189 protein-coding genes, 3 tRNA genes, 1 other RNA gene, 4 pseudogenes and 1 other annotated feature (2 of these 198 cut by a window edge) are annotated in these 230,686 nt (G+C 55.4%); of the genes and pseudogenes, 99 read left to right on the forward strand and 98 right to left on the reverse strand.

The window, feature by feature from the left end; all coding sequences use genetic code 11:
* Positions 1 to 35 carry the end of a flavocytochrome c gene (locus tag EBC_RS10485; protein WP_013201762.1) on the forward strand. Its footprint begins 2,743 nt before the window's first position, so the window shows 35 of its 2,778 coding nt (coding positions 2,744-2,778); its start codon lies off the left edge, out of view; its stop codon occupies positions 33 to 35.
* Positions 36 to 142: 107 nt separating this feature from the next.
* On the opposite strand, the gene EBC_RS10490 is transcribed toward EBC_RS10485, so the two are convergent.
* From EBC_RS10490 to EBC_RS10520, 7 genes are all read right to left on the reverse strand, one after another.
* A complete protein-coding gene (locus tag EBC_RS10490; protein ID WP_041691972.1) occupies positions 143 to 1,216 on the reverse strand; it encodes a porin in 1,074 nt (357 codons plus the stop codon).
* A 90-nt stretch (positions 1,217 to 1,306) separates the two neighbouring features.
* Positions 1,307 to 1,963 (reverse strand): flavin reductase family protein, encoded by a 657-nt coding sequence (locus EBC_RS10495; protein ID WP_013201764.1) that lies wholly within the window; start codon positions 1,961 to 1,963, stop codon positions 1,307 to 1,309.
* A 1-nt stretch (position 1,964) separates the two neighbouring features.
* Positions 1,965 to 3,389 carry a M24 family metallopeptidase gene (locus EBC_RS10500; RefSeq protein WP_013201765.1) on the reverse strand — a complete coding sequence of 475 codons (1,425 nt, stop codon included), beginning with the start codon at positions 3,387 to 3,389 and terminating at the stop codon, positions 1,965 to 1,967.
* 24 nt (positions 3,390 to 3,413) lie between these two features.
* Positions 3,414 to 4,238, reverse strand: coding sequence for an ABC transporter permease (locus EBC_RS10505; RefSeq protein WP_013201766.1), 825 nt, complete (start codon positions 4,236 to 4,238; stop codon positions 3,414 to 3,416).
* Entirely contained in the window at positions 4,231 to 5,058 is an 828-nt protein-coding gene (locus tag EBC_RS10510; protein WP_013201767.1) for an ABC transporter permease, read from the reverse strand. Before EBC_RS10510 ends, EBC_RS10505 begins: the two co-directional genes overlap by 8 nt.
* Positions 5,059 to 5,067: 9 nt before the next feature.
* The gene (locus tag EBC_RS10515) at positions 5,068 to 6,117 is read right to left on the reverse strand and encodes an ABC transporter substrate-binding protein (protein WP_013201768.1); all 1,050 of its coding nucleotides are present in this window, start codon (positions 6,115 to 6,117) and stop codon (positions 5,068 to 5,070) included.
* 17 nt (positions 6,118 to 6,134) lie between these two features.
* Positions 6,135 to 7,247 (reverse strand): ABC transporter ATP-binding protein, encoded by a 1,113-nt coding sequence (locus EBC_RS10520; protein ID WP_013201769.1) that lies wholly within the window; start codon positions 7,245 to 7,247, stop codon positions 6,135 to 6,137.
* Positions 7,248 to 7,767: 520 nt separating this feature from the next.
* Between EBC_RS10520 and EBC_RS10525 the strand changes: the two genes are divergently transcribed.
* Both EBC_RS10525 and EBC_RS10530 read left to right on the forward strand, forming a co-directional pair.
* The gene (locus EBC_RS10525; protein WP_013201770.1) at positions 7,768 to 8,871 is read left to right on the forward strand and encodes a sugar phosphate isomerase/epimerase family protein; all 1,104 of its coding nucleotides are present in this window, start codon (positions 7,768 to 7,770) and stop codon (positions 8,869 to 8,871) included.
* Positions 8,872 to 8,969: 98 nt separating this feature from the next.
* Positions 8,970 to 9,707 carry a GntR family transcriptional regulator gene (locus EBC_RS10530; RefSeq protein ID WP_013201771.1) on the forward strand — a complete coding sequence of 246 codons (738 nt, stop codon included), beginning with the start codon at positions 8,970 to 8,972 and terminating at the stop codon, positions 9,705 to 9,707.
* Between the two features lie 61 nt (positions 9,708 to 9,768).
* Here the strand turns inward: EBC_RS10530 and EBC_RS10535 are convergent, their stop codons facing one another.
* The 7 genes from EBC_RS10535 to EBC_RS10565 all read right to left on the reverse strand — a co-directional run bounded on the left by EBC_RS10535 (position 9,769) and on the right by EBC_RS10565 (position 17,991).
* Positions 9,769 to 10,257: a GNAT family N-acetyltransferase gene (locus EBC_RS10535; RefSeq protein ID WP_013201772.1), complete on the reverse strand. Its 489-nt coding sequence runs from the start codon at positions 10,255 to 10,257 to the stop codon at positions 9,769 to 9,771.
* Between the two features lie 29 nt (positions 10,258 to 10,286).
* Positions 10,287 to 11,219 carry a DMT family transporter gene (locus tag EBC_RS10540; protein ID WP_013201773.1) on the reverse strand — a complete coding sequence of 311 codons (933 nt, stop codon included), beginning with the start codon at positions 11,217 to 11,219 and terminating at the stop codon, positions 10,287 to 10,289.
* A complete protein-coding gene (locus EBC_RS10545; protein ID WP_013201774.1) occupies positions 11,219 to 11,806 on the reverse strand; it encodes a TetR/AcrR family transcriptional regulator in 588 nt (195 codons plus the stop codon). The genes EBC_RS10540 and EBC_RS10545 overlap by 1 nt, the downstream gene beginning before the upstream one ends.
* A 51-nt stretch (positions 11,807 to 11,857) precedes the next feature.
* Positions 11,858 to 14,896: an efflux RND transporter permease subunit gene (locus EBC_RS10550; RefSeq protein ID WP_013201775.1), complete on the reverse strand. Its 3,039-nt coding sequence runs from the start codon at positions 14,894 to 14,896 to the stop codon at positions 11,858 to 11,860.
* Positions 14,893 to 16,023 (reverse strand): efflux RND transporter periplasmic adaptor subunit, encoded by a 1,131-nt coding sequence (locus tag EBC_RS10555; protein WP_013201776.1) that lies wholly within the window; start codon positions 16,021 to 16,023, stop codon positions 14,893 to 14,895. Before EBC_RS10555 ends, EBC_RS10550 begins: the two co-directional genes overlap by 4 nt.
* Positions 16,024 to 16,114: 91 nt before the next feature.
* The gene (locus EBC_RS10560) at positions 16,115 to 17,302 is read right to left on the reverse strand and encodes a sensor histidine kinase (protein WP_013201777.1); all 1,188 of its coding nucleotides are present in this window, start codon (positions 17,300 to 17,302) and stop codon (positions 16,115 to 16,117) included.
* Entirely contained in the window at positions 17,299 to 17,991 is a 693-nt protein-coding gene (locus EBC_RS10565; RefSeq protein WP_013201778.1) for a response regulator, read from the reverse strand. The genes EBC_RS10560 and EBC_RS10565 overlap by 4 nt, the downstream gene beginning before the upstream one ends.
* Positions 17,992 to 18,315: 324 nt before the next feature.
* Between EBC_RS10565 and EBC_RS10570 the strand changes: the two genes are divergently transcribed.
* Together EBC_RS10570 and EBC_RS10575 are read left to right on the forward strand one after the other, a co-directional pair.
* Positions 18,316 to 19,104, forward strand: coding sequence for a MipA/OmpV family protein (locus EBC_RS10570; RefSeq protein WP_013201779.1), 789 nt, complete (start codon positions 18,316 to 18,318; stop codon positions 19,102 to 19,104).
* Between the two features lie 372 nt (positions 19,105 to 19,476).
* Positions 19,477 to 20,442 (forward strand): FAD:protein FMN transferase, encoded by a 966-nt coding sequence (locus EBC_RS10575; protein ID WP_013201780.1) that lies wholly within the window; start codon positions 19,477 to 19,479, stop codon positions 20,440 to 20,442.
* A gap of 2 nt (positions 20,443 to 20,444) precedes the next feature.
* On the opposite strand, the gene dcuR is transcribed toward EBC_RS10575, so the two are convergent.
* A complete protein-coding gene (dcuR, locus tag EBC_RS10580) occupies positions 20,445 to 21,164 on the reverse strand; it encodes a two-component system response regulator DcuR (RefSeq protein WP_013201781.1) in 720 nt (239 codons plus the stop codon).
* Positions 21,158 to 22,798, reverse strand: a complete 1,641-nt coding sequence (locus EBC_RS10585; RefSeq protein WP_013201782.1) for a sensor histidine kinase — start codon at positions 22,796 to 22,798, stop codon at positions 21,158 to 21,160. Before EBC_RS10585 ends, dcuR begins: the two co-directional genes overlap by 7 nt.
* 94 nt (positions 22,799 to 22,892) lie before the next feature.
* Between EBC_RS10585 and EBC_RS10590 the strand changes: the two genes are divergently transcribed.
* The gene (locus EBC_RS10590) at positions 22,893 to 23,666 is read left to right on the forward strand and encodes a YdcF family protein (protein ID WP_013201783.1); all 774 of its coding nucleotides are present in this window, start codon (positions 22,893 to 22,895) and stop codon (positions 23,664 to 23,666) included.
* A gap of 65 nt (positions 23,667 to 23,731) precedes the next feature.
* Here the strand turns inward: EBC_RS10590 and EBC_RS10595 are convergent, their stop codons facing one another.
* The gene (locus EBC_RS10595) at positions 23,732 to 24,046 is read right to left on the reverse strand and encodes an ArsR/SmtB family transcription factor (protein WP_013201784.1); all 315 of its coding nucleotides are present in this window, start codon (positions 24,044 to 24,046) and stop codon (positions 23,732 to 23,734) included.
* Between the two features lie 16 nt (positions 24,047 to 24,062).
* Complete coding sequence (locus EBC_RS10600; protein WP_013201785.1) at positions 24,063 to 25,187, reverse strand: alkene reductase; 1,125 nt, start codon at positions 25,185 to 25,187, stop codon at positions 24,063 to 24,065.
* A gap of 220 nt (positions 25,188 to 25,407) precedes the next feature.
* Between EBC_RS10600 and EBC_RS10605 the strand changes: the two genes are divergently transcribed.
* Both EBC_RS10605 and EBC_RS10610 read left to right on the forward strand, forming a co-directional pair.
* Positions 25,408 to 26,301 carry a substrate-binding domain-containing protein gene (locus tag EBC_RS10605; RefSeq protein ID WP_013201786.1) on the forward strand — a complete coding sequence of 298 codons (894 nt, stop codon included), beginning with the start codon at positions 25,408 to 25,410 and terminating at the stop codon, positions 26,299 to 26,301.
* 135 nt (positions 26,302 to 26,436) lie between these two features.
* Positions 26,437 to 27,981, forward strand: coding sequence for a methyl-accepting chemotaxis protein (locus EBC_RS10610; RefSeq protein WP_013201787.1), 1,545 nt, complete (start codon positions 26,437 to 26,439; stop codon positions 27,979 to 27,981).
* Positions 27,982 to 28,696: 715 nt separating this feature from the next.
* Here EBC_RS10610 and EBC_RS10615 read toward each other — a convergent pair.
* Positions 28,697 to 29,329 (reverse strand): alanyl-tRNA editing protein, encoded by a 633-nt coding sequence (locus EBC_RS10615; protein WP_013201788.1) that lies wholly within the window; start codon positions 29,327 to 29,329, stop codon positions 28,697 to 28,699.
* A 307-nt stretch (positions 29,330 to 29,636) separates the two neighbouring features.
* Between EBC_RS10615 and EBC_RS10620 the strand changes: the two genes are divergently transcribed.
* From EBC_RS10620 to EBC_RS10640, 5 genes are read left to right on the forward strand one after another with little or no spacing between them, the layout of a single operon-like run.
* Complete coding sequence (locus EBC_RS10620; RefSeq protein WP_013201789.1) at positions 29,637 to 31,268, forward strand: ABC transporter substrate-binding protein; 1,632 nt, start codon at positions 29,637 to 29,639, stop codon at positions 31,266 to 31,268.
* A complete protein-coding gene (locus EBC_RS10625; RefSeq protein WP_013201790.1) occupies positions 31,265 to 32,278 on the forward strand; it encodes an ABC transporter permease in 1,014 nt (337 codons plus the stop codon). Before EBC_RS10620 ends, EBC_RS10625 begins: the two co-directional genes overlap by 4 nt.
* Positions 32,278 to 33,159, forward strand: coding sequence for an ABC transporter permease (locus EBC_RS10630; protein WP_013201791.1), 882 nt, complete (start codon positions 32,278 to 32,280; stop codon positions 33,157 to 33,159). Before EBC_RS10625 ends, EBC_RS10630 begins: the two co-directional genes overlap by 1 nt.
* On the forward strand, positions 33,159 to 34,838 hold the full coding sequence (locus EBC_RS10635; protein WP_013201792.1) for a dipeptide ABC transporter ATP-binding protein: 1,680 nt from the start codon (positions 33,159 to 33,161) through the stop codon (positions 34,836 to 34,838). The genes EBC_RS10630 and EBC_RS10635 overlap by 1 nt, the downstream gene beginning before the upstream one ends.
* 13 nt (positions 34,839 to 34,851) lie before the next feature.
* A complete protein-coding gene (locus EBC_RS10640) occupies positions 34,852 to 36,231 on the forward strand; it encodes an NtaA/DmoA family FMN-dependent monooxygenase (RefSeq protein WP_013201793.1) in 1,380 nt (459 codons plus the stop codon).
* Between the two features lie 49 nt (positions 36,232 to 36,280).
* Here EBC_RS10640 and EBC_RS10645 read toward each other — a convergent pair whose 3' ends face one another.
* A complete protein-coding gene (locus EBC_RS10645; RefSeq protein ID WP_013201794.1) occupies positions 36,281 to 37,504 on the reverse strand; it encodes an acyl-CoA dehydrogenase family protein in 1,224 nt (407 codons plus the stop codon).
* 503 nt (positions 37,505 to 38,007) lie between these two features.
* Here EBC_RS10645 and EBC_RS10650 point away from each other — a divergent pair.
* Together EBC_RS10650 and aqpZ are read left to right on the forward strand one after the other, a co-directional pair.
* On the forward strand, positions 38,008 to 39,924 hold the full coding sequence (locus EBC_RS10650) for an Ig-like domain-containing protein (RefSeq protein WP_013201795.1): 1,917 nt from the start codon (positions 38,008 to 38,010) through the stop codon (positions 39,922 to 39,924).
* A gap of 529 nt (positions 39,925 to 40,453) precedes the next feature.
* Positions 40,454 to 41,149: an aquaporin Z gene (gene aqpZ, locus EBC_RS10655; protein WP_013201796.1), complete on the forward strand. Its 696-nt coding sequence runs from the start codon at positions 40,454 to 40,456 to the stop codon at positions 41,147 to 41,149.
* Between the two features lie 143 nt (positions 41,150 to 41,292).
* Here aqpZ and EBC_RS10660 read toward each other — a convergent pair whose 3' ends face one another.
* Both EBC_RS10660 and EBC_RS10665 read right to left on the reverse strand, forming a co-directional pair.
* A complete protein-coding gene (locus EBC_RS10660) occupies positions 41,293 to 41,775 on the reverse strand; it encodes a hypothetical protein (RefSeq protein ID WP_013201797.1) in 483 nt (160 codons plus the stop codon).
* Positions 41,772 to 42,623, reverse strand: a complete 852-nt coding sequence (locus EBC_RS10665) for a winged helix-turn-helix domain-containing protein (protein ID WP_013201798.1) — start codon at positions 42,621 to 42,623, stop codon at positions 41,772 to 41,774. Before EBC_RS10665 ends, EBC_RS10660 begins: the two co-directional genes overlap by 4 nt.
* A gap of 305 nt (positions 42,624 to 42,928) precedes the next feature.
* Here EBC_RS10665 and EBC_RS10670 point away from each other — a divergent pair, with 305 nt between their 5' ends.
* The 8 genes from EBC_RS10670 (at position 42,929) to EBC_RS10710 (ending at position 47,557) form a co-directional block, all read left to right on the forward strand.
* The gene (locus tag EBC_RS10670; protein WP_134823950.1) at positions 42,929 to 43,147 is read left to right on the forward strand and encodes a TraR/DksA C4-type zinc finger protein; all 219 of its coding nucleotides are present in this window, start codon (positions 42,929 to 42,931) and stop codon (positions 43,145 to 43,147) included.
* A gap of 1,004 nt (positions 43,148 to 44,151) precedes the next feature.
* Positions 44,152 to 44,484, forward strand: a complete 333-nt coding sequence (locus EBC_RS26120) for a hypothetical protein (protein WP_231853688.1) — start codon at positions 44,152 to 44,154, stop codon at positions 44,482 to 44,484.
* A 3-nt stretch (positions 44,485 to 44,487) separates the two neighbouring features.
* Positions 44,488 to 44,841, forward strand: coding sequence for a multidrug/spermidine efflux SMR transporter subunit MdtJ (mdtJ, locus tag EBC_RS10685; protein ID WP_013201800.1), 354 nt, complete (start codon positions 44,488 to 44,490; stop codon positions 44,839 to 44,841).
* Positions 44,828 to 45,157 carry a multidrug/spermidine efflux SMR transporter subunit MdtI gene (gene mdtI, locus EBC_RS10690; protein WP_013201801.1) on the forward strand — a complete coding sequence of 110 codons (330 nt, stop codon included), beginning with the start codon at positions 44,828 to 44,830 and terminating at the stop codon, positions 45,155 to 45,157. The genes mdtJ and mdtI overlap by 14 nt, the downstream gene beginning before the upstream one ends.
* A 37-nt stretch (positions 45,158 to 45,194) precedes the next feature.
* Positions 45,195 to 45,764 carry a helix-turn-helix transcriptional regulator gene (locus tag EBC_RS10695; RefSeq protein WP_013201802.1) on the forward strand — a complete coding sequence of 190 codons (570 nt, stop codon included), beginning with the start codon at positions 45,195 to 45,197 and terminating at the stop codon, positions 45,762 to 45,764.
* 13 nt (positions 45,765 to 45,777) lie between these two features.
* Positions 45,778 to 46,110, forward strand: coding sequence for an SMR family transporter (locus EBC_RS10700; RefSeq protein WP_065762072.1), 333 nt, complete (start codon positions 45,778 to 45,780; stop codon positions 46,108 to 46,110).
* A gap of 180 nt (positions 46,111 to 46,290) precedes the next feature.
* Complete coding sequence (locus EBC_RS10705) at positions 46,291 to 47,064, forward strand: winged helix-turn-helix domain-containing protein (RefSeq protein WP_013201804.1); 774 nt, start codon at positions 46,291 to 46,293, stop codon at positions 47,062 to 47,064.
* Positions 47,054 to 47,557 (forward strand): FidL-like protein, encoded by a 504-nt coding sequence (locus EBC_RS10710; protein ID WP_041691976.1) that lies wholly within the window; start codon positions 47,054 to 47,056, stop codon positions 47,555 to 47,557. Before EBC_RS10705 ends, EBC_RS10710 begins: the two co-directional genes overlap by 11 nt.
* Before the next feature lie 130 nt (positions 47,558 to 47,687).
* Here EBC_RS10710 and EBC_RS26320 read toward each other — a convergent pair whose 3' ends face one another.
* Positions 47,688 to 47,840, reverse strand: coding sequence for a putative hemolysin (locus EBC_RS26320; protein WP_407919946.1), 153 nt, complete (start codon positions 47,838 to 47,840; stop codon positions 47,688 to 47,690).
* Between the two features lie 404 nt (positions 47,841 to 48,244).
* Between EBC_RS26320 and EBC_RS10715 the strand changes: the two genes are divergently transcribed.
* The 5 genes from EBC_RS10715 to EBC_RS10735 all read left to right on the forward strand — a co-directional run bounded on the left by EBC_RS10715 (position 48,245) and on the right by EBC_RS10735 (position 54,214).
* Positions 48,245 to 48,439 (forward strand): hypothetical protein, encoded by a 195-nt coding sequence (locus EBC_RS10715; RefSeq protein ID WP_157868012.1) that lies wholly within the window; start codon positions 48,245 to 48,247, stop codon positions 48,437 to 48,439.
* A gap of 68 nt (positions 48,440 to 48,507) precedes the next feature.
* Positions 48,508 to 49,740: an HlyD family secretion protein gene (locus tag EBC_RS10720; protein WP_013201808.1), complete on the forward strand. Its 1,233-nt coding sequence runs from the start codon at positions 48,508 to 48,510 to the stop codon at positions 49,738 to 49,740.
* Complete coding sequence (locus tag EBC_RS10725) at positions 49,727 to 51,829, forward strand: peptidase domain-containing ABC transporter (RefSeq protein WP_041691978.1); 2,103 nt, start codon at positions 49,727 to 49,729, stop codon at positions 51,827 to 51,829. Before EBC_RS10720 ends, EBC_RS10725 begins: the two co-directional genes overlap by 14 nt.
* Entirely contained in the window at positions 51,826 to 52,827 is a 1,002-nt protein-coding gene (locus EBC_RS10730; RefSeq protein WP_041691979.1) for a lysophospholipid acyltransferase family protein, read from the forward strand. The genes EBC_RS10725 and EBC_RS10730 overlap by 4 nt, the downstream gene beginning before the upstream one ends.
* 172 nt (positions 52,828 to 52,999) lie before the next feature.
* Positions 53,000 to 54,214, forward strand: a complete 1,215-nt coding sequence (locus EBC_RS10735) for a TolC family protein (RefSeq protein ID WP_162096474.1) — start codon at positions 53,000 to 53,002, stop codon at positions 54,212 to 54,214.
* A 135-nt stretch (positions 54,215 to 54,349) separates the two neighbouring features.
* Here the strand turns inward: EBC_RS10735 and EBC_RS10740 are convergent, their stop codons facing one another.
* Positions 54,350 to 55,483 (reverse strand): glutathione-independent formaldehyde dehydrogenase, encoded by a 1,134-nt coding sequence (locus EBC_RS10740; RefSeq protein ID WP_013201812.1) that lies wholly within the window; start codon positions 55,481 to 55,483, stop codon positions 54,350 to 54,352.
* A gap of 111 nt (positions 55,484 to 55,594) precedes the next feature.
* On the opposite strand from EBC_RS10740, the pseudogene EBC_RS25090 reads away from it, so the two are divergent.
* Positions 55,595 to 55,714, forward strand: a pseudogene (locus EBC_RS25090) (helix-turn-helix domain-containing protein); the annotation flags it as partial.
* A gap of 21 nt (positions 55,715 to 55,735) precedes the next feature.
* Here EBC_RS25090 and EBC_RS26125 read toward each other — a convergent pair.
* The 13 genes and pseudogenes from EBC_RS26125 to ychF all read right to left on the reverse strand — a co-directional run bounded on the left by EBC_RS26125 (position 55,736) and on the right by ychF (position 75,871).
* On the reverse strand, positions 55,736 to 56,179 hold the full coding sequence (locus EBC_RS26125; RefSeq protein WP_041691981.1) for a hypothetical protein: 444 nt from the start codon (positions 56,177 to 56,179) through the stop codon (positions 55,736 to 55,738).
* Positions 56,180 to 56,517: 338 nt separating this feature from the next.
* Positions 56,518 to 56,877, reverse strand: coding sequence for a hypothetical protein (locus tag EBC_RS10750; RefSeq protein ID WP_013201813.1), 360 nt, complete (start codon positions 56,875 to 56,877; stop codon positions 56,518 to 56,520).
* Positions 56,874 to 57,647: a hypothetical protein gene (locus tag EBC_RS26135; protein WP_013201814.1), complete on the reverse strand. Its 774-nt coding sequence runs from the start codon at positions 57,645 to 57,647 to the stop codon at positions 56,874 to 56,876. The genes EBC_RS10750 and EBC_RS26135 overlap by 4 nt, the downstream gene beginning before the upstream one ends.
* A gap of 25 nt (positions 57,648 to 57,672) precedes the next feature.
* Positions 57,673 to 57,936 (reverse strand): hypothetical protein, encoded by a 264-nt coding sequence (locus EBC_RS25745; protein WP_071822111.1) that lies wholly within the window; start codon positions 57,934 to 57,936, stop codon positions 57,673 to 57,675.
* Positions 57,933 to 58,529, reverse strand: a complete 597-nt coding sequence (locus EBC_RS10760; protein WP_013201815.1) for a hypothetical protein — start codon at positions 58,527 to 58,529, stop codon at positions 57,933 to 57,935. Before EBC_RS10760 ends, EBC_RS25745 begins: the two co-directional genes overlap by 4 nt.
* 79 nt (positions 58,530 to 58,608) lie before the next feature.
* Positions 58,609 to 58,860 (reverse strand): hypothetical protein, encoded by a 252-nt coding sequence (locus EBC_RS10765; RefSeq protein WP_041691982.1) that lies wholly within the window; start codon positions 58,858 to 58,860, stop codon positions 58,609 to 58,611.
* On the reverse strand, positions 58,857 to 60,059 hold the full coding sequence (locus EBC_RS26240) for a VENN motif pre-toxin domain-containing protein (RefSeq protein ID WP_013201817.1): 1,203 nt from the start codon (positions 60,057 to 60,059) through the stop codon (positions 58,857 to 58,859). The genes EBC_RS10765 and EBC_RS26240 overlap by 4 nt, the downstream gene beginning before the upstream one ends.
* A gap of 206 nt (positions 60,060 to 60,265) precedes the next feature.
* The gene (locus EBC_RS10775; RefSeq protein ID WP_041691983.1) at positions 60,266 to 60,526 is read right to left on the reverse strand and encodes a hypothetical protein; all 261 of its coding nucleotides are present in this window, start codon (positions 60,524 to 60,526) and stop codon (positions 60,266 to 60,268) included.
* Positions 60,523 to 62,727, reverse strand: a pseudogene (locus EBC_RS10780) (hemagglutinin repeat-containing protein); the annotation flags it as partial. The pseudogene EBC_RS10780 and the gene EBC_RS10775, both read right to left, overlap by 4 nt.
* Before the next feature lie 340 nt (positions 62,728 to 63,067).
* Positions 63,068 to 72,043 (reverse strand): hemagglutinin repeat-containing protein, encoded by an 8,976-nt coding sequence (locus EBC_RS10790; protein WP_013201819.1) that lies wholly within the window; start codon positions 72,041 to 72,043, stop codon positions 63,068 to 63,070.
* A 9-nt stretch (positions 72,044 to 72,052) separates the two neighbouring features.
* Positions 72,053 to 72,508, reverse strand: a complete 456-nt coding sequence (locus EBC_RS10795; RefSeq protein ID WP_081461033.1) for a toxin-activating lysine-acyltransferase — start codon at positions 72,506 to 72,508, stop codon at positions 72,053 to 72,055.
* A 73-nt stretch (positions 72,509 to 72,581) separates the two neighbouring features.
* Positions 72,582 to 74,267: a ShlB/FhaC/HecB family hemolysin secretion/activation protein gene (locus EBC_RS10800; protein ID WP_013201821.1), complete on the reverse strand. Its 1,686-nt coding sequence runs from the start codon at positions 74,265 to 74,267 to the stop codon at positions 72,582 to 72,584.
* A 512-nt stretch (positions 74,268 to 74,779) separates the two neighbouring features.
* A complete protein-coding gene (ychF, locus tag EBC_RS10805; RefSeq protein WP_013201822.1) occupies positions 74,780 to 75,871 on the reverse strand; it encodes a redox-regulated ATPase YchF in 1,092 nt (363 codons plus the stop codon).
* A 353-nt stretch (positions 75,872 to 76,224) separates the two neighbouring features.
* Here ychF and EBC_RS10810 point away from each other — a divergent pair, with 353 nt between their 5' ends.
* From EBC_RS10810 to EBC_RS10825, 4 genes are all read left to right on the forward strand, one after another.
* On the forward strand, positions 76,225 to 77,706 hold the full coding sequence (locus EBC_RS10810; RefSeq protein WP_013201823.1) for a SulP family inorganic anion transporter: 1,482 nt from the start codon (positions 76,225 to 76,227) through the stop codon (positions 77,704 to 77,706).
* A gap of 249 nt (positions 77,707 to 77,955) precedes the next feature.
* Positions 77,956 to 79,164 carry a tetratricopeptide repeat protein gene (locus EBC_RS10815; protein WP_013201824.1) on the forward strand — a complete coding sequence of 403 codons (1,209 nt, stop codon included), beginning with the start codon at positions 77,956 to 77,958 and terminating at the stop codon, positions 79,162 to 79,164.
* Positions 79,165 to 79,504: 340 nt separating this feature from the next.
* The gene (locus tag EBC_RS10820) at positions 79,505 to 80,122 is read left to right on the forward strand and encodes a response regulator transcription factor (RefSeq protein WP_013201825.1); all 618 of its coding nucleotides are present in this window, start codon (positions 79,505 to 79,507) and stop codon (positions 80,120 to 80,122) included.
* Positions 80,123 to 80,126: 4 nt separating this feature from the next.
* Positions 80,127 to 83,732 carry a transporter substrate-binding domain-containing protein gene (locus tag EBC_RS10825; protein ID WP_231853689.1) on the forward strand — a complete coding sequence of 1,202 codons (3,606 nt, stop codon included), beginning with the start codon at positions 80,127 to 80,129 and terminating at the stop codon, positions 83,730 to 83,732.
* A 13-nt stretch (positions 83,733 to 83,745) separates the two neighbouring features.
* On the opposite strand, the gene EBC_RS10830 is transcribed toward EBC_RS10825, so the two are convergent.
* The 4 genes from EBC_RS10830 to EBC_RS10845 all read right to left on the reverse strand — a co-directional run bounded on the left by EBC_RS10830 (position 83,746) and on the right by EBC_RS10845 (position 92,159).
* Entirely contained in the window at positions 83,746 to 84,363 is a 618-nt protein-coding gene (locus tag EBC_RS10830; RefSeq protein ID WP_013201827.1) for a response regulator transcription factor, read from the reverse strand.
* 83 nt (positions 84,364 to 84,446) lie between these two features.
* Positions 84,447 to 87,353, reverse strand: a complete 2,907-nt coding sequence (locus tag EBC_RS10835; protein ID WP_013201828.1) for a response regulator — start codon at positions 87,351 to 87,353, stop codon at positions 84,447 to 84,449.
* Positions 87,354 to 87,404: 51 nt separating this feature from the next.
* Entirely contained in the window at positions 87,405 to 88,379 is a 975-nt protein-coding gene (locus EBC_RS10840) for a hypothetical protein (protein WP_013201829.1), read from the reverse strand.
* A gap of 189 nt (positions 88,380 to 88,568) precedes the next feature.
* The gene (locus EBC_RS10845) at positions 88,569 to 92,159 is read right to left on the reverse strand and encodes an Ig-like domain-containing protein (protein ID WP_013201830.1); all 3,591 of its coding nucleotides are present in this window, start codon (positions 92,157 to 92,159) and stop codon (positions 88,569 to 88,571) included.
* A gap of 369 nt (positions 92,160 to 92,528) precedes the next feature.
* Here EBC_RS10845 and EBC_RS10850 point away from each other — a divergent pair, with 369 nt between their 5' ends.
* The 7 genes from EBC_RS10850 (at position 92,529) to EBC_RS10880 (ending at position 112,132) form a co-directional block, all read left to right on the forward strand.
* Entirely contained in the window at positions 92,529 to 103,940 is an 11,412-nt protein-coding gene (locus tag EBC_RS10850) for an Ig-like domain-containing protein (RefSeq protein ID WP_013201831.1), read from the forward strand.
* A gap of 58 nt (positions 103,941 to 103,998) precedes the next feature.
* A complete protein-coding gene (locus EBC_RS10855; protein WP_013201832.1) occupies positions 103,999 to 104,883 on the forward strand; it encodes an OmpA family protein in 885 nt (294 codons plus the stop codon).
* 523 nt (positions 104,884 to 105,406) lie between these two features.
* Positions 105,407 to 106,189, forward strand: coding sequence for a hypothetical protein (locus EBC_RS24685; RefSeq protein WP_157868013.1), 783 nt, complete (start codon positions 105,407 to 105,409; stop codon positions 106,187 to 106,189).
* A 110-nt stretch (positions 106,190 to 106,299) separates the two neighbouring features.
* Complete coding sequence (locus EBC_RS10865) at positions 106,300 to 108,591, forward strand: type I secretion system permease/ATPase (protein ID WP_013201834.1); 2,292 nt, start codon at positions 106,300 to 106,302, stop codon at positions 108,589 to 108,591.
* Positions 108,591 to 109,826 carry an HlyD family type I secretion periplasmic adaptor subunit gene (locus EBC_RS10870; RefSeq protein WP_013201835.1) on the forward strand — a complete coding sequence of 412 codons (1,236 nt, stop codon included), beginning with the start codon at positions 108,591 to 108,593 and terminating at the stop codon, positions 109,824 to 109,826. Before EBC_RS10865 ends, EBC_RS10870 begins: the two co-directional genes overlap by 1 nt.
* Before the next feature lie 15 nt (positions 109,827 to 109,841).
* Positions 109,842 to 111,371 carry a TolC family protein gene (locus EBC_RS10875; protein ID WP_013201836.1) on the forward strand — a complete coding sequence of 510 codons (1,530 nt, stop codon included), beginning with the start codon at positions 109,842 to 109,844 and terminating at the stop codon, positions 111,369 to 111,371.
* 56 nt (positions 111,372 to 111,427) lie between these two features.
* Entirely contained in the window at positions 111,428 to 112,132 is a 705-nt protein-coding gene (locus tag EBC_RS10880) for a response regulator transcription factor (RefSeq protein ID WP_041692274.1), read from the forward strand.
* Positions 112,133 to 112,135: 3 nt separating this feature from the next.
* Here EBC_RS10880 and EBC_RS10885 read toward each other — a convergent pair whose 3' ends face one another.
* From EBC_RS10885 to EBC_RS10905, 5 genes are all read right to left on the reverse strand, one after another.
* Positions 112,136 to 113,644: a tetratricopeptide repeat protein gene (locus tag EBC_RS10885; protein WP_013201838.1), complete on the reverse strand. Its 1,509-nt coding sequence runs from the start codon at positions 113,642 to 113,644 to the stop codon at positions 112,136 to 112,138.
* Positions 113,645 to 113,803: 159 nt separating this feature from the next.
* Positions 113,804 to 114,808 (reverse strand): fimbrial protein, encoded by a 1,005-nt coding sequence (locus tag EBC_RS24690; RefSeq protein WP_013201839.1) that lies wholly within the window; start codon positions 114,806 to 114,808, stop codon positions 113,804 to 113,806.
* Between the two features lie 13 nt (positions 114,809 to 114,821).
* Positions 114,822 to 117,356 (reverse strand): fimbria/pilus outer membrane usher protein, encoded by a 2,535-nt coding sequence (locus tag EBC_RS10895; RefSeq protein WP_013201840.1) that lies wholly within the window; start codon positions 117,354 to 117,356, stop codon positions 114,822 to 114,824.
* 103 nt (positions 117,357 to 117,459) lie between these two features.
* Positions 117,460 to 118,140 carry a fimbrial biogenesis chaperone gene (locus EBC_RS10900; protein ID WP_013201841.1) on the reverse strand — a complete coding sequence of 227 codons (681 nt, stop codon included), beginning with the start codon at positions 118,138 to 118,140 and terminating at the stop codon, positions 117,460 to 117,462.
* Between the two features lie 132 nt (positions 118,141 to 118,272).
* On the reverse strand, positions 118,273 to 118,803 hold the full coding sequence (locus EBC_RS10905; RefSeq protein WP_231853690.1) for a fimbrial protein: 531 nt from the start codon (positions 118,801 to 118,803) through the stop codon (positions 118,273 to 118,275).
* 385 nt (positions 118,804 to 119,188) lie between these two features.
* Here EBC_RS10905 and EBC_RS10910 point away from each other — a divergent pair, with 385 nt between their 5' ends.
* Positions 119,189 to 119,842 (forward strand): EAL domain-containing protein, encoded by a 654-nt coding sequence (locus EBC_RS10910; protein WP_013201843.1) that lies wholly within the window; start codon positions 119,189 to 119,191, stop codon positions 119,840 to 119,842.
* A 273-nt stretch (positions 119,843 to 120,115) separates the two neighbouring features.
* Here the strand turns inward: EBC_RS10910 and pth are convergent, their stop codons facing one another.
* Positions 120,116 to 120,703, reverse strand: a complete 588-nt coding sequence (pth, locus tag EBC_RS10915) for an aminoacyl-tRNA hydrolase (RefSeq protein ID WP_013201844.1) — start codon at positions 120,701 to 120,703, stop codon at positions 120,116 to 120,118.
* A 275-nt stretch (positions 120,704 to 120,978) separates the two neighbouring features.
* Between pth and ychH the strand changes: the two genes are divergently transcribed.
* Positions 120,979 to 121,260 (forward strand): stress-induced protein YchH, encoded by a 282-nt coding sequence (ychH, locus tag EBC_RS10920; RefSeq protein WP_041691986.1) that lies wholly within the window; start codon positions 120,979 to 120,981, stop codon positions 121,258 to 121,260.
* Between the two features lie 40 nt (positions 121,261 to 121,300).
* Here the strand turns inward: ychH and EBC_RS10925 are convergent, their stop codons facing one another.
* The 4 genes from EBC_RS10925 to lolB form a co-directional block, all read right to left on the reverse strand.
* A complete protein-coding gene (locus EBC_RS10925; RefSeq protein WP_013201846.1) occupies positions 121,301 to 122,470 on the reverse strand; it encodes a GGDEF domain-containing protein in 1,170 nt (389 codons plus the stop codon).
* Between the two features lie 270 nt (positions 122,471 to 122,740).
* A complete protein-coding gene (gene prs / locus EBC_RS10930) occupies positions 122,741 to 123,688 on the reverse strand; it encodes a ribose-phosphate diphosphokinase (protein ID WP_013201847.1) in 948 nt (315 codons plus the stop codon).
* A gap of 134 nt (positions 123,689 to 123,822) precedes the next feature.
* On the reverse strand, positions 123,823 to 124,719 hold the full coding sequence (gene ispE / locus EBC_RS10935) for a 4-(cytidine 5'-diphospho)-2-C-methyl-D-erythritol kinase (RefSeq protein ID WP_013201848.1): 897 nt from the start codon (positions 124,717 to 124,719) through the stop codon (positions 123,823 to 123,825).
* On the reverse strand, positions 124,716 to 125,339 hold the full coding sequence (gene lolB, locus EBC_RS10940) for a lipoprotein insertase outer membrane protein LolB (protein ID WP_013201849.1): 624 nt from the start codon (positions 125,337 to 125,339) through the stop codon (positions 124,716 to 124,718). Before lolB ends, ispE begins: the two co-directional genes overlap by 4 nt.
* A gap of 227 nt (positions 125,340 to 125,566) precedes the next feature.
* Here lolB and hemA point away from each other — a divergent pair, with 227 nt between their 5' ends.
* From hemA to EBC_RS10970, 6 genes are all read left to right on the forward strand, one after another.
* Positions 125,567 to 126,823, forward strand: a complete 1,257-nt coding sequence (gene hemA, locus EBC_RS10945) for a glutamyl-tRNA reductase (RefSeq protein WP_013201850.1) — start codon at positions 125,567 to 125,569, stop codon at positions 126,821 to 126,823.
* Between the two features lie 39 nt (positions 126,824 to 126,862).
* The gene (prfA, locus tag EBC_RS10950; protein WP_013201851.1) at positions 126,863 to 127,945 is read left to right on the forward strand and encodes a peptide chain release factor 1; all 1,083 of its coding nucleotides are present in this window, start codon (positions 126,863 to 126,865) and stop codon (positions 127,943 to 127,945) included.
* Entirely contained in the window at positions 127,945 to 128,775 is an 831-nt protein-coding gene (gene prmC, locus EBC_RS10955; RefSeq protein WP_013201852.1) for a peptide chain release factor N(5)-glutamine methyltransferase, read from the forward strand. The genes prfA and prmC overlap by 1 nt, the downstream gene beginning before the upstream one ends.
* A 96-nt stretch (positions 128,776 to 128,871) precedes the next feature.
* Positions 128,872 to 129,681, forward strand: coding sequence for an invasion regulator SirB1 (gene sirB1 / locus EBC_RS10960; protein WP_013201853.1), 810 nt, complete (start codon positions 128,872 to 128,874; stop codon positions 129,679 to 129,681).
* A gap of 19 nt (positions 129,682 to 129,700) precedes the next feature.
* Positions 129,701 to 130,555 (forward strand): 3-deoxy-8-phosphooctulonate synthase, encoded by an 855-nt coding sequence (gene kdsA / locus EBC_RS10965; protein ID WP_013201854.1) that lies wholly within the window; start codon positions 129,701 to 129,703, stop codon positions 130,553 to 130,555.
* 37 nt (positions 130,556 to 130,592) lie between these two features.
* Positions 130,593 to 131,003 (forward strand): META domain-containing protein, encoded by a 411-nt coding sequence (locus tag EBC_RS10970; protein WP_013201855.1) that lies wholly within the window; start codon positions 130,593 to 130,595, stop codon positions 131,001 to 131,003.
* Positions 131,004 to 131,079: 76 nt separating this feature from the next.
* Here EBC_RS10970 and chaA read toward each other — a convergent pair whose 3' ends face one another.
* Both chaA and EBC_RS25750 read right to left on the reverse strand, forming a co-directional pair.
* Entirely contained in the window at positions 131,080 to 132,171 is a 1,092-nt protein-coding gene (gene chaA, locus EBC_RS10975; RefSeq protein WP_013201856.1) for a sodium-potassium/proton antiporter ChaA, read from the reverse strand.
* Between the two features lie 240 nt (positions 132,172 to 132,411).
* On the reverse strand, positions 132,412 to 132,660 hold the full coding sequence (locus EBC_RS25750; RefSeq protein ID WP_157868015.1) for a hypothetical protein: 249 nt from the start codon (positions 132,658 to 132,660) through the stop codon (positions 132,412 to 132,414).
* Positions 132,661 to 132,787: 127 nt separating this feature from the next.
* On the opposite strand from EBC_RS25750, the gene EBC_RS10980 reads away from it, so the two are divergent.
* The gene (locus EBC_RS10980) at positions 132,788 to 133,465 is read left to right on the forward strand and encodes a gamma-glutamylcyclotransferase (protein WP_013201857.1); all 678 of its coding nucleotides are present in this window, start codon (positions 132,788 to 132,790) and stop codon (positions 133,463 to 133,465) included.
* 10 nt (positions 133,466 to 133,475) lie between these two features.
* On the opposite strand, the gene EBC_RS10985 is transcribed toward EBC_RS10980, so the two are convergent.
* From EBC_RS10985 to EBC_RS11030, 9 genes are all read right to left on the reverse strand, one after another.
* Complete coding sequence (locus tag EBC_RS10985) at positions 133,476 to 134,921, reverse strand: serine/threonine protein kinase (RefSeq protein ID WP_013201858.1); 1,446 nt, start codon at positions 134,919 to 134,921, stop codon at positions 133,476 to 133,478.
* Positions 134,922 to 134,936: 15 nt separating this feature from the next.
* The gene (locus tag EBC_RS10990; protein ID WP_013201859.1) at positions 134,937 to 135,887 is read right to left on the reverse strand and encodes a hypothetical protein; all 951 of its coding nucleotides are present in this window, start codon (positions 135,885 to 135,887) and stop codon (positions 134,937 to 134,939) included.
* 14 nt (positions 135,888 to 135,901) lie between these two features.
* Positions 135,902 to 136,678: a PP2C family protein-serine/threonine phosphatase gene (locus tag EBC_RS10995; protein WP_013201860.1), complete on the reverse strand. Its 777-nt coding sequence runs from the start codon at positions 136,676 to 136,678 to the stop codon at positions 135,902 to 135,904.
* Positions 136,675 to 137,841: a type VI secretion system-associated FHA domain protein TagH gene (gene tagH / locus EBC_RS11000; RefSeq protein ID WP_013201861.1), complete on the reverse strand. Its 1,167-nt coding sequence runs from the start codon at positions 137,839 to 137,841 to the stop codon at positions 136,675 to 136,677. Before tagH ends, EBC_RS10995 begins: the two co-directional genes overlap by 4 nt.
* Positions 137,842 to 137,879: 38 nt before the next feature.
* A complete protein-coding gene (gene tagF / locus EBC_RS11005) occupies positions 137,880 to 138,578 on the reverse strand; it encodes a type VI secretion system-associated protein TagF (protein WP_013201862.1) in 699 nt (232 codons plus the stop codon).
* 14 nt (positions 138,579 to 138,592) lie between these two features.
* Complete coding sequence (gene tssM, locus EBC_RS11010) at positions 138,593 to 140,716, reverse strand: type VI secretion system membrane subunit TssM (protein ID WP_013201863.1); 2,124 nt, start codon at positions 140,714 to 140,716, stop codon at positions 138,593 to 138,595.
* The gene (gene icmH, locus EBC_RS11015; RefSeq protein WP_013201864.1) at positions 140,716 to 141,942 is read right to left on the reverse strand and encodes a type IVB secretion system protein IcmH/DotU; all 1,227 of its coding nucleotides are present in this window, start codon (positions 141,940 to 141,942) and stop codon (positions 140,716 to 140,718) included. The genes tssM and icmH overlap by 1 nt, the downstream gene beginning before the upstream one ends.
* Positions 141,943 to 142,041: 99 nt before the next feature.
* Positions 142,042 to 142,554: an SH3 domain-containing protein gene (locus tag EBC_RS11020; protein ID WP_013201865.1), complete on the reverse strand. Its 513-nt coding sequence runs from the start codon at positions 142,552 to 142,554 to the stop codon at positions 142,042 to 142,044.
* A 763-nt stretch (positions 142,555 to 143,317) separates the two neighbouring features.
* A complete protein-coding gene (locus EBC_RS11030) occupies positions 143,318 to 144,112 on the reverse strand; it encodes a DeoR/GlpR family DNA-binding transcription regulator (protein WP_041691989.1) in 795 nt (264 codons plus the stop codon).
* Between the two features lie 373 nt (positions 144,113 to 144,485).
* Here EBC_RS11030 and EBC_RS11035 point away from each other — a divergent pair, with 373 nt between their 5' ends.
* The 9 genes from EBC_RS11035 to EBC_RS11075 all read left to right on the forward strand — a co-directional run bounded on the left by EBC_RS11035 (position 144,486) and on the right by EBC_RS11075 (position 153,671).
* Complete coding sequence (locus tag EBC_RS11035; RefSeq protein ID WP_041692280.1) at positions 144,486 to 145,292, forward strand: transketolase; 807 nt, start codon at positions 144,486 to 144,488, stop codon at positions 145,290 to 145,292.
* Positions 145,292 to 146,209: a transketolase family protein gene (locus EBC_RS11040; RefSeq protein ID WP_013201868.1), complete on the forward strand. Its 918-nt coding sequence runs from the start codon at positions 145,292 to 145,294 to the stop codon at positions 146,207 to 146,209. Before EBC_RS11035 ends, EBC_RS11040 begins: the two co-directional genes overlap by 1 nt.
* A 10-nt stretch (positions 146,210 to 146,219) precedes the next feature.
* Positions 146,220 to 147,017 carry a GolD/DthD family dehydrogenase gene (locus EBC_RS11045; protein WP_013201869.1) on the forward strand — a complete coding sequence of 266 codons (798 nt, stop codon included), beginning with the start codon at positions 146,220 to 146,222 and terminating at the stop codon, positions 147,015 to 147,017.
* Positions 147,018 to 147,095: 78 nt separating this feature from the next.
* Positions 147,096 to 148,031, forward strand: coding sequence for a D-ribose ABC transporter substrate-binding protein (locus EBC_RS11050; protein WP_041691990.1), 936 nt, complete (start codon positions 147,096 to 147,098; stop codon positions 148,029 to 148,031).
* 55 nt (positions 148,032 to 148,086) lie between these two features.
* Entirely contained in the window at positions 148,087 to 148,704 is a 618-nt protein-coding gene (locus EBC_RS11055; RefSeq protein ID WP_013201871.1) for a DUF2291 family protein, read from the forward strand.
* Between the two features lie 3 nt (positions 148,705 to 148,707).
* Complete coding sequence (locus EBC_RS11060) at positions 148,708 to 150,258, forward strand: sugar ABC transporter ATP-binding protein (RefSeq protein ID WP_013201872.1); 1,551 nt, start codon at positions 148,708 to 148,710, stop codon at positions 150,256 to 150,258.
* A 30-nt stretch (positions 150,259 to 150,288) separates the two neighbouring features.
* Entirely contained in the window at positions 150,289 to 151,356 is a 1,068-nt protein-coding gene (locus EBC_RS11065; protein ID WP_013201873.1) for an ABC transporter permease, read from the forward strand.
* Positions 151,349 to 152,884: an FGGY family carbohydrate kinase gene (locus tag EBC_RS11070; RefSeq protein WP_013201874.1), complete on the forward strand. Its 1,536-nt coding sequence runs from the start codon at positions 151,349 to 151,351 to the stop codon at positions 152,882 to 152,884. The genes EBC_RS11065 and EBC_RS11070 overlap by 8 nt, the downstream gene beginning before the upstream one ends.
* Complete coding sequence (locus tag EBC_RS11075) at positions 152,874 to 153,671, forward strand: glucose 1-dehydrogenase (RefSeq protein WP_013201875.1); 798 nt, start codon at positions 152,874 to 152,876, stop codon at positions 153,669 to 153,671. The genes EBC_RS11070 and EBC_RS11075 overlap by 11 nt, the downstream gene beginning before the upstream one ends.
* Positions 153,672 to 153,680: 9 nt before the next feature.
* Here the strand turns inward: EBC_RS11075 and EBC_RS11080 are convergent, their stop codons facing one another.
* Complete coding sequence (locus tag EBC_RS11080; RefSeq protein WP_013201876.1) at positions 153,681 to 154,229, reverse strand: YbhB/YbcL family Raf kinase inhibitor-like protein; 549 nt, start codon at positions 154,227 to 154,229, stop codon at positions 153,681 to 153,683.
* 212 nt (positions 154,230 to 154,441) lie between these two features.
* On the opposite strand from EBC_RS11080, the gene EBC_RS11085 reads away from it, so the two are divergent.
* On the forward strand, positions 154,442 to 155,872 hold the full coding sequence (locus EBC_RS11085) for a YchO/YchP family invasin (RefSeq protein ID WP_013201877.1): 1,431 nt from the start codon (positions 154,442 to 154,444) through the stop codon (positions 155,870 to 155,872).
* A 70-nt stretch (positions 155,873 to 155,942) separates the two neighbouring features.
* Here the strand turns inward: EBC_RS11085 and EBC_RS11090 are convergent, their stop codons facing one another.
* Positions 155,943 to 157,010 (reverse strand): porin, encoded by a 1,068-nt coding sequence (locus tag EBC_RS11090; protein ID WP_041691991.1) that lies wholly within the window; start codon positions 157,008 to 157,010, stop codon positions 155,943 to 155,945.
* Positions 157,011 to 157,677: 667 nt separating this feature from the next.
* On the opposite strand from EBC_RS11090, the gene EBC_RS11095 reads away from it, so the two are divergent.
* Positions 157,678 to 158,583, forward strand: coding sequence for a bestrophin family protein (locus EBC_RS11095; RefSeq protein WP_013201879.1), 906 nt, complete (start codon positions 157,678 to 157,680; stop codon positions 158,581 to 158,583).
* 100 nt (positions 158,584 to 158,683) lie between these two features.
* Here the strand turns inward: EBC_RS11095 and EBC_RS11100 are convergent, their stop codons facing one another.
* Positions 158,684 to 159,751 carry a porin OmpC gene (locus EBC_RS11100; protein WP_013201880.1) on the reverse strand — a complete coding sequence of 356 codons (1,068 nt, stop codon included), beginning with the start codon at positions 159,749 to 159,751 and terminating at the stop codon, positions 158,684 to 158,686.
* 1,051 nt (positions 159,752 to 160,802) lie between these two features.
* Between EBC_RS11100 and EBC_RS11105 the strand changes: the two genes are divergently transcribed.
* The 6 genes from EBC_RS11105 to spy all read left to right on the forward strand — a co-directional run bounded on the left by EBC_RS11105 (position 160,803) and on the right by spy (position 167,739).
* On the forward strand, positions 160,803 to 162,023 hold the full coding sequence (locus tag EBC_RS11105; protein ID WP_013201881.1) for an aspartate aminotransferase family protein: 1,221 nt from the start codon (positions 160,803 to 160,805) through the stop codon (positions 162,021 to 162,023).
* Entirely contained in the window at positions 162,020 to 163,051 is a 1,032-nt protein-coding gene (gene astA / locus EBC_RS11110; RefSeq protein ID WP_013201882.1) for an arginine N-succinyltransferase, read from the forward strand. The genes EBC_RS11105 and astA overlap by 4 nt, the downstream gene beginning before the upstream one ends.
* A complete protein-coding gene (gene astD, locus EBC_RS11115) occupies positions 163,048 to 164,517 on the forward strand; it encodes a succinylglutamate-semialdehyde dehydrogenase (RefSeq protein WP_013201883.1) in 1,470 nt (489 codons plus the stop codon). Before astA ends, astD begins: the two co-directional genes overlap by 4 nt.
* Positions 164,514 to 165,842, forward strand: coding sequence for an N-succinylarginine dihydrolase (gene astB, locus EBC_RS11120; protein WP_013201884.1), 1,329 nt, complete (start codon positions 164,514 to 164,516; stop codon positions 165,840 to 165,842). Before astD ends, astB begins: the two co-directional genes overlap by 4 nt.
* 85 nt (positions 165,843 to 165,927) lie before the next feature.
* Positions 165,928 to 166,929 carry a succinylglutamate desuccinylase gene (astE, locus tag EBC_RS11125; RefSeq protein WP_013201885.1) on the forward strand — a complete coding sequence of 334 codons (1,002 nt, stop codon included), beginning with the start codon at positions 165,928 to 165,930 and terminating at the stop codon, positions 166,927 to 166,929.
* Positions 166,930 to 167,244: 315 nt separating this feature from the next.
* Entirely contained in the window at positions 167,245 to 167,739 is a 495-nt protein-coding gene (spy, locus tag EBC_RS11130; protein ID WP_013201886.1) for an ATP-independent periplasmic protein-refolding chaperone Spy, read from the forward strand.
* Between the two features lie 91 nt (positions 167,740 to 167,830).
* On the opposite strand, the gene cho is transcribed toward spy, so the two are convergent.
* The 5 genes from cho to EBC_RS11155 form a co-directional block, all read right to left on the reverse strand.
* Positions 167,831 to 168,694 carry an excinuclease Cho gene (gene cho, locus EBC_RS11135; protein ID WP_013201887.1) on the reverse strand — a complete coding sequence of 288 codons (864 nt, stop codon included), beginning with the start codon at positions 168,692 to 168,694 and terminating at the stop codon, positions 167,831 to 167,833.
* Positions 168,695 to 168,759: 65 nt separating this feature from the next.
* Complete coding sequence (gene yddG, locus EBC_RS11140; protein WP_013201888.1) at positions 168,760 to 169,644, reverse strand: aromatic amino acid DMT transporter YddG; 885 nt, start codon at positions 169,642 to 169,644, stop codon at positions 168,760 to 168,762.
* 58 nt (positions 169,645 to 169,702) lie between these two features.
* Positions 169,703 to 170,530: an ammonia-dependent NAD(+) synthetase gene (gene nadE, locus EBC_RS11145; protein WP_013201889.1), complete on the reverse strand. Its 828-nt coding sequence runs from the start codon at positions 170,528 to 170,530 to the stop codon at positions 169,703 to 169,705.
* A 121-nt stretch (positions 170,531 to 170,651) separates the two neighbouring features.
* Positions 170,652 to 171,845 carry a multidrug effflux MFS transporter gene (locus tag EBC_RS11150; protein WP_013201890.1) on the reverse strand — a complete coding sequence of 398 codons (1,194 nt, stop codon included), beginning with the start codon at positions 171,843 to 171,845 and terminating at the stop codon, positions 170,652 to 170,654.
* A complete protein-coding gene (locus tag EBC_RS11155; RefSeq protein WP_041691992.1) occupies positions 171,842 to 172,426 on the reverse strand; it encodes a TetR/AcrR family transcriptional regulator in 585 nt (194 codons plus the stop codon). The genes EBC_RS11150 and EBC_RS11155 overlap by 4 nt, the downstream gene beginning before the upstream one ends.
* A gap of 210 nt (positions 172,427 to 172,636) precedes the next feature.
* Here EBC_RS11155 and osmE point away from each other — a divergent pair, with 210 nt between their 5' ends.
* Positions 172,637 to 172,972, forward strand: a complete 336-nt coding sequence (gene osmE / locus EBC_RS11160; RefSeq protein WP_013201892.1) for an osmotically-inducible lipoprotein OsmE — start codon at positions 172,637 to 172,639, stop codon at positions 172,970 to 172,972.
* Positions 172,973 to 173,027: 55 nt separating this feature from the next.
* On the opposite strand, the gene EBC_RS11165 is transcribed toward osmE, so the two are convergent.
* From EBC_RS11165 to hxpB, 5 genes are all read right to left on the reverse strand, one after another.
* The gene (locus EBC_RS11165) at positions 173,028 to 173,429 is read right to left on the reverse strand and encodes a DUF6515 family protein (protein WP_013201893.1); all 402 of its coding nucleotides are present in this window, start codon (positions 173,427 to 173,429) and stop codon (positions 173,028 to 173,030) included.
* Positions 173,430 to 173,615: 186 nt separating this feature from the next.
* Positions 173,616 to 175,880 carry a catalase HPII gene (gene katE, locus EBC_RS11170; RefSeq protein ID WP_013201894.1) on the reverse strand — a complete coding sequence of 755 codons (2,265 nt, stop codon included), beginning with the start codon at positions 175,878 to 175,880 and terminating at the stop codon, positions 173,616 to 173,618.
* A gap of 160 nt (positions 175,881 to 176,040) precedes the next feature.
* Positions 176,041 to 177,438, reverse strand: coding sequence for an L-cystine transporter (locus tag EBC_RS11175; RefSeq protein WP_013201895.1), 1,398 nt, complete (start codon positions 177,436 to 177,438; stop codon positions 176,041 to 176,043).
* A 164-nt stretch (positions 177,439 to 177,602) separates the two neighbouring features.
* Entirely contained in the window at positions 177,603 to 178,193 is a 591-nt protein-coding gene (locus tag EBC_RS11180; RefSeq protein WP_013201896.1) for a metal-dependent hydrolase, read from the reverse strand.
* Positions 178,194 to 178,387: 194 nt separating this feature from the next.
* Positions 178,388 to 179,059, reverse strand: a complete 672-nt coding sequence (hxpB, locus tag EBC_RS11185; protein ID WP_013201897.1) for a hexitol phosphatase HxpB — start codon at positions 179,057 to 179,059, stop codon at positions 178,388 to 178,390.
* 170 nt (positions 179,060 to 179,229) lie between these two features.
* On the opposite strand from hxpB, the gene EBC_RS11190 reads away from it, so the two are divergent.
* On the forward strand, positions 179,230 to 179,769 hold the full coding sequence (locus EBC_RS11190; RefSeq protein WP_013201898.1) for a YniB family protein: 540 nt from the start codon (positions 179,230 to 179,232) through the stop codon (positions 179,767 to 179,769).
* A 21-nt stretch (positions 179,770 to 179,790) separates the two neighbouring features.
* Here the strand turns inward: EBC_RS11190 and EBC_RS11195 are convergent, their stop codons facing one another.
* Together EBC_RS11195 and ghoS are read right to left on the reverse strand one after the other, a co-directional pair.
* Entirely contained in the window at positions 179,791 to 180,684 is an 894-nt protein-coding gene (locus tag EBC_RS11195; RefSeq protein ID WP_013201899.1) for a fructosamine kinase family protein, read from the reverse strand.
* A 107-nt stretch (positions 180,685 to 180,791) separates the two neighbouring features.
* A complete protein-coding gene (ghoS, locus tag EBC_RS11200) occupies positions 180,792 to 181,085 on the reverse strand; it encodes a type V toxin-antitoxin system endoribonuclease antitoxin GhoS (RefSeq protein ID WP_013201900.1) in 294 nt (97 codons plus the stop codon).
* Between the two features lie 147 nt (positions 181,086 to 181,232).
* Here ghoS and EBC_RS11205 point away from each other — a divergent pair, with 147 nt between their 5' ends.
* From EBC_RS11205 to EBC_RS11275, 16 genes and pseudogenes are all read left to right on the forward strand, one after another.
* On the forward strand, positions 181,233 to 182,366 hold the full coding sequence (locus EBC_RS11205; protein ID WP_041692284.1) for an ABC transporter substrate-binding protein: 1,134 nt from the start codon (positions 181,233 to 181,235) through the stop codon (positions 182,364 to 182,366).
* 376 nt (positions 182,367 to 182,742) lie between these two features.
* On the forward strand, positions 182,743 to 183,498 hold the full coding sequence (locus tag EBC_RS11210) for a DUF481 domain-containing protein (protein ID WP_013201902.1): 756 nt from the start codon (positions 182,743 to 182,745) through the stop codon (positions 183,496 to 183,498).
* Between the two features lie 330 nt (positions 183,499 to 183,828).
* A complete protein-coding gene (thrS, locus tag EBC_RS11215; protein ID WP_013201903.1) occupies positions 183,829 to 185,757 on the forward strand; it encodes a threonine--tRNA ligase in 1,929 nt (642 codons plus the stop codon).
* Positions 185,758 to 185,760: 3 nt separating this feature from the next.
* Complete coding sequence (gene infC, locus EBC_RS11220) at positions 185,761 to 186,312, forward strand: translation initiation factor IF-3 (protein WP_071822113.1); 552 nt, start codon at positions 185,761 to 185,763, stop codon at positions 186,310 to 186,312.
* A 91-nt stretch (positions 186,313 to 186,403) separates the two neighbouring features.
* Positions 186,404 to 186,601 (forward strand): 50S ribosomal protein L35, encoded by a 198-nt coding sequence (rpmI, locus tag EBC_RS11225; protein WP_004157374.1) that lies wholly within the window; start codon positions 186,404 to 186,406, stop codon positions 186,599 to 186,601.
* 40 nt (positions 186,602 to 186,641) lie between these two features.
* Positions 186,642 to 186,998: a 50S ribosomal protein L20 gene (rplT, locus tag EBC_RS11230; protein ID WP_013201905.1), complete on the forward strand. Its 357-nt coding sequence runs from the start codon at positions 186,642 to 186,644 to the stop codon at positions 186,996 to 186,998.
* An 82-nt stretch (positions 186,999 to 187,080) separates the two neighbouring features.
* Positions 187,081 to 187,204, forward strand: a sequence feature (Phe leader region).
* Positions 187,086 to 187,130 (forward strand): pheST operon leader peptide PheM, encoded by a 45-nt coding sequence (gene pheM, locus EBC_RS26020; protein ID WP_001386830.1) that lies wholly within the window; start codon positions 187,086 to 187,088, stop codon positions 187,128 to 187,130. (Overlaps the previous feature by 45 nt.)
* An 80-nt stretch (positions 187,205 to 187,284) precedes the next feature.
* Positions 187,285 to 188,269: pseudogene (pheS, locus tag EBC_RS11235) on the forward strand (phenylalanine--tRNA ligase subunit alpha).
* A gap of 15 nt (positions 188,270 to 188,284) precedes the next feature.
* Entirely contained in the window at positions 188,285 to 190,672 is a 2,388-nt protein-coding gene (pheT, locus tag EBC_RS11240) for a phenylalanine--tRNA ligase subunit beta (protein ID WP_013201908.1), read from the forward strand.
* A 4-nt stretch (positions 190,673 to 190,676) separates the two neighbouring features.
* The gene (gene ihfA / locus EBC_RS11245) at positions 190,677 to 190,976 is read left to right on the forward strand and encodes an integration host factor subunit alpha (protein ID WP_004157378.1); all 300 of its coding nucleotides are present in this window, start codon (positions 190,677 to 190,679) and stop codon (positions 190,974 to 190,976) included.
* A 53-nt stretch (positions 190,977 to 191,029) separates the two neighbouring features.
* Positions 191,030 to 192,013, forward strand: a complete 984-nt coding sequence (btuC, locus tag EBC_RS11250) for a vitamin B12 ABC transporter permease BtuC (protein WP_013201909.1) — start codon at positions 191,030 to 191,032, stop codon at positions 192,011 to 192,013.
* A gap of 40 nt (positions 192,014 to 192,053) precedes the next feature.
* On the forward strand, positions 192,054 to 192,599 hold the full coding sequence (locus EBC_RS11255; RefSeq protein WP_013201910.1) for a glutathione peroxidase: 546 nt from the start codon (positions 192,054 to 192,056) through the stop codon (positions 192,597 to 192,599).
* Positions 192,600 to 193,331, forward strand: coding sequence for a vitamin B12 ABC transporter ATP-binding protein BtuD (gene btuD / locus EBC_RS11260; RefSeq protein ID WP_013201911.1), 732 nt, complete (start codon positions 192,600 to 192,602; stop codon positions 193,329 to 193,331).
* A 72-nt stretch (positions 193,332 to 193,403) separates the two neighbouring features.
* Positions 193,404 to 193,862, forward strand: coding sequence for an NlpC/P60 family protein (locus EBC_RS11265; protein ID WP_013201912.1), 459 nt, complete (start codon positions 193,404 to 193,406; stop codon positions 193,860 to 193,862).
* Positions 193,863 to 194,246: 384 nt separating this feature from the next.
* Positions 194,247 to 194,987 carry an EAL domain-containing protein gene (locus EBC_RS11270; RefSeq protein ID WP_013201913.1) on the forward strand — a complete coding sequence of 247 codons (741 nt, stop codon included), beginning with the start codon at positions 194,247 to 194,249 and terminating at the stop codon, positions 194,985 to 194,987.
* A gap of 107 nt (positions 194,988 to 195,094) precedes the next feature.
* Positions 195,095 to 196,534, forward strand: a complete 1,440-nt coding sequence (locus tag EBC_RS11275; RefSeq protein WP_013201914.1) for a protein adenylyltransferase SelO — start codon at positions 195,095 to 195,097, stop codon at positions 196,532 to 196,534.
* Positions 196,535 to 196,657: 123 nt separating this feature from the next.
* On the opposite strand, the gene EBC_RS11280 is transcribed toward EBC_RS11275, so the two are convergent.
* A complete protein-coding gene (locus tag EBC_RS11280; protein ID WP_013201915.1) occupies positions 196,658 to 197,704 on the reverse strand; it encodes a 3-deoxy-7-phosphoheptulonate synthase in 1,047 nt (348 codons plus the stop codon).
* A 131-nt stretch (positions 197,705 to 197,835) separates the two neighbouring features.
* Complete coding sequence (gene ppsR, locus EBC_RS11285; RefSeq protein ID WP_013201916.1) at positions 197,836 to 198,669, reverse strand: posphoenolpyruvate synthetase regulatory kinase/phosphorylase PpsR; 834 nt, start codon at positions 198,667 to 198,669, stop codon at positions 197,836 to 197,838.
* Positions 198,670 to 199,141: 472 nt separating this feature from the next.
* Here ppsR and ppsA point away from each other — a divergent pair, with 472 nt between their 5' ends.
* On the forward strand, positions 199,142 to 201,523 hold the full coding sequence (gene ppsA, locus EBC_RS11290; protein ID WP_013201917.1) for a phosphoenolpyruvate synthase: 2,382 nt from the start codon (positions 199,142 to 199,144) through the stop codon (positions 201,521 to 201,523).
* A 59-nt stretch (positions 201,524 to 201,582) separates the two neighbouring features.
* Here the strand turns inward: ppsA and rprA are convergent.
* Positions 201,583 to 201,692, reverse strand: an RNA gene (gene rprA / locus EBC_RS24805) — antisense sRNA RprA.
* Between the two features lie 257 nt (positions 201,693 to 201,949).
* Positions 201,950 to 203,071, reverse strand: coding sequence for an AI-2E family transporter YdiK (gene ydiK, locus EBC_RS11295; RefSeq protein ID WP_041692286.1), 1,122 nt, complete (start codon positions 203,069 to 203,071; stop codon positions 201,950 to 201,952).
* Between the two features lie 223 nt (positions 203,072 to 203,294).
* Between ydiK and ydiJ the strand changes: the two genes are divergently transcribed.
* On the forward strand, positions 203,295 to 206,351 hold the full coding sequence (ydiJ, locus tag EBC_RS11300; protein WP_013201919.1) for a D-2-hydroxyglutarate dehydrogenase YdiJ: 3,057 nt from the start codon (positions 203,295 to 203,297) through the stop codon (positions 206,349 to 206,351).
* Positions 206,348 to 206,779 carry a hotdog fold thioesterase gene (locus tag EBC_RS11305; protein ID WP_013201920.1) on the forward strand — a complete coding sequence of 144 codons (432 nt, stop codon included), beginning with the start codon at positions 206,348 to 206,350 and terminating at the stop codon, positions 206,777 to 206,779. The genes ydiJ and EBC_RS11305 overlap by 4 nt, the downstream gene beginning before the upstream one ends.
* 36 nt (positions 206,780 to 206,815) lie before the next feature.
* Here EBC_RS11305 and EBC_RS11310 read toward each other — a convergent pair whose 3' ends face one another.
* The gene (locus EBC_RS11310; protein ID WP_013201921.1) at positions 206,816 to 207,220 is read right to left on the reverse strand and encodes a hypothetical protein; all 405 of its coding nucleotides are present in this window, start codon (positions 207,218 to 207,220) and stop codon (positions 206,816 to 206,818) included.
* A gap of 390 nt (positions 207,221 to 207,610) precedes the next feature.
* Between EBC_RS11310 and sufA the strand changes: the two genes are divergently transcribed.
* From sufA to EBC_RS11345, 7 genes are all read left to right on the forward strand, one after another.
* The gene (gene sufA, locus EBC_RS11315) at positions 207,611 to 207,985 is read left to right on the forward strand and encodes a Fe-S cluster assembly scaffold SufA (RefSeq protein WP_013201922.1); all 375 of its coding nucleotides are present in this window, start codon (positions 207,611 to 207,613) and stop codon (positions 207,983 to 207,985) included.
* Positions 207,986 to 207,990: 5 nt separating this feature from the next.
* Entirely contained in the window at positions 207,991 to 209,484 is a 1,494-nt protein-coding gene (gene sufB / locus EBC_RS11320; RefSeq protein ID WP_013201923.1) for a Fe-S cluster assembly protein SufB, read from the forward strand.
* 57 nt (positions 209,485 to 209,541) lie between these two features.
* The gene (gene sufC / locus EBC_RS11325; RefSeq protein ID WP_013201924.1) at positions 209,542 to 210,288 is read left to right on the forward strand and encodes a Fe-S cluster assembly ATPase SufC; all 747 of its coding nucleotides are present in this window, start codon (positions 209,542 to 209,544) and stop codon (positions 210,286 to 210,288) included.
* Complete coding sequence (gene sufD, locus EBC_RS11330; RefSeq protein ID WP_041691994.1) at positions 210,263 to 211,543, forward strand: Fe-S cluster assembly protein SufD; 1,281 nt, start codon at positions 210,263 to 210,265, stop codon at positions 211,541 to 211,543. Before sufC ends, sufD begins: the two co-directional genes overlap by 26 nt.
* A complete protein-coding gene (gene sufS, locus EBC_RS11335) occupies positions 211,540 to 212,760 on the forward strand; it encodes a cysteine desulfurase SufS (RefSeq protein ID WP_013201926.1) in 1,221 nt (406 codons plus the stop codon). The genes sufD and sufS overlap by 4 nt, the downstream gene beginning before the upstream one ends.
* A 26-nt stretch (positions 212,761 to 212,786) precedes the next feature.
* Positions 212,787 to 213,209: a cysteine desulfuration protein SufE gene (gene sufE, locus EBC_RS11340; RefSeq protein ID WP_013201927.1), complete on the forward strand. Its 423-nt coding sequence runs from the start codon at positions 212,787 to 212,789 to the stop codon at positions 213,207 to 213,209.
* A 71-nt stretch (positions 213,210 to 213,280) separates the two neighbouring features.
* Positions 213,281 to 214,315 carry a L,D-transpeptidase family protein gene (locus tag EBC_RS11345; protein ID WP_013201928.1) on the forward strand — a complete coding sequence of 345 codons (1,035 nt, stop codon included), beginning with the start codon at positions 213,281 to 213,283 and terminating at the stop codon, positions 214,313 to 214,315.
* A gap of 135 nt (positions 214,316 to 214,450) precedes the next feature.
* On the opposite strand, the gene EBC_RS11350 is transcribed toward EBC_RS11345, so the two are convergent.
* The 6 genes from EBC_RS11350 to EBC_RS11375 form a co-directional block, all read right to left on the reverse strand.
* Positions 214,451 to 214,687 carry a major outer membrane lipoprotein gene (locus tag EBC_RS11350; protein ID WP_013201929.1) on the reverse strand — a complete coding sequence of 79 codons (237 nt, stop codon included), beginning with the start codon at positions 214,685 to 214,687 and terminating at the stop codon, positions 214,451 to 214,453.
* Between the two features lie 304 nt (positions 214,688 to 214,991).
* Positions 214,992 to 216,404 (reverse strand): pyruvate kinase PykF, encoded by a 1,413-nt coding sequence (gene pykF, locus EBC_RS11355; RefSeq protein ID WP_013201930.1) that lies wholly within the window; start codon positions 216,402 to 216,404, stop codon positions 214,992 to 214,994.
* 380 nt (positions 216,405 to 216,784) lie between these two features.
* A tRNA-Val gene (locus EBC_RS11360) sits at positions 216,785 to 216,861 on the reverse strand.
* Positions 216,862 to 216,869: 8 nt separating this feature from the next.
* Positions 216,870 to 216,946 (reverse strand) — tRNA-Val (locus tag EBC_RS11365).
* 4 nt (positions 216,947 to 216,950) lie between these two features.
* Positions 216,951 to 217,027: transfer RNA gene (locus EBC_RS11370), tRNA-Val, on the reverse strand.
* Between the two features lie 150 nt (positions 217,028 to 217,177).
* The gene (locus EBC_RS11375; RefSeq protein WP_013201931.1) at positions 217,178 to 218,551 is read right to left on the reverse strand and encodes an MATE family efflux transporter; all 1,374 of its coding nucleotides are present in this window, start codon (positions 218,549 to 218,551) and stop codon (positions 217,178 to 217,180) included.
* A 230-nt stretch (positions 218,552 to 218,781) separates the two neighbouring features.
* On the opposite strand from EBC_RS11375, the gene EBC_RS11380 reads away from it, so the two are divergent.
* Positions 218,782 to 219,432, forward strand: coding sequence for a riboflavin synthase (locus EBC_RS11380; protein WP_013201932.1), 651 nt, complete (start codon positions 218,782 to 218,784; stop codon positions 219,430 to 219,432).
* A 57-nt stretch (positions 219,433 to 219,489) separates the two neighbouring features.
* On the opposite strand, the gene cfa is transcribed toward EBC_RS11380, so the two are convergent.
* Both cfa and punC read right to left on the reverse strand, forming a co-directional pair.
* Positions 219,490 to 220,638 carry a cyclopropane fatty acyl phospholipid synthase gene (cfa, locus tag EBC_RS11385; RefSeq protein ID WP_013201933.1) on the reverse strand — a complete coding sequence of 383 codons (1,149 nt, stop codon included), beginning with the start codon at positions 220,636 to 220,638 and terminating at the stop codon, positions 219,490 to 219,492.
* Positions 220,639 to 220,939: 301 nt separating this feature from the next.
* A complete protein-coding gene (punC, locus tag EBC_RS11390; RefSeq protein ID WP_013201934.1) occupies positions 220,940 to 222,130 on the reverse strand; it encodes a purine nucleoside transporter PunC in 1,191 nt (396 codons plus the stop codon).
* A gap of 113 nt (positions 222,131 to 222,243) precedes the next feature.
* Between punC and punR the strand changes: the two genes are divergently transcribed.
* Positions 222,244 to 223,155 carry a DNA-binding transcriptional activator PunR gene (punR, locus tag EBC_RS11395; protein ID WP_013201935.1) on the forward strand — a complete coding sequence of 304 codons (912 nt, stop codon included), beginning with the start codon at positions 222,244 to 222,246 and terminating at the stop codon, positions 223,153 to 223,155.
* 48 nt (positions 223,156 to 223,203) lie between these two features.
* On the opposite strand, the gene purR is transcribed toward punR, so the two are convergent.
* Positions 223,204 to 224,229: an HTH-type transcriptional repressor PurR gene (purR, locus tag EBC_RS11400; RefSeq protein WP_013201936.1), complete on the reverse strand. Its 1,026-nt coding sequence runs from the start codon at positions 224,227 to 224,229 to the stop codon at positions 223,204 to 223,206.
* Positions 224,230 to 224,513: 284 nt separating this feature from the next.
* On the opposite strand from purR, the gene cydH reads away from it, so the two are divergent.
* Positions 224,514 to 224,603 (forward strand): cytochrome bd-I oxidase subunit CydH, encoded by a 90-nt coding sequence (gene cydH, locus EBC_RS25760; protein WP_041691995.1) that lies wholly within the window; start codon positions 224,514 to 224,516, stop codon positions 224,601 to 224,603.
* Between the two features lie 43 nt (positions 224,604 to 224,646).
* Here the strand turns inward: cydH and EBC_RS11410 are convergent, their stop codons facing one another.
* Positions 224,647 to 225,486: a C40 family peptidase gene (locus EBC_RS11410; RefSeq protein WP_013201937.1), complete on the reverse strand. Its 840-nt coding sequence runs from the start codon at positions 225,484 to 225,486 to the stop codon at positions 224,647 to 224,649.
* A gap of 372 nt (positions 225,487 to 225,858) precedes the next feature.
* On the opposite strand from EBC_RS11410, the gene EBC_RS11415 reads away from it, so the two are divergent.
* Positions 225,859 to 226,197 (forward strand): Grx4 family monothiol glutaredoxin, encoded by a 339-nt coding sequence (locus EBC_RS11415; RefSeq protein WP_013201938.1) that lies wholly within the window; start codon positions 225,859 to 225,861, stop codon positions 226,195 to 226,197.
* A gap of 53 nt (positions 226,198 to 226,250) precedes the next feature.
* On the opposite strand, the gene EBC_RS11420 is transcribed toward EBC_RS11415, so the two are convergent.
* From EBC_RS11420 to EBC_RS11440, 5 genes are all read right to left on the reverse strand, one after another.
* Positions 226,251 to 227,096: an NAD(P)-dependent oxidoreductase gene (locus EBC_RS11420; RefSeq protein WP_013201939.1), complete on the reverse strand. Its 846-nt coding sequence runs from the start codon at positions 227,094 to 227,096 to the stop codon at positions 226,251 to 226,253.
* A 48-nt stretch (positions 227,097 to 227,144) separates the two neighbouring features.
* Entirely contained in the window at positions 227,145 to 227,792 is a 648-nt protein-coding gene (gene rnt / locus EBC_RS11425; protein WP_013201940.1) for a ribonuclease T, read from the reverse strand.
* A gap of 105 nt (positions 227,793 to 227,897) precedes the next feature.
* Positions 227,898 to 228,305: a lactoylglutathione lyase gene (gene gloA / locus EBC_RS11430; protein WP_013201941.1), complete on the reverse strand. Its 408-nt coding sequence runs from the start codon at positions 228,303 to 228,305 to the stop codon at positions 227,898 to 227,900.
* Positions 228,306 to 228,476: 171 nt separating this feature from the next.
* On the reverse strand, positions 228,477 to 229,580 hold the full coding sequence (gene nemA / locus EBC_RS11435) for an alkene reductase (protein WP_013201942.1): 1,104 nt from the start codon (positions 229,578 to 229,580) through the stop codon (positions 228,477 to 228,479).
* Positions 229,581 to 229,623: 43 nt separating this feature from the next.
* Positions 229,624 to 230,217, reverse strand: a complete 594-nt coding sequence (locus EBC_RS11440; protein ID WP_013201943.1) for a TetR/AcrR family transcriptional regulator — start codon at positions 230,215 to 230,217, stop codon at positions 229,624 to 229,626.
* A gap of 175 nt (positions 230,218 to 230,392) precedes the next feature.
* On the opposite strand from EBC_RS11440, the gene EBC_RS11445 reads away from it, so the two are divergent.
* The gene (locus EBC_RS11445) at positions 230,393 to 230,632 is read left to right on the forward strand and encodes a DUF1289 domain-containing protein (protein ID WP_041691996.1); all 240 of its coding nucleotides are present in this window, start codon (positions 230,393 to 230,395) and stop codon (positions 230,630 to 230,632) included.
* Between the two features lie 24 nt (positions 230,633 to 230,656).
* Here EBC_RS11445 and EBC_RS11450 read toward each other — a convergent pair.
* Positions 230,657 to 230,686, reverse strand: a pseudogene (locus EBC_RS11450) (FUSC family protein) (it continues 1,988 nt past the right edge of the window).

A 230,686-nucleotide genomic window follows, 5' to 3' on the forward strand; every position in this document is an offset into this window, starting at 1 on the left:
CCGGTAAAAACGCGGCGGCGCTGGCACGACGCTAAAGCAACAATGGGGTCACGCTCTCCGGCCATTTCCAGGCACGGGACGTGACCCCCTCTTATTGCGTGAATACGCTTATCAGAACGATGAATTAAACCCTTTCCGCAGCTTAGAATTGATACGCAATCCCCAGTGCCATCACATCATCCGTGGCTAACCCCAGCGGATTGTCATTTTTCAGCAGGTTTATTTTATATTCTGCAAACACCACCATATTCTTATTGAAGTAATAATACGCGCCCGGTGCGATATAGTTAATAATATCCGTGTCACCAATCCCCTCAATATCTTCAGCCCGGGAGAATATCCAGGCCAGAGACGGGCGGAAACCATTGGTGAACTGATATTGTGCCACCGCCTCAATATTTTGCGCTTTATTGGCAAACCCGCCGCTAATCGGCGTGGCGTTCAGCGTTTCATCATAGTCAGCGGCAAGATAGATACTGTTGGCGTCGTATTTTACCCCGGCTGCCCAGTGCTGTGCTTTCTCGCCGTTACCACGACTCATGCTGTTCTGTTCCTCGGTGCGATCGAGGCTGGCGAAGGATCCCACCAGGCTGACGCCCGAGCCAAAATCATAGGTGGCCGACAGTGCAAAGCCGTCGCCGTTAGACCGGGTGATAGCATCACTGTCGCCGGCGCGTTCGTTTTTGCCCTGATACTGCGCGGCAACGTTAAGCCCACTGAGCAGGCCGAAGAAGCCGTTGTTACGCCAGGTGAGTAATCCGGCGGAACGTCCCACCAAAAAGACGTCGTTATAGTCGGAGTCGCTGCCGAAATACGGCAGCATATCCGTATAGCTCATCACGTCATACACCAGGCCAAAGTTGCGGCCATAGTCAATGGAGCCCCACTGGCCATACTTTAATCCGGCGTAGCCCAGGCGGGTGGCGTTGCCGTTTTGCGCATCGCTGCCTTCGGAATTATGCAGGCTGTACTGATATGACCAGGTACCATAGCCGGTGAGCTGGCTGGATATTTGCGTTTCGCCGTAAAACCCACCCTGCAGATTTGATGAAGCGTCGCCATCGTTATTCGCATCGTTGGAAATAACGTGCGAGGTTTTAATACGTCCGGTCAAATCAAGTCTGTTTCCGTCTTTATTATAGATCTCAGCTCCGTGTGCCGGGCACAGGAAAGCCAACAGTGGCATGGCTGCCATTGCAAGAGAACGCTTCATCATTTTATAAACCCTGTTTAATGTTGTTTTTATTTCCCCCCTTAAGGGGGGTATTTACTGATAATAGAATCCCTGTCTGTGATTACGCTGAACTTATTTAGTGAGCTGGCGTTCCTCCCATTGTTCTTTGGTTAATGTTTTTACGTCAAACTGATCGCGTGTGCGGCAGTAGGTATTACCACCCATGCGACCCACGGCATCCATCAGCTGCTGATCGATATGCATATTCTCAGGATTGACCGCATCGCTGCGGATATACACGCCAACCACTTCGCCTAAAATGATCTCGCGCGCCGCGCCAACCTGCAGCGTGGTATGGCGGCGGCACTCCAGCGCGGCCGGTGCGGACAGAATGCGCGGGCTGCGCACCATTTTTCCGGGCGTGGTGTCCAGCCCGGCGGTCTCCAGCTCATCCACTTCAGGGCCGAACTTAATGGCGCAGATCTCCATCTGACTGACCAGCGCATCGTCAACGATATGCACGGTGAATTCGCCGGTTTCACGAATGTTGCGCGCGGTGTCCTTGAAGCGCATATCGTCATAGTTCTCGACGCCAATCGCCACAATCGCCGGATCGTGGGTCAGCACGTTGAAAAAGCTGAATGGACCGGCGTTTGGCACGCCATCCTTGCTGAGCGTGGTGACCAGCGCGATCGGGCGCGGGATCACGGTGCCAATCAAGATCTTGTAGCGTTCGCGCTCGGTTAAGTCGGCGAAATCAAAAAAGGTGTGCGGGACGGCGGGATTCATTTCAGGCTCCAGAGCGAATGCGGTGAGTTTCTAACGGCGTATGGCGGCTGAGGTTCTCAAAGCCGTCACGGGTCACGACGTAGCAGTCGCCAATGTTGCAGCCGGCAGAGAGCGGTTCCAGCCACTGGGTGTGCAGCACAAACACCATGCCTTCTTCCAGCCGGTCGTAGTTGTGCGATGAAATATTGAAGCTGTTCTGACCGCCGGCCATGCCGACCGAATGGCCGAGATTGGGGTTATGCGGACCGTGCGTGGCCGGATAGACATGCATCAGCTTGCGGCCCTGAGCTTCCCAGTCGATATCCTTGACGTACTGCTGCGGGATCAGTCGTGCGCCGCCATCCGGCATCGGCGACCAGTTGTACGGCATGGTGCGCGCTTCCGGCGAGGCGAGCAGGCCCTGTTCGATCATCGACTCAAAGGCGGCGTTATTGATATCGCGCATCAGCGCACCGGGCTTGATCAGCCGCTCTGCGCGCTTTACGCCGTCGGTGCAGGCTGCCAGCACTTTTTCCTGACGCTCGGTGATCTCGCCCACCGCGATCATCCGCGCGGTTTGCGCGGTGTAGCCGCGCCAGGTGACGTTGGAGATATACAAATTGATCAAATCCCCCGGACGCACCACGTGACCGTACGGCTTGCCGCAGTGGGTGCCGAATTCATTGATGCCAATCTGATAGCCGTCGCCGGTCTCGCCGCCAAAGGCCATCTGCGCGGCGGTGAAGGCGGCGAAGATTTCGTGGTCGGTCACGCCGGGCCTGGCGACATGGTAGGCCGCCTGGGTACCGATACTGATCAGCTGCGCCGCGGCGCGGAACATCTCGATTTCACGCGGTGAACGCACCTTCTGCAGGCGGTCGAGGATCGGGTTGTCGGCAACAAATTTAGCCCCCGGCAGCATCGATTCCAGTCCGGCCCAGAAGGTCAGGGCGGTGCGATCGCCGAGGAGGCCGATCTGCGCTTTCTTCAGGCCCAGACCGGTCAGGATCTCGGCACATTTCTCCGCGGTTTTCACCACCGAATCACCCGGACGATCCGAATATTCGCGGCCAATCGGCCCAATTTGCCAGATATCGTTGACCAGCAAAGGCTCACCCGCAGGCGGGAGCAGCACCGACTGAGTAAAGAATGACAGCAGCGTCAGCGGCTTGTCCGCATCGGTGGGGATAATTAATACCCCTTCACGCATCCAGTCACACAGGTAGCGCAAATAGTGGTTAGAGGCATGGAACCAGCCGACGCTGCCAGCATGCACCACCAGCGCATCGTGTCCGGCTTCCACCGCGGCACGGCGAACGCGGCGTAAACGTTCCTCAAACTCGTCCAGCGGCAGCGGCAATGGCGCTGAGAATTCAAAATCAGGCTGAAAATCAGCCAGCAGCGCGCCAATACGATAGCCGGCGGCCGGGTTGCCTTGCGTGGTCATAATCATTCCTTTTTGTTCAGTAAATTAAGGGTTCTGCGGGCGCGGGGCCAGCACGCGGCGGGCCACCAGCAGGCCCAGCAGCGTAATGGCGATCAGGATCCCGGAGATGGCGGCAACGCGCACATCCAGCGACTCTTCAATCAGCGCAAACATACGCAGCGGCAGAACCGTGGTACTGGCATCGGCCAGGAACAGCGTGACGGTGACGTTATCCAGCGACTGGATAAACACCAGAAACGCGCCGGCGAGGATGCCCGGCATCAGCAGCGGCAGGATCACCCGCCGTAAGGTCATAAACCAGCTGGCGCCCATGGTGGTGGAGGCTTCGGCCAGCGACGGATTCAGCCCCTGCGCCACCACCGACGCGGCGCGGTACATCAACGGACCAAACACCACCACGTGTCCCAGCACCGTCAGCCACAGCGACGGCGCGAAGCCGAAGAAGTTAGCGACAATCAGCGCCGCCAGGCCGTACACCAGGCTTGGCAACACCAGCGGCGCCAGCAGCAGCGGCTCAATGGCATTGACGCTTTTACGCTTCATCCGCGTCATGCCGATGGTGGCGGGCACCGCAAACAGCAGCGATCCCAGCACCGCCCATCCGGCAATTTTCAGCGAGTTCCAGGCGGCGATATGCTCAGTCCCGGAGCGCACCGGGTCCAGCAGCGCTTCATACCAGCGCAGGGAGAAGCCTTCCGGCGGGTACTTCAGCGTCTGCCCGGCGGTAAACGACATCATGATGGCGATGACGATCGGCGCGACCAGGTAGACCAGGCACAGGGTGCCGAAGCCATAGACGAACAGCGTGTAAAGCCAGCCAGGGATGGGATTTTCTCGGTGATCAGACATGGCCGCTCAGCCTCCTGTGACGTGAAATCATGGTCAGTGCGACCAGCAGACAGCCGGTCGACACCAGCAGTACCACCGCGATAGCGGACGCCAGTGGCCAGTCAAACAGCGTGCCCACTTCGCGATAAATCAGCTGTGGCACATAGACATTACGCGCGCCGCCGATCACGGACTGGGTGACAAATGAGCTGCTGGTGCTGGCAAACACCAGGATCCAGCCGGCCAGCAGCCCCGGCAGCATCAGCGGCAGCAGCACGGTAAACAGAATGCGCCAGGGTCCGGCGCCCGACACCTGTCCGGCCTCGGTCAGTGAGTAAGGGGTACGGGTCAGAATGGCAATCAGCGGCAGAATAATCAGCGGCAGATCGATCTGGCACATTGCCATCACCAGCCCGGTTTCGGTAAACATCAGGCTGGTGGGCATGCCGGTGATGCCCAGCGCCATCAGCGCGTCGCTGATCGGCCCCTGGCGACCGAGAATAACAATCCACGCAAAGGTTCTGACCACGTTGCTGGTGAGCATCGGGACAAGCGTCAGGAAAATGACCATCTGCCGCACGGTTCTCCCGCTGTGCCAGTACAGCAGCGCAATGGGAATGCCCAGCAGGGTGGTGCCGATCACCGTTTCAATCCCCAGTCGCGCCGTGTTGACAAGCACGTGGAAGTTGAATGCGTCACCAAAAAAGCGGAAATAGTGATCCAGCGTGATGCCACTCTTGGAGAAAAAACTAAACCCGACTAAAACAGCGAGCGGCGTTGCGAAGAACGCCACGGAAAGCAGTAGCATGGGCAGGACATACGGAAAGCCGCTCTGTTTCATAACCTCACCTTATCCCGCTACGAGGGTGTCGAACTCGCGGATCCACGCATCGCGATTCTGATTAATTGCCGCCCAGTCCGGGTAGACCAGCTTCGGCAGCTCGGCGCGGGTGACGTAGGCCGAAATGGAGGGCGTCAGCTCAACCTCTTTGTTGGTTGGGAACATTTCCGCCGGCGGCATCTTGAACTGATCCTGTGCGGCTTTTGAAATGGCGGCATCCATATAGGCATACACGGCGTCGGCATTTTTAGTGCCTTTGGTCATATGGATATTGACCGGTGCCGCCGGTGAGCCGGTGACGGGGTGGACAAATTCGGCCTTCATACCCAGGCTTTTCAGGCGGGCAACGTTGCTGGTGCTGCACATAAACACCGCGATTTCCTGCTGCTGGAACAGGGTCATCTGATGGTTGGTGCTGTCGACAATGCTGGCAAACTGCTCAGGATGTTCCTTAAACAGCTTGAACACCGCCGCCATATCATTCGGGCCGGTGCCGTAAATTTTGGCAATTTCGGTGTAGGCCATGACCGCCGTGTTAGAGGCGAAACCGGTCCAGGAGACCAGCCCCTTATATTTTGGATTAGTAAACAGGTCGGCATAACCGGCCGGACGCGGAACCATCTCCGGGTTATAGGCGATACCGTTCACTTCCACGGTGACGGTTGGGCCATATTCGCCCTGGAAACTTTTGTCCAACAGGTTCCAGTTCTTCAGCCGTGACGGGTCTATCTTCTGGATCGAATCGTTTTTAACCGCAATATCCATCTGGCCTGGCGACATCAGCAGCGCGTCATACGGTGGATTGCCGGGGCTGGCCATCACTTTTGCCAGCTGATCCTGCGCCATCGCCGGGGCAATGGTCAGGCCAAAACCCGATTTGCTCATGATCGGGGTCAGCACGTTGCGATAGGCATCTTCCCAGTTGCCGGGAAAGGTGGCGGCAACCGCAGTCTGCTGGCCCGCAGCCAACGCCCGAAATGACAGCGGCAGCAGGGAAGTGGCCGCTGCGCCCGCGATAAGCTGACCGAACCGACGACGACTGATTTCAAAGTCTTTCATGTTGTTCACTCCTGGTGTTAACTAACGGGTTGCGGTTCAGCCGGGAAGGCGTGACAGCGAGTGGTATCGATTTCAGCAAACAGCTGAGAACCGGGAAGCGGTATAGCCGTACCGGGGCCACGCACCTGCGAGGCACGCAAACCGGTACCGCAGCCCAGCGACAGGTCGTGAACCAGCACCGGACCCAATGGCACCGACACGGTCAAGGTCACCGGATGGCGGTTGTCGCCGGGGTGTTCGGTCAGTTGCACCTCTTCAGGACGGAAGGTAATCACCACCCTGGAACCGAGGGTAAAATTGAGTCGGCGCGGCAGACGCAGAAATTTGTTATCCGCCAGGCCAATCACCGTGCTGTCACCTTCAAAACGCAGCACTTCGCCCGGCAGCTGGTTGGTCTGGCCGATAAAGGTATTCACAAACAGCGATTTCGGGCGATCGTAAACCGCCATCGGCGTATCAATCTGTTCAACGTTGCCCTTATTCATCAGCACCAGACGGTTCGCCAGGCTTTGCGCTTCCTCCTGATCGTGGGTCACGATCAGCGTGGTGATGCCCAGGCTCTTTTGCAGATGCAGCAGCTCAACCTGAAGATCGAAGCGCAGCGCGCGGTCAAGCGCACCGAAAGGCTCGTCCAGCAGCAACAGGGATGGACGGCCGGCAATGGCACGGGCAACCGCAACGCGCTGCTGCTGGCCACCCGACAGTTCACGCGGCAGGCGGTTGGCGTACTCACCGAGCCGCACCAGCTCCAGCATCTCCGTCACGCGCGCCTTGCGTTCAGCGCGGGGCACCTGTTGGCACGCCAGCGGATAGGCAATGTTCTCGGCCACCGTCAGATGCGGGAACAGCGCATAGTTCTGGAAAACCATGCCAATGCCGCGCGCCCTGGCCGACACGGCCGCGAGGTTCTGATTTCCCAGCTCAATCTTTCCGGCTTTGGGCTGAATCAGTCCGGCAATGGCGCGCAACACGGTGGATTTCCCGCAGCCGCTCGGGCCGAGTAACGCCACGATTTCGCCGGGTTCAATGGTGAAGGCAATGTCGCTGATCGCATTATTGCCGCCGTAGCTATGGGTAAGACCCTGAACGCTGAGCCGCTTGCGTTCTGATGTTTTAGGCATAGTTGACATAGTGCTTCCCTGGTGCTGAGACGCTAAATAAAGAACCGAGATGACAGGAAAATTGCAAGCGACATGCCAACCACGCGGTACGCGGCGGAATAAATCCTAATCTTATGATTTAAATGATTATTATTTTCGAAATTACGTTCGTAAATATATGCGAAACTATGTAATACGAAATATTCTACAGTTTTTGACAATGAAAGGTCACTTTTTTGGTGCAGAAGTTTCATCAAAATGGTGCAGATTCACCCAGGAAACGGCACTAAGGCAGAGGCAAAGTTGAGGGTAAGCAGGGGGATTCAGGGCGCGTATCGGCCATCAAGCCTTGTGCAGCAAGGAGTGACGGCGCATGGCCAGTCGAGATCGGTTTGTTTGGTGATTAATTTTTATTTTTGTATAATGTAGATTCGAAACTTTATTATTAAATATTTTCTAATGTTAATCAGTGAGTTACTCCCGTTGCGTTTATGCCTGGCATACCGCTTGCACAGCAAATCAGACAGTCCCCAATAAAGGAATTCCCCTGATGAGATTAGGCATTGATGGTTTAAAGCTACCGGAAGTTAAAAAACGCGGCCCGCTGGCGAGTCTCGACCACGTTGTCGAGCTGGGCCTGGACGGCGTTTTCTTCAGCACCCTGCTGGATATGAGTCCCACGCTGGATGCCGGCGAGCTGCGGGCGATCCGCGACAAGGCCGACAGCCTCGGCCTGTATCTCGAAAGTGGCCTCGGCAAAATCAATCCTTATTGCAGCGCCGAGTCCCCGGAGCTGCGCGATATCGGTAACGGTGACATCATCGCTGGCCTAACCCGGATGATTGAGGCCGGTGCGGCCATTGGCTGCCAAGAGCTGTGGGTGTCGCCGGGCAACTTCAAACCGGCTTACCCTGGCCGACTGGCGGTCGATCGTTTTCGCACCGACGTAAGCTGGGACGATCAGCTGCTGGCGATGGAAAAGGTGCTGCGCAAGCTGGCGCCGGCGGCTCGCGCCAACGGCGTGCATATGAATATCGAAACCCATGACGAGATCACCTCGTTTGAGATCCTGCGCTTAATTGAGGCGGTGGGTGAGGATTGCGTCGGCGTGGTGCTGGATACCGCCAACATGCTGCAGCGTGCGGAACATCCGGTCTGGGCCGCGCGCCGACTGGCGCCGTGGGTAAGACAGACGCATATTAAAGATGCCTATATTGGCCGGGCACCCGGCGGCCTGGACTTCCAGCCGCGTCCGTGCGGTACCGGCATCGTCGACTTTTCCGCCATTCTGGCGCTGCTGGCGCAGGCTAACCCGCAGGTTAACCTGTCGCTGGAAATTGCGCAGTCATCGGATGATAAGCCGCGCAAGGCCAATCCGCGCCAGTGCATCCAGATTAACGATCCGCTGTGGCGCGCCGGCCATCCTGATTTAACGCCGGAAGAGCTGGACGCCTATATGGCGATGCTGGACGCTTACGAGCTGCGCGTGCAGGCCGGCGAAGTGGCCGACTGGGAAGGCTATGAGTCGGCCAACTACGGTTATCCCACCTATCAGCATCAGCCTTACGGTTACCGCCAGGCCGTCAGCGCGATCCGCAGCTCTGCCGACCATATCCGGTCTCTCTGTGCGGAACAGGGCATCATCTTAAATTGAGACGTTGCGCAGGGATTGTATTACGGAGATAGTAGGCGGCGGTGGGTCTGAAGACCAAATGCGGTGGGTGTGCTCATCGCAAGATTAGGGAGAAAAGCATGAAAACTACGCGCAGCCGGGGGGCAGCGGCAACCGGAAAAGAGGCCGCGACGGGCGACGTGACTGATGATGTGTCCGAGCGCATTCGCATTACGCTGGCCAGCGCCATCGGCGAGGGCGCGCTGAAACCGGGCAGCAAGATCCTGGAAGAAGCGATTGCCGAGCATTTCGGCGTCAGCCGCACCGTGGTGCGCGGCGCGCTGGGTGTTCTGGAAAGCGATCACCTGCTGGAAAGAAAGCGCAATCGCGGGACCTTTGTTGCCGAGCCTGGGATCCAGGAAGCGCAAAGCCTGTTTGAAGCGCGCCGCAAGCTGGAAGGCATTTTACTGGAGCTGGTGACGCAGCGGGCTACCAGGGACCAGCTGGACTATCTGGAAAAGCTCACCGATGAGGAAGAGCATATCCATCAACATGGCGATGAAAAATCCAAAACCGTGCTGTCCGGGAAATTCCATCTGGTACTGGCGGAAATGGCCGGCAATTCGGTGTTAACCGAAATGCTGTCTAAAATCGTGGCGCGGCTGTCGCTGGTGATGGCGCTGTATGAAGAGAAGCACACCGACGACTGCGGTGCCGATCATCACCGGATGATTGTCAAAGCGCTGAAAGCGAAAGATCTGGCCAAGGCTCAGCAGCTGATGGACCATCATCTTGCCGATATTGAAGGCCGGGTCCACCTGACCGAAGGGCAGGGCGATCGGCACTCCTTTATCTCGGTGCTGGAGAATTTCTCCTGAGCGAAATTAAGCCTGCCAACCTCGTTGGCAGGTATCCCACTCATCAATAAATTTATGCCGTTCACAGGTGCAGGGCATAAAACCGCGTATCGACCGCCATTAAAGGGAATGTTGAGGGCAAATCATGCTGGCTGACCAGGCTGAAACCGTGCTTTTCATAAAAGGCATGCGCCGCCAGAAACCTGTCGGTGGTACCGAGATAAATCGTTTTGATCCCGCGCTGTTTAGCGGTTTCAATCAGCAGCGCCAGCATCTGGCGGGCAATCCCCAGTTCACGTCCTCGCCAGGCGGCGGCCACGAACATCTTGCGTAAGGCCGCCATATTGTTACCGATGTCTTTCAGACCAATGGTGCCAATCACCGCGTCCGCCATCCGTGCTACCCAGAAGTCACCGCTGCCACACTGGTAAAATGACGGGATTTGCATCAAATCGGGTTGATCCTCAGCCGAGATGTCGATGCCGAACTCCTCACGTTGGATATGCAAAATCATTGGGATTAACCCGCGCTCATCACCCGGCGCATAGCGCGCAATACGCAATTGTTCCATTCAGATACCCTTAGCCGTTGGTTATCGCCTCAGACCCTTTCCGATCGGCGTCTGCCCGCAGGGAAGCGTAGCATGCTTAACGGCAGGGTGATCACCGCCAGGCTGGCAACGATCAGCGCCACGCCAGCCCAACCATAGGTCGGCAGCCTTTCCCCGACCAGCACCACCGCCAGCAGCGCGGCAACCACCGGTTCCAGCAGGGTGATGGTAGTGGCCATGCTGGCAGGAATGCGCGCCAGCCCGTAGCCATAACAGACGTAGCCAATAAACATCGGCACCAGCGCCATATATATCCCAACCGCAGCATTATTCCAGGCGGCCAGCAGCGGCGCGCCGGTCAGCAGCAATACCGGCATCAGCAGCAGCCCCCCGGCACCAAATGTGGCACCCATCGCCGCGCGGGGCAGCACGCCGCACTGCATTAACCGCCGCGCTGACCACGAATACAGGGCATAGGTAAAGCCGGCCAGCAGTCCCAGGGCGATGCCCGCCATGGCGTAGCCGTTGCCGGCACCGTGCCCGCCGCTTTCCGCCATGCACAGCAAGGCCATGCCGGCCACGCCAACCAAGGCGCCGATCGCCCACTGTTTTGTCAGGCGCAGTCCGTCAAGACGGGTTTCAATCAGCGCGGAGAGCAGGGGCGCAGAGCCGATGGAGATCACCGTGCCGACCGTCACCCCGGCATAGCGCATTGAGGTATAGAAGGCGAGGGGATAGACCGCGACCGCGAGGGCACCGGTCAACAGAAAAGGCCAGTGTCGGGCAATCAGGCGGCGCTGACGAATAATCGTGGTCGCGGCAATCAGCGCCTGCAACAGTCCGCCAATCCCCATTGCCACCGCGCCCACCGCCAGCGGGCTCAGTCCGGGCGCATAGGTGGCGGCGGTGCCGGTGGTGCCCCACAGGATCGCCGCAATCAGCACGCCCGCCGTGCCGCCCAGTCGTTGTCCGGATGACAGCATTAACAGGCCTCCATCATTTTGCCCGCCATGGCGGCGGCCTGGGTAACACAGTCGCTGCGGCCTTCCAGCCCGGCGCGTGAGATGCTGCCTTCCAGCAGAAAGGCAAAATGTCGGGCCATTTCACCGGCAGCACCGGCGTCTCCGGCGAGTAAATCGCTCAGATGCGCGGTCAGAATGGCCTCGACCTCTTCCTTGTGTTCACGCACCGCCTGACGTCCCGGCGATCCGGCCGGCAGCTCGGCCGCCGCGTTCAGCAGCCCGCAGCCGCGAAAGCCATTTTCATAGGCAAATTCGGCGTGATCCTCATAGGCAGCAAACACCGCCAGCACCCGATCGCGCGGGGTGATGGCGCTGGCCACCCGGTTTTTGTACAGCGAAAGCCACTCGTCATGACGCACCCGGAGGTAGGTGGCCACCAGCTCATCTTTAGAGGCGAAGTTGTTGTACAGGCTTTTTTTGGCCACCCCAGCCCGCTTGATGATGGCATCAATGCCGGTGCCGTTGACGCCATGGTTATAAAACAGGACGCGTGCCGCGTTGAGCAGCTTTTCATAGGCGGATTCAGAACCCACAGGCAGGCCAGCCATAAGTCACCTCGTGAATAAAAGTAGGTAGACCAGTCTACCTACTCTGCGCGGTTAATCAACCTCAGTCTGCATCACCAGGCTCATCGAAGCCGGCAGCACGGTCAGCGTCACCACCGTCGCCACTAACAGTCCGCCGGTGATTGCCCAGGCCATCGGACCCCAAAAAACCTGATGGGAGATCGGGATCATCCCGAGGATCGCCGCGCAGGCGGTGAGCATAATCGGACGTGAACGGTTCAGCGCCGCCGCAATGATCGCGGCATCATGCGCCATGCCGGCGCGGGTATTGTTATCCACCTCGCTGATCAGGATCACCGCATTGCGGATGATCATCCCGGTCAGCGCGATCACCCCCAGCAGGGCGACAAACCCCATCGGCGTGCCCGACGGCAGCATCGCCATCACGATGCCAATCAGGCCAAAGGGTGCCATCAGCAGCGCCAGGAAAAGCCGTGAAAAGCGCTGCAGCTGCACCATCAGCAGCACCAGCATGATGCCCAGCGTCACCGGCAGCACGGCAAAGATCGAGCCGTTGCCTTTGTTTGATTCGGCCACCGTGCCCAGCTCTTCGATGCTATAGCCCGAGGGCAACGAGGTGCGGAATCGGTCAATGGCCGGTGCGAGGCTGTCCGACAGGGCTTCAGCCCGGACGCCGGGTGCCACATCGGTCTGCACGGTAATAAACGGCAGCCGCTGGTGTCGCCAGATAACCGGATCGTCAACCAGCCATTGTGGCGTTGCCACCTGGGCCAGCGGGATCTTCTCTCCCCGACTGTTGGTAAACAGCATCCCGGAAAGCGCCGCCAGGTCCTGCCGATCGCTGTCGCTGCCGCGGAGCACCACGCCAAGCTGACGGTTACCCTCACGCAAGGTGGTGACCTGCTTACCTGACCAGTAAGTGTTCAGCCCGTCGGCGAGACTTTCCGAAGACAGGCCCGCCGCCCGCGCCGCAGTCTGGTTAACCAGCAGGTTGGTGACCCGCTCGGGCTCACCTGAGGTCAGATTCACATCGCGGGTCAGGGCATTTTTGCCGACCACTTCCGCCAGCTGACGGGCAAAGATGCCTACGGTGTCGTTATCCGGTCCCGTCACCCGGTATTTAACCGGCCAGCCCACCGGCGGCCCCAGCTCCAGCGGCGACACGCGGGTGGTGATATCGCTGAAGTGCTGACTCAGCATCGCCTGTAGCTGGCTGCGCAGGCGATCGCGGGCGGCGAGGTCTTTCGCCACCACCACCAGCTGCGCGGTATTTTCATTGTCGTTAAGTACGTCCATCGGCAGATAGAAGCGGATCGCGCCGCCGCCGATATAGCTGCTGAAACGATCGACGTTATCATTGCCCTTCAGCCGGGCTTCCAGATCGCGGGTTCTGCGGGCGGTCTCCGCCTGAGAGGCATTGGCGGGCAGGTTCAGGCTGACCAGCAGCTCGGGACGATCGGAGGCCGGGAAGAATTCGCCCTGCATAAAGGTGGTTCCCCACGCCGACAGGGCCAGCAGGCACAGCGCGATGCCAATGGTCAGCAGGCGGTGGCGCAACACGCGCTGGAGAATTTCGCGATACCAGCCGATGAGTTTGCCTTCTTTTCTGACGTGCCCGTGCAGGGATTCGGCCAACATCCAGCTGCCGATCAGGGGCGAAAACAGTATCGCCACGCCCCAGGAGCACAGCAGCGAAATCAGCACCACCGCGAACAGGGAATAACAGTATTCCCCGGCGGCAGAGGCGGCAAAACCGACCGGGATAAAGCCGCTGATCATCACCAGCGTGCCGGTCAGCATCGGAAACGCCGTGGTTTCAAACGCCACCGTCGCCGCCCGCCAGCGGCTGTCGCCCGCTTCCAGACGGGTGACCATGGTTTCCACGGCGATCATCGCGTCATCGACCATCAGGCCGAGGGCAACGATCAGCGCACCCAGTGAAATGCGCTGCAGCCCGATCCCCGCCAGCTGCATACCGATAAAGGTCAGGGCCAGCACCAGCGGGATGGCGGCCGCCACCACCAGGCCGGCCCGCATTCCCAACGAGAGAAAAGACACCGCCAGCACAATGGCGATCGCTTCCAGCAGCACCCGGACAAAGCTGCCAATTGCCTGAACCACCACCTGGCTTTGATCGGCAACCCGCACCACCTCAATGCCGTGCGGCAGCTGCTGCTGGATCGCCGCCATCCGCTGATTCAGCGCCTTGCCGAATGCCGGCATATTGCCGCCAGCGGCCATGGAAATGGCCAGCCCTATCGCCGGCTCACCGTTTACGCGAAATGCCGGCGCAGGCGGGTCAGCGATATCACGGGTGACGCTGGCAATATCCGCCAGCGGGATATAGCGACCGGCGATATTCAAGGTCACCTGGCGCAGACTCTGTTCTGAGGTAAAAGCTCCGCTGACCCTCAGCGCGATATTTTCACTGGGCGTCCTTAAGGTGCCCGCTGAAACCACGGCATTCTGCTGTTTCAGCGCGTCCGCCACCCGATCGGCAGTGATCCCCATTCCCGCCAGCTTATGCAACGAGAAGGCCACGGTGATCTGTTGTTCCTGAACGCCGATCAGCCGGATTTTGCCCACGTCCGTCAGGCTGGCCAGGCTGCGGCGAACCGTTTCAACCCGGTCGCGCAACTCCTGCGGGCTAAACCCCTCGGCGGTAAAGCCGTAAATAGTGCCCCAGGTGTCATCGAACTCATCGTTGACCGCCGGGGTACTGACGCCATCAGGCAGGGAAGGCGTCAGGTCCTGCACCTTCTTTCTGACCTGATACCAGATATCCGCCACCGCATTGGGCGGCGTGTCATCGCGCAGGTTGACGAACAGGGTGGTTTGACCGGCGCGCGTTTCGCTTTCGACATAGTCCAGATGCGGGATCTCCTGCAGCGTTTGTTCCAGCGGATCGGTCACCAGATTGACCATGTCCGTGACCGTCGCCCCAGGCCACTGCGCACCGATCACCGCCGTTTTGATGGTGAAAGCAGGATCTTCGTTTCTCGGCAGCTGCTCAAAGCTCATAATGCCCGCAGCCATGATTAACAGCATAAAAAACACCATCAGCTGCTGGTGGCTCAGCGCCCAGCGTGAAAGATTGAATTTGGTATTCATGGATTCGGCTCCCCAGCACTGACTTTCTCGCCATCGCGCAGATGACTGACGCCGGCGGTCACTACCGCCTCACCGGGTGCGATGCCGGATTTCACCCATACCGCGTCCACGGTGAAGCGGTCGACCACCACCGGACGCAGGTGCACGGTCTGGGTGTGGCGATCGACCACAAATAGCGCGGCGGCGTGTTGAGAACGGGTCAGCGCCGGGGCCGGAAGGCGGATGGCAGACTGTCCCGGCAGGGTTATCTGGCCGAGTACGCTGGCTCCCAACGCTATCGCGTCCGGCGGATTGTTCAGGGTGACGCGGATGCGCCAGGTGCGGGTTTGCGCATCGGCCTGCGGGCTGACGTCACGCAGCGATCCGCTGACCTGAACCGCCGGATTGGCAAGCAGGGTGATCAGCAACGGTGTGCTGGCGTTTGCGCTGAACAGGTGAGGGTCGGCGACATCAAAGACGGCATCGCGGCTGCCTGAGGTGGCGAGCGTCACCACGGTCTGGCCTTCGCTGACCACCTGTCCGGCAGAGGCGCTGACGCCGGTGATAATGCCGTCTTCCGGCGCGTTCAGCGTGGTCCAGGACAGGGTTTCTCTGGCATTGCTGAGGGCTGCCTGACTGCTTTTCAGTCGGGCGGCGGCGGACTGCCAGTCTGATTTCGCGGTATCCAGCTGGACGCGGGCAATCGCGCCCTGCGGCATCAGCAGCGTCATTCGCTTCAGGCTGAGGGCGGCCAGATGTTCGGCAGCTGCGGCACTTTCAACGTCTGCCTGGGCGCTGAGCAGCTGATTATGGCTGCTCTCACTTTCGATGGTCGCCAGCGACTGTCCGGCGTGCACCCGGTCGCCAACGTCAACCGCTCTGGCGGTGATCCTGCCATCAAGGCGAAAGCCCAGCGTGATTTGATCGTGGGCACGTATTTCGCCGGTCTGGCTCAGTGACACACCCGACTCGGGAGCGGGGGCCAGGATGAAGCGAACGGGGCGCGGAGGCGCGACCGGCAGCGGGGATTTTTCGCCGCAGCCGCTCAGTGAACAGGTCACCGGCAGGATAACCAGCAGGGTATTTTTTAGGCTCACGGCCAGGGCATGCAGTGTTTGTCTGACGAAAGGGATAATCAACGTGGTCATGGTTATCGTCCTGAAACTGAATCGCGTCAGTTTCAGGACCACCTGTCCAGAATCGCCGTATGTTTTATCAAGATGGGGTCAATTTCTGACTTTATTGCGCATTTTTATCCCGGTCGGTGGGAAGCATAACCGTTATCAGCAGGCCGCCGTCGTCCGGCAGCGTTGCAACCACATCGCCACCGTGCGCCAGACAGATGGCGCGGGCAATCGACAGACCCAGCCCGCTGCCGCCCGAATGCCGCGCCCGTGAGGAATCGGCCCGGGTGAAGCGGTCGAACAGCGAAGGCAGAAAGTCTTCCGCCACACCCGGCCCACGATCTTTAAAGCAGATCGATTGCCGGTCGCCTTGGCTTTCCAGCCACACGCTGAGGCGTCGGCCCTCGGCTGCATAGCGTAGGGCATTCTCCATCACGATAGTGAACACCTGCGCCAGACGGAAGGCGTCTCCGGTGATCATGCGGGGGGCCTGTTCTCTGATGACGATCGCCATGCCCAGCGCTTCCGCCTGCGGCGTCAGCCAGTTCGCCCGCTCGTGCAGCAGCTCGGTGATATCCAGGCTCTCATGATGCAACACCAGCTGCCCGGCATCCGCCAGTGAGAGCAGGTGCAGCTCATCGGTTAAGCGGCTGAGATGCTGTAACTGCTTCATCACCATCTGCAATTGCTCAGGCTCCGGCTGGAAAACCCCATCCAGCATGCCCTGCATCCGGCCAATGGCGGCGGTTAATGGCGAGCGCAGTTCATGGGCCATCGCCACGTGCGACGCCTGCAGCTCACGATCGTACCTCTCCAGCTGCGCGGTCATGGCGTTAAAGTCGGCGGTAAACCGCACCAGCTCGGTCGGGGCATTTTTTATCTGTGCCGCGCGGGTGGAAAATTCGCCGCGTGCCACCGCGCCGGCGGCCAGCACCAGGCTGCCAAACTGTGCAGATAACGGCCGGGCGATACGCAAACCGACCAGGGTGATCACCGGGATCATGATGACGATCATCACCCCCAGCGCAATCCAGTCAGGCGAAGCGATAGAGGGCACCGAATACTGCAGCCCCCAGCGATCGTCCATAATCTGATGGAAGCGGGCAGGATTGAGGGTCGGGTTGTGGAGGAGGATCTGAAATTCCTGCTTCAGTGCCGGTGACATCCGCTGCATGATCCACATATTTTCCAGCGCAAACCGCAGCCACATTAACGCCGCGATAATGACGATGGTGCCAATCGCCAGCGCCAGGATGCGCATACAGATCCAGCGCCATAAAAACTGATGGGAAATTTTACTCATGGCTGTCTGAACCGGTAGCCGACGCTACGCACATTGATCAACACCTCGCTGATGCCCGCCAGCTCCAGTTTTTTGCGCAGATTATAAACGTGGGTATCAACCACCCGTTCCAGCGCTTCGCTGTCCGGCAGGCATTTCTCCAGCAGTTGCAGGCGTGAAAAAGCACGGGTAGGGGATTGCATTAAGGTGGTGAGCAGACAGAATTCGGTTGGCGTCAGGTCCAGCAAGGCGCGGCCCGCTTCGCTGCCCACCGTGGCGGTCATCGATTCGCTGTCGACTTCCAGCCCGTTCCAGCGCAGCCGCTCATCCGCCAGCGCCGCCGGGACGCCGCGCCGCAGCACGGCGTGGACGCGGGCGACCACTTCTCCGGGATTGTAGGGCTTGACCACGTAGTCATCGGCGCCGTAACGCAGCGCGCCAATCTTGTCATGCGCTTCGCCCATCGCGGTGACCATAATCACCGGCACGTGGCTTTTTCGCCGCAGCGCAGCCAGCACCTCGGTGCCATTCAGGCCGGGCAACATCACGTCCAGCAGGATCAGATTCGGTTTCCACTGGGCGACAACATCGAGCGCGCGCAGCCCATCGCCGACAATGGCGACCTCAAAATGGTCCCTTTTCAGATAGGCCTCCAGCACGCTGGCGGCATCCGCATCATCTTCAACGATCAGAATTCTTTTTGACTGCATCGCTGCACCTTGACTCTTTCTTGATAATCATCTGCCAATATAATATTGGCGTATTTATAATTTACTTATCAACACGTCACGCATTAAATAAAATGTAATGGTCATTTAATTTGTATTAAGCGGCTGCTGGTAAAACTATTTCCTGAAATTAAAAGCAGAGTACAACAAAACAATCGCCATCAATAGCACTATTTTTCTGTGAAATAAGTCGGTCTTGACACGTTCTTAATAAATAACCGACCGTCTGTTGATAACGTGCGCTCATCATCCGCTCATTCCAGGGACCCTGAGTCAGGGTAAGAAAATCCGACATGAGTGATTGTGATGAAGCCGATAAATAGACTGTGGCCTTTAGCCTCCCTGCTGTTAATTGCCCAGAGCGTGTCAGTGCGAGCCGTTCAGGCTGCACCGGCCGATCCCAGCCTGATGGTGGGCATCGGCGCGGTGAATACGCCGCGTTACAGCGGTTCCGACCAGCGTCAGTGGCAGATTGTCCCGCTGGTGCAGGCGCGCGACGGCGCGTTTTTCTTCGATTCGCAAAAAGGTCTGGGCTACGACCTGCAGGCGGATAATGGCCTCTATCTGGAACACACGCTGGGCTACAACCTTGGGCGGTCAGACGACAACAATCTCTGGCGGGATGGCTCTGATAAGCTGAAGGGCATGGGCAATATCAGCGCGGTGGCCAATACGGCGATCGCCGTTGGCTGGCAGGCCACGCCGTGGTTTTCCGTTGAAGGTAAGGCCACCTTACCGCTGACGGATTCGCAGGGCGTGCAGTATCAGGGCTCCGTCACGCTGCTGCCCTGGCAGACCAGCACCGACACGGTGGCGTTACAGACGGCGGCGCTGTTTGGCGATGCCCGCTACAACAATACCTTTTATGGCGTCAACCCACAGCAGAGCGAGCGCAGCGGCTATGCAACTTATTACACCGGCGGTGGCTTCTACGGCATGCAGTCGAGCCTGACCTGGAATCATCAGTACAGCGCGCAGTGGGGCAGCATGCTGATCGGTAATTATACCTGGCTGGGTGATAAGGCGGATGACAGCCCGATTGTGTATCGCCGGAATGAATTTACCGCCATCGCCGCCATTACTTACAGCTTCTGATTTACCTTAAGTCCGGTTTATTAGGTTATTAAAATTTACGCGTGGTGCAATATATGACAAAACGCTCAGCGGAGTATCTGGAACCTTACCGGTCGCGGAATCATTCCACAGAATTGCGGTCGACTGAAAAAGAATCAGGCGAAGGGGAAGTACTGTGCATAATACTTGCCGGCTATCTGCTGAGTTATTTTATTCTTTACTTACTGCTGGCGTGAAGGCGTAGCGGTGAATAAGCAGATGTTAACCCTGATAAAACAATCTTAAGCCTCACCGGCTATCGATCGCCCAGCGATGCGGATGGCAAAAACCAGCAGAAAATGATGCGCCGTGGCACAATGTCAGCCCTATCTGGGCAGAAAGCAGGAGCGCAGCATGTCATCTGACACCCACGTCTATTCCTACTCCGCAGTGCTGATGGGGTCGCCGATCCTTCTCAAACTGTTTGATCATAATGAAGCGCTGGCCGGCGCGGTGTTCAGAGTGATTAAGCAGCAGGAGATTTTGCTGACGGTCAACCGGCCGCAGTCGGAAGTGATGTCGGTCAACCATGCCGCCGGCGTCGAACCGGTGGTGGTCAGCCAGCCGGTGTTTGACCTGATCGCCCGCGCCAGAGCGGTCAGCGTATTACCGGAAAGCCTGTTTAACGTCACCATCGGCCCGCTGGTTAAACGCTGGAAGATCGGTTTTCACGGCGACAGCGTGCCGCCGGCGGAAGAACTTCAGGCGCTGCTGCCGCTGACCAATCCGCAGCAGGTGATCCTCGACCCAGCGGCCCGTTCGGTGTTTCTACCACAGCGCGGGATGGAGATCGATTTGGGGGCCATCGCCAAAGGCTATATTGCCGATCGGGTACGGGATTTTTTACGTCAGCAGGGCGTTGAACATGCGCTGATCAATCTGGGTGGCAACGTGCAGACGCTGGGCGGAACGCCGGATAGCGAGGCGCCGGGCTGGGGCATCGGCCTGAAGAAGCCGTTTGGAGCGCCGGAAGAACTGATTGGGGTGATCACCGTCAGCGGCAAATCGGTGGTGACCTCCGGCGTATACGAGCGATATTTCGAGCTGGCCGGCAAGCGCTACCATCACATTTTGGACCCGGCCAGCGGCTATCCGCTGGATAACGAATTACTGAGCGTGACGGTGATCTCTGAGGACTCCATCGACGGGGATATTTACACCACCTTGCTGTACGGAATGGGCGTTAAAAAAGGCCTCGACTATCTGGCAAACACACCCGAAATCGAAGCCGTTTTTGTGACCCGCGACCGCCAGGTGATCTGCTCTTCCCAGCGGCAGTTTAGCTTCACGCTGCTGGACGCGGATTTTCACGCCGTTTAAGGCTACTGGCAAAACTGTTTTAACAGCTCGCGATGTTCCGCCTGCAAGCGGTAGCGATAAACCGGCCGGCCGGTTAAACCATAATGCAGGTTGGTGGAGAGGATTTTACGCTGCGCCAGCCAGATCAGGTATTTGCGGCACGACACGCGGGAAATGGCCACGGCGGCGGCCAGATCGTCGGTTGAAAACTCGCTGTCGTGATGGCTGTCAATCCACAGGCACAGCGTGCGCAGCGTTTGCGGCGTTAAGCCTTTTGGCAGACGGTGCGCTTCGGTGACGTCCGGCGGATTGCCGTGCAGCAGGGCATCGACATCGGTCTGCTGATACCACGGATGCTGGTCCTTAAGCGATTTCTTATGCTGCCAGCCGGTCAGCGCCTCTTCAAAGCGGGAGAACTGGAACGGCTTGATCAGATAATCCACCACGCCGTAATGCAGCGATTGCTGAATGGTCTGAGCATCGGCGGCGGAAGAGATGACGATGACATCGATATTGCGCCTGGCCGCGCGCAGTTCAGGCAGTAAATCCAGCCCGTTTTCCTGTTGCATGTAGATATCCAGCAGGATCAAATCCACCGACAGTTCGCTGTGCAGCACCATTTCTCTGGCCTGTTTCAGCGTTGACGCCACGCCGCAGCAGGCAAATCCCGGGATCTGGCCAATGTAGCAGCGGTTCAGCTCTGCCACCATCGCATCATCATCGACGACTAACACATTTAGCATGCGGATCGGTTTCCTCCATCCCACGGCAGTTGTACTAAGAATTGGGTATAAACCCCAGGGTCGGACTCTACAATAATTTCGCCGCCAAGGCTCTGGATTTGCTGCTTGCAGAGGAATAAACCTACGCCGCGTTGCTCACCCTTCGACGAAAAGCCGTGCTCAAAGATCGCATCAAGCTGATCTGCCGGGATGCCGGGGCCGTCATCGCTGACTTCACAGCTCAGCCAGCCGTTCTGATAGTGTAGCAGCACGCTGACTTCGCCATCAGGCTGCTGCGCCAGCGCATCGAAGGCGTTCTCAATCAGATTGCCCAGCACGGTGACCAGCACCGAGGTTTGCTGTTCGTTGCCGCTGTCGGGCAGGAAGCTGTCCTCGCTGAGGATCAGCTGGTGGCCGCTGTCTGCCGCGCGGTTTAATTTACTCAGCAGCACGCCGGCAATCACCGGCGACTGGATTTTTTTCACCAGCGAGCCAATTTCGGTCTGGTAGTTATTGGCGGTTTTCAGAATGTAATCTTCCAGCTGCGCATAGCTTTTCATATGCAATAAGCCGAGGATCACATGCAGCTTGTTCATAAACTCGTGGGAGTGCTGACGCAGCGCGTCCACATAGTTAACCATGCCGCTCAGGCGTTGGGTCAGCTGGGTCACTTCGGTTTTATCGCGGAAAGAGCAGATCGCGCCAATCATCACGCCGCCTTTCAGCACCGGCATGGTGTTGCACAGCAAAACCCGACCGCGGAACAGGATATCTTCATCCCGCTGCGGTTTTCCGCTGCGCAGCACTTCGCGCAGGTTGATAATCAGCGCGCCGGTGGCCTGAATACTCTGAATGATTTCGCTTTCCAGCGCCTGCGGCATGCCGGTCTCGCGGAACAGCTTGCGCGCGGCATGGTTAATCAACGTCACCTGGGCGTTGATATCCACGGCGATCACCCCTTCTTTGATGGCATACAGCATGGCCTGACGCTGTTCAAATAGCTCAGAGACTTCGTACGGTTCCAGGCCGAACAGGATCCGTCGGGAGGCTTTCACCAACAGCCAGGTGCCGATAGCACCCACCAGGATGCCGAACAGCGCGGTCCACAGAATGTTCCAACGGCTCTGGTTAATCTGATCCGCCACTTCACTTAGCGAGATGCCAATCACCACCACGCCAATCTGCTTGTGTTCAGCATCAAACACCGGAGTAAACACCCGCAGTGCCTGCACTAACTGCCCGCGGTTGATCGAAACATTCTCTTTGCCCAGCAACGCGGGCTGCAAATCGTCGCCAATAAAATGGTGATTGATAGCGTCTTTGTTGGGATGCGAATAGCGAATGCCGGCCATATTGGTGACCACCACAAACAGCAGGTCATTGCTCTGCAACACGGCGGTAGCGATCGGCTGAATCACGTTGCTGTCCGGCGGTAACAGCAGCCCGCGATGAATATCCGGCGAATCCGCCAGCGTCCGCGCCACCGCCAACGCTTTATCCTCGACGCCTTTGTTAGTGACCTGGCTTATCTGCAGGAAATAGAAAAAGTGGACGGCCAGTAAGACGGCGACAATCACCGCGCTGACCATCAGGCTGACGGAGGTACTGAGCTTCATCGGGCGTTTAAGCCCCGGAAGGGTTGGCTGGCGTTTCATGGCATGATTTCCGAATTTTCCTGCGGAGGCTTTCCATTAAGGTAAATTTATCTGACTCTGCCTGACCTGTAATGCTTTTAATAAGGAGTTTTTAATGCAACTCAGCGTTTCTGACGTCGATGATTTCAATCTGTTGTCCCACTGGCTGGCGGAAAACGATCTGGCGGAACGGGAGATCGACGACGTTCAACTTATTATCCTCGCAGGTAATGCCATCCTACCGGAAATCGAAGGGGCGATGGCGTTGTGCCGTCAGCGCGGCATTCCTCTTTTGCTCAGCGGCGGCGAGGGACACTCCACCGAGCTGCTGCGCGCGGCGTTGGCCGCAGACGGGCGTTATCAGCAATTCGCTACGCTGCCCGGCGGGGAGGGCGATCTGCTGCAAGCGATGGCAATACAGGCTTTTGGTTTACCGCCAGAACAGGTGCTGAATGAAAACCGTTCGAGAAACTGTGGTGAAAACGCGCTGTTCAGCCTCAATTTTCTGCAAAAGGCCGGGAAGGTTCCGGCAAAGTATCTGCTGGTGCAGGATCCGCTGATGCAGCGACGCACCAAAGCCACCTATTTACATCAGTGGCACCAGCAGGGCGTGCAGGCTGAATGCCTGAGCTGGCCGGTATTTACCCCCGTGCTGACGAGGGTGGATGCGCAACTCACCATTACCGGCGCGCCGGGATCAGGCGGGATCTGGTCACTGGAGCGCTATCTGTCGATGATTCTGGGGGAAATGGTCCGCCTGAAGGATGATGTCCACGGTTATGGCCCGAACGGTAAAGGATTTATTGGCGCGGTTGAGATGCCGGGCGCAGTGGAAAGCGCCTGGCGTCGCCTGAGTGAGAATCCACGGCTGGCTGAATTAAGCCGATGATTACGCGCTAATTCGCCGTCAGTAGGTTGAGCGATCGGGATGAACCGCAGGGTGATGCGACGGCGTTATAAATCCTGCAGAAAGCCGACCAGGCTTTCGCGCACGTCATTAATACGCGTTTCATTGCGGCGATAATAGGTCCACTTTCCAACCTTACTGGCTTCCAGCAGTCCGGCTTCAAACAAGACTTTCAGGCACAGCGAGGTGGCCGGCTGGGATAAGCCGGCCTTGTCCTGTATAAGGCTGGCACACACCCCGTACAGGTCATAGTCATAGAGCTGGCTATAGCCTGCAAAGGCCTGTTGCGGGTTCTTCAGCCACTGCAACACCGCCAACCGGGTCGGGTTGGACAGTAATTTCATGGCGCTTTCAGGGGACATGCAGCCTCACAAACAATCAGGAGCGGTAAACCGGGTAGTCAGTATACCCTTTAGCGCCGCCACCATACAGCGAGGACGCATCCACCGGGTTTAACGCAACATCCGACGCAAAGCGGGCCGGTAAGTCCGGGTTGGCAATAAAGGTTCTGCCGAATCCAAACAGATCGCCCCAGCCATTTTGCAGAATGCTTTCGGCTTTCTCGCGGGTATAGCGGCCGGAATACATGATCGGCCAGTGGAAGGTTTCCCGCAGCGCCGTGCGGAAGCTGACTGGCAGATCCGGGCTGTTATCCCAGTCGGCTTCGGCAATCGACAAATAGCCAATGTTCAGTTCATTCAACATGCCGGCCGCCGCGATATAGGTCGCGTGCGGATCGCTTTCAACCAGGCCTAAATAGACGCGCTCTTCGTCGGTGCTGGTAAACAACGGCGCAAAACGCACGCCGACTTTTTGGCTGCCAAACACCTCGCTGACCGCTTCGACAATCTCTTTCAGGAAGCGCAGTCGGTTCTCCAGCGAACCGCCGTACTCATCACAGCGGAAATTGGTGTGTTCAGAGATAAATTGATTGATCAGATAGCCATTGGCAGAGTGCAGCTCCACGCCATCAAATCCGGCGGCCTGTGCATTGACTGCCGCCTGACGATACAGCCCAACAATCTCTTTCACTTCGTCGGTGCTGAGTTCGCGGGGATTGCTTGGCGACGTCAACATGCCTTCGCCCGGCCCGGTTTCGATAAACACGCGAACGCCGGTGGCGGTGACGGCAGAAGGTGCCACCGGCGGCTGTTCGCCGGGCTGAAGCGCAGTATGCGAGACGCGGCCCACGTGCCACAGCTGGCAGAAGATCGTGCCGCCTTGCTGGTGTACGGCTTCGGTGACCTTTTTCCATCCGGCGATCTGCGGTTCACTGTGGATCCCCGGCGTCCAGGCATAGCCCTGGCCACGCGGCTCAATCTGCGTCCCTTCGGTGATCATAAAGCCGGCGGTGGCGCGCTGACGGTAGTATTCCACCATCATCTCGCCGGGAATGTTGCCAGGCTGTTCGCTGCGGCAGCGTGTTAACGGCGGCAAGGCAATACGGTTACGCAGGGTGAAGCCGCCAAGCTGAAGCGGGGAAAAAAGGGTAGGACGATTCATAAAGCTTCCGGTTTTTTGAAAAGAATTTGCCGGGCCATTATATTTATAAATTTAAATATGTAAATGCATTTTATCAGACGATCTGTGTTGCAGATGTCGCTTCGCGACGGTGACAGATCCCGGACTTTGCGTCATGCTGATGACAGATCGCACCATCTTAACAGCGCGAATGCCTGTTCATTCTCTCAACCGAATCAGCCTGATAAGCGGGAAAATACTCATGACGGATAAGCCCCAGCAGCAGCAAAAAAGCGGCCAGCGCGCCGGCGTTATTGGCGTGGTCATCGAGGGATTCAACAATCCCTGGACCCTGAAAATGCTGGACGAAGTCACCCGGCAGCTCGATCTGCGCGGGTATCTGCCGCTGTTGCTCAACGCCCGTTCTGCGGACCGCACGCCATCTCTGATGCAAAAAGCCGCAGGCCTCGAACCCGTCGGACTGGTATTCCTCACTGCCGACGGCACTGCGCAGTCGGTGGCGGGCGATCTTCTTCCCGGCGTTCCCGTCGTCCAGCTTGGCGGCGCGAGCGAGGGTGAGGACACGGTGGTTGCGGCCGGGGGGTATGAGGCGGGCGTTGAGAGCGGAAAATTGCTGCTGTCGCAAGGCTATCAGCGTTTCGGCTTTATGCAGGGCAAAGACCGCGCTTCAACGCCTTTGCGACAGATGGCCGGTTTTGTCGACAGCCTGACGGCGGCGGATAAACGGCTGGACAGGGTGCTGATTGCCGGCAACAACGACCGCGAACTGGCATGGCAGGCAATGACCGCCTACCTGAAACAGACCCGGGCGTCAGAACGCATTAATGCGCTGTTATGTGAAAACGATCTGCTGGCGTTCGGCGCGATTCAGGCAATCCGGGATTTTGGTCAGGGCGTGCACATCGGCGTGGTGGGCTTCAATGACAGTGATGATGCCGGTTCATCCACCTGGCACCTGACCAGTTGGGCACCACGCAGCGATCTGCTGGTGACCGAGGCGCTAAACCGACTGCTGGACAAGCGGGCCGATCTCAGCGGCCAGTGGCAGCAGGGCCAGCTGCAGGTCAGGCATTCGCATTTAGGCAAAGAAGTGCTCGGTGACATCCCGAAATGTGGTTGCGCCAGCCGACATTAATCCTGGCGTAGCCGACACCGATTTTAACATTCGCTGCAAAATCGCCTTTTCAAAGCAGATCCTGGGGGCAGGGGCTAAATTTTTCGAAATTTATGCCGTTAACAGTTAAAGACCTCCCCTTATCTGGATAACGCTATGTCGGTTAAAAAATCCTCGCTGTTGATTATGTTGTTCTTATTTATCATCTTTATTAGCAGTATGTTCGCCAGCATCTGGTTGCTGACCCGCAGCAACCAGTCGCTTGATGCGGTCAATAAAGAGATCCGCGTTGTGCTGTCGATCATCGACCCGATTAACCACAGCCGCACCTTACGTTTGCGACTGATGGAATATATGAAGGCCAGTGAGGGGAGCGATGGGCTGTCTAAGCCGTCGCTGGAAGGCGTGAAGACGGTGATCGGCAAGGCCGATGCCGCATTCCAGGCGTATAAAGATGCGCCGCGCTTAGCCGGTGAAGACGCGGCAGCAAAAGCCTATGAGCAGGCCTATCTGACCTACCGTCAGCAGGGCATTCAGCCGATGATCGACGCGGCGGAAGCCAACGATCAGGCGCGCTTTAAGGATCAGCTGGCGACGGTGATCCGTCTCGACCGACAGTATGAAATCGTCCTCGATCAGGTGCTTGCCGAGCACGAGGCCTATGCCAAAAAGCTCAACAGCGATGCGCAGAGCCACTTCAGCCTGGGGATGAGCGTGATTATCTTCTTTGGCGTACTGTTTCTGCTGGTGATCACTGCCGTGCTGTTCTTTATCAAACGCTATGTGCTGAATCCGCTGGACAGCGCGAAAGCTTATTGCAGCAAAATCGCCGAAGGGATCCTCGACCAGCCGGTGCCGGTCACCGTCGGTTCTAAGAGCGAAATCCAGGATTTGATGGCCACCATGGAGCAGATGCGCCAGTCGCTGACCGACATTATTGGTCAGGTTCGCAACTCGACGCTGACCGTGTCGCACGCCTCGAAAGAGATTGCTGCCGGCAACATCGATCTGGCGTCGCGCACCGAGCAGCAGGCCGCCGCCCTGACCGAAACCGCAGCCAGCATGGAAGAGTTAGGCGCGACGGTGAAACAGAACACCGAAAACGTCTTCGAAGCCAGCCGCCTGACCGGCGAAGCGGTGAAAAATGCCAAAACCGGCGAAAAGGTCTCCCAGCAGGTGATCGTCACCATGGGACTGATTAACAGCAGTTCGAAGAAAATCGAAGATATTACCGGCGTTATTAACAGCATTGCTTTCCAGACCAATATCCTGGCGCTGAATGCGGCGGTAGAAGCGGCGCGTGCCGGTGAACAGGGCCGTGGGTTTGCGGTGGTGGCAGCGGAAGTGCGTAATCTTGCCCAGCGCAGTGCGGTGGCGGCCAAAGAGATCGAAAGTCTGATTGCCGAATCCGTTATCAACATTCGCGCCGGATCGGATCAGGTTGGCCGGACCGGCGAGGCGATCGGGGCGATAATTGCCTCAGTCAGTCAGGTGGATGTGCTGATGGATCATATTTCGACCGCTTCTGATGAGCAGAGTCGTGGCATCAGCCAGATTGAGCAGGCGGTGACCGAGATGGACAGCGTGACCCAGCAAAACGCCTCGCTGGTGCAGGAATCTGCAGCGGCGGCGGCTTCTCTGGAAGAGCAGGTGCATTACCTGACGCACTCCGTCTCCACCTTCCGCTTGTCTGACGCATAACAGCCAAAATGCCGTCCTGTTCAGTTGAGCAGGGCGGATAATTACCGGTAAGGTTTGGAACGTTTTTCGACAACCGCAGAAATGTAAAAGCCCCGACTTTTCAGGTCAGGGCTTTTAACGTACTGCATACTCGTAATTTAGCATTAATTTACTTACATCGATTTACTGCTGATTGTACAACGTTAAATGTACAAGTCCACACAGATAATATTAGGCACTGTGTTAATAAATGACCTCCTATTATTACCGCTTAAACACAGCCCACTCTACGAGCGGGCGGAACACGTACATCTCCCCATCGCGATATATACTCTTGATGCATGGCCTGACTATCGTCGGAAAATCGTTATATATGATAACGATACGTCGACTCTGAGTACTGTTGAAACATGGCCTGACATCATCGCGTTTTCATTCCCATCCTGCGATCGGTACAGATTTTGTTTCGAGGCCCTAACGCGTCGGGTGGATAACTTCCCCACCGTCAATGCCCATACAACAATATTTCGTGACCTTCATCGCAGATTACTTACTTAACACTGTAAAGCGTTAACTTATTAACGACTGGAGGGTTTTTCCTGCCGTTGGTTAATAAACTACTCCAATAAGATCACGAGTCAATACTGTTTTTAATGCCATGTTAATATGGTCAGTAGTTTCCGAAAAATGCGCTTTTTTAAGCGTTTTACACAGGGCTTCAGCGATGAAGTAACACCTACTCGCCAACCTCATATTTCACCGTCATCACGCCTTTCTTTTCGCTGATTTTCACAATGCGCACCAAACCCACCTCAGCCGTGCTGACCACGTGGGTGCCGCCACAGGCATACGCCGGTAAGTCTCCCCAGGTCACCTCACGACGGCCGTCGACAATAGTCAGCTGGCGCGGCAGATCGCGCGCGACGATCTCAGCGACATCTGCCGCAATCTGCTCTGCCGTCACCGGCGTTTTCTGCTCAGTGGGCTCAAATACCACCCGCGCTTCGCCAGGGCGGTGATTGCCCTTGCTGCCGTGCCAGCCGAATCTCTCCCCGGCCACGGCGATAAAGTGTCCCGCAGAGTGATAATGGCTATGCAACCGCCGCAGCGTTTCATCCACCTTGATGTGAACCGGGCCGGGTGCGACCGGCCCATCGGTGTAATGGGCGATCTCGCCGTCTTCCTGTGCGGCATGGAGCATGTCCGCCGTATCAAGGGTTCCCCGATCGGAAGGCTGCCCGCCGCCTTGCGGATGAAAAAGGGTGGCGGCGAGGATGACACGAAAACGGCCATCGTCCTGCGGTGTACAGCTGATGACCGTCGTTTCCATCTCCAGCGCATCGTTATCAAAATAGCTACGTTCAGTCATGTTCTTTCCTTTAGACGCTGTTCTCTGTGCATTAAGACAGGTCAACCATTTACCTTTTATTATCAATACTGTCAACAAGCCGACCTGTATTGACCGTCACGCAGCGTTATTTGTTCAGTAACAAAAAGGGTGACACGGGTGTGTCATATTTAACTATCTACTGCCGTTATTGATATTTTCCCTCGCGGCTTTGTGTGCTCTATTCGTCTTATAAACAGAATGCGATCTTCATTTAAATAACGTTCAGGCCGCAGCAATAATTGCGGTCCAGCGAATATTCGGCATTATCAGGGGAAAGAATGACGCGATGAGCAGTTTACGCATAAATAAAACCTTATTACCGCTGGCAGCAGCGGCGATACTGCTGCTGGTGGGGCAGCCTGTCGCCCTGGCGGATCCAGCGCCGGCGCGGGTGGCAGGGCATAATCAGGACGGCGGCACGCTGGTTTACCTGCACGAGCAGGAGCCGCCGTGCCTGTGGGGTGGATGGGTGCAGCAGGCCTATCTGTCGCGGCAGGTATTCGATTATCTGGTCAGTTTTGATCACGGTAAAATACGTCCCTGGCTGGCAACCGACTGGACGGAATCAGCGGATCGCAAAACCATTACCTTTCATTTACGCAAAGACGTTAAATTTACCGATGGCGATAAATTTAATGCCGCTGCGGTGGTCGCTAATTATTCCGCGTGGACTAAAGGTATTGGCTGGCACGGTTTTACCTATATGACCGGGTTAACTAAAGTCGATGATTATACCGTTGAGTTACATTTATCTGAGCCCAATCCAGAAATTTATAACGTGCTGGCGAATGGGCATTATGGTTTCCAGTCACCGGATTCCATTGCGCATAACAGCAGTGAGCAAAAATGCCTGAAACCGGTCGGGACAGGCCCATGGAAAGTGGAAAAATGGGTCAGAGGCGAAGGCATCAGCTTTGTCCGCAACGATGATTATCACTGGGCACCGCCAAACGCCCGGCACAATGGCCCGGCCTATATAAAGCATCTGGAATGGAAATTTGTGCCGGATGCCACCACCCGCTGGGGTGCGCTGGTCAGCGGCGGCGCAGACGTGATTTACCAGCCACCTTCCGCGCAGTGGCACGCGCTGCAACGGGACTATCAAACCCTGTCATACGTGGCCACCGGCCGGCCACAGGCCTTTTCATTCAACGTTCAGCGCGGCCCCTTTACCGATCGGCGGGTACGTCAGGCCTTTGCCTATGCGCTGGATCGCCAGCAGATTGTCAAAACGGTGTTTAAGGGGGCGGTGCCGTATGAAGGCAACGGATCCCTGAGTAAAAGCACGCCGCTGTATCTTAACGTCGACAATCGTTATTCGCTCAATGTTGCCAAAGCCAATGCGCTGCTGGATCAGGCTGGCTGGACCGGACGCGATGCCGAAGGCTATCGGGTGAAGGACGGCGAGTCGCTGGTTGCCAGGCTGCCCTTTATTCAGGCGATTATCGATCAGGAAGGCGCGCTGATGCTGCAGGCGGTGCAGGATCAGGTTAAGCAGGTCGGTATCAAACTGGTGCTGATCCCGCTGACGCAAACCGAAGGCTTTGCCGGCGCGAAGTCGCGACCGGCGGATAAGGAGATCAGCTTTGGTTACTGGGTCTGGCCGTCTCCGAACATTCTCGACATCGTCTATAACGCGACGCTTGCCGGCGCGTTCAACGGTAATAACACCAGTTTCTTCAATAACCCGCAGGTTGAGTCACAGATCCTCGACGCACAACGCGAACCCGATCCTGCCCTTCGTCGCCAGAAATTCGATGTGTTGCAAAAGTGGTTTGACGATCAGGCGATTGCCATCGGGGGATACAACTTCACTTACAACGTCGCAATAGCCAATAACGTCCGGGGCATCTGGCAGGACAGCGGCAATGGCTTACTGAATTCCAACGACGCCTACTTCGTGCAGGAGAAGCCATGACCGATCTTATTTCATCGGGGAATCAACCGACCGCCAGCCAGGGATCGGGCGACACTTCGGTTAAACACCGCAGCCTGTGGCGCCGCATTTTGGTGAGGATGGGCTCGGCACTGTTTGTGCTGTGGGGCACGATCACCGTGACCTTTGTCGTGCTATCGATTCTGCCCGGCGACCGCGCCACGATTTTGCTCAACATCACCTCAGGGCAGGTGATTGAACGCACCCCGGCGGAGCTTGCGCCGATCAACGCGCTGTATGGATTCGATAAACCAATTACCGAACAGTACCTGAGCTACTTCTGGCGTCTGGTGCACGGCGATTTTGGCTTTTCGTTCGAGCTACAGCGCCCGGTGGTGCATGTGATTGCCGAACAGCTGATTCCTACCTTTACTCTGGCGATTGCGGCACTGCTGCTGGCGTGGGTGATTGCCATTCCCTGGACGCTGCTGACGGCGGGGCGCAGCGCCAGGCTGGGGGCATTGGGTTCGGCGGTGGAGACGATAATGGCCGGGCTGCCGCAGTACTGGATTGGCATCCTGCTGCTGATTGTATTTGCCATCGATCTGCGCTGGTTCCCGGTGGTGGGAGGCGACAGTCTGTACGGCACCTTACTGCCGGCGATTACCCTCGCCATCCCGCTGGCCGGATTTCTTGGCCACGCCCTGCGGGGAGAGTTTGAGCGCAACATGCAGGAGCCCTTTGTGCTGTCTGCGCGTGCGCGCGGCATGAGTCTGCGCAGGGTCAAACTGCATCACGTCCTGCGCCATGCGCTGATCCCGGCGATTACCCTCAGCGGTTGGGCGATCGGCAATTTACTCTCCGGCGCGGTGCTGGTGGAGGCGGTGTTTGCCCGTCCCGGCCTCGGCAACGTGCTGGTCAATGCGGTCAGCAATAAGGATTTCGCGCTGGTATCGGGGATCGTCATCCTGATCAGCTTTCTCTATATCGTTATTAATCTGGCGGTCGACCTGATCTATTTGATCGTCGATCCGCGACTGCGAGGCCACTGATGACCAGCCATATTTCCGATTTTTCAGACGCGAAGGCCGGGCACGTCCCGCGTCAGCGTTTGCGGCGCGCCCTGACGGTGATACCGCTTTCCACCGCAGTGTCGCTGATGGTTGCGCTGTTCTTTATCGCCGCCGCCTTATCGCCGTCACTGCTCGCGACCCATGACCCGTTCAGCACCGATTTGCTTAATGCGCTGCAAGCCCCGTCCTTCGCCCACTGGCTGGGCACCGATGATATTGGCCGCGATCTCTACAGCCGCATCATCTGGGGCACGCGCCAGTCGCTGGCGATCGGGCTGGGAGCGATGGCCATTGCGTTGGTGGGCGCGATCGTCCTCGGGTTCAGCGCCGCGCTGGCACCGCGCTGGATTGCCGGGCCGGTTAACCGCCTGCTGGAAATTCTGCTGGCGTTTCCCACGCTGTTACTGGCGTTGCTGTTTGTGGCGCTGCTGGGTCCTTCCGCCAGCAGCCTGCTGATTTCGGTAGGGATTGGTACCGCGCCGGGCTATGCACGGCTGGTGCGTGCCCAGGCACTAAAGGTGCGGCAGTCCGGTTACGTCGAGGCCGCGCGGGCGTTGGGGCATCCCTGGCACCGGCTGTTTTTACAGCATATCGCGCCAAATGCCTTTCGCCCGCTGGTGTCGCTGGTGGCGCTGGGCATCGGTCAGTCGGTGGTTTGGGCATCCGGGTTATCTTTCCTTGGGCTGGGTGTGGTACCGCCGTCGCCAGAGTGGGGCGCGTTACTGGAAGCCGGAAAAATCAACGTCACCGTGGCCTGGTGGCTGGAAGTACTGCCGGGGATCGCCATCGTACTGGTGGCGCTCTCCTTCACCCAGATTGGTCGTTACCTGCAACAGCGGGCAGAAGGAGAATCGCGCTGATGAGCAAGCAAAACGAAAGTCAGGCCATCCCGCGCGGCGTCACCGACACCATCATTGATGTCCGGGGACTCAACGTCTGGACGGCGGGCGAAGGCAGCCCGCGCCGGCACATTGTGAAGGATGTCAGTTTCGCCCTGCAACGGGGCCAGTGCGTGGCGCTGGTCGGCGAGTCCGGATCGGGCAAGAGCGTCACCGCGCGATCGCTGGTGGGGCTGGCCGGGGAACAGCTGCAGGTGCAGGCCGGGACCCTCACGCTTGATGGCGAGACGCTGCTCGATCGCAGTGACGGTTGGTGGCAGCAGGTGCGCGGGGTCAGGGTGGGATTCATCCTGCAGGACGCGCTGGTGTCACTGGATCCGCTGCGGCCGGTAGGCAAAGAGATTGCCGAAGCGCTTTCGTTACACGGTTGGGGAAACCGGACGACCCGCCCGCAAAAGGTCGAGGCGCTGCTCGAAGAGGTTGGCGTGCCTGAACCGGCCTTCCGCGCCAGCCAGCGGCCGGACGAACTTTCTGGCGGCCTGCGTCAACGCGCGCTGATCGCCTCGGCGATTGCGTTGCATCCCGACGTGCTGATTGCTGATGAGCCGACCACCGCGCTGGACGTCACGGTGCAGGCGCAGGTGCTGGAGGTGCTGAGGCAGATGCTGGATCGCGGCACCAGCATTATTCTGATCAGCCATGACCTGGCGGTGGTGGCGAAAATTGCCGACCACATTCTGGTGATGCAGGGCGGCACGCTGGTGGAATCGGGCACGGTCGAACAGGTCCTGCAACGCCCGCAGCATGCCTATACCCAGGGCCTGATCAACGCCATACCCAGCGAACACACCAAAGGGCAGCGGCTGTCTGCGGGCGACAGGGTGGTCGCGGTCGCGCAACCGGCAACGGCGGCGAATGCGTCGGCAGAATGGCTGCTTGAAGCGCGGAATATCGTCAAAGGCTTTAAGGGACACCGCGTGGTGTCGGACGTCTCCTTTACCCTCGGGCGCGGCGAAACGCTCGGCATTGTGGGGGAATCCGGCTCGGGCAAAACCACCCTGTCGCGGATTGCGCTGGCGTTAGTGCAGCCGGACAGCGGTGAGATCCTGTTTCGCGGCCAGCCCTGGAGCCATGCTTCAGCGCGGGAACAGCGGGCAATTCGCCGCCATATTTCGGTGGTCTATCAGGATCCGCTTTCCTCTTTTGATCCGCGCTGGCGGGTGTCACAGATTCTGCTCGATGCCATTGCCCTCGGGCCGGCGATCCCCGGACAGACCGCGACGCAACGGGCGTTAAGCCTGCTGGCGTCGGTGGGGCTGGGGCCAGAACATATGGCGCAAAAGCCGGCTCGGTTATCGGGTGGCCAGCGCCAGCGCGTGGCCATTGCACGGGCCATTGCCACCCAACCGCAGGTGATTGTGCTCGACGAAGCGGTGTCGGCGCTGGATGTGACCATTCAGGCGCAGATCCTCGATTTGCTGAGCGATTTACAGCAGCAGCTGGGCGTGAGCTACCTGTTTATCTCCCACGATCTCGGGGTGATCCACCATATGAGCGACCGGGTGCTGGTAATGCAAAACGGCGTCGCGGTGGAACAGGGCACCGCCAGCGAGATCTTCTATCGTCCGCGCCATCCTTATACGCAAAAGTTACTCGCCTCGTTGCCACGGCTGCAGGCGGCGGAATTCGCCCACCACTAAAACGGGAGCCATAATGTCACGCGAACTGATTTATAACGGTTTTTTGCATCTGACGCCGAACCACCACAGCCATGGTTACTGGCGCACCACCGAAGGCCAGGTCCAGTACGGCTATAACCAGCTGGATGAATACGTCAAAACGGTGAAAACGCTGGAAAAAGGGCGCTTTGATACGCTGTTTATCGCCGATGTGGTGGGGGTGTATGATGCCGACTTTGGCGACGGTAAAACCACCATCCGGGCAGGCACGCAGTTTCCCGAGCCGGACCCGATCACCATTGTGTCTGCGCTGGGGCTGGTGACCGAGCATCTGGGGATTGTGGTCACCAGCAACGTGATTCAGGCCCATCCGTTTTCATTTGCCCGCCAGATCTCCTCGCTGGATGAATTCACCCGCGGGCGTATCGGCTGGAATATCGTCACCTCCTATTTATCGAACGGGTTCCGCAACTACGGCTTCAATGACATCGTGCCGCACGATGAACGCTATGAATGGGCGCAGGAATATCTCGATGTCGCCTATAAGCTGTGGGAACTCTCCTGGGAGAATGGCGCGGTACTGCACGATCCGGCCACCAACCGCTTCTTCGATCCGGATAAAATCCACAAGATTAACCACGTCGGCAAACGCTATCGCGTCGAGGGGCCGCACATTGTCGAGCCTTCGCCACAGCGTAGCCCGGTGTTCTTCCAGGCCGGTAACTCTGAAGCGGGCAGGCGGTTTGCAGCGCGCAATGCCGAGGTGACGTTCCTGCCGTCACAAACCCCGGAGACCGCGCGCAAAGATATCGCTATTCTGAATCGCGAGCTGATTAACTATGGCCGCCAGGCGGAAGATTTGAAAAAGCTGGTGTCGCTGTCAACGGTGATCGGCTCGACCGAGGAAGAGGCCAAACGCAAGCAGCAGCATCTGTTCGATAATATTGATATCAATGCCCTGCAGGGCTTTTACAGCGGCGGTTCGGGGATCGATTTATCCAGTATCGATCCCGATACGCCGCTGACCGAGCTCAGCCGTCAGGAGCAGTTCAGCCAGCATATGCGATCCAAATTCCGCATTGCGGTCGATGCGGATTACGGTCAGGGCCGCGTGCTCACCTGGCGCGAATACCTGCTGCAACATGCGTTACTGCCAGGACGTTTTGCCGGCACGCCGGAACAAATCGCCGATAAGGTGCAGCAGTATGCGGACGCGGGTGTCGACGGCTTTAACGTGGTGCCGGTCACCACGCTGGGCTGGTGGGATGAATGGGTTGAGCATGTGGTGCCGGTGCTACAAAAGCGCGGACTGGCGCGCAAAGAATACCGGCCTGGCACCCTGCGCGAGAAACTCTTTGGTAAAGAGAGCCAGCTACCGGCGACGCATCCACAGAGAAAGCTGACGCTGGATTAACAGAACCGGCTGCGGAGTGCTAAGCGTCGCAGCCGATTATTGAACGCGTTTAAGAGGCGACACCAATACGCCATTGCGGCGGCGGCAAGGTGCCGTTCACCGCAAAATCGCCGACGATACGGTCTTTATAGATGCGGGGATTGTGGGAGGAGAGGGTGCGCGCATTGCGCCAGAACCGATCTAACGACAGCGGATTCAGGGTGGCGGATGCGCCTAACGCATCGAATAAAATGGTGGCGGCATTCAGCAGCAGATCGGTCACCACATTCAGCGATTGTGACACCTCGATCTCAGCGATGGCGTTGGCCTGCACTTCCGCCGGTTCATCGCCGGCATAGCGACTGTCGTAGGCCCGCTGCAGCGCCTCGGCCGTTTTCAGCACAATCGCGCCGCTGGTATAGGCCGCACCGCGCAGTTTGCCGACCACCGCCAGGATCTGCGGATCCTGCGCGGCCCGGGCGGCGTTGCCATTGCTGTAGGTGCGTTTGCGGGTGGCCACGTTTTCAGCCACTTCCCGGCTGAGCTGGCGGCCAAGGCCCGCAAGAGTCGCGAGGTGAACCAGCTGATAAAATGCCGGGGAGTATTTGAATTTATCCTCGTCGTAGATATCGCTTTCATCCACCACCACGTTATTAAACACCGACGTGCCGCTGGCGGTGAGCCGTTGACCAAACCCATTCCAGTCATCAACCACCGTCACACCGGGTGCCGAGCGTGAAACGGTGATCGCCAGCGTTTTCCCCGTCTCATCACTGATGCCGACGTCAATCCAGTCAGAATAGAGCGAGCCGGTGGTGTAGAACTTTTTGCCATCTATGCGCCACTGATTGCCAATCTGTTCAAGCCGCGTCGAAAACGCCGACTGCTGCACGTCACCGGCTTCGCTCCAGGCCGGGCCGACGATATCACCGCGGCCCAGTCGCGGTAACCAGGTTTCGCGTCGTCGGGGGTTATCACTGTTCAGCACATTTTCGACAAACCCCAAATGACCGCGTATCGACTGGACCAGATTTGAATCAGCTTCGCCGAGCTCAATTAACAAATTAAACAGCTCAGGTAAGGAAATACCGCTGCCGCCATATTCTTGCGGTACGCGCAATGCTGTGAAACCACTCTCTTTTAACCACTGAATCTGTTCGAAAGGTAATTCACGGTTTATTTCCCGTTCAATCGCGCCGTCGCGAATTCTGGTAAAGAGTGGCCTGAAACGTTCCGCCAGTTGCTCATAATCAGGCGTTGGGCCTGCCCCCCAGGCTGCATCAATTTGCGACATGCTGATCCCTTATCGTTAATTCGCGCTAAACGGTTTTAGCAAACGCCATACCATTGATTAATCTACTGATATTAAATGTGAAAGTGATTTGGCTGGCGAGTCGGTGACGGTTGAAATTAGGCAACCGTTACCGCGCTGTCGGTATTCAAACTGTAAAGGGGTTGGTGAAGAATAAACAGGTAGAAATAATCATAAGCTAAATCAATACGCAGATTAGTATTCAGAATTTGGCCACTATCTATAAATCAAATGAAGGATTAGGGTGAGGGCAGCTTAAACGGTGACCCACCGCGAAGGGCACAAGATTAAAAAAATCATTTGCTGTTTATTCCTCTTTTCAAAATGAAAAGGGGATTTGCTATTGCAAAATTGTTACCCGTTAAGGTAACCCGTTCCTGCCAGAGGAAACGGGCCGTCTCGTATGGCTCGCACAAACCATCCGCCATCCCGCACCTTCAGGTGTCGCGATGGCTTGCGCGCCAAAATTCTGAACGAGGTGACCTATGTCCCAACGCGTTGACTACCGTGCTCTGCGTCTGGAGTCTGTTTTCCAGAATGCGGTCAGCAACTATGCTGCCGCCGAAACCACGGAACCTGCATCATCCAGCCGCCTGGCGGTACCCACCCTCACGCCGGAAATGGCCAGCAGCCTGAGTGCGCCCGGCATCAATACCCTGGCGGTCAGCACGGTGGATACCGATGCGCCTGCACCGTTGCGCCCTTATGAACCGGTCGCCAGCGATGGCGTGATTGCCGCCTGGGAAGCCAGCCACCGTATTCATCTGCGTGGCCGGGCAGAAGGCGAGGCCGGTTCGACCGTCACCCTGAGCTTTAACGATCAAAGCTGGACCAGTACCGTCAACAAGTGGGGTTACTGGAACGCCTCGATGCCGCCAGAGGTGCTGAAAGGCTTGTCCGACGGCAATTACAGCCTGAAGCTGACCATCACCGATAAAGCCGGCAACCACACCGATACCAACGTGGATTTTGGCCTGTATGTTGATAAGACCATCAAGCCGACCCTGACGGTGGACGCCATCAGCGGCGATAACGCCATCAACGTCGCCGAAAGCATTTATGGCGTGGACATCAGCGGCACCTCAACGCATATGGCCAACCACAACAAAGTTACCCTGACGCTGGGCGCCGCGACCGTCACCGCTTTAGTCAATGCTGACGGCAGCTGGACCGGCCACTTTACCACCGAGCAATTGCTGGCAATGCAGGATGGCCTGCACAGTCTGACCCTGACCGCGGTTGATGCGAATGGCAAAACCAGCACCGTCAGCCACGATCTGACGTTAATCACCCATATGACCAGCGTGCCAGAAATCCACTTCGACAAGGTCACGGATGACAATGTGATCAACCTGGCGGAGAGCCAACACGATCTGCTGTTGAGCGGCTCACTGTCTGCCGTGGCGTTGGGTCAGTCGCTGATCCTGAAAGGTAGCGATGGTCACGAGCATGCCGCAACCATTGATGCTCAGGGACACTGGCAGGTGCTGATCGCCGCGGCCGACGTGGCCGGATTTATTAAAAATGGTGAGATCCACGCCTGGTATCATGACGGGGCCAATAACTATACCGATATGGCGCAAGAGCTGAATGTGGTCACCCAGCTGACGCCGGTTTATTACGAGATGGATATCGGCGGTGACATGATCCTGAACTATCAGGAAGCACAGCAGGATTTGAGTTTCTATATTGAAGGCGTGACCTCGCTGGACATCAACGGCAAAACCTACCAGCCGGACAGTGGCGGAATGATCACCTTACCGAGCGCCGATCTGCTGGCGCTGGCGGAAGGGCCGGTGACCGCCAGTGCCCATCGCTCGGATCAATATGGCAACAGCGACACGCAAACCCTGAGCGACTTTTTTGACGTCGCGACCCACAATTTACCGACGCTGACGCTGGATACCGCGTTTGCGGATCACGTTATCGGTGCGGATGATGTCAATACCTGGCATCTGTTGCAGGGCAGTTCAACCCATCTTGATGCGGGCAGTACGGTGACCTTAACCCTTGGCGATCAAAGCTACAGCGCGGCGGTTAAAGCCGATGGCAAATGGGCGCTGACCATTCTTGCCGGACAGCTGGCGCCGCTGGATGACGGGGACTATGTCATTAAGGTGACGGCACATGACAGCGCCGGCAACCAGGCCTCGGCCAGCGAAAATGTCACCGTAGCGTCCCACGAAACCGCGCTGAATATGGATCATTTACTGGCGTTTTACGCGCCGACGGTTGCTCAGGATGATGGGGCAACGGTGAGTTCATCGCCCGTGACGGCCAGCGTGGCCACGGACACCACGGCCAGTTCCGCCAGCCATATCCCGGCCGAAAGTACGCTGGTTAACGACTCACCTTATACGCTGGCTGACCACTTATTACAGCACCCGGCAGTGATGGTGTAATTAGCGCGCGGCAGTGACCCTCACCGGTTTCGCTATTAGCGGAGGAGGGCACGACTGAGACCTATTGTCGTAAGCGGCAGCAGGGCGAATATTCCAACGCCTGCTGCCGGGGTTATTGTCTGGTGAAGAGTCAATTCATCAGGCAATATCCATCCTCGCCTGAAAATACATCTCATAAAACTCTCATGTTTCACTTCAGAACGTTATAAACGCTGTTCATCTTTGCGGGTGAGGCATTTTTGTGTGTAAAATAAATCGAATTATATCATGTGATTAGCGGTGTAACTGCTTTGTAATGCGTCAGGCTGACTGGCTTCCTATTTCCTGCCGGCCAAATGATAACTTTATGAGTTGAACAGAATAACTCAGCCCGTAAACTGCCCCTAAGAAAAGTGACGTTAATTTATTCAAACCATTCGGATGATTTTATTCTCACTATGACGTCTCATTCCCTTCATTAATTCCCGATGTGCAAAGATCCTCAAATGTCTTTGCGCATTACACTCCACTTAACGTTTCAGGTGACGGTATGTTTAAGAAATTATCCGCAGAGTTTATCGGTACATTTGTATTGGTGTTTGGCGGTTGTGGTAGCGCCATTTTTGCCGCCGGTTTTCCGGGATTAGGCATCGGCTTTGCCGGTGTGGCGCTGGCGTTTGGCCTGACGGTATTGGTGATGGCCTTTGCGGTCGGCCCTGTTTCTGGCGGGCACTTTAACCCGGCGGTGACGCTGGGCCTGTTCGCCGGTGGCCGTGTCGCCGCCCGCGACGTGGTGCCGTATATCCTTGCGCAGGTTCTGGGTGGGATCGCTGGCGCCGCCGTGTTGTATGTGATTGCCAGTGGCCATGCCGGTTTTGATGCCACCGCCAGCGGTTTTGCGTCTAACGGTTACGGCGAGCATTCACCGGGTGGTTACAGCCTGATGGCGGCGATGGTGTGTGAAGGCGTGCTGACCGCAATCTTCCTGATTGTGATCCACGGTGCAACTGACAAGCGTGCGCCGGCCGGATTCGCGCCGATTGCCATCGGTCTGTCGCTGACGCTGATACACTTAATCAGCATTCCGGTCACCAACACCTCGGTCAACCCGGCGCGCAGTACCGCAGTGGCGATATTCCAGGGCACCTGGGCAATGGACCAGCTGTGGATGTTCTGGTTAATGCCAATTATCGGCGGTGTTATCGGTGGTCTGGTTTACCGTTTTTTTCTGGCATCGAAAGACTGAATATTCAGCCTGATTAATAAAACTGCTGTAGGGAATGCCCGCCAATCGCGTTAACCGATCGGCGGGCATTTTTTTGTTGGTGTTCATGGAGCCGGATGTGATGGCGAGGGGGCCAAAACAAAGAGTGGCCGGGCGGGCAAAAGTTAGTATTCCGAACAAATCATATAAGGCGTCGGGGTGGTGGTGAAAATCCACACGCCCGGCCGGATCTGCTTTATTCTGACGTGATGCGTCCCGACATTCCTGCTGAAGTAAAAGTCAGAGAGGAATTTTCGCAGCACCTGCTGATCGCCGTCATTCACTTCCATTACGCCGTTGGGTTTTTCCGTAAAGGTAAACTCGCCATCCTGTTGCGTGTAAAGAAACTCCTTTTTCAGATCGATGTCAGATTTTTTGACCCCATCCTTAAAGTAAGTCCCGTTCATGGTGATATAGCCATCGCCATGGTTCAGGTTGTAGTTAATCGACAGGCTGAGCATTTCATCGCCTGAATGGGTATTGAAATTAGCGGTGCAGAAGAAGACATCGTTTGCACGGACCTGCTCTTTACCCAGCGAATAACCGGCAAAGCCAAACAGCAGGATCACCACCGACATCAGGACGGTGCGTAGGTTAATTTTCTTCATTGTTGTTGACCGTTTTCGCTATAGAAGTCGGAGGTGCAGAGCGGAGTTTTATCGCTGCCTGACGCGGTAAGTTCTTTTGAACAACGTAATATCGACACCTCTTCAGACGGTGGGTAATTAGTGATGTACCACCATTTCTGCGTTCCGCATTCGACATTCTTATCGGCAATGAATTTGGTGAAGAATGCGTCGTCTCTTGACGAGTAATTCCTGAACACCTGGCAGTCTTTAACGTTGCCCAACGGTGAAAAGTCCGGCGCAATATAGGCAGGGATAGTATCGTTGCCCAGATAACGCGTCGCAGCCGTGGTAATCAAAAACGCCATACAACAGGCGATGCCGAAGTAGACATAATGACGCTTGCGATTCTTCTTAACGGCAGCCGGTGCGGAAGGTATTGCGCTGCCGGGGGGTAAAGACGTGATTTCCCCGGCAGAATGAAGGACCGGGGCAGGCATCGCCATGTTCACCTCATCAGCCGGGCTGATGCTCTCTTCATTCTCATAAACAAACTCCACCGGGAAACCGGCCGGTATCATAAAGCCCCGCTTGGGCACCGTTCTTATCATCTCACTGGAAACACCCATCGATTCCAGCGCCTTACGCAGTATCGACATGTTCTGGTAAACCGTATTCGGTGAAACCATCATTCCCCTTGCCTCCCAGGCAAAGGAAAGCAGATCGCTATGAGAAACAATCTCGCCTTTATGCTGCAGCAAACTTAACAGGCACAGGCTGGCAGGGATGGCTAAAGCAACCTGATTCTCACTGTCTCCGGCCTTATAAAGAGAGTGCGTGATCGGGGCATACACCACGTTACCCTCAAGCTGAATGGTTTTAATGCCCATAGTGTCTCGACCCAACCCGGTTGAAATTTCAGTAAAAAATCAAAGTATCACAGAATTATAAGCGCCACTAATGATGCCGGTTCACTTTTTTATCAGGCTTTTCTCATGTATCTGAAGCGGCTGAGATATCAATGGGTAAATTGCATCAGAACGGATAAGACCGCAGGGCAAAACCCTCAAACCGACTTCAAAATTTAAAAACATCAAAGGCTTCAAAGACTTCATAACAGCATGAGTTGATGCAGGTGCCTGGGCTACCTGATAATAATTATTACGTTCAGGACATGACTAACAAGGGGGCTCCTGTGGCCGACTTAGCTGATGAGGCTGAAAAATGCATTACGCTGGCGCAGCGTAACGAAATTATCTCAATCCGGATAATGCTGACACAAACAGGTCAGGAAAGTTGTCAGGATTGCGGAGAGACTATTTCAGATGAACGGCGTCGAATTATCCCCAGCGCAGTGACCTGCTATACCTGCCAGGATATTCGCGAATTACGAGAGAAAACCCTCTTTAAATGAATTGGCTAACGCTGACGCCAACTTATTAACGGTTTCATCTACCGACCCTGTCATCAGGCGCTGGGGGATCGCAACACCTTTCACCATGGTATTGAGTAATTTCAGCATGAATAAGACAACCGCACTGCTTTTTGTAGGGGTGATGATCATTAGCTATTTCATTGCCAATTGCCCAAATCCGCTGGGTGAACCCGCAGACGATGGCTACGCCCAAAAGGCCTTCTCCGACGCCCCACCTGAGATACTCACCCTTAGTGGAGATTGAGGGAGAAATAGTGGGCTTTTTTCCGGCTGCGGGGAACAGTGGATTTTTCACCCTAACTCCTTCTCTAAACGTTTAATCGCTTTTAACGGTCGCTTTTATTCTCAGACTCTTCGAATTTGGGGGGCTGCCTTTTTTGTATTGCGAATAAAGCCTTTTTATCGCCTCAATATCCCCTCTTTTGAAACGCCAATCTCATTTACCGGTATGAAGATATAATTTATTTCTCATAGGCAGAATATTAATCTATAGAAGCAATAATTTTCGATATATATGGCCTGTCTAGGATTTTTCCATGAGAATGGACCCCATCGACGAAACCTCTGGCTAAGCGGGTTTCAAAGAATTCCGACAAACAAACCGTAAAATTTCGCATAGAAGCCTTTAGCGGAAATTACACGGCGAATAACAACTCCAAAATTTCTGAATGGGGAGGCGGAGACCAGGCGTTTTCATTATTCCCTAAGGTTGGGTGCACTAACCAAAGTGCTGGCTGGATAGTGGGGTCTACGCAAGTCGCATGGCTGTGGCGCGTACCAGAAGGGAATCAAGGTTGCTATGGTATCAGCTCGGTCGACCGGCCTGTGAGAGATGGGTTGTTACGCGGATTACACCTCAATTGACGGGTAAGAGCAGTTTCAATCTTTCAAGTTCAGGCAATTTCACCGTCTATCTGACCTGTGAGTATGAAAGCGGAACAGGGTGTGCCATAAGCAGCGACAAAACGGGGGAGCTGGTTCACGTGAAAACCTTCTTAACGTTGCCCGTCAATATTACAGACGTTCAATCAGGCACTACGGTGGTTCGCCAGGAACTGTATACCGGATTTGATACCAGCAAAAATATTTTTCACACCGATACGTTTGCCAGAGGAGTCAAAGGAAGCATTGATTTCAATGTAGACAAACGGGACGTGGGCAACATGCTAAAAAACGCGCCTGATACCTATCGCGGTAGCGGGACGGTGATATTTAACCCGAAACTTATTGATAGTTCAATAGCATTCTGCCTGTCAAACGCCAGCGTAATTCAAAATCAACTCAATTATCAGGAGGGAGTTTACGTCCCAATATAAAATATGATTATTTATTGGATTTATCTAGGTCTTGCAATCGCAACAGAGGTTATTGGCACGCTATCGATGAAGTGGTCAAGCGTCAATGATAACAACATTGGTTTTATTTTTATGTTAGTGATGATTGCCACATCCTACGTGTTGTTATCCTTTTCCGTAAAGAAGGTCGCCCTCGGGGTTGCCTATGCGCTATGGGAAGGGATCAGCATTGTGATTATTACGGCATTGAGCGTGCGATTATTTGATGAATCACTGACCTTAATGAAAGTCGCCGGTCTGACCCTGTTGATTATCGGCATTGCGTTGATTAAATCAGGAACCAAGCTTAAAAAAGGAGTGAGTGATGCAACAATTTGAATGGATCCATGCGGGCTGGTTAATTGTTGCCGTGTTGCTTGAAGTTGTCGCTAACATTTGGCTGAAATATTCGGATGGTTTCAGAAATAGAAAATATGGCCTTTTGTCACTTGCCGCGGTGCTATGCGCATTTGCTTCACTTGCGCAAGCGGTGAAAGGGATTGAGCTTTCCGTAGCTTATGCGGTGTGGGGAGGATTTGGCATCATCGCAACCATTATCGCCGGTGGTGTATTATTTAATCAGCGGTTAAATCGAAAGGGCTGGACTGGCGTGCTGTTTATCCTCTCCGGCATGGTGCTGATCAAACTTTCGTGAGAAAAAAGGATTTTTTAGACCGACAGGACATGGAAATATGCTATATAAAATCATGATTATAGACAGCAATGAGTATTTTAAGGCTGGACTGAAAGCGATTATCAGAAATTACTTTCTAAAGACACGCCATGATGTGATGTTTATCAAAATGGAAAATGCGCATCCTCTTGCAGATATTATATTTTGGGCGCCTAATATTTCGTGGGATGAAATACCCATCGATCTGGCCTACGACAAGAGAATAATATTGATTGGCAATAAACAAAAACATGGGTATTTCCGGGCGAAAGTCTATCGGGATGCACCTTGTTCCGTATTGCACGATATTCTTTTCAATATTATCCGGATGCGCATCTGTTCGCTTCATCGAGAATTTGTTTCTGACAAGCTTTCAATACAGCAGAATCTGGTGCTATATTATTTTTCATTAGGCGAGAAACCGTTAGATATCGCGAACTATATGAATATAAGTGAAAAAACCGTTAGTCAGCATAAGCGCAAGGCGATGACGGTATTGAAATTGTGCAATAATACCGATCTGAACCAGTGGCTACTGGCAAGGTTAGCATATTGTAACGAGCACCACATCGATTTCAGTAATTATTAAAGGACAGGTTATGATTAAAACGTATATGTTTTTGGGTATTGCAATCATTGCTGAAGTCATTGCGACCAGCAGCTTAAAAAGCTCGGAAAGTTTTACCCGCTTATGGCCAACCGTGCTTTGCGTGCTGGGCTATACGGTGGCCTTTTTCTTTTTATCATTGACATTGAAGGCCTTGCCCACCGGCATTGCTTATGCCATTTGGTCAGGGGTTGGCATCGTATTGATATCGGTCACCAGCTATCTCTTGTATGGCCAGAAACTGGACCCCGCCGGGATCGCGGGATTGACTCTCATTATTGCTGGGGTTTTAGTGGTGAATCTTTTTTCAAAATCAATCACGCATTAAAGAAGGAAAGCCGCAAAGTAAAAGAGGAAGCTTTTCATTTTTTTACTTAACCCAGGCTGGCAGCGGAGGAATATGAAACTGTGCTGAGTGCTTACCTAACTACCGGAATTAACTGTACTTGTTTATTGTTGTCAACTACACTTACCTGACATTTTTAATTATTTCCTTAATGGTCTAAAAATGCAATACACCATCAATAATACAATAAAGTATAATACGTATGAAGGTTCGTTAACATTAGTGTCGACCAATGACACGTTAACCTTGCCTTTGCCTGCCCGAAGATTAATTGAATTGATTTTAGAATCTGAAGGGGAAATATTAACCCGCGACTTTTTGTTCGTCGAAGTATGGGATAAATATGGCCTGAGAAGTTCCAACAGCAACCTGAATCAGTATATGAGTATCCTCAGGAGGAGCCTGGTGAGGTTGGGGTGTGATAACTTTATTGTCACGCTACCGACGGTGGGCATCAGACTGAGTGAAAATGTGCTCATTACGAAAGAAGACGTGCCAGGGATTCCGCACATTATCAACTCAGAGGATGTCAGTGAACTGGGAAAGTCGTTTTCCTTTTCAAGAAAAAAGATTCTGTCTGTGCTGTTATTGATGCTGGTCATCATCAGCGGCGGTTTAATTTACAAATACCTGTATACGGATAGTTTAGATCCTACCGCTCAGGTTGTGAAGATGGAAGGTGGATGTGAACTTACTATGCTTAAAACCTTTAATGACAGTGAAGTTGCCAATGTGAAGAAGCAAGTGGGAATAATCATGAAGAAAAATCAACTGAGCTGTCAGACCGGTAAACGCGTCTATTTCGACAATTATGCCTCTTCATCCTTACAAACTTACGGGCGCACAATGCTGTCGTACTGCAGTATTGGTAATAATGGTTATAACATATCTTGTGAAAATGTTTATTATCTGGACTGGAGTGGTGATGAAAAGTAAAAGAACGGTCCTTTTTATTACTGTGAGTCTTGTAGTGATTGTTGCCGTGGCGTTGACCGCTTTTATCGGGCATTGGGTCGTCTGGCGGGAGAGAATCGTTCCCTTTAAATGCACGTTCTTCACCCATTATGATTTTGGAAAAAATCAAAGTGACCTGACGTTTTCCGTCACCCAGGATATGCGGTTTTATTCGAAAGAATCCGGCTATGTGATTTTTAATGGCAAAGTTACCATCAACGGTGAAACCAAAAAGTTGAACCGGAGCCTGTTGCTGTCGGACGGCGTATTTTTACAAGGAAAAACCATCAGCTATCATATCAAAGACATGAAAAAATCAATACTGGATGATACCCCCGATAACGTGTTTAAAATGTTGTTAGGCGAGTACACCTTTAATCCTGAGACTTTCCAGATTGACATTTTCCCTCTGGATAAAAAAAGTTACATTGTTGGTGGTCCTTATTCGTTTACCAGTTCCTGTATCCGCTATTAATCATTTAAGCAGGCGTTTGTTGTCCCTACAGTTTGTCTGTCGCGTTACAAATGAAGTTATGCCTATCTATTCTCAGAACGGGTCATCATCTGGCGACGATGACCGACCCGTTTAAACAGAGTTTTTGAAATCAGTTCTGTTTATGCTCCCTTCTGTATAAATCCCATTCATCGATATGTTCACCGTCCGCTAACGTACAATACCCTTTTTTTCCTGCGTCAGACTCGCTGGTACTTAACTTACCACTGACGTGGAGACAATAGACTGCAGCCGGATTCGCCATATTCAGCGAGGGAGAAGGTTTACCTTCCTCAGTGGTGCAGGCAGCGAGGGTCACACACCCTAACAATATAACAATAGGCTTCACTGTTTTTCCTTTAAGTAAACTAAAATATGTCAATATTTTAGCATGTCGACAAAGATTATCCACTTTGGTTTTTTTGAAGGTGTTGTGATATTTTTAAAATTTTTTCATAAAACTGTTAAATTCATAGATTTTAAATATCAATATCATTCCGATGGTAGAATAAAAATCTAATTAAGGGTTTTTTTCCCATAAATATTGTTGCCGCCAGATTAACAAGGCAGCATGACGTTGTGATATATATTGCCGAGGCTGCAATGAGTATAGCTGCGATTTTATATAACACCTGGTTTCTACTTTAACTTTATTTATGGAGAAATATGATGCTGAACAAAACAGCAATGAGTGCTGAACACTGTAAGGAAGTGCGCGGTGGTTGGGGGAGTGGATGGGGCGGCGGCGCTATTGGTGGGATCGGTGGCGCCGGTATTGGCGCAATTATGGGTATTCCGGGAGCTGCTGTAGGCGCACTGGTTGGCAGTGCTGCTGGTGTAGCGATTGAGAAAAGTGCTTCTTAATCTCGCCTGATATTTTATTCGTCATCAATAAGAGGTGGGGTAAACCCCACCTCTGATATTAAGCTATTATGTCAAATCAATTTAATCAGTGTTTTACGCGTGCTCCTATCAGTCTTAATTTTTTTTGCGGTGTCATTGCGCTTATGACAGCTATTTTTATGTTGTTATTGCTGAATGGCCGTTATGGTAAACAAGAAGATGTTAAGGGTTTGATCCGCAGCGAGTCATTTTACCGGCTAACGGCAGAAAAACCCGGAAATGTTTCTGCGATCTACGTTAATGAAGGCGACAGCGTTAATCCGGGAGATGCCATTTTTAGCGTGGCTTTACTGTGGCAAAATACCAAAGACCATAATGGTGTTGGTAATATGGCCGAGGAGACAACCAAGCGGTTGAATGAGACGTTAGTGGAATTCGAGACTGAACGAGAAAATCAGTCAGAAAATGATGACCAACTCCTCATTCAAAAAGAACGTTATTTTAACGAGTTGACACAATCCATCTCCATCGCCGAAAACGCAATCAAAAACTATCACGATAAAAAACGTCTTTATGCCACTCAGTTACGCGATTTAACGCGATTATACAAAGACAACGCTATTACTAAGACGGAAGTGGAAAACACCAGGCAGCTGATCATTGAAAATGAGCTGGGTGTGAAAAAAAGTGAGGTTGAAAAGTCTGGACTGTTGCAAACTAAAATAGAAAAAGAAATTCATTACGCCAGGCTTGAGCAAGAGTCCTTACAACGTAAAAATGACATCAGCCGTAAAATAAGGGAAATCGGTAGCGAGTTAAATAATATCCGCATGCGACAGGAATATATTGTCACTTCACCCATAAAAGGGATTGTCCATGACATGGGGATATTGAAAGGGGACTTCATTGATGGACGCGCCCTGACGCCATCAGTGATCCTGAAAGAAAACAGCGCTGCAGAACCTGTTGTAGTCCTGCAACTGAGCAGTAAACAAATCGGCCTGATAAGCCCTGGCGAGAAGGTCTTCGTACGTGTTGATACTTTCCCCTATGAAAGCTATGGCGTTTTGGCCGCAAAGGTCATCAATATTTCTACCACACCGACCCGGGTCAGTGTGGATGATAAAGAATCCTGGTTCCGGGTGAAGCTGAATATTCTGGCTAATGACAAACATAATAAAATCCCGATGGAATTTCTCGCGGACGGCATGACCGTCAGTGCCTCATTACGTCAGCCAAAGCAAACGTTAATTGAGTGGTTATTCCTTCCTGTGAAACAAGCCCTCAAACGTAATCCGGATTATATCCATGCTGAAAAATAATGTACGAGATGTCCTACAGGATGAGTGCGCAGAATGCGGTCTGGCCTGTGTCAGTTATATCAGCGCAATGTTTAATAAGACGCTGCAGTTGCAGACCCTCCGTAACCAGTATGAGGTCACTCTTGAGGGGCTTTCATTTTTTCATCTGATAAAGATTTTTTCCGACCATCAGATGATTGCCACCGGCGTTCAGGTCGCCGCAGACAGCCTGCGTGAGCTGCAAACGCCGGCAATTTTACTGTGGGATAACTGCCATTTTGTGGTGCTTAAAAAAACCAGCAAAACAAAAATCGAAGTCATGGATCCTGCCATCGGCAGCCGTTCCTTCACCTGGCGGGAAGTAGAGAAGTTTTACTCAGGCGTTGCGCTTGAAGTCATACCCGATAACAGCTTCGTGGCCGATACGAAAGGGCAGCGCAGGGAAAATTCCGCAGACAATGGCCATTTTTTCAGCGCCAGTGCTTTCAGAAAAGGACTTAAGAGTTGGAAAAGCTATCTGATCCCGCTGGCGGTGCTGGCGGTGATCATTCAGCTGACCCATATTGCCATTCCTAAGTTTATTTCTTTAGTCTTCGATGAAGTCTTGTCAAAAAACGACGATGATTTACTGTTTCTGTTGCTGTACATCTTCGGTTTTGTCTATCTGCTGCAGGCGATTGCAAGCTATCTGAAAATCGCCCAAGCCCAGCGATTAAGAAGGATGTTAAGCCTGAATGAAGGGCACCGGATAGTCAGCGATCTTCTCAACATGGAGTTGAAGTATTTCGGTAAACGAATGGCATCGGATATTTTACGTAAAATTAAATCCGTTGATGTTTTCCACATTATCTATACCAATGGTTGGATAGATATTTTCATACAGTCATTTTTTGCCGGTTTATTTGTGGTGCTGCTGTTTTTCATCAACACCCATCTGGCCATGCTCACCCTTGCGGTGACCTCCATAATGATCCTCGTTAGAGTGTTAATGCTGCCAGAAATGCTCTCCCGCCAATATGCTTCTCTCGATGCCGAAGTCCGCAGAGATAATGTATTGCTGGAGTCGGTAGATAATATCGATGTGATTAAGATCAATCACAATGAACATCACAGGATCCTGGCATGGTCCGAGCATCATTCAGAGCTGGAATACAATCGCTCCGCAATTGAAAGAACGCAGTCGCTGATTGAATTAATGGTGACGACCCTTTCGCATGTTCAGACCTTACTGATTATCGGCCTGGGATCGTTAAGCGTACTGCAGGGTGAGACAACGGCGGGGCAGTTACTGACTTTTATCTTCTATAAAAATTGTCTGGTTAATAATATTCAGTCAATTGTCGAAAGTCATGTCAATATCCGGGTGTGTTCCGTTGAGGTTAAACGCTTACAGGAAATACTACCGTCTGATAAAACGGCTGCGATATCGTTCAAGTCTTCGGTCAAAGAGATAACTGAACCGGTGCGAAAAGTGAGTTTCCGTGATATCAGCTTTGCCTACAGTAATCTTGACGATAATTTCATAAAAAACGTCAATTTTGATATTCACGAAGGTGAGAAACTCGTCATCACCGGGCCCTCGGGCTGCGGTAAAACCACCTTAATGAATATGTTATCGGGCCTGCTCAAACCTACGGCAGGTGAGATTCTGATTAATGATATTTCACTGGCCAGGTTTGGACTTAATCCCTTCCAGCAACAGATCTCATTGGTGAGTCCTAATGGGAAGTTAATCAAAGGTAACGTGATGGATAATATTATTTTTGAATCCGATCGCTATGATATAACGTTACTGGAGAACTGCATCGAACAGGCAGATTTTGCCGAGGTTATCAGAAGTTTGAAATCCGGTTTGAATACCTCGCTCGGCGCTAACGGTACCAGGCTCTCATCCGGCCAACAGCAACGACTAATGATTGCCCGAGCCTTGTACCGAAAGCCGCAGCTCTTGCTGCTGGATGAACCCACTTCACATCTTGATGATGAATCGCGTCACAAAATCATTGCGCTTATTCGCCGCCTGCCCGTCGCCTGCGTGGTTGTCAGTCATGATGCTGCCTTAATAGACAGTATTGAACAGCGGGTGGTTCTGCGGGGAGAGGCCAGATGATATCGGGCATCAATGCGAGGCCAGGCCTGCTGCACAGGCGTGTTTTGCTGGCAATGGTTGCCAGGGCAATGGCGGTGGTAGCTACATGGCGATCCTTATCCACCGCATTGTTATTGATAAACATGGTTTCTGTTTTATTCAGAAGGACGCTTTCTGAATACTATTCAGTCAAGACGGCCATGCAGTTATCTGCAAAGGTTACCGGTAGGCAAGAGCCATGGTCTGGAAGGCAGCTTATTTTAACCAAGCTAATTTCCCGTTACCTCTCACTGTTCATGTTTTCACATGACTGGAAAACGGTTTCGGCTTTGCTGGAGAAGGTTTGTCATCTGTCCGATCCGAATCTGACACAGGCGAAATTGTTGCTCTGTACGCATACCGGAGATTACTGGCTGACAATATTAACTCTGGCCAGACAATACCAGGGCATGGATTACGATTTTCTGGTGCCGATATTTGAAGAGATTACCGAAGAAAATGCGCGAAACTATAACCTGATCGCCATACCCGGCGTACGCGTATCCTTTATCAATATCAACGCGCCAGGCGCGTTGATTAAGATCGCGCGTTATTTGCGGGAGCCGAATAAGGTGGTGGCTGTTTTCTATGATCTGCCCTGTTATGTGGCCGGGAATTTAACCGGAGCGGTCGAGCCGGTGACGTTTTTTAATAAAAAAGGCCATATGACCACGGGGATTATAAAACTCGCCATAAAACGAGCGGTGTGTATGAAACTTGTCTCTAACCGCTATAACGAGGCTTCCCGAAAATTCACGGTGACAACCGCAGCGGTTATCGGTAGGCAACAGCATGAAATAAACCATGAAATGGTCGGTTTTCTTGAACGCTATGTCAGGGAAACCCCATGGCAATGGCATTTCATTTCAACCCTAGACACCTATTACCATTTTCCACTGATCGCCCTTCACAGGAAAAACGAAAAAGAGATGCGCCATTTTACTGTGTTAAACAACAAATACCGTCGCAGCTATGACTAAATTATTCTCATTCAGGACCCTGTTTATCACCACGACATTAAGCCTGAGCGGGTGTTCTTTGGCGCCTGAATATCAGCGTCCTGACAGCGTGGCCGATCCCGTGGTTGAGCTGAAAGCCGCGCAGAGCAGCGGCCGTTACCGCTTTCAGGATCTCTACCGGGACGATCCGGCCTTGCTGGCCATTTTGGAAAATGCGCTCATCAATAACTTTGATCTTCAGCTGGCCATGGCTCGCGTTGAAAGCACCCGGGCGCAAAAGTTGAGTTCGCTGTTTGACCTGATTCCCAGCCTGAATTACACCGCGAGTAAAACAATCTCGATGAATTCGGTCAGTTCGCCGCTCACCAATCAGACGCTTAAACAGAGATCTGAACAATATCAGGGGCGAATGGGCGTTGACTCCTGGGAGGTCGATCTGTGGGGCAAAAAGCGCAATAAGATCGCCTCAATGAATAGCAGTGAAGAAAGTCATCGTAGCCTGGTCGCCAATGTGCAGCTGACGTTGATGTCTGATTTAGCCACAGCCTGGTATGAAGCGCATTCAATGATTCAGGTATGGCATATCTTGCAGATTAAAAAGATCGAGATGCAGCGTATTGAAGAAAAGCTGATGCGCATTAATCAGCAGGGCAGGTTAAAGCCAATTGTTTTAACCAAGTTTCAGCGGGGTAAAGGCACTGACGAAAGCACCACGCATAATCTTGAAGTGGAGATTCTGGCGAGAATACATCAGCTGGAATATTTATCCGGCACGGTTTCACCGGCACTGAACGCGGAGAACTGGCAAACGATTGTGAGTTACAATGACGCGCCTCAACTAATGCAGGCGATCCGCTCCGACATTATCCTCAACCGACCTGACGTCATCGCTGCCGAATGGCAAATTAAGGCGGCCAACGGCAATATTGGCTCCGCTCGTGCTGCATTTCTACCCGGCGTCAGTCTTTTCGCTAATGCGTGGCGTACCTCCAGTTCGCTGGACGGAATAGTGGACAGCTATCGTGATAACTGGACGCTGACACCCTCGGTGATGATACCGGTGTTCGACCTGCCCAAACATTATGCCAGCCTTAAATATGCTGAAACCCAACAAAAGATGGCGATCATCGATTACCGCAACACCATTGCTCAGGCATTGAAGGAGATTAAAGATGCCACCGATGCCTTACGCCTGTCGCAGGGGAATCTCGCCGTAGTGCGTGAAGAGCTGAAGGCTCAGTCCGTTAACTTCGACAACAATAAACGCCGATATGAAGCAGGGTATCAGGATTTATATACGCATTATGAAGCGTTGGATATTTTCTCTAATGTGCAAATCGAGCTTGAAAGCAAAAGACAGCTGGTCATCCTTAACAGCGTTGCCCTGCTTAAGTCTCTGGGAGGCTGAAGCCCAAAGCAGCATTTTCACCTGCAACATTTTGCGTTTTTTTTGCGCCATGTTCACCCTTGCGCAGGCAACAGAGTCATCAAAGCCGAATGCAGCCTAGCCCGGCAGGTGATTTCCCCTGCCGGGCAACGGGGCTTAAGGCTTAAGAATAACCTTGGTCCATCCTTCATCCCGGTCGTCGAAGTGCTTATAACCGTCAGCCGCTTCATCAAGCGAAAGGCGATGTGAAATGATCTCGCCCGGTTTGGCTTTTCCATGATGGATCAGGCGCGCCAGCTGACGGTTATAGGCTTTGACGTTCGCCTGGCCCGTACGGATTGCCTGTCCTTTGAACCAGAAACTGCCGAAATCAAAGGGCATTTTACCCTGTTTGGCCAGCTCGGATTCCGCCCCCGGATCCTGAGGAATAAACACGCCGACCACGCCGATCCCCCCGGTGGCTTTCGTCGAGGCAACCAGACTGTTCATGGTAGCCGAATTGTCTTCGTGGCCATGTTTATCACAGCACTGATAGCCGACACATTCACAGCCACAATCGGTACCGCGCCCATCGGTCAGGTCGAGAATTTTTTGCACGGCCTCATCGCCCGTCGCATTGATTCCCGTGGCGCCCAATTTTTCTGCCAGCGCCAGCCGGTCTTTATGTGTATCCACCACAAATACCTGGGACGCGCCTTTGATGATCGCCGAATGCGCCGCCATCAATCCGACCGGTCCCGCGCCATAAATGGCCACGCTTTCGCCGGGCTTCACGCCGGCAAGCTCGGTTGCGTGCCAGCCGGTGGGGAAGATGTCTGAGAGCATCACATAGTCATCTTCTTTTTCTGCCGCGTCTGGCGGTAGCACCAGGCAGTTAAAATCGGCAAAAGGCACCCGCAGCAACTCGGCCTGACCGCCTTCCCACGGGCCCATTTCGGCAAAACCATAGGCTGCACCCGCCGTGCCGGGGTTGGTGGTGAGGCAAAAGCCGGTCAGGCCTTTTTCACAGTTTTCGCAAAAACCGCAGCCGACGTTAAACGGCAGGCACACATAGTCGCCCACCTTGATACGCTCAACGCCTGAGCCAATTTCGACCACCTCTCCGAGGTTTTCATGACCCAGAATGCGCCCCTGTTCAAAGCTGGTTCGCCCTTCATACATATGCAGGTCTGAACCGCAAATATTGGTGGTGGTGATGCGAACGAGGACATCCGTGGGACGAACAATTTTTGCGTCCGGGACATCTTTCACCTGGACATCATAAGGACCGTTATAAATGACTGCTTTCATCATCCTCTCCTGTTTGCGTCCGGCATTGACTGCAACCCGACAGATTTGGATATCAGACAAGTTTAGCGTAGTGACAGGATCGCAACGGGAGGGAGGTGGATCGGGATGTTTCTTGATCGGTTGAGGGCGCTGTCTCAGTGCCAGCCGGAAGAGCAGGGGACGGTGATTAAGCTGATTGATGCGGCGATTGTGAAGCACCGGCTGGAGACGGCCGTAAGGTCGGTTGATTAGCAGAGGATCACAACGTGATTTTTAGCGCGGGACTGCGGTGTCACTAGCACCTGAACCCCGCTGACCACAAGCAACTACCGAGGAGTTGATCATCCGGCTGGCTGAGGGGTGATCGACGGATAAAAAGATCCCGGCTTGGTGAGAGGGCAGATACAGATGCCTGGCCGATTTTTTCATGATCATATGATCGGCCATCGCGCGCGACGCCCGTAGAGCTGCAACACCCGGCCACGGCTCTGTGGATCGTAACTCTCTTACCAGCCGACCACCGGCACCACAAGAAAGCGCGCGCGCCGCCAGCCACCCCTGCGCGCCTTCGTTATCTGGTAAATTACGGTGATAGAAGTCGGTGACCTGGTGTAGCAGGGCCTGGCCGTCTTCGTCCAGATCGGTGAGGATCTGACGGGCCACAGTGGCGAAGAAGCGGGGCGCACATAGGTAGTACCGTTCAGTTGCCGCAGCCACAGGATCCCTTGTAGGAAACTCAGCCGTTCGGTATGCCGCAGCCAGTCCAGCACCGAACCGCCCGCATCGCAGCCGAAGCAGTGGTACAGGTTTTTATCCGCGCTGATGACGCGTAGGAACCACAGCCGGAACTGCCCGCAGAGCCGGAGGTGGTGAACACGCTGAAGTGGGCCTGTAAGAAGCTCTCTGACCGTAAGCAGCGTGAGATAGCTGCGTTTATCGAACTGGTTGCCACCCCGCAGAAGCGGCCACGTAAGATCCTGCGGCGAAGCCGAAGAAGGGGAGTGCTGACTGACCGCTGAAGTAAAAATCCCGGCGCAAGGGCCGGGATTTATGCTTTATCGCTTAGGATAATTGTAGTGTTCAGGAACCTGATAATTTTCAGGTATATCAGGCCATACTGATTTTTTTAATAAAGTATCAGTATCATCTTTAATATCCTCAAAAAAACCAGATAAACGTAATGAATAAACTCTTATATAGACCAGTGCAGCCTGAACGGCAAGTTCATCACCAGCAGATTTTGCATTTTTTAATAGCGCCGCCGAATCATTAAGCTTATGTAAATACTGATAAAAAATATCATCAACATCTGATTTCTCATCTATGAGTAATTCATCTTCGACCTCAGAAGACAAACTCGCCATCATCTGTACATAACTATCTTTAATATCGTTGAAAAAAGTAGCCTTTTTCATTTTGGTAAAGTTCTCCCTTCTGCAGCGGCTTTTTTAGCTTTATCAATATTAATACTACCATCCAGATTCAGCACTTGAACAAACTTGTTTCTTTTATCAAAGACCTCAAGATGATTTTTATGCTCACCATCCAGATAAAACTGGTCTCCCTTACGAATATTTTCACTAACATCTGATGAAGCTTTATAAACTGTTTGGCCTTGATATATTTTACTGGTTTTCTGTGAGTTGCCTTTAGCTGCCTCACCAAAGCCAGACTGTTTAAAAAATTCCCCCATATTTCCCACAGCGCCTTTATTAGGTTCATAAGGCTGTTTATTCGCCTTACCAACCACTCCGAGTGCCGCCAGCGCCTTACCACCAACGGCCGCACCCAGCCCTATCGCTTCTACTGCTTCCTTACCGTTCAGCGCGACCTTTACATAGTCCGGCATCGCCTGGTAAATCGCTCTAGCGCTGTCTTCGTTTTCTGCCAGCACAAAGCGATCAAGCTGTGCCAGGTCGTCATTGCTCAGGTCTGAGAACAGAGGCAGACGTTTCAGGCTGTTGGCAATATCAGAACCCGCAGCGGCCTCTGATAATGCGCCATTGGCACAGAATGGATTACCGGAGCAGTTTTCAGCTACCGCCTCTTCGCGGTTTTTCTTGCTGACCTCTGCGTATTTTTCGTATATATCCTGCTTGTCAGCACCGGTTTTATCCGCTTCCTCAAGCTCTTTGTGTAGATTAAACACATCTTTGGAGCTTAAGAAGTTATTCTCAACCATCATCCCGGCTTGCGCCGGGGTTAGATCTTTAAGGATCTGAAGGAGGGGAGTGGTCTTTATTTGCTTTCATTTTAGCGAGTACCCACGAACCTATACCCAGAGGTAGACCTCCTGCGACACTGATTTTAATAGCATATGTAACATCAGCAATACTAAAATCCACCTGACCAAATTGGTAATAAGCAACGATACCAACACATAATCGTATAAGTAATACCGTCAAAAATAATGATGTCATAGTGCCAGCTGTAAGAACGAATAATAGATAAATGCTAATGGTTGTAGATTTCATTTCTTACTCCCATTTTTATCTAATTTATCTTGGAGTGTGCTACCGGTGACTTCAGAACTGATTGCACCAAAGCCTGTGCAGATAATTTCAGCAACAGATCCTGAGACAATCGGCTGTACTTTATCAACAATGACTTTACCCGTTCCCGCACCTACCGCCGTACCAAAACTGGCACCAACCACAGATGGAGGCACATCATTCCCCTGCAACTTAGCCCTCACATAGGCTCCGCCAATACTTGCTGCTTCAGTAAACCAGAACCCTTTACCCTGGGTTAGTCCGCTGATACCTGTAGCGATAAGTGCATCCGTGGCACTGAAAGGGCCACCACTATTCAATTGATTAAAAATATTTACCAAACCACCAATTGCGCTAGCAGCAATAACACTTCTCGCTGTTGCTGTAGCGGGCAGAAGAACGGGTGCCACAACTGTGGTCATGCCTGCCCCCCACGCCGTTAATAAGCCGGTTGCCGCATTCTGTCCGGCAGGTAATTCACCCTTTACCAGCTTGTCAGAAGCATACTTAATTTTCTCTGATGTTGCCGGATTTAGCACTTTGCCAGTTTCATCAGTGAAATTAGTATTATTCACCAGCGATCCTAAGGCTGAAAATTATTCTGGAAGCCGGTGCTGAAGCCTTCCAGAACACTCAGCCAGTTATTCTCAACAACTATTTATCTTTCTTATAGTACTGATAATAAATCCACCAACAACCTATCGCCCCAATTACTCCTCCACCGATACTTCCTTTAAAAATCTTCACATAATCGATAGAAGATAAATCCAAAGGTAGCCCATGAGAAAAAAAGAAAAACAGCCTTATTAAAATCTGAATAGTTATCGCTGAAATAAATACCCCTCCAGGCAGAGATATCATTAAATAAATAAAAATAAAAAACCATTTTAAGGACGAAACTTTCATTTCTTACCCTCCATTTCTTTCCCTGTCTGATCATTACCATATTCTGTTGTTACAGAACCGGCAATGTTCCCTGCAACACCAGGTAACGAGTTTATCGGTAAAGGTTTAGATATCCCAATTCCAACATCAGTCCAAATCCAGTCTTTCCATGGCTTCATTGGATTTAAAACCTTATCAAGTGGCAACTCAACCAGTTTACCGACACCGTAGCCAAGACCTGAAACTGCTCCACTAATAGCTCCACCTTTAAGTGGATCATCTCCTTTCAGATAACTGGATGTGGCTCCGCTGGTCGCATTTACGCCCATTGTGCCCCAGAGCCCGGTTCCGGCCGTAAATGCCCCTGTCCAGTAACCCAGAATCACATCATTTGGATTCACTTCACCATTTACCAGTAAACCCACTCCTGCGTTCGCTCCAGCACCAATCAGGCTGGTCGTTGCTGCGGCTCCCGGCAACAATGGCCAGGCGATAACGCTGCCCACCGCTGCCATCGCTGTTTCACAGGATATCGGTGTCCCGCCGCTACAGGCCTCTTTAATGGCCGCCTGGGTTCCCGATTCATAATTCGCGGTGGTTCCGGGTTTCTGCTTATTTGCCGCTGCCAGAATACTTCCTAACGCATTATTCTCCACCGTCGTCTTGCCCGACTGGGCCGCAGATACAGCATCCGCACTGCTGTCTCCGATCAACCCGCCTGAAAGGCCTGCGGCCAGCGTAGCCAGCGCGCTTACCTTCTGCCTTTCCGATTCCGTCAGCTCGCTGGCCGGCTTGCCATAATAGGCCTGCGAGATCATCCCCGTAGCTTCTCCGATCGCTGCACCTGCCGCTCCCACTGCTGCATTCTCGCCCTTTGCCAGCGCCAGCGCCGCATTGATTGCCGCGTGCGCCATTAGGTTAGCAGCCTGATTGTCTTCTCCAACTGTGTTTTTAACCACAGTTGCCAGATAAGGCGCTGAAGCCCCGGCCAGTGCTTTAGTTATGTCTCCGCCCGCCAGCCCCTTTACCGCCGCTGTTGCCGCCTGGATAGCCTGCTGAGCTTTACCGCCGGTGCCGAACCCGCTTTCGGTAAACGCCTTTTTATAGAAGTTCTGGTACGCCTGGCCGCTGATATCGTCTGCCGTTGGCTCTTTGCCCGGATTGGCTTTGCGCCAGTCTGACTCTGCCGTGTTCAGCTGCTCCGGCGAGACGTCCTTCATCTTGTCTTTCGCTGCTTTTGTGGCTTCAATCTGCCCCTGCGTCCTGGCAATATCACCTACCTGATTGCCAATCTGGCCAATCAGCTGCGCCTCTTTAAGCCGGTTCTGCTCTTTCTCTTTATCAAATATCGGATTGCCAATTTTACCTATCAGCTGAGGACTGATTGACGGGTAAGCTAACCCCGGTCTGTGCCGGGATTGGCTCTTTATTGCTTTGAGGATGGCTCTTCTTTTTGTTTCATCCTGGATAAAATCCAGATACCTACTCCAGTGGGGATTCCCACCAAGATACCTCTTTTAATTGAAAAAAGAACATCCTCATGCCAGCCAAAAATGAAATTTCCATTTTTAAAATAAACCAAAATTGCAGCACATAAGCAGCCTGACAAAAAAGCAAGAATCATGGTAACGATAAAAATTATTATTAAAATAAAAAGGGATTTTAAGCCGTAAGTATTAGTTGTCATTTATTGTTTCCCGCATTCTTTAGCTTATCTTCAACTTTACTTCCCGTAGCTTCGCTAATTACAGAACCGCCAATAGTTCCAGCAATACCAGCTGTTTTATCTGAGACAATTGGGAAATATTTATTACCAACTTCTACAGCTTTACCTCCACCAGCACCAATTACAGTACCAATAACTGCACCAGCAACAACCGGAAGTGTATCTTTCCCCTGCAATTTAGCGCCAGCATAAGCCCCGGTGATACTGGCCGCTTCAGTAAACCAGAATCCTTTACCCTGCGTTAATGCACTGACACCAGTAGCAATAAGTGCATCCGTTGCGCTGAAAGGGTCGCCACTGTTCAACTGGTTAAACACGTTTGCTGAACCGCCTATTGCTCCCGCAGCAATGACACTTCCCGCCGTTGCGGTAGCTGGTAGCAGAACAGGAGCCACAACGGTTGTCATCCCCGCGCCCCAGGCAGTTAACAGTCCGGTGGCCGGATTCTGGTTTGCTGGTAAATCACCTTTGGCGTTCTTACTCAGCGCCGCATCGATTTCTTCCGTTGTTGCGCCAGCCTCGATCATTGAGGATCCCAGCGATGCCGCTGCTTGACCGTAGCTGCCCAGTCCGCCAAGATTGTTTTTATTGGACGAGTTCTTCCCGGCTTGCGCTCCGGCCACCGCATCTGCCGTGCTGTCACCGACAATCCCGCCTGCCAGGCCCGCCGCCAGCGTGGCCAGTGCGCTGATGTTTTGCTTCTGGTCCTCGCTTAACTGTTCACGCGGTACACCCGGATACAGCTGCTGCGCGATAAACTCACCGGTGGTTGCCCCTGCGGCTCCGGCCAGTGCGCTGTTGCCGTTTATCTGCGCCACCACCGCACCCAGTACCGCATGAGCCATCAGATTGGCTTGTGTGTTCACCACATCCTTACCGTCAGGGCCTTTTGTGGTGGTCAGGTTATGAATTTGCTCAGCGAGGTAAGGCGCCGCCGCGCCGCTGACGGCCTGAGCGATATTCCCGCCCGCCAGGCCCTGTATCGCAGCGGTGGCCGCCTGGATACCCTGCTGGATGGCGCTGCCTGTTCCCCATTGCTGTTGGGCCGTTTTATAGCCGGAGGTTTCCGTCAGGGCTTTATTCCAGGCTGCACGTTCTTCCTTCGTGGCATTCTCACCCGGTTCTTTAACGCCTTTCGCAGCCAGCTCTGCCTTACCGGCTTTTGTGGCTTCTATCTGCCCCTGCGTCCTGGCAATATCACCTACCTGATTGCCAATCTGGCCAATCAGCTGCGCTTCCTTCAGCCGGTTCTGCTCTTTCTCTTTATCGAAGATTTGTCCCAGGCCCGGATTGGCGTTCTCCACGTCGCGGCTCAAGGCGGCCACGTCCTGTTTCTGCGCGTGCTGGTCGCGAATCACAATCGTGCCATCCGATACCGCTGCTTTGGTGGTGCTGTCCGCGCTGCCCGAACCGTTAACCCCGGTCAGCAGGCCGTTGGCCATGTTCCCGGCAAACTGGTTGCCGATGCTGCCGCCGGTGCTGATGCCCACGCTCTGGTGCTGAACCTTATATTCAGCCTCGTTTTTTATGTCGCTCCAGCCCAGCGTGCCGGTATCCAGCCTGTTTTTATCCGCATCCGCCGTCGAACCAATAACCGCACCGTTCAGCTGCGTATGTTCACCCACCGTGATATCGAAGCCGCCTTTACCCGCCAGCAATCCGGTCTGCTCCTGCACCGACTGATAGTCGCTGTGCATCTTATCCTTGCTCATGTTGATGCTGGCCGAGCCGGACATCGAGCCAAAGTTAAAGCTGGCACCCGCGCTGGTATTTTTCTGCTGCGCGTCGTAGGTCGCGCTGTCCTGTTCACTGGTCAGCGTCAGGTTGCGACCGACATCCGCTTTAATGGATTCGCCGCTGACCTGCGCGCCGGTGAGGGTGGTATCGCGTCCGCTGACCAGCGTCACGCGATTACCGGCCGTAACCTGCGTTTCATTGTGGACAAGGCTGTCGCTGTTCTCATGCCCGCTGCCTTTGTTGATGCTCGCAGAGACGTTGATGCCCCAGCCGCCAGAACCCGCACCGATGCCCACGCCCACCGAGCCGCCGCTGGACGAGTTGGTGCCGCGTGAGCGTTCGGTGTCCTGGCTGGAGGTCAGGTTGATGTCGCGGCTGGCGTTCAGCAGCACGTCATTGCCCGCCCAACGCGAGCTGTTGGCGATGATGGAAGTGACGGCAAAGCCGAAGAAGCGCAGCGCTGGCTGACGCCAGACGACAGATAAACAAATCCCAGCCGCTGAGGGCTGGGAACTTATCTTTTATTCAGGTGAAGCATTCCGCTGTTTTCTTCCCTTAAACCAGATTTTTACCCAGATCCCGACACCCAGAATAAGTCCGCCGACATATCCAGACTTAAAAAAAGATAAAAAAACATCACTCCAACTGAATGGAAAAAAACCTTTTTCAAAATAGGTAATAGAGGATCCAAGTAGCACTGATATAATATCGAAAAATAAAAATAGCATCAGACACATGAATATTAATTTGATTAATAAGAAAAAGTTACTTTTTATTGTCATTTTTTTCCTTCCCATCCAAATTATCTTTTACAAAGTTTCCTGTTTTTTCACTGAGATAGCTACCACCAATCGCACCTGTTAAATCAGAAACAGTTTCTTCCGCAACTTTTGAAGTGACACCTTTTATGATAGTGCCGCCTATACCTCCAGCGATAGTACCCGCTCCGGCACCTGCCATAGAGTTAGTCGGATCTTCCCCTTTAATCCCACTGCCTATAGCTGCACCGCCCATATTGATCCCAGCTGATACACCTATACCTTTTCCTGTTGTCGCGGCGGCTGTTACTCCTGCCATAATCATATCCACATAACTGAATGAGTCATTACCGCTAAGCTGAACCCCGGCATTCACACCTGTTCCTACCACCGCATTCAGCGCCATTCCTTCCCTGATGGTATTACCCAACACGCTGCTTCCAAATATCAGGGCAGAGTCACCAATACTGGCGTTCGATTTATGGTAGCCCCAGGTATTCATTATCGACTGAGCTTTGCTCATCGCTTCAGAGTCTGGATTCCGTTTTATATAATTCTGGTCCGATAGCAGGCCTTTTACCAGCTCCTGTGACACCGCCGTGCCATATGCCTGTTCCATTTCTGAGGCATATACCCGCAGATAACCGGCCAGCTCAGCCCGCTCTGTGCTGTTCATTTGTGCAGGGTCTTTAGTGAATTTGGAGACCAGCGCATCACTGCGTTTATCGGCATTTTCCAGCTGGATCAGTTCATTAGCGGCGGCTAAAGACCTGTCGCCCTGTTTGATTTTCTCCACAACTTTCTCTAGTTTTTCGGAAGAGGTTGCACCAAGTAGATTATTGGCCACGGTGGTCTGTCCGGCCTGTGCTGCAACAACAACATCTGCCGTGCCGTTGCCGGCTAACCCCCCGGCCAGACCTGCCGCCAGGGTGGCCAGTGCGCTCACCGTCTGCTTCTCGCTCTCACTCAGTTCGCTGACCGGTTTCCCGTAGGCGTTCAGGGCAATCATTCCGGCCATTTCTGCCGTGGCCGCACCCGCTGCACCGACCAGGGGGTTGTTACCCTGCGCCGCTGCCAGAGCTGCATTGACCGCCGCATGGGCCAGCACCTTACCGCTGTCATCCAGTCCGCTGCTGCCGATAACCCCGGCGATATACGGCGCGGAACCGCCCGCAATAGCCTTCGCAAGGTCTCCGCCCGCCAGCCCCTGTACCGCCGCTGTTGCCGCCTGGATAGCCTGCTGAACTTTACCGCCGGTGCCGAACCCGCTTTCGCTAAACGCCTTATTATAGAAGTTCTGATACGCCTGGCCGCTGATGTCGTCCGCCGTTGGCGTTTTGCCTGGATTAGCTTTGCTCCAGTCCTCCTTCGCCGCCTGAAGCTGTTCCGGCGTCACATCCTTCATTTTATCAGTCGCCGCTTTTGTGGCTTCAATCTGTCCCTGCGTGCGGGCAATATCACCCACCTGATTGCCAATCTGGCCAATCAGCTGCGCTTCCTTCAGACGGTTCTGCTCTTTCTCTTTATCGAAGATTTGTCCCAGGCCCGGATTGGCGTTCTCCACGTCGCGGCTCAGGTCGGCCACGTCCTGTTTCTGCGCGTGCTGGTCGCGAATAACAATCGTGCCATCCGATACCGCTGCTTTGGTGGTGCTGTCCGCGCTGCCCGAGTTGTTAATCCCGATCAGCAGGCCGTTGGCCATGTTCCCGGCAAACTGGTTGCCGATGCTGCCGCCGGTGCTGATGCCCACGCTCTGGTGCTGAACCTTATATTCAGCCTCGTTTTTTATGTCGCTCCAGCCCAGCGTGCCGGTATCCAGCCTGTTAAGGGATGCATCCGCCGTCGAACCAATAACCGCGCCGTTCAGCTGCGTATGTTCACCCACCGTGATATCGAAGCCGCCTTTGCCCGCCAGCAGCCCGGTCTGCTCCTGCACCGACTGATAGTCGCTGTTCATCTTATCCTTGCTCATGTTGATGCTGGCCGAGCCGGTCATCGAGCCAAAGTTAAAGCTGGCACCCGCGCTGGTATTTTTCTGCTGTGCGTCGTAGGTCGCGCTGTCCTGTTCACTGGTCAGCGTCAGGTTGCGACCGACATCCGCTTTAATGGATTCGCCGCTCACCTGTGCGCCGGTGAGGGTGGTATCGCGTCCGCTGACCAGCGTCACGCGATTACCGGCCGTAACCTGCGTTTCATTGTGGACAAGGCTGTCGCTGTTCTCGTGCCCGCTGCCTTTGTTGATGCTCGCAGAGACGTTGATGCCCCAGCCGCCAGAACCCGCACCGATGCCCACGCCCACCGAGCCGCCGCTGGACGAGTTGGTGCCGCGTGAGCGTTCAGTGTCCTGGCTGGAGGTCAGGTTGATGTCGCGGCTGGCGTTCAGCAGCACGTCATTGCCCGCTTGCAGCTGGCTGCCCTGCACGTTGATGTCGCCACTGCTGGCGATGACGTTAAGGTTATTACCGGCGGTGAGGGTGCTGCCCTGATGCGTTTTCTGCGTCAGGTTAGTTTCAGACTTCGACTGCTGGCTGCCGTAGGAAAGGCTGATGCCAATGGCGTTGTCCTGACTTGCAGCGCCTGGCTGCGTTGCCTGCGCGGCCTGTACCCCAAACAATGCTGCCTGCACGCCTTTCAGCGCCTGCAGCCGTCCGCTGCTTTCCTCACGCGAATCTCTTGCGGTGGTGACCGCGGTATTCAGCGCGCTGCCCGCCACGCCTGAGAGTGCCAGCGTCAGACCACTCTGTTTGGTTTCATAGGTATCGCGCTGGCTCAGCCCCTGTTCGGCGGCGCTGACCGTGACATTTTTTCCGGTAAGCGTCAGATCTTTACCGGCGACGGCATCAGAGCCGTGAACCAGCAGATCGTTGCCCGCCTGCATTGTCAGGTTGCGCTGCACGCTGCCCACGGTACTGCCACGCACGCTGTTGGTGTGCGTTGTAGTGGTGGATTTTTGCGAGCTGCTGCCGTAACTCACACCAATGCCGCCGGTGCCGGACAGGCCCGATTTGGTCTCCTGAATCATGCGCGATTCGTCGCGCTGTTCAGCGGCGGTGGTCACGGTCAGATTATTGCCCGCCGCCAGCCGCACATCCTGCGTGCCCACCACGTCGCTGCCTTTCACCAGCAGGTCGTGACCGGCCAGCATCTGTACGCTATCGCCAGACAGCGAGCTGCCGACCGCCGTGCGCGCATCGATGGTGGTGTGCGTCTCGCGGGTAGTTTTGGAGGCGATGCCGCTGGTGCCGCTGGCTTTGGTGTGCTCATCCATCTGCGTGCGGGATTCACCGCTGACGATGCTCAGATCGTTACCTGCGCTTAATGCCAGCTTACCGCCGGCATTGATGCTGGTCGCCGTGGCCAGCAGATTATTGCCTGCGGCCAGATCCACGTTGCCTTTACCGACAATTTCCGTGCCCAGCTGCGTGGATGACGACTGATGGAGCCAGTTGTCGCTGTCAAAATTGAGATTGTCGCGGCTGCCGGTGGTGACGGCGTTCAGGTTCAGATCGCGTCCGGCGATAATCGCCGTATTGCCATTCTCGCTGCTGTTCACCACCTGCGCGGCAGTCAGATTGATGTCGCGTCCGGCCTGCAATGCCAGCGTGCCGTCGCCTTGGTCCACGTAAATACCGGCGATACGATCGAGGCTGGTGCGGGCAAAGTTACCGTCGGCGCTTTCAGCGGTGCGTGTGCCCGTGACGACGTTTATATCACGCCCGGCCAACGCTGCCAGTGCAGAGCTGCCTTTCAGTACGCCGCCGAAATTATTGATATCAGTACGTGCCTGCAGAGCGGTGCTGTCGCCCTGAATCAGCCCGCCAAGGTTATTAATATTTTCGGCCACCACCTGCGTATTGGCGCGCGCATTGATGCGACCGCTATTGTTCAGATCGTCGCTCAGGTTCAGGCTGACGTTTTTCCCGGCCAGCAGCGCGCCGCTGCCGTCTAGGTCGCCCGACTGCACTTTGGCAAACAACTGCGGCACCAGTACCTTTTGCTGGCTGCCGTCGGGCAGGGTGACGCTCTGCGTCACCAGCCACACCATGTCGCCGGTGATCAGGCTCATCTGCTCAGCCGTTAACGCCATGCCCGGCACCAGATTCAGCTGTTTACCGTAGGCGATGCCCGCATCCATCAGCGCTTTGTACTGCGTCTGATCGCTGTCATAACCGTCCAGATAGCGCTGACCGGTCAATGAAATCACCTGCTGGCGGATAAGATTCTGCTCGTAATACGCATCGCCCAGCCGCTTGTGCACGTTGTCAGGATTGGTGACGAACGCCTGCAACATGTAATCCGAGCCGAGCCATTTTTGCGCATTGGTAAAACGGGGATCGGTTTCGACCAGGTAATCACTGCCAGCCGGATGGGTTTTATACAGGCTGTTATCCGGCAGGCGGGTGTTAGGACCTTGAGTGCGGATCACGCTGCCCGCCGCATCGCCTTTCGCGGCGGTATTCACCGGCACTTCAAAGGTTTTACCCGGCGGCAGCAATATCGCGTTGCCGGGATTAAATGCCGCGCCTGCGCTGAGGTCGCCCAGCGAAATATCACCCACGCTACCGCCCGTCCGGTTGTCAATCACCAGACCGCTGCCGCTAATTTGTTGATGCTCCTCTAAGGTGCTGGGTTTTAAGGTAATGCTCTGGATAACGGTGGGCGGGATGTAATCCGCCGTGCTCTTGCCCTGACTGTCGCCGCCTTTATTATGGATGCGCCAGTAATGGAACGCCTTGCCAACGTCACTGATGTGCCGCTCACCGGCCACCTCCACGTTGTCGAGCGTGGCCGCGTTAATCACCAGATTATTACCGGCGATGATCTGGCTCTTGTCGTTCAGTACGTTGCCCGCGTTAATCGTCAGATTTCCGCCCGCAATGATGCGCGCCGGATCGCTGGTTTTGATGCGCGTTTCTTCAACGGTGCGTTCATATTCGTAACGATACCAGTTGTCGTTTTTGTCATTTTGTCGCCCCGGATAATCGGGCGTGAGCACAAAATCGACCTCATCATGCGCGAAACTGACCTCATCGCGACCATAGCGATTGGCATTGCCCGAGACCTGATACTCCTCAATATCTTCACGCGACACTTCGACGATCTCGGTTTCAAAATTGTCGTTAATGTTGTTCAGGCTGCCGACGTTAAGCAGCATGTCGCCCGCAGATTCGAGGGTTGCGCTGTGGTTGTTAACGGTTCCGGCCTGTCCGGTAGCGTGGCCATTGGCATCAATCGCGGCACCCACGCTCATCACGCCTTCGCTGTAAATCAGCGCGTGATCGCGATTGTTCAGCGTGCCGACGCCAAGATCTAAACGCTGACGGGCCGCGATGGTTGCTGCAGTACCATTCTCAGCGAGATTATTGAGCGTGCCTGCCTGGATGCTGAGAAAATCGCCATAGATGCGTCCGGTGCCGATATTACTGACGGTTCGGCCGTTCAGCCGCGTGGAATAACCATCAATCAGGCCGTAGTTGGTCAGGGTGTTGCTGACATCAAGAAGTGTGCTGTCGCCGCTGAGTTCAGCATCCTGCAGGTTAGTCAGATTGATGGCGGTGACGTGCAGCGTTTCACCGGCCTGAATCAGCTTTTCATTGCGGATATCACCGTGACTTGTGAACGTCAGATTGCCGTTGGCCTGCACATTACCCTGATTGGTGAAGCTGTTCACCAGCGTCACCGCCATATTACCCGCGGCCTGCAATGCGCCGCGCAGGTTGGTCAGCGTGCTGGCAACCAGAGTAAAATCGCCTTTGCTGGCGAGCATGCCGTCGGTGTTATCGAGTGCGGCGGTGTTCAACGCCAGATTGCTGCCGGAAATCACCTGGCCTTCATGGTTATTGACTTCGCCACTGCGCAGCGTGAAATCGTCCTGGGCGCTAATCAGACCGCTGGCGTTGTTGAAACGACTGCCTTGCGTATTCCAGTCAAGAATCCCGCCAGCCTGAACGGTGCCATGCTGATTATTCACTGACTGAGTTTGTGCGGTGATGCCGCCGAGCCCGGTGATTTGCCCGAACGGGTTCAGCACCTGCCCGGACGCAAGGCTGATGGCACCGGAGGCCAGTAGCGCGCCGTGCTGATTATCCAGCTCGCCGGTCGCCAGATGCATATTGCCCTGGCTGATTATCCCGCCGGTTGCGCCGCTATTGGTGTTGCTCAGCCGCTGGCCGTGCGTGTCGATACGCAGCGCAGCGCCGCTCTGCATCCGACCGCCGTTGTCGTTTTGCAGTTGTTGCGTGCTGAGCGATAAATCGCCGATCGCGCCGATTTGTCCCAGACGGTTATCGAGATTCGCAGTGGCAAGCGTTGCCGTGCCGCTGCTCATTACCAGCCCGTTGCTGTTCAGCAGCTCGCCGCTCTGCAGCGCCAGCGACTGACCGGCCACCAGATTGCCCTGCTGATTATCAATGCCAGCCGCCGTAATGCTGAGCGCGTTCTGCGCTGCCAGCAGGCCGTGATGGTTAGTGATATCGCCGTTAAACAGGCTTAAATCCTGGGCATTGATCACGCCGTTGCGGTTATCCAGCAGGCCGGAACGAAGCGTCAGTGAACCCAGCGCGATGATGCCGCCGTCAGTGCCGCTGTCGCGGTTAATGAAGGCATCGCCCTGGGTATCAATGCGCGCATCGCCAAGGCTTTGCAGCAGTCCGGTGGTGTTATCAAATGTACCGCTGGTGATGCTGAGCTGTTCAGCGGCGGCAATCGTGCCACGCTGATTGTGCACCGCGCCGCTGCCGAGCTGCAACGTAGTGGTGGTGGCGGTAAGCAGGCCGTCACTGTTGTTCAGACCGTTGCTGGTGACTGAGAGTGTCTGACCGGCATTAATTTTTCCGCTGCTGTTATTCAGCACCTGGCTGGCCAGTTGCGTGTTGCCCGCCACGGCGCTGATGGCTCCCGCTGTGTTATCAAGCGTTCCGGCGTTGACGGTCAGGTTCTGACTGGCCGCCAGCGTGCCGTTGTGGTTATCCAGTTTTTGTGCAATGCGGGTATTCAGCGAACCGGTACCGGCGGCAATAACCTGGCCGTTATGATTGTTCAATGAACCCGCGTTCAGGTTCACATCACCGTTACCGGCGAGTTTGCCGTCGCTGTTGTCCAGCGCCGACGTCACGTTGATATTCATTGCGCCATTGCCGCTCTGCACCATCTCACCCTGACGGTGCGAAAGGGTGCTGGCATCTATACGGATTTGCGCAGCGGCGGTGGTTGCGCCGTCAAAATTGAGCGCATCACCACGCAGCGCTAATCCACCGTTGCTGATCAGGCTGCCCTGACTGCCGTTCAGCGTGGAGGCCTGGATGTTCAGTTGTCCATCACCGGCGTGCTGAATTTTGCCGAATCCGTTATCCAGCACGTCGGTGTTCAGCGTCATGTTGTAGCCGTTGCTGGCAAGGGTGCCGCTATGGTTGTCGATGCCTGCGGCGTGCGACAGCAGCAGGTCGGCGTCACCCAGTTGGCTAATAATTCCCTGGCGATTGGATAGCGCGGGAGCAGTGAGGTTAAGCCTGTCCGCCTGAATTTTGCCGCCGTCATTATTAATGCGCGTATTGCTGCTGGCGCGAAGGTTGTTTTTTGCTTCAAGCGTGGCGCTGCGCGTGGTGACATCGCCGCGACTGGCATTCAGGTTGATATCGCTGGCATAGGTCTGGCTGCCGCTGAGATCGACCGCGCTGCCTTGAGCGCTGAGATTACCCGCCGCGAGGTTACGCCCATTGCTGGTGAGCTGCCCGCGCGTGGTCAGACTCAAATCGCCTTGTGTACCGAGTGCGCCGTCGGCCTTCATCCCTGCGGCCAGCACGCCGCTGCTGGCATTAATGAGTGAACCGGCCTGAATGCGGTTATTGCCTGCGGACGCCAGTACGCCCTGATTACTGACCTCGGAAACGGCCTGAATCTGGCTGTCACGCTGCGCGTAAACCGTGCCGCTGTTGCGAATATCGGCGTTACTGGTCAGCGCAATATCCTGTGCGCCGTTAATGCTGCCGCTGTTTTCAATGCGACCGTCGCTGCTGAGGGTAAAGTTGCCCGCCGTGGCGCCCAGCGAACCGGCGTTGCGCACGCCAACACCCTGTTCAGTGCCAATCAGACGGATTTTACTGGCGTACATGCCGCCCAGCGCCGCCACGTCCAGCGCTATCCGCGGGCGACTTGACGCAGCGGTCTGGCCAGCCGTCAGCATTTCATGCGCCGCATCGACCTGATTGAGACCGGTCGTTACCTTTAGATCGTTGGCCCAGACGCCCGCGTTCACCTTCACGGTGCGGGCAATGATGTCGGTGTAATCCTGGCCGCGTGAATCCAGACCTTTGCCGTTAATGGCGACTTCGCCGCCGCTGACCTGATAGCCGGTCAGGTTGCCGTTGCTCAGCTGCGTCTGGCCGGTGGTCAAGGTGGCGCGGTTGGCGTTGATAAAGCCGCAGCCATCGCAGGTGATACCGGACGGGTTGGCAATCACCACCTGCGCTTTTCTGCCGGCGACTTCCACGTAGCCGTTGAGCTGGCTGGGGTTGCGTGAATTCACCTCGTTGAGGATCACGCTGGCTTCACCGCGCGCCAGCCACGGGTTACCGGTGACCATGCCGCCAAGCTGGGTAGGGGTGTTGCCGTGAGAGTTGTTGAGGATGACACCTTTCTGATCGACATCGAACTGGCTGTAGTTATTGCGTGATACGCCGCCCGCGCCTGGCGTCTGGATGTTGACCTGCGGCGTGCCGTTGGCCGTAGCGATAACGGTGGGTTGCTGGTTACCCGGAGCCTGGCCGTTGGCCACGATCTGCGCCTGAGCGGGCAGCACGGTGACGCAGCCCAGAGCGCTCAGCAGGGCGAAGCGCATCGCGGAGAGCGTACAAGTCTGGCTGGCTTTCTGTTGTATCCGACGCGCGCGCGCCTGTTTGCCTTGCCCGCTGCGGGCGATATCGGCCACAACCATCAGCATGCCGCGCGCTTTGTTGAAAATGATGCGATAGAGAAGTTTGTTCATCTGATGTCCTTATCCGATTTCTGGAAGCGCCACGCTGAGTGGATTTGCCTGCTGCCATTGCCTGGCGGCGGCATGTTTAATGCTCTTTCCATGAAAAAAACGCACCCGCCGACCGCGTTGCTCGCCCTGATGATCTAATGCCCGGCAGCACTGCTCTGGCAGAATCACCTCGCGGGTGAGCTTCTGCAGCGCGCGCACCTCACCAAATGGGGCAATGAAATCGGTGATCCACAGGCGATTGCCGCTGGTCCAGTCTTGTTCTTTCATCATCACTGAAGCGTTCGTGAGATAGCGCCGTTCAGCGTCTTCATCCATCCGCGCCCAGCCGAGGAAGAACACCGGTTTACCGTTTTTCACCGCGATGGCGTACTGCTGCTGTTTAATCAGTGGTAGCAGCAACGTTGGCAGGGTATGGAGCGGCGCATCGCGATGGCGTTCTGAGTGCATCCACAGCCAGACCGCCATGCCCAGCACTTCGGCTCGCGGGTGTCATCAGGCGTGACCCACGGCGCAATCAACCTGTAGCCATTGATTTCCATCAGTAACTCCAGTTGAGGTTGAAGCCCAGCGTCAGGCCGCTGGTTTGATAGCCTGCGGGTTTAGAGAGTGGAATTCCGGCAAACAGGTCATAGCTGGTGCGCAGCGCGTAGCCGCGCAGTCCTACCGCGCCACCGGCCAGATGCTTGCCGATCAGATAATCCTGCCCGCTGTTACGTCCGCTGACTTCGCCATAATCCAGCGCCAGATAGAGTTCCTGCGACGGCAGCGGTGTGGCCCAGCCAATGTCGTTACGGAGATACCAGCCTTCATCGGCGTTCAGCGTGCGCTGGCCGTCAAAACCGCGCACCGACCAGCGGTTGCCAATGGCAAACTGGTCCTGCGGCGTCAGCGGCGTGTTGCTCATCTGGCGCAGATACTGGGTGTTAAAACTGAAGCGCTGGTTGAGGAGTGAGAACGGCACGGCCAGCTGCGCATTCAGCTGGACAATTTTCGACAGGGCGGTGGCTTCCCCCCAATACTCTTCCGGCGCGGGCTGTGCGCCAAACCAGCGGGTGCCGCGCTGATAGCTGACGCCCGCATCCAGCGTCGCGCTACCGAGATAGTGGCGATGTTGCAGACCGAGTTTCCACGCCGAGGTCTGGCGGCGTTGCACTTCAATCTCGGTGTCGTTGATGAAGTTGCGGGTCTCTCGCGTGAGGACGTCGTAGCTTAGCGTCGTTTTCTGGCTGCCGTTGCGGTGCAACACGCGGCTGATATTGGCGTTCAGACTTTTACTCTTGCCGCTGTATTGATAGTCGGTGAACGCCCCGGCCACCGTCTGGTTGTAGCGGTAATCACTGGTGGTGATGCCCGCCAGCCAGTAGCCAAACGGCACCGAATAGCTGCCAGTGAAGTTCTTCGTGCCTTTATCATTGCCGAACTGCAAATCATGGCTCGCCGAAACGTAGAGCATATCGCTCAGCGAAAGGGGGTTATCGACATACAGCGTGAGTCCGCCCTGGTAACGCCCGGTAGACGTCGATCCGGAATCATCGAGCGATGCGCCCAGCCGCCACATTTTGCTCTGGTTCCACTGCACGGTCATCACGCTTTCGCCAGGCGCACTGCCGGGGATCAGCGCCATATCGGCCTGAACGGTAGGCAGGCGTTGCAGGTTTTCCAGTCCCTGCTCGGTATCACGCAGGTCGTAGAGTTGGCCTTCACGCGAGGGCAGTGCGGTGGCTAGCGTGACATAGCGATCGCTGGGATCGGTGCGTGTAATGTGGCTGATTTTTCCGGCCAGCAGCTGGAGCGTCAGCGTGCCACGCGACAAATCCTGCGGCGTTGCCAGCACGCGGCTGGTGACGTAACCGCTGTCGATCATGCGATTCTGCAGTACGCTCATCAGCAGGTTAATCCCCTTTACGCCCAGACAATGCCCCTGGCCCTGATTGGCCAGACGTTGCAATGGAAGCCAGCCCGGAAAGTCATTCAGGCCGTTCAGCGTGATCTGCTGAATCTCAAAACAGGGATTTTCTTGCGGGAAGCTGACGCGCGATGAACTGCTTGCGGGCGCAGGCAGACGGATGTCAGGCGTCGGCGGCTGAAGCTGGGCTTCAATCGCTTTCTGGCGCTGTTGTTGAATAATGTCCTGTTCGCCAGCGGTTGCTATCTGCGGGAATAGGGTGCCGATTGCCAGCGCAAATACGCCAGCGGCAAGCGGTATGCCTGCTTTCTCTTCCATGAGTGTGTTCCGTAATTATGGTCGTTCCTGACTAATGTTTATACTTTACCTGTATATTTTGTGATTTCAATATTCACTGTGAAATTTTTATATATTTAAAATATAAGAAATTTCCTACAAGATTCTGAGGTTTTTTCTTAAGGAATTAGATCAATCAGAATAGAAATAATATGAATTGGGAATTGTTTGTTACTGATGTGTGACTTTATCTACACCTGATTTCTGTTTCATAGCCTGTACACCATGAGGGGCTCTCAATATAAATAGCGGAGGTAATAAGGCCTGCCCTTTAATAATTAATTCAGCTTGGAATTAATAAGATCTGCTTTTGTTCCTGAGCTGCCACAGTCCAATGAAGTGAGAAGTACTCACTTGCATACTCAATGTTGACTACGCTTCTGCGAAACCATTTCAGACTCTATGAAATGAAAAATCCACGCAATTGCGTGGATTTTATAATTTTTGCGATTCTTATGAGATTCAATCAAATCTCATGAGACCACAATAACGATTTAGACGTTGAACAGGAAGTTCATCACGTCGCCATCTTTAACGATGTACTCTTTACCTTCTGAGCGCATCTTGCCGGCTTCTTTCGCGCCTTGCTCACCCTTGCAGGCGATAAAGTCATCGAAGGCGATAGTCTGGGCGCGGATAAAGCCTTTCTCGAAGTCGGTGTGGATCTTACCGGCGGCCTGTGGTGCGGTGGCACCGACCGGGATGGTCCAGGCACGCACTTCCTTCACGCCCGCGGTGAAGTAGGTCTGCAGGTTCAGCAGCGAGTAACCGGCGCGGATCACGCGGTTCAGACCTGGCTCTTCAATACCCAGCTCGGCCATAAACTCTTCGCGATCGGCATCTTCCAGCTCGGCAATATCAGACTCAACGGCGGCACACACGGGCACCACCACGGAACCTTCTGCTTCGGCAATCGCACGCACGATGTCGAGGTACGGGTTATTTTCAAAACCGTCTTCGTTCACGTTGGCGATATACATGGTTGGCTTCAGGGTCAGGAAGCTCAGGTAGCGGATGGCGGCTTTATCTTCGTCGCTCAGATCCAGCGCGCGCAGCATGCCGGCTTTTTCCAGATGCGGCAGACATTTTTCCAGTGCGGCCTGTTCAGCTTTGGCGTCTTTATCGCCGCCCTTGGCTTTCTTCTGCACGCGCTGCAGAGCACGTTCGCAGGTATCAAGGTCGGAAAGCGCCAGCTCGGTATTGATGGTTTCAATATCGTCAGCCGGATCCACTTTGTTGTTCACGTGGATAATGTTGTCGTTTTCAAAGCAGCGCACCACGTGGCCGATCGCTTCGGTTTCGCGGATGTTGGTCAGGAACTGGTTACCCAGGCCTTCGCCTTTCGACGCGCCTTTTACCAGGCCAGCGATATCCACGAATTCCATGGTGGTTGGCAGGATGCGCTGTGGCTTAACGATGGCCGCCAGCTGATCCAGACGGGAGTCAGGCATTGGCACCACGCCGGTATTCGGCTCAATGGTACAGAACGGGAAGTTAGCTGCTTCGATGCCCGCTTTGGTTAACGCATTGAACAGGGTGGATTTCCCGACGTTTGGCAGGCCCACAATACCGCATTTGAATCCCATGTTTGAATCACCTTAATTGCTTGATAACCAATGAGCCAGACAACTCACCGGTGTTATTAGTTGGTTACTGCTAAAAGTTAGCGCGCATTATACACGGAATTATGCGGCAAATGACGTTGATTTATGTCCAGCGGTTCAGGTTTAGGGTTGAGATCTGCCTCACAATTCCCGATACTGACCTAACTTTACAGCTGACGGAGAACGCCGCAGATGCATCGCTTGCTGCTTACGCCACCTTAAGACTTCCCTTGCCAGCAACGCCTGTTGCGCCACTCGTCTTTCTGACGAGCCTCTTTGCGCCCGTTGTTCCGCGGTGCAGGATTTCACCTGAATAATGATAACTGGAAATTTTAATGTTTAATCTGAGCAAGCTCAGGGCGAGTGACGTCAAAAACGACGTGCTGGCCGGTGCCGTGGTGTCTGTTGCGCTGATCCCGGAAGCGACGGCATTTTCTCTGCTGGCCGGGCTGTCGCCGACCATCGGTCTGCATACCGCCTTCATTCTCGGGCTGGTCACCGCCTTCTTCGGCGGCAAGCCGGGGATGATCTCCGGCGCGGCCGGGTCGATCATCGTGGTGCTGATCAGCCTGATTACCCAACACGGCTACGAGTACGTGCTGCTGGCGACTATTCTGGCCGGGCTGATCCAGCTGGCGATTGGCGTGCTGCGACTCGGTAAGTTTATCCGTCTGGTGCCGCAACCGGCGATATATGGCTTCGTTAACGGCCTGGCGATTGTGATTATGCTGGCCCAGTTCCCAATGATTAAAGGGCAGGGGCCGGTGATGTATGCGCTGGTGGCGCTGGCGATGCTGATCGTCTGGCTGTTCCCAAAACTGACCAAAGCCATTCCCGGTTCGCTGGCGGCGCTGATTGCCATCAGTGCGATTGCCATTGGTTTTGGCCTGGATACCAAGCGCGTTGGCGACCTGGCGAATATCTCCGGATCACTGCCATCCTTCCATCTGCCGACCGCGCCATTAACCTGGGACACCCTGAAGATCGTGCTGCCGTATGCGGTGGTGATTGCGCTGGTGGGGCTGATTGAGTCGCTGCTGACGCTGGCGGTGCTGGATGAGATGGGCAGTAAAAAGGGCGCGGGCAACCAGGAGTGCGTGGCGCAGGGCATCGGCAACACCATCTGCGGCTTTTTCGGCAGCTTCGCGGGCTGTGCGATGATCGGTCAGTCAATTATCAACTTCACCTCCGGCGGGCGCGGACGCATCTCCAACCTGGTCGGTGCGGTCCTGCTGATCCTGTTTGTTATTAGCCTGTCCGACTATATCGCGCTGCTGCCAGTGGCGGCACTGGCCGGAATTATGTTCGTGGTGTGTATTAACACCTTCGAATGGAGTTCCATCAAGCGGCTGAAGCGCATGCCAAAAGCCGATGCGGTGATCATGATCGCGGTAACGCTGGTGACCATTTTCACCGACCTGGCAATGGCGGTGATCTGCGGGGTGATTATCTCGGCGCTGGTCTTCGCCTGGCAGCATGCGCGCATCACCATTATCGCGCAGTCGGAAAAAGAGGGTGAGAAAACCTACCGTCTGGAAGGGCCGCTGTTCTTTGGCTCCACCGCCAGTTTCCAGGAATTGTTTAATCCGCAACAGGATGCCGACAGTGTGGTGATCGATTTCGCCCGCACCCGGGTGATGGACTCCAGCGGGGTGGAAGCGATCGACAAGCTGACTGCTCGCTATCTTGAGGCCGGCAAGAGCCTGCGTCTGCGCCACCTGAGCGAAGATTGCATCAGCCTGTTGCGCCAGGCCGGGCCATTCTGCAGCCATGAACTGGACGATCCGGATTATAAAGTCGCCAGTAATGATGCCTGAGTTATAAAGGGATTGCCGGGCCACCGGCAATCTTAAAGATTCCAATACGGTCAAAAAAATCCTGACCATCAGGAAAGGTGCGTTAATGCAGCGGCAATTATCGTAAACCCAGGATATTCCAAGACCTGTCTTGTAAAGGAATAAGCAGGTGGCGTTTAAACTATCGGAAATTTCTGGCCTTTATGAGAATAATGTATGCCGCCGCGACTCCCACCCTCAGGGCGCAAGCCTGCCACGCCTTCTGCTGCTATGGTGCAAAAGTGCCAGCTGCTGGCGGCCAATTTTCGTCAGGCGATGGCCGGTCAGGATTATCCGCTGGCCCGTCAGTGCTGCGAGAAAGTGCTGATGATGATGCCGGGCAATATGACGGTGCTCAGCGACCTTGCCCTGACGCTGATGCGCGAAGGGAACTACCGCAAAGCCTATAAAACCTATCAGCGAATTGAAGCCTCTCCGCAGCGTGCGCAGGCATCTGAAACCTGGCTTGATGGCCTGGCAGAAGTGTGCGGCTGGCTGGGTAAAAAAGAGGAGTTGCAGCACTATGGCCATCGATCGCTGCAGGCCGCCGACGAGACGTTTCGTCACGGTCAGCGCTGGCCGCTGCAGCCGGTCAAACCGTTTAACCCACAGGCCCGCGAGAAGAATATTATCGCCTTCAGCCTGTATGGTGCCCAGCCGCGCTATTGCGAAACGCTGGTAAAGAACATCGCGGCAGCGGCCGACCTCTATCCGCACTGGACCTGCCGTGTGTATCTGGACGACAGCGTGCCTGAGCATGTCTGGCAGCGTCTGCGTGACGCCGGTGCTCAGCTGCGCGACATGTCCGGCGATAAGGATATCTTCCCGACGCTGTGGCGCTTTCTGGTAATGGATGACCCGGACGTGGAGCGGTATATCGTGCGCGATGCCGACTCACTGGTCTCCGAACGCGAAGCGGCAGCGGTCGAGGCGTGGCTGGCGTCGCCTTACCATTTCCACCATATGCGCGACTATTTCACCCATACCGAACTGCTGCTGGCCGGGATGTGGGGCGGCGTCAGCGGCGTGTTCCCGCCCGTTGAGCCGCTGATCCATCAGTTTATGGCGAGCTATCAGGGCACCGAGCGTTTTACCGATCAACAGTTCCTCAAAGCGGTGCTGTGGCCGACGGCGCGGGAAAGCATCCTTAACCACGACGATCTGTTTGGCTTCCACCACGCGCAGCCGTGGCCGGCGCATGCGCCGATCCGTTGGAATACCGATGCGTTTCACGTGGGCAGTAATGCGGGCTATTCGCGGGCGGGTGGGGCAAGCACGCTGGCGGATGGGGCGCAGCAAACGGTGGTCCTGATTGTCGGGGCCGGGCGCTATGAATATCAGGCGACGGTGAATCAAGGTGAGTGGTCAATCGCCTTGCCGTTTTTTCTGGTGCAGGATTACCAACAGGGCAGGCTGCGTATTGAAACCCTGAGCCGTTAAGTGAGGCTGAAGAGTAACGTTCACAGGTTTATTCTTTCATTGCGACACTGAATATCAGCCCAGTTCGCTGACTTAATACAAATTATCAGGTCAAATTCAGTGCCAGTGTTTATCGTAATAATGTATTTGCAATAGCTGTCTCACAACGAACAACTTAATTTTCGGCGAAAATTTATTAAAAACCCCCTAATATTTAAGGTTTTTATTAATGTCAGAAAGTTTTTCCCTGCCGTTAACATAAGTAATATCCTACAGTTAAATCTGTATTAAACAGCTATGGTAGCGACCCTCTTCACCCCCCCTTTAGGGTGATTTCGGCAATCCAGGAAATTAAACGCACATGAAGAAAGTGATCATTGTTGACGATCATCCCGTTATCCGCTTTGCGGTAAAAATGCTGCTGGAAAAAAGTGGACTGGAAGTCGTCGCCGAAACGGATAATGGCGTCGATGCGCTGACCAAAGCCCGGGAGCTGGAACCCGATCTGGTGTTACTGGATATTGGGCTGCCGAAAATTGATGGTTTCCAGGTCATAGAGCGCCTGCGGGCGCTGGATATGCCGTTGAAAATCCTCGTGCTTACCTCGCAGGCGAGCGCGCATTTTGCCCTGCGCTGCCAGCAGACCGGTGCCGATGGCTTTGTCACCAAAACCGACGATCTGAGCGAGCTGGTTGACGCCATTAAGCTGGTGATGCGCGGCATCAGCTATTTCCCGCAGTACAACCGTTTTATCGCCCCCACCACGCAGTCCGAGCAGCTGGAACAGCTGTCCGATCGCGAGCTGAGCGTGCTGATGATGCTGGCGAAGGGGATGGGCAATAAGCAGATTGCCGATCAGCTGGTGCTGAGCGAAAAAACCATCAGCACCTATAAACACCGTTTAAAGATCAAGCTCAATGCCGCTACGCTGATTGAGCTGATCGATTTTGCCCGCAACAATAATCTGATTAATGACTAACGCTATGGCGCGCTTGTTGAAAGGGTGGGTGATGGCACTCACCCTGTTGTTGCTGATCCCCGCCCATGCTGCTGAATACCATTTACTGATGCGCGCCTTTACGCCGTCATTACAGCGGCTGGACGTCACGCCGGAACAGCGCGCCTACCTGCAGCAAAAGAAACAGCTGGTGGTCGGCATCCTTAATGAGGATGCGCCACCCTTTGGTATGATCAACAATCGCCACGAGTTTGAAGGGCTGAGCGCAGATTATATCGGGCGCATTGGCTGGCAGCTTAATCTGCCGGTGGTTATTCGATCCTATCCGACCATTACCGCGCAGTGGCAGGCGCTGGCGCAGGGTGAAATTGACCTGATCCCGTCGGTTCCTCAGTTCAGGAAAGACAGTGATTTTCAACTCTCCCGACCTTACGCCAGTGAAAAGCCGGTGCTGGGGGTCAATACCGATGATAAGCAGCCTTTGCCGGAAGACCTCAACGAGATCACCGTGGCGATGGCGAAAGATTACCTGCCGCTGGCGATGGTGAAGGATGCCTATCCCGCCGCGCATTTTCGCCTGTATGACAATTATCAGGATGCCCTCAGTGCGGTGGCCTTTGGCCAGGCGCAGGCCTATCTGGGCAACAGCTACTCCCTGAGCCGCAACTTCCTCAATAACGTCAAGCTTGAGCGCTTCAGCAATCTGCCGGAACGCGATGTCGGCTTCGCCTTCAGCCTGAATAACCCGATGCTGATTACCCTGGCGAACCGGGCGATTGCCGCCCTGCCGCAGGAGGATGTTGAGCAGCTGCATCGCCTGTGGCAACCGGATCTGATCGGCATTACCCAGACCGCTGCGCCGCTGGTTTTTAGTGAAGAAGAAAAGCACTGGATGAAAAGTCATCCGGTGGTGAACGTTCTGCTGTACAGCGAGGACAATGCCGCGCCGATCTCCTTTGTCGACAGCAGCGGGGCGCTGCATGGCATGGTCGGCGATCTGTTCTCGGCGATTGCGCTGAAAACCGGGCTGGATTTCCATTTCGAGACGGTCGACAGCACGCGTGAGCTGGTGGAAGGGGTGATGAGCGCGAAGGCCGATATGCTGGCCTCGCTGACGCCAAGCGAGAAGCGCAACCAGCAGCTGTTGTTTACCCGCCCCTATATGCGCAGTGCGTTTGCGCTGGCGGTGCGTAAAAAAGATAACAGCATCCATTCTTTGCCCGATCTGCGCGGCAAGCGTCTGGCGCTGGTCAGGGATACCGGCATTGAAGGGATGGTGCGTTCGCGCTATCCCGAAATTCAACTGGTGATGGTCGAGAACGAGGCGCAGCTGTTATCCAGCGTCGCCAACGGCAAGGCGGATGCCTCGGCCAGTATCCTGATGATGGCCGATTACCATATCAAAACGCAGTATGCCAACCGGTTAAAAATCGTCGCCACGGTGGGGGACAATCCCGCGTGGATCTCGTTTGGCGTGGGCCGTACCGATCCCCAACTGCGTTCTCTGCTGGATAAAGTGTTGCTGAGCATACCGCCGTCCGAAATGGAGAGCCTGGCCAACCGCTGGCGGCCAAGTGATTTTGTGGTAGTGGATAACTTCTGGTCGCGCTATCGCGAAGTGCTGATTGCCAGCGGCATCTTTACCCTGCTGATCATTGCGCTGATCACCGGCTGGGCGCTCTATCTGCGTCAGCAAATTAAGCGCAAGGCCGAACTGCGCCGCCAGCTCAACAACCAGCTCTCCCAACTGCGTGAAGTGGTTAACAGCATGCCGTTCCCGGTCTCGCTGCGTGATAACAGCGCGCGTTTAATCTACTGCAACCAGCGCTATCTGGAAGAGACCGGCATCGATTATGACGCCTCGCTCGGCACCACCATGGAGCAGTCACCGGGTTTACGCACGCCGGAACAGGCCAGCTTCTATCACCAGCAGATGCTGGAGGTGATCGCAACCGACCGGTCGATTGTTGAGGATCGCCGCTACGACCTGTATGACAATCCGGACTCTTCGATTGGCCTGACGGTCTATCAGTGGATCCAGCCGTGGCACGACAGCGACGGCAAGGTGATGGGGGTGATTGGCGGCTGGATGGACATTACCGAGCGTGAAGCGCTGTTTGCGGAACTGCGTGATGCCAAAGAGCGTGCCGAAGATTCGAACCGCGCCAAATCGGTGTTCCTCTCCACCATGAGCCATGAGATCCGCACGCCGATGAATGCGATTATCGGCATGCTGGATATGGCGCTGAAGAAAGGGCGTCAAAAGGAGATCGATTTACAGGCGCTGGAAGTGGCCTATGAGTCGGCGGACAGTCTGGTCGGACTGATTGGCGATATCCTCGATATCAGCCGCATTGAAGGTGGCCATCTGGAATTCAACCCGGAGACGGTTAACCTCGGCAAACTGATCGACAATATGCTGAAGGTTTATCAGGGGCTGGCGATCGACAAAAATATCACCCTGAGCAAGCATTATCCCGACGAGCCGATTGTCGATGTGCTGGCCGACCCGCTGCGTATCAAGCAGGTGTTGGCCAATCTGTTAAGCAACGCGATTAAATTTACCGACCAGGGCGGCGTGACCCTGACGCTGTCGCAGACGCGCGTGCCGGGCAGCAGCAGCGTGCAGTACTGCATTGAGGTGCAGGACAGCGGCATTGGCATCGCCGCCGCCAGCCAGGCGGCACTGTTCCAGCCCTTCAGTCAGGCGGAAAACCGCCGCGCCGGCACCGGACTGGGGCTGTATATCAGCCGCACCATCTGTGAAAACATGCAGGGGTCGCTGACGCTGAGCAGCGAGAAGGGCGTTGGGACGCGGGTACGCGCCATGCTGGCCTTGCAGCAGGTGGTGCAGGAACAGCAGACGCCACAAGCGGAAGACGGCCCTGAAGATGGGCTGCCAACGCTGAATGTGCTGGTGGTGGACGATAATGCCGCCAACCGCATCCTGCTGGCGAAACAGCTGGCGTGGCTTGGGCAGCATGCCCATCTGGCCAGCGACGGCTACGAGGCGCTCAAGCTGTGGCAAAACAATCACTTCGACGTGATCATCACCGACTGCAATATGCCCGGCATCAATGGCTACCAGCTCACGCAGATCATCCGCGAGTCAGAAGAGGAGCAGCAGCGGGAACCCGGCTGGATTATCGGCTTTACCGCCAATGCCATGCAGGAGATTACCGAACGCTGCCTGGAAGCCGGCATGAACAGCTGTCTGTTTAAACCCTGCTCGATCAACAGCCTTTCTGCGGCGCTGAGCAGCATCAGCATCAGCGTCAGTCCGCCCGCACCAGACAGCCAGGAAATGCGTAACGATGAGGTCGACCGTCAGATAGAAGCCACCATGCGTTCGCTGATGATTACCACCCTGCGCGAGGATCTCAATCGTCTGGCAACGCTGAAGGTTGCCGAACATCCTGTGGAGGTGGCCGATCTGGCCCACCGCATTGCAGGCAGCGTCAGGATTGCCGGCCGCAACGATCTGGCGGAGGCCTGTATCCGGTTGGAATTAAATTGTCGTGAGCAGGATGAAAAGGCAGACGTACTGACCGAACAGTGCAGTACGTTGATCGCCGTGCTGACCCGCTATCTGACGCAGCTTGAGGCTGGGTCAGCGCTTAATGGCAGATAGTCGGGAAGGGGGCTCAGAAGCCGTTACGGCGGGCGAAGTCGATCACATCACGCACTTTCTGGGTCTGTAATTTATTCATAATGCTGCGCTTGTAAGTGCTGATGGTTTTACTGCTTAACAGCAGCTCGCCGGCGATAATTTTATTCGATTTCCCGGCACCCAGTTCGCGCAGTATTTGCAGCTCGCGATTGGTAAAAGAGAGCATCAGCTGAAAATCCCGGTCTTTATTAATCACTCTTTGCTGCATCGCATGGGTAAAGACATGCCTGCCGCTGGCTAATCTGTCCAGCATATAATCCAGCATCTCCAGATCGTCCGTTTTACTCAGATAACCCTGTATCTCCAGCCGGTGACCGCGAATTAAATGATACACGCTGTCGGATCCTGCCAGCACAAAGATTCTGATTTTCTTATTAAGGCGTTTTAAACGACACAGTTTTTCAAAATACTCTTCAGGTAAATGCAGTGGGTCAAGAATAACAATGCCGGGATGTCCCGTTTCGACCTGATAAATAAATTCACTGGCGTCTGAGGTACTGCACGTTACTGCGTAATCCCTGTGCGCCATCAAATGCTTTAATCCCTCCAAAATAATCGGATGATTATCATAGATGACAACGTTGGTGGACATGTTATTCCTTTAAATTAAGTCAGAGGCGAAGAAAGAATGATCCCATAATCCGCTTGAGCAGAATCCAGGCCGGGTCTCTTTCATCACGCGGGAAGACAATGTTTTGCTTCGGTATAGTGCGCAATCAGATGCTGTAACGCATTCGACGAAAGGGGTTTGGTCAGGCACTGATTCATGCCGGCGTTAAGACAATCCTGGGTGACCTCGGCACCACTCATGGCCGTCAGACCCAGAATCGGCAGCGGCGACGCTCCACGCTGCTGTTCCAGCGCACGGATGCGGCGGGTCATCTCAAAACCGTCCATTTCTGGCATGGTGCAGTCGGTGATAATCAGGGCAAAGTCTGCCTTGTTTTGCCAGCAGTACAGCCCCTCCAGCCCATGTGCGGCGGTGGTCACCTGATGTCCCATCGCCTTGAGCTGCTGGCGCAGGATCTGCAGCGCCGGCGGGTAGTCATCCACCACCAGAATATTCAGCCCGGCCATCGGCGGGACCTCCTCATCCTGTGGCGGCGCCGGCCGGACCAGCAGGTGCAGGCTGACGGTGGTGCCGCTGTCGGCTTCGCTTTCAATAATCAGCTCGCCGCCGGCCTGTTCCAGCATGGTCTGACAGGCCAGCAGGCTTAAGCCGGTGCCCTGCAGGCTGAGAACGCCTTCGTTATTGCCTGCGTCAATCAGCGGGTCAAAATTATCCGGCAGCCCGTCTCCCTCGTCACACACCTCAATCACCAGCGGCAGGTTACCGCTGGCATCCTTATCGCCCTGATAAAGGGCGACTTCAATCTCTCCCTGTGCGGTGTGGCGCACCGCGTTGCGCAGCAGGCTGGAGAGCACGCGGATAATCAGCAGCGAATCCGTTTCGCAATGCGCTTCTTTCAGGTCGTTCACCACCGAGATGCGCAGCGATTTTTCTTCCGCCTGCTGGCGGTACAGGGCCACGGTGCTGTGCACCAGCGACGGCAGATTCACCATGCGCGCTATACCCGGAGTGTCCTGGGTTTCCGCCTGGAAAATATCGAACACATCGCCGGTCAGCGACATCAGCTCGCAGGCGGATTCATAGGCGGTTTGCAGATTACTGTTGTGCATGCCGCTGAGGGTTTGCTGACGCAGTTCCAGCTCCAGTAGGCCAATTACTGCATTGATCGGCGTGCGCACTTCGTGGCTCATGCTTTTCATAAAGGCATTGTGCGCCTGCAGCATGCGCTGATTTTCATCCCGCGCCTGCTGCAGCTGTTCAATCAGCATCTGGTTGCGGCGCAGATGGGCCAGCATATTGCGCAACGCCTGCCGCAGGCGGCCAATCCATAACCCGCTCAGCACCAGCACCAGCAGCAGGCCGATAAGCGGAAGCGCCACCGACCAGAACGGGGTCGACCAGAAATGCTGCTCTTCGATGGGGGTGGGCAGGGTACGCCAGCTATAGGCCAGCTTAAGCAGGGTTTCCGGCGAGGTGGCGCGCAGCGCTTTGTTGATAATGCTAATGGCGCAAGGATTATCCCCGCGCGCGGCAAAGCCGACGTTTAGCGGCCTGGCGGGCAGCGCCAGCGCCTGGTAAAGCTGATGCTCATCGTTGTGCTTGAGGTAATACTGCGCGCTGAACTGCGAGGAGATTGCGGCATGCACCTCGCCCACTTCCAGCAGCTTTACCGCCATATCCGAGGTGTCGGTCTGCACCAGTTGCAGGGTAGGGAACCAGGTTTCCAGCCAGGGGATCAGCGGGTTGTGACGCTCAATCGCGATTTTCTCACCATTCAGATCGTGCAGCGAGACCGGACGCGGGCTGGCACGGTTCATCAACAGCACCGCCGGGCTGATCAGCCAGGGCGCGCTGGAGGTTAGGGTGGACTGCGCCGATTCACTCTCCCCCGGCACGGTCAGCTCGCTGGCAACCAGTGCGTTGGGATAGCGCACCAGCAGCTCGGCCATCTGCCGATCGCTGTCGGCGATCTGCCAGGAGAAAGTCAGGCCATAGCGCTGGCTAATCCATTTGAGGACGTCGACGGCGAGGCCGGCAGGCTGGCCTTTCGCATCGACAAACGTCAGCGGGCTGCGGCGGCTGTCCAGCAGCACGGTGAAGGGATCGTGGCGTTTTAGCCAGCGACTCTCGAGAGTGTTGAGGTGTAGCTCGGTACGATCGATCACGTGATCGTTACCCAGCCCCCAGTTATGTGCAATGCGCAGGCGGCTGACCAGCGGCAGGTTTTGCAGCACCGCATCGATGGCCCGCAATAAATGCGGCGATTCAGTGCTGACGCCAAAACTGAGGTTCAGGTCACCCTGCGTGGGATGCGGATGCAGCCAGATATGCTCAACCTGGCGGTCGCGCGTTAAATAGTGGGCGGTGGCGCGATTCATCCAGCGGGCTTCCTCGTTGCCCAGCGCCACGGCGTTTACCGCATGGTAATAATCCTGATGTCCGCCCTCGCCAGTCTCCAGCGGGTTACGTCCGCTCAGCCGTGCCGAGTCGTCCAGCAGGTCGCGCAGCAGCGTGTCCGGCGCGTCGACGGCGTTCTGTTGGTCGGAATTGGGTTGCTGACGGCTGACCAGCACCGGGCGGTCCAGCAGCCAGGGCAGGGAGGCGCGCACCGGCTGATTCGCCGACATGCCCCGATTCCAGATCGCCAGCAGGGTGATTTCGCCGCGGCTTAACGCCGCCAGCGCGCTTTTGCTGTCCTGATAATGCACCAGCGTGAAATGAACGTTGAGTGACGACTCCAGCAGTGACAGATAATCGGCATCGATGCCTGCCAGCTGGCCGCGCTCGATCCCGACGCTGACCGGTGGCTGTGAAATGCCCCACACGCCGACGCGGATTTCCGCATGGGTTTGCAGCCAGGCGCGAACGTCCGGGGTGAAGTTAACCACCGGCGGCATGACCTCAACGCGGGGCGTCAGGGTCAGCGAGGCAGGGCTTGCCTGGGCGAATGGCTGCCCATACCCCAGCGTTATCACGCACAGCAAAAAACTCAGCAGGAATCGATTCATCATTATCAGCAGGTTATCGGGTTATCACCCGGCACCGTTGGCACCGGGAGGCATTCAGAACAGGTGATGGAGGTCAGTCTGTTCGAGTTCGACGGGCGTATATTCCGGCATCACCTGCATTACGCCTTCATCCATGGTCGGTTGATGGGTATTCCAGCTGCCCGGTGCTTCACCGCCCAGCAGATCGGTCAGCTCCAGCGCTTTTGGGCTGTCATTACTGAGGCTGGCGTCGTGACTGAACAGCAGCTCTTCGGCCGGAATAAGCAGTTCGCTGGCGGTCGGTGCCGATGCCGCAGAAAGCATGCCTGGCCCTGGTGCGGATGCTGCCGCTGCTGCTGGCGCTGCTGCCGGCGCGTCAGCCACCACCGGCTGGCCTGCCAGCGGCAGACTGTCGGCGGCAATCAGCGCAGACAGATGCGAATCATGCTGCGAGATGCCCTGATAGATTTCCGGGCTGCTGCTGGCATGGGCCGCTTCGGCATGGGCCTGAATGCTGTCAATCTGGTGCGCCTGTACCGCCGCGTGGGCGTCAGGATGCGCGACATGGGCTGGCGTGCTGGCCACGTCGGCGTGGGTCGCGGGCGCAGTATGGGCCGCGGCCTTCTGATGGGCGTTATGCTCCTGCTCAGTAACCAGCGGGGTGCTATTTGCGCCTTTGGCATTCGCTGCGTTGTTTTGCGTCACGGCGCTCAGCTGCGCCAGGTTTTGCTGATGCTCCGGCATTTCCTGGTGCATTTCTTCCTCGTGAACGTCAGTCGGGGAGACCGTCTGTGGGCGGTCCGCGATCGCCGGCTCTGACGGCAGTAAGGGATGTTCGTTGACCAAAAACACCAGCTCGTGGCTGACGTCGGTGCCGGTGACAATCGGGCGTGCAGGCGCCAGGCTGTTGGCGGCACGGGCGTGACGGTTTTGATCATCCTCGCCGACATCGTCCCAGTCACCATAGGCGCTGAGGTCGGTGGCGGAGGTCAATAACGTGGCCTCCGTCTGTGGTGGGGATGAATGGGTGGAGTCATAAATCTGCTGCATCAGAGGCTGTCCTGTATAGAAAAGCAAGAAAATGGAACGAGCTAAGAAATTTCTTTGATTGTGCCTGAGTTAAAAAAGCGAAAGTCCAGGCCGGGTCTTGGTTTGTGCTGGCTGGCCACAATTGGCAGGCAAAAAAAAAGCCCGCCAGGCGGCGGGCAAAGGGCCATCCATGGCCCATACACAAAGGGATTATTGTACGTGGGTCTGGATGCCCTGCTGGATCAGCACTTCAACATCATGATCCACATTCTGGTAAACGTTAAAGGTGGTGCCATCATGGCTGACCTGACCCTGCGCGTTCCACTGCTCCGGCGACTTGTCACCGTTGACGGATTCCAGGTTCACGGTATCGCCCGCATCGCCCTTGATCATCAACTGCTTGTTACCGTCCTGCTGGAACAGATCGTCGCTACCCAGCGCCAGTACGTCGTTGATGTTGACGTTCAGTACGTTGTTGCCGTGACCTTCCAGCGACAGGCTGTGGATCTCTTCGCCCTGATGCTGCTGCGCCACGTTCGACAGGTCGATGACTGCACCGGTGTCGATCATTTTCAGCTCGTTACCGCTCAGCTGGAAATGATTTGCGCCGTCGTCGTGCTGCACGGTGGTCGCCGATGCGCCTTCCGTCTGCGCGGTCGTGGGTTGCGCATCGTGCTGCGCAGTGGCGTTGCTGTCATCGTGATGCGTGCTCAGGCTGCTGATGCTGTCATCTTGCTGCACGCTGGTGTCATCATGGCTTTCCACACCGAAGCTGCTGACAGACACTGCACCGGTCGGCGCCGAATCGCGGATGGTGAAGTTATCCAGCGTGATCCAGTTGCCCGGAGCAAGTTCGGTATTGTCGGTATACATCGCAAGGCGCACCACGCCAGATGTTGTTGCCGTCCACGTATAACTATTTGTACCGGCGTATACCTGGCCGGGAGCACCCAATGATGCGCCATTAATGCTCACACCCACTGACATATATTCCCTGGTGGTACCCGATGTCGCCCAGGTGACGCCGGCATAGGACAGGTTATAGGTATGTCCTGCCTGCACGGTAAATTCACGGTAAAGGATCTCCCCGGTAGCCATGGCTCCACTCGGTCTCACAGTGATACTGCTACCGTTGAAACTGGTATCTGCAGCATGGGCCGCTGAAACTGTCCAGCCCTGTCCGGTGGTATCGTTAAAATCGTTAACGGTGGAGGCCACTTTAAAACCAAGATTAGCGGTGTGCGCACTGGTATTACCTAATGCATCCTGCGCGGTAGCGTTGTAGTTATAGGTACCGTCAGCCAATTTTCCGGTCGGTTTCCAGCTCCAGTTACCGCTTGCGTTCGCCTTCTGGCTACCCAGCAGGGTAGTGCCGTCATAAATAAACACCACGGCATTGGCTTCGGTAACGCCGCTCAGCGTCGGATTGTTATCATCCAGATGCAGCGTGGTGGTTGGCGCCGTGGTATCCAGCGCAACCGGGATCGGCGCAGAATGGGCGCTCTCGTTGCCAGCCAGATCCGTTGCGGTCGCCGTGATCGGGTGTGTGCTGTCACCGCTAATGACACCCGGTACGGTCCAGTTCCCGCTGGCGTCAACCACCGCCGAGCCAATCACGGTGTCGCCGTCATACAGCTTCACCACATCCTTCGGTGTGCCACCGCTGCCTGACATATCCAGGTGGCCATTGTTGGTGGTGCCACCGGCAGTCAGATCCAGACCGTTGCCGTCCGCAAGGGTAGGGGCAGGAGCCGCCGGCGCGACGGTGTCCAGATCAACGTTAATCGGTGCAGATTTAGCGCTTTCATTGCCCGCCGGGTCAGTAATGGTGGCGCTGATTGGGTGTGTGGTATCGCCGGTAATGCCGCCAGGCACGGTCCAGTTGCCGCTGTCATCAACCACCGCCGAACCGATCAGCTTGTCGCCGTCATACAGTTTCACCACGTCACCCGGGGTTGCGTCCTTACCGGACATGTCCAGACTGCCGTTATTGGTCAGGCCGCCTGCCGTCAGATCCAGTCCATTACCATCGGCCAGCGTTGGCGTTGGAACAGCCGGCGGGGTGGTATCCAGGTCAACCTTGATTGGCGAGGATTTAGCACTTTCGTTGCCCGCCGGGTCGGTGGCCGTCGCGCTCAGGTCGTGTGGGCCGTCGCCAGAGATTGCACCCGGTACGGTCCAGTTGCCGCTGTCGTCTACGATTGCAGAGCCGATCAGGGTGTCACCGTCATACAGTTTCACCACGTCGCCAGGATTTGCGCCGCTGCCGGACATGTCCATATCGCCGTTGTTGGTCAGGCCGCCAGCCGTCAGATCCAGGCCGTTACCGTCTTCCAGTGTCGGGGTTGGTGCGTCAGGTGCAGTGGTATCCAGGTCAACGGCAATCGGTGCAGATCTTGCGCTCTCATTGCCCGCCGGATCGGTGATGCTGGCGCTCAGGTCATGTTTGCCATCGCCGCTAATCGCACCTGGAATCGTCCAGTTGCCGCTGTCATCAACCACGGCAGAACCGATCAGCTTATCGCCGTCGTACAGTTTAACCACGTCGCCTGGGGTCGCGCCGTTGCCGGACATATCCATATCACCGTTATTGGTCAGACCGCCGTGGGTCAGATCCAGGCCGTTGCCATCAGCCAGCGTCGGCGTTGGGGCATCTGGTGCGGTGGTATCCAGGTCAACCGGGATCGCCGGGGAGCGTGGGCTTTCGTTGCCCGCCGGATCGGTAATCCCGATGGTCAGGTCATGCTCGCCGTCGCCGACGATGGTGCCTGGAACGGTCCAGTTACCGTCAGCATCAACCACGGTTGAGCCAATCAGCTTGTCGCCGTCGTACATTTTGACCACGTCACCTGGGGTCGCGTCTTTGCCGGACATTTCAACGTCACCGTTGTTGGTCAAGCCGCCGTGGATCAGGTCCTGGTCTTTACCGTCGGTGACGCTGATGATGTCGGCAGCAGCAGGGGGGGTCAGGTCAACATCGAAGCTGACGGGGGCAGACTGTGGGCTCTCAACGCCGGCAGAGTTGGTCTCGCTGAAGCTGATATCGTGCGCACCTTCCGGCAGTGGGGTGGTCGGCTGGAATGCCCAGCTGCCGTCGGTCGCCACCACGGTGCTGCCAATCAGGGTACCGTTGTCATAGACGTTGATGATGCTGTTGGGCGTACCCTTGCCATCAAATACCGGACGGGAATCATCGGTCACGCCGTGCTGGGTAATTTTACCCTGCACGCTGCCGACGTTATCCGTCGCTGACGTCACGCCAGGGACTTTAGGGTCTGCAACGTGATGGTCATGACCGCCACGGTTGTGCGCGGCAACGGCGATGCCGGTCAGCGCGGCCAGTGCAGCCAGTGCGCCAAGGGCGATCATGCCGTTGCTCAGGCCGCCTGCCGCCGCCAGACCTTCCAGACCTGCGGTGCTGTCGCTGCCGAGGATCAGGGTTGATGCGCCGCTGTCGTCCAGCAGCAGGAAGGCGTCACGATCCGAACCATCCTGATTGACGTAGGTGTGATAGGTGCCGTCAGCGGCCATGCCGGACAGTTCGCCCTGATGATCGTAGAAACCGTCAATGATGATTTCCGGGGTATCGTCGCCGTCCTGGGTGAAGACCTGCAGGTCTTTGCCAACGCGCTTAACCACGATGTGATCCGGTGCGGTATGATTTTCACCACTGGACAGCAGGTATTTACCGCCGTCGATGGCTTTGACATGGACCGGTTGGCCTTTCGCTGCCTGTGGCAGAGAAGCCGTTTTAACAACAGTTTTGCCGTCAACAACCAGCAGGTTCAGTGGTGTAGTCATGATGCATTTTTCCTGGAGATAGAGATAAATGGGTTGAATTAAGAGGGGTCTCCCTCAGAAGTTTCCTGATAATGCGGCAAATCGTTTAAAGAAGAACCAGGCCGCGTCTTGGATGAGTTCGGTTTATTCTTGCCTGAGGCTCAGACATCTCCTGATATATTTTTCCGCACTGACAATTTTAATAATTAACAAGTGCTCTTCACCCTGACGATATATTCAACCCCTATTTGTTAACCAAGACCCTGGCTGTATTTCCCTTTCCGCCGGTCGGGTAAAAAGGCGTTAACTGGTCATAGATCGTTACGTTGTGTCCAGCGTCTTTCTCATCATCAGGTGAGAAATAGGGATAAATAATACGGAAAGGTTCTTATGAGTCTTGAAAACACCAATATTGCGGTGGTAAGTAAAAATACCATTGTCAAAGCTGAAGTATTGCGCGCCGCGAAAACAGGCAGTGCGGTAAAAATAAAAGCCGTCGAAGGCGCTAAATATATCCTTGCTGAAGGTGAGAACGGCGTCGCGCCAGAAAATATCACCGTGCAGCGCGTGGGCAAAGATCTGCACGTGATGCTGGAAGGGACTGACGCAAACTCACCTCAGTTGGTTATTGAAGACTATTTCGACAAACCGGGCGAGCTGGTCGGTAAAGGTGAAGACGGCCAGTGGCATCAGTTTATTTCCACCGACGGCGACAGCCAGCACGATGCGGCTTTGCTGGTCGACGGCGAAAGTTCCCCGCTGGCGCTGGGTGCCAACACCGTTTCCGGCCTTGACGGTCTGGTGGTGGCGGAGGGCGCGATTGCCCCGGCGCTGCTGGCGCTGGGCGCGCTGGCAGCTCTTGCTGCGGCATTTGGCCTCGGCTATTTAATTGCCCATCACAACAACGATCATAATGGCACCAGCGATACGGGTGCAGGTGGCCCGATTGACGACAGCGGCGTCGTGATGCCGACCGTCAGTACGATTACCGACAATACCGGCCTGGTGACAGGCCCGCTGACCAACGGTCAGAGCACAGACGAAACCCTGCCGGTATTTACCGGTACCGGTACGCCGGGCAACACCATTGAACTGCGTGATAACGGCGTGGTGATTGGTAGCGGCGTGGTTGGGCCGGATGGTAACTGGTCCGTACAGCCAGAGGCGCCGCTGGCCGAAGGTCCGCACGAGTTCGATTTGGTGGCAAAAGATGCGGCAGGCAACGAAAGCCAGCCAACAACCCCGGTCACCATTATTGTCGATCTCTCCCCGCCAGAACCGGCGACCGAGCTGCTGCTGAACGATAACGTCGGCACGGAAACCGGTGCGATCACCGCCAACAGCATCACCGATGACACCACGCCAACCTACAGCGGTAAGGCTGAACCCGGCACGCTGGTGTTTATCACCGATAACGGCCAGACCATCGGCAGCGCGCCGGTGGATGCGGCGGGGAACTGGAGCTTTACCCCACGCGAACCGATGAGCGCGGGCGAACACAGCTTCTCCACCATTGTGCAGGACGCAGCGGGCAACCAGAGTCAGCCAACGCCGCCGTTAACCTTTGTTATCGATCCGAACGGCCTGAGCGCCACCATCGATTATGTGATTGATGACACCAACGCCACGCCAGAGAACCTGACCAGCGGCAGCCTGACTAAAGATAATACGCCGACCCTGTTCGGCCACGGCACCGTGCGTTCTGTGGTGTATATCTATGAAGAAGGAAATACCACGCCAATTGGTAGCGCCCGCGTGCTGGGTAACGGCACCTGGACCTTCCCGACCGGCGTCTTGCCAGATGGTCCGCATACCTTTATCGCGATCCCGCGCGATGCCAGCGGTACGCCAGGCAATCAGAGCGCCGAGTTTGACCTGAATATCGATACCACGGCACCGACCCGTCCGGGCCTGAACAATGACGGTATTGAAAGCGTCTGGGATGACGTCGGCCTGATCCAGGGCCCGATCGCTAACGGCGGTTCTACCGATGACACCACGCCAACGCTGAAGGGCAGCCATCTGACGCCGGGCGATACCGTCTATGTCTATGATGGTGCCAACCTGATTGGTACCGAAATCGTCAATGAAAACGGCGGCTGGTCACATACGCCATCGCCGGCACTGAACCCTGGCGATCATAACTTCTCTATTGTGGTCGGCGACCCGGCAGGCAACCTGTCTGAGCACTCAGACCCGTGGCTGGTGCATATCGATACCACGCCGCCATCGGTGCCGGTGATTACCGAAGTGATTGACGATGTTGGCGCCGCCACCGGCGCCATCACCCCGGGCGGCACCACCGACGATGCATGGCCAACCGTGCACGGTACCGCCGATGCCAATACCCTGGTGATGATTTACGATCGCCTGAATAACGGTTCACGCGTATTGTTAGGCAGCACCACGGCCGATGCCCTGGGTAACTGGGAATTCACCCCGGAAATGCAACTGAGCAACGGCCATCACAGCCTGTCTGTGGTTGGGCTGGATGACGTGCGCAACACCAGCGTAGAATCGCCACTGTTTGATTTCGATCTGGTGACCGGCGGTATTCCTTCTGCCCCAGCCATCACCAGCGCGTTTGATGATATTGGTGCGGTGACCGGTACGCTGCAAAGCGGCGATTCCACCGACGATACTCTGCCAACCCTGAACGGTACGGCGCCCGCTAACAGCCTGGTGACCTTGTTCGTTGATCAAAAAGCGGTTGCTTCCTTTACCGCAGGCGCTGATGGTCACTGGAGCTGGACGCTAGGCACCGCGCTGTCTAAAGGCCCGCATAACTTTACCGCCACGGCGACCGATGCCAACGGTAAAGTGAGCCAGCCAACGGCTGAGTTCGCGCTGAACATTGACACCACTGCGCCAGAGGCGGCTGATAATCTGCACCTGTCTGACAATATTGGCCCGGTACAGGGTGAGATTGTCGACGGCAGCACCACCGATGACAGCACGCCAACCTTCAGCGGCAGCGCTGAACCTGGCGCGACGGTGATCATCCGTGATAACGGCAAGGTCATTGGTTCAGAAACCGTGCAGCCAGACGGCAGCTGGTCATTTACCCCGAAAGATCCGCTGGCCGATGGCCACCACGAATTCTCTACCATCGTGCAGGATCCGGTCGGTAATCAGAGCGGCGAAAGCGCACCGATTGGTTTCGATGTTGATACCAGCAATGTGTTTATCTCCATCGACTACGCGATTGATGATGCCGGTTCCATTACGCAGAATCTGAGCAGCGGCGATGCGACCGACGATGCCACGCCAACGCTGGTCGGTAAAGCGAAGGCGAATGCCATCGTGACGGTTTACGACGGCACCACGCTGCTGGGCAGCGCGCAGGCCAATGCCGAAGGTAAATGGAGCTTCCCAAGCCCAACGCTGACGGAAGGTCTGCACCACATCACCGCCACCGCGACGGATGCCATGGGCACCTCAGCGACCTCTTCTCAGTTTGACCTGAATATCGATTTGACCGCGCCCGAAGTGGGCAGCGGTATTGGCGATATCTGGGATAACGTCGGTCCGGTACAGGGTCTGGTACCGTCCAACGGTGCCACCGATGACACCACGCCAACCCTGCGCGGCAGCGGTCAGGAGCCGGGTGACACCATCACCGTGCGCGATGGCGGCGACGTGCTGGGCACCACCGTGGTGAAGGACGATGGTACCTGGGACTTTACGCCGGAATCCCCTCTGGCGGATGGCACCCATGATTTCACCATTATCGTCACCGATCCGGTCGGCAATGTTTCTGCACCTTCCGATCCGTACATTATTGATATTGATACCGATGTGCCGGTTAAGCCGGTTATCGTCACGGTTATTGATGACCAGGGGTCGTTAACCGGTCCGATCGCCGCAGGCGGCATCACCGACGACTCACGCCCAACCATTACCGGTACGGCGTCGGCCGGCACCGTGGTCAGCGTGTATGACAATAATCAGCTGATTGGCACCGTCACCGCAGGTACCGACGGTAGCTGGTCACTGACGCCAGAATTCCCACTGCCTTACGGCCCGCACGAACTGCATGCGGTCGCAAGCGATGCCGTGGGCAACGTCAGCCTGCCTTCCGATCCGTTCGACTTCGACCTGATCACCGGCGGAATCCCATCCGCGCCATCCATCATCGGTGCAGTGGATGATGTCGGTAGCGTTACCGGCATGCTGAGCAGCAACGGCGTCACCGACGATGTGCGCCCTGAGCTGGTGGGTAACGCCCCGGCAAACAGCCAGGTGACGATCACCGTCGATGGTGAAGTGAAAGGTGTGGTCACCGCCGATGCCCAGGGCCAGTGGCACTGGACGCCAGACGCCGATCTGAGCGAAGGCCCACATAAATTCTCCGTGGTAGCCACTGACGCAGCGGGTAACGTCAGCGCGCCGTCGGGTGACTTCAACCTGGAGATCGACCTGACCGCACCGGATGCAGCCCAGGCCGAACTGACCGACGACGTCGGCGCAGTGACCGGGGTGATTGCCGATGGCAGCATCACCGATGACAGCACGCCAACCTTTACCGGCACCGCAGAACCGGGCAGCACGGTGATTATTCGCGACGGCGACCAGGTGATTGGCAGCGAAAAAGCCGATGCGAATGGCGACTGGTCGTTTACGCCGAAGGACCCACTGGCAGAGGGCCCGCATGAATTCAGCACCGTGGTGCAGGATCCAGCCGGTAACCTCAGCGCCCCAAGCGACCCGATTCACTTTGTGGTGGATACGTCTGCCGTGGTGGTCAGCATTGACTACGCCGTGGATGATGCGGGCAGCGTGACCGGCAACCTGGCAACCGGTGCCGTTACCGATGACACCACGCCAACCCTGTTCGGTAAGGCCACGCCGAATGGGCTGGTGATGATTTCTGACAACGGTGTAGTGATTGGCTCTGCGACAGCTGACGCCTTCGGTGACTGGCATTACCTGCCCGACCCGGTGCTGGCTGAAGGCCCGCACAGCTTCTCGGCTTCCGTGACCAACGGCGCAGGCAACACCGCGACCACCGCACCGTTTAAGCTCGATGTTGACCTGACTGCGCCGGTGATCCCGGGCAACGACGGCATTGGCGACGTGCGCGATGACGTGGGCAGCATCACCGGCAGCGTGCCGGATGGCGGCGTCACCGACGACAGCACCCCGACCCTGGTGGGTAGCGGCCTGCAACCGGGTGATACTGTCACTATTCGTGATGGTGGCCAGCCAATTGGTACGGCCATCGTGGGCGAAGACGGCTCGTGGCACCACACCCCGAACCCACCGCTGGATGAAGGCACGCACGATTTCGACATTATCGTTACCGACCCGGCAGGCAACGAGTCAGCACCGTCTGACCCGTGGACCATCATTGTTGATGTGACTCCACCTGCCGTACCTGTGATTAGCACCATCATTGACGATCAGGGCGACCTGACCGGTGACGTGGCGCGCGGCGGTGTCACCGATGACACCCAGCCGGAAATTCACGGTACGGCGGATGCCAACACCCTGGTCAATGTCTACGACAACGGCGTGCTGATTGGCAGCGCCCAGGCGGACGCCAACGGCGACTGGTTAATGACGCCATTGGTGCCGCTGACCGGTACTGACCACGCGCTGACCGCCAAAGCGGTTGATGCCGCAGGTAACATCAGCCAGCCTTCCGACAAGTATGACTTCTCGCTGGCTGAAGGTGGGGACGTTATTGCCCAACCTCCGGTTATTACCGGCGGATTCGATGACGTGGCACCACAGACCGGCGACCTGACAAGCGGCGACGCCACCAATGACCAGCGTCCGACCCTGAAAGGCACCGGCCATCCGGGTGACGTGATTGAACTGTTTGACGGCACCACCTCGCTGGGCACCACCCAGGTGCAGGAGGACGGCAGCTGGAGCATGGATCCAAATCAGGATCTGAGCGAAGGCCCACACAGCCTGACCGCAGTGGCCACCAATGCCGTGGGCAACCACAGTGCCCCAAGCAACGGTTTCGATCTGGATATCGACCTGACGGCACCGGCACAACCGGCTATCAGCACCCTCATTGACGATCAGGGCGACCTGGTGGGCGATGTGGCGCGCGGCGGTTTGACCGATGATACCCAGCCGGAAATTCACGGTACGGCGGATGCCAACACCCTGGTTAACGTCTACGACAACGGCGTGCTGATCGGTAGCGCACGGGCCGATGTGAATGGCGACTGGTCAATGACGCCACAGCAGCCGCTTACCGGGCCTGACCATGCGCTGACGGCGGAAGCGGTCGATGCGGCAGGTAACGTCAGCTCGCCTTCGGACGAGTATGACTTCTCGCTGGCGGAAGGCGGTGATGTGATTGCGCAACCTCCGGCGATCACCGGCGGCTTTGACGACGTCGAACCAAAAACTGGCGATCTGGCCAGCGGCGACGCCACCAATGACCAGCGTCCGACGCTGAAAGGGACCGGCCACGCGGGTGACGTGATTGAACTGTTCGACGGCACAACATCACTGGGCACCACCCAGGTTCAGCCGGACGGAACCTGGAGCATGGATCCAAACCAGGATCTGAGCGAAGGTCCGCACAGCCTGACGGCCGTGGCGACGAACGCAGCGGGTAACCACAGTGCGCCAAGCAACGGTTTCGATTTGAACGTTGACCTGACCGCGCCGGTGATCCCGGGCAATGACGGCATTGGCGACGTGCGCGATGACGTCGGCAGCATCACCGGCAGCGTGCCGGACGGCGGCGTGACGGACGATGATAAACCGACGTTGATTGGTAGCGGCCTGGAGCCGGGCGATACCGTTACCGTGCGCGACGGCGGTCTGCCAATTGGTACCGCGATTGTTGGCGATGACGGTTCCTGGACCTTCACGCCTGAAGATCCCCTGGATGAGGGTACGCACGACTTCGACATCGTGGTTACCGATCCGGCGGGCAATGAGTCGACGCCATCCGATCCGTGGACCGTGGAAATCGATCTGACCCCGCCGGGCCAGCCGACCATCACCACCATCGTTGACGATCAGGGCGACCTGACCGGTGACGTGGCGCGCGGCGGCATCACCGATGACACCCAGCCGGAAATTCACGGTACGGCGGATGCCAACACCCTGGTCAATGTCTACGATAACGACGTGCTGATTGGTAGCGCGCAGGCAGACGCCAACGGTGACTGGTCGATGACGCCACAGGCGCCGCTGAGCGGGGCTGACCATGTACTGACTGCCAAAGCGGTGGATAAAGCCGGTAACGTCAGCATTCCGTCTGATGACTACAACTTTAACCTGATTGACGGCGGCGCAGCGCAGGCCCCAATCATCACCGGCGGCTTCGATGATGTTGCACCGAAAACCGGCGATCTGGTCAGCGGCGATGATACTAACGATCAGCGTCCGCTGTTGAAAGGAACCGGTCATGCGGGCGATGTAGTCGAACTGTTCGAAGGCAGCGAATCGCTGGGCACCACCGTTGTGGCCGATGACGGCAGCTGGAGCATGGAGCCAAACCGCGATCTGACCGAGGGTTCACACAGTCTGACGGCGGTAGCGACTAACGCAGCGGGCAACCACAGTGGCCCGAGCAACGCGTTTGACCTGAATGTTGATCTGACTGCACCAACCATTCCGGGCAACCAGGGTATCGGCGACGTCATTGACAACGAAGGCATTATCACCGGCAGCATACCGAACGGCGGCAGCACCGATGACACCACGCCAACGCTGGTCGGCTCTGGTCTGCAGCCTGGCGATACGGTCACCGTGCGCGACGGCGGTGAACCGATTGGTACAGCCATTGTTAAAGAGGACGGTTCCTGGAGCCTGATTCCGGACCCGGCGCTGGATGAAGGTACCCATGACTTCACCATCGTGGTGACCGACCCGGCGGGTAATACTTCCGAACCTTCCGATCCGTGGATTGTGGAAGTGGATCTGACCGCACCGCTTCAGCCAGCCATCACCGCAGTGATTGACGATCAGGGCGACCTGACCGGTGATATTGCCCGTGGCGGCATCACCGACGACAATCTGCCGGAAATTCACGGTACCGCCGAGGCGAATACTCTGATCAATGTCTACGACAACGGCGTACTGATCGGCAGCGCGCAGGTCGGTTCTGACGGCAGCTGGCGCCTGATCCCGGATGTAGCCCTGAGCGGTCCTGACCATCTGTTGACGGCGAAAGCAGTTGATGCAGCAGGTAACGTCAGCGTCCCTTCCGACGAATTTGGCTTCAGCCTGATTGACGGCGGCGCAGCGCAGACGCCGGTGATTACCGCTGGCTTTGACGATACCGAACCAAAAACCGGTGACCTGGCAAGCGGCGACGCGACTAACGACCAGCGTCCAACGTTGCGGGGTACCGGCCATGCGGGTGACACCATTGAACTGTTTGATGGCACCACTTCCGTGGGAACCACCCAGGTCCAGGACGACGGCACATGGAGCATGGATCCGAACGTCGATCTGAGCGAGGGCGCACACCGCCTGACGGCCGTGGCGACCAATGCAGCCGGTAATCACAGTGATGCCAGCAACGCATTCGATCTCGACGTTGACCTGACGGCACCGACCCATCCGGGCGCAGACGATGACGGTATCCGTACCATCATTGACGACGTCGGTCCTAAAGTGGGTGACGTGGCCGATGGCGGCGTGACTGACGATCAGCGGCCAACGCTGCTGGGGGATTTCCAGGACGAAGGCAGCACCATTTACGTCTACGACAACGGTAGCCTGCTGGGAACCGCCATCGTTGGAATGAACGGCGACTGGTCCTATACGCCGAATGTTGACCTGGCGGAAGGTCCGCACACCTTCACCATTAAAGTGGAAGACCGTGCGGGCTGGATGTCGGATATGTCAGATCCGTATGCCATCACCATCGATATTACGCCGCCGGAAAAACCGACCATCACCGAGGTGATTGACGATCAGGGCGCCCATACCGGTGCGCTGAATCCTGGCGAAATTACCGATGATGCGCAGCCGCAGATCAACGGTACGGCGGAAGCGAACAGCAAAGTATTCATCTACGATGGCGCCACGCTGATTGGTTCTGCACAGGTTGATGCCACGGGTCACTGGACGCACACGCCATTCCCACCGCTGCAGGCAGGCGCACACAACATCAGCGTGGTGGCGCAGGATGCCGCCGGACTGGTCAGCGTGCCGTCAGATCCGTTTGACTTCAGCGTACTGACCGGCGGTGTGCCAAGTGCGGTAGCCATTACGACCGTCTGGGACGATGCCGGCACCACTACCGGTAACGTGCAGAGCAACGGCTTTACCGATGACACCACACCAACCGTTAAAGGGACCGCGCCAGCCAATACGCTGGTTACCGTGACCTTCAGTGGACCGGGTGGCGCCACGGTGGTTGCCTCAGCAACGTCCGATGCATCAGGTAGCTGGAGCGTAACGCCACCAGCATTAGGCCAGGGCCGCTACAGCATCATCGCCGAAGCGCTGGACCCGGCACTGAACCCGATTCAGTCCGGTGCGTGGATCGTGAATATCGATACCACTGCACCACTGGCACCGGTGATTACCGCGGTGACAGATGATGTGACCGGGGGGATTGTCGGCAATCTGCCAAACGGCAGCGTCACCAATGACAACCGCCCAACCCTGAGTGGCACGGCAGAAGCGGGCAGCGTAGTGCGCATTTATGACGGCGCCACCCTGGTGGGCAGCATCACCGCCACCGGCGGCAACTGGAGCGTGACGACCTCGGTGCTGGGATCCGGTCCGCACAGCCTGACGGCCACGGCAACCGATGCAGCGGGCAACATCTCGCCTGCAACGGCGGCACGGACCTTCACGGTCGATACCACGCCACCGGTTGTTACCGTCACTGCGGTTAACGATGACGTCAGCGGCGGAATTGTTGGCAACTTGCCAAACGGCAGCGTGACTAACGATTCTAAACCGACGCTCAGCGGAACGGCAGAAGTGGGTAGCGTGGTGCGCATCTATGACGGTGCAACCCTGCTGGGCAGCTTCACCACCACGGCAGCCACCTGGACCTATGAAACCCCGGTTCTGGCCACCGGACCGCACAGCCTGACGGCGACGGCGACCGATCCAGCAGGTAACGTGTCGGCGGCAACGGCGGCGCGCACCCTCACGGTAGATACCACCGCACCGAACGTGCCGGTGATCGGCGCGGTAACCGATGATGTGGCGGGCGGTATTGTGGGCAACGTGCCAAACGGCAGCGTGACCAACGACAACCGTCCAACCCTGAGCGGGACCGCAGAAGCGGGCAGCGTGGTGCGCATCTATGACGGCGCAACCCTGCTGGGCAGCATCACCGCCACCGGCGGCAACTGGAGCTACCTGACGCCTGTACTGGCAACCGGGCCGCACAGCCTGACCGCCACGGCCACCGATGCGGCGGGTAACGTCTCTGCGGCCACCGCCGCACGGACCCTTACCGTGGACACCACGGCGCCGAATGCGCCGGTGGTGGATACCATCATTGACAATGTTGGCCCGGCAACGGGTGATATTGCCAACGGGGCGACCACCGATGACAACACGCCGACGCTGAACGGTCATACCGAAGCCAATGCGCTGGTGAAAATCACGCTGGACGGTACGGTTTACTCCACCACGGCTAACGCCAGCGGCGTGTGGACCTTCGCATCGCCAACCCTGGCGCTGGGGCCACATACCTACAGCATCACGGCGACCGATGCGGCGGGCAACACCAGTCTGGCCACCACGCGTTCGCTGAACGTGGTCAGCCCAATCCCGGACGGCGCGAAAGGCACGGAGAACTTCGAGTACGCCACCGCGCAGCAGACGCCGATCGTCTCCGGAGCCAAACTGGCTTCCGGTCTGACCATCAGCTGTAGCTGGTCGGGTTACGCCATCATGACGGTGGTCGGCCAGGGGCATCACGCGGCGATTTACGCCAGTGCCACCCATGCCACCCGCCTGACCTGGGGTAATGGCGTACACACCACCGACGTGCACTTCGACCTGGTGGCACCAACGGCAGCGGCGGCGATGCAGCCGACGGTGATCAAGGTGTACAGCTCGACGGGTGCGCTGTTGACAACGCAGACCGTCAGCTCGGCCAGCCGCTTCAACTATGAAGCACCGGCCGGCCAGTCGATTGGGGCGGTAGACCTGTATGTTGCCGGTTCCACCGATGCGGCACCTGCGCAGGTTGGCTTCGACAACGTCTCCTGGGGCGAGAAAGCATCCGGGGTGATCACCACCGCCAGCGTTATGGGCGATGAGGTCAGCGATCAACTATTGGGCGTGGATTCTGTCGACAATGCGCACGATCAGCAGGTCGCGCAGCATGGCGATGAAACCGCGCAGCCACAGCACGACGGTTCAGCCGCTAGCGGCAACGCGCAATCTGCTCAGCCTGTCAGCAATGTTGCGCCGGCGGTGGTTGAGCAGCCGCAGGCACCGGTACAGGAGGCGCAGCATGCAGGCGTTACCCTGACGCTGGATCATGCGGAACAGCCGATTGACTTCAGCGCCGTGGTGGCAGCAGGGGAAACGGTCAGCAAGGTCAATATGACCAATGCGCAGTCCGATACCCTGAACATCACGCTGGAAGATGTGATGACCCATGGAGAAGCCAATGCTTTCATCGCCGATGGCGCGAAGCAGATGCTGATTCAGGGTGAAAAAGGCGACGTAGTGAACCTGTCGGATCTGTTGCCGAAAGGGGCAGATACCAGCGACTGGAGCAAGGCGAACAGCCCTGTCAGCGTCGATGGCGTTCAGTACGAGGTTTATCAGCACGGCAGCAATGATGCCGAACTGCTGGTGCAGATGGGCGTTCAGACCAACCTGAACACCCATTAATCCTGAGCCATTCACCCCTTAAATCCGGGTGCCCTGCGGGGCACCCATGGAGGAATACATGAATCCTTTTAAAATATCACTGCTGGCAGTGGTCATCGCTGGTGCCGGATTACTCTCGGGCGTGGCTGTTTCTGCTCCGGCCGGGACGTTTTATGGTCAGGCCTACCAGCCGGGTATGGGCGTCGGAAAACAGCAGGCGCAGATTATCTATTTTCGCGCCGCTGACGTGGCGGGTGAATCTGCCGCGCACGTCTATGTTGATGGCGAGTTCCAGAACGCGCTGCTGACAAACAGCTTCACCCGCTTCTGCGTCTCGCCGGGTGAGCACAGGCTGGGGGCGTATCAGAACGATGCACCAAACTATAAGGGCAAAACACTCGCGCCGAAAATGGCCCTGAGCGGTGGCAAAACCTACTTTATGCAAGTGGGGAGTGCCGCCGATGGTCGTCCGGTTGAAGTGAGTGAAGCGCAGGCCGAGAGCGTGCTGAAAGGCCTGCATCAGCAGGTGCACGTGCTGTCGCGCGCTTCAGCGGTGCAGAGCTGCCAGCTGCAGCCGGAGTACAAAGAGTACGTGCTGTCTGGTGACGTACTGTTCAAATTCGGCAAGTCGATGCGCCATGATATGACCCCGCAGGGTCGTCAGGCGGTGGGCAAACTGATTGGCCAGCTGCACGAAGATCACGTCAACCTCGACAGTATTGAGGTGATTGGTCATACCGACCCGATTGGCAAGGAGAGCAGCAACTATGCCTTAGGCGCCCGCCGCGCCAGCACGGTGCGCGAGATGCTGATCGACGGCGGTCTGCCGGCGGCCAATATTCAGGCGACCAGCGCCGGAAGTTCGCAACCGCTGGTGGCAAGCTGCAGCGGATCGCGCCAGGCGCAGGCGGCCTGTTACGCGCCCGATCGTCGGGTGGTGGTGCGGGTGAAAACGCAGCACTAAGGGGGTGAGCGTTTTTCTAACAAGTTGTTAATAATCAGGAGGCTATGGCCTCCTTTTTTTATGGTTTTTCTTTGTGGTTATAAGACCTGGCTTGTGTTGTCCCCGCCGGCATTTGGGGTAATTTACCGCCCTGAGTGGCGTCACCTACGCGCTGTATCAGCACGATCGCTATGAAGCGGAGTTCCTGATCCAGATGGGCATGGTGGCGCACCTGAGTTGATTAACCCGCTGTTTTATCAGTTAAAAAATCAATCTCATCATAAATAGCATGCCGTGCTGCGGGTGGTGTAAGGCTATTCCTACGCGCCATTAAGTAAAGCACGATTCAGAAAAGTCCCGATATTCCTTATCCTCGCCTCACTTCTTAGGGGGATGCGTCAGTCAGGGCAGTTAACCGACGCCGCTTCCCGCCAATGAACGCTCAATCCGACGTCTCAACACACTTTCGCTGAGGTATTGCATGTTGTTAAACAGGCTTCTGGCTGGAACGGCGCTGATATCCGCCATCATAATGTCTCCGGTGATGGCGACCCCGTCTGATAAGACCGCGCTGTTCGGCGAGTCTTATGAGAAGGCGATCCCGGTGGTGGCAGGCGTCAGCCAGGTGGTGTATTACCGCGCGGACAACACTCAGCCCGCGCCTGGCGGTGCCAACATCTATCTGGACGGTCACTATCACACCAGCCTGATGCCTGGCGGCTTTACCTCGTTTTGCGTCCGTCCGGGCCAGCATACCCTCGGTGGCTATGTGCAGGACTCACCACAATATGCCGGCAAAAACGGCGAGCGTTTCACGGCAGCGCTGAAGGGCGGGCATACCTATTTCCTGCGCATCGACGAGCAGCAAAAGCGCAGCGATCCGCCGGTCGCCGTTACCGCAGATGAGGCCGGGCGCGAAGCCACGACGCTGCGCCGCCAGGCCCACGTTCTGCCGCGCACGGCTGGGGTGGTGGTGCCCTGTGTCTATGACCGTCATCAGGTCCAGCCGGTTTCCCATTACCTGTTTAAGAGCAGCGATCTGTTCGCAGACGACCAGCTCGCCCCGCACATCAGCGAGCAGGGGCGTGATGCCCTCAACAACTTTGTTGTCAGCCTGCACGTGCAGTACCTGCAACCTCAAAATGTCACGATCCGCATCTGGCGGCCGGCCGGCGATGACATCGTCCAGTCCGGGGAGCGTGCAGCGGCAATCCGCCGTGAGCTGATGATGTCAGCGATCCCGAAGGATGTGATTGCTATCGATATGGCCCAGTGCAGCGACGCCTGCACGCCGGGCGAACAGGATATCGACATCCTGCTGAATTAACCGCCCGTCAGGGTTTCAAGGTGCCGGGCGCTGCCTGGTGAACATCCACTGGTGAAACGGTTTGCCGTTTCTGCCCCGGCCCCGTGCGGCCTGAAAAAAATGAGATGCAGATGAACGCGAATAACACTCAACCTCTGCCCGAAGATGAACTGCAACAGCTAGCCCAGGTGCATACCCGCATCGACGATACCCTGCTGCAAAGCGTGGCCTGGGTATGTGAGCACTACGGCATGGGCCGCAGCCAGCAGTCGCTGGTGGCCGGGCTGCCAAAAGAAGCCTTACTTTCTCCTTCGCTGGCGCTGACCGCCTTTGAGAATGCTGGTTTTACCAGCGGCCTGGTCGAACGTCACCTGTGGGAGTTGCCATTACAGGTCACCCCGATCGTGCTGGTGCGTAAAGGCTCCGGCGGCTGCGTGCTGCTGGATCGTGAGCGCCGTAAAAACGCCGAAGACAAGATGACCTGGTTCTACCAGATCATCCTGCCGGAAGTGAGCAACGAGCCGGTGGAAATCGAACACGCCGAAGTGGAAGAGTGGTACAGCGGCTACGCCATTATGAGCAAGCCAAAGGCCAAAATTGACCGCCGCGTGGTGGAAGGCCTGCCGGAGAACCAGAAGCACTGGCTGTTCAGCACCCTCTGGCGCTATCGCCGTTACTACCGCAGCGGCGCGCTGGCCTCGGTGCTGATTAACGTGCTGGCGCTGGCCAGTATCTTCTTCACCATGAACGTTTACGACCGCGTTATTCCGAACCAGGCGTTTACCACCCTGTGGTCGCTGGCGATTGGTGTGACCGTGGCGATGCTGTTCGAAGCGGTCACCCGCTATGTGCGTGCGCATTTACTCGATACCGCCGGCAAAAAAGCCGACCTGATTGTCGGCAGCCTGTTATTCCGCCAGGCGCTGTCGGTGCGCATGGAGCACAAGCCGCAGTCCTCCGGCACCTTTGCCAACCAGCTGCGTGAGTTTGAGTCGGTGCGTGAGTTCGTCTCCTCCGCCACGCTGGCGGCGCTGGCCGACCTGCCGTTTATCCTGCTGTTTATGGGGGTGATCTTCACCATCGGCGGTCCGCTGGGCTGGGTACCGATGCTGATGCTGCCGCTGATCCTGATTGTCTGCGTGATTATCCAGTGGCCGCTGGCAAAAATCATGAAGGCCAACCTGCAGGAAGCCTCGCTGAAGCAGGGCGTATTGATTGAGTCGATTGAAGGAATGGAAACGCTGAAAGCAGTCAACGGCCAGGCCTATATGCAGCGCCGCTGGCAGAACTTCAGTGCCCTGCAGGCCGGCAGCGCCTCGAAATCGAAGCGTTTCTCAACGCTGGCAACCGGCGTGGTGACTTTCCTGCAGCAGTTCCAGACGGTCATGCTGATTGTGATTGGCGTCTACCTGATTGATGCCGGAACCCTGACCATGGGTGCGCTGATCGGTACCGTGATGCTGGCCGGTCGTGCCACCGCGCCACTGGGGCAGGTGATTGGTCTGGCGACCCGTTATCAGCAGGCGAAAGCCGCGCTGGGCTCGCTGAACAAACTGATGTCGATGCCGGTTGACCGTGATGAAGAGCAGGAATACGTCACCGACCCGGACCTCAGCGGCGGCATCACCCTGAAGGGCGTGCAGTTCAGCTACCCGGCACCGCCAATGCGCCCGAACCCGAAAGTGCTGCACAGCATCAGCCTGGACATTAAAGCCGGTGAGCGCGTGGCGATCCTCGGCGCGATTGGCAGCGGCAAATCGACCCTGCTGCGGATTATGGCCCGTCTGTATATGCCGACCGAAGGGCAGATGTTTGCCGCCGGTCTGGACGTGAATCAGATTGACCCGGCCGACTGGCGTCACACCGTGGGCTTCGTCAGCCAGGATGCGCGTCTGTTCTACGGCTCGCTGCGTGAAAACGTGATGCTTGGCGTACCGGATGCCTCCTCCAATGAATTTATGCGCGTGCTGAAGCTGACCGGGCTTGATCAGATTGCCGCCCGCCATCCGCAGGGTATCCACCTGCCGGTGGGTGAGCACGGCGGTAACCTGTCCGGCGGCCAGCGTCAGCTGGTGGCACTGGCGAGGACCTTACTGACACGTCCGCAAATGCTGCTGCTGGATGAACCGACCAGCGCGATGGATGCGCAGACCGAACAGCAGTTCCTGCGTCATCTGCATGCGGCCACTACCGGACAGACCCTGATTGTGGTTACCCACCGTCCGTCGCTGCTGAGCCTGGTGGATCGCATCATCGTGATCGATAACGGCAAAGTAGCAATGGACGGCCCGAAAGAGAGCGTGCTGGCACGACTGCGCGGCGAACAGCCCGCCACCCCGGCCACCACAGCTAACGTGAATACTGCAGCACCGGCGGCAAACAGCCCTGTTCCGGCTCCGTCTGCAACAGAGGAGAGCGCCTGATGGCCAAGTTATCCCTGCGTCGTAAACAGACGCTGAACGCCGGTGATGCGGCCTTTATGAACGACATTCAGTCCTCGCTGCTGAGCCAGAAAACTCCCGGCTCGCACCTGGTGCTGGTGATCTTTATCGCCGTCATCGTTGGCTTTATCAGCTGGGCGCATTTCGCCCGTGTGGAAGAGATCACCAAAGGCGAAGCAAAAATCGTCTCCCGTAGCCATGAGCAGGTGATTCAAAGCCTGGAAGGCGGCATCCTGGCCACCATGGATGTGCACGAAGGGCAGGAAGTGAAACGTGGCGAAGTGCTGCTGAAAATTGACCCGACCCGGGCGCAGGCCAGCTATCGCGAAACGCTGAACAAGGTGCTGGGCCTGAAGGGCACCATCGCCCGTCTGCGTGCCGAGGCCTATGGCCAGCCGCTGGTGTTTGACGAGCAGGTGCAGAAAGATCCGGCGGTGATTGAGCAGGAAACCAAAGCCTATAACGCCCGTAAGGCCGCGCTTCATGACGCCATCAGCGCCCTGCAGCGCAGCTTTGACCTGTCGATGCGTGAAATCAAGATGTCCCAGCCGCTGGCGGATCGTGGCCTGCTGTCTGAAGTGGAAATGCTGCGTATGCAGCGCCAGGCCAATGACCTGCAGTCGCAGATTGTTGAGCGCCGTAACCGCTATCAGGCCGAGGCCAATGCCGACCTGAACAAGCTGGAGCTGGAGCTTTCACAGACCAGCGAAAACCTGATTGGCCGTGCCGACGTGATGGAACGTACCACCATCAATGCACCGGTGAACGGCACGGTGAAGAATATTCGCGTCAACACCATTGGCGGCGTGATTCAGCCGGGTGAACACATTATGGAAATCGTGCCGTCGGAAGACCAGCTGTTGGTTGAAGCGAAGATCCGTCCGTCGGACGTGGCCTTCCTGCACCCTGGCTTACCGGCGACCATCAAAATCACCGCCTATGACTACGCCATTTACGGCGGTCTTAAAGGCAAGGTGGAGCTGATCAGCCCGGACACCATTAAGGACGATGCGAAAACCGCCGCCGGTCGCCCGGACGACACCTACTACCGGGTGATGGTACTGACCGACAGCAGCACGCTGAACGTCGGCAATAAACAGCTGCCGATCATCCCTGGCATGGTAGCCAGCGTGGAGATCCGCACCGGTGAAAAAACCATCCTCGAATACTTGCTGAAGCCGGTGTTTAAAGCACGCGAAGCCTTCCGCGAAAGATAATTACGGACCCGACAAATGAAAACTTTATTAACCTCGCCACGTCACCTCGTGGTGCTGGTAGCGGCCGCCCTGTATATGCTGAATACCCACTCAGCCCACGCCGCTCAGAACGATAAACTGCTGTTTACGCCGGCGGCACAAAGCGCACCTAAGCCGCTGTTTGGTGGCAATAGCGCCAGCAAAGCGACGCCGGTTCAGCCAGTGACCACTGCCGACAGTGAGCCCTTTTTTAAAGCGCATGAATCTGCCGAGCCGACCAATATTAACCTGACGCCGGCACCTAAAATGGCGGTGGAGAAAGCACCAGCCAGCGTGGTGCGTGCCAGCCCTGGCGAGCGTGAACTGCGTGAAATCTTCTACCATGCGGTCGCCGTCGCCGTTCAGCGCAGCCCGCAGCTGCGGAGCGCTGAGTTTGCTACTGAAGCCGCACGTGAAGATGTGAAATCAGCGAAAGGCGCGCGCTATCCGCAGGTGGATCTGAATACCGATTCACGCCGCTGGCAGTTTGGCAAAGGCAACCGCAACGGCAGCACTACGCCGGCGATTGGCGTGAACGTGGCCACCACGATTTATGATTTCGGCCAGACGTCACACACCATCGACAGCAAGCAGCACTCGGTCACTGCAGCGGATTTCCAGCTCGATGCACAGCGCGAAGACCTGTCCTGGCAGGTGAGCAGCGGGCTGGTGGAACTGGCCAAGCAGCGTCTGATCATCAAGATGAGCGAGCAGTACGTGACGCGCATGAATGAGCTGGTCACCATGCTGAGCGGCATTGTCGGTCAGGATCCGGGCCGCCGCAGCGAACTGACTCAGGCCACCGGCCGCCTGTTACAGGCGCAGTCCGCGCTGGATAACGCCGTGGCAAAAGCGCGTGACTCGGAGATTGTGCTGTATCGCCTGCTGGGCGAAACCCAGGTGGCGCTGCCGGATAATACGGCATGGAACCTGAAGCCTGGCTCGCTGGATGCCTTACTGGCCCAGGTAGAGCGCCACCCCACGCTTGGCCAGGCGCGCGAGCAGGCCGAAGCGTCGCTGGAAGAAGCGAAAGCGCTGAAGGCCTCGAATTTGCCTAAGCTGAACTGGGTAATCAGTAAAAGCACCGCCCGAGATGATTATGGTCAGGAAGAAGCCTGGCAGACCGGCGTCAACGTTTCCTGGGGCGTCTTCCGTGGCGGCTCAAGCGCAGCGGCGGAGCAGGCGGCGGTGCAGCGCGCCTATGCCCAGCGCGAGCTGGCGGAAAACCAGCTCGACGACCTGCAGCAGCGCGTCCGTGCGGCGGATCAGGATGCACGATCGATGCTGCAACGTGCCGATCTTTATCGTAATCTGACCAAAGAGTCTGACCGCATTCGTCTCGACTTCTTTGACCAGTGGTACCACCTGGGGAAAAGGACCTTACTGGATGTGCTTACTTCAGAATCGGATTATTACAACAACCGCGTGGCGGAAGTGACCAACCGTTTTGATGGTTACAGCGCTATTTTCCGCGGGTATGCCAGTGCCGGCGAGCTGTTAGCCTGGTTGCAGGATCAGAAAAAATAATGCTAATTTCCGGGCGGCAGCGTCAGCGCTGTCGTCACGTTGCAGAGGTGAAGTGCATGAATTCTTTTAACGATAAAAAAATTACCGTGGTGCTGCTCGACGACCATCCGATGATCCGTTACTCCTTTGAAGTTGCGGCGTCCAAAGAGCCGGATATCAACATGGCGGCGACCTTTGGCCACAGCCGCGATCTGCTGAGCTGGCTGCGCGATAATGATGCCGACGTGTTGATGCTCGACTACATCCTCAACAGCGATGAGATGGACGGGCTGTCGCTGATCAAACAGATTCAGGCGCATCACCCGGAATTGAAAATTCTGCTCTCCTCTTCGATGGAAAGCCTGGCAGTGATCCGCGCGGCGTTTATGGTCGGCATCAAGGGCTATATCACCAAACGCGAAGAGACCGGGCTGTACTTCGATGCGGTACGCACCGTGGCCGCAGGCCAGCGCTACGTGCCGGAAAACGTGGCGATTGAACTCTCCCAGGTGCCGACCCGCAAACGCGATCACAATATCCTCGACATGGCGTTTATCGCCGATACCGACGAACTGGATATCGAAAAGCTGAGCAAGCTGCTGACGCCGCGCGAAGCGGAAATCATCCGCTGCTTCCTCGACGGCATGGCGATTGTCGATATTGCCGCCAAGCTGAAGCGCAGCCGCAAAACCATCAGCGGTCATAAGCAGACCGGCATGAAAAAGCTGGGTATCAGCTCCGATCTGGAACTGTTTAAATACCGCAGCGATCTGTTCAAATAAGCCTTAACGCGGCGCGGCCAGCAGCGGCTGTAGCGCCTGCTGGATCCGCGCCACCACCTGCGCTTCCTCCTCGCCCGCACCGCGCTGAAACAGGCGCATCTGCGGATACCACAGCGAATCCTCTCTGCCCGCCGTCCACCGCCAGTCGGTGGAAATACCCGGCACAATCAGCCAGCAGTTTATACCCAACGCGCCCGCCAGGTGCGCCACGGAGGTATCCACGCTGATCACCAGATCCAGCTGCGCCATCACCGCCGCCGTCTGCGCATAATCGGTAAACTGGTGCCCAACGGCCAGCAGCGACTGAGGCTCAGCGGCAGTTAACGCTTCCTCCTCTCCCGCACCTTTTTGCAGGCTAATCCACTGAATTCCCTCCACCTGCAACAGCGGGGCCAGCGCAGCCAGATGGCTGAGCGAACGGTGCCGATCGTTGTTATGGCCGACCGAGCCTTTCCACACCAGGCCCACGCGCAGCGTTTTGCGGCTGTTCTGCGGCAGCGGCCAGGCGGCAATATCGCCGGTGGTGGCATGCAGATAGGGCGGTAGCGGGCCAAAAGGCGAGGGGGTGTCGAGAAAATATGCTGGCAGATCCAGCAGCATACAGACGACGTCAGTGACCGGGTGCGCAGAGACCTCTTTGCTGGAGACGATATGATCGACGCCCGGCAGGGTTGTCATCAGCCCGACCAGCGCCGGGCTGCACGCCAGCATCACCTGCGCGGCATGTTTCTCACTTTTTAAGCGCGCGACATAGCGGCAGAACTGAATCTCATCGCCAAAACCCTGCTCGCGCAGCACCAGGATGCTCTTTCCCGCCAGATCTTCCCCCTGCCACCAGGGCTGGGGAAGGGCGGGGCGCAGAAAGAAACGCTCGGGATTGGCCGGCGCATAGCGTTGTTGATAGTGCCGCCAGCCTGCCGCGAAATTGCCCCGACGCAGCTGGATCATTCCTAATGTATTTAGCATCCGGCTGTCCTCAGTGCGGCTTTCCAACGCCTGGCTAACCGCCTGTTCGGCCTCCTCCAGCCGCTGCATATGCGCCAGCGCGGTGGCATAACCAAAGCGCGCGTCGGGATAATTCGGCTGAGCGGCCAGCGCCAGCTGATACTGTTCAATGGCTTGATGATGACGGTCGGTTTTGTGCAGCAAAATGGCGTAATTATTGCGGCAGGCGGCATAGTCGGGCAGCAGTGCCAGTGCCTGCTGGTAGCACTGCTCTGCCTCGGCAAAGCGCTGCGACTCGTAGCAGGTCAGGCCGAGGCCGTTGAGCGCGCCGGCATCATTGGGGGCGATTTTCAACAGGCGTCTAAAGTCGCGCTCGGCCTGAGCAAACTGGCCGCTGCGCCGCATCAATCTGGCCGCTTCATGCAGAAACCAGCGGTCATTGGGAGACAGCAACAGATGGGCGCGGATTTTTTTCAGCGCCTCATCGCTGCGCCCCTGTTTCAGCAGCTGGGTCACCGCCTGCTGCTGACGGGCGGAATTGAGGGCGGGGCGCTTGTTGTTTATCACGTGGGGGGATTTCCATATCTGCCGGGAGAAGGCGCTATTTAACCAGAGTGGCGAGGTGACGGGCGATCAGCCCGGTCTGGGATTCGCGGCAAAAAAAAAGGTGTTGCACAAACTTTTGCGCAACACCGGATAACAACACGTTATCGACACGGTAAGGATTCAGTTATAGGTCATGGTAAAGGTGGCCAGCGCGTTCGCCCGGCCGGGGGTGATGTTGGATTGCGTCTGATAGTAGCGGGCACTAAACGGCACGCTGTACCCCCCGGCAGCGGCGGCGGTGCCTGCGGCCGTAATTGACCCAAACTTCACCGGCGCGGTGTTGTACAGCACTTGCACGCCGACACCGCTGGCGGCAACACCCGGCGACGTCGCATTCAGCGCGATAACGCCCGGTGCGGCAGAGCTGTCAGCGGTGGCATCCAGCTTAAAACTGACGCGCGCGCCCGCGGCACAGGTCAGGGGAATGTTGAAGTTCCTGTCGGGTGAGGTACTGCCCTTGCCGCTAAACGAACGCTTTTCAATATCGCCGAGCGGCACCTGAATGGTGTCGCTGTTAACGGTACAGGCTGGGTTGCTGATGCTTGAGCTGGCCAGTCTGGCGGTGTAAATGTAGTTCCAGCTGCGAATGCTGGCCCGGACCAGCGTGCCGGTACTCATGGGGCCGCTCCCCGCGGTGGCCGAGATTTTGACCAGTTCGAAAGTGACCGGTCCCCAGGAACCGCCGCAATAGGTCCAGGTGCTGCCTGACCAGGAGCAATGGTTTCCTGTCAGGATGCGATCAAATGCCCCTTTGCCAAATGCCCCTGCGGTAGAGCCCGCACCCGGCGTGACGATGCGGATAGCATAACCGGCTACGCCGGACTGATAGAGTATTTCGCCGCCGTAAGTCACCGCAGCCAGGCCCGGAGACCGCCAGTCCTGCTGATTGAAGGTGGTACATCCGGTAATAAAATAACCGCGAGATGCGATCAGATTGGACGTCTTTGTGGCAACAACCTTGCCGACCGCCGTCGCCGGCGGCACCACCACGTTGCCAAAGCTGATGGATTCCTGGGTATCGGCAGAATAGCCGGCCGCAAAGGTACAGTCGGCCCAGGCGGGCAGGCTGCCGCACAGTGAGACGACGGCGATGGCAGGTAAAAACGCTTTTTTCACGATATTCATAACGTCGATTCTCTTAGCGGCAGGCAGCGGTTAAGGTCAGGACTGAGGCGGCGCCTTCAGTGGCTGGCAGAGTAAAGTTAAGCTGGCATTGCTGGTTGGATGCGTTGCCCCATTGCACCTGCAGCTCGCCTTTATCAGGCACGCCGCTCAGGTAGAGCTGACCATCGGTGCCGATAATGCCGCTGTTTTCCAGCGCGCCTTTGGGCTGGCGAAGGGTGGCGATAGCGCCAAACGGCACCGGTTTGCCCAGGTAGCTGAGGGTGAGTAATACGCGCTTACCGACGCGGGTGTTGAAATCGGCCAGTACCACGGCACCGCGGGTTGGGGTGACCGTCTGGATGCTGCCGTCAATATCGACATCTTCCGCCAGCGTTTCGGTGTCAAGCACAATGCGGTTCTGGCGATAGGTGCTGACATACGGCACCACGGCATAACCGCGCCAGTCGGTTCTGACGCCGCTATTATTCTGCACTTTTACGTTGCTGGCCCCCGGCGCCCGCACCAGCGCCAGGGTTTCGCCCTGTTGCTGAGAGAACGTCACGCCATAAGGGTGAACCACTATCCCCCCCTGCAGACCGTAGTTAATCTGCTGCGCATCCCCTGAGGTGTTGAAGCCACCCTGCATTTCGCCGTAGGTGCCTTTGTAACTGGCATTGGCATTGCTGCTCGCACCCTGGCCGCGATTACCGAAGCTCTGCTGCAGGTTATAGCTGAGGTTGTTGTCGGCCAGCGCGGTGCCGCTGACGCCGACCTGGTGGTTTGTACTGCCACGCCGACTGCTATTGATATTGTAACTGGCCCAGCTGTTGCTCAGCCATTTGCCGAGCGGGATCTGCACGTTGAAGGCAAACTGCTGGTCATTGGCATTATTGCCTGGTGCCTGGCTGTAGGTGTAGCTCAGCCCATAGGTGATGCTGTTGTAGCTCAGGTTGTAGCCGGCACTGACATTGCGCTCATAACCGCTCTGCTGCCAGTAGTCCTGCTGCCAGGCCGACAGGTAAAGGTTGCCGAAGCTTTTCAGCGACTGATTGATATTCACCTGCGCCTTGCTGCGCTTGTTGCTGTTTTGCTGCCAGGCGTTAGGGTCAAAGGTGCCCAACTCGTTGGCATCGCGAAAGTCATAAAAGCCGAGGGTGGAGTAGCGATAGCCCGCCAGAGTGAAGGTGGTGTTGGTCGCTTCAATATCTTTCGCGTACTGGAAACGATATGACTGCCCGCGATGACGGCTGCCATCGCGCAGTTCGGTGCTGGCCTGAGTGACATCCAGCGAGATTGAGCCGAGTGTGCCAAAGCCATGTCCAACCCCCATTACCTGCGCGTTATAGCGTTCAGAGACCAACAGACCGCCGTATACCGTGGTGTTCGCCGGCAGGCCATAGATCAACGTGCCCTGAGCAAAGGTCGGCGTGCTGGCTTGCGTATTACTGGAACGATATTCACCGGCGGTAGCGGCATACTTCATTCGACCTTCGCGCAGCATCACCGGCACTGCTGAAAATGGCTGCACCAGATGGCGTTCCGTACCGTCGGCTTCGGTAATGGTGATAGCCAGATCGCCGCTGGAGGAAGTAGGGTAAAGGTCGGTGATGGCGAAGGCGCCGGGCGGCACGTAAGTCTGATAAATGATATAGCCATTCTGACGCACGGTAACCTGAGCGTTGCTTTGCGCAATCCCGCGTACCACCGGCGCAAAGCCTTTCAGGCTGTCGGGGATCATATTGTCATCTGACGCCAGTTGCGCACCGCGAAACTGCACGCTGTCAAACACTTCACCAGGGGACGCGCTGTCACCCAGCGTCAGCTGCGCTTGCAGCGGCTGCACATCGCGCTGCAAGAAGGTGTTAACGTTTTGAGCGTTGCCGTTATTCAGGGTGGAATAATTACGCAAACGCCATGCGCCCAGATTCACGCCGCTGCGCAGGTTAAGGTAATAGTTGTCTTGCCGATCTGAACGGCGATCGACGCGGGTGCTGGCGCCACTAAAGGTATAGTTCAACAGCGCGGCGGGCATCCCCTGGTCCCACTGCGACGGGTCGACATAGCCCCGCGCTTCGCTGGTCAGCGCCGCCTGAGGAATGCTCAGGTTAAGGCGCTGCTGGTTGAAATCAAACTGGCTGGCGGCATGCGGAATATACCCCTCCAGCCCGGTGAGCGGCTTATCGACGTCCAACAGTTGCAGCGCAGGGAAAGCGTCAAGTTTGACTCCCATCGCCCGCAGCTCGGTTGGGGTGAATTCCGGCTGCAGCTTGCCGTTAACATCGACAAAGTTGACGTCACGGGTGTCAATCCGGCTGTCGTTAAGATAAATATCGACGTGATAGGATCCGGGCATCTGACCGCCGCTGACCGAAAATTTTTCCAGATCGATAGCCGACGGCTCACTGGTCATCTCCAGTGCCGCCGGATTGAAATAGTCTTCCGCCTGCGCCATCGGTGAGGTGATGCCTAATCCGCAAACCAGCAGGGAAGAGAGGAAACGCTGTTGCGGCGGCATCGCCCGGGAGGCGATCGCCGTGCTGGAATGTTTTTCAACGCTGAATTTTTCCATAACCAAGGCTCCTCTTCCGGAATGACGGCAACAGGGGGCCGCTCCACGGCCTGGATGGGCAGCGGCGGGTGACCGGGATTGCAGGTAAACGACAGTGCGGGTGTTACAGCGCCTTGCTCAATGCGGGCGTAATCCCCCCAAAATCAGTGATGGTCTGCCAGCTGACCTGACTGCCAGCGCCGGCGGGGAGTGGCAGTTTGATGCTGCTGAACGGTGCCACGCTGCCAGCCTCTTTGATCTCGGCACTGCCGACCTTGATGCTGTAGAACGCGAGGTGATAAGCCGTTGGGTTGCTGACCGTAAGCTGGCTGCCCTGACGGGTAAAGGTTAAGGCTTTGTAGGCTTCGGCTGCGTGGCTGGCTAAGGCCGCCGGGCGATAAATCAGCTTTATGCGCGTTTTCATCGAGATCTGCAGCTGATTGGCGCTGGATTTCTCAGTGGAGGGAATGGATTTGATATTCAACCAGTACAGCGATTCGCGATCTTCAGGTAACTGACCGCCGGTACGCACGATGCGCAACGCGTTTTCCTTGCCCGCATCAAGGCGAAACAGCGGAGGGGTGATGATAAACGGCGGTTTGCTGTTCTCCGCCGTGGCATTTTCGACCCAGGACTGGATCAAAAATGGCGTGGTTTTTTCCGGGTTACTGACGTTGACCGAGGCTTCTTTTTTCGCGCTGTCATAAATGACCCGCGTGCCGCCAACAATGATACCGGCGGTAGCCGCCTGGCTGGCTGCCAGTAATCCAACAATCAAACAAAGCGTTTTAATCTTGCGTAACACGGCGTTCCCCCTGAGGAATGGCTGGTGAAGCTGAGTATCTGGCGGCACCGGTATGGCGCCGCGGTCATTTATCCTTCCCTGTCGGTGCTGTGAACTGGCACCCATTCCTTCAGACCCATGCAGCCTCTCGGCTTAGTTGTAGGTGATAGTAAACTCGCTGACGGCACCCGCAGTACCCGGCCGGATGGTTGCTTTGGTGGCAACATACTTGGCGACGAAGTTAAAGGTGGCAGTGGTCGCCACGTCCTCGTTTTTAGACTTGCTAGCGATGGGGATCAATGTCGTGGTGTCCTGCTCGTAAATCCCTACTGCAACCCCATCGGCTTCTGCGCCAGCATTCTCGGTGAGTTGCAGCAGCTCGCTATTGATAGGATCTTTGGGGCCGTCAAACTTAACCGCGGCGGTAGTGATAGCCACCGGGCAAGCTTCCAGCAGGATGCTGAAATTTGTTGGGCTGGCGGTGCTGCCTACACCCGAGAAGGCAGTAGCCTGCACATCACCCAGGGGAACGGTGACGGTTTTGGACCCGGTGGAAACCGCACAGGTATTATCAATAATGTTACCGGTGAAGTTCACGCTGCCATCAGCCGCCTGAGCGACACAGACAAACGCGGAGCCTGCCAGCAGGGCGATTAGCTTTAGGTTATTGGTGGTCATCATCATCTTAATCTCGTCATTTTATTAAAAGAGCGAAGAAAATCAGCGGAAGATGAACTCACCCACTATTTCTCACGCCGCAGCATTCTTCATCTGCGGGCATTTTGACCAGGTCAGGCTGGTTAAAATATAAGCCTGGTCTTGGTAATCTCAGAAATGTCTCTGATGGGGGAACCGGAGGGGGCGCGGGATAGTGGGGCAATACGTTGCCGGACGTTTTCGGGCGATTAAATTGTTGCTGAGGGTGACTAAACAGTAAAGCTGCCGCTGGACCTGCCGATAACGTTAAAAATCGTCGTATTGATTCGCTGTTTTACAGAATAAGCATCTATGTTTTATCTGTACGACGATTTTTAGCATTGGCAGGACGCCTGAACATTGGCATGAAGGCATGATACATAATTACAACTGTGTTCCTATCCACACGCTGAACGGTGAACTGATCGCACTGGATCTGACGCCGGGCGAAATGGACATTGATTCGGGTACTCCGCTGGTCGATCAGCTCGATCCGGAAACCCTTTTGCTTAATCAATTGCTCACCATTGAGCATTACGCTGACTATTTCCAACAACACGGCTTGCTGTGCTGCCTGACAATCAACTTCCAACTGGCTAAAGTGGTTAGCCAGTCGGCGTTTATCCAGCAGATCCTCAGCCATTTGCCCTTTATCCGTCTGAAACTGTCAGAGGATTTCCCGAACCTGCACGATGGCCCGAACAATCCGCTGCTGCGCACGCTGATCGAACAGCTCAATATCCTGTGGCTGGATGATTTAGGGGCAGGGGACGCGAACCTGAATGCGCTGCAGTCGAAAATGTTCGAAGCGGTGAAGTTGGATCGGCAGTTCTTTCTCGATAACGTCACCAAACCCTGGTTCAGCATCCTGATCGCCAATATCCGCCAGTACACCAACCGGGTGATTGTCGAAGGGGTTCAGAGTGAAATTCAACTGGGGAAACTGGCCGAAAGCAAAATCTGGGGCGTTCAGGGCTACTTCTTACCGATGGTGGCGCTGAAAGAATTGGGCAAAGCCGACCAGTAATCTTTCGTTTAACCTGTATGTTCACCGAGCGGGTAACGATCTCAGCCTTTGACCTGTGTGTTCACCGAACGGGTAACTATCTCAATTGCTACAGGGTGGTGCCACAGGGCGCGTTAGCCGGGTGTATGCCGCAGGGATGCGGCATCCAAGCCCCCAGGGATGGGTTCACGGCGTCCCGGATAACGCGCCCTGTGGTAACGCCGAGCCACTGCACCGGTTTTGACCTTAAAATCACCGAGCCACCGACCCGGTTTTGACCTTCAACCGAAGAAATTACTCAGCCTTAAAACTGTGCAACCGGTTCATCGCCTTCAAGCGATCTTCCTTCAACCACACCTCAGTACAGCGCGCGGCTTCATCAATGGCATTATCAATCAACGACTGCTCGGCTGATTGCGGCTTGCCCAACACAAATCCCACCACCTTGTTGCGATCGCCCGGATGACCAATGCCAATCCGCAAACGGTGGAAATTAAGATTGTTGCCCAGCTTGCTGATGATATCTTTCAAGCCATTGTGACCGCCGTGACCGCCACCCTGCTTGAACTTCGCCACGCCCGGCGGCAAATCCAACTCATCATGCGCTATCAGAATCTCTTCCGGCGTGATCCGGTAAAAGGTCGCCATCGCGGCCACCGCTTTACCGCTTAAATTCATAAAGGTCGTCGGAACCAGTAAACGGACATCTTCGCCGCCAATATTCAAACGCGCGGTGTAACCGTAAAACTTACTCTCTTCTTTTAACGCTTGATTGTGACGCTGTGCCAATAAATCGACGTACCAGGCACCGGCATTATGGCGGGTGGCGGCGTACTCTGCGCCGGGATTGGCAAGGCCCACAATCAGTTTAATGCTGCTCACTTGTCTGTTTTCCTGAAGAGTGCGGTGAAGAAGGGGGCTAGTGTACTTTGCCCGGCTGAAAACGCAAAATCCCCCACCAAAACGTGACACACTCCGCAATAGTTCACTGGCGTGATAATGCATTTTCTATAAGAAATCAGTCGCTTGTGCGTAAAGAATTGTCAAACTTTTAGCAACAAATGTGATCTGTCCCGCACCAACTTAAACATCTATTGCATAAACTTATGACATGCGGGCACAGGACAACGCCCTTATCTGGAAACTGGAGGGGAATGATGAAACGTAAACATGCCAATTTGACCGGTAATTCATTAATGGTGTTTGGGCTGGTGGTGATGGTCGCTGGAGTCGGTTACTCCGTGCTTAATCAGCTGCCGCAACTGCAATTGCCCCAGTTTATGGTTCACGGCGCAATCTTCAGCATCTTTATCGGCGCATTGCTCTGGCTGGTCGGCGCGCGCATCAGCGGACGTGAAAAAGTCGCGGACCGCTACTACTGGGTGCGTCACTACGATAAACGCTGCCGTCGCAGCACCGATGGGCATAGCCACCATTAATCCCGTTAAAAACGCCTCTGTTCAGAGGCGTTTTCATCCCTTATCCCGCCACGCCTGACAGCGCATTCGCCTCGGTTGCCACAAAACGCGTCACCCGATTTCGCCCCAATGCCTTTGCCTGATACAAAGCTTCATCAGCGGCGACCATTAACGTTGGTATCTGATGGTAGGCACCCTGCGCGGTGGCGACACCGATACTCACCGTGTAATTCACCCCTTCCGGATGGGAATGCTCGACCGTCTGACGGATCTTCTCGGCAATCCGCAAGGCATCGCGCTCGCTGGCCACCAGAATCGCCGCAAACTCTTCGCCGCCTAATCGCGCAAAATGACTCTGCGCCGGCAGTGATTGCTGCACCTGTCGGCAAAAATCAATCAGCACCAGATCGCCCTGATTGTGACCAAAGCGGTCATTGATGCTCTTAAAATGGTCCAAATCGAACAGCATAATTGTCAGCGGCTGCGCCGTTTTATCGCACCGGCGAGCCAACGCTTCGCCCTGCTCAAACAACGCGCGACGGTTCCAGACGCCGGTCAGCGGATCGAGCAACGAGGCGTTCTTATACTTGATCTGCGTGCGCTCATTGACCATCGCCAACATGGTAAAGGTCAGCCCGATCACCATCATGATCGACTCCAGAATGACGTAAACCGAAAAGGTCGAACCGCCAATCGCGCCATGAAACGGGCTGGGAATGCCGCCATCCACCACCGCGCGCGTCAGATGGAAAACCAGATGGATCCACAACAGCAGTTGGGCCGGCCAGTAGGTCACCGGCAAGGTGGCCCGCGAACGGTGCAATTCAATAATCATCCAGCCAGTATAAATCACACACAGCAGACAGACCGCCAGAATGCGCATCGGCATCGAGTGGTAAAACGTCGACCACTGACACAACGCCAGCCACACCAATGGCCCGGCCAGCCACAACCAGCCGCTGCGAGCACCGCGAAACGCCCGAAAAGACATCACCAGCAGACTGTAGGCCAGCATCACCAGCAAATTGCCCACGCCAACCGGCAGAAACAGACTGCCGTTGCTGCGCAAACTGCTCAGGAACACCGCAATGATGGTGATCACCAGCGCCAGGCACTGAAAGCCCAATACGCGATTATATTGTGAGCCTTTCCATGCAAACACCATGATGATGCTGAGAAAAAACAGCACATAGAGCTCGCAAACAAACAGGGTATAGACGTCCAGCGTCATCTTAGGATTATTCCTGGTGGAATCATTCAGGCAAAATATCATTAATAAATAGCGGCCAAAAGAGCTGGCTGGCGGGAATGATAAAAAAGAGTTGCGAGAGAGGACAATCAGGACTAAAGGGCGGTACAGAAGGGCTGAGAACAGAGGCAATCGCCGGGGAAGGCTGGAGGCGGACCTTTAGATTGTTACGGAAGTGATAAAACAGGTTAACGAATTTGGAATAATTGACCGGAAAAAAAAAGAGGGACGGGCGAACCCGTCCCTTCGCTATCAATGCTCGAACATCGCAGAGATAGACTCTTCATTGCTGATGCGACGGATCGCTTCAGCGAGCATGCCAGACAGCGTCAACGTGCGCACGTTTGGCAGGGCTTTGATCTCTTCCGGCAGCGGAATGGTGTCGCAAACCACCACTTCATCAATCACGGAATTACGCAGATTTTCCACGGCATTGCCGGAGAAAATAGGGTGCGTGGCGTAAGCGAATACACGCTTGGCACCACGCTCCTTCAGCGCTTCAGCAGCCTTGCACAGCGTTCCACCGGTGTCGATCATGTCATCCACTAACACGCAGTCACGGCCAGCGACGTCACCGATGATGTGCATCACCTGTGAAACGTTAGCGCGTGGACGGCGTTTATCGATGATCGCCATATCAGTGTCGTTCAGCAGTTTAGCAATAGCACGGGCGCGAACCACACCGCCGATGTCCGGGGAAACCACAATCGGGTTCTCCAGGCCAATCTGCAGCATATCCTCAAGCAGGATCGGGCTACCAAATACGTTATCAACCGGGACGTCAAAGAAGCCCTGAATCTGTTCAGCATGCAGATCCACAGTCAGTACGCGATCGACACCTACGCTGGAAAGAAAGTCAGCAACCACTTTGGCCGTGATGGGTACACGAGCGGAACGTACGCGACGATCCTGACGGGCATAACCAAAATACGGGATTACGGCAGTAATACGGCCAGCGGATGCACGGCGCAGGGCATCTACCATCACAACCAGTTCCATCAGGTTGTCATTGGTAGGGGCACAGGTGGACTGGATGATGAAAATATCACCACCGCGTACATTTTCATTAATTTGTACGCTCACTTCACCATCACTGAAACGACCGACGGCGGCGTCGCCCAGGCTAGTGTAAAGGCGGTTGGCAATACGTTGTGCTAGTTCGGGTGTTGCGTTACCAGCAAAAAGCTTCATATCAGGCACGAGAAGAACCTCAGGCTTTGCGTCCAGAGAATGAACATCATCGTTAGCGGCACTGGGCGGAATACCGTAACGACGGTTTCATACGGGTATAGTCATCTACGTGCAGCATCAGGAACGTGGCGATGCTGTCACGGTCACTCTAATAACGTCGAAAGGTGGCGGTGCAGCGGCGAAACGTTAACGCCTCGCGCAACAAAGCTCTGCCACGCTTTCGGCGTTAGCTCAAACACCTGGCGGGCAGCGGACTCGGTGTCGAATTCAGCAAACACACAAGCTCCTGTCCCGGTCAGGCGCGACGGCGCGTATTCTAGCAGCCAGGAAACGAGCTGTTCAACCTCGCGAAAACGTTTTCTTACGACTGGTTCACAATCATTACGGAATTCAGCACTTAATAACTCACTGATTTCGCGGGCTGGCGTGGTGCGGATCAGCTCAGGATCGGTGAAAACAGCCGGTGTGGAAATGTTCACGCCAGGGTGGACAACAAGATACCATTTTTCTGCAGGCGACACCGGAGTCAATTTTTCGCCGACGCCTTCAGCAAAAGCAGCGAAGCCTTCCACGAACACCGGAACGTCCGCGCCCAGCGATAATCCCAAGTCGGCCAGCTCGCTCAGCGTGAAGCCGGTTTGCCACTGGTGATTCAGCGCGACCAGCACCGTGGCCGCATCAGACGAGCCGCCGCCCAGCCCGCCGCCCATCGGCAGGCGTTTCTCAATGGCGATGCTGGCACCGGCCTGCGCCGGTAGCGTTCCGCGCAATGTTGCCTGCTGCTGCAACAGCTTCGCCGCCCGCACCACCAGATTATCTTCCTCTTTTACCCCGACCACCGGCGTCAGCAGGCCGATCTGCCCGCTGGCGTTGGTTTCAATGGTCAGGGTGTCGCCATAATCGAGAAACTGAAACAGCGTCTGCAAATTATGGTAGCCGTCAGGACGACGGCCCGTGATGTAGAGAAATAAATTCAGCTTGGCGGGCGCCGGCCAGCTTTCACGGCTGCTCGCCGTCAGGGGAACGTTGCCTGCACTCATTTAACGATCCAGCTGTCCATTTTCAGTTTGATGCGCTGGTTGCCTTCTTTCAGCTCAAGATTGGACGGCAGCGTCGGGTTCTGCTTGCTGTCATAACCCTGATAGGTCACCTGCCAGTTCTGGCCGTCGCGGCTGTAATTCACCGACTTGAGGCGATACTGGTCGTCTAGCGTGTAATCGGACGAATCACCCGGCAGGCCCATCATCCACTGACGCAGGCTGTTTAACGGAATATCCATGCCGGTCAGCTGAGAAATCATCTTCTCGGCGTCATTGCTGGTATAGCGTTTGCCTTTGTTGTCGACTAGCTGCACCACGCTGCCCTGGGCATCCAGCTGCAACTCGGTGCTGCCCAACGGGTTGGTCAGGATCAAACGATAGCGATCGGGGGAGGTCTGCTGCCAGTTAAAACGGGCATAGACTTTCTGGCTATCAGAAAGATAGGCAAAAGCGCCGCGGGTCTGATATTGCGTGATTTTTTCAACGTCTTGCTGGTGCTGCTGCCATTGTGGCGAGGAAATACTCTTGCCAGGACCTTGCGGTTTATTGATGGTACAGGCGGTCAATAACAGGGCGGCAAGCGGGAGAAGCCGCATCAGGCGGCGATTCTGCGTAAACATTAAGGGGTCAACTCCTCAGACTCCGGAAGGGCTTTCATGCCCAAAGTAACCGTCCAAGCTAACCAGACCGGCGGACGGCGTCAATGCTCAATTTGTCTTATTTGATGCATAATAACTATATCTTGTTACAGCCTTCGATGAACGATGGCTTTTCTTGATCTCGCGCATCTTGTAGAATGCGCCTCACAAAACCCTATCAACTGTGGGATAACCCCAACCTAATCACCATGACCTTGCTGGCTCTCGGAATTAATCACAAAACGGCCCCAATTGCTCTGCGTGAACGCGTGACGTTCTCCCCGGAGACGTTGGATCAAGCCCTTAGCAGTCTGTTGGCCCAGCCAATGGTGCAGGGCGGCGTGGTGCTGTCTACGTGTAACCGGACCGAGCTCTACTTAAGCGTTGAGCAACAGGAAAACCTGCAGGAACAGTTGGTTAAGTGGCTATGTGACTACCATCATTTGAGTGCCGAAGAGGTGGCGAAAAGCCTCTACTGGCACCATGATAACGACGCCGTCAGCCATCTGATGCGCGTGGCAAGTGGCTTAGATTCACTGGTGTTAGGGGAGCCGCAGATTCTGGGGCAGGTGAAGAAAGCCTTTGCCGATTCCCATCGCGGACAGCCGATTGTCAGCGAGCTGGAAAGGATGTTCCAGAAAACCTTCTCGGTGGCTAAGCGCGTGCGCACCGAAACCGAGATTGGCGCTAGCGCCGTATCGGTCGCCTTTGCGGCCTGTACGCTGGCAAGACAAATCTTTGAATCCCTGGCCGACGTCACCGTGTTGTTGGTCGGTGCCGGGGAAACCATCGAACTGGCCGCGCGCCATCTGCGCGAGCACAACGTTAAAAATCTGATCATCGCCAACCGCACCCGTGAACGTGCCCAGTCTCTGGCCGATCAGGTGGGGGCGGAAGTGATCGGCCTGGCGGAAATCGACGCGCGCCTGGCCGAAGCCGACATCATTATCAGTTCCACCGCCAGCCCGTTGCCGATTATCGGTAAAGGCATGATGGAGCGGGCGTTGAAAAAACGCCGCAACCAACCCATGTTACTGGTGGACATAGCCGTACCGCGCGATGTGGAGCCGGAAGTCGGCAAGCTGCCGAACGCCTATCTCTATAGCGTTGACGACCTGCAGGCGATCATTGAAAGCAACATGGCGCAGCGTAAAGCCGCCGCCGTGCAGGCCGAAACCATTGTGGTGCAGGAAAGCAGTGAGTTTATGTCCTGGCTGCGGGCGCAGAACGCGGTGGAAACCATTCGCGACTACCGTTCGCAGGCCGACCAGGTGCGTGAAGAGCTGCAGGCCCGTGCGCTGACCGCGCTGCAACAGGGTGCCGATCCGCAGGAAGTGATGCGCGATCTGGCCCACAAGCTGACCAACCGTTTGATCCACGCTCCTACCAAATCTCTTCAGCAGGCTGCCCGTGATGGGGATGATGAACGCCTGCAGATTTTACGCGACAGCCTCGGGCTGGAATAGCGTTTTAGCCTCTATTGAATACAAGGTAAAACAACACCAATGAAGCCTTCTATTGTTGCCAAACTGGAAGCCTTGCAGGAACGCCATGAAGAAGTTGAGGCGATGCTGGGCGATGCGGGCGTGATTGCCGACCAGGACCGTTTTCGTGCTCTGTCACGCGAATATGCGCAGCTGACCGACGTGAGCCAGTGTTTCCGTCGCTGGCAGCAGAACCAGGACGATATCGCCGCAGCAGAAGAGATGCTGGACGATCCTGAAATGCGCGACATGGCGCAGGAAGAATTAAAAGACGCGCGTGCTACCAGCGAACAGCTGGAGCAGGAGCTGCAGGTTCTGCTGTTGCCGAAAGATCCGGATGACGAGCGTAACTGTTATCTGGAAGTGCGCGCCGGCACCGGCGGCGATGAAGCCGCGATTTTCGCCGGCGATCTGTTCCGTATGTACAGCCGTTATGCTGAAACCCGCCGCTGGAAAATTGAAATCATGAGCACCAACGACGGTGAGCATGGTGGCTATAAAGAAGTGATTGCCAAAGTGATCGGCGACGGTGCCTACGGGCGTCTGAAGTTTGAATCAGGCGGTCACCGTGTGCAGCGCGTACCGGAAACCGAGTCGCAGGGCCGTATTCATACTTCTGCCTGCACCGTGGCGATTATGCCCGAGCTGCCGGAAGCGGAAATGCCGGAAATCAACGCCGGCGATCTGAAAATCGATACCTTCCGCTCCTCCGGTGCCGGTGGTCAGCACGTTAACACCACCGACTCGGCCATCCGTATTACCCACCTGCCAACCGGCATCGTGGTGGAGTGTCAGGACGAACGTTCACAGCATAAAAACAAAGCGAAAGCGTTGTCGGTGCTGGGCGCGCGTATCCGAGCGGCAGAAACCGCCAGGCTGCATCAGGAAGAAGCCTCTACCCGTCGCAATCTGCTGGGCACCGGCGATCGTTCCGACCGTAACCGCACCTATAACTACCCGCAGGGGCGTATTACCGACCACCGCATCAACCTGACGCTTTACCGTCTGGATGAAGCGATGCAGGGCAAGCTGGATATGCTGATCGAGCCTATCGTGCAGGAATATCAGGCGGATCAGCTGGCCGCACTGTCCGGTCAGGACTAATGACCGTACGCCAGTGGTTGCGGGCGGCGATTGCCCGCCTGGCGGGCAGCGAAAGCCCCAAGCGGGATGCCGAAATCCTGCTGGGCTTCGTCACTGGCAAATCCCGCAGCTGGATTATTGCCTTTGATGACAGCGAACTGAGCGCGGAACAGCTCAGCCAGCTGGACGATTTACTGGCGCGCCGTGCCAACGGCGAGCCGGTTGCCTATCTGACCGGCCAGCGCGAATTCTGGTCGCTGTCCCTGAGCGTTTCCCCCGACACCCTGATCCCCCGCCCCGACACCGAATTGCTCGTCGAGCAGGCGCTGGCGCATCTTCCCGAAACTGCGAGTACCGTTCTTGACCTCGGCACCGGCACCGGCGCGATTGCGTTAGCCATCGCCTCCGAGCGGCCGGATTGCCAGGTAACGGGTGTCGATCGCATTGCCGCCGCGGTTTCGTTGGCCGAAAGCAATGCGCAGCGGCTGGGCATCACCAACGCACGGTTCCGGCTCAGCAACTGGTTTAGCGCGGTATCCGGCGAACAGTTCACGCTGATCGTCAGCAATCCACCGTATATTGATGCTGAAGATCAACATCTGCAGCAGGGCGACGTGCGCTTTGAGCCCGACAGCGCCCTGATTGCCGCCGATAATGGGCTGGCGGACATTAAGCAGATTGCAGCAGAAGCGGGGCACTATTTGCTGCCCGGCGGCTGGTTATTGCTGGAGCATGGCTGGCAGCAGGCGGAGGCGGTGCGGGCGATCCTGCAGCAGAATCATTTTGTCAGCGTCGCCACCGCAAAAGATTATGGTGGCAACGATCGTGTGACTTATGCCCAGAAACGCTAAATGAACGCAAGAGAATGACCGAATGGCGCGGTCCCCGGCTGACGGGGAGGCTATTTGGCGGTATCATCGTGGCAAAATGCCATTGTTGGGGAGTGTATGACGTCGATAGCAACTGAAGATCTCACAGTGTTACCACTGTGTGAGGCGGTAATAGCAGCCACCAAAGCTATCCGCCCCGATTTCCCTGCTGAAGACGTGAATAAGCAGTTAGCGGCACTGGTAGCAGAGGCCCGCGCAGCAATTCCACAGCAGTTAGAGCAGGACATGCAGCTTGAGAAGTTAATCGAGCTGTTCTGGAAACAGTGGGGATTTGGCGGCGCCAGCGGCGTATATCGCCTGTCCGACACTCTGTGGCTGGATAATGTTCTCAGAACCCGTCAGGGAACGGCTGTCTCGTTAGGCATCATTTTCCTGCACATTGCCGGTCAGCTGTCGTTACCGCTGATGCCGGTCATTTTCCCCACCCAGCTGATTTTACGTGCCGACTGGATCGACGAAGAGATGTGGTTAATTAACCCGTTCAACGGCGATACCCTCGATGAACATACGCTGGAAGCCTGGCTGAAGGGCAATATTGGCCCGGTCGCGGAGCTGTATGACGACGACCTTCAGGAAGCCGAACCGCAGCTGGTGCTGAATAAAATGCTCGATACGCTGAAATCCGCGCTGATGGAAGAGAAGCAGATGGAGCTGGCACTGCAGGTCAGCCAGGTGCTGGTGCAGATGGACCCGGAAGATCCCTACGAAATTCGCGACCGTGGGCTGATTTTCGCCCAGTTAGAGTGTGAACATGTGGCTTTGACGGATCTGACCTACTTTGTTGAACAGTGTCCAGAAGACCCGGTCAGCGAAATGATTAAGCTGCAGATCCATTCGATTGAACAAAAACAGATTACGCTGCATTAACAGAGAATAAGGCGAAGACATGAAACAGAAAGTGGTTAACATTGGCGATATCAAGGTAGCAAACGACCTGCCGTTCGTGCTGTTTGGTGGCATGAACGTGCTGGAATCTCGCGATCTGGCGATGCGCATCTGTGAGCATTACGTCACCGTGACCCAGAAACTGGGTATCCCCTACGTGTTCAAGGCCTCGTTTGACAAGGCCAACCGCTCTTCCATCCACTCTTACCGTGGCCCAGGCCTGGAAGAGGGAATGCGCATTTTCCAGGACATCAAAGCGGCCTTCGGCGTGAAGGTGATCACCGATGTGCATGAAGCCAGCCAGGCGCAGACCGTGGCTGACGTGGTGGACGTGATCCAGCTGCCGGCTTTCCTCGCCCGTCAGACCGATCTGGTTGAAGCGATGGCGAAAACCGGCGCGGTGATCAACGTTAAGAAACCCCAGTTCGTCAGCCCAGGCCAGATGGGTAACATCGTCGATAAGTTTGCCGAAGGCGGCAACGACAAGGTGATCCTGTGCGATCGCGGTGCCAACTTTGGTTACGACAACCTGGTCGTGGATATGCTGGGCTTCAACGTGATGAAGCAGGTGTCTAACGGTAGCCCGGTGATCTTTGACGTGACCCACGCGCTGCAGTGCCGTGACCCGTTTGGCTCCGCATCCAGCGGCCGTCGTGGTCAGGTCACCGAACTGGCTCGCGCCGGTATGGCCGTTGGCCTGGCCGGTCTGTTTATCGAAGCGCACCCGGATCCGGCTAACGCAAAATGCGACGGTCCATCGGCGCTGCCGCTGGATAAGCTGGAGCCGTTCCTGGCGCAGATCAAAGCGATTGATGATCTGGTTAAAAGCTTTGCGGAGCTGGATACCAGCAACTGAGAAATCGGTTAAGGACATTCAGGACAAGGAGTGAATGATGAAAAGAACCCTCGCCGTGTTAACGGCCGCCATGGTGCTGGGCGGATGCAGTAGCGCTGCACAGCACGACGCGCAGGCGTCACTAGCGAACCGTAACTTTGTGCTGACCACCGTGGATGGCCAGTCCATCAGCGCGCCTCAGGGCATGAAGCCGGGGATCAACTTCAGTGATGAAATGCGCGTCACCGGCGTAATGTGTAATCGCTTCTTTGGTCAGGGCACGCTGAAAGACAACGTGCTGAGCGTGCCGCAAATGGCGTCTACCCGCATGATGTGTAGCGATCCGAAGCTGAACCAGTGGGAAATGGCCATTGGTAAAATGCTGACCGCAGGCGCCACGGTTAAGCTTGAGCAGAACACGCTGACGCTGACCGGCGCGGGCCACTCGCTGGTCTATCGCGCGCAGTAACTCTTCTTCAGTCAGTCAGTCAAATAAAAACGGGGCGAATAATTTCGCCCCGTTTTTTTATGCTTTGCGTTTAGCGTTACAGCATGATGGTCATCAGATAGCCGACAAACAACGCCAGATGCGCCGCGCCGTTCAGCACGTTGGTTCTGCCGGTGGAGAAGGAGATTTGGCATAACAGCAGCGCCGCAATCATCATCACCATCTGTGGCGGCTCCAGGCCGAAGATCAGCTGCTGGCCGGTGAGGGTAGCAATAATCGTCACCGCAGGCACCGTCAGCGAGATGGTCGCCAGTACCGAACCGAAGAACAGGTTCATGGCACGCTGCACCTGATTCGCCAGCACCGCTTTAATCGCGCCCAGACCTTCCGGGGAGAGGATCAGCAAGGCCACCAGGAAGCCGGTGAACTGCTCTGGCGCATTCAGCGTGGTCAGCAAGGACTCCAGCGGCGTGGCGTTCATCTTGGTGACCGCAATCACCGCAATCAGATGCACAATCAGCCAGCCCGAGTGCCAGATGTTGGAGTGCGCGGAGGGCTTGCCGTGGTGCGGGTCATCGCCCTCATCTTCATGTTCGTAAACAAACAGGCTCTGGTGCGTTTTGGTCTGGATCAGCAGGAACACGCCATACATCGCGGCAGAAATTGCCGAAATCAGCAGCGCCTGGCCGACGGAAAAGTTGCCGCCGGGCAGGGCATTGGGAAACACCAGCACCAGAATACCCAGCGGGAAAATGGCGATCAGGTACTGCTTAACCCCGGCGAGGTTAACGTACTGGGTGGCAAACTTGCGTCCGCCCAACAGCAACGCCGCGCCGACCAGACCGCAGGTCACAATCATGATGATTGAATAGAGGGTGTCGCGCATCAATGCCGGTGCGGCATCGCCGGTCGCCATCAGCGCCGAGATCAGGCTGACTTCCAGGATCACCACCGACAGGCTGAGGATCAGCGAGCCGTAGGGTTCTCCCAGACGGTGTGCCAGCACATCCGCATGGCGAACCACGCTAAAGGCGCTGCTAAGGATAGCGAACAGGGCAATAAGGTTGATGGTGATAACGATGGGAAACGAGCTTGAGGCACCCCAAAACCACAAAATACCCAGCGCGGCGAGGGGAAGAATTAAGGATGTTTCTTTATGGCGTGTTTTGACGCCTTCATGGGCACTCATAGGCTGATTTATCCTTGTTTATCTGTCCTGTTAGCCTGAATTCAGGGAACACCTGCAGGCATAAATAATAGCATCGAACGGCAGTGGTTATATTACAAGCAACGGAATTGTAACGGGTTATCAACTTTAAACCTGTACTATTTACCATAATTTACAGGTTTTTAATGTTTTTAGCTCAAATGACCAATAACTATGACTTTAGTAACCTATCATACTGTATTGGCATGGCTTATTTTGCCTTTATTCATCATTAACCCCACCTTTATTTGGCTTTATGCGGATTTTTGCTGAGTAAACAGGGCGTAAAGCAGATTTTTTGCTTAAGAGCGGTGAAAGGCGTGACTTTAGCGGTGGCCAGCAATGCGCTGTTCCAGGCAGCAGCAAAAGAGGTGGATAAAGCCCTCTGTTCGCCACATTGCTGCTGAAGTTTATTCTTATAATGCCGATGATGAAGTTAAGTGAAATTTTTTCTTTTGTGACGCGGTTCAAACTTGATTGCGGGTGATGAATGACATAGGGTCATTGATAGCGTTGAAACCATGAGTTTCATAATAATTCAATTTCAGGGACGGTAAAACGCAGTGGCAGGGAGTGAGCAGTGGCGGGCGGAGGGGTTATGTTAACAAGAGATTTCCTGTTAAAAGCGGATTGTAAGACAGCTTTTGGTGCTATTGAGGAATCGTTGTTATGGACCTGTGAGCAACGGGCAGCCTCATTAGCCGCTACGCTGGCCTGTCGTCCCAATCATAGCCCGGTGTGGATTTTTGGATACGGCTCGCTGATGTGGAACCCGATCTTCGAATCGGATGAAATTGCCGAAGGCACGCTGGAAGGCTGGCATCGGGCATTCTGCCTGCGCTTAACCGCCGGGCGCGGCACGGCGACCCAGCCGGGACGCATGCTGGCGTTGAAAGAGGGCGGTGAAACCACCGGGCTGGCCTATCGTTTGCCCGAAGAGAAGCTGCATGAAGAGCTGGAGCTGCTGTGGAAGCGCGAAATGGTCACCGGCTGCTATCTGCCGACCTGGTGCGATTTGAAGCTGGCAGACGGCCGCACGGTGACCGCAATGGCGTTCGTGATGGACCCACGCCATGCGCTGTATGAAGCCGATTCCTGCCCGAAAACCATTGCGCCGCTGATTGCACAAGCCAGCGGTCCATTGGGCACCAACGCGCAGTATCTTTACTCCCTTGAACAGGAGTTAAAGAAGCGGGGCTTGTATGACGACTGCCTGACCGACCTGGTTCAGCGCGTACGCGAGTTGCAGGAGTGCCACAACAATATGGTGGGGTGATCCCCACCGCTTACACGCCCGGATTGATCAGCCAGGTACCCGCTTTATTGATATCCAGCTGCTGGCTGTGTACCGCCGTGCCGGAATGGACTTCGATTTTATAGCTTCCCGCCGCCAGATTAAGCGAAGCATAGCCATTATTATTGGGCTTAACGTCCATCGGCGTGCCGTTCAGCAACACGGTTTCACCGGCGGTCAGCTTCAGATAGACCGTTGCCAGCATCGGGCCGGTGTTCTGCGCTGCTACCGGTGGCGCAGCACTGGCGACCGGTGCTGTGGCATCTGCCGTCGCCGCCGCGGCCGGATGCTCGACGGTTTTATCGCCTCCCCGGTTCAGCATCACCACCAGACCCACCACCGCAACCAGTGCCACCGCGCTTAACACCGCCAGCGGTTTGGACAGCTTACGGCTGCTGCGCGGGCTGACAATCTCTGCGGAGCCCGCCGTCGGGTTAACGGCAATCATCACCGGCTCAGGAAGCGGCTCCGGCTCGACTGACGGCTCGGGAGCCGGTTCGGAGATTTGCGTCACCGCCGTCACCAGCTGCTCAACCGTGCTGACCGGCAGCTCGATCAGCGCCGCCAGCGCGTCGATAGACTGAGGACGATCCTGCGGTTTCATCGCCAGCGACTGGTCGATGGCGTTTAACAGGGATAGCGAGAAGCCTTCCGGTCGCAGCTGGGTCAACGGCTGATAGCGATCTTCGATACAGCGCACCACGCTGACCGGCGGAGGATTGCCGGTCACCAGCGTATGCAGCACCGCACCCAGCGCGTAAATATCGGTCCACGGACCCTGTTCGCTGTCGCTCTCTTCGCTGTACTGCTCGATCGGCGCATAGCCAGGCTTGAGCATAATTTCGGTTTCATCGGAGAGATTGCCGATTTCTTTGCGCGCCGAGCCGAAGTCGAGCAGCACCGGCAGCTGGTTATCCTGAATCTGGATATTGTCGAGGGAGATATCCCGGTGCAGATAGCCACCGCGATGAATGGTATCAATGGCGCCGAATAACGGCGGCAGCAGCTGGCGGATCCAGCCATCGGTCACGCTTTCCGGGCTGCCTTGCTGCCACTCTTTCAGCGTCATTCCGCTGTAGTAGAGCGTGCCCATATAGGCGGTGCCGTTCTCTTCCCAGAAGCGCAGCACGTGCAGCAAGCCAGGATGATTAAAGCGGGCGAGCAGGCGGGCTTCCTGAATAAAGCTGTTCAGGCCGGCGTTAAATAACTTCTGATAGCGTTCACCGCGCAGCACGATGGTCAGATCGTCCCCGCGCGAGGCCAGCGAAATCGGCAGATATTCTTTGATCGCAATGGTGCGTTCAAGCAGATGATCCCAGGCACGATAAACGATCCCGAAGCCGCCACCGCCAATCACTTCCTTGATCTCAAACTCATTAAAACGGTGCCCGGCCGGAAGCGCATTGGGGACTGTTTTGGTTTTCTCGTTCGCCGACATAGTATCCATCCGGAGTTAGTTAACGGTGCGCCAGGCGCCAATAGCCGGATCGGCCAGGTCTGCATGCAGGTCATCAACCAGCAGCACGGTAATCTTCGCTTGCGGATCCATCACTTTCGCCCAGGCCTTGCGCAGTGCATCAACCCGGGTTTTCAGCTGTTCGGGATCGGTCGCCTGGGTTTTGTCCATTTTAACCAGCATCACGCCATCAAACGACCATACGTGCTGCGTGGCGTTAAACGGCAGCAGCAACCAACTGTCAGGCGCGTCGGCTTTGGCGGCCACCAGGCGCTGATTGTTGGCTGCGACAATATCCAGCGCCCCGGAGGCAGGGTGAATATTTTTCAGCGGGTAGCCTTCGTAGAACTGCACCGGCACCGGCTCGGATTTCCCGTTGCTGGAAAGGGTCAGTTCGCTTGGGCCTTCCAGCCAGCCTTCGGTTGAACAGGTCAGCCGCTTGCTGTCGGGGATAAACAGCGACTGGCCTTTGTCGTCCCACCAGGTACGGAAATGACAGCCGGCAGGCAGATCGAAATGCTGCAACGGTGCGCTGTTGGCCGGCTGTGACAGATCCAGCGGTGAGGCATTGCTGGCGGTCGCGGCGGCGGTGGCATCGGCGATGACGATCGGGCGCCAGCTCTGCTCTTTCGAGGCGGTACCGGTGGCCAGAACCGATCCGGCATCGTTGGTCATCTGCCACGGCAGCTCGACCAGCTTGCCACACTGATTTTGCAACAGGTTGCCCACGCGCGGCAGGAAGGTGGTCAGCACGCTGGACTCTTTGCTTTTGCCGGAGACGATACGCAAATGAATGTTATCCTGGCACCAGTCCTGCGGCGCGTTACTTTCCACGTTATCAATAAACACTTCCAGCGCCAGGCTGGGAGAGTAAACCACGCGGTAATCATCAGCCTGTGCGGCAGTTGCTATCAACAGTGTGGCAGTAGCTGGCAACCAGAATTTCATAGCGATCCTTGGTGTTAATCACGCGGCGGTAAAAAACGAGCCGAATCCGCCATCGATTGTAATAGGGTGGTTTCCTGTGGCGAGCCTACCCAAACGGCCACAGCACTCAAATTGTCTTTTTTTTCACTGCGATTAATGGCTTTTTGCATCAGTGCCAGCCACTCTTCCGGCGAGTTGACCATCCGCAGCGCCTGCTCCATTTCCTGCGGCGACAGGCTGCACCAGAAGCCGTCGGTACAGACCAGAAAGGCATCGCCATCTTCCAGCTGGATCACATCGCTGTAGCTGACCGGAAGCGTGCCATCCGCGCCGAGCGCATTATAAAGTAAATTACTGTTAATACCGGAATTATCAACACCGGCCTCTTTCATTTGCTGGGCCAGACTGTGGTCACGGGTCACCGTATTGATGAAGCCACGACGGAAGTGATAAACACGGCTGTCACCAGCGTGGGCCCACCATGCGCGTTGTTGCACGCGGTCAATAAACAGCGCGGCAAGGGTGGTGCTCATGCGCTTAAAATTCAGATTATTCCTCTGCGCCTGGCGGATCGCCTGGTCGGCTTTGGTGACCCATTTTTCGGTATCAGCCGGATTTATCGGCCGGTCATCGGCGAATTCGGTCAGTAACGCATCACGGGCCAGTCGGGCGGCGATCTCACCACCCTCGGTGCCCGCCACGCCATCGCAGACTAAAAAACAGGCAGAATGCGCGCCGGTGTACTCACCCGTTTCATCCTGATTGCTCTCTCTTGCGCCAATTTCTGAGGTCGAGGCAGTGTTAATCTTCATTCATCTTCCGGTCTGATTTGTGAGTCTTTGTACTGATTCACTTCCATGTCATAGGCCTGCAGGAATGCATCGCCAAACAGGGTATGGAAATCGTCCTCAATTTCGCCTGAGGTGTTCTGATAATGACGTTGATAGGCTTGCCACATCGCGGCTTTTTTGCTGCCCGGCAGACCAAATTTTGGCAAGACGCCATCACGTTTCGCATTATCCTCCAGCCGCTGAGGATTAAACGACTGCAGCATGGCGGCGATAATCGCGCGGATGCCGGCAATCATCCCCAGCTGATGCGCTTGCAGATCGACCAGCGCATCGCGCACCGCCTGCTCTGGCGGCATAAAGCCCGGCATCTGGCTCTGATAAATCTGCATCAGCACGGTTTTACCCGACGGCAGGATCTTAAACGGATTATTGGCTTCATTGAGGATCATGGTCATTTCGGCCTTCACGCCGCGCTTGAGGATCGAGCGCGAAGAGAGCAGGGCAACCGTTCCCTGCGAAAACAGGCTCAGCATTCTGCCGGTCATCCGCAGCTGATCTTCGGTCAGCGCCGGTTTACCCGCACCGTGCTCCAGACCCATGCCTTCCATCAGCGCCGCCAGCAGCCGTTCGGCGTTGCTGTCGCTGGCCGGGCGTTCGCTGTAAGGCGCGTCATGACCAATCGGTTCGATTCCCAGCCTGGCATCATTCTGGCGGGCGGTGCGCGCCGCGAGCTGTTCCGGCGTCTGCGCATCGCTGGAGTGGATAATAATCGGCTCTTCTTCATGCAGGATCCCCAACGGATCGGCCGGCAGCGAGTGATCCTCGCCAAACAGCGCCAGCGGGTCGACATCGCTGAACGGCGTTTCACTGGCCCGTGCCGGATCGCTGACCTGAATCTGATAGTCGCCAATGCTCAGCAAATCGCCATGTTGCAGCGCAATCTGGCTGCCGCGTGCCAGCGGCGCCTGGTTATGCAACACCGCAATCACACTGCCGTGACTGGTCAGCCGGCAGTCGCCGCTGCTGGCCACGTGCACCACCGCCTGCAGGCGAGAAATAGCACGTTCGTCATCGGGAAGGACCAGATCGTTATCCACGCTGCGGCCAATGGTGCCGCCGGGGGCGACAAAGTCACAGGCGGTGACGGGCGCCTCGGTTCTGCTCTCAACAATGGTAAATCGCATGCGCTTTTCCTGAAGCCAGGGCCAGAGGCCAAATAACTCTATTCAAACATCGGAGGATAGAGTCCATGTCGACCCGGTTGCGCCACGGCGGCCGGATCGAATAATTGTGAAAAAAGCTGTGCGGTGAGGTTGCCGCTGTGTTTATGGCTGACCAGAGGATAGCCGTCGCTCTGATTGGTCCACCAGTAGCTGGTGTACTGGCCGGGATTGAAGCGTTGTGACACTTCATGCCAGGCCAGCGTGCAGGGGAGATCCTGGTAGCCAATCACGTCCATAATGTCCGATCTGCCGGTGTCAGGAAGCGACAGGGGCGGCAGGGAAAGTAACGCCTGGCTCAGTGCGTCTGGGGTGACGTTGGTCGACACCGCACGGTGCAAAGTCTGGCCGAGGTGGCTAAACCAGTCGCCCGACACCGCCAGCTGCGCCGGATGCCAGAGGCTGACCGGCACGCTTTGTACCGCCAGCAGCGGCCACGCGCGACCCACTCTGTCGCGTGAGGCCAGCAGGCAGCCAATCTGCACCCGCTGCACGCCCAGCGTGGCGGGCAGGGCGAAATTCCATACCGGCGCCCGGCTGAACAGCTCAGCGTTGCGCTCACTGTGGTGATGCCAGTGCGATAAACCGAGCTGGAACCAGTTTGACCAGCTGTTGACCATCGCCTCAGGCAACCTGCGCTGAAGAAAATCACCGGTGGAAGGCAGCTTGCCGTACCATCCCAACTCTGTATTTTCTGCCATAGTGCTGACCTTATTCAGTGAACGTTCGCTGCCACACGTTCAGCCGCAGGAATAATTACCGTGCCTGTTTCAGGCTGTCGTCCTGCATTTTCCAAATCCAGCGCTAACTTTCTCATCATCAGCGTATTGTCCCGGATAAAGGGAGAACTCTGGATCTGCCGGTCCAGCAGCTGGCTCAGATGCCAGTCCAGTTGCTGAAGCTGGCGGGTCGTGACGTTCGCCGGCAGAGTGCGCTGAAGATTCTGCATCACCCAGCCGCGTAAGAATTCGCCGTCATAGCTGCGGGGCTGATACAGCATCTGATACGCACGCAACGCATTCCGGCTGAATTCACTGTCATCGCCCTTGTCCTGTCGCAGGGTCTGGGTGATGTTTTGCGCCACGCGCGGCAGCAGCAGGGATTTCAACGCGTTCTGATAGAAGCCCCAGGCCGCATCGCTCACCTGGCCACCGCGATATAATCCACCGCGCATGCTGAGCGGGGGCGCTTCAACCGAGAAACTCTCACTTTGCGGCAACGCCACCAGGCTGTTTAAGAAGGGTAGCAGATCCAGGATATCCCCGGAGTTATTGGCTGCCAGCCGTTTCGCCTGCTGGTCGACCGCGATCATCCGGCTTTCCACCTGGTGCAGATACTGCTGATTTTTATAATAGCTGGTGGTCCAGAGCATGGTGGCAATCATCAGCGCCAGTGCCAGCGAGGCATAGCCGGCCCAGTGCAGCAGCCGGTTGCGGTGCTCCCAGGAGCGATCGCTGCCTGCCAGCCCGCTTTCGGCAAAAATCATGTCATCCATCAGCGAGCGGATAAAATAGCTCTGGCCTTTGTTCGCGGGGATTGGCGCATGGCGGTTAACCGAATCCCAGCTGGCAATGGAGTGGCCTGACGCCTGCGGCAGCTGCAGCTTTCTGTTCAACTCACCCATAATGCGGTCAAACGGCAGCCCTTCCTGGGTGCCGCTGGTAAAGAACACCCCGCGCACGGACCACGGCATCTCGCCATTTTCCGGTGAGAAGACAATATCGAGGTATTCCGCCAGCAGTGGCCGTAAAGAAGCAAACTCCTGCGGGAACAGGAAGCACTCGGCCCGCAGCGTCAGGTCACTTTCCCGCGCCATATTGCCGGCCAAATCGTCCTGCAGCTGTTGGGTCAGCAGGCGGAACTGGCGGTCGAACAGCTGGTTGATAGCCGATTCGCTCTGGCGGTTATTTTCCCACGGGAAGCTGAAGCCCCAGATGCGATCGCGCTGCGCTTTATCCAGCGACGCGAAATAGCTCATAAAGCCTTTCAGCAGGTCCGTTTTAGTCACCATCACATACACCGGGAAGTGGATACCGGTTTGCTGATGCAGTTCGGACATACGCTGGCGCAGCGCCGTCGCCTGATTAAAGCGCGCTTCCGCCGAGTCGCTAAGCAGATCGGCGACGCTGACGGTCATGATCACCCCGTTGATCGGCTGGCGCGTGCGGTAGCGCTTCAGCAGGGTGATAAAGGTCTGCCACTCGCTGGCATCCTTCGCGCGCTGGCTTTCCTGCAGGGTATAACGCCCGGCGGTATCCAGCAGCACCGCGTCTTCGGTAAACCACCAGTCGCAATGACGGGTGCCGCCAACGCCGCGCAGCGCGGTTTTACCAAAGCTGTCGCTGAGCGGGAATTCAAGACCCGAATTCACCAGCGCCGTGGTTTTACCCGCGCCAGGCGCGCCGACAATCATGTACCAGGGCAGCTGGTACAAATACTGGGAATTAACGCGCTGCAGCCAGCCGCGCGGCTTTTTCTTGCGATCCCGCCCGCTAAACTGGGTTTTCTTCAGCCGCATGGCCGCTTCACTGAAGCGGGTGCTGAGCAACTCTTCGGTCATCGCCCGGTCGGCATAATCGACGTTGTCATTGTGCTGCAGGTTATTCAGCAAGCGCGAGTTAAACCAGGCGCGATACAGCTGGGGGATCAGCTGGAAGATAATCCACAGGAAGAAGCACAGGCAAATGGCCAGCTGGCGGTTAATGACCGGCTCCAGCCAGTGGCTGCCGCCGATTAACAGCTGAGGGCCAAGCATCCAGATCACCGCCGACAGCGCGCTGATGCCGAAAAAGCCCCACAGCAGGCGGCTAAAAATCAGGGAATAAAGGCGAGAAGACATCAGGATTTCCCCGCGGGTTTGCTGCTGCTCTGAACTTCAGGCGCCGGGAAAAGCAGGATTTCCACCCGGCGGTTTTGCGCCCGGTTTTCCTGGCTGTCGTTCGGCAGCAGTGGGTTGCTGTCACCGCGGCCTTCACCGCGGATCATATGGCCAGGTTGGATCATCAGCTGCTGCAATAGCGAGGTCAGCGTATGGGCCTGGGCCAGCGAATATTCATAATTAGACGGGAAGCGGGCGGTACGCTGCGGTTGGTTATCGGTATAGACGCTGACCTGCAGCGTGCCTTTAATGTTGTCCATGGCGGCGGCGACGCGCACCATGATCGCCCGGCCCGCAGGGGTTAAATCACTGCCGCCGCGGTTAAACAGCTTGTCGGCCGCAATAATCACCTTGCTGCCATTGGCGCCGTCGGCAACATCCAGCGTGCGGTCAACAATCAGATCGTCCAGCCGCGTGCGCAAATCCAGCATCGCCTGCGTCGAGTTTGAGCGTCTGACCGGTTCGGCCTTGGGCAGCGGCGTTTGCCAGATGGCACGCAGCAGCGGCTCCGCCGAATTCCCCAGACGCCAGTTAAGGCCGGAATAAATCAGGCAGGCCACAAAGGCGGTCAGCATAACGCATGCCCACAACGGCACCGGCGGTCGCCAGAAGGTGTTCTGGCTGGCGGGCGATAACGGTTGGGGTTCGACCAGCGGTTGCTGCTGCACGCGGGTATCGCTAATCAACTGGGCCAGGCGGGTGCGCAACGCATCACGCTGCAGCTTACCCTGGTCGATGCCACGGTAACGGCCTTCATAGCCCAACAGCAGACAGTAGTGGATCACCTCAAGCAGCGGCAGATGCAATTTGGGATTTTGCGAGACGCGGGAAAGCAGCTGGAAGACTTTTTCGCCACCCCAACTTTCATTATGGAAGGTGACCAGCAGACCGTTGCCCGACCAGACGCCGCGCGTGCCCCACGGGGTTTGCGCCGCGGCTTCGTCCAGCACGCTGCACAGGCAGTAGCGGGCACCAATGATCATGTCAAAAGGCAGGCCGGCTTGTTTACATCGGGTTTCAAACAGGCGGATCTCATCGACCAGTTGCTGACGCAGGCCGGCAGGGTCGTCATGCGTGGCTGCCAGGCGGATCTGCACAATTGCATTCAGCAACGGTGCCGCTGCGGCCAGCAACGGGTTTTCTGGGCTGACGTAAGGAAGCGCGTCAGCGGGGTATTCCGGGGTCATCAGGCTTTTACTGTCTCGGCTGTGTGGCGCCAGCAAGGCGGGCGCTTTGGGTCGTCGGATCGAAGAGTGATTTCTGGCCGTCCGTGGCGCAGAACGCGATTATTCCAGGATCCAGGTGGCCGTCGCGTTGTTGCGGCAGGCTTTACTTTGGCCACCCACATCGACGCACACTTTTTTGGCGTTTTTACGTGGGCGGGGACGATCGCTTTTGATCGTGGCGTCATACAGGTCGGTTTTCACGCCGGCTTTGAACGGCACGTAACCAATCAGCTGTTCCTGATCGGGATCGGCGATAGCCAGCCAGTGATTTTCCACTTCACCCAGTACGGTGAAAGGTTTGCCATTTTCAAGATAGCGGACGTTCTTGCCGCTGAAATCCGGGCTGGTCATCACCGACGCATTATACAACGCGCGGTAGGTCTCATTGACGGGGGTAAACGACGTCGGTGCCTGCACCGCGTGACGATGGGTGAACTTCACGCCATCCACTTCGCTGGTTACGATGGTGTCATCCGTTATCGGCGGAGGAGGAGCCTTGCATCCGGACAGGGACAGCACTGCCAACAGGGTAAACGCGATGCTTATTTTCACATTGGTCCTCATGCATTTCATCAGTGAGTCTTATAGTCCACAGGCAAAACCCCACAATCATTGTCATCGTCCGCTCAGGTAAACTGTCGGTAACAAGAAAAAAAGAGTCAGGTTTACAGAAAGATAAATTCGTTGTCAGTTTACCTGACGCTTTTGAGAATGGGAACAATTGCAGGCCGCCACTTTACATGTTATCAGCGGTCTCAGAGGTGACAATCTTTGCCTGAAAGGTGACAAGAAGTCAATTTGATTAGGATCGATAAACTGTCGCCAGACCGCATGAATAGCGGCGCTCAGAGCGGGCATCATCTGTTAACGGCTTCAGGGCTTAACGTATCAATGTGGCTAATGTTTTGCCCAGGCTGATTTTTTTATGCCAACGCGCTTTTTTCAGTTAAAAGCCAGCGAGTTTCAGTAGGCGGCTCTGAAGGTGCTTAATCCAATCAGAAGCCGGTTGGCGGCAAGCGGACAGTGCTAAAAAAAGCCGCGCAATCGGGCTGGTCAGGAAATGCACAGCGGGAGTGCGATTTGTGCATCATGGCAGGGCAAAATCGCCGGCGTGATTCGGCAACTGGCGCCAGTTGACCTGACGCTTTCTGGCCTTTATCAGAGGAATCAGAGGGTTGATGATCTGGCACAGGCTTTGCAAAAACAGGGATACACAACAATGCATTTGTTTGACCGTTGACGGTTGCGCGAGTGCTTTGGATAAAGGCGTCCAACTTCGTGCTCACGGCACAGGCAGGACGCCTTTTTTTATCCTGCCGGTTTTACGCCAGTGAGGCTATCCCCGGGCAATCAATACCCTGACGCCCAGCGCTTCAAACGCCTCTGTCGACTCGGCGCTGATGCCGCTGTCGGTGATGAGGTACTGAATATTGCTCCAGTCACAGGGCAGGGCAAACATCGACACTTTGTCGATCTTGCTGGAGTCGGCCACCACATACACCGTGCTGGCCGAGCGGATCATCGCGCTTTTGACTTTGATATCGGTTTCGCTCGGGAAGCTCAGCCCCAGCTTGGGTGAAATGCAGGCGGTCGCCAGAAACAGCTTCTCGGCCAGTACGTTCTCAAAGAAGCTGGCCGCTTTCTCGCCGGAGGTGGAAAGAGTCGGGAACTTAAAGGTGCCGCCGGTCAGCAGAATATTGACGCCGGGCTCACCGCCCAGCATCAGCGCGATATTGACTGCGGTGGTGACCACCGACAGCTTGTTGATGTGCCCCAGATGATGGGCGATAGCGGTGGTGGTGGTACCGGAGTCGAAAATCACCGTATCGCCATTTTCGATATGCTCCGCCGCCAGCCGGCCGATAGCATCCTTCTCATCAAGATGGGTTTGCCTCTCCAGCATCAGCGCGCCGGTATTCTGCTTACCGGTCATCAGCGTGGCACCGCCATGATAACGCTGGACATGTCCCTCTTTCTGCAACACGCGGAGATCGGTACGGATGGTGGCTTCCGTCAGGCCAAAGGCCTCCGTCAGCATCTTCACCGTCACCGTGCCGTCTTCCCGGATCATCTCAAGGATTTTTTCCCGCCGTTGCTGCATGTCGGCTAATTGTTCGCTTTTGCTTTTCAACCGAAACTCTCCCTTCACCTGCTGAACGGGCGAAAACCCGCGCCAAACGGCCATTAGCGCAAATATTACCTCTGCATTCGATTGAATGCGAGTCTGGTATTTTTTCCTTTTCGTTTTCGTTCGAAAGTCTATGCACGGCAACAGCCTTGATTTTAAACATATTTTTAGCATTTTTGTCCTTACTCTTATTCTGAATAATGGGGATTAAACTGGTAGATCAAGGACTTAATCTTTCGATCGGCTTTTGTTTGAAATTTGATCCACCCCACAATATGCTTAGAAACGATAGCGTATATTTTTATTCGAAAACGAATGAGCCGCAGGACTGCCACTTCGCTATCCGGTCAGCGGCGTTACAGACGAAGAGGTAATGATGGACTTTCAGGCAATCAAACAGACAGCGCGTCAGGCCCGACGTTATGTCCTGCAAATGAATCATCGGGCGGGAAAAGGGCATACCGGCGCCGACCTCTCAGAGGTAGACATCATCTGTACGCTGTTTATGGGGGTGATGGATCGCGGTGCTGAGCGTCCCGATCAGGATCGTTTTATTTTATCGAAAGGCCACGGCGCAGGCGGGCTGTATTGCAGCGCGGCGGCGATGGGGCTGATCGACCCGGCGATCCTCGACCAGTTTATGGGCGACGACACGCTGCTGGCAGGCCATCCGGTCAGGCAAAAGCTGCCGGATCTGGTTGAGATTAACTCCGGCGGCCTCGGGCACGGCTTGCCGATCGGCGTCGGCCTGGCGCTGGGCAACAAGCTGTCCGGCATGGGCCATCGTCGGGCGTTTGTGCTGCTTGGCGACGGTGAACTGGCGGAAGGCTCGAACTGGGAAGCGGCGATGTCCGCCAGCAAATTCAAGCTCGATAACCTGGTGGCCATTGTGGACCGTAACCGCCTGCAGCTGGCGGGCAAAACCGAAGACATCATGCCGCTGGAACCGCTGGCAGATAAATGGCTGGCGTTCGGTTTCGAGGTGCTGGAGTGCGACGGTCACGATCCTGAAGCCATTGCCAATGCGGTGAATCAGCCGTCGACCGGCAAACCCCGGGTGATCCTCGCCAATACCGAGAAAGGCCACGGCATCTCCTTTATGGCGAACGTCCCGGCCTGGCACCACTCGGTCCCTAATGATGAGCAGCTGGCCCTTGGGCTGGCAGAGCTGGAGGAAGACTAATGCAAGACTTACGCGACGCGATCATCGCCACGCTGGTGGATGAACAACAGAACGGGGCGAACCTCAGCGTGATGGTTGCTGACTCCACCTCAACCTCCAAAATTGCGCCATTTGAAAAGGCCTTTCCCGATCGGGTGATTAACGTCGGCATCGCCGAGCAGAACATGGTCGGCATGGCGGCGGGAATGGCACTGAGCGGCCGCACGGTGTTTACCGCCAACGCCGCACCGTTCCTGTTTGCCCGCTCTAATGAGCAGGTCAAAAACGATATTTGCTACACCGAAACCAACGTCAAAATGCTTGGCCTGAACGCCGGCTTCGCCTACGGGCCGCTGGGTGCCACTCACCACTGTACCAATGACATCGCCATTGCCCGCACCTTCGGCAACCTGCAGGTGTTTGCCCCGGCCGATGCCGTGCAGGCCAGCGCCATTGCACGTTACGCCATTCAGCATACCGGTCCGGTCTATATCCGTATGGACAGTGACAAAGTGCCGGTGCTGCATGGCGACGATTACCAGTTCGTTCCCGGCAAGCCGGAAGTGCTGCAGGAAGGCAAAGAGACGGTGGTGTTCTGTATGGGCACGCTGGCCCATGAAGCGCTGGCGGCAAAAGACGACAGCATCACCATCGTTTCCCTGCCTTCGCTGTGGCCGCTGGATGAAGCTGCGGTGGTGAAACTGATCAGCGCGCACCAGCAGGTGATCACCATGGAAGAGCATTCGCTGAGCGGCGGTCTGGGCAGCATTATCGGTGAAATTCTGCATAAGCACGCGCTGCGCCAGCGGTTTACCCCGTTGGGGATCCCGGCTTACGAATTTACCCACAGCAGCAGTCGCGCTGCACTGCGCAGCCAGTTCCGCATCGATGCGGAAGGTCTGCGCACCACCTTACAACACGTTGTCGCCGCCGCCTGAGGACCCACTGATGAGCAATGAATATGATGTCAATCTGCGCTATGGCGTGGATACCAACATGGATCTGACCGGCAAGGTCGCGGTGGTCACCGGCGGGCTGGGCGGCATCGCCATGGCCAGCAATAAAATGCTGCTGGAAAAAGGCGCCAGCCTGGCGCTGCTTTACCCGGCATTTGAACAGAGCAAAGTGAGCGACGTGGCCAGCCAGTTTGACGCCAGCCGCGTGCAGTTTGTGCAGTGCGATGTGACTGACCCGGCCTCAGTGGAACAGGCCATCTCAGACGTGGATGCGCATTACGGCCATATCGACATTCTGGTCAACTGTGCCGGTTATGTGATGTTGCAGCCGGTGCTGGAAACCGCGTTTGACGAGTGGCAAAAGCAGGTCGCCGTTAACCTGACCGGGCCGTTCCTCTGCTCGCAGGCGGTGGCAAAACGCATGGTGAAAGCCGGCAGGGGCGGAAAAATTATTAATATCGCCTCGCAGGCCGCCTCCATCGCCATCGATAACCATGTGGCTTACACCTCGGCCAAGGCCGGATTACTGGGCATGACCAAGGTGATGGCCAAGGAGTTTGCGCCACACAAAATTAACGTGAATACCCTCTCTCCGACCGTGGTGCTGACACCTATGGGCGAAAAAGCCTGGCGGGGAGAAAAAGGTGAGGCAATGAAGCAATTAATCCCAATGGGACGCTTCGCCTACACCGACGAGATTGCCGCCGCCGTGCTGTTCTTTGCCAGCAACGGTAGCGACATGATTACCGGCGCCGATCTGATGATCGATGGCGGCTTTACCATTTGGTAGTACTTCGCCCAGACCAGAGAAGCGAGTCCGAACGCAATACCCTACACGCTGACCCTACAATAATGAGAGAACATCTCTATGAACATGCGTTTAACTGTATTAGCCGTTGCCACCGCCTGCACTTTCTCCCACGCGGCGCTGGCAGCCGATAAAGGCACCATTATGATAATGGTGAACTCGCTGGATAACCCTTATTACGCCTCAGAAGCGAAAGGGGCCAATATGAAGGCGCAGGAATTAGGCTATAAAACGTCGGTCCTGTCTCACGGCGAAGATGTGAAGAAACAAAGCGAGCTGATCGATGCCGCGATCGGTAAAAAAGTGCAGGGCATTATCCTCGATAACGCCGACTCCACCGCCAGCGTCGCCGCCATTCAGAAAGCCAAGGATGCCGGCATTCCGGTGGTGCTGATTAACCGCGAAATCCCGGTCGATAACGTCGCGCTGGAGCAGATTACCCACAACAACTTCCAGGCCGGCTCTGACGTCGCCAACGTCTTCGTCGAGAAAATGGGTGAAAAGGGCAGCTATGCCGAACTGACCTGTAACCTCGCCGACAATAACTGCGTGACCCGCTCCAAATCCTTCCACCAGGTACTCGACCAGTACACCGACATGAAAAGCGTCGCCCGCCAGGATGCGAAAGGCACCCTGATCGACGGCAAGCGCATCATGGACAGTATTCTGCAGGCGCATCCGGACGTGAAAGGGGTGATCTGTGGTAATGGCCCGGTGGCGTTGGGGGCGATTGCCGCGCTGAAAGCCGCAGGCCGTAACGATGTGATCGTGGTCGGTATTGATGGCAGCAATGATGAACGTGACGCGGTGAAAGCCGGCACGCTGAAAGCCACCGTGATGCTGCAGGCTCAGGCCATCGCCGCACAGGGTGTGACCGATCTCGATAACTTTATCCAGAAAGGCACCAAGCCTGAGAAACAGCGTGTGATGTTCCGCGGCATTCTGATCAACCCGGACAATGCCTCGAAGGTTCAGGACTTCAATTACAAATCCTGAGTCGTGGTTGTGGTGATACTGCTGCGCCCCTTACGGGGCGCAAAGGAGAGAATTTATGTCCAGGCGAGTCTGGCTGGCAGTCGCGGCGTTAACCCTTGGCGGTTGCCGCATTGTGTCGCAACAGGAATTAGCCGACCTGAAAAACCCACCCAATCCGGCCATGGCGAACGTCACCAATACCTATCAGCAGAAGATCGTGCCGCAGGTGCTTAACGATGCCAAACCGCTGGGCGAGGTAATGAAAGATCTGGCCGCCGCGAAGGACATCGACAGCGCCTGTAAGCAGTTTGGCTACCGTAGCCAGGAAGAGAATCCGTGCGTCTTCACCGTGAAGATTAACGGCACAGTGTCGGCGGTGAATACCACCTCACGCAGCGGCAAGATGACGGTAAAAGACGTCAGCGGCCAGGACGTGGTGGTGCAGATTGGCCCGATAATTCGGGGCACCGCCCTGCGCGATGTCTACAAAGGTTCCAGCTATCAGGACTTCAACGATCAGGTGCTGTTTGGTGATTACGGCCGGGCGATCAACACCCTGGCCTCGAATGAAGTGAAAAAACTTCAGCCGAAAGTGGGCGATCGGGTGGAAGTCGATGGCGTGTTCAGCAGCTGGGACGTGCCGCAATCCGCACCGGATATCACTCCGGCCCGCGTTGTCCGTCAACAGGAGTAAATCATGGCGCACACTGAAGCGGATGTCCTGACGCCGGCCAGCCAGCAGTCGGACGTGATTATCGAAACCCGCAATGTTTCCCGCATTTATCCGGGCGTCACCGCGCTGGATTCGGTGGACTATCGCGTGTATCGCAACAAGGTCAACGTGCTGATTGGCGAAAACGGCGCGGGCAAATCCACCATGATGAAAATGCTGGCGGGCGTGGAAGTGCCGTCCTCCGGGCAGATCCTGCTGGATGGCGAGCCGGTGACCTTACACACCACGCAGCAGGCCGAGAAACACGGTATCAGCATCATTTTTCAGGAGCTGAACCTGTTCCCGAATATGAACGTGATGGACAACATTTTTATCGGCAACGAATTCTTCCAGCGTGGGGTGATCAACGAGAAATACCAGTACCAGCTGGCGAAGGCGCTGCTGGAAAGGCTGGAGCTGGATGTCGATCCCTATGCGCCGTTGAACGAACTGGGCATTGGTCATCAGCAGCTGGTCGAGATCGCCCGGGCGCTGTCGAAAGACACCCGCGTGCTGATCATGGACGAGCCGACCTCCGCCCTCAGCCAGTCGGAAGTGAAGGTGCTGTTTAACGTCATTGAGGCGCTGAAGCGCCGTGGCGTCACCATCATCTATATCTCGCACCGGCTGGAAGAGCTGATGGAAATTGGCGATCACATCACCATTTTCCGCGACGGCCGTTTTATCAGCGAGCGTGAAGTCCGCGATGCCAGCGTGCCGTGGATCATCGAACAGATGGTCGGCGACAAGAAAAAGCACTTTGATTATCAGGCCGCCGAGCAGGGCGATGCGGTACTCAACGTCAATGGCTTAACCGCGCTGGCGCAGAACGGCGGCTACAAGCTTAACGACGTCAGCTTCTCGCTGCGCAAAGGCGAAGTGGTCGGCATTTATGGCCTGTTGGGGGCCGGGCGTACCGAGCTGTTTAAAGGTCTGATTGGCCTGATGTCCTGCCAGAGCGGCAGCGTCACGCTGAACGGCGAATGCCTCGACAAGCGCAATTTCCAGTACCGCCTGAAGAAGGGCATTGCGCTGGTGCCGGAAGATCGTAAAGGCGAAGGGGTGATCGAGCTGATGTCGATCAAGACCAATATGACCCTGAGCGATCTGAGCCTGAAAGGCTTCCGCCGTGCGCTGAACCTGCTGCATCCGCAGAAAGAAGCGCAGCGGGTCAACGAGATGATTGAACGGCTGGCGATCAAGGTCAGCGATGTCGAACTGCCGATCACCTCGCTTAGCGGCGGCAATCAGCAAAAGGTGGTGCTCGGCAAAGCGTTAATGACCGGCCCGGAAGTGGTGCTGCTGGATGAGCCGACGCGTGGCATTGATGTCGGCGCCAAAACTGACGTTTATCACCTGATTGGGTCAATGGCCCGGCAGGGACTGGCAGTGATGTTTTCCTCCTCAGAGCTGGATGAGGTCATGGCGTTGGCCGACCGGATCCTGGTGATGGCCGATGGAAAAATCACCGCCGATTTACCCCGGGCTGAAGCCACCCGCGAGCGGCTTATCACGGCGTCCACTCCACATGATTAGCGTGCCCCCCGGGCGTTGAGGAACAAGACCATGAACCAGAAATATTTGCTCTATATGTATCTGCTGAAGGCCCGTACGTTTATCGCGTTGCTGATCGTCATTGGCTTTTTCAGCGTGATGGTGCCGAACTTTTTGACTCCGTCTAACCTGCTGATCATGACCCAGCACGTGGCGATCACCGGTCTGCTGGCAATCGGCATGACGCTGGTGATCCTCACCGGCGGTATCGACCTGTCCGTCGGCGCGGTGGCCGGGATTTGCGGCATGGTGGCCGGTGCGCTGCTGACCAACGGCCTGCCGCTGTGGGGCGGACAAACGCTGTTCCTCAACGTGCCGGAAGTGATCCTGGTAGTCACCCTGTTCGGCATCGTGGTTGGGCTGATCAATGGCGCGGTGATCACCCGGCTCGGTGTGGCACCGTTTATCTGTACGCTGGGCATGATGTATGTCGCGCGCGGTGCCGCGCTGTTATGGAACGATGGCAGCACCTACGCCAACCTGGTGGGCTTGCCGCAGCTGGGCAATACCGGCTTCGCCATTCTCGGCTCGGGCAGCATTTTGGGCGTCTATATCCCGATCTGGATGATGGTTGGCCTGCTGCTGGTCGGACTGTATATCACCCGTAAAACGCCGTTGGGGCGCTATATCTACGCCAGCGGCGGTAACGAGTCGGCGGCCCGGTTGGCCGGTGTGCCAATCATCAAAGTGAAAGTGTTTGTTTACGCCTTCTCGGGGATGTGTGCGGCGCTGGTGGGATTGATTGTCGCCTCGCAGCTGCAAACGGCGCACCCGATGACCGGCAACATGTTTGAAATGGACGCTATCGGGGCCACGGTACTGGGTGGAACCGCGCTGGCGGGCGGTCGCGGTCGCGTGTCGGGCTCAATTATCGGCGCGTTCGTGATCGTCTTCCTCGCCGATGGCATGGTGATGATGGGCGTCAGCGACTTCTGGCAAATGGTGATTAAAGGCCTGGTGATTGTCACCGCAGTGGTTATCGACCAGTTCCAGCAACGCCTGCAAAGCAAAGTGGTTCTGATGCGTCGTCACGAAAAAAAGCAGGCGGCCGCGCCGCTCTCTGAGGTCAGTCATGGCTAGAGAGCTGATCATTGCGCTGGATGAAGGCACCAGCAATGTTAAAGCGGTCGCCATTGATGCCCGTGGACAGGTGGTGACCAAAGCCTCGCGCCCGCTGACGGTGGACACGCCACGCTCAGGCTGGGTGGAGCAGGACGGCATGATGCTGCTGAACGCCTCTCTGACCGTGGTCAGCGAGGTTATCCACAGCGTTGGCGAAAACCGCGTCGCGGCGCTGGCAATCAGTAACCAACGTGAAACGGCGATGGGCTGGGAGCGGGCGACCGGGAAACCGATCGCGCCGGCAATAACCTGGCAGTGTTCCCGCTCTTCGCCATTTTGCGAGCAGCTCAGAGGCGATCATCAGGACGCGTTGATCCGCTCGGTGACCGGCCTGCCGATTGCGCCGCTGTTTTCCGCCTCAAAAATGCGCTGGCTGCTGGATAACACCGCAGATGGCGCGGAAAGGGCGGCTAACGGTGAGCTCTGCCTCGGCACTATCGATGCCTGGCTGCTGTGGCATTTTACCGGTGGCAAGCAGTTCCGCTGCGATACCTCCAACGCGGCACGCACCCAGCTGCTGAATCTGCAAACCGGCGAGTGGGATGAGGCGATGCTGGCGCTGTTTGGCCTGCCGCGCGTGGCCTTACCCGAAATTCATCCGTCCAGCGGACTGTTTGGCACCACCCGTGGCCTGAGCGGAATTCCCGATGGTCTGCCGATTATGGCGATGGTCGGCGATTCCCATGCCGCGCTCTATGGGCACGGGCTGGGGCAGGCGGGCGGCGTAAAAGCGACCTACGGCACCGGTTCTTCGGTGATGGCGCCGTTGCTGACGCCGGACACCAGTATTACTCAGCTGGCGACCACCGTCGCCTGGCACGATGGCGAACGTCTGGTGTACGGGCTGGAAGGCAATATTCCGCACACCGGCGACGGCGTGGCCTGGATGGCACAGGCCACCGGGCTGACCGACGGCAAAGGACAGGTCCTCAGCCGGGCGCTGCATGAACTGCCTGCCAGCATCGACTCAACGCTGGGCGTTTATTTCGTGCCGGCGCTGACCGGCACCGGCGCGCCCTGGTGGGACGATCAGGCGCGCGGGGTGATTTGCGGCCTCAGTCGTGGCGTGACGCCTGCCCATCTGATCCGCGCTTCGCTGGAAGCCATTGCGTACCAGATTGCCGACGTGATCACCGCTATGCGTCAGCATCCCGGCTTCCATCTTGAGACGCTGATGGTTGACGGCGGCCCGACGCAAAACCCGTGGCTGATGCAGTTCCAGGCCGATCTGCTGGGTTGCCCGGTGGCGCGCAGCAGTACGCCAGAACTGTCGGCGCTGGGCGCGGGACTGCTGGCAAGGCGCGCGCTGGAACAGCTTAACGACAGCCAGCTGATCGCGCTGTTACCTGAACACGATTGCTGGCTGCCTGACGCCGCCCGCTATCAGCAACTTAACACCAGTTGGCAAGGCTGGCGTGAGGCGGTACAGCGCACGCTCTGGCAGCCTGCTGGCCAAACCCATCAAGGAGAACAGCATGAAGCGTAATTTTGCGGGCAAAACCGTGGTGATCACCGGCGCCTGTCGGGGTATTGGGGCGGGCATCGCCGAGCGTTTCGCCAGCGACGGCGCCCGTCTGGTGATGGTTTCAAACGCGGAGCGGGTGTTCGAAACCGCCGAAAAGATTAAGGCGGCGCACGGCAGTGAGATCCTCGCGTTGCAGGTGGACGTCACCGATGAACAGCAGGTGCAGCATCTGTATCAGGAAGCGGCATCCCGCTTTGGCTCCATCGACGTCTCGATTCAGAACGCGGGGGTGATCACCATCGATACCTTCGACAAAATGCCGAAGTCTGACTTTGATAAGATTCTGGCGGTGAACACCACCGGCGTCTGGCTGTGCTGCCGTGAAGCGGCAAAATATATGGTCAAACAGCAGTCGGGCAGCCTGATCAACACCTCGTCAGGCCAGGGACGTCAGGGGTTTATCTACACGCCGCATTATGCCGCCAGTAAAATGGGCGTGATTGGCATTACCCAGAGCCTGTCGCAGGAGCTGGCACCGTGGAACATCACCGTTAACGCCTTCTGTCCGGGCATTATCGAAAGCGAGATGTGGGATTATAACGATCGGGTGTGGGGCGAAATTCTCAGCACCGAACAGAAAACCTACGGCAAGGGCGAACTGATGGCGGAGTGGGTGCAAAATATTCCGTTGAAGCGGGCAGGGCAGCCGCAGGATGTCGCCGGGCTGGTGGCCTTTTTAGCGTCCGATGATGCGCGATACATCACCGGACAGACCATCAACGTCGACGGCGGATTAATCATGTCCTGAGGACATCGGTTACTCGTTGCCAAACCGCCCAATCAATCCGGCCGCACCTAAGGTGTGGCCTTTTAGTTTGCTGAGTAATTCCTCGCGGGTTAAGCCCTGTCCCAGCGCGTTGGCCGGTAAATCCGTGGCGATCAGCGTGAAGTTATAGTGGTGCTGTCCGCTGCCTGCCGGCGGGCAGGGGCCGTAATAGCGCAGGGTGCCTGGGCTGTTTTTGCCGCCGGTATAGCCTTTGCCGTCAGTCAACTCTCCTCTGGCAAAGCTGGTGCGCTGGAAGGGAATGTTGTAGGCCACCATATGATTGACGCCCAGTCCTTTTGCGCCGACCGGATCCACCAGCGTCAGGGCAAAGCTTTTGGTGCCCGGCGGCGGATTGTTCCAGCTCAGGGCCGGCGAGATGCCTTCGCCGGTGCAGCTGGCATTCCCTTTGGCATTGCCGGCAAAGGTTTTGGCCATCACATCATTGTCATTAAAGTCGGGCGAATGGAGGGTGAAAACGGGCGCGGCGCTGGCCGCAGTCGCACAAGCCAGCAAAGAGAAACAGAGCAAAATTCTTTTCATCAGTCACATCCTGTTGGTAAATGCCTGGTCAAAGCCTGGACGATCCTCCTTATGTTCGCCAGTTAACTGGATGATTTGGATAGAATCCGATCAACCAGGAGCCATCTGACTCGCGCTCCTTCGCGTATTACGTTACCCTTTGATTAGATTTGTGATCTGTCTTACGTTTTTCACGTTTAAAAACTGCATTGCCGCAGGCAATCATTGAGGTTATGACAAAATTTCACCCGATCCGCTCACTTTGCGCTGTGCTGGTGCTGGTTCTGGCCGGCGGTGCTGACCATGATGCGCAGGCGCTGACCACGGATACCCGTGTCGCCGATGCGCCGTTTGACGATCCCGCCCGTTTTAGCCAGTCGCTGCCGGACTTAGGCAGCACCGCATCTGATGACAGCGCGTTAGAGAAACGCGTCGCCCAGGCGATGAAAACCATTGGCGAAGCCAGTATGAGCAGTGATGACGATCAGTCACTGGGCAGCGAGGCGGGCCAGTGGGCATTCAATCACTTCCGGGACGAGGCCGCCAAACGGGCCGAGACCGAAGGGCAGCAGCTGCTCTCACCTTACGGTCGCGCCAGTATGTCGCTGATGGTGGATATGAAGGGCGACTTTTCCGGCACTTCTGCGCAATTAGTGACGCCCTGGGCGGACAACTATCGCTATCTCACCTTCAGCCAGCTCGGCGTCGAACAGACCGATTACGGTCTGGTGGGCAATGCCGGCGTGGGGCAGCGTTGGGTGGCCGGTCACTGGCGGGTCGGATACAACGCCTTTGTCGATCAGATGTTTGAATCCAATCAGCAGCGCGGATCGCTGGGCGCGGAAGCCTGGGGTGACTATTTGCGCTTCTCGGCCAACTATTATCAGCCGCTTTCCGGCTGGCGCGATCAAAACAGCCTGACCGAGATGCGTATGGCGCGCGGTTATGACATCACGTCGCAGGGCTATCTGCCGTTTTACCGCCAGCTGGGCGTATCGTTAAGCTATGAGCAATATCTTGGTGACAACGTGGATTTGTTTAACAGCGGCACCCAGGGCAGCAATCCGTCGGCGATTGAGCTGGGCGTCAGCTATACGCCGGTGCCGCTGTTTACCGTCACCGCCAGCCATAAAACCGCAGATACCGGCGAAACCCAGGATCAGTTCGGTCTGAAGATGAATTATCAGATTGGCGTCGCGCTCAGCAAGCAGCTGTCGGCGGATAACGTGGCGGCAGCCCGTTCGCTGAGCGGCAGCCGCTATGACACGGTGAACCGGAATAACTCACCGGTGATGGAGTTCCGTCAAAGTAAGACGCTGTCGGTGTTCCTCGCCACGCCGCCGTGGCAGGTTCAGCCGGGCGAAACGCTGCCGCTGAAGCTGCAAATTCGTCATGCCAATGCGATCAAGGCCATCAGCTGGCAGGGTGATACCCAGGCGCTGAGCCTGACGCCGCCCGCCAGCAATACCGATCCGCAGGGCTGGAGCATCATTATTCCGGCCTGGGACAGTTCAGAAGGGGCGAGCAATGAGTATCGTCTTTCGGTCACGCTGGAGGACAGCAAGCAGCAGCGCGTCACCTCTAACTGGATCACCCTGAAGCTGGTGGCCCCGGTCACTCTGCAGGGGGATCAGCAAAACCCGTATGATTTGATGGCACCCTGAGCCGCAGGCGTAAAAAAGGGCCTTTCCTTGTCAGACACAGGTGAAAGGCCCGTGGGTAATACAGCGAGGGTTAGAACTGGTAAATCAGGCCGATGCCGGTGATATCATCCGTTGGCAGACCCAGCGGGTTGTCCTCTTTCAACAGGTTGATGCGGTGCTCGATGTACGCCACCATATTCACATTCATAAAGTACTTCGCGCCGATATTGGCGTACTTATAAATATCCGCATCGCCCACCCCTTCAATATCCTTCGCGCGCGAGGCGACATACGCCAGCGACGGCTGTAAGCCATTGAGGAACAGATACTGAGCGACGGCTTCAAAGTTTTGCGCCTTGTTGGCAAAGCCGCCGTCGATAGGCGTCGCATTGCGCGTCTGGCCATACATGGCCGCCAGATAGAACTGGTTCATGTCATATTTAATGGCGGTTGACCAGAGTTCGGCACGCTTGCCTTCGCCGCGTAGTGCCAGGTTCTGCGCATCGGTTCGATCGATGCTGGCCCAGGCGGCAACCATGCTGATACCGGCATCACTGTTATAGCCCACCGACGTGGCGTAACCGTCACCGTTAGAGCGGACAACGCTGCGGCTGCCCTCACGTTCATTTTTGCCCTGATACTGGGCAGCCCACTGCAGACCCTCAACCATACCGAACAGGTTTGACGTGCGCCAGGTTGCGACACCGCCCGAGCGGCTGGTAAGGAACACGTCACTGTAGGCGGCGTCACCGCCAAACTTAGGCAGCACATCGGTGTATGACAGCGCGTCATAAATCAGGCCGTAGTTGCGGCCATAGTCGAGGCTACCGTAGTCACCGAACTTCAGACCCGCAAAGCCCAGGCGGGCGCGGTTGCCGTTTTGCACGCCTTCGCCTTCGGGGTTATCAAGCCGGAACTGGTATTCAAACATGCCGTAGCCGGTCAGGCTGTCGCTGATTTGCGTTTCGCCCTTGAAGCCTAAGCGGGCGTAGCTGTCATCACCGTGTTTGCTGTCGTTAGAGGAAAAAATGCGCGAGACATCGACCTTTCCGTTGAGGTCAATTTTATTGCCGTCTTTGTTGAAGATCTCAGCTGCATGAATACAGCCGATTCCCATGAAGGTAGAAATAACCAATGCTAATAATTTGACTTTCATTATGCGAACACCCTGTTCATTTTAAGACGCCCACTTGCGTCGCGTTAGAAAATGCCATGAAGGGGCTGAATAAATGAACATAATATACGTAACAAAATGTAAATATTTAATTTAGATCACTTATTTCGCGGGTGGGTAATTGAGGTGTTATGCGCTTTTTATTTAACGATAACGTTATTATTATGTTTACTAATTTATCAATGAGTTGATTTTATTGAGTTTTATTTGACTCCGCTCGCGAGCGATCTTTAATGGCATCCACAGGGAATAAGTTCAATGCGTTGATGGGATGTTTACCTCTTAATATTTTTATTATTAATGTTAACCGTTACGTGAATCGCTTATCGGTTCCATTTAATTAGCGCTGTAATGCAGGGTGTTTATTTAATCAGGTCTGATAAGCGTGTATTTTTGTCGAAAGTATCCTGAAAAATATTCCGACCGTGGGTCGGGGCAATTCCGCCCGCCAATCGACTACAACGCCCTCTATTACGTCAATTTATGGTGTCAGCGGGTAAGTTTTGCTGTGGTAAGCAGGGAAGGGAAGGTGCTCAGGGGGTCGTCAGTACGCGCTCCTGTCACGATTAAATGAGATTAATATCACAAAAAACCGCTGTGCAGCGCCGTCGGAATTTGCCAGAATCCAGAAAAATCCTGCAGATCCTCAATTATGATAATTCGTCCACATCGCCACTGGTTTGTTCGTTTATTCTCCTGGCACGGTTCTGTGCTGTCCGGCATCATGTTTCGGCTTGGGTTGAATTTGCTGATGTCTATCGTGGCGATTTATTGCCTCGACTGGTACGAGACGCTGGGCGTCAAGCTGACGCTTGCGCCGTTCAGTTTGCTCGGCGTGTCGATCGCCATCTTCCTCGGCTTTCGTAACAGCGTTTGCTATGCACGCTTCACCGAAGCCCGCCAGCTGTGGGGCAATCTGCTGATCGCCAGTCGAACCATTATGCGTCAGGTACTGGCGATTTCGCCGACCGATGCGCCGCGCATCAGTGCCCTGTTGATGGCCTTCTGTTACAGCCTGAAGCATCAGTTACGTCAGACCGATCCCAAAGAGGATCTTCATCGTTATTTAGGTGACGAAGCCGAGGAAATTTTGCGCCGCCGGGCGCAGACCAATGCCATCGAAATGAAGATCTCTCAGTGGCTGGCGGAGCAGCGCCGTAATGGCGAGGTATCCGATATCGTGTATGCGCAGCTGGACAGCAGCATTCATCAGCTGTCGCAGGTATTGGGAGGATGTGAGCGTTTAGCCAGCATGCCGCTGCCTTTTGCCTATGGTCTGCTGTTGCACCGCACGGTGTATCTGTTCTGTACCTTACTGCCGTTTGCGCTGGTGCCGGATCTGCATTACATGACGCCGCTGGTCTCGGTGTTTATCGCCTACAGTTTCCTGTCGCTGGATACGCTGGCCGAAGAGCTGGAGATGCCGTTTGGCTATGCCAACAACCACCTGCCGATGGATGCCATGTGCACCAATATTGAGATCAATCTTCTCGAGATGAATAACCAGCGCGATCTGCCTGACACACCAAAACCGGACAGGTACTACCGCCTGACCTGATGCACACGCGGGATCGCAGAGCATAAAAAAAGGGCCGTAAAGGCCCTTTAACACGTCACCTTCTTCAGACACAGGCAGAGGGTGATGAGGTCAGGATCGGTCAGAACTGGTAAGTCAGACCGACGGCGGTAATGTCGTCATCCGCCAGGCCCAGCCCATTATCGCTGTCCAGCAGGTTGATACGGTATTCGGCATACGCCAGCATGTTTTTGTTGAAGTAGTAGTTGGCACCCACGCTGACATATTTATAGATGTCTGCGCTGCCAATGGTTTCGATGTCTTTACCCCGTGAAGAGACATACGCCAGGGAAGGGCGGAAACCGTTGAGGAATTGATACTGCGCAACCGCTTCAAAGTTCTGCGCTTTGTTAGCAAATCCGCCGCTGATTGGCGTGGCGTTATGCGTTTCGCCATACATTGCAGCAAGGTAGATCTGGTTGGCATCATACTTGACGGCCGTTGACCAGATTTCAGCGCGGTCGCCTTCACCGCGGGTAGCCAGATTCTGGGCGTTAGTGCGGTCAATGCTGCCGTAGGCGCCAACCATGCTTAAGCCAAAGTCAAAATCATAGGCAATGGACGCCGCATAGCCATCCCCATTTGCCCGGCGGACCGCGTTAGCGCCGCTACGCTCATTCTTGCCCTGATACTGGGCGGCCACGCTCAGGCCATCAACCAGACCAAAGAAGTTGCTGTTACGCCAGGTGGCGACGCCGGTGGAACGGCCGGCCAGGAAGGCATCGGTATAGGCGGAATCACCGCCAAATTTTGGCAGCATATCGGTGTAAGCCAGCGCATCGTAAATCACACCGTAATTGCGGCCGTAATCGAACGAGCCGGCGTCACCGAACTTCAAGCCGGCATAACCCAGTCGGGTTTTATTGCCGGTCTGCGCGTCATCACCTTCTGAGTTATTCAACTGGTACTGATATTCCCAACGGCCATAGCCACTGAGCTGGTCGGTGATCTGCGTCAGGCCTTTAAAGCCCATACGGGCATAGCTGTTATCGCTGTTGTTAGCATCATCAGAAGAGAACAGGTGGCTGACGTTAATTTTGCCGGTCAGATCAACTTTGTTACCGTCTTTATTGTAGATTTCGGCGGCGTTAACGCTACCAATCCCGAGGATGGCAGGAATGACCCATGCCAGAAAGTTGCGCTTCATCATTAAGTAACCCTGTGAATTAATTATTGTAATGACGTCGAATGCGTCGGAAAAGAAAATGACACAGGACGGCGTGACATAAAAACTAAATATATGTAACATTATGTAAATAAGGGTGGGTTATCAGAATTTCCAATGGTAATTAGCTTTTTTTCTTCTTTTTAATGCCACTTTCTTATCATGGATAGAGGTTGCTTTTGTCGTTGTATTTCGGTGTATATTGTTGTTTTAGCGTATAAAATGTCCTTATTTTACCTTTCTATAACATTGTTTCTCTAATTTAATAACCAGTGCTGCCGTGTGTTTTCTGTGTTTATTTTGTTCAATAACAAAAATAAAAATGGGCTTGGAATAAAAGCGTATTTGCGATTTTAGTTAATTTGGTGTTGCGGGATGTTTCTGTTGTTTTTTTAATCCTTTCAAGCTGGGAATTGATAATTACCAGGGTTATTATTGTCGCGGAGAGTAGTTAACTTTCCGCTTTTTTAATTAGCGTGATAATTAATTTCCCAGCATGCTCAACTGGCTGTTAACGCATTTAATGGCAGAACTGCGAGCCGTAGGATTAAGCAGACGAATTTTATCGCGTTAAACCGACAAGCGCGCGCGGAGGGCTGCCGCCGTAAGAAGTGGGGACAGACAGCAATTTTTAACCGTGTTGCCTCACATTAATATGAAATCTGTTGCAACAGTTGCGCCCGGCATTGCCTCAAAGGGGTGCGTAAAGCGCGATTATGGTGCGCTAAATGCCTCTTTTTAAACCCTAATCCCGGCTTCGATCACAAAAGCGATATTTTATTTTCTCGTTGCATAATTCTTCTCTTTTTTATTCGGCAAACCCACCCCAATCAGAATGTTATTCACTTTATATGCATTAACTGTGCATAAGTGATTTTCGTAACTCCTTGATATTTGGTGGATACGATCGGTTTATGCATTTTTATCGCTGGCTGGCACGCTGCGTGCAATCTACAGTAGAGCCGCAATGAATCATTTCGTTAACATTATTTAAACTTTTAAGTTACCTGCCAGTGCGCAGTAAACAGAGGCCGTTATGAACCCGTCAGTATCTCGCGAGAATTTTGACCAGTGGATTGTGCCAACCTATGCACCCGCCAGCTTTGTCCCGGTGCGTGCCGAGGGATCCACACTTTGGGATCAGCAGGGCAAGTCGTATATCGACTTTGCCGGCGGCATCGCGGTGAATGCGCTGGGCCATGCCCATCCGGATCTGCAAAAGGCACTGCAACAGCAGGCGGCAAAACTCTGGCATACCGGCAATGGCTACACTAACGAGCCGATTTTGCGCCTGGCGAAACAGTTGATTGATGCCACCTTTGCCGACCGGGTGTTTTTCTGTAACTCCGGGGCCGAAGCGAATGAAGCCGCCCTGAAGCTGGCGCGTAAAGTGGCCCACGACAAGGTGGGTGAGCAGAAAAGCGGCATCGTGGCGTTCAAGAATGCCTTCCATGGCCGCACCTTATTCACCGTGACTGCCGGTGGCCAGCCTGCCTACTCCAAAGACTTCGCGCCGCTTCCGGGCGGTATCGACCATGCCGTTTATAACGATCTGGCCTCGGCCGCCGCGCTGATTACCGACCAGACCTGTGCGGTGATCGTCGAGCCCATCCAGGGCGAAGGCGGCGTTGTGCCTGCTGAACCCGCTTTCCTGCGTGGCCTGCGTGAGCTGTGCGACCAACATCAGGCAGTGCTGATTTTTGATGAGGTGCAAAGTGGCGTGGGGCGTACCGGTTCCCTTTACGCCTACATGCACTACGGCGTCACGCCTGACGTGCTGACCACCGCCAAAGCGTTAGGTGGCGGTTTCCCGATGGGCGCGATGCTGACCACCGAAACGTTGGCGTCGGCAATGGGCGTCGGCACCCACGGCACCACCTACGGCGGTAACCCGCTGGCGGGCGCGGTGGGCGGCAAAGTGATGGAGTTGATCAATACGCCGGAAGTGATGTCTGGCGTCGCACTGCGTCACCAGTGGTTCGTTGACGGCCTGAATGAGATTAACCAACGTCTGCATCTGTTCAGCGAGATCCGCGGTCTGGGTCTGCTGATTGGTTGCGTGCTGAACCAGGATTACAACGGCCAGGCCAAGCAGTTTAACCAGGCGGCGGCGGTTGAAGGCTTAATGGTGCTGATTGCAGGCGCTAACGTCATTCGCTTTGCACCGTCGCTGATCATTTCGCAAGCCGAAGTGAAAGAAGGGCTGGCCCGTTTTGAAATTGCCTGTCGCGCCGTGATCGAAGGAGCCGCAAAATGATGGTCATCCGTCCTGTTGAACGTGACGATCTCGCTCAGCTGATGGCCCTTGCCAGCAAAACGGGTGGGGGATTGACCTCATTGCCTGCTGACAGCGTCACGCTGTCGGCGCGTATCGATCGTTCTATTCAGACCTGGCAGAACGAATTGCCGAAGGCTGAGCAGGGCTATGTGTTTGTGCTGGAGGACAGTGAATCGGGCAAAGCGGTCGGGATATGTGCGATTGAGGTGGCAGTAGGACTGCAGGATCCCTGGTATAACTTCCGCGTGGGAAGCCAGGTCCATGCCTCGAAAGAACTCAATGTTTACAACATGATGCCGACGCTGTCACTCAGCAATGACCATACCGGCAGCAGCGAGCTGTGCACGCTGTTCCTCGATCCGGATTACCGCAACGGCAAGAATGGTTATCTGCTGTCAAAATCCCGCTTCCTGTTTATGGCCGCCTTCCGCGATCGCTTTATGCAGAAGGTGGTGGCGGAAATGCGTGGGGTGATCGACGAAGCCGGCCACTCGCCGTTCTGGGAAAGTGTCGGCAGCCGTTTCTTCTCGATGTCCTTCAGCGAAGCGGACTACCTGTGCGGCACCGGACAAAAATCGTTTATCGCCGAGCTGATGCCGAAACATCCGCTGTATCTCGATTACCTGTCGGAAGAAGCCAAGGGCGTGATTGGTCAGACCCATCCGCAAACCGCACCGGCCCGTGCGGTGCTGGAAGCGGAGGGATTCCGCTATATGAACTACATCGACATTTTTGACGGCGGTCCAACGCTGGAATGCGATATCGATCGCGTGCGGGCAATCCGTAAAAGCCGACTGCTGAAGGTCAGCCTGGGTGAGCAGGCGGATAGCAGCCTGCCGTTATGCCTGGTGGCTAACGACAGTTACGCCGATTTCCGCGCGATCCTGCTGAACGTCGATCCGCATGGCGACAGCATGGCGCTTAGCGCTGAACAGGCTGAAATTTTACGCTGCGGGCCGGGCGACAGCCTGCGCGTGGTAACACTGAATGCGGAGAGTAAAGCATGACGCACTGTATTGAAGGTCAATGGTTGACGGGCGCGGGCGAGAATTTTAGCAAGCTGGATCCGGTCAGCGGCGAGCTGCTGTGGCAGGGCAAAGCGGCCAGCGTCGGCCAGGTGTCGGCGGCAGTTGGCGCAGCCCGTACGGCGTTCCCGGCGTGGGCGCGTCGGCCCTTTGCTGAGCGTCAGGCGATTGTCGAAAAATTTGCCGCGCTGCTGGAAAAAAATAAAGACGAGCTGACCGTTACCATCGCCCGTGAAACCGGCAAACCGCGCTGGGAGTCCGCCACCGAGATTCAGGCGATGATCAACAAAATCGCGATTTCGGTAAAGGCCTATCACACCCGCACCGGCACGACGGTAGAGGCAGAAAGTTCATTGCGTCACCGCCCGCATGGCGTGATGGCGGTGTTCGGGCCGTATAATTTCCCCGGTCATCTGCCGAATGGGCATATCGTTCCGGCGCTGCTGGCCGGGAACACCGTGGTCTTCAAGCCCAGCGAACTGACGCCGATGATTGCCGAGAAAGTCGTCAAGCTGTGGCAGAGCGCGGGCCTGCCGGATGGCGTGCTGAATATGGTGCAGGGCGGACGCGAAACCGGCCAAAGCCTGTCGAAAGAACCTCAGGTGGATGGCGTGCTGTTTACCGGCAGCGCGGCGACCGGTTATCAGTTGCACAGCCAGTTTGCCGGACGTCCGGACAAAATGCTGGCGCTGGAGATGGGCGGCAACAATGCGCTGATCGTTGAAGACCCGGATGATATCGATGCCGCGGTAAACCTTGCGATCCAGTCGGCCTTTATCACCGCCGGTCAGCGCTGCACCTGCGCGCGGCGGATGCTGGTGAAACGTGGTGCGGCAGGGGATGCTTTCCTGGCCCGCCTGACGGAAGTGGCCGCGCGGATCAAGCCCGGCGGTTGGGATGAGCAGCCGCAACCCTTTATGGGCAGCGTGATTTCCCTGCAGGCGGCGGAGCGTATCTTCAGCGAGTGGCAGGCCCGCGTGGAAGCCGGCGGCAAGGTGCTGCTGCCAATGACCTGGCCCGCCCGCGACAGCGCGATCCTGACGCCGGGGATTATTGATATCACCACGCTTAACAACGTGCAGGATGAAGAGGTGTTTGGGCCGCTGCTGACGGTGATCCGCTACGACGATTTCGATCAGGCCATCCGCCTGGCCAATAACACCCGTTATGGCCTCTCCTGCGGGCTGATTTCGCCGAAGCGTGAGCTGTTCGATCGCCTGCTGATTGAGTGCCGCGCCGGTATCGTCAACTGGAATAAACCGCTGACCGGTGCCGCCAGTAGCGCGCCGTTCGGTGGCATCGGCGCGTCCGGTAATCATCGCGCCAGCGCCTTCTATGCTGCCGACTACTGCGCATGGCCAATGGCCTCGCTGGAGTCGGCTGACCTCTCGCTGCCCGTGACGTTGTCACCTGGTCTGGACTTCGGTCCGGCGGGAGGCACGCAATGAGTGCACGTGAAGCAAACTTTGATGGCCTGCCGGGCCTGACGCACCATTACGCCGGCCTGTCGTTTGGTAATGAGGCCTCGACCCGCCATCAGCATCAGGTGTCTAACCCGAAGCTGGCCGCGTTGCAGGGCTTAATGAAGATGAAAGCGCTGGCCGATATGGGCTTTGTGCAGGGGGTAATCCCGCCGCATGAACGGCCGAACGTCGCCGCACTGCGCCAGATTGGTTTCAGTGGCACCGATGCGGAAGTGGTGGCCAAAGCGGCCAAGCAGGCGCCGCAGTTGCTGTCTGCCGCCAGCTCGGCCTCCGCCATGTGGGTGGCCAACGCGGCCACCGTGTCGCCTTCGACGGACAGTGCCGACGGACGGGTGCATCTGACGGTGGCCAACCTGAACAATAAATTCCACCGCGCGATGGAAGCGCCGACAACCGGCGCGTTGTTGCGCGCGATTTTCCGCGATCCGCAGCATTTCAGCGTGCACGATGCGCTGCCGCAGGTCGGCATGTTTGGCGATGAGGGCGCGGCTAACCACAACCGCTTTAGCGCTTCCCATAATGATCCCGGGGTGCAGCTGTTTGTTTATGGTCGGGAAGAGGGCAAAAGCGGCATCGCGCCCGCGCGTTATCCTGCCCGTCAGACGCTTGAAGCCAGCCAGGCCGTCGCCCGACTGCATCAGCTGGATGCCGAACGCACGGTGTTCGCTCAGCAGAACCCGGCGGTGATCGACCAGGGCGTTTTCCATAATGACGTCATCGCGGTCAGCAATCAGCAGGTGCTGTTTTGCCATCAGCTGGCGTTTCAGGACCAGCCGGCGTTACTGGCTTCGCTGGCGGAAAAAATGCCCGGTTTTACGCCAATTGTGGTGCCGGATAATCAGGTCAGCGTGGCAGATGCGGTCGCCACCTACCTGTTCAACAGCCAGTTACTGAGCAAGCCGAACGGCAAAATGCTGCTGGTGCTGCCAGAAGAGGCGCGTCAGCATCCGGGCGTCTGGCGTTATCTGTGCGATCTGGTGGAGAGCGGCGGCGCCATTGACGAGCTGAAGGTGTTCGACCTGCGTGAAAGTATGTGCAACGGCGGCGGTCCGGCCTGTTTGCGCCTGCGGGTGGTGCTCAACGACAGCCAGCTGGCGGCGGTCAATCCGTCGGTGATGATGAACGATTCGCTGTTTGCCACGCTGAATGGTTGGGTCGAGCGGCATTATCGCGACAGGCTGTCTCAGCATGACCTGGCAGACCCACAATTGCTGATTGAAGGGCGGCAAGCACTGGACGAACTGACGAAGCTGCTAAACTTAGGGAATGTCTATAACTTTCAGCAGTAATCACGGATGACGCGAAGCGCATCATGGTACTCTGTGATGCGCCTTGCCTTATTGAAGGAGCAGAAACTCACAACAAGGAGAACGTATGAAGGACTTCCTGAAACAAACCCTGAGCGGAGAGCTACCCGAACAGATCGCCGGTCGCAATGACCAGTTGAGCTGGCAGTGGCTTGATGAAGGGATCCTTGAGCTGACCCCGATTAACACAACGTCGCAGGCGTTTGTGGTCTCAGCGGGTATTCATGGTAATGAAACCGCCCCGGTTGAAATTCTCAATGAACTGATTTGCCAGCTGCTGCGCGGCGAGAAGCCTTTGCTGCCTCGTTTGCTGGTGATTTACGGCAACCCGGCGGCGTTACGCAACAATAAACGTTATCAGCGCTGCGACATCAACCGGATGTTTGGTGGCCGCTGGCAGCAGTATGAAGACTGCCCCGAAGCGCGCCGTGCATGGCGGCTTGAGCAGGCGATGGAAACCTTCTGGCAGGCTGGCAGCAGTGATGAAGTTCGCTGGCACCTGGATCTGCACACGGCGATCCGTGGTTCTTACCACACGCGATTCGGCGTGATGCCGCTGCGGACCACTCCGTGGCCGGAAGATTTCCTTCACTGGCTGGGTGCGGCAGGTCTGGAAGCGCTGGTGTTTCACCGTTCCGCCGGCGGCACCTTTACCAATTACAGCGGTAAACACTTTAGCGCCGCCAGCTGTACGCTGGAGCTGGGCAAAGCGTTGCCTTTCGGCAGCAATGACTTAACCCAGTTCAGTGCCGCTAAACAGGCGCTGGCCGCGGTGCTGTTCGGTGACGCCTTGCCTGAAGTGACTGCCCAGCCACAGCGTTATCGCGTGTCGCAGCAGATCACCCGTCACACCGAAGCCTTTAAGCTACATATGAGCGATGACACGCTGAACTTCACCGCCTTTCCGCAGGGAAGTTTACTGGCTGAAGATGGCGAAGAACGTTTCTATGTGCAGCAGGCGCGCGAGTACGTGATTTTCCCCAATCCCAATGTGGCGCTGGGGCAGCGGGCCGGGTTGATGCTGGTGGAAGATAACGCCCACAATGAAGCCTTAGGTTCGACCGAGTAGTCGTTGGCCGCTGGCCTGATTCAGGGCGATCGTTAATCTGATCGCCCAGGGATTTTCGCCCTTACTTTTCCCTTTCCGGATCCTGTCGAACGTATTACACTTCTCCATAATTCCTGCATTAATCCCTTAAAATTCATATCTGTTAGCAATTCCTCACGATAATCTTCGCATTCTCTCCATGATTGCCGGCATTTTGTCTTTTATGCTTTCAGGGCTTTACCCAGGCTCTGAGTACTTGACGTTCAGCGCCCTAAACTGAGTTCCGACATCGCGACATTGTTGTCGTAACAGAACTGAAAAGTAAGGATAAAAACGATGCGTAAATTAACTTCTCTTGTTGTTGCAATGACACTGGCCCTGGGTGCTGCGAATATCGTTCACGCTGCGGCTGATAACATGACGCCTCCTCCAGCCGGAGCCGATAAAACCCTGCATCAGCCACCACGTCATGGCGGCATGCACCACGAAATGTTTAAAGGTCTTAACCTGACCGACGCGCAGAAAACACAAATGCGCAGCATCATGAAAGATGCCCACAAAGACATGAAGCGTCCTTCTCTGGATGAGCGTCGCACCATGCACAGCATTATTGCCTCCGACAGCTTCGACCAGGCGAAAGCCGAAGCGCAGGCAACGAAAATGTCTGAAGAGGGTAAGGATCGTGCCCTGAAGATGATGGAAACGCAGAACAAGCTGTATAACGTGCTGACGCCAGAGCAGAAGAAGCAGTTCAACCAGAACTTTGAGAAACGTCTGACAGAAAAGCCGAAGCATGAAGGTAAAATGCTTCCACCGGACGCAGAAGGCTAAGCCCTGCTAATCCCCAACTAAATTGAGACCGCCGACGTTGTTCACGAGGGCCATGTGCCGTGAACAGCGTCGGCGGTTTCGTTTGTGCGGCTTAAGGCAGGGGAAGGATCGGGAACTTTCCGCTGAGAATCGGCTTACAGAGGATTTTGTAGCCGTCACTGTCGAAGCCTTGCGGCGTGGTGGTGAGTTCGCTGGCCTGCGCCAGATCTTCTACCGAGCCGAGATAGAACCAGTTATTGATGATGTGGATCTGCTGGTGGTTGATCCCCTGCTCAACAACGCCGACCGCGCCTTGCCACGGCCAGCACTGCACCCGTACTCTCTCCAGCGCCGCAATCAGCCGCTGCTGATGTTCGTCCAGACTCTCTTTCCCACAGCAGGCACCGGCACAGCGACCCAGGCTGGCGCGGAAACAGGCGCGTCCTTTGCTCAGCTTCTCCAGCCCTAAAACCCCCAGACACAAGCGCTGTTCATCGGCAATTTTCTGCAATTTTTCCAATGCGGCATGGCGGCTGGCATACAGGCCAAACAGATCCGGCGTATGGGAAAAGTCGAGATCTTTGGCATACACCACGGTCGGTTTTTCTCCGGCCATATGCAGTGAACAAAGCTGACGGTTTTTACGCAACCGCTTATTAAACAACGGCTGCTGCACCTTGATCATCTGTGCTTCCAGCAGCAGGGCGCCCAGCTCTCCGGCCGTTGGGATAAAGGTGACACGCTTTGCCTGACGCAGCATTTTTGCTTCATCGGCGGTGCGGAAATGGGACATCACCCGACTGCGCAAATTGACGCTCTTGCCAATATATAGCGGCATAGTTTCACTCTCGCCGTGAAAAACATACACGCCGGGCAGAGAAGGTAAGCCTTCAAGATACGGTCGGAGATGGTCGGGATATTGGTAGATCGCCGCGGGTTCAAATTCCAGGCGATGGCTTGCTGCACGTCTTGGCACACTGCGCTCCAGTTACTGTTTACTTGTACAGTGTAGCAGGACGTCTGCGGATAAAAAAGCGCCAGTTATCGCGTGGCGCGCCAGCAAATCAGCGAACCCAACGTTACCATGACCACGCCTTGCCAGAAGCTGAAGGCGGGCGTGAGCTGTAACCACAGCGTGGCGAGCAACGCAGAGAACACCGGCGTAAAGTACGAGGCGGTTGCCAGCAGCGTCATGTTGCCATGCTGAATGCCGGCATTCCACGCGGAGTAAGCGATGGCGGTGGAGGCGGCCATAAACAGCACTTCAGCCACCACGCCGGGGGAGAAATGCATCGGCTCCGGCTGGCCACCAATGGCGAATTTCAGCCACAGCGCTATCGCGGTGATCAGGAAGAACAGGGTGACGCCGCTCTGACCTTCGGCATAACGACGGGTAACGTTGTTATACAGCGCCCAGGCAATCGCGGCGAAAAACGCCAGGCCATAGGCCAGCGGGTTGTCCATCACGTTGTGCCACAACAGCTGTGGCGTCCAGACGCTGTGGCCTTTCAGTACCCAGACGATGCCGCCCAGCGCCAACGCCAGGCCTGGCCACAGCCACCAACGAAAGCGTTGCTGATTAAACGGGATAGCAAAGACAATGGTCAGGCTGGGCCACAGGTAATTGATCATCCCCAGCTCCAGCGCCTGCGGGCGGTTGTGGGCCAGACCGATCGACACCGCCAGACAGATTTCGTAGCTGACAAACAGCGCGCCGCCCCACCATAAATAGCGCGGAGGCAGATTGCGCCAGCGGGGCAGGCCGCGAGCGAGACACAGGAACAGCGCGCTGGCGCTGTAGATCAATGCTGCGCCGCCGGTGGCGCCAAGCGATTCAGAGATGCTGCGGATCAGCCCTACGGTGGTGCTCCATAAAACTATGGCGCACAGGCCAGTCAGGGTTGCGCGTTGCGGTGTCAGTGCCATCAGAGTCCGTTATGATGAAAAAGGGCGGTGAGGACCGCCCGGAGTGACGAGGTGAGGGTTATTTCTTCCAGAAGTCGTCGAACACGGTAATCGGTGGGCGACGCTTGTGCTCGGTCTTCAGATACCAGCCTTCAATGATTTTGGCGGCGGCATCGTCAATGGTTTTGCCTTCCAGATACTGGTCGATCATCTCATAGGTGACACCCAGCGCGACTTCATCCTGCAAGCCTGGACGGTCATCTTCCAGATCGGCGGTCGGCTGTTTCAGGTAGAGATGTTCCGGGCAGCCCAGTTCTTTTAATAGCTGTTTGCCCTGGCCTTTGTTCAGACGGAAGATGGGGTTGATATCGGTGCCGCCATCACCGTATTTGGTGAAGAAGCCGGTCACCGCTTCCGCAGCATGGTCCGTTCCGACCACCACACCGGCGTTCATCCCGGCAATGCTGTACTGCGCCTTCATGCGCTCGCGGGCCTTTTCGTTACCGCGAATAAAGTCCGACAGCGTAACGCCGGCATCGCGAAGGGCTTTCTCGCTGGCCAGAATCGCTTCTTTGATATTGACCGTCAGCACGCGGTCCGGCTTGATAAAGTCGATGGCATCCTGGCAATCCTGCTCGTCCGCCTGCACGCCATAAGGCAAACGCACGGCAATAAACTGGTAAGCGCTGTCGCCGGTTTCTTCACGCAGTTCGGCGATCGCCGTTTGACTGAGTTTGCCGGTCAGGGTGGAGTCCTGACCGCCGCTGATGCCCAGTACCAGAGACTTGATAAAGGGATAGGTTTTCAGATACGACTTGAGAAAGTCGACGCTGGTGCGAATTTCCTGCTTAACCTCAATGGTGGGCTTAACGCCCAGCGCTTCGATAATTTCCTGTTGCAGAGCCATTTACCTCTCCTCAGATTCGTTCCGCGCGATCCGCGGCAGTTAAAAAATGTCTGCGGTAAAACTAACGCGACCGGGGCGAAACAACAAGAATCAATGCTGTTGTTTCGCCACCTTTTACTGATTAATCAGACGTTTTCGGTTTTTGGGTCAGCAGTAAAAACAGTGTGATTGCCAGCATATAGCAGCCAAAAATGGTCGCCGTCATGGTCAGCACCGAGGTGCCGCCGATGCCGGTGACCGGCACAGCGATGCCGCCAAGCGTAAACATGGTGACGCCCATCACCGCTGAAGCACTGCCGGCGCGATGTCCCTGACTTTGCATCGCCAGTGATGCTGCCGCCACACCCACCGCGCCATTACTGGCCACGCTGAAGAACAGGGCCACCAGCACCATCGGTAACGCCGCGCCGGTCAGCCCGGTAATCAGCAGGGTGCCGGAGGAGACGAAAGCCAGCGTTAAGGCACCTTTAACCACGCGATATTCGCCAAACAGCGGACTCAGGCGGGCACTGATTTGAGATGCAAGGATCAGACCAACGCCGTTGGCCGCAAAGCAGAAACTGAAGGCCTGAGGCGACAGTCCGTACAGCTGCTGCAGGACGAAAGGCGAGGCGCCGATATAGGCAAACATGCCGGACATCATAAAGCCCTGCGTCAGGCAGAAGCCCATAAAGGGACGGTGTTTAATCACCGAGCCCAGCGCGGCCCAGGCCGAGAAAATGCTGCCCTGGCTGCGCCTTTCGGGGATCAAGGTTTCGGTCAGCTTCACTTTTGCCAGTACAAACAGCAGCGCGGCAATGGCGGCAATCACCATAAACAGCCCGCGCCAGTCCAGTACGGCCATCAACGCGCCGCCCATCACCGGCGCGGCAATCGGCGCCAGGCCGTTCACCAGCATCAGCAGGGCAAAGAAGCGCGTCAGCTCATGACCGCTGTACATATCACGGGCAATGGCGCGCGACAGCACTGCGCCACCGGCACCGAACAGCCCTTCACACAGACGCGCCAGCAACAGCTGGTTGATATTCTGTGCCAGCGCGCAGCCTACTGACGCAATCAGCAGCAGCACCAGCGAGATTAGCAGCGGCTTGATGCGGCCAAACTTGTCGCTCATCGGGCCAAAGATCAGCTGACCTAATCCCAGGCCGATCAGGCCGGCGGTCAGGCTTAACTGCGCGGTGGCGGTTGGCGTCTGCAAATCCTTTGCCAGAGACGGCAGGGCAGGAAGATAAAGATCGATACAAAGCGGCCCGAGAGCCGCCAGAAGTCCAAGCGTAATGGCATAGCCAATACGGTTACGGTGTGCAGTTGTCATTTTTCCTCTGTCTTAAAAAGGTGGTCCATAAATTGTTGGTATAAGGCGAAGAGTCTTTCCGCTGACGCTTTCTGAGGCGTCAGTCGGCGATACGACGTACCTTCGGCCAGTACGGCAAACACTTCCACGCAGGCGCGGATATGCTCATCGTCGAGGTCGGGATGGCTTTTTTTCACATTCTGGCAGGCATGAGAGAACATCCGCTCATCGGCCTCCACCATCATGCTGGCTACCGCCGGGTTGCGGGTCGCTTCGGCGGCGACTTCCAGCATCAAGGCTTCATCATCCTCATCCAGCGCATGACGCCATGCCAGTAGCTGCGGCAGATTGAGCGAGGTGGTGGTCTCTTCGATATAGACCAGGCGGTTATCGATGATCCTTTTCACTATCTCAGCAATAATCGCGTCTTTATTGGTGAAGTAACGATAAATCTGCCCAACGCTCAGGCGAGCTTCAGCCGCCAGCTGCGCCATACTGGCAGCATGAAATCCAGAGCGACGAAAACAACGCCGTCCGGCGGCGATAATTTCATCCTGGCGTTGACGATGGCGGGCATCGCGGGCTTCATTTGGGGTACTCATCATGACCTCAAGCCGGTAAGCGGTTCGCGGGTGAGCGAAAACCTGCGGGATAGCGGGGTGAGAGCGAACGTTCATTCTCAACGCCGGCATTATAGGCTTGCGGAGGTTCGGTGGCGAAGTGTTTTGGGCAATTTGCTGCCATAAAGTTGATAAATCAGCGTTTATGTACCAGGCTTATCCTCACATGGAAAATAAACGAGGAATAAAAACATGAATAAAGTAACGGGATTTATTGGTGCTGCGGTGGCTCTGGCCGTGTTGTCTGGTTGTTCGGCCTATGACCGTGCAGAAAGCTACGTGACCAAACCGGTTGTTCAGGACGTGAAGAAAGGAATGACCCGCCAGCAGGTTCGTGATATTGCCGGTCCTCCTTCTACCGAAATCACCATGGTCCATGCCCGTGGTACTTGCCAGAGCTATGTGCTCGGCGAGCGTGATGGCAAAATCCAGACTTACTTCGTCAGCTACAGTGATACTGGCCGTGTGATGAACTATGGCTTCCAGAGCTGTAAAGAGTACGATACCGATCCGCAAGCGGCTCAGTAATCGCACCCGCTTAATGAAAAACGGTCACCTTCGGGTGACCGTTTTTTTTTGCAAGTTACAGGCCCGGCGGGCGAGGCACTTCGAGATAACGACCGTCGATGTCGCGACGGTAGTAGTGGCCATCCTGCACATAAAAACGTTCGCCGTTGTAATCCAGTGAACGCATATCGCCGCTGACGCGCTCAATCGGAGGCTGCACCACCACATAGGTATTGTCGTTCTGCCGCTGATAGTAGTTACCGTTCAACGCGTAATAGGTCAGGCCGCCGATTAACACCGCAGCTGCCGCTTCTGGCAGGAAAGAGAGGTGGTCTGGCCCGTGGCCACCGTGCCATCCATGTCCTGGATCGCCATGCCAGTCAGGACCTGGGCCCGGTCCCCAGCCACCTGGGTGGGCAAAGGCCAGCGCAGGCGACAACAACGTTACAACTAACAGTGCACTCATCACCTTTTTCATAAGGATCCTCCTGGTTCTGACTGACGCTAACATTACGCCGCGCCAGTCAAAACGCAAGAGCAAGTGGGCCGCTATTGTGGCTTGCTAACAGTGCTTAACACTTCCTTAACGCTTCCTCCATCAAGCCTGTCATATCACGACGTTGTGCTGATTAAAACCTCAGCTAATACCGCAACTTCCCGATCGTTAAGCCGGCACGCTCAACGCTTTTTGACTGCGTGACCAGATGCGGTGCGCGCCCATCGCTGCAAGGAACTCGCTCATGAACACGCCTTCGGCTTTACTGTCTTCAATGATGCCTTCTTCCTGCTGATCGTCAGCCAGACCAAACTGGGATTTGAAGCGCCGGGCATCGCCACTCAGGCCGATCACTTTCAGGTGCTTATAGGCTTCCAGCAGAAAGTAACGCGCATCGCCACTCAGCAGCAGCGCATCAATATTGCCATCTGGCACGATCACCGCATCAAAGGTCAGTGACGGCAGTCCGCTGAAGGTGGCATCGATCGGCAAATCTGAGCCATCATCGGCCCGAACCTGGCCCATATGGGGCGCAATCAGCTTGGCGTGAACCCCGTGTTGCTTAAGCTCCATCAGGATTGCCAGCGTATCCGCCGCAATCACACCATCACTCATGAGCAATGCAACCTGACGACCTTTAATGGTGCCATTGGGAACGGCATACAGACTCAGACTGGCGTCCTTTTTTAGCCCGTTTACATCCTTCGGCGGCGCAGTGTGCATCTTCTCGTCGGAAAGGGAGATCCCCAGGTGCTCGGCCACACCGTTTGCCAGCGAAATATCGATATGCACCAGATGATCCACTACCCGCTCGCGAATATATTCACGCGCGACCTTGCTGAGCTCAAACGAGAAGGCATCCACAATATGCTGTTGCTCTACCGGCGTCTGGCTGTTCCAGAACAGGCGAGGCTGCGAGTAATACTCACCAAATGAGGGGCTGCGCTCGCGGATTTTGTGGCCTTCAATCCGTTCCTGATAGCTTTCGAAGCCGCCGCGATGCGGTGAGGGGGGCGTTTCACGCGGCCAGTTATCATTGATTGAATTCGGCTCGTAGTTCGCCGGGTTGGTATCAATGTCCATCCGGTGCATGCCCTGACGCTGGAAGTTGTGGTAAGGGCAAACCGGGCGGTTTATCGGGATCTCATGGAAGTTTGGCCCGCCAAGGCGACTGATCTGCGTATCGGTGTAGGAGAACAGCCGGCCCTGCAGCAGCGGATCGTTGGAGAAGTCCATGCCGGGAACAATGTGGCCGGGATGGAAGGCCACCTGTTCGGTTTCGGCAAAGAAGTTATCAGGATTTCGGTTGAGCACCATCTTGCCAATCAGCTCCACCGGCACCAGCTCCTCCGGGATCAGCTTGGTGGCATCAAGGATATCGAAGTCGAATTTGAATTCATCCTCCTCGGCGATCAGCTGCACGCCAAGTTCATATTCCGGGTAGTCGCCCGCTTCAATCGCTTCCCACAGGTCGCGGCGGTGGAAGTCCGGATCGCGCCCGGTCAGCTTTTGCGCCTCGTCCCATAGTAGCGATGCCTTCCCGGCAACGGGCTTCCAGTGGAAACGCACGAAGGTGGATTTCCCTTCGGCATTGATAAAGCGGAAGGTGTGAATACCAAACCCTTCCATAGTGCGATAGCTGCGGGGAATGCCGCGATCGGACATCGCCCACATCACGTTATGCAGGGTTTCAGGTTGCAGCGACACATAATCCCAGAAGGTGTCGTGGGCACTTTGTCCCTGTGGAATTTCATTGTGGGGCTCAGGTTTAACCGCATGGACAAAATCAGGGAATTTATGCGCATCCTGAATAAAGAAGACCGGTGTGTTGTTACCGACTAAATCAAACACGCCTTCATCGGTATAGAACTTTGTCGCCCAGCCACGAATATCTCTTACCGTATCAGCCGATCCCGCACCGCCCTGCACGGTAGAAAAACGCACAAAGACCGGCGTGATCCGCTCCGGGTCGCGCAGGAAGTCCGCTTTGGTGATCTCGCTCATATCCCGGTAGGGCTGAAAATAGCCGTGAGCCGCCGAGCCACGGGCGTGGACGATGCGCTCGGGGATCCGTTCGTGGTCAAAATGGGTGATTTTCTCGCGCAGGATAAAATCTTCCAGCAGCGTTGGGCCACGGGTTCCGGCACGCAGGGAGTTTTGATCGTCGGCGATGCGGGTGCCCTGATTAGTAGTCAGCGGGAAGTTTTCACCTCCTTTACGGAAGGTCTCCAGCGAATCAAGCTTGGCGTTATGGGTATCAGGTGCTTTCAGGCTGCCGGGTGCCGTAGGCTGTTTGCCTGGCGCGGTGGGTTCAGCCAGCGGCTTGTGTGAACCATCTTCAGGGGCCAGTGAATCCATACCTGGTCGCGCAGAATCGGGGCCGGTAGAGGGCGCATTATGACTCAGTTCCTTGTTATCGGTTTCTTTCGACATGCTCACTTACTCCTGCAATTGTCGTTTCAGACTCCAGTAACTATAGAACAGGGACGCGGGTACGCCCGGAAAGTGCAGGGATATGCGGCGGGGGAATCATGACAGGATGTTTGGTGGGATAAAACAGAACGGGCCAGCAGTGTGCCGGCCCGTGTGGAGATCAACGGTGCGCCAGTTCCACGTCGTTATCTGCATCGGCATTTAACAACGTTTTATCGGTCTGCTTCAGCCACTGGCTGGTCAGCGTACCGGCGGTCATCGAGCCGTTGACGTTCAGTGCCGTGCGGCCCATATCAATCAGCGGTTCAATGGAGATCAGTAATGCGACCAGCGTCACCGGCAAGCCCATGGTTGGCAGGACAATCAGCGCCGCGAAGGTCGCTCCGCCGCCAACACCGGCCACACCCGCTGAACTCAGCGTAACGATGCCGACCAGCGTGGCAATCCACATTGGATCAAAGGGATTGATGCCAACGGTTGGTGCAACCATTACCGCCAGCATGGTTGGGTAGAGTCCCGCACAGCCATTCTGGCCAATGGTGGCACCGAACGAGGCGGAGAAGCTGGCAATGGATTCCGGGATGCCCAGACGACGCGTCTGTGCTTCAACGCTCAGCGGAATGGTCGCGGCGCTGGAACGGCTGGTGAAGGCGAAGGTAATCACCGGCCAGACTTTGCGGAAGAAGCGGCGTGGATTCACGCCATTAACTGACAGCAGCAGCGCGTGTACCGCAAACATGATCGCCAGACCGAGATAAGACGCCACCACGAAGCCGCCCAGCTTGATAATGTCGTTCACGTTGGAGCTGGCAACCACTTTGGTCATCAGCGCCAGCACACCAAATGGGGTGAGCTTCATGATCAAACGCACCAGCTTCATCACCCATGCCTGCAGCACGTCAATGGCAGCCAGCACGCGTTCACCTTTGGGTTTGTCGTCGCGCAGCAGATGCAGAGCAGCAACACCGAGGAAGGCGGCAAAGATCACCACGCTGATAATTGAGGTCGGGCTTGCGCCGGTCAAATCAGCAAACGGGTTTTTCGGCACAAAGGAGAGTAGCAGCTGAGGCGTGGAGAGGTCAGCCACTTTGCCCACATAGTTATTTTGCAACGCAGCCAGACGCGCGGTTTCCTGCACACCCTGCACCAGGCCTGTGGCATTCAGACCAAACAGCCAGGTCACAAACACCCCTACCAACGCGGAGATGGCGGTGGTAAACAGCAGCACGCCAATGGTCAGTACGCTGATTTTGCCCAACGACGAGGCATTATGCAGACGGGCAACCGCGCTCAGGATCGAGGCGAAGACCAGCGGCATCACAATCATTTGCAGCAGTTGCACATAGCCGTTGCCGACAACGTTAATCCAGCTGATCGACTCTTTCAGCACCGGGCTGTCAGAACCATAAATAGTGTGCAGGCCCAGGCCAAACAGTACGCCGAGCACCAGTCCCACCAGGACTTTTTTCGACAGGCTCCAGTTGGCGCCGCCGGTTTTGGCGAGGATCACTAACAGGGCAACAAACGCGGCCAGGTTAGCGAGTAATGGAAGGTTCATCCCCAATTCTCCAGTCAATATGGCGTAATTCCCTACGCCGGTAAGCTTCAGATAATTTTTATCGCGTACCAAGTACGACACGTGCGTGAATGGTATCAGCTCAAACTGGTGCTGCCATATATCCAAAAAATATGGCTTATAACGATTTGCGTTTAATTGGGTGTTTAATGGGCGTTTTGCGAGTTTATCAGCCGGTTCATGCCGCTTTGCACCGAATTAACCATTTGCGCGGGCCAGCCGGACGCACCAAAGGGGGGCATTCCCTGCGGAAACCACATGGCGTAACCCACCAGTGCGAGGCATAACGCGCGCTCTAACTGATTGCCTTTCTGGCTCCTTAACAGCGGCAGGCGAAATCGCCAGCGGCAGGGCCACAATAAAGGGACGCCGGCAGGGGTCAGCATATCGGCGGCGATATGGCTTAGATATCCCAGTACTAATCCCTGAAAGACATCGGCGGGGATCACCCAGTCTTTTGGCACTTTTAAATGGAATAGCGCCACGCCACCCAGAACCGCAAGCAGGCTATGGGTAAAACCGCGGTGCCCAAACACGCGCGCGACAGGTTGCGAAATCCATCTGAAGCGTTGCCCCAGGGTAGATTTGGGGTGATCGATATCCGGCAGCAGGCAGGTCAGCAGTGTCGCAGGCACGATATGCCACCAGTCGCCGTTAGCCAGTTCCGGCGTCAGGTCGGCGCGTTTGGCAAAGATGGCACTGGCAATTGCAAAAATGAGATGGCCTTCGGCCGTCATGGGAACACCTGGCTGCTGAACTGTCGATGTATACAGTATAGGGGATATATACAGTAGAAACTATACGTTACCCTGTAACTAAAGATGACTATTTTTACGTTATTGAAGGGGTTAACAGCAGGAAGGATGTGGCGCGGGCGATTTCGGGCGAAAAATCAGACCGGAGCGGGCAGAAACCCGGCTCCGGGTGTGGATTACCTGCCGTGCAGGTGCGCGGAGGTGAGTTCGTTAAGCGAAGTCAGCTTAACGTTCGCCAGCGACCAGCGGGCATCATCAGCATGTTCTTGCGCCGGGATAACGATTGAACGCATGCGGGCGGCTTTGGTTGCCACCATACCGTTAATCGAATCTTCTAAGGTGACGCAATTCAGCGGGTCTACTCCTAATCCAGCGGCGGCATCGAGGTAAACCTGTGGGTGCGGCTTGCTGTAAGGCAGGGCTTCAGCAGAGGCAATCACGTCAAAGTAGTCGCGCAGATTGAACATCTCCAGCACGCGATTCAACATATGCAGCGGTGAAGCGGACGCCAGGCCAATCTTTAAGCCCTCGGCTTTGCACAGCTTTAATGCCTGCTCCACGCCCGGCAGCAGAGGACGGCTGTCTTCGACTAGATTCAGCGCGCGGGCAATAATCCGCTGGGTGACTTCTTCCTGTGAGGGGCCGCTCCACGGCAACGCTTCATGCCACATTCTGACGGTCTGATCGATGCGCAAACCCAGCGTATCGGGCAACTCATTCCGACGGGTCAAATCGATATTCAGCGTGGAAAACACGTCCAGCTCAGCCTGATCCCACAGCGGTTCAGAATCAATAAGCAGGCCATCCATATCAAAGATGGCGGCAAGGACGGGGCGGGAATAGGACATTTTGCGGCTCCTTTTGAAAATTTACCTCACCATAGCATGAAGCTTTCATCGACAACATTGTCCCGCTTGCGGCGGTTCTTCCCCTTTTAACGCGACATGACGACTTTTTTCAGGCACATTTCGCTACCTGAAGGTAAACTTATCACCTCAAACCTTAGTCAGGAGAAAGCATGACTTATCAACAAGCTGGCCGGGTCGCGATCCTCAAGCGAGTCGCTGGCTGGATTATTTTTATTCCGGCGCTCATTTCAACGCTGATTTCACTGATGACCTTCCTCGAGAAGAGCCGGGAAAAGCGCGAAGGGATTAATGCGGTGATGCAGGATTTCTCCCATGTGATGATCGATATGATCCGCTTCAACACCGGGTTCCTTAATGCGTTCTGGAATAATTCACCGCAGCCCGATTTTAATCACGGCAGCAACGTCACCTTCTGGATTGTCTACTGGCTGATCTTCGTCGGGCTGGCCTTACAGGCTTCTGGCGCCAGAATGTGGCGACAGTCGCGCCATCTGCGTGAAGGGATTGAGGATCAGGTGATCCTGGAGAATGCGAAAGGGCCAGAAGGGCGCAGCCGCCAGCAGTTGGAAGAGAAAATTATCGTGCCACGTCACACGATTTTCCTGCAGTTTTTCCCCCTGTATGTCTTACCCATCGTGATTGCGGTGGCGGGTTACTTCGTCCTTAAGCTGCTCGGCTTTATCTTCTGACAGACCGGCCTGAAGCACACTTCAGGCCGGGCGGGCATTTTTCTTGCCCAGTTCATCGGCATCCAGCAGCGCACCTACCGCCTGCTGGGCCTCGCCAAACCAGTGCCCACCAAAGACATTCGCCCGGTTAAGCAAATAATAGAGCTGATACACCGGCTGACGCTGAAGGTAATCTACCGGCAGCGGCCAGACGGATTCATAGCCTTGATAGATTTCCGACGGCAAATCCGCATACCACGACAGCATCGCTAAATCACACTCGCGGTCGCCCCAATAGCAGGCAGGATCGAAGATCCACGGTCCAGTGCTGCTGCCACCACAGTTGGCAGGCCAGAGATCGCCATGAAGCAGAGAAGGTTGAGGATGATGGCTCCCTAATGCGGTTTGCGCGCAACGGATAATCAGCTCGATATCGCCGTACTGAATGCCTTTTTCGGCGGCTAACTGAAGTTGCCAGCCAATACGCTGTTCAGCAAAGAAGATGGACCAGCGTTTAAGCCAGCTGTTGGGCTGAGGGGAAGTGGTGAGGTTGTTGTCATAGTCGAGACCGAACTGCGCCTGCTCGCTCCACTGATGCAGATGGGCCAGCTGCTGACCCAGCTGGTGGGCGCTGTGCCGATCCAGCGGTTGTAGCGGAATGTATTCCAGCAGCAAAAAACTCACTTCGCGATCGCTGCCGACGCCATAGACGGCCGGTACGCGAACGGTTTTGGTGCGCGCCAGCAGTTGCAGCTGATCGGCCTCCCAGGCAAAAAGATTCAGCATGTCGCGGCTGTTGCACTTCACAAAGACATCATACTCGCCATAACGAATATGCCATGCCGGGTGAACGTCGCCACCCGGTAACTCCGTACGCTGGCTGATTTCAGCATCGCCTAACTGCTCACTCAACAGACGACTAATGGCTGACCACATGGCGGTTTCCTCTTTTCGCTGTGTCTTGCAGGACTAACGGATAATAGCGCTTAAAGAATAATCAAAACCAGCGCCTGCGCAAAGCATGGCGCATTTTTTACACAACCTTAGCTTTTATTGTCCTGCAAAAAGGCTTCAAAGGTCTGAACCTCGACCTCAGGTTTCTGACCTAACGCCACTTCAGCCAGTTTTTCTGCCTGTTCGTGGATCTGGTCTTTATCCTGCGGGCTGGTAATGCCGAAGCTGTTAGTACCCAGCTGATGGGAAGTGCCATCCGCATCGGTCAGCGAAGTACTGAAACCGCCGTTGGTCAGCACGCTATTAAGTTCCAGAACGTCAGAAAGGCCTTCTTCCTGATAACGGAAGGTCACGACGTATTGCGTAATATCAGAAGCACTCATAATTCACCTCATTGTTAATCCGTGATTTTCAGCATAGCCCATCGGCAGGAAAGGGGATCCCGGCCGGGGGAATGTTGCCAATGCAAGTAATAATCATTACTATTGTGGCCCTTTCTTTTGACGTTCATTCCGGAGCCCGACGTGCTACTGAAGCCTCAATTCTCCTTGCTTGCCTCTTTGCTGGCGCTTTCCACCGCCACTTTCTCTGCCGTTGCCACCACCTATCCGGTGACCCTGACCGACAGCGATGGCCAACAGGTTACGCTGAAGCAGGAGCCGAAACGGGTCGTGCTACAGGATGGCCGCGATATTCTGACGCTGGCGCTGCTGGACCGTGACGATCCTTTCCAGCGTCTGGTTGCCTGGAACAACCTGCTGAAGAAAAGTGATGCACCGACGTGGGAGTTGATGGAGAAGAAATGGCCGGAAGCCAAAAAGATCATCGATATGGGCTTCAGCGACAAAGGTGAGGTGAATCTGGAAAGTGTGGTCGCCGAACATCCTGACCTGATGATTGCCCAGCTGCGCTCTAAACCTTCGCTGAGCCAGGGCGGCGTGCTGGATAAAATGAAACAGCTCGGCATCCCGGTGCTGTTTATTGACACCTTTGAGCAGCCGGTTGTCGACACCCCGAAAAGCATCACGTCACTGGGCGTGGCGCTGAACCGTGAGTCCGAAGCGAAGGCCTATACCGATTTTTATCAGCAGCATTATCAGGCCATCATTAATAAGACCCGCGACGTTAAGCCGCAACCGCAGGTGTTTATCGAAGCCAAAGCCGGTTTGGGTGGCCTTGAGTCCTGCTGCTTTACTCATGCCCATGTGGGCTGGGGTGCGATGGTGGAGGCGGTTGGTGCCAAAAATATCGGTTCCGGGCTGCTGCCGGGCGCCACTGGCGATATTTCGCTGGAAAAAGTGATCGCCATGAAACCCGATGTCTATATCGTTTCTGGATCGCAGTGGGCCAGTAAAAACAATGCGGCCGTGCCATTCGGCTACAACGTGACGCAGGCGCAGGTCGATCAGGCTTTCGATAAGATGAAGCAGCGTCCCGGCTTCTCTGAGGTATCCGCCATCAGCAACCATCGCTTCTACGGGCTGTATCACAACTTCTACAACCATCCGTACAATATTGTCGGACTTGAGTACCTGGCGAAGTTCATCTATCCGCAGCAGTTTACGGAACTTGACCCGGCTAACACCTGGAAAGAAATTGTCACTCGCTTCACCAAAGTGCCGTTAGGGAAGGGTGTGTTGGGTGCTCAGGCACCGGCAAACTGATTTTCAGGAATACCTGAGGTAGGTCTGATGAGAAAAGGGCGATCCGTAACGGTCGTCCTTTTTTATTGATTTACTTTTAGCGCGGACAAACCCCTACGCCGGTATTAACATTGAGAGATGTTTTGACACCAAATGACATCTTTCAAGCCCCCTTCAAAGAAAAATCTCATTTACTCAATGCTGGATAATGCCTAAATAACCATTATACTTCGCCGCGTTAATGAGAATCCTCTCATTCAGAGTCTGAATTTGCCAATGCGCCAGGTAAAAAGAGCGATTTCATAAAATGTTACGTTTCTTACAGTAAAAGGCATTGATCGTCCTGCAAAACCCTTCAGACTCACTCTTTTTTAAACTGTCGTATGGGTCACACTTAATGAAAGCGCTTAACAAGCTGTCTGTAGTTCTTTTGCTCTCCGGGGGAGCTATTTGCCATCAAGCTCTGGCAGACAACAACGTCTTTACGGTCATGGATGACCCTTCCACGGCAAAGAAGGATTTTGATGGGAGTGCGTCGGCGGGTTACCTGGCACAAACCGGTAACACCACCAGCTCCTCGCTGACCGCCAATACCAACATGACCTGGTATCAGCCAAATACCGCTTACAGCCTGTGGGGCAACGCCAGCAATACATCGTCTAACGACGAGCGTTCTTCAGAAACGTACCAGGTTGGTGGCCGTACACGTTACAACATGAACAGCTATGACTACCTGTTCGGTCAGGCCAGCTGGCTCAGCGACCGTTTCAACGGTTACGACGGTCGTTCATTCCTGGCGGCAGGTTATGGTCGTCAGCTGCTGAACGGCCCGGTGCACTCGCTGCGTGTGGAAGCCGGTCCGGGCGTGCGTTATGACGATTATCATGACGGTGGCCACGATACCACCGCGCTGGCATACGGTGCGTTGAGCTACCAGTGGCAGCTGACCGATACCACCAAGTTCATTCAGGGTGTGTCCGTGTTGGGTAGTGACGATACGACAGTCAACTCCGAAACCGGTCTGCAGGTTGCTATCAACCAGTCCTTCTCGTTGAAGCTAGCCTACAACGTGACCTGGAACCAGAACCCACCTGATTCTGCTCCAGACAAAACCGACACCAAGACCACCATCATGTTGTCCTACGCGATGTAATGCGTTCCGGGCCGAGTCCATCGGCCCGAATCTTTAAACCTTCAAGCTCTTCCTCCACTTACCTGTTGTCATTCTTCTTTTCGTCCCCATCTTTTACTTATCCGACAAGAACTCACGGTGTTCATACTTTGACGTAGGATGCATAGCGTGTAAGATGTTCGTCCCTCAGAAGTTTTTGTTAAACAGACACTTTTGAATATGTGTACCAGACTCTGTACCAAACCGACAAATGTGAGTGGGTTTCAAGTGCAAAGTCCTTGATGTACAAATTAAATACTACTTTTGTATGTAGCCTTGCGTATGGGTTACCACTGCAATTAAGGATGTAAAATGCCCGTTATTACTCTTCCTGATGGAAGTCAGCGTTCTTTTGATCACGCCGTTAGCGTGATGGACATTGCTCAGGACATCGGTCCTGGCCTCGCGAAAGCCTGTATTGCTGGCCGCGTGAATGGTGAACTGGTGGATGCGGTTGATCCGATCACCGAGGATGCCAATGTCGCTATCATTACCGCAAAAGATGAAGCCGGTCTTGAGATCATTCGTCACTCTTGTGCTCACCTGCTGGGACACGCTATCAAACAGCTGTGGCCTGACACCAAGATGGCTATTGGTCCAGTGATCGACAACGGCTTCTATTACGATGTTGATATCGACCGTACCCTGACCCAGGAAGACATTGAGCAGCTGGAAAAGCGTATGCACCAGCTGGCTGAAACCAATTACGATGTCATCAAGAAGAAAGTGAGCTGGCAGGAAGCGCGTGATGCGTTTGCTGCACGTGGCGAAACGTACAAAATCACCATTCTTGATGAAAACATCAGCCATGATGACCAGCCTGGTCTGTATCATCATGAAGAATATGTCGATATGTGCCGTGGTCCGCACGTGCCGAATATGCGTTTCTGCCACCACTTTAAGCTGCAGAAAATTTCTGGTGCTTACTGGCGTGGCGACAGCAACAATAAAATGTTGCAGCGCATTTACGGCACTGCCTGGGCAGATAAAAAGCAGCTGGCTGCCTATTTACTGCGTCTGGAAGAAGCGGCCAAGCGCGATCACCGTAAAATCGGTAAGCAGCTTGACCTGTATCACATGCAGGAAGAAGCGCCGGGCATGGTGTTCTGGCATAATGACGGCTGGACCATCTTCCGCGAGCTGGAAGTCTTTGTGCGCAGCAAGCTGACTGAGTATGACTATCAGGAAGTGAAAGGCCCATTGATGATGGACCGCGTGCTGTGGGAAAAAACAGGGCATTGGGAAAACTACAAAGAAGCGATGTTCACCACCTCTTCAGAGAACCGTGAATATTGCATCAAGCCAATGAACTGCCCAGGCCACGTGCAGATTTTCAATCAGGGTCTAAAATCATACCGCGACCTGCCGTTACGTATGGCGGAGTTCGGTAGCTGTCACCGTAACGAGCCATCAGGCGCGTTGCACGGTCTGATGCGTGTGCGTGGCTTTACTCAGGATGATGCCCATATCTTCTGTACAGAAGAGCAGGTGCGTACTGAAGTAAATAGCTGCATCCGCATGGTGTATGACATGTACAGCACCTTCGGATTTGAAAAAATCGTGGTGAAGCTGTCTACCCGTCCGGTAAAACGCATCGGTACTGAAGAACAGTGGGATCGCGCCGAGGCCGATCTGGCTGCCGCGCTGAAAGAGAACGACATTCCGTTCGAATATCAGCCGGGAGAGGGCGCTTTCTACGGTCCTAAGATTGAATTTACCCTGCATGACTGCCTGGATCGCGCATGGCAGTGTGGTACCGTTCAGCTCGACTTCTCATTGCCGAGCCGTCTGAGTGCCTCATATATTGGGGAAAATAATGAGCGTCAGGTGCCGGTGATGATCCACCGTGCAATTCTGGGTTCAGTGGAGCGCTTTATCGGTATTTTGACCGAAGAGTATGCCGGGTTCTTCCCGACCTGGTTGGCTCCAGTACAAGTTGTGGTGATGAATATCACCGATGGCCAGTCCGAATATGTTGCAGAATTGACCCGAAAACTGCAGAATGCGGGCATTCGTGCAAAAGCGGACTTGAGAAACGAGAAGATTGGCTTTAAAATCCGTGAGCATACTTTACGACGTGTCCCGTATATGTTGGTCTGTGGTGATAAAGAGGTGGAATCTGGCAAAGTTGCCGTTCGCACCCGCCGTGGTAAAGACCTGGGTAGCATGGACGTAAACGAAGTGATCGCGAAGCTGCAAGACGAAATTCGCAGTCGCAATCTTCATCAATTGGAGGAATAAAGTATTAAAGGCGGAAAACGAGTTCAACCGGCGCGTCCTAATCGCATTAACAGAGAAATCCGCGCCACAGAAGTACGACTGACTGGCGTCGATGGCGAGCAGATTGGTATTGTCAGTCTGAATGAGGCTTTGGAAAAAGCTGAGGAAGCAGGTGTTGATTTAGTTGAAATCAGCCCTAACGCCGAGCCGCCCGTTTGCCGTATCATGGATTACGGCAAATTCCTTTACGAAAAAAGCAAATCTTCTAAAGAACAGAAGAAGAAGCAAAAAGTTATCCAGGTTAAGGAAATCAAATTCCGTCCTGGTACCGATGATGGCGACTATCAGGTAAAACTACGCAACCTGATTCGCTTTCTCGAAGAGGGCGACAAAGCCAAAATCACGCTGCGATTCCGTGGACGTGAGATGGCGCACCAGCAGATCGGCATGGAAGTGCTTAACCGCGTCCGTAAAGATCTGTGTGAAGACATCGATTTGGCTATCGTCGAATCCTTCCCTTCGAAGATCGAGGGTCGTCAGATGATCATGGTGCTGGCTCCGAAGAAGAAGCAGTAGGCCATAAAGTAATCGAAGTCCGGGCTTCGGCCCGGACTTTTATTCGCCTGTCTGATTCATTTTATTAACAATGCGAAGTGGATGTTTTTAAATGCCAAAGATTAAAACTGTACGTGGCGCGGCCAAGCGCTTCAAGAAGACCGCCTCTGGTGGCTTCAAGCGTAAACACGCTAACCTGCGTCATATTCTGACTAAAAAATCTACTAAGCGTAAACGTCACCTGCGCCCGAAAGGCATGGTTTCTAAAGGCGATCTGGGTCTGGTTATTGCCTGCCTGCCGTACGCATAAGTCTATTTTTTTTTAACAGAATATTAAACAGGAGAGCTAAATGGCTCGTGTAAAACGTGGTGTAGTTGCTCGCGCACGTCACAAAAAAATCTTAAAACAAGCTAAAGGCTATTACGGTGCACGTTCACGTGTTTACCGCGTTGCCTTCCAGGCTGTTATCAAAGCTGGTCAGTATGCTTACCGTGACCGTCGTCAGCGGAAGCGTCAGTTCCGTCAGCTGTGGATCGCGCGTATCAACGCAGCGGCACGCACTAACGGAATGTCTTACAGCCGTTTCATTAATGGTCTGAAAAAGGCTTCTATTGAAATCGACCGTAAGATTCTGGCTGACATCGCAGTCTTCGACAAAGTGACCTTCACGGCACTGGTTGAGAAAGCGAAAACAGCTCTGGCGTAAGTCAGGTGGAAGAGGGAGCTTGTCTCCCTCTTTTATTTTTTGTTCACTGAAGCCCCACCCGTTCTTTCTGTACAAGGTATCGCAAGCATGAATGCTGCTATTTTCCGTTTCTTTTTTTACTTTAGCACCTGAATATCGGGGCTTGTGCGCAAAGAAAAGAAACGAAAAATCGCGCTTAAAGCCTCCCCCGTGGAGGCTTTTTTGTTTCTGGCGTAGCTGATAACGGACGAATGCTCGTCCACATAAAAAAACAGACCGGCCACGGCGGCTGGAAGAAGAGGAAAGCATGTCACATCTCGCAGAACTGGTGGTTAACGCGAAAGCGGCCATCGCTGATGCTCACGATGTTGCCGCGTTAGATACGGTACGCGTTGAATATCTGGGGGAAAAAAGGACATCTGACGCTGCAGATGACAACATTGCGTGAACTGCCTGCGGAGGATCGCCCGGCAGCCGGCGCGGTTATCAACGAAGCCAAGCAGCAGGTTCAGGAAGCGCTGAACATGCGTAAAGACTCGCTGGAGTCGGCTGCGCTAAACGCGCGTCTGGCAGAAGAGACCATTGATGTCTCACTGCCTGGCCGTCGTATCGAGAACGGTGGCCTGCACCCGGTAACCCGTACCATCGATCGTATCGAAACCTTCTTTGGTGAACTGGGCTTTGCCGTGGAAACGGGCCCGGAAATCGAAGATGACTACCATAACTTTGATGCGCTGAATATTCCTGGCCATCACCCGGCACGTGCCGATCACGATACCTTCTGGTTTGATGCGACTCGCCTGCTGCGTACCCAGACATCTGGCGTGCAGATCCGCACCATGAAGAACCAGCAGCCGCCAATCCGTATCATCGCCCCGGGCCGTGTCTACCGTAACGATTACGACCAGACCCACACGCCAATGTTCCATCAGATGGAAGGGCTGATCGTTGATAAAAACATCAGCTTTACCAACCTGAAAGGCACGCTGCACGATTTCCTGAACAACTTCTTCGAAGAAGATTTGCAGGTTCGCTTCCGTCCTTCTTACTTCCCGTTTACCGAACCGTCTGCCGAAGTGGATGTGATGGGTAAAAACGGCAAGTGGCTGGAAGTGCTGGGCTGCGGCATGGTTCACCCTAACGTTCTGCGAAACGTCGGCATCGATCCAGAAGTTTACTCTGGCTTTGCGTTCGGGATGGGTATGGAGCGTCTTACCATGTTGCGCTATGGCGTGACCGATTTACGCGCCTTCTTCGAAAATGATTTACGTTTCCTCAAACAGTTTAAATAAGGGCGGGTCAAACCAATGAAATTCAGCGAACTCTGGTTACGTGAGTGGGTTAACCCGGCTATTGATAGTGCAGCACTGTCAGAACAGATCACCATGGCAGGCCTGGAAGTGGATGGCGTTGAAGCTGTCGCCGGGGCGTTTCATGGCGTGGTGGTGGGTGAAGTGGTGGAATGTGGCCAGCACCCAAACGCAGATAAACTGCGCGTCACTAAAATTAATGTGGGCGGCGATCGCCTGCTGGATATCGTCTGTGGCGCGCCTAACTGCCGTCAGGGACTGAAAGTCGCCGTAGCGACGGTCGGTGCCGTGCTGCCAGGTGATTTTAAAATTAAAGCAGCCAAGCTGCGCGGCGAACCTTCAGAAGGGATGCTGTGCTCCTTCTCTGAGCTGGGTATTTCCGACGATCATGACGGGATTATTGAGCTGCCGCTGGATGCGGCGGTTGGAACGGACATCCGTGAGTTCCTGAAGCTTGATGACAGCACCATTGAAATCAGCGTCACGCCGAACCGTGCGGACTGCCTGGGCATTATTGGTGTGGCACGTGATGTGGCCGTACTGAACAAAATGACCCTGACTGAGCCAGACATCTCACCGGTGGTAGCAACAGTCCAGGATACCTTCCCAATCCGTGTTGACGCGAAAGAAGCCTGCCCGCGTTACCTGGGCCGGGTGGTGAAAGGCATTAACGTTAAGGCGGCAACGCCGCTGTGGATGAAAGAGAAGCTGCGTCGTTGTGGCATCCGCTCTATCGATCCGGTTGTCGACATCACTAACTTTGTGCTGCTTGAACTGGGCCAGCCGATGCATGCTTTCGACCTCGATCGTCTCGAAGGCGGTATCGTGGTGCGGTTGGCAGAAGAGAGTGAACTGCTGACTCTGCTGGACGGTACCGAGACCAAACTCAAAGCGGACACGCTGGTGATTGCCGATCATCAGAAAGCGTTGGCCATGGGTGGCATCTTCGGTGGTGAACACTCAGGTGTGAACGAAGAGACCCGCAATGTGCTGTTCGAGTGCGCGTTCTTCAACCCGCTCTCCATCACCGGACGTGCGCGTAGCTACGGTTTGCATACTGACGCCTCACACCGTTATGAGCGTGGCGTTGATCCGCAACTGCAGTTCAAGGCGATGGAGCGCGCAACGCGTCTGTTGCTGGACATCTGCGGCGGCGAAGCTGGCCCGGTTATCGATGTCACCAATGAAGAGACGTTGCCAAAGCGTGCCACCATCACGCTGCGCCGTGAAAAGCTGGACCGTCTGATTGGCCACGTTGTATCTGATGATCAAGTCAGCGACATTCTGCGTCGTCTGGGCTGTGAAGTGACCGAAGGTGAGGGTTTCTGGCAGGCGGTCGCGCCGGGCTGGCGTTTCGATATGGAAATCGAAGAAGACCTGGTCGAAGAAGTGGCTCGCGTGTATGGCTATAACAACATTCCAGACGTGCCGGTGCAGGCCGGCCTGATTATGACTAAGCACCGCGAAGCGAATCTGTCGCTCAAGCGCGTGAAATCGATGCTGGTCGATAAAGGGTATCAGGAAGCGATCACTTACAGCTTCGTCGATCCTAAGATCCAGGCGTTGCTGCACCCGGGCGAAGAGAATCTGGTGCTGCCAAGCCCAATCTCGGTTGAAATGTCGGCGATGCGTCTTTCGCTGTGGACGGGCCTGCTATCTGCGGTGGTGTATAACCAGAATCGTCAGCAAAGCCGTGTGCGTCTGTTTGAAAGCGGCCTACGCTTTGTGCCTGATACTCAGGCAAACCTTGGCATTCGTCAGGATGTTATGCTGGCCGGTGTGATCAGCGGTACGCGTAATGAAGAGCATTGGGATCTGGCGCGTCAGGCAGTTGACTTCTATGATTTGAAAGGTGATTTGGAGTCCGTCCTCGAACTTACCGGTAAATTGTCTGAGATTCAGTTCCGCGCTGAAGCAAATCCTGCTTTGCACCCGGGACAGAGCGCAGCAATTTATTTACGCGGCGATCGCATCGGATTTATCGGTGTGGTGCATCCAGAACTTGAACGGAAACTGGATCTTAACGGCCGTACTGTGGTGTTTGAACTGGAGTGGGACAAGGTGTCAGACCGCGTCCTGCCTGATGCGAGCGGCATTTCCCGTTTCCCGGCAAACCGTCGCGACATCGCCGTTGTAGTGGCTGAAAACGTCCCTGCAGCAGATATCATCACAGAGTGTAAGAAAGTTGGCGTAAATCAGGTAGTTGGCGTAAACTTGTTTGACGTGTACCGCGGTAAGGGCGTAAATGAAGGTTTTAAGAGCCTCGCTATCAGCCTGATTTTGCAAGATACCGCCCGGACACTCGAAGAAGATGAGATTGCCGCTACCGTTGCAAAATGCGTAGAGGCACTGAAAGAGCGATTCCAAGCATCCTTGAGGGATTGAACCTATGGCGCTTACAAAAGCTGAGATGTCTGAATACCTGTTTGAGAAGCTGGGGCTTAGCAAACGGGATGCCAAAGAGCTGGTTGAACTGTTTTTTGAAGAAGTACGTCGTGCTTTGGAAAACGGTGAACAGGTGAAACTGTCAGGATTTGGCAACTTCGACCTTCGCGACAAAAACCAACGTCCGGGACGAAACCCCAAGACTGGTGAAGATATTCCAATCACGGCGCGTCGTGTGGTTACCTTCCGACCTGGTCAGAAGCTGAAAAGCCGGGTCGAGAACGCAACACCGAAAGAAGACTGATTTCTGCTAGTCAAAAAGGCCGCTTATGCGGCCTTTTTCATATGAAGTGAACCATGACGCTGCTTTCTGAACACATGAAAAGCGCCCGGCAGCACCAGCGGCGCTGGCTGGCAGGTTTGTTGGTCTTTAGCCTGCTGATGATAATGCTGAGTTTGTCAGCCGGCGATCGCTGGTTGATGCCTGTCGACTGGTTTATGCCGGATAATTCGCTGTATGTCTGGCAACTGCGTCTGCCAAGAACGGTGGCGGTATTGCTGGTGGGCGCCTCGCTGGCCGTTGCGGGCGCGGTGATGCAGGCGCTGTTTGAAAATCCGCTGGCCGAACCCGGTCTGTTAGGCGTTTCTAACGGGGCAGGGGTTGGGCTGGTGCTGTGTATTTTTGCCGGTGCTGCCGGGCTCTGGCAAATCAGCCTGTGTGCCATCTTCGGCGCGCTGGTGGTCACGCTTATCCTGCTCAGGTTTTCCCGTCAGCATCTTTCTAACAGCCGCCTGCTGCTGGCGGGCGTGGCGCTGGGGATCATCTGCAGTGCGGTGATGACCTGGGCAGTCTATTTCAGTACCGATCTCGATTTACGGCAGTTGATGTACTGGATGATGGGCGGTTTCAGTGGCGTAGACTGGCGTTATCGCTGGTTAATGCTGGCGTTGCTGCCGGTGCTGATCTGGCTCTGCTCATTGTGGCGGGTGATGAACCTGATTGCGCTGGGCGAAATTTCTGCCAGGCAGTTAGGCCTGCCTTTACTGATGTGGCGCAATCTGCTGGTGTTGAGCATCGGCTGGCTCACCGGTGTCAGCGTGGCGCTGGCGGGCGCGATTGGGTTCATTGGGCTGGTTATCCCGCACATCCTGCGCCTCAATGGCATCAACGATCATCGTATGCTGTTGCCTGCCTGTGCGCTGGCTGGTGGGGCGATATTACTGGCCGCTGATGTGCTGGCCAGAGTCGCCATGTCTTCGGCAGAATTACCGATTGGGGTGGTGACGGCAACGCTCGGCGCTCCGGTCTTTATCTGGTTACTGTTACGCAACCGGCCATAGCGGCCTCCCTTTTTCACTCTCTACTGAACAGGAACACTCGATGACTATTTTCGACACAAAACTGGAAACGCTGGATGGCGAACAGACTTCTCTGGCGAACTGGCAGGGCGACGTACTGTTAGTGGTGAACGTGGCATCCAAATGCGGGCTTACCCCTCAGTACGAGCAGTTAGAAGCCTTACAGAAAAACTGGCAGGAGAAAGGCTTTTCGGTGCTGGGCTTCCCGTGCAATGCATTCCTCGGTCAGGAACCTGGCAGCGCAGAAGAGATCAAAACCTTCTGTAGCACCACCTATGGCGTGACCTTCCCGATGTTTAGCAAAATCGAGGTCAATGGCCCGGATCGTCATCCACTGTATCAACAGCTGGTGGCGGCGCAGCCTACGGCCAGCGCACCCGATAACAGTGGTTTCCTCGAGCGCATGTCCAGCAAAGGCCGTGCGCCGAAAGAGCCTGGCGACATCCTGTGGAATTTCGAGAAGTTCCTGATCGGTCGCGACGGCACGGTGATCCAGCGCTTCTCGCCGGATATGGAACCCGCCGATCCGCTGATTGAGAGTGCGATTAAACAGGCTTTGGCAAAATAAATGCTGTTGCAGTGTGAGGGTGTTGCCATTAAGCAGCGCCTTGCGCCATTTAACGCTGAGGTGAACGCCGGAGAGCTTATCCATCTGCTGGGGCCGAATGGCGCCGGTAAAAGCTCTCTGTTGGCCTGTCTGGCCGGTATGCTGCCCGGAGAAGGGACCATTTTGCTATCGGGGCAGCCTTTGCAAGCCTGGCGTCACAGTGCGCTGGCACGAACGCGGGCGTATCTGGCACAACAGCAGGTGCCCGCTGGCAGAATGCCGGTCTGGCACTACCTCACGCTGCACAATGCGGTAACCGATGAGGCGGCACTGATGGCGCTTTGCCAGACCTTCAAGCTGGTGGATAAACTGGCCAGACCGCTGAGCCAACTGTCGGGAGGGGAATGGCAGCGCGTTCGCCTGGCCGCGGTGTTATTTCAGATGTCTCAGCCCGACGGCAAACTCCTGCTGCTTGATGAGCCGCTGACCGGGCTGGACCTGGCTCAGCAGGCCGCGTTTGATGGTTATCTGGCCAGCTGCGTGGCGCAGGGGCTGACGATTATCATGAGCGGGCACGATATCAACCACAGTTTGCACCACGCTCACCGCGTCTGGTTGATGAAACAGGGGGCGCTGGTTCAGCAGGGCACCGTTGATGAGGTTCTGCAACCCGAAGGGCTGAGCAAGGTCTTTGACGTGCCGTTCCGGCGACTGAGTGTGGAAAATCACCAAATCCTCACCACATTCCTCTGATTAGCCGGACATTGTTGTCTGAAAACCCCGTTTGCAGGTAGAGTAAGTCGTCATCTCAGAAGGATCTCCGTTATGCGCTACTGGCTGTTGCTGATCGTCATTATTCTTGCGGGCTGTAGTAGCCATGCACCGCCACCCAATGGGCGTTTGTCCGATTCAATTACGGTGATTGCCCAACTGAATGAGCAGCTTAGCCAGTGGCACGGCACGCCCTATCGCTATGGCGGCATGGGAAGGGGTGGCGTTGACTGCTCGGGCTTTGTCTATCTGACCTTCCGCGATCGTTTTGATCTGCAACTTCCCCGCACGACGGTGGCACAAACCGATATCGGCACCCGCATTAGCAAAGATGAATTGCTGCCAGGCGATCTGGTCTTTTTTAAAACGGGCAGTGGCGAAAATGGTCTGCATGTTGGGATCTACGATACCGACGATCAATTTATTCATGCTTCAACCAGCCAGGGTGTGATTCGTTCTTCTTTAAATAACGTTTACTGGAAAAAAGTGTTCTGGCAGGCAAGACGAATTTGATCCGCCTTATATTTAGCGTGCTAAGCAATTACAGATAAAGCTCATTTATTCGTCATTTGATTTATGGGATGATATTAAATAACGCATTGCCCACCCGGGATAAAATAATTCAATTTCCCTTAAGTCTCTTTTTATGTCAGCATTACGTCAAATTTTAGTAAAGAGATGTTGAAGTTAATGACAAGTTGGTGCTTAAACACCAGTGAACCGATAAACTGCTCAGCATCTTTCTTATCAATTGTGTGATAGTTTACTGTTTCGCAACGGGCCTCACCCTGTCTATTTTGCTTTTTATGCGACAATCTCACTTAATATTGGCACTGTTAATTGCCATTAGCGGTGAAGCAGGGTGCACGAATTGGCACTTCATCATGGCTGAATAAAATGAAAATCCATCTGGAAGCGGATTATAAAAGTTACACAGCATTCTACCCAGTTTACAGCTTTGACGGCCTTTTAATCGCTGTCGAATTGCTGACGCATTTTTCCCATACCAAAGCCAATGTCGCCATGCCGCAAGAAATGTTGCTGCCGCAAATGGACAGCGAACAACGTATTCTTCTGTTGCAAAGCCAGATAGCCAGCATTGAAAAACATCACGACTTCTTTCGCCAGCAGGGTGTGAAGGTGACGCTGAAAATTGATGACATCACCTCACAGGCGATCCTTGATAGTGATTTTCTGGCGAAAAAGTTGGATGCGCTGGAATGGCTTGAGCTTGAAATTAATGAAAGCTTCCCGAATTTAAAACTGGGTAAAGACCATCCGGAATTAATGGCTTTAAGTGAGCGATTTGACTTAAGTCTGGAAAATTACGGATCCGGTAAAGCGCCGTCGAAAGCGGTGTATGACGATCTGTTCTACCGCATCAAACTCGACAAAGGCTTTATTAAACACAATATCAACAAGCTATCTTTTAAACCATTTATAAGTACAGTGTTGGATCATATCAAACCGCACTGCCATCAGATAATCGTTCAGGGAATTGATGATTTATCCGGTCTGGAAAAGATCAGCCATTTCCAGTTTGACGGAATACAAAGCGCACTATTTTCGCCCGTGGGCGAAGACGCGCTCTCGTCATTGATTCATCCTCCTAAAGAGTTGCAGGGCCTGCCGCATTAATAACCCCTTTCAGTATCCGTGTTAAGCTGCTGCGAGGCGGTTTACACTAACCGATAGTTTGCCTGCGGTCCGGTCGCGACCGCACGGGCATATCGCAAGGGGATCTCATGCAGTTTACTAACACCTGGCATCAGGAGCTTGAGGGGTTTTACACCGCGCTCACGCCCACGCCGTTAAAAAATCCACGTCTGCTTTATCACAGTGCCGGGCTTGCCGCTGAGCTGGGGCTTGATGACAGCTGGTTTGCTGCGGATAAAATTGGTATCTGGAGCGGCGAGTCTCTGCTGCCGGGCATGCAGCCTTTGGCGCAGGTATACAGTGGCCATCAGTTTGGCGTCTGGGCCGGTCAGTTAGGCGACGGAAGAGGGATTTTGCTGGGTGAGCAACGGCTGGAGGATGGCCGTAAAATGGACTGGCACCTGAAAGGGGCGGGCTTAACGCCTTATTCCCGCATGGGTGATGGTCGGGCCGTTTTACGTTCCTCTCTGCGCGAGTTCCTGGCCTCTGAAGCGATGTATCATCTTGGCGTCCCCACTTCCCGCGCGTTAACTGTGGTGACCAGCGATGAGCCCGTTTACCGTGAAACCACGGAGCGCGGGGCGATGTTGCTGCGCGTGGCGGAAAGCCATTTGCGTTTTGGTCACTTCGAACACTTCTTTTATAATCAGCAGCCGGAAAAAGTCCGCGAACTCGCCGATTATGCCATCCGCCATCACTGGCCACAGTGGCAGGACGAAGAGGATCGCTATCGGTTGTGGTTTACTGACGTCGTCCGCAGAACCGCGCGCCTGATTGCTCACTGGCAAAGCGTGGGCTTCGCTCACGGCGTGATGAATACCGACAATATGTCGATTCTGGGCCTGACGCTGGATTACGGTCCTTACGGATTCCTTGATGACTACAAGCCTGACTTTATCTGTAATCATTCAGATTACCAGGGGCGTTATAGCTTTGAAAATCAGCCGGTGGTGGGCTTGTGGAACCTGAATCGCCTGGCTCATGCGCTGTCGGGCCTGATGACCACCGAGCAGCTGAAGCAGGCGCTGGCAGAATACGAGCCCGAGCTGATGCGTTGTTGGGGCCAGCAGATGCGCGCCAAACTTGGATTCACCACGCAGGGCAAGCATGACAACGATATCCTGACCGGGTTACTGGCGTTGATGACCAAAGAGGGTAGCGACTACACCTGGACCTTCCGTCAGCTGTCTGATTCGGTACAGCAGGGATCCACTTCACCGCTGCGTGACGAGTTTATCGATCGTGAGGCGTTTGACAGCTGGTACAACATCTGGCGACAGCGTGTGCTGGAAGAAGAGCGTAGCGATGAAGATCGCCAGCAGCAGATGAAGCAGGCCAATCCCGCCATCGTGTTACGTAATTACCTGGCACAGCAGGCGATCGAGCAGGCCGAAAAGGATGACATCAGCGTGCTGAGCAGATTGCATCAGGCGCTGAGCCAGCCTTATGCGGACGCGCCAGAATTTGCCGATTTGATGCAGCGCCCGCCAGACTGGGGCAAAAAACTTGAAGTAAGCTGTTCGAGCTGATTTTAGTGGCGATTGCAGGGCCGACCGTGATCTTCGATGTCGACTGGCAGGTGGGGATCGCAGGTGAGCAAAGGGGATGCAGCGGGGTTGCTGCATCCCATCACTGAAGTTAACGCTTTACCCTCAGAAGCGAGCATCCACCGCCGCAGCCAGATGCGCCAGCACGGCTTCGCTGTCTTCCCAGTTCAGGCACGGGTCGGTAATCGACTGGCCGTACACCAGCGGTTTGCCGGACTCAACCTTCTGCGTACCCTCCTGCAGGAAGCTTTCAATCATCACGCCGGCTATGGCCCGCGAGCCCTCACGGATCTGCTGTGCGACCGACGTTGACACCTCTTTTTGCAGGCGATGCTGCTTCAGGCAGTTGCCATGGCTAAAGTCGATTACCAGCTGCTCCGGCAGTTTGAACTCACGCAGGCTGGCTGCGGCCGCTGCAATATCTTCCGCATGATAGTTCGGCTGTTTACCGCCACGCATAATGACATGGCCGGAAGGATTGCCGCTGGTCTGGTAGATGGTCATCTGACCATGCTTGTCCGGCGACAGGAACATATGGCTGGCTCTTGCGGCGCGGATCGCATCTACGGCAATCTGAATATTGCCATCGGTGCCATTTTTAAACCCGACCGGGCAGGAGAGGGCTGATGCCATTTCGCGGTGGATCTGGCTCTCTGTGGTACGGGCCCCAATGGCACCCCAGCTGATCAGGTCAGCGATAAACTGCCCAACCACCATATCGAGGAACTCGGTGGCGGTCGGCATGCCTAACGCATTGATGTCCAGCAGCAGTTTGCGGGCAATCTCCAGACCGTGATTCACGCGGAAACTGCCATCCAGATCCGGGTCAGAAATCAATCCTTTCCAGCCGACAACGGTACGCGGTTTTTCAAAATAGGTGCGCATAACGATTTCAAGGCGCGACTGGTGCTTCTCACGCAGTACACACAGCCTGCGGGCGTAATCGACCGCCGCTTCGGGATCGTGCAGGGAACATGGGCCAATCACCACCAGCAGACGAGGATCTTCGCCGGAGAGAATACGGGCAATACGCTTACGGGAGTCGGTGACGTTGGCTGCGATGGCCGGGGTGATCGGGTGCCGTTTTGCCAGTTCATCAGGCGTAATCAGGCTCTCGATGCGCGCGGTCCGCAGTTCATCTGTTTTGTTCATAACCATCTCTAAATTTTTTTCTTCGCAGCGGCAGGAGTACCGGGAAGTGATGGCGATCACAATAAACCAACCAGCGATGATTTCAACCGCAAACGCCCGCTAATCGGGCGTAACGCGATAAATATCACTAATTAATACATCCGGCGGGTCAGTCCCATGATGTCGAGGATCTTGGTAGCGATCTCTTCCACCGAGTAATTGGTACTGTTGAGGTAACGAATTTGGGTGGTGCGGAACAGCGCCTCAACTTCGCCCACTTCAAGGCGACACTGACGCATCGAGGCGTAATGGGTGTTTTCCGCCCGTTCCTGACGGATGGCGGCCAGACGCTCCGGATCGATGGTCAGCCCAAAACACTTATTCTGAAAAGGCTTCAACGCAGGGGGCAACTTCAGGTTATCCATATCATCGGCGATAAAAGGATAGTTGGCGGCGCGGATACCAAACTGCATCGCCAGGTAAAGGCTGGTGGGGGTCTTACCGCAGCGCGAAACGCCCAGTAAAATTACCTGAGCATCTTCCAGCCCACGCAGGGAAATCCCGTCATCATGCGCGAGGGTATAATCTATCGCGGCAATACGGGCATCGTATTTGCCCAGGTTATTGGCCGTCAGGCCGTGGGTACGATTGGCGACCGGCGCGGGCGCAATGCCCAACTCCTGCTGCAAAGGCGCCACCAGCGACTGGACGATGTCCTGACAGAAACCGTCGCTTTGCAGAATGATCTCCCTGACCTCCGGCGTCACGATAGAAATAAACACCAGAGGACGTACGCCGCTTTTCAGGTATAAGGCATTGATCTGTGCCTTGACCGCCTGCGCGCGCTGCACATTCTCCACAAACGGCAGGGTTACGCTGTTGATCCCGACCGGAAACTGGGACAGCACCGCATGTCCAAGCACTTCAGCCGTAATCGCTGTGCCATCTGAAATATAAAAAACACTTCTCTCGCTGTTCACGTCCATTTTATCTCCGTTCGCTGTGCATCATTTCAGACTAAATTAATCCAGCCTGTGAAAGCAAATAGTGATGTTGCCTGCAAAATAAAATAAACGCTCCATAAGTTAATGATATGAACTTTTTATTTTTATAAACTGAGATTAAGGCGAAAAAAAGCCAATTTATGAAATGACGTTCCCTTTTATTATTCATAAAAATAGCCCTTAGTTAAAAAAGCATTCTAATTCTTCATCAAGTTTTGTTGCGCAACCCGTTTACTCTGATAAAGATAAAACTGTGAGCAGGCGACTGAAAGATAAAGACTTATCTTATTCCCTTCGTTGCGCAACGCCGCAAAACAGCGCGGAGTTTTCTTAAAATGACATTTTTAATCCGCTTGATCGATTCAACAGTTTCTTTCCAACACCGGAATGTGCCAGGCTCAAAACGCACTACTCTGTCCTCATATTATTCATTAATCTTAAAAGGATTGTTTCAATGTCCAATAAAGGCGAACTGCCGCTTGTGCTCTGGTATAACCAGCTTGGCATGAACGATGTTGATCGGGTGGGTGGCAAAAATGCTTCCCTGGGTGAAATGATTACTAATTTGTCCTCGCTCGGCGTTTCTGTACCGAACGGCTTTGCGACGACCTCAGATGCATTCAATCAGTTCCTCGATCAAAGCGGCGTCAATCAGCGTATCTACGATCTGCTGGATAAGACCGATATTGATGATATTGATGAACTGGGAAAAGCGGGTAAGCAAATCCGCCAGTGGATTGTCGAAACACCTTTCCAGCCCGCGCTGGAACAGGCCGTACGTGAAGCCTACGAGCAGCTCTCCTCCGATGATGCGGAAGCTTCATTCGCGGTGCGTTCTTCCGCCACGGCAGAAGATATGCCGGACGCCTCCTTCGCCGGCCAACAGGAAACCTTCCTTAACGTGCAGGGCTTCGATGCCGTGCTGATTGCCATTAAGCATGTTTATGCTTCCCTGTTTAACGACCGCGCCATCTCTTACCGCGTGCATCAGGGCTACGACCATCGTGGCGTGGCGCTGTCTGCCGGTGTTCAGCGTATGGTGCGTTCAGATCTGGGTTCTGCAGGCGTGATGTTCACCATTGATACCGAATCTGGTTTCGACCAGGTGGTATTTATCACTGCGGCTTATGGCCTCGGTGAAATGGTGGTGCAGGGCGCGGTTAACCCCGACGAATTCTATGTGCACAAACCGACGCTGGCTGCCGGCCGGCCGGCGATTGTCCGTCGTAACATGGGATCCAAAAAAATCCGCATGGTTTATGCCGACTCTCAAGAGCACGGTGAGCAGGTGCGAATTGAGGATGTGCCTGAAGAAGAGCGCGATCGCTTCAGCCTGACCAGTGAAGAGATTGAAGCCTTAGCCACCCAGGCGATGCTGATCGAGAAGCACTATCAGCGTCCGATGGACATTGAGTGGGCGAAGGATGGCCATACCGGCAAACTGTTTATCGTACAGGCACGTCCGGAAACCGTCCGTTCCAACGGCCAGGTGATGGAACGCTATACGCTGCAGGGCAAAGGTACGGTGGTGGTGGAAGGACGTGCAATCGGCCATCGCATCGGTGCCGGTGAAGTCAAAGTCATTCACGACATCAGCGAAATGAACCGCATTGAGAAAGGTGACGTGCTGGTTACCGACATGACCGACCCGGATTGGGAACCGATCATGAAAAAAGCCTCGGCGATTGTCACTAACCGTGGCGGACGTACCTGCCACGCGGCGATCATCGCCCGTGAGCTGGGTATTCCTGCGGTGGTCGGTTGCGGCAACGCGACGGATATTCTTAAGGATGGCCACAAGGTCACGGTTTCCTGTTCTGAAGGGGATACCGGCTACGTCTATAACGATCTGCTGGACTTTGAAGTGAAGAGTTCACAGGTTGATGAGCTGCCGAAGCTGCCGCTGAAAATCATGATGAACGTCGGCAATCCCGATCGTGCTTTCGACTTTGCCTGCCTGCCGAATGAAGGCGTGGGCCTCGCTCGTCTGGAATTCATCATTAACCGCATGATTGGAGTGCATCCTAAAGCGCTGCTGGAGTTTGACCAGCAAACGCCGGAACTGCAGAAGCAAATCCGCTCGATGATGAAAGGCTTCGACGATCCGGTTGAGTTCTATATTGCGCGTCTGACTGAAGGGATCTCCACCCTGGGCGCCGCCTTCTCACCGAAGCGCGTCATCGTACGGTTGTCCGATTTCAAAACCAACGAATACGCAAACCTGGTGGGCGGCGAGCGCTACGAGCCGGAAGAGGAAAACCCGATGCTCGGCTTCCGTGGTGCAGGTCGCTACGTGGCAGACAGCTTCCGTGACTGCTTCGCGCTGGAATGCGCAGCCGTAAAACGCGTGCGTAACGATATGGGACTGACCAACGTTGAAATCATGGTGCCGTTCGTCCGTACCGTCGCGCAGGCTAAAGCTGTTGTCGAGGAGTTAGAGCGTCAAGGCCTGAAGCGCGGCGAGAATGGACTCAAGCTAATCATGATGTGCGAGATCCCGTCCAATGCGCTGCTGGCTGAACAGTTCCTGCAATACTTCGACGGCTTCTCGATTGGCTCGAACGATATGACTCAGCTGACGCTGGGACTGGACAGAGACTCCGGCGTGGTGTCTGCACTGTTTGACGAGCGTGATGAAGCGGTTAAAGCCTTGCTTTCAATGGCCATCCGTGCGGCGAAAAAAGAAGGGAAATACGTGGGTATCTGCGGACAAGGTCCATCCGATCATGAAGACTTTGCAGCGTGGCTAATGGATGAGGGAATCGACAGTTTATCTCTTAACCCAGATACGGTGGTTCAGACCTGGTTAAGCCTGGCGGAAATACCGAAAAAGTAGCAGATTTCGCTGTAATAACCCCGAAGGCCAGTTTATCTGGCCTTTTTGCTTTTCTACAGGCAAAAAAAAGCCCATCACATGGGATGGGCAAAGACTACACACAGCAATTCTTTAGTTTACTCAGGGGAAAAAGGTTGTTTAGAAATCAGCGGTTTGATCATAAACATGTCATTCATACTATTCAGCCGGGCAGGGGGAGTCATTAAGAATCCTCTTATTAGTTTAAAACCCATAACCTTTTGTGACAGATCCCGGGTGACATCGTCTGGGAAACTGTATATCTGGTAATCAATTACCAGGTGTTATCAGCTAAAAGGGTGAAAAATGCGCTTTTCTGGTAAAAAACCCTAATCAAAGTGAATTAAGACGTGACGCACATTTTTTTAATTACGAAAGCGGCCAGGCAAGCTGGCCGCAGAGGAAGGATTATTTTGCGCTGTGTTCGTGTTCGATCTCTGCCAGTTCTTCAACCACTTCAAGCGGGTCATCTTCCGGCGCCGGCGCTTCATGCACCCAGACCGACACCAGACGATAAGAGACGGCCAGCACCACCGGACCGATAAACAGGCCAATCATGCCAAAGGCAATCAGCCCACCAATCACGCCTGAAAGGATCAGGATCATCGGCAAATCCGCGCCCATGCGGATGAGCATCGGTCGCAGCACGTTATCCAGCGTGCCAACCACACAACTCCAGATCAGCAGCACCGTTCCCCAGGTGGTATCACCTGTCCAGTACAGCCAGACAATCGCCGGAATTAACACCACCAGCGGACCCAGCTGAACCAGGCAGGAGAGGATCATCACTACCGTCAGCACGGTAGCATAAGGAATGCCTGATATCGCCAGACCAATACCGCCCAGCAAGCCCTGGACCAGCGCGGTGACCACTACGCCCAGCGCCACGGCGCGGATCGCCTGACCGGCCAGCAGTACCGCCGCATCACCCCGACGTGAGGCCAGGCGGAAGGCGAAATGACGTATGCCATGACCCACCTGTTCACCCCGGGCATAGAGCAACACGCTGAACAGCAGCATCAGACCGAGGTGCATCATAAAGCGGCCAAAATGCCCGGCCTGCGCAAACAGGAAGCCACTGGTGCGGCCGATATAAGGCTGCACTTTGGTCATCATCGCGCTGCCGCCGCCCTGCACCAGGTTGTGATAGGCGGAAAACAGCTTTCTGCCGACCAGCGGAATGCTGTTCATCCAGTGCATGTCGGGGAGTTGAATGTGCCCGGCAGAGGCCCAGGCGATCACCGGCCCGCTGCTGTCAATCAGGCTGTTGACCAGCACCGATACCGGCAGCACAAACAGCAGGATCAGCAGCAGCGTCATGGCAATCACCGCCAGCGAGCGTCGGCCCCACAGCAGGCCCTGCAGTTTGATCATCAATGGCCAGGTGGCAATCACCACCATACTGGCCCAGGCAAAGCCCAGCACGAAGGGCTGAACCACCCAAAAACAGGCCACAATCATCAAAATGATAAACATCAGCGAGAAGACGATTTGCGGCAAATCCCAGCCTTTTTTTTGCACGTTCTTTATGGTTGACACGGTAACCTCAGCGAGAAAAACAGACGGGATACTCCCGGAAGACCCCTTGTCTCCCCGAACATCCCTTAGCATGATGCATTAAACGCATTTTCGACAGAAACGGCACGCGATTCTTTTCAGCTATATTGTTGAGATCGCGACAGGTCATAAAAAAATGTGATAAAAACAGAGTCAGCAATAGCAATCGTTTACCCAACATTCTGGTCACCCGATAATGATCCCACAGATTTCCCAAGCGCCAGGCCTCGTTCAACTGGTGCTGAATTTTTTGCAGGCGTTAGAGCAGCAGGGTTTTAACGGCGATACAGCCACCAGCTATGCCGACCGTCTTACCATGTCCACCGACAACAGCATCTATCAGCTCCTTCCTGATGCGGTTCTCTTCCCCCGTTCCACGGCCGATGTGGCGCTAATTGCCCGCCTGGCGGGTGAAGAACGCTTCCACAGCCTGGTGTTTACTCCCAGGGGCGGCGGAACCGGCACTAACGGGCAATCCCTGAATCAGGGGATCGTGGTCGATATGTCCCGCCATATGAACCGCATCCTTGAGATCAATGTGGAACAGGGTTGGGTCAAGGTTGAAGCTGGCGTCATTAAAGATCAGCTCAATGCTTACCTGAAACCCTTTGGCTATTTTTTCTCACCTGAACTCTCAACCAGCAACCGCGCCACCTTAGGTGGGATGATCAATACCGATGCGTCGGGACAGGGATCGCTGGTGTACGGCAAAACCTCGGATCACGTAACAGGCCTGAGAGCGGTGTTACTGGGCGGCGATATTCTCGACACCCGCAGTATTCCCGTAGCGCTTGCTGAAACGTTGGCGAAAGAACAGAGCAACGAAGGCCGCATTTACCGCACCATTCTCGAACGCTGCCGCGATCGTCACCAGAACATCATTGATAACTTCCCGAAACTGAACCGTTTCCTGACCGGCTACGATTTACGTCATGTGGTCAGCGACGATCTTCAGCATGTCGACCTGACGCGGATCCTGTGCGGCGCCGAAGGCACGCTGGCCTTTATTACCGAAGCGCGGCTGGATATCACGCCGATCCCGAAAGTTCGCCGTCTGGTGAATATCAAGTACGACTCGTTTGACTCTGCACTGCGCAGTGCACCTTTTATGGTTGAAGCCAAAGCGTTGTCGGTCGAAACCGTCGATTCAAAAGTGTTGAATCTGGCGCGTGAAGATATCGTCTGGCATTCGGTAAGCGAGTTGATTACCGATGTGCCCGACCAGGAGATGCTCGGCCTGAATATTGTCGAGTTTGCCGGTGACGATAAGGTATTGATCGACAGCCAGCTTGAGTCACTTTGTCAGCGACTGGATGGCTTGATCAGCAATCGCCAGGCGGGCGTGATTGGCTATCAGCTGTGCGACGATCTTGACGGCATTGAGCGCATCTACGCGATGCGTAAAAAAGCGGTCGGCCTGCTGGGCAATGCCAAAGGCCGCGCCAAGCCGATCCCGTTTGTGGAAGATACCTGTGTTCCGCCGCAGCATCTGGCTGACTACATCGTGGAGTTCCGTGCGCTGCTGGACGGCCATAACCTGAGTTACGGCATGTTTGGCCACGTGGATGCGGGTGTGCTGCATGTGCGTCCAGCGCTGGACATGTGTGACCCTCAACAAGAGATGCTGATGAAGCAAATCTCTGATGAAGTGGTCGAGCTGACGGCTCGCTATGGCGGGCTGCTGTGGGGAGAACACGGCAAGGGCTTTCGCGCACAGTACAGCCCGGAATTCTTTGGCGAAGAGCTGTTTAACGATCTTCGCCACATCAAGGCGGTGTTCGATCCGGCTAACCGGCTCAATCCGGGTAAAATCTGTGCGCCAATAGGCGTCGACGAGCCAATGATGAGAGTGGATGCCACCAAGCGCGGCACTTACGATCGTCAAATCCCGATCGCTGTCCGTAGCGACTGGCGCGGTGCCATGGAGTGTAACGGCAACGGACTTTGCTTTAACTTTGATGTGCGCAGCCCTATGTGCCCATCGATGAAAATCACCGGCAACCGCATTCATTCTCCCAAAGGTCGCGCAACCTTAACCCGTGAATGGCTGCGGCTGCTGGCGGAGCAGGGCGTTGATCCGCTGGAGCTGGAAAAGCGTCTGCCGGAAGCCAAAGTTACCCTGCGGGGAATGATTGAGCGCACCCGCAACAGTTGGTACGCGCGCCGTGGCGAATATGACTTCTCCCATGAGGTTAAAGAAGCCATGTCCGGTTGCCTGGCCTGTAAGGCCTGTTCCACGCAGTGCCCCATCAAAATTGATGTGCCGGGCTTCCGCTCACGCTTCCTGCAGCTCTATCACACACGTTATCTGCGTCCGGCCAGTGATTATCTGGTTGGCACCGTGGAGAGCTACGCGCCGCTGATGGCCAAAGCGCCGAAATTCTTTAACTTCTTCCTGCGCCAGCCGCTGGTGCGGGAGATGAGTAAACGCCATGTGGGCATGGTCGATCTGCCTTTGCTCTCCTCGCCGAACCTGAAAAAGCAGCTCGCGGGTCAGCCAGCCATCAGCACCACGCTGGAATCGCTGGAAGCGATGAGTCCGGCGGATCGCGAGCGCCATGTGCTGGTGGTACAGGATCCGTTTACCAGCTATTACGAAGCGCAGCTGGTAACAGACTTCGTCAAGCTTATCAGCAAGCTGGGTTACAAACCGGTGGTGCTGCCTTTCTCACCGAACGGAAAAGCGCAGCATGTGAAAGGTTTCCTGCAGAGTTTTGCGCGAACCGCCAGGAAAACCGCCGATTTCCTCAATCGCGTGGCAAAACTGGAGCTGCCGCTGGTTGGTGTCGATCCGGCGCTGGTGTTGTGCTATCGCGATGAGTACAAAGAGATCCTGAAAGATCGGCGTGGTGACTTCCACGTGCAGCTGGTGCATGAGTGGCTGCAACAGGCGCTTCCGCCTCAGGACGTCAAGCCTGGCAATCAGGAGGCCTGGTATCTGTTTGGCCACTGTACTGAAGTGACGGCATTGCCTGCATCGACCAAACAATGGGAAGGGATTTTTGCCCGTTTCGGCGCGAAGCTGGAAAACATCAGCGTCGGCTGCTGTGGCATGGCGGGAACCTACGGTCACGAAAGCAAAAATTTGGAAAACTCGCTGGGCATTTACGAGCTTTCGTGGCATCAGGCGCTGCAAAAACTGCCTCGCCAACGCTGTCTGGCCACCGGCTACTCCTGCCGCAGCCAGGTGAAGCGTGTGGAAGGCAACGGCATGCGTCATCCCTTACAGGCGTTACTGGAGTTAATCCGATGACAATCTGGAAGCGTGAATTCACCCTGGAGCAGCTTAACCAGCGCAGCCAGGACACGCTGGTGGCGCATCTGGGCATCGTCTTCACCGCGGTGGATAAGCAGACGTTGACGGCGACAATGCCGGTGGATGCCCGCACGCGTCAGCCTTTTGGCCTGTTACACGGCGGCGCGTCCGCCGTGTTGGCAGAGACCCTGGGTTCGATGGCGGGCTATCTCTGTACCGAAGGCGATGATCGTATCGTTGGACTGGAAATTAACGCCAATCATCTGCGCTCAGTGCGTGAAGGAGAGGTGAGGGGAGTTTGCCGCGCACTGCACCTGGGACGTCGTCACCAGGTCTGGCAGATTGAGGTTTATGACCTGCAGCAGCGCCTGTGCTGCAGCTCCAGGCTCACTACCACGGTGATATCAGCCAGCGCAAAAGAGTGATATACTTCCGGGCCTTTAAAATCGCGCCCGGACGCCTCACAGTATCCAGGATGCGTGCTTAACGAATTCGCTTTGCAGTTTGGTGGCTTTATCCCATTCGCCGCTCATTGCCAGTTGATGGCACAAGCGGGTAAGCGAGTGTCGGGCTAGCTGCCAGGCTTGCATACGGAACAACCTGTCACGTTCGGCGTTTCCCAACTCCTGAACCAGGCGATGGTGAAGTTTTCCCATGGCATGCAGGTAGCTGTGGTCGTCGCCGTTAAGCTGGCAAAGTTCGGCCATATCCAGGCAGGTATCATTGAATTTGCGCAGTTGTTCGAGGGTGCATTCCGGACGGTCTACTTTGGCTTGTGCCATGTAGTAATCGACGGTGATATCACGAACGGAATATTTGTATTCGTCAATCTTGTGTTGCAGCCAGGCACTTATCGACAGATTCATTTTAGGGCTCACTCGTTAATGATAATCATTATCATAGAGTAACTGGTGTATAATTCAACGTCACCGTAAGAAATTTTTATCGATAAATGCGGCCTCTCAGATAAATTGGTCATAACGATAATTGGCGACGCTGAAAGAGTTAAAATGAGTATTATTCCCGTTTAGCGTAAACGCGCCTGGATTTACTGACTTGTTTTCAATGTGTTACCATTACGTTAAATCGACGCGTGACGCAGATCGCAATCCTTCTTACAGGGTCTAAACTGAATAAAGAGGGCTAAAAAACCCCATTTGGCCTTAATCCCTGCAAAACAAGAGGTTGAAGCGATATTCATTATCACTAACATAGGGGCATTAGCCTTAACGGCTATCGACTCACGAGGTAATGTTATGCCATCAGCAACTACGGCTTCTTTTTCTCCCGACGACTACGTCTGGAAGGGACTGACCATCACTGACAGCGCCGCAAAACAGATCATTGTGCTGGCAGCCGATGATGCGCAAGTGAAGGGCTTAAAGCTCGGCGTGAAAACGTCTGGCTGCGCCGGTTTTGGCTACACCATGGATATGGTGAAAGAGCCTGCCGACGACGATTTGGTCTTTACCCATCAGGGCGCGCATCTGTATGTGCCTCTGCAGGCTATGCCTTTCATCGACGGTACCGAAGTAGATTTCGTTCGTGAAGGTCTGAACCAGATTTTCAAATTTAATAATCCTAAAGCTCAACACGCCTGTGGCTGTGGTGAGAGCTTTGGCGTTGAGTAAAACTTATGTCCCGAAACACTGATACATCGGATGATGTGCAGGTCTGGGAAGGAAACCATCAGAAGTACAAAGAAGGTTTCTTCACTCAGCTGCAAACCGAAGAATTTGAAAACGGCATCAACGAAGACGTTGTGCGCGCGATTTCTGCCAAGCGTAACGAGCCAGAGTGGATGCTTGAATTCCGCCTGAAGGCGTTTGCTGCCTGGTTGGAAATGGAAGAGCCGCACTGGCTGAAGGCGAACTACAAATCGCTGGATTACCAGGATTACAGCTACTACTCCGCGCCATCGTGCGGCAACTGTGATGACAGCTGTGCTTCCGAGCCTGGCGCCCAGCAGACTTCCGGTGCGACGCCTGCTAACTACCTGACTGAAGAAGTGGAGAACGCCTTTAAGCAGCTTGGCGTCCCGGTTCGTGAAGGTCAGGAAGTGGCTGTTGATGCGATTTTTGACTCGGTATCGGTTTCCACAACCTATCGTGGCAAGCTGGCAGAGCAGGGGATTATCTTCTGTTCCTTCGGCGAAGCGATCCACGATCACCCGGAACTGGTTAAACAGTATCTGGGCACCGTGGTTCCTGCTAACGACAACTTCTTTGCTGCGCTGAACTCCGCGGTGGCTTCCGACGGTACTTTTGTGTACATCCCGAAAGGCGTCCGTTGTCCGATGGAGCTGTCGACCTATTTCCGCATCAACGCGGCGAAAACCGGTCAGTTCGAGCGCACCATCCTGATCGCCGATGAAGGCAGCTACGTCAGCTACATCGAAGGCTGTTCAGCGCCGGTTCGCGACACCTATCAGCTGCACGCGGCCGTTGTTGAAGTCATCATTCATAAAGATGCTGAAGTGAAGTACTCCACCGTGCAGAACTGGTTCTCCGGCGGCGAGTCTGAAGGCGGTATCCTGAACTTCGTTACCAAGCGCGCGCTGTGTGAAGGTGAGAACAGCAAGATGTCCTGGACGCAGTCTGAAACCGGCTCGGCGATCACCTGGAAATACCCAAGTGTGATCCTGCGTGGTGACAACTCGGTCGGTGAATTCTTCTCTGTGGCGCTGACCAGCGGTCATCAGCAGGCGGATACCGGCACCAAGATGATCCACATCGGCAAGAACACCAAGTCGACCATCATCTCTAAAGGTATTTCAGCGGGCAAAAGCCAGAACACTTACCGTGGTCTGGTGAAAATCATGCCGACGGCAACCAATGCCCGTAACTTCACCCAGTGTGACTCGATGCTGATTGGTGCTGACTGTGGCGCGCATACCTTCCCGTATGTGGAAGTGCGTAACAACACGGCACAGCTGGAGCATGAGGCGACGACGTCAAGAATTGGTGAAGATCAGATGTTCTACTGCCTGCAGCGTGGCATCAGTGAAGATGACGCAATTTCGATGATTGTGAACGGCTTCTGTAAAGACGTCTTCTCCGAACTGCCGCTGGAATTCGCGGTGGAAGCGCAGAAACTGCTGGCGATCAGCCTTGAACACAGCGTGGGCTAAGCCCCCGCGCTAACGGTCATTCAGCGCAGTGCCGGACAGCACTGCCAGGGAAACACTATGTTAAGTATTAAAGATTTACAGGTTAGCATTGAAGATAAAGAGATCCTGCGCGGGCTGGACCTCGAGGTGAAAGCGGGTGAAGTTCACGCGATCATGGGCCCAAACGGTTCAGGTAAAAGTACGCTGTCTGCCACGCTGGCGGGCCGCGAAGAGTACGAAATCACCGGTGGTTCGGTCAGCTTTAAAGGCAAAGACCTGCTGGAACTCTCCCCTGAAGATCGCGCTGGCGAAGGCATCTTTATGGCTTTCCAGTACCCGGTTGAGATCCCAGGCGTCAGCAACCAGTTCTTCCTGCAGACGGCCGTCAACTCAGTGCGCAAATACCGCGATCAGGATGCGCTGGACCGTTTTGATTTCCAGGACTTCATCGAAGACAAAATTCAGCTGCTGAAAATGCCTGAAGATTTGCTGACCCGTTCAGTAAACGTCGGCTTCTCCGGCGGTGAGAAAAAACGTAACGACATTCTGCAGATGGCGGCTCTGGAACCTGAGCTGTGCATTCTGGATGAAACCGACTCCGGTCTGGATATCGATGCCCTGAAAACCGTTGCCAACGGCGTGAACACGCTGCGTGATGGCAAGCGTGCCTTCATCATCGTCACTCACTATCAGCGTATCCTGGATTACATCAAGCCTGACTTCGTCCACGTGCTGTATCAGGGCAAGATTGTGAAGTCTGGTGACTTCTCGCTGGTGAAACAACTCGAGGAGCAAGGCTATGGCTGGCTTACCGACCAGGAATAGTGACAATGCCCTCCAGCAGTGGCATCACATGTTTGAAACGCAGAGCGCTAACCGTTCCCTGCAGGCGCAGCAGCACTGGCAGCAGGTGCTGCGTTTAGGCCTGCCTACGCGCAAGCAGGAAAACTGGAAATACACCCCGCTGGAAGGCTTGTTCGACCATCAGTTTGCGGCACCAACAGCGGCTGACGTGACGGCAGAGCAGGTTAAAGCCCTGGCGCTGGATATTGACGCGATCAAAATGGTCTTCGTTGATGGCCGCTTCAATGCCGCCTTAAGCGACAGCGAATTCGATCTGTTTAACGTTCAGGTGACGGATTCAGCGCAACGTCGCGAATTAAGCGCACCTGTGCAAGCGGAAGTGTTCCTGCATTTGACCGAAAGCCTGGCGGAAGAGGTGACGTCAATTCACCTTGCCCGTGGCAAATCGGCCGCACGTGCGCTGTATATGCTGCACATCAGCAGCAGCGCGCAGGCAGAAATGAGCACCTCGCATTACCGTCATCATCTGCAGTTAGATGAAGGCGCGGAAGCGACCATTATTGAGCACTACGTCAGCCTGAACGAAGCCAGTCATTTCACCGGCGCACGCTTCACCGCTAACGTTGCGAAAAACGCCCAGCTGAAGCATTACAAACTGGCGTTTGAACATAACAGCAGCTATCACTTCTCGCACAACGATCTGGTGATTGAGCGTGACGCGAATGTGAAAAGCCACAGCTTCCTGCTGGGCGCGGGCCTGACTCGCCACAACACCAGCGTTCAGCTGAACGGTGAGGGTACCGATTTGGGTATCAACAGCCTGATGTTGCCAGTAGACAAAGAAGTTTGCGACAGCCGCACTTACCTTGAGCATAACAAAGGTCATTGCCAGAGCCGTCAGCTGCACAAAACCATCGTGCGTGATAAAGCCCGTGCGGTGTTTAACGGCATGATTAAAGTGGCGAAGCACGCGCTGAAAACCGACGGACAGATGACCAACAACAACCTGTTGCTGGGCCGCCTGGCCGAAGTGGATACCAAGCCTCAGCTGGAAATCTACGCGGATGACGTGAAGTGTAGCCATGGTGCAACCATTGGTCGTATTGACGATGAGCAGATGTTCTACCTTCGTGCCCGCGGGATTAACGAAGAGTCTGCCCAGCGCATGATTATCTACGCCTTTGCCGCCGAACTGACTGAAGCCATTACGGATGAGGTGCTGAAAGAAGCGGTGATGCAACGTATTGCTCAGCGTTTCCCTGGAGGCCTTCAATGAGTTTTGACCTGGCACGCGTCCGGGCTGAATTTCCGGTTCTGTCGCGAGAAGTGAATGGCCAGCCTCTGGCCTATCTCGACAGCGCCGCAAGCGCCCAGAAGCCGCAAGCAGTGATCGATGCTGAAAGCCATTTTTATCAACATGGCTATGCCGCTGTGCACCGGGGTATTCATACCCTGAGTGCAGAAGCGACCACCGAAATGGAAAACGTCCGCATTCAGGCGGCACGTTTCCTTAATGCTGCTTCGCCAGAAGAGATTGTCTTTGTTAAAGGCACCACTGAGGCAATCAATCTGGTTGCCAGCAGCTGGGGCGGAAGTCAGTTACAGGCGGGTGACAACATCATCATCACCGCGATGGAACACCATGCCAATATCGTTCCGTGGCAGATGGTGGCCCAGCGTACCGGTGCTGAAATCCGTTTTATCCCGCTGACCGACACCGGTGAGCTGGATCTCTCGGCGCTGCCAGGTCTGATCGACAGCCGCACGCGCATGCTGGCTCTGACTCAGGTGTCTAACGTGCTTGGCACGGTAAACCCGGTGAAAGAGATTATCGCGCAGGCGAAAGCCGCAGGCGTGGCGACGCTGGTCGATGGTGCTCAGGCGATAATGCATGAGACCATCGATGTGCAGGATCTCGGCTGTGATTTTTATGCCTTCTCCGGGCATAAAATTTATGGACCGTCCGGCATCGGCATCCTGTATGGGCGTAAAGCCATGCTGGATCAGATGCCACCCTGGGAAGGCGGCGGATCGATGATTGCCAACGTCAGCCTGACTGAAGGGACCACCTATAACGCGGCACCATGGCGTTTTGAAGCCGGTTCACCGAACACCGGTGGCATTATCGGCCTGGGCGCTGCGTTAAAATGGGTAACCGATCTGGGTCTGGACGTTATCCAGGAGCGTGAGCAGTCGCTGATGCGTTATGCCCTCGACAAGCTGGCTTCGGTTCCCGATTTGGTGATTTACGGTCCGCAGCAGCGTGCAGGCGTCATCGCCTTCAATCTGGGACAGCATCATGCCTACGATGTCGGTAGCTTCCTCGATCAGTACGGTATTGCTATCCGCACTGGCCACCACTGCGCCATGCCGCTGATGACCCATTACGGCGTGCCGGCGATGTGTCGTGCTTCTTTCGTGCTGTATAACAGCGAAGAAGAAGCCGACCGCCTGGCGGCAGGACTGACACGTATACACCGTCTGTTGGGCTGATTGCCCGGCGGCTTTCGGAGGAACGAATGGCAACCTTGCCAGAGAAAGAAAAACTGGTTCGCAACTTTTCCCGCTGTGCGAACTGGGAAGAGAAGTATCTGTACGTCATTGAATTAGGCGCGATGTTGCCAGAATTGTCTGAATCATTGCATCAGCCGGAAAACACCATTTCTGGCTGTCAGAGTCAGGTGTGGATCCTGATGAGCACCGATGACAGCGGTCGTGTTCAGTTACATGGTGACAGCGATGCAGCGATCGTTAAAGGATTGATTGCGGTGGTCTTTATTCTGTATCAGCAGATGACACCCGCAGAAATTCTGGCCTTTGATGTGCGTCCCTTTTTCGAACAGCTGGCGTTAGCTCAGCACCTTACGCCTTCCCGTTCTCAGGGACTGGAAGCGATGATCCGCGCTATTCGCCAAAAAGCTCAGGTTCTCAGCCAGGGCTAACTTGCTACACTTCTCGACAGACTTCCCGCTTCGCACGCGGGAAGTTTCTTCATCCTAACCGAGAAATTCGCATGAAACCTTTGTCTCCTCTTGCCGCATTGCTCCTGACACTCCTTGCCTCAACGCAGTATGCCCGCGCCACCGATTATCCTTTGCCCGCAGATAACAGCCGCTTAATCGGCGAAAATTCCACCTATACCGTACCCAATGACGGTCGCCCGTTGGAAGTCGTTGCCGCCAAATATAAAATTGGCCTGCTGGGCATGTTAGAAGCGAATCCCGGCACCGATCCCTGGTTACCCAAAGCGGGCAGTCAGTTGACCATTCCTACGCAAATGCTGCTTCCGGATACCAAGCGGGAAGGGATCGTGGTGAACGTGGCGGAACTGCGGCTTTATTACTACCCGAAAGGGGAAAACAAAGTGGTGGTTTATCCAATCGGCATCGGCCAGCTGGGCGCGAACACGCCACCGATGGTCACCAGTGTTAGCCAGAAAATCCCAAATCCTACCTGGACGCCCACTCCCAATATCCGTAAACGCTACGCCGCTGAAGGCAAAACCTTGCCGGTGACGGTGCCTGCGGGTCCGGACAACCCGATGGGGCTGTATGCGATGCGCCTGGCTTACGGACAGGGGCACTACCTGATCCATGGCACCAACGCGGATTTTGGTATCGGCATGCGCGTCAGTTCAGGCTGTATTCGCCTCAGACCGGATGATATCGAGGCGCTGTTCAACAGCGTGCCGAAAGGCACCAGAGTGCAGATTATCAACCAGCCGGTGAAGTATGCCGTTGAGCCGGATGGCAAACGCTATCTGGAGGTCCATCAGCCGCTCTCACACAGCGATAAGGACGATCCGCAGACCATGCCGCTGCCACTTAATGCCACGGGCAAGAAGTTCGTTAAAAGCGAGCACAGCGACGCTGAGGTGATTAAAGAGGTTTTAGCGCGCCGTTCAGGCATGCCGGTGCTGGTGAGTCAGGGTGAAGCGGTTACCTCAGATACGCCGATGCCTGCCATTATGCAGCAGAGCGATTCTGAGCGCGCGAAAGCGGAACCGGCAACCGTGAGTCAGGCTGAGGGCGAAACCCCGCAGAATTGATTGTGGCGCGTTTAGCATACCCTTGTCGGTTATAGCAGGATATCAGGAAGGGAAGTGAAGAAGAGGTCAGCAGGGAAGCTGAAAAAAAGCCAAAAAAAATGGCGCACAATGTGCGCCATTTTCAAACCAGAACTCTTACTTACGGTAAGAGTGAGCCTGGTTGTCCAGACGCTGGTTAGCGCGAGCTGCGTCGTCTTTAGCAGCCTGAACGTCAGAACGCATTGCGTTCACGTCGTTGCTCAGCTGGTCAACTTTAGCGTTCAGAGTCTGCACGTCGGTAGACAGCTGATCGATTTTAGCGTTGCTTGAACAGCCAGCCAGCAAAGTTGAACCCAGGATTACCGCGCCCAGTACCAGTTTAGTACGATTCATTATTTATACCCTCTAGATTGAGTTAATCTCCATGTAGCGTTACAAGTATTACACAAAGTATTTTCTAATGAGAATAAATTTTTGATGAGAACGTGCTTAAATTTGATCGTTCGCTCAAAGATGCACCGTCTTTCCAGTTTTATGCAAAAAAATTAGCTAAAACAGGCTACTTTAATCGGACACATCTTAAGATTTTTCTATTCGAACGGTTAATTTCAAATGGAAGTTTTATGAAAGGCCTTAACACAAGTTGTAAAAAAAGCGCCTCTCGGGGCGCTTTTTATCTACAAGGCGTAATCTTCTATTACAGCACGTGCACAGAGGCAGTATTGGTAGTTCCGCTTGGTACTAACGCACCAGAAACCATGACTACCACATCACCCTTCACACCGTAGCCGCTAGCCAGCGCGGCTTCTTTACCTAAACGGTAGAAATCGTCAGTAGATGCGATCTCTTTCACCACAGAAGTGATGATACCTTTGCTCAACAGCAGCTGACGAGACGTCTGCTCGTTAGTGGTCAACGCAAGGATAGTGGCGTTCGGGAAGTACTTACGCACTGACTTGGCTGATTTACCGCCTTCGGTCGCAACCACGATGATTGGCGCTTCCAGGTTCTGGGCAGTTTCAACGGCGCCACGGCATACCGCTTCGGTAATGCGCATTTTGCGGTTGTCATGCTGAGAGTCGATACGGCTCTTCATCACGCGGTCAGTACGCTCGCAGATAGTGGCCATAATGGTCACTGATTCCAGCGGGTACTTACCCTTGGCACTTTCACCAGACAGCATGACGGCGTCAGTCCCATCCAGGATGGCGTTCGCCACGTCGCCAGCTTCCGCACGAGTAGGGCGTGGGTTTTTGATCATTGAATCCAGCATCTGTGTCGCGGTGATCACCACTTTGCGAGCGCGGTTACATTTCTTGATCATCATCTTCTGCGCGAAGATCACTTCTTCAACCGGGATTTCAACGCCCAAATCACCACGAGCAACCATGATGCCGTCAGACGCTTCGAGGATCTCGTCGAAGTTATTCAGGCCTTCCTGGTTTTCGATTTTAGAGATGATCTGAATGTGCTCGCCGCCGTGCGCCTTCAGGTGCTCACGAATTTCCAGCACGTCTGAACGCTTACGGATAAAGGACGCGGCCACGAAGTCCACGCCTTGCTCGCAACCAAAGATCAGGTCACGTTTGTCTTTTTCAGCCAGTGCAGGCAGCTGGATAGAAACGCCCGGCAGGTTAACGCCTTTGTTTTCGCCCAGGTCACCGTTGTTCAGCACTTTACAGACCACGGTGTTTTCGGTGACTTCAGTCACTTCCATACCGATCAGACCGTCATCAACCAGCACGGTGTTACCGATTTTCAGATCGGCGGTAAAGCCTGCATAAGTCACTGCGACGCGAGAATCATTACCAATCACTGACTGGTCAGTGGTGAAGGTAAAGGTCTGGCCGGCTTTCAACGAGGCATCGTTGCCGCCTTCCAGTTTCATGGTGCGGATTTCAGGGCCTTTGGTATCCAAAAGGATAGCCGCCTGATGTCCGGTCTTACTCATCACGGCACGCAGATTTGAGATACGTTTACCGTGTTCTTCGTAATCGCCGTGGGAGAAGTTAAGGCGCATTACGTTCATGCCTGCATCAAGCAGGTTGGTCAACATTTCTTCGGATTCGGTTTTTGGACCGATAGTACAAACGATCTTAGTCTTTTTCATGACGAGTTATCTATTAAGTTGTGATGGATGAGAAAAGCGAGATCCCGGGAGCTGGAAAGCGCCGGCTAAGAATTCGTGCCTGAAAGGCGAACTGCGATACAAAATAAGAATAGGTGACTGTGGTAAAGCGTGCAGGGGAAGTTGAGACGCGGTTTCAGCGCGCGCGCAAGAGTGCGTTGCGCAACATGCTATCGTTTTTGCTATAGGGTCAACCATACGCTGAAACCATTCAAGTGAAACAACGTTGCACATTATAGTAGTTAAGTTGGCGAAAACCAATTAAAAAGCAGCAGGGAGTGTGGCAAAGGTTGCGATAGATCAGCTTGTTGCGCAAAAAAGGAGACGGGTGTTTTTAGGATTTAACGCAGAGTAAGGCGAGATGGTGCGTTCTAGAGGACTCGAACCTCCGACCCCTACCATGTCAAGGTAGTGCTCTAACCAACTGAGCTAAGAACGCGAAACTAATGGTGCGTCCGAGTGGACTCGAACCACCGACCCCTACCATGTCAAGGTAGTGCTCTAACCAACTGAGCTACGGACGCACTGTGGTGCGTTCTAGAGGACTCGAACCTCCGACCCCCACCATGTCAAGGTGGTGCTCTAACCAACTGAGCTAAGAACGCACTGATTGCTGTCTTGGTAACAGCGGGGACGAATATTAACGACAGCCTCAACGACTGGCAAGTGGAAATCTGCTTTTTTCTTCGCGACTGCTGCGCAACTGTGCGAAGCGCAGCAATTTTGAACATCATCGGCAGAAAATCGCCGAAAAATTAATGTGCTGCGCGCGCCAGAATCACCGCTGCCGGTTGTTGTTGCAGACGTCTCATCCGCCACACCATCATCACTGCCGCAGAGGTCAGGCCGATAATAAAACCGATCCAGAAACCGGCTGGCCCCATGCCTGGCACTACCCAGTCGGTCATCGCCAGAACATATCCGCACGGTAGGCCGAGTATCCAGTAGGCAATAAAGGTGATGAAGAAGATCGACCGGGTGTCCTTATAGCCGCGCAAAATACCGCTACCGATCACCTGGATAGAGTCAGAGAACTGATAAATCGCCGCCAGCAGCATCAGATGAGCGGCAAGGGTGATCACTTCCGGGTTATCGGTATAAAGAAGGGCGATATGTTCACGGAAGGTGACGGTAAACAGCGCGGTGATCAAGGCCAGCGACACGCCAACCGCCTGCGCAGTCCAGGCGGAAACCCGGGCCGCTTCAGTCGAGCCCTGACCCAGGCGGAATCCAACCCGGATGGTGGTCGCCACACCCAGCGAAAGCGGCAGCACGAACATCAGCGAACTGAAGTTCAGCGCGATCTGATGGCCTGCCACTTTGACGATGCCCATTGGGGAAACCAGCAGGGCAACCACGGCAAACAGCGTCACTTCAAAGAACAGCGCCAGTGCCACCGGCAGGCCGAGCTTGAACAGGCGCCAGAGAACCGCCCGATCGGGACGGGTGAAGCGATCGGTCAGGCGGATATCACGCATCGATCGTGCGCGGCTGACCCAGTACTTCATGGCGATAAACATCACCCAGTAGACCGAAGCCGTTGCCACGCCACATCCCACGCCGCCGAGCGCCGGCATGCCGAAATGACCATAAATGAAGATATAGTTAACCGGTATATTCACCAGCAGACCAATAAAGCCCATCACCATGCCAGGTTTGGTTTTAGACAACCCTTCGCACTGATTGCGCATGACCTGGAAGAACAGATAGCCCGGCGCACCCCAGAGCAGCGCATGCAGATAGCCGACAGCAATCTCGGCCATTTTCGGGTCGATATTCTTCATCGAACGGATAACAAATCCGGCGTTATACAGCACCACCATGATCACAATAGACACCACGCCGGCCAGCCAGTAAGCCTGACGAACCTGATAAGCCACGCGATCGCGTCGGCCAGAGCCGTTGAATTGAGCAACAACAGGCGTAAGTGACAGTAACAGACCATGGCCGAAGAGAATGGTAGGCAACCAGATAGACGTGCCCACGGCGACGGCGGCCATATCCGTGGCGCTCACTGCGCCGGCCATAATGGTATCAACAAAACCCATAGCGGTTTGCGCAACTTGCGCAAGGATCACCGGGATTGCCAGCGCTAATAATTGACGCGCCTCTGTCAGGTACTTCTGCACTTATACACCTATTGAATTAGCGGGAGGAAGGGGCTCTGCGAAGGCAAAAAACGTTATTTTAGCGAATTATCAGCAGGGCAGGCCGCACAGTGTAATGATCGCAGAGGAAATAGCCAATGATTCGCGTTAAGAATAGCTCTTCATGTCACGCTAAATCATCCGGTTGCATTTGGTTTTCTCACTTAGCCAGGGCAAACTAGTGCAAGAATTCAATTATTGAGGCCATGACTATGTTTACCGGTATTGTGCAGGGCACCGCAGAGGTGCTGGCAATTGAAGAGAAACCTAATTTCCGTACGCATATCGTCCGCTTACCGGCTGAATTGTTGCCGGGTCTGGAATTGGGCGCATCTGTTTCTCACAATGGCTGCTGCCTGACGGTAACTGAAGTGCAGGGCGATCGCGTCAGCTTTGATTTGGTTAAAGAGACACTGCGTATTACTAATCTTGGCGACCTTAACGTTGGCGATACGATTAACGTTGAGCGTGCGGCAAAATTTAGCGATGAAATTGGCGGTCATTTGATGTCCGGGCACATTATGACCACCGCAGAAATCAGCAAAATAATTACCTCTGAGAATAATCGCGAAATCTGGTTCAAGCCACTGGACGCTCAGCAGATGAAATATATCCTCCATAAAGGCTTTATTGGCATTGATGGGATTAGTCTGACGGTGGGTGAAGTGAGCAAAACTAAATTCTGCGTCCACCTTATTCCTGAAACGCTGGCGAGAACCACGCTGGGCGCGAAACGTCTGGGCGATCGGGTGAATATTGAAATTGATCCTCATACCCAGGCGATTGTCGAAACCGTTGAACGGGTACTGGCTCAACGCGAAGCGGCTCTGCTTGCTGCGGCAGCCTCAGAGCTTAATGAGTAACCTTTAAAATAAAAAAAGGCTGACAATTCATCCTGTCAGCTTTTTTTTTGCGCGATCTTAATGCGGGACGCGTAAACCGCCCTCAACCCCATGGGTAAAGACCACCTGCCACAGTTGAATATCGCGGGCGCGGAAAGCGCCGGCACAGGCATTCAGGTAATAGACGAACATCCGTTTAAAACGCTCACCGTATTTTTCTGCCAGCTGGGGCCAGGCTGCGAGGAACCGCTCGTGCCATGCCATCAGAGTGGTGTCATAGTCCTGACCAAAGTTGTGCCAGTCTTCCATGACGAAATGCGGCTCGTGCGCTTCAGAGATGTGGCGTACTGAAGGCAGACAGCCATTAGGGAAAATGTACTTATTGATCCAGGGATCAACATGTTCATTGGTCTTATTGGCACCGATGGTGTGAAGCAGGAAAATACCGTCAGGTTTCAGATTGCGGTTTACCACGTCAAAATAGGTGGCGTAGTTTTTAGGTCCAACATGTTCAAACATGCCTACGGAAGATATGCGGTCAAACTGCTGGTTTAAATCGCGGTAATCTTGCAACAGAATAGTGACATCCAGCCCTTCACATCGCTCTTGAGCCATTTTCTGCTGTTCAGCAGAGATAGTGACGCCAAATACGCTGACACCGTAATTTCTGGCGGCATATTCAGCCAGTCCGCCCCAACCACAGCCAATATCCAGCAGTGACATGCCTGGTGCTAATTGCAGTTTATCGCAGATCATTTTTAATTTAGCATTCTGTGCTTCTTCCAGCGTTTGCGCTTCTTTCCAGTAGCCACAGGAATATTGCATATGATCATCAAGCATCAGTGAGAACAGATCGTTACCCAGATCGTAATGCTCTTTACCGACAATCCAGGCGCGTTTTCGTGATTGCAGATTGGTTAATCTGGCGGCAGCTATTCTGAGCGTATCTTTAAAGTGGTGGGGGAGTTGTTGATCGAGTTTGGCGACCAGAACGCGATGGAAAAACATATCCAGATTTTCGCATTCCCACCAGCCATCCATATAACTTTCGCCCAATCCCAGTGAGCCCTCTTGCATCACGCGCTTGAAGAACTCCGGATTTTTAATCTGGATATCCCAGGGGCGTGTGCCGTTGACCTCAATATCTGCATTGCGTAGCATTTCCTGGACGATTCGATACCAATGATCCTCGACCAGGCTCACTTCTTCTATACACGATGAACTCATAGCTTCTCCATCACCCTGTGTGATTGAAACCTGAGAAATAGAATAGACAATTTCTACAGGATTTGAGAACACGCACGGATAAACCGTACGCCTGATATCCGGCGTTACAGAGGATTGTTAAGAATAGTGCCTGCAGAGTTGCGCAACGAATGCCGCGCGAGATAACACCTTGACCACCCTGTCAGGACTCAAAAAATTGCGACGAACTTGTTATTTTGTGTTGCCTGAAATGAGTATATGCTCACGCCAGGCAATATTCAATTGTTTATTGTTAGGGTGCTAACCAATTGGAATCAAGCTGTTAGCGACCGCTGTGCGCGTCCGCCAGAGCGAGCTTTTCCGCCTTCGCCCGTTGTAAAATATAGCCGATTCCTGCCAGAACAACAGTCGAGATCATCACCAGCGAGGTGGTGAACAGCGAAGTGCTGATAAATGTGGAAACAATCAGACTGGCGATGCAGCACAAACCCAGTTGCAGCGTGTTCTGCAGGGCAGCGGCTTTACCACTCGATTGCGGGAAAGGTAAGAGGGCATTCGACACGACAATCGGATAAATCGCACCGTTTGCTAACGCCATACCGCAGAACGGCAGCAATAACGCCACCATAGACGGATCTTCAATCTGCGCGGCGATAAAAAAAGCCACAATGCTGAGTGAATAGATTGCCAGTAACCAGGGCAGCAGGGAGCGGCCTTCAGTGTGTTTCAGCAACGTTCGGCAGCCGAATCCGCCAATCAAAAAGGCCAGCGTCTGAGGCACGTAGCTCAGCCCAATGTCACCGGGAGACATGCCAAGATCGCCGAGAATGAAGGGCGAACCGGTCAGCCAGGCGAAGAAGCTGGCTGAACAGGCGGCATAAATCAGCACGTTACCACTGTAAACCGGCGATTTTAACAGGCTGAAAAAGCCCATTTTCTTCACGCCATCCACCACCGGCTTCTTCACCGTTGGGGCGAGGAACAAGGTGGAAATCAGCAGCACCACTGCGACCAGCAACAGCGCGACAAAAATGGCGCGCCAGCTGAAATGGTTGAGTAACCAGGCGCCCAGTAACGGCGCGAGCGCAGGCGAGAGTGCCACTAACGGCATGATGGAGGCGAATACGCGATTTGCCTGGCTGGCGGAATAGCGGTCGACGACCAGTGCCTGCCAGCTGACTGCAGCAGCACAAATCCCCACCGCTTGCACAAAGCGCAACGCCAGCAGGGCCGCAGCAGAATCTACCCACCACATCGCGCCACAACTGACGGCGAACAGACTCAGACCCATCAACAGCACAGGCTTACGGCCAATACGATCCGACAACGGACCCCAAAACAGCTGGGCGATGGCAAAACCCGCCAGGAACAGGCTGAGGCTGGCGCTGATGATCCCGGCATCGGTTTGCAGGTCTTGTTGCATGGCACCAAAGGCAGGCAGGTACATATCGGTAGCGAGGAAACCTGCCACGCTTAACAGCGCCAGGTAAACAATAAATCCTTTCGAAGGCATTCTTTTGCTCTTTATTTGTGATGAACGAAACGCCGCAGAGTGTAATCGCGTGCCATACAGCTTGTGAAACGGTAATATTTGCAGGTTGCGTTCAAAAATATTGCAGGCAGATTATGTGGTCAGAACATTCCCTTGAAGTGGTTGATGCAGTTGCCCGCAGCGGCAGTTTTACCGCTGCCGCCGCAGAGCTCCATCGCGTACCCTCAGCCATCAGTTATACCGTGCGGCAGCTGGAAGAATGGCTTGCCGTGCCGTTGTTTGAGCGTCGCCACCGTGATGTGGTGCTGACCGATGCGGGACGAGTATTTATCCAGGAGGGCCGCAGTGTCATCAAAAAAATGCTCGCCACCCGACGGCAGTGCCAGCAGGTCGCTAACGGCTGGCGAGGGCAAATTAATATCGCCGTCGATCGCATCGTTAAATCTCAGCGAACCCGACAGCTGGTAGTCGACTTTTATCGGCACTTTCCGGATATGGAACTGCATCTGTCAGCAGAAGTTTTTAACGGCGTCTGGGATGCGTTGGCCGACGGGCGGGTGGATGTGGCCATCGGCGCGACACAGGCTATCCCGGTAGGTGGCCGCTTCGCCTTCCGCAATATGGGCGCGCTCAACTGGCGCTGTGTGGTTGCCGCGGATCATCCGCTGGCACGTCAGCACGCAGAAACCAGTGAAGAGGCCATTGGCGAATGGCCTTCACTGGTGCTGGAAGATACCTCAAGAGCCTTGCCGAAACGCACCACATGGACGCTGGATAATCAGCGGCGGCTGGTGGTGCCAGACTGGGAAAGCGCATTTGACTGCCTGCTGGCGGGCTTATGCGTGGGGATGGTACCGGGCCATCTGGCGCAACCGCTGCTGCAAAAAGGCGCTTTGCATGAATTGACGCTGGAAGGCGGATTTCCGGACAGTCCGTGCTGCGTGAGCTGGTCTGAGCAGCAGGCTTCACCGGCGCTGAGCTGGTTGCTGGATTATCTGGGTGACAGTGACACGCTGAACAGTGAATGGCTGAAGGAAGAGCCCTGAGCCAATTGGGTGTGCTGAGGGAGAATTCGCCCTCAGCACTGAGCGGGACTAGCGGCGGTAATCCAGGAAGGGACCATCGGCAACCGAACGGCGTTCGATCAACGTAGGATGTACTTCAATCGTCTGCGGTTCTTCACGCTTGCTGGTGATACGATCTAACAGCATATCGAAGGCGGTTTCGCCCAGCTGTTCTTTTGGCTGGTGAACCGTGGTCAGGGCCGGTGTGAAGTAACGGGCGTTGCGTACGTTATCGTACCCGATTACCGATATATCCTGCGGAACGCGCAGGCCCATCTCATCAGCCGCACAAATTGCGCCCATCGCCATCACATCGCCACCGCAGAACACCGCCGTTGGACGCTGCTTCTGCGAGAGGATTTGCTGCATCGCCTGGTGACCTGATTCAGGTTCGAAATTGCCCTGAACCAGCCACTCGTCACGCAAGGTAATCCCCGCTTCAGACAATGCTTTCATAAATCCGGCAAGACGGCCACCGCCGGTGTTGCGCTCCATCTGACCCGGGATGACACCAATATCTCGATGCCCACGGTCGATCAGATAACGGCCAGCCAGATAACCGCCTTCAAAGGCGTTGTCTTCTACCGTATCGGTAAAGTCACCGCGCGATTTGCCCCAGTCCATCACCACCATCGGAATATTGCGGTTATCTTCCAGCATGGTGATCAACTCGTCAGGGTATTCGGAACACATCACCAGCAGGCCATCCACGCGTTTCTGCGCCATCATCGACAGATAGGCCTGCTGCTTGGCAAGATCATTGTGGGCGTTACCGAGGATCAGCGTGTAGCCTTTGGCAAAACAGCGGTTTTCAATGGCTTCAATAATTTCGGCGAAATAGGGCGCCTCGCTCGAAGTAGCCAGCAGCCCGATGGTTTTGGTGTGATTCACCTTCAGACTACGGGCAACCGCGCTGGGTGAATAGTGGAGCGCCTTAATGGCGGCCCACACGGCTTCCCGCGTTTCTTCTGCAACGAAACGGGTCTTGTTGATGACGTGGGAGACGGTGGTGGTGGACACCCCGGCTTGCTTTGCCACATCTTTAATTGTTGCCATGAAATAACTACTCCTGCGCCTATCTTAACCGTTTGATAAGCCTGTTGTTAATCGTTTGCCTGGTGAGATCGAAAACCTGACGTCTGAAGTCGTTTTTTAGTTGCTGTCCGGAGTCGTCAGGAAGGAAAAAGCGCTGATTAAAGACCGCTAAACACCTTAAGGTGCGGGCCGTTGCGCAACAAAAAAAGAATTCTAACAAGGCTTGGCAGAGAAAACGAGATTTTTACCGTCAAGTATGGGAAAATTGATGGCATCATAAACTGTAGGGCTATTTAGGATTAAAAATGGATACCGATCTGAAGTTCTCTTTACTGACCACGGTTTGCGCACTGTTGATGATTATGGCGTTTAGCTTCACCGCGATTATGCATTAAGTGCAAACAGGGCCGGTCTGACGATCGGCTCTGAGTATTTCCGCTATCGAATGGTTTTTGGCGTCATCATCCGGCGGGCACCAATATAGTGGCGCTGCCAGTAATCATCTGCCAGAGCGCTGACCTGAATATCCTTGCCAGTACGTGGCGACTGAATAAACTTCCCACCACCCAGATACACGCCAACATGATCTGCCGTCTCGCGCCCGTTAATGCGGAAGAAGACTAAATCGCCTTTCTCCAGCTCATCACGCTTTATCGAAGCCGCATCATGCAGGTGATACATCTCATTCGCCGTGCGCGGGATTTTAAACTTCACTAAATCCTTGTAGGCATACCACACCAGGCCGCTGCAATCGAAGCCGGTTTTAGGCGACGTTCCGCCCCATTGGTAAGGTTTACCCAGCTGGCCCATCAGTTTGGTCATCGCGGTTTCACGGGCTTTTTGATAGCGGGCGCGGTGAGCTTTACTTAACTTTAATGGCGCAGAAACAGAGTCTGACGTCAGCTCTTCAGCAGTATCGACAACCTTGCCACGATGGCGGCCATAGCGTTTATTTCCGGCGTTTAAGGTGGTTTTCTTTTTGTATTTGCTGGAGTGCAACGGGGCAGTCTGAACAGAGGCGGTTTGCAGCGAAGGTTTCTTTTTAAGCTTCAACTTTTGTACTGAGGTTAAGCGAGATTTTTTGCTGGTGGATTCTTTAACTTTTTTGGTGCTGTTGGCTTTAACCGGTCGGCGTTTACGTCGCTCATCCTCTCGGGCAGGCGTGCCGCTATCTGCCTTATGATGATTTGCATTAATAGGGGCATGTGGCGATGCGTGCGCCATATTGAAAAACAGCTGGGCAAAGGCCAGCATGAAGAGCGTGATAAGTAAACGCATCGTTACCATTAACAGTTTGTGCTACGACCAGAGGCCACAGCTTGCCAGAAACAGGGAGTTCTGCCTTTCAGCAGCGTCATTTTGCAATTCTAATCTAACTCATTAACAAAAGGTAAGGTCTTTTTTGTTTCAATGATACAGAGCAAGTAAAAACTGTAAAAATTAGCCAAATCAGCTGTTTATCTGCGCAAAACCTGTGCTTTTCTCATGCATTAATCCAGCGAAAGCAATAGGAAAATGTTATTTTAACGCTATCGCCTGCACGCTGGCGGCTCTGAGGGCGTGCCCAACTGTTAAAAAATGTCGTTTTCATCGGGCCCGCAGAGTCGCTACAATAAATAGACACGAAGTATCCGATTAAGGAAGCCATTTATGAGTACTATTGAAAAAATTGAGCGCCAGATAGCAGAAAACCCGATTCTGCTGTACATGAAAGGCTCACCAAAACTGCCAAGCTGTGGCTTCTCTGCCCAGGCCGTTCAGGCACTTTCAGCCTGTGGCGAGCGTTTTGCCTACGTCGATATTCTGCTGAACCCAGAAATTCGTGCTGAGCTGCCTAAATACGCCAACTGGCCAACCTTCCCACAACTGTGGATTGACGGTGAACTGGTCGGCGGTTGCGACATCATTATTCAGATGTACCAGCAGGGTGAACTGCAGCAGCTGATTAAAGATACCGCGCAAAAATACCCTTCTGACGCCGCGGAATAAGCCCGTCAGCAGCAAAAAAGGCAGGCGTGATGAGCGCCTGCCTTTTTTTATGCTTATTTTTGCTGCTGCAGAAAAGCGTTAAGCAGATCGGTGAAATCTCCGCCTTGTTGCTGATCCTCAGCCATCTGACGGCAGAAGGTGGCAAGGGCGTGAAAAAGCGGCTCGCCGGGCAATTCGCGGGCATTTAACGTCGCAATCTCTTCCATTTCTGGCGCCCAGCGCCAGGCCTTGCTGTACATATCCGGAATAGCCTTGCGCAAACGCGCCAGCAGTGCCGGCTGGCTCGCCTCCATTTCCTCAAGCAGTGCTCCGGCAGCGCCCACCCGACTGGCGTTAATCAACATCAGCGCAGACAGCAAGGTGATGCCTTTATTGATCCCGGCGTAGGACATTTTTAACGCCGACGCCGCGCCAGTCTGCGCCTGCATGATTTTGACCCGCAATCCGAACCTCTCCAGTTCCGCCAGAGAGTCAGCCCGATCGCCCGCAAACCAAAATTGCGGACTTTCATCTTCAGGGGACGCCGGCGGCAGACCGATAATCGCGCCATCGACAAACCCCGCGCCGGTAGGCGCAATCGTTGCGGCAACCCGTTTCAAGGTATCTTCACCGATGGCATTGCAGTCGACATAAAGGGGTTTGGTCTGGGCAGCACTCAACAGCGGAGCCAGAAACTCCGCCAGCGTCACCGCTGAGGCGGGAGGTACGATAGAGAGGATGACATCAGCACGCATCAACGCCTCCGCACTGACCGGTTTCATGCCAGCCTGTTTAGCGCGTTCAGCTGTTGCCCGGGAACGACCTTCGATTAAGGTCAGCACTTCAAGATGATGGTGGGTGAGGAGCCCGGCAATGGCAGATCCCATGGCACCGGGCGCAACGACAGCAATTGTTTTCATTCAGCATCTCCACATTAGGTCAGCAGAGTATGGCTGAAAGTTAGCAGGCTAGCTTTCTTCTGCGATCGGCAGCGGCCAGCCACCGAGGCGTTTCCAGCGGTTTACCAGTTCACAGAACAGGTCGGCAGTCTGCACGGTATCGTACAGCGCGGAGTGTGCCTGGCTGCTGTCAAAGGCCATTCCCGCAGCGGCGCAGGCCTTGGCCAACACGGTTTGTCCCAGCACCAGTCCGCTCAGTGCCGCCGTATCGAAGGTCACGAAGGGGTGGAACGGGTTGCGCTTTAACCCTGCACGGTCAGCAGCGGCATTGGTGAAATTAAGGTCGAAGGTGGCATTGTGGGCCACCATAATGGCGCGATTGCAGCCGTGATCCTTGATCCCTTTGCGCACCAGTTTAAAAATGGCATGCAGGGCATCATATTCACTGACCGCACCGCGCAGCGGATTCGACGGATCGATACCGTTAAAAGCCAATGCTTCAGGTTGCAGAATGGAACCTTCAAACGGCTCAACGTGGAAATGGAGCGTTTCGTCCTTCTCCAGCCAGCCATTCTCATCCATTTTCAGGGTGACGGCGGCTATTTCCAGTAATGCGTTGGTCTTCGCATCAAAACCGGCGGTTTCCACATCAATTACTACCGGATAAAAACCGCGAAAACGGCTGCTGAGGGCGTTCAGTTCGTTCGATTCAGACATCAGGATCTCATTGGCGAAAAAATGCAGCGCGCATTATGGCAAATTTCACCACGAGATGCAGCAGGGGAAGGGGGAAGAAGGGTGCCATTATGGCACCCCGGAACATTAATCACCCAGGCCGTGGCCAGCGTGCTTGTTCTCAATCAGTTCAATTTTGTAGCCGTCCGGATCTTCTACAAAGGCGATAATGGTGGTGCCGCCTTTAACCGGGCCAGCTTCACGGGTGACGTTACCGCCATCATTGCGAATACGATCGCAGGTCGCTGCAACATCATCAACGCCCAGCGCGACGTGGCCGTAAGCGTCGCCCAGGTTGTAGCTGTCTACGCCCCAGTTGTAAGTCAGTTCGATAACAGCGCCTTCGCTCTCATCGGTGTAACCCACAAACGCCAGAGTGTATTTATATTCGGTGTTTTCACTGGTACGCAGCAGGCGCATACCCAGCACTTTGGTATAAAAATCAACGGAACGCTGCAGATCGCCAACGCGAAGCATGGTGTGAAGTAAGCGCATAACATCCTCTTGGTGTAAAACGTCATCATCCGATAACGGGGAAAAAATAAGTATAGCGACGATTTGCCCGCAGGGTAATCAGAAGGCTCTGTCTGCCGGGAAATTCATCAACTTGCGGTGATAAAAGAAAAGGCCGCGCTCAGCGCAGCCTGTTTATCACGTAATCGGGTATCAGCCCGCGAGGGTTGGGTAGTCGGTATAACCTTCCGCGCCGCCGCCGTAGAACAGCTCAGGGCGAGGATCGTTCAGCGGGGCATTTTCACGCAGACGCTCAACCAGATCCGGATTAGCGATGTACACGCGGCCAAAGGCAGCGGCATCAATCAATCCTTTTTCGATCAGCTCTTCGGCTTTATCCGCCGTGTAGGCACCTGCACCAACAATTACGCCGGGATACACCGCGCGAATCGCTTTACGGAAGGCTTCGCTGTAAGGCTTGCCACCGGCCCAGTCGGGCTCGGAGATATGCAGATAGGCCAGGTTACGTTTAGCCAGTTCAGCGATGTAATACAGCGCTGCAGCTTCCTGATCTTCACCGTTGTCCAGGCCGTTGAATGGGCCCAGCGGAGAAATACGGATACCAATACGATCCGCGCTCCAGCCTGCGATCGCGGCATCAACCACTTCCAGCGCAAAGCGGGTGCGGTTTTCAACGCTGCCGCCATAGATATCGTTACGCTGGTTGGAGGCCGGGGACAGGAACTGGTGGATTAAGTAACCGTGTGCAGAGTGCAGTTCAACCAGATCGAAATCGGCTTCACGGGCATTCTCCACCGCCTTGCGGAAATCAGCGACGACGCCCGCAATCTCATCCAGCTCAAGTGCACGCGGTGTGGACGTCGCTTCACGGATAGCCTGACCTTGCTCATCACGCAACGAGGTGCGGGTTTCTGCATTGATAGCCGAAGAGGAGATCGGCGCTTTGCCTTCTGGCTGCACGCTGGTATGCGAAATACGGCCGGTGTGCCACAGCTGTACTGCGCTGTGACCGCCATCCTGGTGGATCCCGGCGTTAATCGCTTTCCAGGCAGCAATCTGTTCGGAAGAGTGCAGACCAGGCGCACCTGCATAGCCTTTGGCCTGGGCAGATATTTGGGTTGCTTCAGAGATGATCAGTCCGGAACTGGCGCGTTGGCGATAGTATTCGCCCATCAACGGCGTTGGGACATCACCCGGTTCCATGCTACGCAGGCGAGTCAGTGGCGCCATAAATACGCGGTTCGGAACGGTGATCGCACCCAATTTTAACGGGGTAAACAGCTTCTTCAATTCCATTACTTACTCCTGGTAGACCGGTCGACTAGTCATGGTGTTTTTTTTAATGTGGTTCTGGCAGCATCCGCGTCATCTCTTGCCACGCATTCACCAGCGGCGAACTGTCACGGGAGATTTTACTTTGCAGACTGGCACCCAGCCACAGCATATAAAGATTCTGTGCGCAGGCTTCAGAGGCGTTCACTGGCAGCAGTGTACCTTGTTGCACTGCACGTTCAACTGCCTGCGTTAGCGTGGCAATCAGCGCCTTTGAACCAGCATTCAGCGCGATGCGCATGGGTTCTGACAGATCGCACACTTCGGCTGACAGCTTTACTGATAAGCAACCTGCGAAGGCACTTTCCTGACAGAAAGTATTCAACGATTGCTGATAATAGTCGAGGATGCGTTGGCGTTGATTGCCCTGATGATCATCCAGAAACGCCTGAAGACGTTGATGATAAACGGCAAAATAACGTTCAAGCATCGCTACTCCAAACGCCTCTTTTGAGGGGAAGTAGTGATAAAACGATCCTTTTGGCACTTCCGCCACTTTCAACAGCTCGATCAATCCCATGCCATTGAAGCCGCGCTGAACGCACAACTGTTCTCCGGTAAGCAGGATATGTTCTCGGGTGTCGGATCGAATTGTTTTCATGGCGCACAGAGTAACAGACCGATCGGTCTGTTACAAATCGGCCGGGTTCCGCCCGGCACAAACTGCTCATCTCAGCAGCAGGGCGTGTAGGTAGTGGATAAAAAAACGGCGCTCAGACTTGCAGACAACCGATAACCGATCTTCAATAGAGGCATTGCATCCATCAGGAGGGGCAGTGGCAGAACAACTTGAGTTTTTCCCGGTGCCAAGTCCCTGTCGGGGGATTTGCCAGTCAGACCAACGCGGATATTGTCGCGGTTGCCTGCGCAGTCGTGACGAGCGATTCAACTGGATGAAGTTTACCGATGCGCAAAAGCGGGAGGTTATTCGCCTCTGCCGCCAGCGTTTCCTGCGCCTGCAACGGGCCGGGAAAGTGGATCTGCCGGAAGAACCCGAGCAGCCGACGCTGTTTTAGGTCGGGACTCACCAAGCCGATGTCTTACGCAGGCGCGCGCGCGCCTTCTGGCAG

It is taken from the genome of Erwinia billingiae Eb661 (genome assembly GCF_000196615.1).
GTDB lineage: Bacteria > Pseudomonadota > Gammaproteobacteria > Enterobacterales > Enterobacteriaceae > Erwinia > Erwinia billingiae.

Coding starts and splice junctions, on each gene's coding strand:
- EBC_RS10490 (WP_041691972.1), bottom strand. CDS start 1,216: ATGATGAAGCGTTCTCTTGCAATGGCAGCCATGCCACTGTTGGCTTTC.
- EBC_RS10495 (WP_013201764.1), bottom strand. CDS start 1,963: ATGAATCCCGCCGTCCCGCACACCTTTTTTGATTTCGCCGACTTAACC.
- EBC_RS10500 (WP_013201765.1), bottom strand. CDS start 3,389: ATGACCACGCAAGGCAACCCGGCCGCCGGCTATCGTATTGGCGCGCTG.
- EBC_RS10505 (WP_013201766.1), bottom strand. CDS start 4,238: ATGTCTGATCACCGAGAAAATCCCATCCCTGGCTGGCTTTACACGCTG.
- EBC_RS10510 (WP_013201767.1), bottom strand. CDS start 5,058: ATGAAACAGAGCGGCTTTCCGTATGTCCTGCCCATGCTACTGCTTTCC.
- EBC_RS10515 (WP_013201768.1), bottom strand. CDS start 6,117: ATGAAAGACTTTGAAATCAGTCGTCGTCGGTTCGGTCAGCTTATCGCG.
- EBC_RS10520 (WP_013201769.1), bottom strand. CDS start 7,247: ATGTCAACTATGCCTAAAACATCAGAACGCAAGCGGCTCAGCGTTCAG.
- EBC_RS10525 (WP_013201770.1), top strand. CDS start 7,768: ATGAGATTAGGCATTGATGGTTTAAAGCTACCGGAAGTTAAAAAACGC.
- EBC_RS10530 (WP_013201771.1), top strand. CDS start 8,970: ATGAAAACTACGCGCAGCCGGGGGGCAGCGGCAACCGGAAAAGAGGCC.
- EBC_RS10535 (WP_013201772.1), bottom strand. CDS start 10,257: ATGGAACAATTGCGTATTGCGCGCTATGCGCCGGGTGATGAGCGCGGG.
- EBC_RS10540 (WP_013201773.1), bottom strand. CDS start 11,219: ATGCTGTCATCCGGACAACGACTGGGCGGCACGGCGGGCGTGCTGATT.
- EBC_RS10545 (WP_013201774.1), bottom strand. CDS start 11,806: ATGGCTGGCCTGCCTGTGGGTTCTGAATCCGCCTATGAAAAGCTGCTC.
- EBC_RS10550 (WP_013201775.1), bottom strand. CDS start 14,896: ATGAATACCAAATTCAATCTTTCACGCTGGGCGCTGAGCCACCAGCAG.
- EBC_RS10555 (WP_013201776.1), bottom strand. CDS start 16,023: ATGACCACGTTGATTATCCCTTTCGTCAGACAAACACTGCATGCCCTG.
- EBC_RS10560 (WP_013201777.1), bottom strand. CDS start 17,302: ATGAGTAAAATTTCCCATCAGTTTTTATGGCGCTGGATCTGTATGCGC.
- EBC_RS10565 (WP_013201778.1), bottom strand. CDS start 17,991: ATGCAGTCAAAAAGAATTCTGATCGTTGAAGATGATGCGGATGCCGCC.
- EBC_RS10570 (WP_013201779.1), top strand. CDS start 18,316: ATGAAGCCGATAAATAGACTGTGGCCTTTAGCCTCCCTGCTGTTAATT.
- EBC_RS10575 (WP_013201780.1), top strand. CDS start 19,477: ATGTCATCTGACACCCACGTCTATTCCTACTCCGCAGTGCTGATGGGG.
- dcuR (WP_013201781.1), bottom strand. CDS start 21,164: ATGCTAAATGTGTTAGTCGTCGATGATGATGCGATGGTGGCAGAGCTG.
- EBC_RS10585 (WP_013201782.1), bottom strand. CDS start 22,798: ATGAAACGCCAGCCAACCCTTCCGGGGCTTAAACGCCCGATGAAGCTC.
- EBC_RS10590 (WP_013201783.1), top strand. CDS start 22,893: ATGCAACTCAGCGTTTCTGACGTCGATGATTTCAATCTGTTGTCCCAC.
- EBC_RS10595 (WP_013201784.1), bottom strand. CDS start 24,046: ATGTCCCCTGAAAGCGCCATGAAATTACTGTCCAACCCGACCCGGTTG.
- EBC_RS10600 (WP_013201785.1), bottom strand. CDS start 25,187: ATGAATCGTCCTACCCTTTTTTCCCCGCTTCAGCTTGGCGGCTTCACC.
- EBC_RS10605 (WP_013201786.1), top strand. CDS start 25,408: ATGACGGATAAGCCCCAGCAGCAGCAAAAAAGCGGCCAGCGCGCCGGC.
- EBC_RS10610 (WP_013201787.1), top strand. CDS start 26,437: ATGTCGGTTAAAAAATCCTCGCTGTTGATTATGTTGTTCTTATTTATC.
- EBC_RS10615 (WP_013201788.1), bottom strand. CDS start 29,329: ATGACTGAACGTAGCTATTTTGATAACGATGCGCTGGAGATGGAAACG.
- EBC_RS10620 (WP_013201789.1), top strand. CDS start 29,637: ATGAGCAGTTTACGCATAAATAAAACCTTATTACCGCTGGCAGCAGCG.
- EBC_RS10625 (WP_013201790.1), top strand. CDS start 31,265: ATGACCGATCTTATTTCATCGGGGAATCAACCGACCGCCAGCCAGGGA.
- EBC_RS10630 (WP_013201791.1), top strand. CDS start 32,278: ATGACCAGCCATATTTCCGATTTTTCAGACGCGAAGGCCGGGCACGTC.
- EBC_RS10635 (WP_013201792.1), top strand. CDS start 33,159: ATGAGCAAGCAAAACGAAAGTCAGGCCATCCCGCGCGGCGTCACCGAC.
- EBC_RS10640 (WP_013201793.1), top strand. CDS start 34,852: ATGTCACGCGAACTGATTTATAACGGTTTTTTGCATCTGACGCCGAAC.
- EBC_RS10645 (WP_013201794.1), bottom strand. CDS start 37,504: ATGTCGCAAATTGATGCAGCCTGGGGGGCAGGCCCAACGCCTGATTAT.
- EBC_RS10650 (WP_013201795.1), top strand. CDS start 38,008: ATGTCCCAACGCGTTGACTACCGTGCTCTGCGTCTGGAGTCTGTTTTC.
- aqpZ (WP_013201796.1), top strand. CDS start 40,454: ATGTTTAAGAAATTATCCGCAGAGTTTATCGGTACATTTGTATTGGTG.
- EBC_RS10660 (WP_013201797.1), bottom strand. CDS start 41,775: ATGAAGAAAATTAACCTACGCACCGTCCTGATGTCGGTGGTGATCCTG.
- EBC_RS10665 (WP_013201798.1), bottom strand. CDS start 42,623: ATGGGCATTAAAACCATTCAGCTTGAGGGTAACGTGGTGTATGCCCCG.
- mdtJ (WP_013201800.1), top strand. CDS start 44,488: ATGATTATTTATTGGATTTATCTAGGTCTTGCAATCGCAACAGAGGTT.
- mdtI (WP_013201801.1), top strand. CDS start 44,828: ATGCAACAATTTGAATGGATCCATGCGGGCTGGTTAATTGTTGCCGTG.
- EBC_RS10695 (WP_013201802.1), top strand. CDS start 45,195: ATGCTATATAAAATCATGATTATAGACAGCAATGAGTATTTTAAGGCT.
- EBC_RS10705 (WP_013201804.1), top strand. CDS start 46,291: ATGCAATACACCATCAATAATACAATAAAGTATAATACGTATGAAGGT.
- EBC_RS10710 (WP_041691976.1), top strand. CDS start 47,054: ATGAAAAGTAAAAGAACGGTCCTTTTTATTACTGTGAGTCTTGTAGTG.
- EBC_RS26320 (WP_407919946.1), bottom strand. CDS start 47,840: ATGGCGAATCCGGCTGCAGTCTATTGTCTCCACGTCAGTGGTAAGTTA.
- EBC_RS10715 (WP_157868012.1), top strand. CDS start 48,245: ATGCTGAACAAAACAGCAATGAGTGCTGAACACTGTAAGGAAGTGCGC.
- EBC_RS10720 (WP_013201808.1), top strand. CDS start 48,508: ATGTCAAATCAATTTAATCAGTGTTTTACGCGTGCTCCTATCAGTCTT.
- EBC_RS10725 (WP_041691978.1), top strand. CDS start 49,727: ATGCTGAAAAATAATGTACGAGATGTCCTACAGGATGAGTGCGCAGAA.
- EBC_RS10730 (WP_041691979.1), top strand. CDS start 51,826: ATGATATCGGGCATCAATGCGAGGCCAGGCCTGCTGCACAGGCGTGTT.
- EBC_RS10740 (WP_013201812.1), bottom strand. CDS start 55,483: ATGAAAGCAGTCATTTATAACGGTCCTTATGATGTCCAGGTGAAAGAT.
- EBC_RS10750 (WP_013201813.1), bottom strand. CDS start 56,877: ATGAAAAAGGCTACTTTTTTCAACGATATTAAAGATAGTTATGTACAG.
- EBC_RS26135 (WP_013201814.1), bottom strand. CDS start 57,647: ATGATGGTTGAGAATAACTTCTTAAGCTCCAAAGATGTGTTTAATCTA.
- EBC_RS25745 (WP_071822111.1), bottom strand. CDS start 57,936: ATGAAATCTACAACCATTAGCATTTATCTATTATTCGTTCTTACAGCT.
- EBC_RS10765 (WP_041691982.1), bottom strand. CDS start 58,860: ATGAAAGTTTCGTCCTTAAAATGGTTTTTTATTTTTATTTATTTAATG.
- EBC_RS26240 (WP_013201817.1), bottom strand. CDS start 60,059: ATGAAGGACGTCTCGCCGGAGCAGCTGAACACGGCAGAGTCAGACTGG.
- EBC_RS10775 (WP_041691983.1), bottom strand. CDS start 60,526: ATGACAACTAATACTTACGGCTTAAAATCCCTTTTTATTTTAATAATA.
- EBC_RS10790 (WP_013201819.1), bottom strand. CDS start 72,043: ATGAACAAACTTCTCTATCGCATCATTTTCAACAAAGCGCGCGGCATG.
- EBC_RS10795 (WP_081461033.1), bottom strand. CDS start 72,508: ATGGCGGTCTGGCTGTGGATGCACTCAGAACGCCATCGCGATGCGCCG.
- EBC_RS10800 (WP_013201821.1), bottom strand. CDS start 74,267: ATGGAAGAGAAAGCAGGCATACCGCTTGCCGCTGGCGTATTTGCGCTG.
- ychF (WP_013201822.1), bottom strand. CDS start 75,871: ATGGGATTCAAATGCGGTATTGTGGGCCTGCCAAACGTCGGGAAATCC.
- EBC_RS10810 (WP_013201823.1), top strand. CDS start 76,225: ATGTTTAATCTGAGCAAGCTCAGGGCGAGTGACGTCAAAAACGACGTG.
- EBC_RS10815 (WP_013201824.1), top strand. CDS start 77,956: ATGGTGCAAAAGTGCCAGCTGCTGGCGGCCAATTTTCGTCAGGCGATG.
- EBC_RS10820 (WP_013201825.1), top strand. CDS start 79,505: ATGAAGAAAGTGATCATTGTTGACGATCATCCCGTTATCCGCTTTGCG.
- EBC_RS10825 (WP_231853689.1), top strand. CDS start 80,127: ATGGCGCGCTTGTTGAAAGGGTGGGTGATGGCACTCACCCTGTTGTTG.
- EBC_RS10830 (WP_013201827.1), bottom strand. CDS start 84,363: ATGTCCACCAACGTTGTCATCTATGATAATCATCCGATTATTTTGGAG.
- EBC_RS10835 (WP_013201828.1), bottom strand. CDS start 87,353: ATGATGAATCGATTCCTGCTGAGTTTTTTGCTGTGCGTGATAACGCTG.
- EBC_RS10840 (WP_013201829.1), bottom strand. CDS start 88,379: ATGCAGCAGATTTATGACTCCACCCATTCATCCCCACCACAGACGGAG.
- EBC_RS10845 (WP_013201830.1), bottom strand. CDS start 92,159: ATGACTACACCACTGAACCTGCTGGTTGTTGACGGCAAAACTGTTGTT.
- EBC_RS10850 (WP_013201831.1), top strand. CDS start 92,529: ATGAGTCTTGAAAACACCAATATTGCGGTGGTAAGTAAAAATACCATT.
- EBC_RS10855 (WP_013201832.1), top strand. CDS start 103,999: ATGAATCCTTTTAAAATATCACTGCTGGCAGTGGTCATCGCTGGTGCC.
- EBC_RS24685 (WP_157868013.1), top strand. CDS start 105,407: ATGGCGACCCCGTCTGATAAGACCGCGCTGTTCGGCGAGTCTTATGAG.
- EBC_RS10865 (WP_013201834.1), top strand. CDS start 106,300: ATGAACGCGAATAACACTCAACCTCTGCCCGAAGATGAACTGCAACAG.
- EBC_RS10870 (WP_013201835.1), top strand. CDS start 108,591: ATGGCCAAGTTATCCCTGCGTCGTAAACAGACGCTGAACGCCGGTGAT.
- EBC_RS10875 (WP_013201836.1), top strand. CDS start 109,842: ATGAAAACTTTATTAACCTCGCCACGTCACCTCGTGGTGCTGGTAGCG.
- EBC_RS10880 (WP_041692274.1), top strand. CDS start 111,428: ATGAATTCTTTTAACGATAAAAAAATTACCGTGGTGCTGCTCGACGAC.
- EBC_RS24690 (WP_013201839.1), bottom strand. CDS start 114,808: ATGAATATCGTGAAAAAAGCGTTTTTACCTGCCATCGCCGTCGTCTCA.
- EBC_RS10895 (WP_013201840.1), bottom strand. CDS start 117,356: ATGGAAAAATTCAGCGTTGAAAAACATTCCAGCACGGCGATCGCCTCC.
- EBC_RS10905 (WP_231853690.1), bottom strand. CDS start 118,803: ATGATGATGACCACCAATAACCTAAAGCTAATCGCCCTGCTGGCAGGC.
- EBC_RS10910 (WP_013201843.1), top strand. CDS start 119,189: ATGATACATAATTACAACTGTGTTCCTATCCACACGCTGAACGGTGAA.
- ychH (WP_041691986.1), top strand. CDS start 120,979: ATGAAACGTAAACATGCCAATTTGACCGGTAATTCATTAATGGTGTTT.
- EBC_RS10925 (WP_013201846.1), bottom strand. CDS start 122,470: ATGACGCTGGACGTCTATACCCTGTTTGTTTGCGAGCTCTATGTGCTG.
- ispE (WP_013201848.1), bottom strand. CDS start 124,719: ATGAGTGCAGGCAACGTTCCCCTGACGGCGAGCAGCCGTGAAAGCTGG.
- lolB (WP_013201849.1), bottom strand. CDS start 125,339: ATGTTTACGCAGAATCGCCGCCTGATGCGGCTTCTCCCGCTTGCCGCC.
- hemA (WP_013201850.1), top strand. CDS start 125,567: ATGACCTTGCTGGCTCTCGGAATTAATCACAAAACGGCCCCAATTGCT.
- prfA (WP_013201851.1), top strand. CDS start 126,863: ATGAAGCCTTCTATTGTTGCCAAACTGGAAGCCTTGCAGGAACGCCAT.
- prmC (WP_013201852.1), top strand. CDS start 127,945: ATGACCGTACGCCAGTGGTTGCGGGCGGCGATTGCCCGCCTGGCGGGC.
- sirB1 (WP_013201853.1), top strand. CDS start 128,872: ATGACGTCGATAGCAACTGAAGATCTCACAGTGTTACCACTGTGTGAG.
- kdsA (WP_013201854.1), top strand. CDS start 129,701: ATGAAACAGAAAGTGGTTAACATTGGCGATATCAAGGTAGCAAACGAC.
- EBC_RS10970 (WP_013201855.1), top strand. CDS start 130,593: ATGAAAAGAACCCTCGCCGTGTTAACGGCCGCCATGGTGCTGGGCGGA.
- chaA (WP_013201856.1), bottom strand. CDS start 132,171: ATGAGTGCCCATGAAGGCGTCAAAACACGCCATAAAGAAACATCCTTA.
- EBC_RS10980 (WP_013201857.1), top strand. CDS start 132,788: ATGTTAACAAGAGATTTCCTGTTAAAAGCGGATTGTAAGACAGCTTTT.
- EBC_RS10985 (WP_013201858.1), bottom strand. CDS start 134,921: ATGTCGGCGAACGAGAAAACCAAAACAGTCCCCAATGCGCTTCCGGCC.
- EBC_RS10990 (WP_013201859.1), bottom strand. CDS start 135,887: ATGAAATTCTGGTTGCCAGCTACTGCCACACTGTTGATAGCAACTGCC.
- EBC_RS10995 (WP_013201860.1), bottom strand. CDS start 136,678: ATGAAGATTAACACTGCCTCGACCTCAGAAATTGGCGCAAGAGAGAGC.
- tagH (WP_013201861.1), bottom strand. CDS start 137,841: ATGCGATTTACCATTGTTGAGAGCAGAACCGAGGCGCCCGTCACCGCC.
- tagF (WP_013201862.1), bottom strand. CDS start 138,578: ATGGCAGAAAATACAGAGTTGGGATGGTACGGCAAGCTGCCTTCCACC.
- tssM (WP_013201863.1), bottom strand. CDS start 140,716: ATGTCTTCTCGCCTTTATTCCCTGATTTTTAGCCGCCTGCTGTGGGGC.
- icmH (WP_013201864.1), bottom strand. CDS start 141,942: ATGACCCCGGAATACCCCGCTGACGCGCTTCCTTACGTCAGCCCAGAA.
- EBC_RS11020 (WP_013201865.1), bottom strand. CDS start 142,554: ATGAAATGCATGAGGACCAATGTGAAAATAAGCATCGCGTTTACCCTG.
- EBC_RS11035 (WP_041692280.1), top strand. CDS start 144,486: ATGGACTTTCAGGCAATCAAACAGACAGCGCGTCAGGCCCGACGTTAT.
- EBC_RS11040 (WP_013201868.1), top strand. CDS start 145,292: ATGCAAGACTTACGCGACGCGATCATCGCCACGCTGGTGGATGAACAA.
- EBC_RS11045 (WP_013201869.1), top strand. CDS start 146,220: ATGAGCAATGAATATGATGTCAATCTGCGCTATGGCGTGGATACCAAC.
- EBC_RS11050 (WP_041691990.1), top strand. CDS start 147,096: ATGAACATGCGTTTAACTGTATTAGCCGTTGCCACCGCCTGCACTTTC.
- EBC_RS11055 (WP_013201871.1), top strand. CDS start 148,087: ATGTCCAGGCGAGTCTGGCTGGCAGTCGCGGCGTTAACCCTTGGCGGT.
- EBC_RS11060 (WP_013201872.1), top strand. CDS start 148,708: ATGGCGCACACTGAAGCGGATGTCCTGACGCCGGCCAGCCAGCAGTCG.
- EBC_RS11065 (WP_013201873.1), top strand. CDS start 150,289: ATGAACCAGAAATATTTGCTCTATATGTATCTGCTGAAGGCCCGTACG.
- EBC_RS11070 (WP_013201874.1), top strand. CDS start 151,349: ATGGCTAGAGAGCTGATCATTGCGCTGGATGAAGGCACCAGCAATGTT.
- EBC_RS11075 (WP_013201875.1), top strand. CDS start 152,874: ATGAAGCGTAATTTTGCGGGCAAAACCGTGGTGATCACCGGCGCCTGT.
- EBC_RS11080 (WP_013201876.1), bottom strand. CDS start 154,229: ATGAAAAGAATTTTGCTCTGTTTCTCTTTGCTGGCTTGTGCGACTGCG.
- EBC_RS11085 (WP_013201877.1), top strand. CDS start 154,442: ATGACAAAATTTCACCCGATCCGCTCACTTTGCGCTGTGCTGGTGCTG.
- EBC_RS11095 (WP_013201879.1), top strand. CDS start 157,678: ATGATAATTCGTCCACATCGCCACTGGTTTGTTCGTTTATTCTCCTGG.
- EBC_RS11100 (WP_013201880.1), bottom strand. CDS start 159,751: ATGATGAAGCGCAACTTTCTGGCATGGGTCATTCCTGCCATCCTCGGG.
- EBC_RS11105 (WP_013201881.1), top strand. CDS start 160,803: ATGAACCCGTCAGTATCTCGCGAGAATTTTGACCAGTGGATTGTGCCA.
- astA (WP_013201882.1), top strand. CDS start 162,020: ATGATGGTCATCCGTCCTGTTGAACGTGACGATCTCGCTCAGCTGATG.
- astD (WP_013201883.1), top strand. CDS start 163,048: ATGACGCACTGTATTGAAGGTCAATGGTTGACGGGCGCGGGCGAGAAT.
- astB (WP_013201884.1), top strand. CDS start 164,514: ATGAGTGCACGTGAAGCAAACTTTGATGGCCTGCCGGGCCTGACGCAC.
- astE (WP_013201885.1), top strand. CDS start 165,928: ATGAAGGACTTCCTGAAACAAACCCTGAGCGGAGAGCTACCCGAACAG.
- spy (WP_013201886.1), top strand. CDS start 167,245: ATGCGTAAATTAACTTCTCTTGTTGTTGCAATGACACTGGCCCTGGGT.
- yddG (WP_013201888.1), bottom strand. CDS start 169,644: ATGGCACTGACACCGCAACGCGCAACCCTGACTGGCCTGTGCGCCATA.
- nadE (WP_013201889.1), bottom strand. CDS start 170,530: ATGGCTCTGCAACAGGAAATTATCGAAGCGCTGGGCGTTAAGCCCACC.
- EBC_RS11150 (WP_013201890.1), bottom strand. CDS start 171,845: ATGACAACTGCACACCGTAACCGTATTGGCTATGCCATTACGCTTGGA.
- EBC_RS11155 (WP_041691992.1), bottom strand. CDS start 172,426: ATGAGTACCCCAAATGAAGCCCGCGATGCCCGCCATCGTCAACGCCAG.
- osmE (WP_013201892.1), top strand. CDS start 172,637: ATGAATAAAGTAACGGGATTTATTGGTGCTGCGGTGGCTCTGGCCGTG.
- EBC_RS11165 (WP_013201893.1), bottom strand. CDS start 173,429: ATGAAAAAGGTGATGAGTGCACTGTTAGTTGTAACGTTGTTGTCGCCT.
- katE (WP_013201894.1), bottom strand. CDS start 175,880: ATGTCGAAAGAAACCGATAACAAGGAACTGAGTCATAATGCGCCCTCT.
- EBC_RS11175 (WP_013201895.1), bottom strand. CDS start 177,438: ATGAACCTTCCATTACTCGCTAACCTGGCCGCGTTTGTTGCCCTGTTA.
- EBC_RS11180 (WP_013201896.1), bottom strand. CDS start 178,193: ATGACGGCCGAAGGCCATCTCATTTTTGCAATTGCCAGTGCCATCTTT.
- hxpB (WP_013201897.1), bottom strand. CDS start 179,059: ATGTCCTATTCCCGCCCCGTCCTTGCCGCCATCTTTGATATGGATGGC.
- EBC_RS11190 (WP_013201898.1), top strand. CDS start 179,230: ATGACTTATCAACAAGCTGGCCGGGTCGCGATCCTCAAGCGAGTCGCT.
- EBC_RS11195 (WP_013201899.1), bottom strand. CDS start 180,684: ATGTGGTCAGCCATTAGTCGTCTGTTGAGTGAGCAGTTAGGCGATGCT.
- ghoS (WP_013201900.1), bottom strand. CDS start 181,085: ATGAGTGCTTCTGATATTACGCAATACGTCGTGACCTTCCGTTATCAG.
- EBC_RS11210 (WP_013201902.1), top strand. CDS start 182,743: ATGAAAGCGCTTAACAAGCTGTCTGTAGTTCTTTTGCTCTCCGGGGGA.
- thrS (WP_013201903.1), top strand. CDS start 183,829: ATGCCCGTTATTACTCTTCCTGATGGAAGTCAGCGTTCTTTTGATCAC.
- rpmI (WP_004157374.1), top strand. CDS start 186,404: ATGCCAAAGATTAAAACTGTACGTGGCGCGGCCAAGCGCTTCAAGAAG.
- rplT (WP_013201905.1), top strand. CDS start 186,642: ATGGCTCGTGTAAAACGTGGTGTAGTTGCTCGCGCACGTCACAAAAAA.
- pheT (WP_013201908.1), top strand. CDS start 188,285: ATGAAATTCAGCGAACTCTGGTTACGTGAGTGGGTTAACCCGGCTATT.
- ihfA (WP_004157378.1), top strand. CDS start 190,677: ATGGCGCTTACAAAAGCTGAGATGTCTGAATACCTGTTTGAGAAGCTG.
- btuC (WP_013201909.1), top strand. CDS start 191,030: ATGACGCTGCTTTCTGAACACATGAAAAGCGCCCGGCAGCACCAGCGG.
- EBC_RS11255 (WP_013201910.1), top strand. CDS start 192,054: ATGACTATTTTCGACACAAAACTGGAAACGCTGGATGGCGAACAGACT.
- btuD (WP_013201911.1), top strand. CDS start 192,600: ATGCTGTTGCAGTGTGAGGGTGTTGCCATTAAGCAGCGCCTTGCGCCA.
- EBC_RS11265 (WP_013201912.1), top strand. CDS start 193,404: ATGCGCTACTGGCTGTTGCTGATCGTCATTATTCTTGCGGGCTGTAGT.
- EBC_RS11270 (WP_013201913.1), top strand. CDS start 194,247: ATGAAAATCCATCTGGAAGCGGATTATAAAAGTTACACAGCATTCTAC.
- EBC_RS11275 (WP_013201914.1), top strand. CDS start 195,095: ATGCAGTTTACTAACACCTGGCATCAGGAGCTTGAGGGGTTTTACACC.
- EBC_RS11280 (WP_013201915.1), bottom strand. CDS start 197,704: ATGAACAAAACAGATGAACTGCGGACCGCGCGCATCGAGAGCCTGATT.
- ppsR (WP_013201916.1), bottom strand. CDS start 198,669: ATGGACGTGAACAGCGAGAGAAGTGTTTTTTATATTTCAGATGGCACA.
- ppsA (WP_013201917.1), top strand. CDS start 199,142: ATGTCCAATAAAGGCGAACTGCCGCTTGTGCTCTGGTATAACCAGCTT.
- ydiJ (WP_013201919.1), top strand. CDS start 203,295: ATGATCCCACAGATTTCCCAAGCGCCAGGCCTCGTTCAACTGGTGCTG.
- EBC_RS11305 (WP_013201920.1), top strand. CDS start 206,348: ATGACAATCTGGAAGCGTGAATTCACCCTGGAGCAGCTTAACCAGCGC.
- EBC_RS11310 (WP_013201921.1), bottom strand. CDS start 207,220: ATGAATCTGTCGATAAGTGCCTGGCTGCAACACAAGATTGACGAATAC.
- sufA (WP_013201922.1), top strand. CDS start 207,611: ATGCCATCAGCAACTACGGCTTCTTTTTCTCCCGACGACTACGTCTGG.
- sufB (WP_013201923.1), top strand. CDS start 207,991: ATGTCCCGAAACACTGATACATCGGATGATGTGCAGGTCTGGGAAGGA.
- sufC (WP_013201924.1), top strand. CDS start 209,542: ATGTTAAGTATTAAAGATTTACAGGTTAGCATTGAAGATAAAGAGATC.
- sufD (WP_041691994.1), top strand. CDS start 210,263: ATGGCTGGCTTACCGACCAGGAATAGTGACAATGCCCTCCAGCAGTGG.
- sufS (WP_013201926.1), top strand. CDS start 211,540: ATGAGTTTTGACCTGGCACGCGTCCGGGCTGAATTTCCGGTTCTGTCG.
- sufE (WP_013201927.1), top strand. CDS start 212,787: ATGGCAACCTTGCCAGAGAAAGAAAAACTGGTTCGCAACTTTTCCCGC.
- EBC_RS11345 (WP_013201928.1), top strand. CDS start 213,281: ATGAAACCTTTGTCTCCTCTTGCCGCATTGCTCCTGACACTCCTTGCC.
- EBC_RS11350 (WP_013201929.1), bottom strand. CDS start 214,687: ATGAATCGTACTAAACTGGTACTGGGCGCGGTAATCCTGGGTTCAACT.
- pykF (WP_013201930.1), bottom strand. CDS start 216,404: ATGAAAAAGACTAAGATCGTTTGTACTATCGGTCCAAAAACCGAATCC.
- EBC_RS11380 (WP_013201932.1), top strand. CDS start 218,782: ATGTTTACCGGTATTGTGCAGGGCACCGCAGAGGTGCTGGCAATTGAA.
- cfa (WP_013201933.1), bottom strand. CDS start 220,638: ATGAGTTCATCGTGTATAGAAGAAGTGAGCCTGGTCGAGGATCATTGG.
- punC (WP_013201934.1), bottom strand. CDS start 222,130: ATGCCTTCGAAAGGATTTATTGTTTACCTGGCGCTGTTAAGCGTGGCA.
- punR (WP_013201935.1), top strand. CDS start 222,244: ATGTGGTCAGAACATTCCCTTGAAGTGGTTGATGCAGTTGCCCGCAGC.
- purR (WP_013201936.1), bottom strand. CDS start 224,229: ATGGCAACAATTAAAGATGTGGCAAAGCAAGCCGGGGTGTCCACCACC.
- cydH (WP_041691995.1), top strand. CDS start 224,514: ATGGATACCGATCTGAAGTTCTCTTTACTGACCACGGTTTGCGCACTG.
- EBC_RS11410 (WP_013201937.1), bottom strand. CDS start 225,486: ATGCGTTTACTTATCACGCTCTTCATGCTGGCCTTTGCCCAGCTGTTT.
- EBC_RS11415 (WP_013201938.1), top strand. CDS start 225,859: ATGAGTACTATTGAAAAAATTGAGCGCCAGATAGCAGAAAACCCGATT.
- EBC_RS11420 (WP_013201939.1), bottom strand. CDS start 227,096: ATGAAAACAATTGCTGTCGTTGCGCCCGGTGCCATGGGATCTGCCATT.
- rnt (WP_013201940.1), bottom strand. CDS start 227,792: ATGTCTGAATCGAACGAACTGAACGCCCTCAGCAGCCGTTTTCGCGGT.
- gloA (WP_013201941.1), bottom strand. CDS start 228,305: ATGCGCTTACTTCACACCATGCTTCGCGTTGGCGATCTGCAGCGTTCC.
- nemA (WP_013201942.1), bottom strand. CDS start 229,580: ATGGAATTGAAGAAGCTGTTTACCCCGTTAAAATTGGGTGCGATCACC.
- EBC_RS11440 (WP_013201943.1), bottom strand. CDS start 230,217: ATGAAAACAATTCGATCCGACACCCGAGAACATATCCTGCTTACCGGA.